The following is a 216,729-nucleotide window of genomic DNA, read 5'->3' as shown; positions in this document are numbered from 1 at the left end:
CCATGCTGAATACCCAGCCAGGCATTGCGCTGCAGCAGGGCCTCCAGATCCAGGTCCGGCTGGTCACTGACCAGCTGCAGTTCGATGCGGTAGCACTGGCTGATGGCTTCGTGAGCGCGGAACGACAGCACCCGGAAGTCGTGCTCGAGGCCGGGCAGGTCCAGGGTGAAGTGGGCTTCATTGGCGGGGGAAAACATCCGCAGGTCCTTGTTCAGTAACGGTATTGCCGTTACAGCGAACTACGGCCCGGGCATTATTCCCTATCGTGCCCCGTCTCGCTGTGAGCGAGTCGGCATTATGAGCAGTCGGCTTCCGTATCAGTCCACATACTGACAATACTGCACCATCAGGTTGGGCCGGCGCAGGGTCTTCTAAGGCGGTCCGTCAGCCATCGAAATCCGCTGCAACTGGCTGCAACTGGTTGGCGCACCCATCCCCGCGGACGGGTGCGCGGGGGAGGGTTACTGGTCGGACTCCGGTTCGCCACCGTAATCCTCTTCCATCAGGGCCTCCTGACGGGCACCCTCGCCGGGATCGGCTGCGGTTGTGGCAGCCCGTCGATCACGCAGCTTGCCCAGCTGGCTGGTGAGCGCGGCGTGCAGCTTGTCCAGGGCGCCATCGACGGCGATGCGGATGGTGTCGGACTTGTGGGTGACGGAAATGGGCTGCAGCCCCCTGGCCCGTGCCTCGATCTGGCAGCGCTTGTCCTGGGCACCGGCCTTCTCGCCGTTCTCGTCAGTGATATGCAGCGTGACCCGGGTCAGCTCCTGGTCAAAACGCTGGAGCTTGGCCTGTGCTGCGCCGCTGGCCCATTCCACGAGCTTGCTGCTGTTTTCGATGCGGTTATCACTGTAGACCTGTATCTGCATGGAACTCTCCTCGTCATTCAGGACTCCATCTGAGCCTACGCCATTTGACCGACTTATGCGCGCCATCTTCCCCTTGATTCGTATCAGCAGGTGTAGCGCTGCGGTTGCGGACATTTATGTGGAACGGGGGGCGGTGAAACGGGTCTGTAATCGGGCTGGGTTCTACTTGATACCGGCGATACATCTTCCAGGAGTAGCGACATGTATTCAGAAAAGATGGTGGTGCGTGTGCACGGCGACCTGCGGGTCCGGGTGCGCTTTCACGCCCACCCGCACAGCGACAGCACCCTGCTGCTGGTACACGGTTCGCTGTCCACCAGTCAGTCATTCAACCGCGCGCTGGGGTTTCTTGCCCGGCACTGCAATGTCGTCACCTTCGACCAGCCCTATTGCGGCGAATCCCGATCGCTCAATCCCGGCATGCAGGTGCTGGACATGCGCGATGAGGCGCAGGTGGTGCTCGATCTGATCGAGCATTTCGAGGCCGATCAGCTGATGGCCTTCTCCTGGGGCGGCGTGGCCAGCCTGCGGGCGCTGGCACAACGTCCGGCAACGATCGAGCGGGCCATATTCAGCTCCTTCTCACCCATACTCAATCCGGCCATGCTCGCCTATCTGGAGCGGGGTTCCGAATATCTCGCCACCTGTGATCGTCAGCGCATGGCGCAGCTGGTGAATGACACCCTGGGCCGGTATCTGCCGCCGGCAGCCAGGCGCTGCAATTTCCGCCATGTGGCCTCCCTGGATATGCTCGAGTATGCCCAGATGCTGCATCAGATCCGCGAACTGACCACCCTGGGAGCCGAGCGCTTCATGGTCTGCGCCAGCCAGGTGGATGTACCCCTGCTGTTCATCAACGGGGAGCTGGACGAGCACACCACACCCACGGACGCGCTGCACTTTGCCGATCTGGTGCGCAGCTCGGAGTACGTCACCATCCGCCAGGCGGGGCACTTTCTGGAGCTGGAAAACGAAGCCGCCTGTGACGCGGTGGCCCAGGCGGCAGAAGGGTTCCTGTCGGCCGGGACGCAAGCGCCCCGGCTGCGCAGGACGGCCTGATTACTGAGTACTGGTGCCCGTACCCGAGCCGGAGCCGGTAGTGCCTGTGCCAGTACCAGTGCCGGTGCCGGTGCCGGTGCCGGTGCCGGTGCCGGTGCCGGTGCCGGTGCCGGGAGCAGTCTGACCATCCATGCCCGGCTGGGTGGAGGTCCCTGTCCCCGGAGAGTTGCCTGAACCCATGCTGCCGCCGGTGCCATTGGCCGGGGGTGTGTCCATGGGGGCTGAGCCGGGCGTGGTGTTGTACTCATCGGTGGTGGTCGGGATGGGCTCTTCGTGTACCCGATCATCACGTTCGTCGTCGCCACAGGCAGCCAGCATGACCGCCATGAGCGGGATACCAAGGTAGATCAGTCGCATGGGTTTTTTCTCCATTGTTGAGGACATCCCAATTTCTGACCCCCGGTTCCCGCTCGAGTGCAGATTATCTGCACCCGCGTTTTTTCAGGCCTCGGGATTGAGCGAATCGAAGACGCCCTGCTCCCGGTCTGCCGCCTCGGCCCGCAGCTTGATCAGCTGCTTGATCTTGCGATGCGGGAACACATAGAACTGATCCTTCTCCACGGCCTTGAGGGTCATCTCGGCGATGTCGGACGCGGGAATGCGGCCGTGCTCCACGGCATACTTGAGGGCGGCCGCGCGCTTGAGGGCAATCTCGGTCTTTTCTGCGGTGTCGGCCTTGTCTGCCGGGCGGTTGCGGTCGGACATGTGAATGCCGGTGGGGAAGAACGCCGGGCACAGCACGGTCACGCCGACATTGGCACCGGCATCACGCAGATCCAGCGCCAGGGTCTCGGAGATGGCCACCACGGAGGTCTTGCTGACGTTGTAGATGCCACTGCTGGGACCGTTCAGCCAGCCGGCGGCGGAGGCGGTGTTGACGATGTGTCCTTCGTTCTGCTCGATCAGCATGGGGGTGAACGCCTTGACGCCCCAGACCACACCATAGAGGTTGACGCCCAGCACCCAGTCCCAGTCGTCCACGGTGTTCTGCCAGATCGGGCCGTTGACGCTGACGCCGGCATTGTTGAACACCAGGTGGGCACCACCGAAACGGCTGCGGCACAGGGCCGCCAGCTCCTCTACCTGCTCCAGCCTGGAAACATCCAGGCGCATGGTGGCCGACTCGGTTCCCGGGTGGGCCTGTTCGACCAGTCGCAGGGTCTCCTGCATGCCGGCCTCGTCCACATCGCCCAGTACCAGCTTCATGCCCCGCGCAGCGCAGCACAGCGCCAGTTCGCGACCCAGCCCACTGCCGCCGCCGGTGATCACAGCTACCTTGTTCCTGAATTCCTGCATGTCCGAGTTCTCCTGTCGAGAGTGATGGAAGCAACCCGGCGAGCATGCCGTGCGCCGCGGTGACCCGCCAGCGCTATGTCCGCGCTTGATCGACCGGCAACAATCGCGGTTATTTTGCGCTGCCGGCGGCTCGCTCCTGCACCAGGACCCAGGGGCGGATCACCACGGCCCACAGGGTGTCGGGGTCGCGCTGATGCCAGTCCGCCGCCCGGGCGTCAGCCAGACTGGTCAGCAGGTTCTGCTGCATCCAGCCCTTCACCACTGCACTGTTGTCGTCGATCAGCGCCTGGGCCACCTCCACCAGATCCAGGCTGGCGTCCACCTCCAGCAACTCGCCCCGGGCGAAATGCGGCTCCAGGTCTTTCCAGTCGATGCGGGCGGTGGCGCCGACGATGGCGGCGTAGGTTTCATTCGGCGTGGTCATGGGATTTCCTCTGATTGCATGGGCCGGCATGGTACCGCCACCGGTTGGGGACGCCTAGTTGGGGGTGCCTGGTTGGGGCGCCTGGACGGGGACGCCCAGACGGGGCACGAGGCCGTAACGTCGGGATATCGCACACGGGGACCGCGACTTGCAGGCAGGGGCTGGCCCTCCGCCCATGGCTCCGCTACAGTTCCGGGTACAACTCCAATAACATCACAGGCATATGCTATGAAAAAGACACATCGGAAGGTTCTTTTCCAGTTCGTCGCGGTCACTGCGCTTGCCGGAGTCAGCAGCCTGACCCTGGCCGCAGACAACATCAGGATTGCACTGGCGGGCCCGGTCACAGGTCCGGTGGCCCAGTATGGCGATATGCAGTTCACCGGCGCCAACATGGCCATCGACATGATCAACAAGGCCGGCGGCGTGGACGGCCGGCAGCTCGAGGGCGTGGTATTCGATGACGCCTGTGACCCCAAGCAGGCGGTGGCGGTGGCCAACCGCATCGTCAACGAGGGCATCAGCTTCGTGGTCGGCCACCTGTGCTCCAGCTCCACCCAGCCGGCGACCGACATCTACGAGGACGAGGGCATCCTCATGGTCACCCCTGCGGCCACCAGCCCGGACATCACCGCCCGCGGCTACCAGCTGGTATTCCGCACCATAGGTCTGGACAGCCTGCAGGGCCCGACCGCCGGCAAGTACATCGTCGAGCAGGTCAAGCCGCAGAAGGTCGCGGTCATCCATGACAAGCAGCAGTATGGTGAAGGCATCGCCACTGCCGTGCGCGACGTGCTGCAGGAAGCCGGCATCGAGGTGCCGATCTTCGACGGCGTAACCGCCGGCGACAAGAACTTCTCCTCGCTGATCGCCCGGCTGCGCCAGTCCGGCGTGGACTTCGCCTATTTCGGCGGATATCACCCGGAACTGGGCCTGATCCTGCGCCAGGCGCGTGAACAGGGACTCAATATTCCCTTCATGGGCCCCGAAGGCGTGGGCAACAATGACATCAGTGCCATTGCCGGCGATGCCGCCGAAGGCATGCTGGTGACCCTGCCCAAGGCCTTTGACGAGGACCCGGCCAACGCCCACCTGGTGGAAGCCTTCAAGGAGCGCAAGCAGGATCCCAGTGGTCCTTTCGTGTTCCCCTCCTATGCGGCGGTCCAGGTCATTGCCGACGGCATCCGCCTGGCCGGCAGCGACGACCCGGCCAAGGTCGCCGAGGCCCTGCGCAGCAACACCTTCGATACCCCCACCGGCCAGCTGGCCTTCGACGAGAAAGGAGACCTGAAGGACTTCAACTTCGTGGTCTACAAGTGGCATGCGGACGGCAGCAAAACGGCTCTGACCCAATAACGCCCCTGCGGCCCGGCACCCAGCGGTACCGGGCCAGCTGTCAAGGATGCTGACATGCCAGATTGGTTCTACTATCTGATTCAACAGCTGCTCAACGGCCTGACCCTCGGCAGCACCTACGCCCTGATCGCCATCGGCTACACCATGGTCTACGGCATCATCGGCATGATCAACTTCGCCCATGGCGAGGTGTACATGATAGGCAGCTACATCGCCTTCATCGTACTGGCCGCGCTCGCCCTGATGGGCATAGAGTCCCTTCCGCTGCTGATAGCCGGCGCACTGATCTGCAGCATGGTGGTCACCAGCGCCTATGGGTACAGTATCGAGCGGGTTGCCTATCGCCCCCTGCGTGGCGGCAACCGACTGATTCCGCTGATTTCCGCGATCGGCATGTCGATCTTCCTGCAGAACCTGGTGCGTCTGGCCCAGGGCTCGCGGGATATCGCCATGCCCAACCTGGTACGCGGTGGGCTGGATATAGGTCCCACCACCGGCTTTCATGCCACCCTGTCCTACATGCAGATCGTGATCTTCGTGGTGACCCTGATCAGCATGGTCCTGCTGACCCTGTTCATCACCCGCTCGCGCATGGGCCGCGCCTGCCGCGCCTGCGCCGAAGACCTGAAGATGACCAACCTGCTGGGCATCAATACCAACGCCATCATTGCCCTGACCTTCGTCATCGGCGCCGCCCTGGCTGCAGTGGCCGGGGTGCTGCTGGGCATGTACTACGGCGTGATCAACCCCTACATCGGCTTCATGGCCGGGCTCAAGGCCTTCACTGCTGCGGTGCTCGGCGGCATCGGCAGCATTCCCGGCGCAGTGCTGGGCGGCATCCTGCTGGGTGTGGCCGAGGCACTGACCGCCGGCTACTTCAGCGCCGAATACAAGGACGTGGTCGCCTTCAGCGTGCTGATCCTGGTGCTGCTGTTCCGCCCCAGCGGCATCCTCGGGCGCCCGGAGGTGGAAAAGGTATGATGCTGCGCAATCTCAAACCCGCGCTGATATCCGCCGTGGTCGTGGTCATCCTCAGTGGCCTGCTGATGGGCATCCGTCTGCAGCAGCAGGGCACCGGGCTGGTTCTGATCGGCGGTGGCATGGATGTAGCCGTGAAGATAGGCGCTGCCGCGCTGTTCATCTTCCTGTTCAACCTGTTCCGCGATCACCTCACTGCCCTGTGGAACCGCGTCCCTGCCCTGCCACGCACGCCCGCCGCCATCAGCATACTGGCGGCCCGTCCGGCAGCCCACCGACTGATGTGGTGCTTCATCATTGCCGCCGCGGTGATCTGGCCCTTCCTGACCAACCGCAGCAACATCGACCTGGCCACCCTGGTGCTCATCTACGTGATGCTCGGTCTGGGGCTGAACATAGTGGTGGGTCTGGCCGGCCTGCTGGACCTGGGTTACGTGGGTTTCTATGCCGTGGGGGCCTATACCTACGCCCTGCTGTCGATGTATTTCGGCATCGGCTTCTGGACCGGCCTGGTCGCCGCCGGGGCCATGGCCGCCCTGTTCGGCTTTCTGCTCGGGTTCCCGGTGCTGCGCCTGCGCGGCGACTATCTGGCGATAGTGACCCTGGGCTTTGGCGAGATCATCCGCATCCTGCTGAACAACTTCACCAGCCTGACCAATGGCCCCAACGGCATCGGCAACATCCCCAAGCCGGATCTGTTCGGACTGGAATTCAGCCGGCGTGCCAGCGAAGGTGCTCAGACCTTCCACGAGTTCTTCGGCATCGACTTCAATTCGGTGCACCGGGTCATGTTCCTGTACTTCCTGGCCCTGGTGCTGGTGCTCTTCACCCTGTTCGTCATCAACCGCCTGCTGCGCATGCCGGTGGGCCGGGCCTGGGAAGCACTGCGCGAGGATGAGGTGGCCTGCCGCTCGCTGGGCATCAACCCCACGGCAGTCAAGCTCAATGCCTTTACCATAGGCGCAACCTTCGCCGGCTTTGCCGGGTGCTTCTTCGCCGCCCGCCAGGGCTTCATCAGCCCCGAATCCTTCACCTTCATCGAGTCGGCCATCATTCTGGCCATCGTCGTGCTCGGCGGCATGGGCTCCCAGCTGGGCGTCATCCTGGCCGCCATCATCATGACCCTGCTGCCGGAGATTGCCCGCCAGTTCGACGAGTACCGGATGCTGCTGTTCGGCCTGCTGATGGTGCTGATGATGATCTGGCGCCCGCAGGGACTGCTGCCAATGAAACGTCCGCATCTGGAGCTGAAATCATGAGTGGAGCCCCTTTGCTGGAGGTCTCCGGCCTGTGCATGCGCTTCGGTGGCCTGCTGGCCGTCAATGAGGTCGCCCTGCGCGTAGAGGAAGGTCAGATAGTGTCGCTGATCGGCCCCAACGGCGCGGGCAAGACCACGGTATTCAACTGCCTGACCGGGTTCTACAAGCCCAGCGCCGGCAGCATCCGTTTCCGCGGTGAGGAGGTCAGCGGTCTGCCGGGCTTCAAGCTGGCACGCAAGGGCATGGTGCGCACCTTCCAGCATGTGCGCCTGTTCAAGCAGATGAGCGTGGTGGAGAACCTGCTGGTGGCCCAGCATCAGCACCTCAACACCAACATGCTGGCGGGCCTGTTCAAGACCCTCAGCTATCGTCGTGCGGAGCGCGAGGCCATGGATCGGGCGGCCTGGTGGCTGGAGCGACTGGGCCTGACCGATGTCGCCAACCGCACCGCCGGCACCCTGGCCTATGGTCAGCAGCGGCGCCTGGAGATTGCCCGCTGCATGGTCACCCGCCCGACCCTGCTGATGCTCGACGAACCCGCCGCCGGGCTCAACCCGAAGGAGACCGCCGATCTGCAGGAGCTGATCGCCGAACTGCGCGATGAGCAAGGCCTGAGCATCCTGCTGATCGAGCACGATATGAAACTGGTCATGGGGATTTCCGATCACGTGGTGGTGATCAACCAGGGTTGCCCCCTGGCTGACGGCACGCCGGAGGAGGTCCGCCGGCACCCCGATGTGATCAAGGCCTACCTGGGGGAAACCTGATGCTGTCGTTCACTGACGTCAACACCTTCTACGGCAAGATCCAGGCGTTGCACGGGGTAAGTCTGGACGTGCAGCAGGGGGAGATTGTGACCCTCATCGGTGCCAATGGCGCCGGCAAGACCACCCTGCTGATGACGCTCTGCGGCGACCCCGCGCCGGCCAGCGGCAGCATCCGCTACCACGGCGAGGAACTGGTCGGCAGGGAAACCTGCCATATCATGCGCAGGGACATCGCCATAGTGCCGGAGGGACGCCGGGTATTCTCCCGCCTGACAGTGGAGGAAAACCTGGCCATGGGTGCCTTCTTCCTGCCACGGGATGAGGTCCAGCCCCAGCTCAAGGCGACCCTGGAACTCTTTCCCCGATTGAAGGAGCGCTATCAGCAACGGGCCGGCACCATGTCCGGCGGGGAACAGCAGATGCTGGCGATCGGCCGGGCACTGATGAGCAAACCCCGCATGCTGCTGATGGACGAACCCTCTCTGGGGCTGGCGCCCATCATCATTCAGCAGATCTTCGAGATCATCGAGGAGCTGCGCCGTCAGGGGGTGACCATCTTCCTGGTCGAACAGAACGCCAACCAGGCGCTGAAACTGGCCGACCGGGGCTACGTCATGGAGCACGGCCGCATCGTCATGCAGGGCAGCGGCGAGGAGCTGCTGGCCGACCCCGAAGTACGCCGCGCCTACCTCGGCGCCTGACGGGGCCGAGGCGTTATCGCAGGAGCACCACCGAGACCGGGATTCTCCTACACCCAAACCGGGATTCTCCTACATCCAAACCGGAACTCTCCCCGAACCGTAGGAGCACCCGCCCCGGGTGCGAAGGTAGCGCCGCTCTGGCTCGACTCCCTTTCGCACCGAGGGCGGTGCTCCTACATCCAAACCGGGATTCTCCTACATCCAAACCGGGATTCTCCTACATCCAAACCGGAACTCTCCCCGAACCGTAGGAGCACCCGCCCCGGGTGCGAAGGGTTTTGGACCGGGGCTCCGGGGGTCAGTCGGCGAGCGGTGCTCCGCCCTGATAACCGCATCCATTGAGGCGCTGGCCATCGCGGATCAGCACGGCGCTGAGGTGGTAATAGTCGCCGGTAGTGCGCTCGATGCAGCCGGTGGGATAAAGCCAGAGTTCCAGCCCCTGGTCATGCACGCCACGGAAGCCCAGGGCGCCATCCGGCAGCTGCTCGCTGATCATCGACAGCTGACGTCCATCCTCGGCATCGCCGCTGGTCAACAGCATGCCGCCGGCACCTACATCCACCCGCCAGCCATCGGCCAGACTGAAGCCGACCCACCGGCTGTGAGCGGCACTGGTGTCCATGCAGCCGCGCCCGGTGGATTCGACCCTGTGGGTCCTGTCGACCATCCAGCGGCCATCCTTCTCGGTCACCGCCAGCTCGGCGAAGATCGACATCTGCCCCGGCTGCCCCACTTCATCAAACAGCCTTTTCAGTTCGGCGCTGGGTTCCAGCAGGCGATCGTGCTCCTGACCACAGGCGCGGATGGTCCAGTGCGGCTCCGCCCTGTCCACCAATCCGGCGACCCGCTGCGCTGCGGCCTCTCTGCCACCCTGCCAGGGCGACCAGGAAGCACAAGCGCTCAGGATTGAGGCAACACTGAGAATGGTGCAGAGTGCGAGGCGACCGGTTGGTGCTGTCATTGTGTGAACCCCTTTGAAGAATCTCTCATAAACCGATGAATTACCTGCAATGACAGACCACAATCCGCCCACTCGGTGCTAAGCTGTGTAGCGTTTTTCACCACCGTTTTACCTTCTGCCTGGACGGAACTATGAATACCATAAAAAGCTTGATGCTGGCGTCGCTTGTACTGGTCGGCGCATGCTCTTCTAAACAGGAAGTCGTGCAAGCTCCGCAGGAACCAGCTCCCTCCTGGGCTGATTCGCGTATCGAGAGCCTGAGCACCCTGGCCAAGCAACAGGGTTATGAAGTGGAGCGTGAGGGTGAACAGATCCGGGTGCTGATCCCGGTTGACGGCAACTTCCATCCCAAACGTACGCTGCTGCTGCCCTCCGGGCTGGTCCCCCTGAGCAAGATGGCCCAGGCACTCAAGAGCGACAGCGGCAGTCGCGTCACCGTGGTCGGACACAGCGACAGCGACGGCAGTCATGAACTGAACCAGTCCCTGAGCATGGAGCGCGCCCAGGCGGTGGCAAGCGTCCTGCGTCTGGGTGGCATCGAACGCCACCGCATACACCTGATCGGCATGGCCGACAACGCCCCCCGCGCCGATAACAGCACCTATACCGGCCGCAAGCTGAACCGCCGGGTGGAGATCATCCTCACACCCTACCAGCCGACCAGCGTAGCACTGGCCGACGCCACCAAGCCCTGATCGGGCTTGCGGGCCTGGCTCACGCCGGGCCCGCTGTCACTTCTACTTGCTGACCCGGGATACCCCGTTCACGGTCAGGATGCGAACCCGCTCCCCCGGGGCAAATGACACGTTCTTGTCCACCTCCTGGACATAGGCCCGGGTCTGGCCGCCATCTTCACGCACGGTAATTTCCACGCCTTGGTTGCGGGTGATGCCTTCCTCGGCGGCAGCGCCGGCCATGCCACCGGCCACTGCACCCAGCACGCCGGTGATGATGCTGCCGCGTCCGCCGCCCACAGAACTGCCGGCCACACCACCGATGACGGCACCGGCGCCGGTACCTATGTTGGTCTTGGTCCCTTCGATCTGTACCAGGCGTACCGATTCCACGGTGCCCATGCGCACGGTCTGGGGAGCGCGGGCCTCGGATCGACTGTAGGTGTCACCGGTCAGGCTGGAGGCGCAACCACCCACGGCCAGGGTCAGGCCGAGCAGGCAGCTCGTGAGAATACGTTTTTTCATAAATCACCATCCTGTCTGTATGCCGGCCGAGTGACCGGCTGGACCTCGATCTGTCGTGCTCGTTGGACTGCCCTGAGTGGCAATCGTTGCACGGCAGGCATTTCATCGGATTTCCGCTTTGCGGGTCGAGCCTCGCAGCGATTTGCTCTAGACTGCTCGTCGTTTTTTCCTGGTGTCGGCCCGCCTTGACGGCGCTGGCTCGGCTTTCGCCTTCGTTGTACCCGCCACAACAACTATAACGCCCGCAGGTCACGAACACCGAACAATCGGAGACTTTCCTATGCCCTTGTTTCAGGCCGCGTGGGTATTTTATCTGAACAATGCTGCACTGGTGCTGAACAGCCTGGCACTCTTCTACGGGCTGTGCGGCAGCTGGCTGATCCTGGCGACCCAGCTGCGTACCCTCCGCGCCCAACGCCTGCTCAGCAGCGATGCGGGCACCCTGGAGGAAGAACTGCCGCTGGCCAGCAGAAAGACCAACCGGCTGTTCAGCCTGGTCGGCTGTCTATGCCTCGGCCTGGCCCTGCTGCTGAGCGTCGCTTCCGCGCAATTCTGACACCTGCCGACTGAGCACGGGATTGGCATACTGGCGCAGCCACCACAGCCGCTGCTCCGCGGGGCATTGGGCCAGTCGCTCCTCGAAGCGCTGCTGCTCCCCGCTCAGCACCTCGGGCGCAAATTGCTTGCGCCAGCCGCTGATGTCCACTTCGGCAAACTCGCTGCCCAGCTGCTCCACCGCCAGGTAGTTGCTGGGATAGAGCCGGTACAGCCCCAGAATCTGCCTGTCCGCCTCGGCCGCCACCGCCCTGGCATCGGCGTAGTCGCCGGTCAGCGGCGTGCCGAAGGCGATGTGCACCCGTCCCTTGTACCCGGTCAGCCCCTTGGCGATGGAGCTGTCGTCCTCGCCCGGCTGCTTGGTATAGCTGCCGGTGCGCTCGCGCTGTTCCAGCTCCCGCGCCTTCATCTGGTCGCAGGGGTCCCATTCGTAGGCGATGGAGACCGGCACTATGTTCAGCGAACGGATCACGTCGGCGAAGTCCTCACCCTTGCGACTCATGCACAGCATCTTGATGATCGCGGTGTCGGTTCGGTCCCGACCATCCTTGGCACGCCCCTCGGCCTGGGCAATCCAGACGGAGTGACCAGTGGCTATCGAATGGTTGATGTAGGCCGACAGGGTCTGGTACACCGCCAGCTTCTCCCGGCGCCCGGTCACCGAGCGGTGCACGATGAAACACTTGTTCAGCCGCATCAGGTCGCTGACGAAGGAGCGCTGCAGCAGGTTGTCGCCGATAGCGATACGCGGCGTGGGGTGCCCGCTGTGGTAGAGCGCGTAATTGACGAAGGCCGGGTCCATGGCAATGTCCCGGTGATTGGCCAGGAACAGATGGGGCTGGGTCTTGCTGAGGTTGTCCAGACCGCTGTAGGTAACGGTCAGGGCGCTTTTTTCAATGACCTTGTCGAGCCAGGGCTCCAGTCTCTGCTGCAGTCCATGCACCGTGTCCACCCCCCGCAGCTCGCGGCGCAGTGCACCGCTGACCAGGCGGCAGCTGACACCGGGCATCCAGCGACTCAGGCGTGGGAAGCGGTATCCGGCCAGTGTCTGCAACAGCTCTCTGTCCTGCAGTAACCGCTGCAGTACCGCAGGCACCTCATCATCGTGATACGGCCGGATGGCATCAAACTCGCCCATTGGTTCCTCATCAAAGTGGGTATGGAGCGCGCATTATGCGGCGCTGCGGTCGGAGTCTCAATTCCCCATCGCGGTTTCGCTGCCGCGGCCCCCGTGGCTGGCAGTGCCCGCGGCCAATGCTTACACTAGCCGTCGAGATCAAGGCTCCGCAGACCGCGGTGCCCGAGGAGAGTCCCATGTTGCATGAAGCCTCCGTCCGGAGCGCAGGGTGAGCGGTCGCCTCGCCCAATTCCGGGCGCCGCTGCCCGAGGTGCCCGAACACTGGCAGCCCAGCTGGAACCTGTCACCGGGGCAGCAGCTGCTGATTCTGCGCAAGATCGACAAGCGCGTCGAATGTGCCCGGGTGCTGTGGAACCTGACGCCCGGCTGGCTCAAGGACCTGAGCCGGGCGCCGTTCACCGCCAAGGCCGAGTTCCTGCATGACAAGGCCATGTTCCGCGAACCGCTGGTACAGCGGCGCTGCCTGATCCCGGTGGAGGGTTACTACGTATGGCAGCAGCAGGGCCGGCGCAAGCAGCCCTGGTATCTGCGCCGGGAACAGGACAGCCTGGCGCTGGCCGGCCTCTGGGACAGGTACCAGCTGGAGGACGGCACCTTCTGGGACAGCTGCGTATTGATCACGGCGCCAGCCAAGGGTTTGCCGGCGCGCCTGACCGATCGCATGCCGGTGGCACTGAATCAGGCCGAGCAGGCCATCTGGCTGGCCCATGCCACCGCACCCAGGGCCCTGCAACCGCTGCTGCTCAATGCCGAGCCGCAGGTTCAGCTGATGTATCCGGTCAACCCGGCGGTGAGCAATCCCGCTACCCAGGGCCCCCACTGCACTTCACCTACCGGGCACCCGGTACGCCTTACACCCGGAACTGATTGATCAGGCGCCGCTGGTGCTCGGCCAGCTTGGTCAGACCGGCACTGGCGGTGGAAGACTCCGCCGCCCCGCCGGCAACCTCGTTGGCCACGGTGCCGATATTGGCCACATTGCGGTTGATGTCCTCGGCCACCGCGCTCTGCTGCTCGGCAGCGCTGGCGATCTGGATGTTCATGTCATTGATCACCGACACTGCCTGGGTGATGGACATCAGTGCGGCATCGGCCTCTTCGGCCTGCAGCACGCTCTCGCCGGTACGCGCCCTGCTCTGCTCCATGATCCGTACTGTCTGCCGCGTGCCGTTCTGCAGTTGCTCGATCATCTGCTGAATCTCTTCGGTGGAGGCCTGGGTCTTGAGGGCCAGATTGCGCACCTCATCGGCCACCACTGCAAAGCCCCGACCGTGCTCACCGGCCCGGGCCGCCTCGATCGCTGCGTTCAGCGCCAGCAGATTGGTCTGCTCGGCGATACCCCGGATCACATCGAGGATCGAGGTGATGTTCTCGCTGTCCCTGGCCAGGCTCTCAACGGTCTGAACCGCCTGCTGGATATCGGCGGATAGCTGCTGAATGGTCGCCGCGGTCTGTTGTACCACTTCACGACCATGACTGGCCGAGCCGTTGGCGTTGCCGGCTGCTTCCGCCGCCAGACTGGCATTGCGTGCGACGTCCTGGGCAGTGGCGGTCATCTCGGCGACCGCGGTAGCCACCAGCTCGATCTCGGCCAGCTGCTTCTGCACTCCGTCATTGGTGCGCATGGCGATATCGGCGGTATTTTCCGCCGCATCCGTCACCTGCTGCACCGAGCCGACCACCTCGCGGATCATACCCTGCAGCTTGTCGAGAAAGGCATTGAAGCCTGCAGCGATGGCACCGAACTCGTCAGCCCGCTCCACCGGCAGGCGCCGGGTCAGGTCCCCGTCCCCCCGGGCAACCTCATTCAGCATGCCGACCAGTTGACGGGCCGGCCGCGCCAGGTTGTACCCCACCAGCAGCATCACCCCGAGCCCCGCCAGGGCGATCATTACACCGATGATCATCAGGGTGCCGGCAGCGCCGGACTGCTGCTCGGCAAGCTCGGCGTCCAGCGCGGCCAGGTCCGCCATCACCACATCCAGCGGCAGGCGGAACAGCAGCGCCCAGCGGGCGGCGGAGTTCCCCAGGGGCACGGGCATCCACAGCTCGATGAGATTGTTGGCCCGGTCCACTTCATAGATGGGCTCTTCCTTCAGCTGCCGCAGGTTGGCCTGATCGACGCTGTCGAGAATCGCCGCGGCCGACTCCCCCGCCGCGGCCCCTTCACCGGTCCAGGCGACCAGCCGACCATTACTGCTGATCAAGGCCTGCTCGCCCTGGCCGTCAAAGAGGTGGCCATTGCTGCGCTCGAGCATCGATTGCAGAAAATCCACCGACAGGTCGGAGCCGACGATTCCCAGGAATTCACCGTTGAGCAGGATCGGAGCGGAAAAGGACGCCAGCATGACCTGCTTGTCGCCCAGCTGATAGGGAGCCGGGTCGACGACGCAGGCGCGTCCCGTTTCCCGGGGACACAGATAGTACTCGCCCGCCCGTATCCCGGTGTCCAGCAGGGTTTCATCGTTCAGTTCGCTGAGCAGATCCAGGGCAATGCTGCCATCAGCCTCGCGGTACCAGTAGGGTATGAACTGCCCTTCCTCGCTGTGCCCGGGCAGCCCGGTGTTGGCGTAGAAGCTGTCCAGCCCGTCGAAGGCGCCGGGCTCCCAGGCTACGTAAGCTGCCAGCAGGTCGGCCCGCTCTTCCAGCACCTGACGGACATAGCGCAGCATCTCGTCCCGGCTGACCATCAGTTGCGGCAACCCGTCCCGCACGTCCGCCGCCTGACGATTGAGCAGCGCCAGTTGCTCGTTGACCACCAGAGGCTGCTCGAGCTGCTGGCGGATACGCAGCATCTCGCTGCTGGCCACCGCCTCCAGCCGCTCGCGTACATGCCGCTCCAGCAACTGCTCGGTGCGCTCGGCTACCAGGGTCTGATTGCGCTCGAAGGCCAGCAGGGCATAGAGGGTCATTGCCCCCACCGCCACGAAGAGACAAGCGCCTGCCAGAGCGGCGACGGACAGCTGTATTGATCGGAATTTCATGAAGTACTCGTCACGACGGGAACCGGGATATAACTTTATCGGCAGAGGTGGTCAAACCTTCAGCGGCGATCTGCTATTGTTCGCTGCATCCATTACCAGTTTGTTACGGAAGGGTTATCCGTCATGCGTATTCGCCGCCTTGCCTATTGCCTGCCGCTGATGCTGCTGATGAGCTGTGAGAGTGTCCAGACCACCCAGGGTGGTGCCGTGGGCGTCCAGCGCAACCAGTACATGGTCAGCGGTCTGTCCAGCACCGAAGTCGACCGGATGGCTGCCGAGTCCTATCAGGAAATGCTCGCCGAGGCCCGCAGCAAGAATCTGCTCAATACCGATGCCGCCATGCTCAAGCGGCTGCGCACCATCGCCGACCGGCTCGTTGGTGAAGTTGACCATTTCCGCCCGGACGCCCGCAGCTGGGATTGGGAAGTCAACCTGATCAAGAGCGATGCGCTCAACGCCAGCTGCATGCCTGGCGGCAAGATCCTGTTCTATACCGGCATCGTCGACCAGCTCAAGCTCAGCGATGATGAAATCGCCCAGATCATGGGCCACGAGATCGCCCATGCGTTGCGCGAACACGGACGGGAGGCCATCTCCCGCGCCTACGCCACCCAGATGGGCACCCAGGTGATCGGCTCCCTGCTCGGGCTCGGCGACGGTGCCCGCCAGGCCGCGGACCTGGCGGTGCAGTATGGCCTGACCCTGCCCAACAGCCGCGCCAACGAAACCGAGGCCGACCTGATCGGCCTGGAGCTGGCCGCCCGAGCCGGCTACAACCCCGAAGCCGCCGTCACGCTGTGGCAGAAGATGGGCGCCGCCTCCCAGGGCCAGCCCCCGGCGTTTCTCAGTACCCACCCCTCGTCCTCGGGTCGCATAGAGACGCTGCGCGGCAATATCGCCAAGGTCCGGCCGCTCTACGAAGCGGCCCGCTGAGCGGGGTGCGCACCGGGTTGCGACCAATGACTGATTGATTTCTCAGGGATTTCAACTATGTTACAGCGGCTGGAAACCGGCCGCCCCCGGACAGTAACAAACAAACCGAGGAATGACATGATGAAAAGAACCCTGATCGCCACCGGTGTTGCCGCTGGCCTGCTGGCCCTGCCGGGCCTGTCCGTCGCCCAGGGTGGCGGCTTCGTGGAAGACGCCAAGGCCAACCTGAGCCTGCGCAACCTGTACTACGACGGCGACTACAAGAACGCCACCGGCGCTCCAAGCGACCGGGAATGGGGCCAGGGCTTCATGCTCAGGTTCAACTCCGGTTACACCCAGGGCCCGGTAGGCCTGGGGCTGGACGTATTCGCCCGTGCCGGCCTGCGCCTGGACTCCGGCGGCAAGCGTGGCGATGCTGACGCCAGCCGCCAGCCCGGCACCATGTTCCCGCTGGAAGACGATAACAGCGCGGTATCCGAATTCAGCCAGATCGACTTCGCCGCCAAGGCCAAGGTATCCGCTACCGAGATCAAGGCCGGACGCGGCTTCGAACCCGCCCTGCCGATCCTGACCCGCAACGATGGCCGCCTGCTGCCGCAGACCTACAGCGGTGTGATGGTGACCTCCGACGAGATCGACAACCTGACCCTGCGCGCGGGCCAGTTCGACGAAGCCAGCAGCCGCAGCTGGAGCCACTATGACGGCCTGCGCATCGCCGGTGGTACCGAGCGGGTGAACAAGTTCCAGTACGCCGGCGGTGACGCCCAGCTGGGTGACAATCTGGTTGCCAGCTACTACTTTGCCAAGCTCAAGGACTACTACAAGCAGCACTACCTCGGCGCGGTGCATACCCTGCCGCTGGGCGAGGGCAAGCTGGTCACCGACCTGCGCTACTTCGACAGCAACTCCACCGGTGCCAATCGCAGTGGCGAAGCTGGTTATGGCGCAGCCGGCGTATTCAACGACGGCGAGGTGGACAACCAGGCCATGAGCGCCCTGTTCACCTATCACCGCAGCAACCACTCCCTGGGTCTGGGTTATCAGGCAATGCGCGGTGACAGCAACTTCGCCTTCGTCAACAACGGCGACGGTGCCACCGCCTACCTGATCACCGACTCGCAGATCGGCAAGTTCGAGCGCGCCGGCGAGAAGACCTGGGTCGGCCAGTACGGTTACAACTTCGCCGACTACGTGCCGGGTCTGAGCTTCAGCGCCAAGTACCTGCGCGGCAGTGACATCGACACCCTGGGCAACACCGGTGACCGCGAGTGGGAACGCGACCTGCGTCTGGACTACAAGGTCCAGAGCGGTGTGCTCAAGGATCTGGGTGTATCGCTGCGCCATGCCAGCCTGCGCTCCGATGTCGCCCGTGACGAGGACCAGCTGCGGGTCTACCTGACCTACAACTTCGTCCTGCTCTGAGCCCTGCAGCCCCGGCCACCGTGCCGGGGCTTTGCCCTCCGGCACCTTTTCCGGTGTACCATGGTCATCTGTCATGACCAGTCACCCCAGGAGAGCTGCCATGCAAGACCCCAATCAGCGCTACGCCCGCACCTACAGCGAATCGGGACTGCGACGCAAACTTGTCCGCTATGCCCGCGCCGCCGGCGAAGAGGTGGTGGAGAAGGTGCTCTGGCTGTTCTACGCCGCCCAGAGTCCAGCCACGCCGCGCTGGGCGAAGACGGCCATCTACGGCGCACTGGGTTACTTCATCTTCCCCCTGGACGCCATTCCCGATCTGGCGCCCCTGGTCGGCTATACCGATGACCTGGGCGTACTGGCCGCCGCTCTGACCACAGTCGCCTTCTACATCAACGATGACATCAAGGCACGGACCCGGGTGCAGATGGAAAAGTGGTTCGGCCCCCGCACCACGGAAACGGGAACTGAAGTCGAGCAGGTCCGGGCGCCATAATAACCAAATCGAATCAACACATTCATTTTTATTCTTTTTTAAAAATACAGCCTTCGTTTATTTTATCCCCACTGTCAGCGCGCCACTCGACCACGCAGAGCCGGATGACACACCCATGACCACACGGATGAATAAACGGAGCACACCATGCAACACACTCTGCTGGCCAGCGCCATCGCCCTCGGACTGCTGTCCACCCTGCCCACCCTGGCCCAGGCCGGTGAGGGATTCGTCGAGGGTGCCAGTGCCACCCTCGGCGCCCGCAACTTCTACTTCAACCAGGACAATCGCAGTGGCGCCGCCTCCCCCTCGAAGAGTGAGGAGTGGGGCCAGGGCTTCCTGCTCAACTTCCAGTCCGGTTATACCGCAGGTCCGGTCGGCTTCGGTCTGGATGCCCTGGGCCAGGTTGGTATCCGCCTGGATTCGGGCGGCCGCACCACCAAGGCTGACCGAGACCGCAACCCGGGTGCCCTCTTCCCGCTGGAGGACGACGGCAGCGCGGTCAGCAATTTCAGCCGCATCGACTTCACCGGCAAGGCCCGTATCGGCAGAACCGAGCTGCGCCTCGGTGCCCTGCAACCCAAACTGCCGGTGCTGACCTTCAACGACGGCCGCCTGCTGCCGCAGACATTCCGTGGCGGTCAGCTGACCTCCCGGGACATCGAGGGCCTGACCCTGAATCTGGGCCAGATCGAGAGGGCCAGCGGTCGCGCCTCGACCGATTACGAAGGGCTGACCATTGCCGGCGGTACCGAGCGGGTCAATCAGTTCCGTTTTGCCGGCGGTGACTACCAGCTGACCGACAACCTGATCACCAGCTACTACTTTGCCGAGCTGGAAGACTACTACCGCCAGCACTTTCTCGGACTGGTCCATAACATCGGCCTGGGCAATGGCAAGCTGAATACCGATCTGCGCGCCTTCGACAGCAATGCCGACGGCGCCAACGATGACGGCCAAGCAGGCTACGGCGCTGCCGGCTTCCAGAACGACGGCCGGGTCGACAACCGCGCCCTCAGCGCCCTGTTCACCTACAGCCTGAGCGGGCACAGCCTGGGGCTCGGCTACCAGCACCTGAGCGGCGACAGCCATTTCCCCTTCGTCAACAACGGTAACGGCGCCACTGCCTACCTGATCACCGACTCGCAGATCGCCAAATTCCAGCGGGCCGGCGAGAAGACCTGGCTGGCACGCTATGCCTATGACTTCGCCAATGCCGGCGTTCCCGGCCTGAAGGCCAGCGCCACCTACCTGCGTGGCGATGACGTCAAGGCCGCCGTGTCCGGCGCTGATCATGAGTGGGAGCGGGATCTGCGGGTCGACTACCGCATCCAGAACGGCTGGCTGAAGAACCTCGACCTGTCCCTGCGCCATGCCAGCCTGCGCAGCGACGTGGCCGGCCAACGGGATCAGGACGAGCTGCGCGCCATCGCCAGCTACACCTTCACCCTGCTGTGATCCGGACGGGCCCTCTGGGCCCGTTTTCACCTGGCGGGCAGTTGACCTGCCCGCCACCCTGAATCCCCCCATCGCAGGAGATCATGATGACCACAGCTTCCCCCCGATACCTGATCCTGCCCGGATGGCAGGGCTCCGGCCGATACCACTGGCAGAGCCACTGGCAACGCCTGCTGCCCGGCGCCCAGCGCGTCGAGCAGGCCGATTGGCATCTGCCGCGGCGCGCCGACTGGGTCAATGCCCTGGATCGTTGCATCGCCGCGCAGCCTGGTCCGGTGATACTCATTGCCCACAGCCTGGGCTGCATTACCGTAGCGCACTGGGCTGCCCAGGCGACACCGGCCCTGCGCGCCAGGGTCCAGGGCGCGCTGCTGGTGGCGCCGGCGGACGTGGAGCGTGACGGCTGCCCTGCCCCGCTGCAGAACTTCGCCCCCATCCCCCGACAGCCGCTGGGCTTTGCCAGTCTGGTGATCGGCTCCACCAACGACCGTGCCGCCAGTGCCGGGCGCGCACTGACCCTGGCCGACAGCTGGGCCAGCCAGGCGATCATCCTCGAGCAGGCCGGGCACATCAACACCGAGGCAGGCTATACCCGCTGGGAAGAGGGCTTTGCCTATCTCTATCAACTGCAGAACCTGATCGAAAAACAGCAGCGACGGTGGGCCTGAATAAAATCGGCCCACCGGCTCTGCGCCATCACTGATTCAGCAACCGACGCACACCCAACCCGACCAGCAGGCCGAGCAGACAGAACAGGGCAAACACCCAGCCCGACCACAGCCAGCGCCAAGAACAGCGCTCCAGCCGATGGCCGATCGGATTCTGTGTACTCCATTTGTGCCAACCCCATAGTCAAAAGGTTCTTCTCGGAGGCGCAGGTCCCCAAATCGGCGGATCGAACTGTGCCCTTCGCAGCACCTGGTGAAAAAAAATCCCCGGCCGCAGCCGGGGCAAGGAAGGAACAGAAGCCAGCGGTGGTTATCTGCCACCCCAGATGGTGCCGGCGGGATCGGCCGCAGTAACACCCACCACGTTGCCATGCTCGACCGGGGACAATCGTAAGAATGTGTCCGGCACGTACCGCTAGCTCCCGCACTCCTTCGGGAGCGAGCACCCGGCCGCTGGAATGCTGCCGCCCTCTGCGGCAGGTCAGCTGTAGTTGGAGGGAGGTGGATACTCCCCGGTCAACAGCCAGCGACCTATGTCCTTCTGTTTGTGATCCAGCGGATCGTGCAAGGTGTGCACCCGGACGTTGCGCCAGAAGCGGTCGAAGCCGAATCGGGAGGAGGTCGCCCTCGCGCCCATGGTTTCGAAGATCTCGCTGGTGATATCCAGCGCTACCCGACCGGACAGCAGCTTGGCCTCGGCAATCCAGGTGGCCAGCTCGCCACGCTCGGCCGGGGTGGGCTGGGGCCTGTCCAGCAGTTGTTGCAGGCGTTCCGCCGCCCGCTCGGCAAGGGCGCTGGCGGCATCGAAGCGGGACCACAGCTGACCGAGGCGCAACTGTATGAGCGCATCATTGGTCGGCTTCTCCGCGGTGGAGCCCGGCCAGCTGCGCGCCCGCTCATGGATGTAGTCAACGGCCGCACTCAGGGCGCCGGCGGCGTTGCCCAGGTAGATCTGCACCAGCACCATCTGGGAGACACAGGTACGCAGGGTCGCCCGCGGCGTGCCCAGCCCCTGTTCCAGCAAGTCACCGGGATCCACATAGACGCCCTCGAAGTGCACTGTGCCGCTGTCGGTCTGGCGCTGGCCGAAGCCATCCCAGTCATCATCGATGAGCAGCCCGTCCCGGCTGGCAGGCAGCGCCAGGAAGACCCGCTCCTGGGAACCGAACTCCACGGGCGCGCTCACCACCAGCGCGTCGGCCCCCAGGGCGCCAGAACAGAACGACTTGCTGCCCAGCAGCAGATAGTGGTCTTCCTCGCGCACCAGCTGCAGGCCGGTATCACGACCATTGGTGGCATTGCCCCAGAACCAGTCCCGTTCGATGGTGTGGGTCAGCCAGTGCTTCTGCTGCTGCTCGCTGCCGAACAGCTGGATGGTGGCCAGCTGCAGGTGGTGGAAGGCGAACAGATGCGCCAGCGAGCTGTCCACCGCCGCCAGGTAGCGGGTGATGCGGTAGATTTCCGGCCAGCGACTGCCCTGGCCACCGAACTTGCGGGGTATGCTCAGGTGCAGCAGGCCGCTCTGGCGGAACAGCTGCTTCTCGGCCTGGGCCGAGCCACCCTGCTGATCGCGCTGCACGGCGGTGGCCGCCAGCTGCGCCGCCAGGGTCGGCACTGCCTGGCTGCACTGGCTGTCGTCCAGTGACAGCACTCTGGGATTGATCACGGGTGCAATGCCGGCTGCGCCTGCGGCCGTACGCAATGGGCTCAGGGTCGTCATCACTGCTCCTCGGGTGACCAGATCACCACATCGCTGGCATCCACCCGCACCGGCAACAGCCCCTCGGCATGGAAGGTGTCGGCAATGCGCTGCTGCTCGGCCAGCCCGTCCGCCTGTACCAGACGCACTTCATAGCTGCGTTTGCGATTGGCGACTTCGACGATTTCGGGCTCCAGACCGCCCCACAGGGGGCCGAGAATCTCTGCCGCCTCACGGGGATTGGCTCGCAGCCACTCGCCACCCTTGCGCAGCTCCTCGAACAGGGTGTTGAGCACCTCCGGGTGCTGTTCGGCGAAGGCGACAGAGCTCAGGTAGTAACGCTGGTAGTCCGCCAGTCCGTCACTGCCATCGGCCAGAACCCGGGGGGCAAGCTGACGCTGGGCACTGGTCAGGAAGGGTTCCCAGACCACCCAGGCATCCACGTTGCGGTTCTCGAAGGCGGCCCGGCCGTCCGCCGGTGTCAGATAGGAGGGGCGGATATCAGCGAAACTCAGGCCGGCCTTTTTCAGCGCCTGGATCAGCAGGTAGTGGCTGCCCGCTGCCTTGGTGACAGCCACGCGCTTGCCCTTGAGATCGCTCAACTCACGAATATCGGAATCGCCATGGACCAGAATCGCCTGGGCGGTAGGGGACGGCGCTTCCTGGGCGACATAGACCAGACGGGCGCCGGCGGCCTGGGCGAAGACCGGAACCGTATCGGCCACATCGGCGGAAAAATCCACGTTGCCCACATTCAGCGCCTCAAGCAGCGGCAGGCCGCTGGGGAATTCGTGCCAGGAAACGGTAACGCCCTGCTCGGCCAGCGCCTTCTCCAGTGTTCCCTGACTGCGCAGCAGCGTGGTCAGGGTGGACGACTTCTGAAAGCCGATGCGGACGGTGGTGTCTGCCAGGGCCGCGCCCCCCAGCAGCAGGCTGGCGGCGGTGAACAGGGTGGCCAGCAGGGTACGCCGGCGACTCGGGGTGGTGCTATGGGTGCTCATATGCTTCTCTCTGCAAACAAGATGGAGGACCCGCCTCATTGCAGAGCCGGATCGGGAACGTCGGAGGCGAGCCTCGGGTTGTCCGGTGATCCGGTGTAACAAAGCTAAACAATCTAAAAAAAGAACAATAAATAATTTTTTGGAATTAAATTATGCCCGCATGCTTAATTCTGAAAACGAATAACAAAATCACTATTTATTCTTTTTAAGTCTCTAGAATATCACGCATAGTGCTCTCCATCGCCGGGCGCCACCGCGCCGGCAACATTCTGGAGAGCACGACATGAGCATCAGACTGGGCGACATCGCCCCCGATTTCGAACAGGATTCCAGTGAAGGCCGCATCCGCTTTCACCAGTGGCTCGGTGACAGCTGGGGCATCCTCTTCTCCCACCCGGCGGACTTCACGCCGGTATGCACTACCGAACTGGGCCTGACCGCCAAACTCAAGGACAGGTTCGCCGAGCGCGGCGTCAAGGTCAGCGCCCTGTCGGTGGACCCGGTGCAGTCGCATCTGGAGTGGATCAAGGACATCAACGAGACGCAGAACACCATCGTCGGCTTCCCGATCATCGCCGACCATGACCGCAGGGTGTCCGAACTCTACGACCTGATCCACCCCAACGCCAATGACACCCTGACCGTGCGCTCTCTGTTCATCATCGACCCGAACAAGAAGGTGCGCCTGATCATCACCTACCCGGCCAGTACCGGGCGCAACTTCGACGAGATCCTGCGGGTGGTCGACTCCCTGCAGCTGACCGACAACCACAAGGTTGCCACCCCGGCCAACTGGAAGGACGGTGACGATGTAGTGATTGTGCCTTCGCTCAAGGACGAGGACGAAATCCGCCAGCGCTTCCCGGCCGGCTACAAGGCCGTACGCCCCTACCTGCGACTGACGCCCCAGCCGAACCGCCGGGCCGGTTGATACGAGGATGTCACGCTTGCGCCTGGTTGCGACCAGGCGCTTTTTCAGTTACCCGCCTGACTTGATCACAAGAAGGAGAAAAGCCATGCCCATAGATGAATAAGGAGATGTCCATGAAACAGCTTCCCTGGCGGCGCCTGTTTGCCGCTGCCCTGGCCGTATTCGCCCCGCTGGGCGCGTCCGCCGCCGGCGATGTCAGCCTCGACTACGCCTACTATTCCCCGCCGAGCCTGGTGATCCGCGATCAGGGCTGGCTGGAAGAACACTTCGCCGAACAGAACCGCAGCGTCAAATGGGTCCTGTCCCGCGGCAGCAACAACTCCCTGGAATTTCTCAACAGCGGCGCCACCCAGTTCGCCCTGACCTCGAGCATCTCGGCCTTTGTCAGCCGGGCCAACGGCCAGCCGGTCAAGACCGTCTACAGCTACCTCTGGGCAGAGCCCAGCGCGCTGGTGGTACCGGCGGACTCCCCCATCCAGTCGGTCGATGACATCCGCGGCAAGCGCGTCGCCGCAACCAAGGGCACGGATCCCTACTTCTTTCTGCTGCGTACCCTAGAGCGCCATGGTCTCGGCTCCCGGGACGTACGCATCGTGCACCTGCAGCATCCCGAGGGTCGCACCGCACTGGAGCAGGGTCGCGTGGATGTCTGGGCCGGACTCGATCCGCACATGGCTGCTTCGGAGGCAGGCGGTGCCCGCTTCGTCTATCGCAATCCGGAATTCGGCCTGGGCGCCTTCCTCAATACCAGCGAACGGGTGCTGAGCGAGGACCCGGAAACCGTCGAGGCCGTGCTCCGGGCCTATGAGCGGGCACGCCAGTGGATCATCGCCCACCCGGAAGAGACCGCTGACCTGGTCGCCCGGGAAACCGGCTTGCCGGTCGAGGTGATCCGCCTGCAGCTGGCCCGCTATGACTTCAGTCGTCCGATCCCCGGCCAGGCCCACCTGGACGCGATCAGGCCGGTCATTCCCCTGCTGCAGGCCGACAACATCCTGCGCGGCACGGCCGACGTCGAGGGCACCCTGGATACCCTGCTGGCAGCCGATATCGCCGAACGCGTGGTTCAGGACGCGGCACCATGAGCAGTCAGGCCCAACCCAAGGCGCTGCAGCAGACCCCGATCGCCGGGTGGTCGGCGGTGCGTCTGCTGCGCTTCACTCCGGTCGGCCTGCTGCTGCCGCTGGCCATCATCGCCCTCCTGGAGCTGAGTGTCAGTCGGGGCTGGGTTCCGGCCTGGCTGATGCCGGCGCCCAGCGACCTGCTGATGACCTTCCGCGAGCTGGCGGGCGGGCCGCTGTGGACCCATATATCGGCCAGCTCCCAACGGGTATTGCTGGGTTTCGGCATCGGTGCCGGTCTGGCGGTGCTGATCGGCACCCTGGTAGGCATGAGCCGGCAACTCGAGGCCTGGCTGGATCCCACCTTCCAGGCCCTGCGCGCAGTGCCGGGCCTGGCCTGGGTGCCCCTGCTGCTGATCTGGCTGGGTATCGACGAGGTGTCGAAGGTAACCCTGATCGCCATCGGCTCCTTCTTTCCGGTGTACATGAACATGGTCGCCGGCGTGCGCAACGTCGACCGCAAGCTGGTCGAGGTCGGCACCCAACTCGGCTTCAGCCGCGCGGCGCTGATGAGGCGGATCATGGTGCCGGCAGCCCTGCCCTATCTGTTCACCGGGCTGCGCAACGGGCTGTCGATGGCCTGGCTGTGCGTGGTGGCCGCCGAACTGCTGGCCGCCACCGAGGGCATCGGCTACCTGCTGACCGACGGCCGGGAAGTGTCACGCCCCGATCTGGTGCTGGCCGCCATCATCACCCTGGCCCTGATGGGCAAGCTCACCGACAGCCTGCTCAAGCATCTGGAAAAACGCATGCTGGGCTGGCGGGACAACTTCAATGGCAAGGAGCAGAGTCAATGAGCGCCCTGTTACGCATGAGCAACATCCACAAGTCCTTTGCCGAGCTCACGGTGCTGGAGGACGTCAGCCTGGCGCTGGCACCCGGCGAGGTCATCAGCCTGCTGGGACCCAGCGGCTGCGGCAAGAGCACCCTGCTGCGCATCGCCGCCGGACTGGACACCCACTTCCACGGCGCTATGGAGCGCAACCCGCTGCTCGACTTCGGTACCGGGTCGGGCATCGGTGTGGTGTTTCAGGAACCACGCCTGATGCCCTGGCTGAGCGTGGCAGAGAACATCGGCTTCGCCGACGGGCGCCGGGCGGATGAGCGCTGGGTGCGTCAGCTGCTGCGTGACGTCGGTCTGGAGGGCCGGGGTGATGCGCTGCCCAAGCAACTCTCCGGCGGCATGGCCCAGCGCGTGGCCATCGCCCGCGGTCTCTACGGTCGCCCCCAGGTGCTGCTGCTGGACGAACCCTTCAGCGCGGTGGATGCCTTCACCCGGATGAAGCTGCAGGACCTGGTGATCAAGCTGGCCGCCCAGTACGAGATCAGCGTGTTGCTGGTGACCCACGATCTGGATGAGGCGGTGTACCTGAGCGACCGGGTGATCATTCTCGGCGGCCGGCCCAGCCGCATCGTCGCGGAGCTGGATGTGCCACTGGCTCAGCCGCGGGATCGTCGCGCCGCGGAACTGGCACTGATCAAGGGCGAGGCGCTGACCGCCCTGTATCAGCAACCGACTTAGAACGAAAATGAATTACAAAATGAAAACTAATGATTTAGAGAAATATAAATCCACTGCTATTCTCAGCTCCATCCGGGGTTCTTCTCAGAACTAAAGATTATAAGGAAAAAGGTTAATGCTGGTTATAACCATTGGTGGCAGTCCCAGTTCACGCTCACGTACCGGCCTACTGCTGGATCAGGCTAGAGGTTGGCTGACCCAGCGCGGGGTGGAGGTGGTGCATTTCGACATCCACCAGTTTGATCCAGCCGAGCTACTGCTGGCCCGCTTTGACAGCCCGGCCATCCGCCACTTCGGCGAGCAGGTCAGCCGGGCCGATGGCCTGATTATCGGTACGCCGGTGTACAAGGCCTCCTTCGCCGGTGCGCTCAAGGTGCTGCTGGACCTGCTGCCGGAGCGGGCATTGGCGCACAAGGTGGTACTGCCGATTGCCACCGGTGGCACCCAGAGCCACATGCTGGCGGTGGACTATGCACTGAAACCGGTACTGGCCGCGCTCAAGGCGCAGGAAACCCTGCACGGCGTGTTCGCTACCGACCACCTGATCCAGTACGGCGAGCCGGCGCAGTTCGACGAAAGCCTGCTGGAACGTCTTGACGATGCCCTGGAGCATTTCATCGCCGCGCTGGCCAGACGCCCGGCGCCGATCGACCCCAGGGTACTGAATGACCGACTGATCCACGCCCGCTGGAGCATCTAGCCGGACCGGGCACCAAACCGAGCATAACCCGCCTTACTCACCCGCCAACGGGTCAGCAGGCTACCAAACCCATCGCAAGGAGAAGACCATGAACAAGGTCACCCTGCGCCGCGGCTTGGCAGCACTCCTGACCGCTGCCCTGTCCTTCGGCGCTGTTACCCAGGCCAACGCAGCCGATCTGCGCATCGGCTATCAGAAATACGGCACCCTGGTGCTGCTCAAGGCCAATGGCGAACTGGACCGCCGGCTGGCCGAACAGGGCGTGAACGTTCGCTGGATCGAGTTCCCGGCTGGCCCCCAACTGCTGGAGGGGCTGAATGTGGGCGCGGTGGACTTCGGCACCACCGGGGAAACCCCGCCGGTATTTGCCCAGGCCGCCGGTGCGGATCTGCTGTATGTCGCCCATGAACCGCCGGCTCCCACCAGCGAAGCCATTCTGGTACCCAGCGACTCCCCCATCACCTCGGTGGCCGAGCTCAAGGGCAAGCGCATTGCCCTGAACAAGGGTTCCAACGTGCATTACCTGCTGGTCCGTGCGCTGGAGCAGGCCGGCCTGAGTATTGACGACATCACGCCCGTCTACCTGCCGCCGGCCGATGCCCGGGCCGCCTTCGAACGCAACAGCGTCGATGCCTGGGTGATCTGGGACCCCTTCCAGTCCGCCGCAGAGCAACAGATCGGGGCCCGCACCCTGGCCAACGGCGAGGGTCTGGTCAGCAACTACCAGTTCTACCTGTCCACCCGCAGCTATGCCCGGGACAACCCCCAGGTGCTGCAAATTCTGCTCGAGGAAATCGAGGCCATCGGCAACTGGACCAGGCACAACCCGGATGAGGCCGTGGCCCAGGTGGCGCCACTGCTCGGCCTGAGCCCGGAGATCACCCGTACCGCGCTGCTGCGCCAGGGCTATGGCCCCCGTCCGCTGAGCCCGGAAGTGATCCGCGCCCAGCAGGACATCGCCGACACCTTCTACCAGCTGAAGCTGATCCCGCGGGAGCTGAACATCAGCGAAGTGGTCTGGGCACCCCCGACCCACACCGCAGCCAACTGAAACGAACCGGGCACTGCGCCGCCTCCGCAGGGTCAGTGCCGCTACTGATCACACCCCAGTCATTCAAGGAGACCACTCATGAGTCTGAACATTTTCTGGTTCCTGCCCACCCACGGCGACAGTCGCTATCTGGGCACCACCAAGGGCGCCCGCGCCGTAGACCACAGCTATCTGCAGCAGATCGCCCAGGCCGCTGACAAGCTCGGCTACGGCGGCGTGCTCATCCCCACCGGCCGCTCCTGCGAGGACTCCTGGCTGGTAGCCGCTTCGCTGATTCCGGTGACCCAGCGTCTCAAGTTCCTGGTGGCGCTGCGCCCCGGGGTCATTTCCCCTACCGTCGCCGCCCGCCAGGCCGCCACCCTGGACCGTCTGTCCAATGGCCGCGCCCTTTTCAACCTGGTCACCGGCGGTGATCCGGACGAGCTGGCCGGTGATGGGCTGAACCTGAGTCACGCCGAACGCTACGAAGCCTCGGTGGAATTCACCCGCATCTGGCGTCGGGTACTGGAGGGCGAGACCGTCGACTATGACGGCAAGCACATCCAGGTCAAGGGCGCCAAGCTGCTGTTCCCGCCGGTACAGCAGCCCCGTCCGCCGCTGTACTTCGGAGGCTCCTCCGATGCGGCCCAGGATCTGGCAGCCGAACAGGTCGAACTCTACCTGACCTGGGGCGAGCCCCCTGCGGCGGTACGCGAGAAGATCGAACAGGTGCGCGAGAAGGCCGCCCGCCAGGGTCGCCAGGTCCGCTTCGGCATTCGACTGCATGTGATAGTGCGCGAGACCAACGAGGAAGCCTGGGCGGCGGCAGATCAGCTCATTTCCCACCTGGACGATGACACCATCGCCCGAGCGCAGGCCTCCCTGGCGCGTTTCGACTCGGTGGGCCAGCAGCGCATGGCCGCCCTGCACGGCGGCAGCAAGGACAACCTGGAAGTCAGCCCCAACCTCTGGGCCGGCGTCGGCCTGGTGCGCGGCGGTGCCGGCACCGCCCTGGTGGGCGACGGTCCGACGGTGGCGGCACGCATACAGGAATATGCGGATCTGGGTATCGATACCTTCATCTTCTCCGGATACCCGCACCTGGAGGAGTCCTATCGGGTGGCAGAGCTGCTGTTCCCCCATCTGGATCTGGCTCGCCCGGAGGAGCCGCTGGGCAAGCAGTTCATCAGCCCCTTTGGCGAGATGATCGCCAATGACATCCTGCCCGCCGCAGCCCAGAGCTGAGGGAACGGCCATGCACGCAACACGACAACAACTATTGCAGCGGCTGGCGCCCTGGCTGCTGCCCAGTCTGCTGCTGGCAGCCTGGCAGCTGGCGGTGACCAGCGGCCTGCTGTCCAGTCGCATCCTGCCGGCACCCAGCGCCGTGGTGCTGGCCGGCTGGAACCTGATCAGCAGCGGCGAGATCTGGGAGCATCTGGCGATCAGTACCTGGCGGGCCTTTGTCGGACTGGCCATCGGCGGCGGTCTGGGGCTGCTGCTGGGGTTCATCTCCGGCCTGTCACGCTGGGGTGAACGCCTGCTCGACAGCTCGGTACAGATGATCCGTAACGTGCCGCACCTGGCGCTGATACCGCTGGTGATCCTGTGGTTCGGCATCGACGAGAGCGCCAAGATCTTCCTGGTGGCACTGGGCACCCTGTTCCCGATCTACCTCAATACCTACCACGGCATCCGCAACGTGGATGCCGGGCTGGTGGAAATGGCGCGCAGCTACGGACTCTCGGGGTTTGCCCTGTTCCGCCAGGTGATACTGCCCGGAGCCCTGCCGTCGATCCTGGTGGGCCTGCGCTTTGCCCTGGGCTTCATGTGGCTGACGCTGATCGTCGCCGAAACCATTTCCGCCAGTGCCGGCATCGGCTACCTGGCGATGAATGCCCGGGAGTTCCTGCAGACCGATGTGGTGGTACTGGCCATAGTGCTCTATGCCCTGCTCGGCAAACTCGCCGATGTGGCCGCCCGCTTTCTCGAGCGTGTCTGGCTGCGCTGGCACCCGGCCTATCAGAAAGGAGCCAAGGCATGACGGCCCAGCAACCCCCACGCAACGCCAGCGGTATCGCCCTGTCGGTGCACGGACTGAACAAGACCTTCGGACAGTTGCAGGTACTGCGCGCCCTGGATCTGGAAGTGCCCGCCGGGCAGTTCATCGCCGTGGTAGGCCGCAGCGGCTGCGGCAAGAGCACCCTGCTGCGCCTGCTGGCCGGTCTGGATCAGCCCACCAGCGGTGAGCTGCTGGCCGCCGGACAGCCCCTGAAGGACAACCGCGATACGCGCCTGATGTTCCAGGATGCCCGGCTGCTGCCCTGGAAGAAGGTGATAGATAACGTCGGTCTGGGCCTGACCGGCAACTGGCGCGAGCGCGCACTGGAGGCGCTGGCTGCGGTGGGTCTGTCGGACAAGGTCGATCAATGGCCGGCCACCCTCTCCGGTGGGCAGAAGCAGCGCGTGGCCCTGGCCCGGGCGCTGATCCACCAGCCGCGTCTGCTGCTGCTCGACGAACCCCTGGGCGCGCTGGATGCCCTGACCCGGATCGAGATGCAGCAGCTGATCGAGAAACTCTGGCGCCAGCATGGCTTCACCGTGCTGCTGGTCACCCACGATGTCGCCGAGGCAGTCGCCGTGGCCGACAGGGTCATTCTCATCGAACAGGGCCGCATCGGCCTGGACCTGACGGTGGATGTCGCCAGGCCACGCTCGCACAGCTCCTTCCAGCTCGCGGAGCTGGAATCCCGGGTACTGGAACGGGTACTGGCCAATCCGGCCAGCCCCGAACGCCCGGAAAAAATCAACCCCCTGCCCACGCAGCTGCGCTGGGCACTCTGAACACAACCCCTAGAGGAAACAGCATGACCATTCAGGCAATCAACGTACGCAACCAGTTCAAGGGCCAGATCCGCGAGATCATCCGGGGCGATGTGCTGTCGGAAATCGACGTGCAGACCGCCGCCGGTATTGTCACCTCGGTGATCACCACCCGCTCGGTGGATGAGCTCGCTCTGCAGGTAGGCTCGGAGGTGATCGCCTTCGTCAAATCCACGGAGGTATCCATCGCCAAGCTGTGAACAAGGGGCGCCCCGGACGGGGCGCCATACCCCATCAGCAGCAGCGTTCAGAAGATTTTATATGGTACAGGCGCAACCGCCTGGGAGTAGGTAGTCAGAGATAATGTACGCCGTCAGTCCTGCCAGGACCCGCCGAAACCGCGATACTGCATGAAGCGCAGCTGCTTCGATTTTTCCTTGAGATCTGCGGCAGGCCCTTCCGGGAAGCGCCTGGCGAATGCCTGCCGCGCCAGTTCGGACCAGTCCCACTGCTCACTGCGCAGGTACCGCTCGATCAGCCCTTCGGCCACACCTCGCTGGCGCAGCTCCTCACGCAGACGGACGGGACCGTAGCCCCGCTGACTGCGCGCATGGATATAGGCTTCACAGAAGCGCTCGTCGCTGAGCAACCCCTCTTCCTGCAGACGGTCCAGCTCGATCTCCGCCATCTCCCGAGTTGCCCCGCGCTGACGGAGCTTGCGCAGCATCTCGGCATAGCTGTGCTCCCGCCGCGCCAGCAGATCCAGGGCGGATCTGCGAATGGCCACGGGGGTCTCCAGCTGGCTGCGCTTGAACACGGCAAAAAACCCGATCAGCCGTCGATATCGACGTTCTCTTCCACCGGGGTGCTCTTGCTGCCGGCCTTGGGCAGCAACTCGTTACGGATGGCCTGTTCGATCTCTTCCGCCACTTCGGGGTTCTCGGCGAGGAACTTGGCCGCATTGGACTTGCCCTGACCGATCTTGTTGCCCTTGTAGCTGTACCAGGCGCCGGACTTCTCGATCTGACCGATGGACACGCCCAGATCGATGATCTCGGCGTTGTGGTAGATACCGGTGCCGTAGAGGATCTGGAACTCGGCCTGGCGGAACGGCGGCGCCACCTTGTTCTTCACCACCTTGACCCGGGTCTCGCTGCCGATCACCTCGTCGCCTTCCTTCACCGCGCCGGTGCGGCGGATATCCAGTCGTACGGAGGAGTAGAACTTCAGCGCGTTACCGCCGGTGGTGGTTTCCGGGTTGCCGAACATCACGCCGATCTTCATGCGGATCTGGTTGATGAAGATCACCAGGCAGTTGGCGTTCTTGATGTTACCGGTGATCTTGCGCAGGGCCTGGGACATCAGACGGGCCTGAACGCCCACGTGGTGATCGCCCATCTCGCCCTCGATCTCGGCCTTGGGCACCAGTGCCGCCACCGAGTCGACAATGATCACGTCCACCGCGTTGGAGCGCACCAGCATGTCGGTGATTTCCAGCGCCTGCTCCCCGGTGTCGGGCTGGGAGACCAGCAGGTCATCGACGTTGACGCCCAGCTTGGCGGCGTACTCCGGGTCCAGCGCGTGCTCGGCGTCGACGAAGGCACAGGTCGCGCCCTTCTTCTGCGCCTGGGCAATCACCGACAGGGTCAGGGTGGTCTTACCGGAGGACTCGGGACCGTAGATCTCGACAATCCGGCCGCGGGGCAGACCGCCGATGCCCAGGGCGATATCCAGTCCCAGTGAACCGGTGGAGATAGAAGGAATCGCCTGGCGTTCATGGTCACCCATGCGCATCACCGCGCCTTTGCCAAATTGACGTTCAATCTGACTCAAGGCCGCCGACAGCGCCTTCTTCTTGTTGTCGTCCATTGTGCATCCTCTCGGTAGACGGGCACGCGCACGGCCCGGGAAATTCAGAATAGGTGAAACCGCATAACACTGTATATATGGTCAGTATTATTCCACAGTTACTCGCACCCGCCTACCCCCTTTTCAACCAGGGATGGCCAATCATGCGGAACGGTTCACAGCCAGCTTCTCGGCTTCGGCAATCAGCCCCTGCAGACTGTGCAGTACGGTCTGGGCACGCACATCGCGGCGGCTGCCCTGGATCCGCCGGCACTGCGTGAGCACCCCGCGATCGCGCACCGCCCAGGCAAACCACACGGTCCCTACGGGCTTGTCCGGCGTGCCGCCCTCCGGCCCGGCAATACCGCTGACCGCTACCGCCAGATCGGCCTCGGCGGCCAGCAGCGCGCCTTCGGCCATGGCCCGGACCACCGGCTCGCTGACCGCACCGAACTGCTGCAGGTCCTCCTCGGAGACGCCCACCCAGCGGACCTTGCTGTGGTTGGCGTAGGTGACGAAGCCGGTGTCGAACCAGCCGGAACTGCCGCTGATGCGGGTGATGGCTTCGGCGATGCCGCCGCCGGTGCAGGACTCGGCAGTGGTCACCCGCAGGCCCAGCTGACGCAGGGCATTTCCCAGCCGCGCAGCAGCGGAATCGATCAGGGGATCATACTGTGACATCGGTTTCTCCTCCAATGACGAAAGCGCCGGCTCACCGGCCATGCCGGTTTCGCACCGGCACCGTTGTAGCCTAGACTATGCCGCTTCCTGCCCCATTCAGAAACACGCTTCAGGGAATTTCATGAGCCGCGTCGAGAAATCCGTTACCCACACTCCCATGATGCAGCAGTACTTCAGCATCAAGCAGCACCACCCGGACCAGCTGCTGTTCTACCGTATGGGTGATTTCTACGAACTGTTCTATGACGATGCCAAGAAGGCTGCCCGCCTGCTCGACATCACCCTTACCGCCCGCGGCAACTCCGGCGGTCAGCCGATTCCCATGGCCGGCATTCCGTTTCATTCCGCCGAAGGCTATCTGGCCCGCCTGGTGAAGCTCGGCGAGTCGGTGGTGATCTGCGAGCAGATCGGCGACCCGGCCACCAGCAAGGGACCGGTTGAGCGTCAGGTGGTGCGCATCATCACCCCCGGCACGGTCAGCGACGAGGCTCTGCTGGACGAGCGCCGGGACAACCTGCTGGCCGCCCTGGTCGGCAGCGAGCGTGCCTTTGGCCTGGCCACCCTGGACATCAACAGCGGCCGCTTCACGGTCATGGAACTGTCCGGCTGGGAAACCCTGCTCGGCGAGCTGGAGCGGCTGGCACCGGCAGAGCTGCTGATCCCGGATGACTGGGAGAGCGATACCCCCATCGAACGCCGCCGTGCGGTGCGTCGCCGCGCGCCCTGGGAGTTCGATCAGGACAGCGCCTTCAAGGCCCTGACCCAGCAGTTCGGCACCCGGGATCTGGTCGGTTTCGGCTGCGCCGATCTGACCCTGGGGCTGGGTGCGGCAGGGGCGCTGCTCGGCTATGCCAAGGAGACCCAGCGCACCGCCCTGCCGCATCTGCGCAGCATCAGTCAGGAGCGCTTCGAGGACAGCGTGGTGATCGACAGCGCCAGCCGCCGCAATCTGGAGATCGACTGCAACCTCTCAGGCGGCCGGGACAATACCCTGCTGGATGTGCTCGACCATACCGCCACCACCATGGGCAGCCGCCTGCTGGCGCGCTGGCTCAATCGTCCGCTGCGCCAGATGGAGACCCTGCGCGCACGCCAGGACAGCATCGCCGGGCTGATCGAGGACTACCACTACGAGAACCTGCACCCGGTGCTCAAGGGCATCGGCGATATCGAGCGGATTCTCGCGCGGGTCGCCCTGCGCTCTGCGCGCCCGCGGGATCTGGCGCGACTGCGCGATGCCCTGGCCGCACTGCCCGAACTGCAGCGCTGCATCGAGTCCATCCCCAGCCAGCATGTACGCAGCCTGGGCGAGACCATCTCCACCTATCCGGAGCTGGCCGACCTGCTGCAGCGGGCCATCATCGACAATCCCCCGGCGGTGATCCGCGATGGCGGGGTGATCCGCGAAGGGTACGACAGCGAGCTGGACGACCTGCAGAACATCAGCGAGAACGCCGGCCAGTACCTGATCGATCTGGAGAACCGCGAACGCGAGCGCACCGGTCTGTCGACCCTCAAGGTCGGCTACAACCGGGTGCATGGCTACTATATAGAACTGTCCCGTGGTCAGAGCGCCCAGGCACCGGCCGATTACATCCGCCGCCAGACGCTCAAGGGCGCCGAGCGCTTCATTACCCCGGAGCTCAAGGAATTCGAGGACAAGGCCCTGTCCGCGCGCAGTCGCGCCCTGGCCCGGGAGAAGCAGCTGTACGACGAGCTGCTGGATCGTCTCAACGAGGATCTGGCCGCCCTGCAGGACAGCGCCGCAGCCCTGGCCCAGCTGGATGTGCTCAGCTGCCTGGCCGAACGGGCGGTAACCCTGGACTACTGCCGGCCGGAGTTCGTCGAGGGCAGCGGCCAGCTGTGCATCGAGCAGGGACGTCACCCGGTGGTGGAAAAGGTGCTGGATGGCCCCTTCGTCGCCAACGATCTGGAGCTGACGCCGGAGACGCGCATGCTGGTGATCACCGGCCCGAACATGGGCGGTAAATCCACCTACATGCGTCAGACCGCCCTCATCGTGCTGCTGGCCCATATCGGCTCCCATGTCCCGGCGGCCCGCGTGGTGCTGTCGCCGATGGATCGCATCTTCACCCGCATCGGCTCCAGTGATGACCTGGCCGGCGGTCGTTCCACCTTCATGGTGGAAATGAGCGAAACCGCCAATATCCTGCACAACGCCACGGACGCCAGTCTGGTGTTGATGGACGAGGTCGGTCGCGGCACCAGCACCTTCGACGGTCTCTCGCTGGCCTGGGCCGCCGCCGAATATCTGGCCGGCTTGCGCGCCTTCACCCTGTTCGCCACCCACTATTTCGAGCTCACCGCTCTGGCCGACAGCGATCCCGGCGTCGCCAACGTTCACCTCAACGCCACCGAACACAACGAGCGCATTGTCTTCCTGCACAACGTGCTGCCGGGGCCGGCCAGCCAGAGTTACGGTCTGCAGGTGGCGCAACTGGCCGGCGTACCCCGCCCGGTGATCGAACGGGCCCGTCAGCACCTGGCCACGCTCGAGCAGCAGAGCCTGGATCAGGGCAGTCGCGGAGCCCAGATGCAGCCGGTGCAACCTGACCTGTTCGCTGCCGCGCCGCACCCCGCCGCCGAGGCGCTGCATCAGCTCAGCCCGGACGACATGAGCCCCCGGCAGGCGCTGGAACTGCTATACGAATGGAAGAAGCGCTGGGGCTGATCTTTCACAAATGATATTCATTATCATTGATCGATCAGGAAAAGCAGCCGAACGTGGGCAAAAATGCCGCATCGGCTGCCCCAGCCGAAAATTTGCTGCTAGAATACGCGCCAACTTTGTGACTGCCTTTTTCTGGAGAAACCTGCCATGACCTTCGTTGTGACCGACAACTGCATCAAGTGCAAGTACACCGATTGCGTTGAGGTATGTCCTGTCGACTGTTTCTACGAAGGCCCGAACTTTCTGGTGATCCACCCGGACGAGTGCATCGACTGCGCCCTGTGCGAGCCCGAGTGCCCGGCCAACGCGATCTTCGCCGAGGATGAGGTGCCCGAGGATCAGCAGCAGTTCATCGAGCTCAACGCCGAGCTGGCAGACATCTGGCCGAACATCACCGAGAAGAAGGACGCCCTGCCCGACGCCGAGGAATGGGATGGCGTGCCGGACAAGCTGCAGCATCTGGAGCGCTGATCCTTTCAGCCGCCGGGCAGCAGAAAAGAGAAAGGCCGATCAGATGATCGGCCTTTCTCTTCAGGGCTTCGGACTGATTCCGGGGCTGGAGCCCTCCCCAACCAGTGTTCCGGTCACCGCGACCGCGGCATCCCCAACCCGAACTGCGCAATCAGCTCCCGCTGGATCTCGTTGGTCCCCCCACCGAAGGTCAGGGTCACGCAGGCGCGCACGTCGTATTCCAGCTCGCCCAGCAGGAAAGCCGCTGCACTGCCCTCGCGGATCAGTCCGTTGGCGCCCACTACTTCACTGAGCTTGCGCAGGATGTCCACCACCGCCTCGGTGCCGAACACCTTGGTGGTCGAGGCCAGCGCCACGTCCACCCGATCCTGCTCCAGGTCGGCGGCAATGCGGAAGTTGATCAGCCGCATGGCATCAATGCGCGCGTAGCATTCCGCCAGCAGGCTGCGCACCCAGGGCTGATCCATCGCCCGGCGGCCCTGTTCATCCTCGGCGCGGGCCCACAGGTAGACCTTGCGGAAGATGCCCACCACCCTGTCCGACCATGACCCCAGGCCCAGGCGCTCGTGGTTGAGCTGGGCGGTGACCAGTTGCCAGCCCTTGTTCAGCTCACCCACCAGCCGGTTGGCCGGAACGAATACGTTGTCGTAATAGGTGGCGGCAGTCGGGTTGCTGCAGGTCGGGATCAGGGTGCTGGAGAAGCCCTCGGCCTGCGTATCAACGATCAGGATCGAGATGCCCTTGTGCCGCGCCTCGTCCGGGTTGGTCCGCGCCGCCAGCCAGATGTAGTCCGCCGAATGGGCGCCGGAGGTCCACAGCTTGTTGCCGTTGACCACGAAGCCATCCTGTTCCACCCGCGCTGTGGTTTTCAGCGTGGCCAGGTCGGACCCGGCGCCGGGCTCTGAGTAGCCGATGGCGAAGTTGATCTCCCCGGCGGCGATGCCTGGCAGGAAGGCTTCCTTCTGCTCCGCCGAGCCGTGCTGCATCAGGGCCGGGCCCACGGTGCTGATGGTCACAAAGGGCAGCGGCGCGCCGGCAATGTTGGCCTCCTCGAAGAAGATCAGCTGCTCGGTCGGGCCGTAGCCCTGGCCGCCGTATTCCTTGGGCCAGCCGACCGCCAGCCAGCCATCCTTGCCCATCTGCCGCACCAGCCGGTTCGACGCCTCCGAGCCCTCCGCGCCGCGCAGTTCACAGCGCAGCTCGTCGGTCATCAGGTTGTTGAAGTAGTCCCGCACCGCCAGGCGCAGCTTTTTCTGTTCCGCGGTCAGATCGACAAACATGCTACGCTCCTCAGGCCACGCCCAGAATAAGGCCGCTGGTGGGCACGCCGGTGCCGGCGGTGACCAGTACGTTTTCCACATTGTCCACCTGGTTCACCGAGCTGCCGCGCACCTGGCGCACCCCTTCGGCGATACCGTTCATGCCATGGATATAGGCCTCGCCCAGCTGGCCACCGTGGGTGTTGATCGGCAAACGACCACCCCGCGCATGATGCCCGGCGCGGATGAACTCCTTGGCCTCGCCCCGATCGCAGAAGCCGAACTCTTCCAGCTGCGGCATGACGAAGGGCGTGAAGTGGTCATAGATGACCGCAGTCTGGATGGCATCCGGACCCAGCCCGGACTGGCGGTAGATCTCCCGCGCCACCACACCCATCTCCGGCAGGCCGGTGATGTCGTCGCGGTAGAAGGAGGTCATGCTCTGCTGACCGTCGGCAATGCCCTGGGCGGCGCCCTTGATGATCACCGGCTTCTGCTGGAGGTCACGGGCCCGCTCCACCGAGGTGATGACCATGGCCACCGCGCCATCGGATTCCTGGCAGCAGTCCAGCAGACGCAGCGGATCGCAGATCCAGCGCGAGTTCTGGTGGTCTTCCAGGGTGATCGGCTTGCCATGGAAGAAGGCCGCCGGGTTGGTCGCGGCAAAGTCGCGCACGGCCACGGCAATACGGCCGAAATCTTCGGTGGTCGCGCCATAGGTATGCATGTAGCGGCGGGCGAACATGCCGACCCAGGAGGCCGGGGTATGGAAGCCGTGGGGCATGTACCAGCCGTAGTTGACGTTGTCGAACAGCGGGGTATCGCCAAAGCCGTAGCTGCCGGTGCCGAAGCGGTACCAGGAGCGCTCGTTCATCGCCCGGTACACCACCACGGTCTTGGCCACGCCGGTGGCCACGGCCATGGCCGCGTGCATCACCGGGCCGCAGGCGGCGCCGCCGCCATGGGGCACCTGGGAAAAGAACTTGACCTGCTCGCAGCCGAGCAGCCGGGCGATCTCGTACTCGGGCACCTTGTCCACCGAGTAGGAACTGAAACCGTCAACGTCCTTGGGGTCGATACCGGCGTCAGCCAGGGCCGCCAGGGTCGCCTCCATCGCCAGGCGCAGTTCGGTGCGCCCGGAGTTCTTGGAAAACTCGGTGGCGCCCAGGCCGGCAATCGCCGCCTTGCCGGAAAGCAATGCATCATTCATCTGTGCGTCTCCGTTATGCGGGCAGGACCAGGCTGACCGTACCGGCCGCGTGGTTGCCCATGGAATTCTTGCCCTTGAGGGTAACGACCAGCGACCGGCTGGCTTCATCCCGCTCGGTTATCTCACCGCTGAAGGTCATGGTGTCGCCGGGGTAGTTCGGCACGCCGAGCTTGATACGGATGTCCTTGAAGCTGGCCAGCGGACCCGCCCACTGTTCGATGAACCGCTGCACCAGCGCGGTGGTGGTGAGGATGTTCATGAAGATGTGCGGCGAGCCCAGCTCGCGGGCGGCCTCAACATCATGGTGGCCGGGGAAGTAGTCGCGGGTGGCAATGGCGCCGCCGTTGATCAGGGTCACGGTGATCGGAATCGACAGCTCGGGCAGTTGCTCGCCGAGGCTGGTTTCAGCAAAGGTCAGTGTTTTCATCGAGGTCATACTTCCATCCAAGCTTGTCATTGTTGGCCAGCCAGTCACCGAGCCGCGCGAGGGTGGCAGCGGAGCCGCCCATGGTCAGGCTCAGGTAACGGCTCCAGTAGAGGAAACGGTGGATCGGATAGGTCAGGTCGACGCCGATACCGCCATGCACGTGCTGGGTCTTGTGGCCGATGAGATGGGCCGCTTCGGTCCCCAGAAAGCGTGTGGCCAGCGCTTCGGAATCACTCGGCAGGCCGGCATCCAGGCGGTAGCACAGCTGGTACAGCGAGGTGCGCAGACCCTCCAGGGCGATATGGCAGTCGGCCATGCTCATCTGGACAGCCTGGAAGGTGCCGATTGCCCGACCGAACTGTTCACGCTGGTTGATATATTCCACGGTGCGCCGCAGCTGTTCCTCGCTGACGCCCAGCTGCACCGAGGCCAGCGCGGCAATGGCGCGTTGCTCCAGCCAGGGCAACGCGGCGGCGGGCAGTATCTGATCAGCCTCCAGCAACACATTGCTGCACTGCACATCGGCCACCGCCAGCCCGTGGTTGGCAACGCCCTCCACCCGCTGCGCGCCTTCACTGCGCGGGTCGAGCAGCACCAGGCGCGGGCCGTCGCTGCTGTCTGCCACCAGCAGCAGGCGATCGGCCTGGCCGGCGACATCCACCGCGTTGGCCTGGCCCTGCAACTGCAGGCGACCGCCCTGCTCCACCAGCTGCAGGCCAACCCCCCGACTGGCAGCCAGCCCCTGCAACGACAGGCTCAGCAGCAGCTCGCCGGCGGCGGCCTGTTGCACCAGCTCACGATGACTGTCGGTGCCATGCTCGGCCAGGCAGGCGGCGGCCAGCTGGTGTTGCCACAGCGGCACCTGGCCCAAGCCGGCGCCCTGCGCCTTCAGCACGCAGTGCAGGTCGGTGATGCCCATGCCGCTGCCGCCAAAGGCTTCCGGGATCGCCAGCGCCGAAAGGCCGGTCTCGATGCAGGTCTGCCACAGCGGCAGCATGAACGGCTGGCCGTCCAGGTCGAACTCGCGCATGCGCTCGTCGGTGCAGTAATCGCGGAACACGCTGTCGGCCATCTCGGCGATCGCGCGCTGGTCCTCGCTCAGTGAAAAGTCCATGGCGCGCCTCCTCAGCCCACCGGGCGGAATTGCGGCAGGGTCTGCCGGTCATCGAAACGGTGGAATTCCACCTGCAGCTGTTGACCGATCTCCAGCTGGTCCGGCTCCACGCCCACCAGCCCGGCGATCAGCCGCACGCCCTCCTCCAGTTCGACCAGGCCGATCGGGTTGGGGTAATCAAACGGCGGCACTTCCGGGTAATGCATGACCACGAAGGAATACAGGCTGGCCTTGCCGCTGGCCTCGACCGTGTCCCACTCGAAGCTGTGGCACTTGACGCACACCGGCGCCGGCGGGTGGCGCAGCGTCTGGCAGTCGGTGCAGCGCTGGATCAGCAGCTTGCCCTGCTCACAACCGTCCCAGAAGAAGCGGGTGTCATCGCTCTTGCCCGGCAGTGGGCGCTTGGCCTTGGGCGCTTCCTTCGGTTTGGCTTCGGCCTTGGGCGCCTCGGGGCGCTGCGCCGGCTTGAACTTGAACACGCGGAACAGCTGGCGGCCGACCTCTTCGTCACCGGCGCCGTTTTCCCCCTGGGAGAAGTAGGTCATCAGTACGGTCACGAAGAACCCGGTACCCAGCGGCGTGCTCTTCTCCTCGCTGACGCTGTCCAGCTTGCTGGAGAAGTACAGACGCTCGCCGGCCACCACCGGCCGGTCGAAGTGCAGGTCGGAGTTCACCGCCACCACCGCCGGATAGCCATAGGGCTCGATGACCTTGAGGACCTCGAAGTTGTTTTCCTTGCTCGAGCCCTCGGGGAAGTTTTCCTGGTCCAGCCCGCCCATGCCCCATACCTGTAGCATGCCGGGGGGCGCGACGACGTCTGCATACCCCTGGGCGCGGGCGAATTCCCGGTCGGTGTACAGCGGGTTGGTGATGCCCATGATCTCGCACCACTGCCGGATCATGGGTGCATTCACCGGATCCCAGGCGTAGACGCGACCGTACTCGCGCCCGACCATGGCTTGTATCTTGTCCAGCAATTCCTGTTCAGCCAAGTTCGTCTCCTGATCGTTCTCGTGGACGTTGCCGTTGCCGGCGTCGTCGGGTTGGGTCACGCCTTGCCGGCGTTGGAAGCGGCCAGAAAGGCCGGCCGCTCGCCACCGCCGTGCAACAGCAGGTTGGTACCGCTGAAATAGGCCGCCATGGGCGAAGCGGCATACAGACAGGCATTGGCAATATCCTCCGGCTCGCCCATGCGGCCGGCGGGGATGCCCGCGCCTACCGCAGCGATACCGTCGTCGTCGCCGTAATGCAGATGGGATTGCTCGGTGCGGATCAGGCCGGGGCTGATGGTCAGCACCCTGACCTTCGGCCCCCACTCCACCGCCAGCGAACTGGCCAGCGCCACGATGCCCGCCTTGGCCGCGCCATAGACTGCCGTGCCCGGCGAGGGCCGCGAGGCGCTGACCGAACCGATAAAGATGATCACGCCGCCTTCAGGCTGGTGCTGCATCACCTGATAGGCCTGCTGGGCCATGTTCAGCGGCGCCAGCAGGTTCAGCCGCAGGATGCTCTCGCTGAAGCGCGGGGAGGCGGTCGCCGCCTCGGCATAGGGGCTGCCGCCGGCGTTGTTGACCAGCACATCGAGGCGCCCGGCCTGCTCGCGGATATGTTCAAATACAGCCGCCATGGCCTCCACATCGCGCACGTCGGCGGCGAGGAACTGCGCCTGGCGCCCGTTCGCCTCGGGCAACTGCTCGGGCTGCTGGCGACCACAGACAAAGACCTCGGCGCCAGCCGCCAGGTAGGCACTGGCAATGCCGGCGCCGATACCCTTGGTGCCGCCGGTAACCAGCACCACCTTGCCGTTGTAGTCCAGTTGGTTGGGAGACTGCATACACCACCCCTCATTTGAAGTCATGGCCTCACTCTATTGGCACAGGCGCCCCGGCCACTTCGTCTGAACGGACGATGAAGCGCACCAGTGCCGATCCAACAATCGGAGCCAGTCCATTCCCAGCAAGCAAAGGCCCACCATGTCCGACTCCCCCTGCGTCCTGCTCGACCTGCCCGCCCCGGGCGTGGCCCGGCTCACCCTCAACCGGCCGACCGTGACCAATGCCCTCAGTCTCGAACTGCAGGCCCTGTTGGCCGAACACTTCAGCCAGCTGGCGGCCGACCCGCAGGTCCGCTGCATCATCCTCACCGGCGGTGACAAGGTATTCGCCGCCGGGGGCGACATCTCCAGCATGGCCGGGGTCGGCGCCATCGATATCTACCAGCGCCATACCGAGCGCACCTGGGCACCGATCCAGCACTGTCCCAAGCCGGTGATCGCCGCGGTCTGCGGCTATGCCTACGGTGGTGGCTGCGAACTGGCGATGCACGCCGATATCATCATCGCCGGGCGCAGCGCACGCTTTTCCCAACCGGAAATCCGCATCGGCATCATGCCCGGCATCGGCGGCACCCAGCGCCTGGTGCGCGCCGTCGGTAAGGCCAAGGCCATGCAGATGGCCCTTACCGGCAAGCCGATCAGCGCCGAGCAGGCTTATATCGCCGGGCTGGTCAGCGAGCTGGTGGATGACGACCAGGTACAGGACATCGCCCTGGAACAGGCCCGGCTGATCGCCGAGATGCCGCCACTGGCCGCCGAGCAGATCAAGGAAGTGATCCTCGCCGGCATGGACGCCTCGCTGGAGGCAGCACTGGCGCTGGAGCGCAAGGCCAATGCCCTGCTGTTCGCCTCCCGCGACCAGAAGGAAGGTATGCAGGCGTTTATCGAAAAGCGTCGGCCGCAGTTCCAGGGTCACTGATCCGCACCGGCCAGGGACCGCAGAAGGGTTGGCGAGCAGATGCTCGCCAACCCGCGGCCGACCACTTCCTTCGGGTTTTTCTCAGCGACCCATGGCGCGCAGCCGGTCCGGGGTGAACATGCTGGCTGGCATATCGCCCTTGTTCAGGATACCGGCACGCTCGCGCTCGTTGGTCAGCGCATAGCCGATATAGCCGCCGCTGTTGAGATCATGGAAGAACGAGGTGCCGGACATCCAGGCGCTGATATCCGGGTGGTAGTAATAGTTGAGGATGGCATGCTTCCACAGCACCCCCCGGCTGTCATAGTTATCCGCCATCACCGCATGCCAGGTATCCTCATCCAGATACAGCCGGCGCTTGCCATACAAATGCCGTGCACCGGCCTTGACCGTGGCTTCCAGCACCCAGACCCGGCGCAGCTCGTAACGCAGGAACTGTGGATCGGGATGATTGGGCTGCAGCAACTGGTCATAGCGCACCTCCTTGCCCTGCAGCTTATAGCCGTTGGCCGGAATATAGATTTCCTGCTTGCCGACCAGCTTCCAGTCGTAGCGATCAGGCGCGCCATTGAACAGACGATCCTCATCAATGGTCATCAGCCCGTTGCTGCCACCCAGGGGCTGGTCGTAGCCATAGCCCGGAGCCAGCCGCACCCGGCGCGTCCCGGTATTGTACGACCAGGCGGTACGCGCACCCTGGCGGTAGTTGTAGGGTTCATGAGCCAGGGAGATATTGCCACGCTCGGTCTGCGGTAACAGAGTCTCGGTAATGCAGTAGGCCGATACCGGATCGCTGGTACTGGAGCGCACGCCTGGACTCAGGTCGTTGGACGGCGACAAGCAGCGCCCCCGTGCCCTGCCCCAGCCAATCGAACCACTGGCGGTGACCGCGGCGATATCACGGATCTCGTCCTGGGTCCACTCACGGAAAGGCAGCTGATGGTTCCACAACACTTCCATGGCATTCTGCGGGATCGGGAAGGGAATGAAGCCCAGGCCACTGTAGCCCAGACCATCATCGACAAGCTCGGCATTCAGCGCATTCCACTTGACCCGCTCGCAGACCTCCTCGGGATAGGCAAATTCGCGCCGGCCTTCATACACTTGCATACGATAGCTATCGGGGTAGCGTTTGAACATCGCAAGCTGACCCTCGGTCAGATGCTGGGCGTACTGCTCGACGTTCTGCGCAGTGATGATCAACCTCGGCTGGTCAGCGGCGTAGGGATCGATCGGATGGGCACCACTGTGTGGTTCGGCATTCCAGCCCGGTACCTCACCGACATACAACCCCTTGTACTCGGGAATGGTCCCATCGGCATTACCGGCGCGCTCGGCACCGACACAGGTCAGGTCCCGTCCCAGGCGTTCGGCCTGCTCCGCCGTCACGGCTGCCTGGGCAGCATGGGTGGCCGTCAAGCCGAGGGCAACAGCCAGCGCTAATGCTATATTGTGTTTTCTCATTATTGTTCTCTCTCTATGACACTGTCCGCTGCCAATCAGAACGGATACTTGGCTGAAAACGTAAGGAAATCACGGTCGGACATATCCCTTCCTCTGGCCGGGTCCGCCGAGGACAGGAACGCGGTATAGGTGGTTTCCAGCTGTAGCTTGCCCAGGTAGGTGAAGCTGGCACCCACCGACAGGCGCTTGTCGCCCTTGCCACCGGATAGCGCACCCTGGATGGGCGTATTGCCGGCCACCACATGGGACCAGTTGACCGGTACATCCATATCCCAACCGGAAAACACTCCCGGGTAGGACAGCACCCCTACCAGCGTATAGGCCGTGCTGGAGCGGGTCTGCCAGCCGTCCTCGCCCTTGAAGGTGAAGTCCTTGCTGCCGTTCATCCGGTCCACACTGTTGGCCCGAACATGCACCAGCTCACCGAGTAATATAGTGGAGTTGGCCCAGGGCATGTCCCCCAGTGCATGCATGAAACTGGCCTGTATCTGCTGACCCGAGCCACGGGTTACATCGCCGCTTTCCAGCTGGATCGGCACACCGGTGCGATAGGACCATTCACCGCTGACCTGAGTATCGCCAACGCTGGTGGACATGCTCATACCGGTCAGCTTGATATCCTCGAAGATCTCGATCTGGAAGTGCTCGAAGGTATCATCGAAGGAGAAAGTCGCCGGGTTGCGGTCGTGATAGCGCACATGGAAAAAACCCAGCTCGGTGGCGGGTACCGGCCGGTACATGGCGCGTATACCATACTGACCGCTGGAACGTGGCTCGTTGGTTCCGGCATACAACACCTTGTGATCCGGCCAGCCGGGAGCGGTGGGAATGCGCAGCATTTCCCGACCAGGGCCGGTGACATCGGAGCTGGACATATAAGCACCGACCGGATTCAGTTCGTTGCCCTTCCACTCATATTGTGTGTAGGCCGACAAGCCCAGTGACGGGCTGACCTCCCAGTTAGCCGACACCTGCCCCACTGGCAACAGGATATCCTTGACCTCGATGCCCGGCAGGTCCGCATTGACCACGTTGACCGAGCCCTGCACGCCGTTCACCCCAGGGTAGAATACCCCCTCCCCCCAGGCCACCACATGGCGTCCGGCCTTGAGATTGAGACGCTGCTCGTTGGCCAGGTCAAAGTCGCCGAACACATAGGCATCCAGGAAGCGGCTCCTCCCCCCAGCATACTTCCTGGCATCGCTGGTGAACCGGTCGTGGGCTCCTTCCTTGCTGACCGTTCCAAGGGAATTGTTATCATTCTTGCGATGATAGACATCATCATAAAAAGTACTGCCACGCAGCACTGCACCATAGTTGTCCTTTTGCCAAACCAATTCGCCCAGCGCCGTGAGCCGGTGACTGGTCAGACTGTGGCGCTTGAAGTTGCGGTTGCCGTCATCGGCGTTGGCATCACTGAGCAGCTTGGCATCCTGCCCGCGCATCCGTATACCCAACCCGTAGGTGGTGACCACCGACCAATCCAGGGTGGAGCCATCATTGAAGCTGATGGTTTCACCGGCGTGTGCCGGGCTGGACATGGCACCCGCTACCGCCAGGGCCAATGCGCCGGGCACCATTTTCAGCACTTTTCGGTAATTATTATTCTTGTATCCCATACCGTCCCCACTATATGAGTCAATTGCGTATTATTGTTGTTAGTTGCACAGGGCAGTTCTCAACCTTCGAACAGCTAACTGTTGACTCTCCCTGCGCCGTTACCCATCAGCTTGTATACAACCCTCCCTTCACGACTCTTTCATCCAGAATAAAGTTAGCTCCGGTCGCCTCGGCAAAGGCCGCAACATAAGCTTCGGCATCCAGGCAGATCTCTGGGCTGAGCAGCCCCTGACCGGTTATCTCTCCGCGGATATAAGCCTCCAGAACCAGCCGTGCGCAGGTCGGCGTCGGGTCGGCAGACCCTGCTTCCTCCGCACTGGTCGGCAGCTTTATGTGGTATTCCATGACGCTGGTGATCTCAGCATCGTCGCGCTGGCCTAGCACTTCGATGCGAAACGCTACACTGCGCGGCGCTGTGGACAGGTCCACCGTCAGAGCCTCAGCCGCTACCGAGCTGGAGAAGTACTGCGCCATGAACTGCCTGGGAGAAATACCCAGGCCCTCGATCTTGTCGGTGGCAGCAAAGCCCAGATCGATAAAGGAGCGCCAGATCTGGTTACCGCGGTCGGGGAAGAAGCCGATGCGGTTACTGACCTCCTGCACCCCCTTGATGTAATGCGGCAGGGTGATGGTTTCACCATGCCCGATCAGGTATGCGCCCATTTCCCCGAATGGCGCCTTGTACTCCACATCCCGGCGTCCGCTCCAGCCCGGCTTGAGGCAATACTGGCCCTGCTCGAACTGGGTGACGCCGCCACTGGTGATATGCAACATATGGTCGACCACTGCAGGTGACAGCGATTGCGGCGAGAACGGCACGACGGTGGAGAGGTGAATGGCATGGGCCTGGTCCAGCCGGTCGGCCAGCAACCGGGCCACCACGTTGGTCAATCCGGGGGTGGAGCCGCAGCCGATGATGATGCGGATACCGGCGGCCAGTGCCCGTGCGTGGTAGTCGCCCTTGAGCAACAGTGCCTCGGCCACATCGTGGTCATCGTTGATGTCGATATAGTCGACCCGGTTACGCAGCGCGGCCTCGACCACCGGCAGCGCGCTGCGGTAGAAGGGCCCAACCGCATTGAACACCAGTTGCACGCCATCGAGGGCGGCATCCAGCTGCTGCGGCTGGTTGATATCGACGCGCATGGCCCGCGCCGCCGAGCCGACTTCAGTCGCCAGTGCCGTGGCGGTATCGGCGTTGATATCGGCAATGACATATTCCACATCGGGATTGCCCGCCACTAATTGCCTGGCGACATTCGCGCCGACATTCCCGCAACCCAGCAATAGAATTTTCATGATTTTTCCCATTATTGTTTTAACTTGTCGCCGAGTACCCGGCAGATAGTTGCATCCCGCAACCGCTCTCTACCGGGTAAACAGCACTGAAGCAGCAGACAGCTACAACCCAGGCAAGGGAGTAAAGTCGAGAACACGATAACCAAGCGTCCAGACCGCCCACCAGTACCAGGCGGTACTGCGGTAACCAATAAGGTTGCAGATAAAAAGCAGTGAAAAGAGGCAATAACAACAGAGCCGCACAAACAGCGGAAGGAGTTAATAAATGGGGTATTTCAAAGAAAACTACTGCAGTAACGGAAAACTTCTGAATACCAGCCTGACAAGGTCGCTCTGTCCTCTTATACCCAGCTTGGCATAGATGTTTTTCGAGTAGTTACGCGCAGCCGACACGGCCACCTGCAGCTTATCCGCCGCGTCGGCCAGCGAACAACCAGCGGCCAACTGCATGGCCAGCCGCCCTTCCTGGGGTGTCAGGCCGAACAGCTGCGAAATGGCCGCACAGGCTTTGTCCGCATCGCTCATTTCCCCGACCCACAGGCCGCCGAACTCGGCGATATAGACTATGATACTGGGCACCCGCTTGCCCTGGAAGGTCGGCTCCAACACCGTGGGTGCTACCAGTACACCGAGAAAGCCCTGCCCTGGCGAGTTGAGGTTCAATAGGCTTTTGCCCGAGCCGACGTTAGGCGCCCGGGTGCGCGCCAGCAATGCCCGCTCCACCGCCCGCATCAGCTCGGACTGGGCGGCGGCCTCCCTGAACAGCAGGCGATCAGTGATGCGTACCGCGTCATAGCCATTGATGATCTCCGCCGCTGCCCGGTTCAGGCTGATCACCCGCGCCTCATCGTCCAGCAGCACACAGCCGAGGTGCATGTGGTTGAGACTGCTCTCGAAGATGCTGCGCTCAAGCATACACTGCTGCAACCGCACATACAGGCCAAGCGCCCTCGCCAGGTGTGGCAACAGTTGTTCGAACAGCTCCGCAGTTTGCTGTTCGAACAGGACGCTGCTGTTATCCGCCCCCTTGACTACATCCAGCCAACAGGACATGACCCCGTCAGGATCGGAAAAGCCCGCCCGGAACGCACCCTGAATACCAAGGCTGCGAATATAGGCCAAGCCTTCATCGCCGAGAAAGGCAGGTTCGGAGGCCAGCCAGGCACCCTTGATCTGTTGCTCGGGGTACAGCGTCTGCTCACCATCCAGATAGGTACGACAGACCCGCTCAACTTCCAGCCAGTCAATCGTGTCATCCGGCGCCACCGCACTGACATGCACATCACCCATCAGTTTCGGCGAATGGTGCAGGGTGATGAACACCGCCTTGGCCCCCAGCAACTGACGCACCCTGTCCACCAGTGACTGCCAGGGTGGCGATTCGTTGATACCCTCGTATATCAGTGCAGTTAGATCCAGCAATCGCTCTGATCCACCCACGGCTGTCCCGCTCATCCCCTCTCCCCTCGCCCACAGTGCATATCTGTCACCTTGACCGTGTCGGTACGTCCAGGCAACAAGCCAATCAGCGGCAATGCCAGCACGGTGCAGGCAGCACATAGCAACAAGGCAGGCGCATAGGATTGAGTAACATCCAGCAGATAGCCAACCAGCCAGGGGCTGAACGCTGAGCCTACCCCGGCGATCAGACTGCCGATACCCAGCAGAGCGCCGAAGTGCCGCTCTCCGACCATCCTGGCCATCAGCATCGGCGAGAACTGGTTGACCAGGTTGAAGGTAGCTCCCCAGCCCAGGGCGAAAACCGTGATGGCGACATACCCTACCCAGCCAGCGGACACCGACAACAATGCCAGAATACCGATGACGCCGGCAATATTGACTACCAACAGGATCCCCCTTGCATCCCAGCGGGTACTGAGAAAGCCGAAGACAAAATGACCAATCAGCGCACAGATGCTGGTTACCGAAAACACCCCTGCCGCCTGCGCTGGGGTATAGCCGGTGTGAATCAGGTAAGGCACGACGTTGATGAAGATCCCCAGCACACTGAAGGTCAGAAGTATCTGCATACCCACCCAGAACCAGAAGCCTGGTAGCCGGAGGGCGGCAGCAAGCGGCGCCCCGGCCAACTCAACAGCACGCATGCCCTGTTCGCCAATAGCCGTCTGTTGGGGCAAGCGCGCCAGCCACAACAGCACCGGAACCACGATCAACAGCATCATCGCGCTGATCAGTTTCATTGCGCCATGCCACTGATGCTGCTCCATTACCCATGTCAGAAAAGGCGGGAAGCAGATCGCCCCCAGTGACCCACCGGACAATACCAGCCCCACCGCCAGCCCCTGACGCGGCAACGCGACCCAACGCAGCACCACGGCAATAGCCGGGACGTAGGTGGATATGCCGATACCAACCCCGCTGATCGCTACCCACATTGCCAGACTGCCGATATCCTGACTGAGCGCAGCGAGAAAATACCCGGCGCTCGCCAGGGTGGCGCCAGTGGCCATGACCAGACGCGGTCCGAGCCGATCCAGCAACCAGCCGCCCACGGGCATCGCCAGGGTCATACTGAGCATGAAGAACGATGGAATATTCGCCACTTGCTCATTACTTGCGGCAAAAGCCTGCATCAATGGCATAGTGAATACACCGAAGGAACTCAGAGTCGAGCCAAGCAATATACCCAGTGTCATCGCCATACCGGCAACCACACACCAGGCCTGGCGTTGATCCGGCATCAGATCACCCCCAGCCGCTGCGCCAGTCGCGCTGCCGGGATAAGCAGCTTGCGCACCAGCAGCTCGTGCTTGCCGGCAAAGCTGACCGCTTGCGGACGCTGCACCGGAAACGGCAGGCTGGCCAGATCATCGGCGGCCAGCGCCTCACCCAGCAGCTTGCCGAGCAGCGGTGCCATGACGTTACCCCAGGCATTGAAGTGCATCAGCCCATATACCCCCGGCTGCACTTCATATATCCCTGGGAACTGTTGATCACGCATCGCTACTCGCCCGGTCCAGTAAGCCTGCAGCTCCAGCGGAAAGGCGCTGGCCTCGGGCCAGGTGCGATGAATCCATCGTAGGTGCTGCCGGAAATGCCAGGCCGCATCGTGCGGGCGCCGGGCACTGGGTATCGAAGCGGTAACCAACCGGTGCTGCTCATCGATAACCAGCGGGTGCAGGTCCATTGGCACCTGGGCCAACGTCTGGCGTCCGGGCATGATGATCTCGCGCAGCGGCTCGGGTAACGGCGCCGTAGCCAGCGCATAGGCAGTCAACGGGTAATAGCAGTTGGTGAAGGCCGGCACTATGTTGGTGGGATAGGCATTGGTACAGAATATGACCCTTGCAGCTGTCACCTCCCCCCTGGCGGTGATCACCTTCCAGCGCTGCCCGACCGGTTGAATAGCAAGCGCCTCAGTATCGCCGTATACCCTGGCACCATGGCCGACTGCGGCATTGGTCAGGCCATTGCTGAACAACCAGGGGTTGATACGCCCACCGGAGGCATACAGCACGCCATGAGGATAGCGCGCCGAGCCGGTCATACTCCGCATCTCCTCCGCACCCAGCTCGTATATCTGCTGGCGGCCCTGCCAGTGGCGCATGCTGGCGTTGAAACGCTGTAGCTGGGTGGGCGTCTGCATCGCATTCAGATAGCCGGACTGCACGGCATCGCAGTCGATTGCGTATTCACGTGCCAGCTGAAACGGCAAAGTGTGCCACTCATCGAACAGTGACAGAAAACGCCTCCCCCGGTCCGGAAAGCGCTCGAACACCTGAAGATTGCGCAACGTCGGCAAGACATGACCCGCGTTACGGCCAGATGCACCCCAGCCGGGCTGCCGCGCCTCAAGCACCACCACTGCAACCCCCTGCCTGGCCAGATGCAGTGCAAGACTGCTGCCGGCCAGCCCCGCGCCAATCACCACGTGGTCGGTGTCCAGTGACTCCTCCAGTGAGGGCCAACACTTGACCTGCCTGCCGGTCAGGGTCCAGCCGCTGTGATGAATACCGATATCACCGCTGCCCCAGCCTTCTCGGCCCGCTTGCTTGTTCTCCAATACAGTATTACTGGCGGCTATCACGCACCAGCCTCCGGTTTTCTTATTGTCGGGAGTAGCATGGTGACCGTCCAACAATACGGCAATCACCATGACATTGAACATACGTGGAAGACCAGCGACGCAGCCAGTGCCAAATGGCATCGGCCCAGCCAGTTGGGCAGGAACGGAAAACAGAGATGATAAAAGACAGCGGGGCACCGCCCTCACACTGACAGATACCAGCGAAACCGATATCCATCTGTGTGCGAGCGAGCCCCGCAATACTGCTGACGCTCAGACGAGCCTTGTTCAGCGACCGGCGCGGCGGGCAGCCTCAGGACCGAAATCACGGGACGACAGCCCGCCCTGGTTGAGGAGATAGCCCCTGGGCTGCTCGTTGACCAGGTTGAACGCCAGGTGGCTGCGCGCCTGCAGATCGTGGTACAGACCCGCACCCGCCTGCCAGGTCTGGGCTTCCGGCGCGTAGTAGTAGTTGACCATCGAGGTGCGCCACAGGCCGCCACGGGCGTCGTAGTTGTCCCCCATGACCATCAGCCAGCTATCCTCGTCCACGTACATGTGCCGCTTGGTGTACAGGTGCCGGTAGTTGTCCTTGATGTTGGCTTCCAGCACCCATACCCGCCTCAGCTCGTAGCGCATGTACTCGGGGTTGACATGGCCGGGTGTCAGCAGGTCTTCATATTTGACCTCCGGCGAGTGGATGCGATAGGCGTTGGCCGGTACGTACATCTCCTGCTTGCCGACGATCTTCCAGTTGTAGCGCTGGCCCGAGCCGTTGAAGATCCGCACCTCGTCCACGGTGATGGTGCCGCCGGAGCCGGGGAACTGCATGTCAAAACCGTATTCCGGCGACTGGCGCACGCGGCGGGTACCCGGGTCGTAGCGCCAGCTCTGGCGCGGCTCCTTGGTATGGTCGAAGAACTCGATGCCGGTGTTGATTTCACCCCGGTCGCGCTGGGGCAGCAGCGTCTCGTTGCGGTAATAGGACGAGGCCCCGGTGGTGGTGCCGATCTTGCCCGGCTCCAGTGGCGGCGCCAGGTTCTTTGATGCCACCTGGCCCCAGGTGATGCGGCCGTTGCTCAGCACATAGGCGTTATCCGATACCAGTTCCTCGGTCCAGGGGCGGTAGGTGAAGAAAGACGAGGTCCACATCAGCTCCAGCCCGGTTTTCGGGAAGGGGAACAGGATGCCGCCGGTTGTCGCCTCGACCCCCTCGCCGTCGCTGACCAGCTTGGCCGACTTGGCGTTCTGCAGGGTCGCCTCGCAGACGCTGTCCGGGAAGCGGAAGTCCCGGCGGGTTGGGTATACCGGAATGGCGAACGTATCGGGATAGGCCTCGAACAGCGCCTTCTGGCCGGCCGACAGGCGCTCGGCATGCTCGGCCATGTTCGCTGCGGTAATGGTGAACAGCGGCTTGTCATCGGGATAGGGGTCTACCGGATGCTGGCCGGGAATCGGCGCTTCCATGTGATCCGGCACGCCCAGCCATTTGCCGGTCCACTCGGTGATGCTGCCGTCGGCGTTGCCGGCCTTTTCGGCGCCCACGCAGGTAAGGTCCTTGCCCAGGCGGGCGATTTCTTCGGGCGTGGCCGCAGCCTGCGCCAGCCCCGCACCGAGCAGCATGTTGGCGGCAACCACGGCCGCGCCCAGAGGTTTGATCATGCGCATGCAGTTAGCTCCCTCAGAATGTGTACTTGACGTTGAATGACAGGTAGTCGCGGTCGGCCATCAGGCGGCCGTGCTCGACGTCCGGCGAGGACAGGTAGTTGACCCAGGTGGTGCCGACCTCGAAGTTGCCCATGTAGCTGAAGTCCGCGCCCAGCGTCAGGGTCTTCTCGCCCCGGCCCAGGCCCTGATAGGCGCTGCCATCGATGTTCTGCTGCCAGACGCTGGAGAGGGTCAGGTCCCAACCGCTGAAAATGCTGGGGTAGTCCAGATAGGCACCCAGACCCAGCAGCGTGCTGGAACGGGTTTGAGTGGCGTAGGTGTAGTCATCTTCGGTCGTGGAGCCCAGCGCATTGGTCACCGTCAAGGTGTCCACACCCATGATGCGCTGATTGACCACCTCACCCATCAACGTGGTCTGCTGGGCAATTGCACTGGGCCCGAGGATGTACATGAAGTTGGCACTGGTCATCAGCAGATCACCGGTAGTCGGTGTGCCGGAGGCCAGATACACAGGTGCATCCTGACGCAGGCTGATATCCGACCCAACCTGCACCTCGCCAACCTTGGAGCTCAGGCTCAGGCCGGTGAGTTTGATGTCTTCGAAGTAGCCGAACTTGATGCCCGCGCCAGCCATGGCGTTGACGCTATCCAGTGACGAGTAGCGGCTATCCCCGACGAAATCCATGAACATGGCAGCAACCCGGTCATGGTAGCGGTAGTGGTAGAGCCCCAGCTCGGTGTTGAAATCCAGGTTCCAGCGCACCCCGAGGCCCCACTGCCCAGAGTCCCGCGGATCCCGCTCACCCACCGTGGCGAGTATTCGAGGGTCGGACAGCTCGCTTATCACCCCTGTCACCCCGGGATACCGGAAAAACTGTGAGCCGGGACCGAAGAAGTCGCTGCCATTGAAGAAGTCGCCCACCGGGTTCAGCCTGGTCTTTTCCCACTCCAGCTGATAGAAACCGGTGAGCGCCCACTGGTCATTCAGCGCATAGGTGAATGAAACCTGATTGACCGGCAGGTAGGCGTCCTTGGCTTCGGTACCGGGCACGTTGAACTTGGTGGCGTCCACCGGCGCCTGGCCCTGACTGATGTTCGGCCAGAACAGGCTCTCACCCCAGGCCACCAGATGGCGACCCGCATTCAGTGACAGATACTGCTCTTCACCGATCGGCCAGTTGCCATAGACGTAGGCGTCCAGCAACTGGAAGCGGCTGCCGCTGTCGTTGCGGGTCTTGCCGATGAAGTGCTGCTCGTCACCGGGCTGGCCGACCAGGCGGTTCACCGTGGCGGCCGAGTCGTTGTCGTTGGTGCCCTTGTATACGTCATCGTAGAAATGACTGGCGCGCAGCACCGCACCGTAGTTGTCCTTGGTGGCAACGATTTCGCCGAACAGGCTGACGCGGTTGTTCACCGGTGCATAACGGTCGAAGTTGCGGGTGCCGTCATCGTTGTTCAGTGCTTCCAGGTAGCGGCTGTCAGGGCTGCGGGTCCGGAAGGAATAGGTGTAGTTGGCGGTAATCTGCGAGTCGATGCTCAGTCCGTTACTGAAATCCAGCGAGGGCAAGGCGGCGGCCGTCGGACTGCTCAAGGCAAGCGCGACGGCCGTGGCCAGGGGCGAACTTCGCACTGCAAGGCGCGCGAGAGGGGTTTTCTTGTTATTCACTGTCTGCTCCTGATGTTGTTGTTCGCACAGTGGTTGCGAACCTGAAGTATCAGAATGCCAACAGCGAACCGCATACCTCATACCTCATACAGAGTATGAAGCGCTTTCTTCCTCCTGCAGCTGGCGGGCCAGCAGCAACTTGTCCACCTTGTTCGAAGCGTTGGTGGGCAACTGGTCAAAGAACTCCACCCGCCGCGGCACCTTGTAGTTGGCCATCCGCTCCCGGCTCCAGGCGATCAGCGCCGGCGCGTCCAGGGTCTCGCCCTGGCGCAGCACCACGCAGGCGCAGCCAACCTCGCCCATACGCTCATCCGGCACGCCCAGCACCGCCACCTGGGCGATGGCCGGATGCTCGCTCAGGGCCGCCTCGATCTCCGCCGGGTAGCAGTTGAAGCCGCCGACGATGAACATGTCCTTGAGCCGGCCGGTGATGCGCAGGTTGCCCTGCTCGTCCAGGCTGCCGATGTCGCCGGTGTGCAGCCAGCCCTGCTCATCAAAGGTGCTGCGGGTGGCCTCGGGGTCGCCGAAATAGCCCTGCATCAGGTGGAAGCCACGCAGGCAGATCTCGCCGTTGTGCCCCGCGGGTACCGGCTGGCCCTGCGGGTCGAGGATCGCCAACTCGGTACCGGGAATCGGCCGGCCGCTGGTGCCGGCAATGATCTCGGCCGAATCGTCCGGGTCGCAGATGGTGGCCAGCCCACCGCATTCGGTCAGGCCATAGGCGGTAGTGACCACCGCGCAGCCCAGCTCCTTGCGGATGCGCTGGATGAGCACCGGCGGGATGGTCGAGGCGCCGGTCACCGCCACCCGCAGGCTGGACAGGTCCTTGCGCCCCAGCTCGGGGTGATCGAGCATCGACAGGTACAGGGTCGGCGGCCCGGGCAGCACGGTGATGCGCTCCTCGGCCACCCGCCGGAACACCTCGTCGGCGTCGAATACCGGCTGCGGCAGTATGGTCGCCCCGCCCAGCAGGCAGGTCAGCCAGCCTGCCTTGTAGCCGAAGGAATGGAAGAACGGATTGACGATCAGGTAGCGATCCCCGGGCACCAGCCCGATGATCCGTACATATTCATTGAAGGCGCGCAGGGACGGCCCATGGGCACACATGACGCCCTTGGACTTGCCGGTGGTACCCGAGGTGAACAGCAGGTCCGACAGGTCCGTGGGGGCAATCGACCGGGCACTGGCCAGCGCCTGCTTCAGCGGCACCTCCTCAGCGGCGGCAAGAAAGTCCGCCAGACTCTGGTCGCCCGCCCGCTGCGGCTCGGCATCCAGTACCACCAGACGCTCGAGGGTCGCCGGGCGGTGCTGGTTGAGCATCGCCGGGTAATCGGTACCGAGGAACTGCCCCTGCACGAAGGCCAGCCGGGCACCGCTGCGGGCCACTATGTCCGCCGCTTCGGCGCCTTTCATGCGGGTATTGAGCGGCACCAGCACCGCCCCGGCGGCCTGCAGGCCGACCGCCAGCACCACCCAGTCAATGCTGTTGGGCGCCCAGATCACTACCCGGTCGCCCTGGGTGATGCCGGCTGCCAGCAGCGCCCGGGTCACTCGCAGCATGTGCTCGGGCAGCTCGGCGTAGCTGATCCGCCGCTCACCGTCTTCCAGCGCCAGGCGCTGGCCATGGCGTTCGGCCGCTTCCAGCACCAGCGCCGGGATGGACGCGGGCAGGTCTTCAAAGCTCGGGAATACACTGGCCATGACTCGTTGTCTCACTTGTTCAGTCGGGGAAACGCAGGTGCACCCGGTCGCTGGTGGCGACCGCCTGGCAGGCCAGCGTCCAGCCCTCGTTCAGCTCCTGCTGGTCCAGCGCGTCGTTGTTCAGCAGGTCCACGGTGCCGTCGACCAGGGTGCACATGCAGGAAGCGCAGGAACCGACCAGGCAGGAATGCGGCGGCTGCAACCCTTCCCGGCGCATGGCAGCGAGCAGCAGTTCACCCTGCTCGCAGTCGATCTCGTGGGTACTGCCGTCCAGCTCCACCACCAGCCGGGTGGCCGCAGCGCCGAGGTGTTCCACCACGGAAACGCTGGGCTGCTCGCTTTCGCTGGGCAGGGAGACAAAGCGCTCCACATGCACTGCCCGGCTCGGCAGGCCGGCCACGCCGAGAGCCTCGACGCAGGCATCCATGAAGGGGCCGGGGCCGCAGATGAAGGCCTCGGCGTGCTCGAAGCCGGCCGCCAGCTGGGCCAGCTGCGGCACGCTCGGCAGGCCCTGCACGCTGTTCAGCCAGTGCACCACCTGCAACCGCTCGGGATACTCGCGTACCAGCCCCTGCAGCAGCTCGCTGAAGATCACCGATTTTTCGTCGCGGTTGGCATAGACCAGCCGGATGCGGCCCTGGGCCTGACTGAGCACCGAGCGCAGGATCGACATCACCGGGGTGATGCCGCTGCCGCCGGCGAACAGCAGGAAGTCGCCGTCCAGGCTGCGGGGCACGAACACCCCCGCAGGCGCCAGCACCTGCAGCCGGTCGCCGGGCTTGACCTGATCGCACAGCCAGTTGGAGCCGCGCCCGTCGTCGACCCGCTTGACCGTCACCCGCAGGTTCTCCGCAGCAAAGGGCGAGCTGGACAGCGAGTAGCAGCGCGGCAGCCAGTCCTCGCCATGGGGAATGCGCAGGGTCAGGAACTGCCCAGGACGATAGCGGAAGCGCTCGGCCAGTTCCGGCGGCACCTTCATTTCGAAGGAGCAGCTGTCATGGGTCTCGGCGATGACTGCCGCCACTTCCAGGGTGATGTATTCGGGCATTGTCATAATCAGATACTCATTACAAATTGTCCGCTGTCCACGCGCAGCTCGATGCCGTTGACCGCCCGCGATTCGTCCGAAGCCAGGTAGAGCACCGCGCCGGCCACATCCTCGGGCAGGCAGGCCCGGTTCATCGGGTCGTGGTCGATGGTGAACAGCGCGGGGTCCATGCCCTGGGGATAGCCGCCGCGGGTCATCGGGGTCATGACCCCGTCGGGATGGACAGAGTTGCAGCGAATGCGGTACTTCGCCCGCCGGCAATGCACTGCCACGCTGCGGGTCAGCGCAGCGACCGCACCCTTGCTGGCGCCGTAGGCCAGGTAGTCGTGGCGCGCAGCCAGCGCCGCAATCGAGGACATATTGATGATGGAGCCGCCGCCGGCGTCCTTCATCAGCGCCACGGCAGTCTGGCACCCGAGAAATACGCTGTCGGAGTTGATCCGCAGCAACCGGTGCCACTGTTCCAGCGTGGCTTCCTCGATACTGCCGGGGATCAGAACGCCGGCGTTGTTGACCAGCACGTCCAGCCGCGGGAAGCGCTCGCGCACCAGCGCAGCCAGCGCCTGCCAATCCGCCGGATCGCTGACGTCCTGGCGCAGAAACAGCGCCTGGTCGCCCAGCTCGCCGGCCAGCCGCTCGCCCTGCTCCAGGTTCAGGTCGGTCAGCACCACCTGCGCGCCCTCGGCCACGAAGCGCCGGGCCACAGCGGCGCCAATACCGCTGGCGGCGCCGGTGACTACCGCTACCTTGTCAAGCAGTCGTGGTTGCATGCCGCCGCTCCTGCTGGGCCTGGGCAACATGATGCGCGGCGACGTAGCCGAAGGTCATCGCCGGCCCCAGGGTACCGCCGGCACCGGGATAGGTGGTGCCCATCACCGAGGACGAGGTATTGCCGATGGCGTACAGCCCGGCAATCGGCTCGCCTGATTCGTGCAGCACCTGGGCATGCTCGTTGGTCAGCAGGCCGCCCTTGGTGCCGATATCGCCGGCGTACATGGGCATGGCGTAGTACGGACCCTTTTCCATCGGTGCCAGGCAGGGATTGGGCTTGATGTTGCTGTCGCCGTAGTAGCGGTCGAACACGTTGCCGCCCCGACCGAAATCCTCGTCCACCCCGCTGCGGGCAAAGCGGTTGACGCGCGCCACAGTAGCCTTGAGACCGGCCGCATCAACACCGATCTGGCCAGCCAGCGCATCCAGTGAATCGGCCTTGTAATAGACATTGTTCAGCCAGGCCTTGCGCAGGCGGCTGTCGGGCATGATCTGCGCCGGCATCAGCGGGCCCATGGCGTAGTTGAAGCGGAACTTGCTGTCGAAGATCACCCAACCCGGAATGCTGGCACCGGTCTGCTGGTGGTCATCGTACATGGCGGTAACGAACTCGAGATAAGGCGCCGCCTCGTTAACGAAGCGCTTGCCCTGGCCGTTGACCACGATGGCACCAGGGAAGGCGCGCTCGGCGAACACACCGCGGGCGCGCTCCTCGCCCGGGACCAGCAGGCTCGGCGCCCACCAGCCCCAATCCATCAGATCGGTAGCCGCACCCAGCTGCAGGGCGGCTTCCAGCGCGGCGCCGGTATTCGCACCGGCGGGCGTGGCGCTCCAGCTCACCTTGCTCGGCTGGGGTAAGTACTTGTCGCGCAGCGCCTGGTTCTGTTCGAAGCCGCCGGCCGCAAGAATCACACCCTTGCGCGCGCCGAGGCGCTGCAGCTGCCCATCACGCTCGACCAGCACGCCGGTCACCCGGCCGTCCTCCTGGACCAGCTCGCGCAGGTCCGTCTTGAGCCACAGGGCGATGCCGCGGTCCATCATCGAGGCCCGCAGGCTGGCGACCAGCGAGCTGCCCAGCGCGGCGCGGCGGTCGCGCTTGCTGTTGGTTTTCTTGCGCCAGGCAAAGTCGAGCTTGTAGCGCAGCATCATCCACAGCACCATCAGGCGCCAGCCGCGGGACTTGGACATAGCGCGGTGCGCGTCCCGGGCGGTCCAGGCAATCCGGCCCATCAGCATATTGCCCGGCGAGCCTTCACGCATGGTTGCCAGCTCGTCACCCAGTGCGCTGAGGTCGAACAGTTCCGGGTCCAGGCTGCGACCGCCCGGCAGTGAGCCGGGCAGGTGCGGGTAGTAATCGGGGTATTTTTCCGCCACGGCATAGCGCACCCGGGTGTGCTTCTCCAGCCAGGCGATCATTTCCGGGGCTTTCTTCAGATAGGTGCGCAGGCGCTTTTCATCCACCTCGTCACCCACGGCGGCCTTCAGGTAGGTCCAGGCCAGCTCTTCGCTGTCGTTGCCACCCATGGCGCGGAAATAGTGGTTGTTGGGGATCCAGATACCGCCGCCCGAGAGCGCCGAGGTGCCGCCGTACTGGTCGGCCTTTTCCACCACCAGCACCTTGAGCCCCTGGTCCGCCGCGGTGACCGCTGCGGTCATGCCGCCGGCCCCTGAACCCACCACAATCAGGTCGTATTCTGCGCTGTAATCATTGTTGTTGTGCATATCGACACTCACTTGCTCAGACGTAGGGATCGGGGTTGGGCAGGCCCAGCTGTACCGCACCGTAGGTCCGGGCGAAGGCCGCCACGTTATTGGAGATATGCCCCCGTGCCTGGTGCAGGTCACGGAACACGCGCGCCACCGGGTTGGTGTTGTACAGCCCCGAAGCAGCCATGCAGCGCAGCAGCTGGTCGACCTTGTCGGCGCAGATATTGGTCACGTAGGCCGACTGGTAGCGGTACAGCAGGCGGGTCTCCACGTCGGGGAATTCGTTGCGCTCGGCCAGCTCCATCAGATGCGCCATGTTGCGCTCGAGCACCAGCCGCAGCTGGTCCAGGGTCAGGGTGGCGTCGGCGACCACTTCCTGGGCCAGCGGGTCTTCGGCGGTCTTGGCGCCGTGCTTGCCGACATGCCTGGCGGCATTGGCGCGGAACTCGTTGATGGCGCCCTGCAGCGCGCCCAGGCAGGAGCTGGATACCGCGCGGGTGAAGATCTGGGCGAAGGGAATGGCATACAGCGGGTTGGTATTGACGAGCCGGCCCGGGGTCGCCTCCATGCTGGTGTTGTTGGTGCGCTGGACCCGGTGGTACGGCACGAAGGCGTCCTCGACCACGATGTCATGGCTGCCGGTGCCACGCAGGCCCAGGACATCCCAGTTGCGCTCGATGCGGTAGTCACTGATCGGCACCAGGAAGGTACCGTGCTCGGCACCCTCGCCATTGGCATCCGGCGGGATGATGCCGCCCAGCAGGGTCCAGGTGCAGTGTTCGCTGCCGCTGGAGTAGCCCCAGCGCCCGCTGATGCGGTAACCACCCTCGACCGGCGTTACCTTGGCCACCGGCATGTAGGTCGAGCCCACCAGAGTGTCGGGGTTGTCGCCCCACACATCCTCCTGGGCCTGCACGTCGAAGCGTGCCAGCTGCCAGGGGTGTACGCCCATCACGCCGTAGATCCAGGCGGTGGACATGCAGCCTTCGGCCAGCGCCTGCTGGATCTCGAAGAACCCCCGCGGGTCCATCTCGAAACCGCCGAAGCGCTTGGGCTGCATGGCGCGGAACAGGCCCGCCTCGCGCATGTCGGCCACGGTTTCCACCGGCACCTTCATATCCCGGTCGGCCTGCTCGGCCCGCTCTTTCAGCGCCGGGATCAACTGCCGTGCGCTGGCCAGCAATTCGCGTTCTTTTTCACTTCTTTCGCGGGTGACACCCATCGTGTGCTCCTCCAGAGACTATCGGCAGCGCCCCTATGCGCAGCTGATTCGATTATCTGGAGCCGGTGCCACTCACTCATCGTCAAAGCGGACTATGGCAGCGTCCGCAGGGGCAAATGGATGGCTCAGGCGCTGCGAAAACGCTGCGCCATGCCTTCCAGCTCGCTTGCCAGGTGCTCCAGCTGGACCGCTGCGGCGGCACTGTCAGCAGCACTGGCGGACATTTCCCGGGCACCCTCGGACACGCCTTCGACCCGCTGGGCTATCTCCCGAGTTGCCGCGGCCTGCCCCCTGAGCACCTCGGTTATCTCGTTGACCGCGACGATCACCTCGGCGGTGCCTTCGCGAATCTGCGCCACCGAGCCGTCGGCCTGGCGTGCCAGCCCGACGCCGGCCTCGACCCGACCCACGGTGTGCTGCAGCCCGCTGGCCACCGCCCGTGTTCCGCTCTGGATCTGTTTCACCGTCTCGGCTATCTCGAGTGTTGACCGGGAGGTACGCTCGGCCAGTTCACGCACCTCGGCAGCCACCACCGCAAAGCCCCTACCCAGCTCGCCGGCGCGGGCTGCTTCGATGGCCGCATTCAATGACAGCAGGTTGGTCTGTTCGGCCACCTCGTTGATCACCCTGATCACACTGTCGATCTGCGCCGAGAAACGCTCCAGGTCACGCATATCCTCTGCTGTCTGCTGCACGGCACCGGCGATATCGGTCATTTCGGCAGTCATGCGCTGCAGCAACGCTTCGCTTTCGATGGACCGCGCCGCCGCCTGCTGGGTAATCTGCCGGGTGGATTCGGCATGACTGCCAACCTCCTCGATCGACACCGACAGCTGCTCTACCGCCGATGACATGCTGATCACCGCATCGGACTGCTGCCGGGCCATGTCCGAGGCGCCATCGGACAGGGCTGACAGACGGCTGGAGGATCCTCCCAGCAACTCGACCTGCTGGCGCAACCCACCAATGAGCTCGCGAAGATTGGCCTGCATCCGGGCGAACTCGGCCATCAGGTCGGCGATCTCGTCGCGCCCCTGGATGTGCATCTCGCTGGTCAGATCCCCCGCGGCGATCGCCTGGGCATGCCTGGATACTGCGCCAAAACCCCGGCGCAGTCGCGCCAGCGTGAGGGTACCAGCAGCGCTGCCGAGTACCAGCCCAACGATGGCAAGTGCCAGGTAGACACCCACCGTCATGCGATAACGGCGTTCAGCCTCGGCGAATGCTGCTTCGGCCTTTTCCTGCTGATAGCTGCGCAGCTGGGCGAGTGCCTCCCGGGCCAGGCGCCCTTCTTCTGCACCGTTCTGCAGGAAGGAACGCATACCGACCACGGCAAAGTCTTCAATCTCCAGCAAGGCCAGCATCGCGTCCAGATCCTCAAGCCAGAGCTGGTAATGCTCCTCGAATCGGGTTACCAGCTCCTGCTCCCGACCATCCAGGGGGCGCTGCGCAAAGATACTGCGCAGCGCCTCGATGCGCGCACTGTTGCTGCGGATCTGCTCGAGATAGAGGGACATCGCCCGGTCGTGAGCAATGGACAGCTTGCCTTCCGGATCGTACTGGAAGGCAATCAGCACCAGCCGTCGATTCTCATCGAGCACCTGCTCGATATCGGTGGTGCAGGCAATGACGGTCAGTTGCTCGTCCTGGACGGCCCGCAGGCTGTCCCGGGACAGCTTCAGACCGTACCAGCCAAGGGCGACAGCGGTATAGAACAGAACACTTGCCAGTCCTGCCCAGAGCAACAGGCGAGTGGCAATACTGATACGCAGAGAGAAAGGCACGGGTTGGCCTCCCAGCCAAAGGTGACCGGCACCCCGATCCAGGGGTGCCGAAAAGTCAGGTAAGGAGCCGGTCAGCGGCTGATCTGTGACTGGATGACAGAGGCAAAGCCCTCATGGTAGGGCGGCAACATACCCCACTCGCCGCGCGGGTCGGTTGCCGGGGCCTGGTACACCGTGCGCAGGTGGCTGAATTCGATGAAGCCCTCACGGCCATGGTAGCGCCCCATGCCCGAGGCGCCGACGCCACCGAAGGGGGCATTTGCCAGTGCCGCGTGCATCAGCGCATCATTGATACTCACGCCCCCCGAGAGAGTATGCCCCAGCACATAGTCCTGCTCGGCCTGATCGGCGCCGAAGTAGTACAGCGCCAATGGCCGCTCACCCTGATTGATCTCATCAACCACATGTTCGAGGTTGCTGTAGCTGAGCACCACCAGCGCCGGTCCGAAGATTTCCTCGCGCATGATCCGGCTGGTCAGCGGCGGATTGATCACCAGACTCAGCGGACGCTTGCGCTGAGCGGCGTCGAAGGGCACATCCGGGCACTGGACCACTTCCACGCCCATGTCACGGACCTCGTCCAGATAACCATCAATCCGCCGCAGATGACGCTCGTTGACCACGCTCACCAGATCGGGGTTATCCGACACCGACGGATACAGCGCACTGTAGGCCCGGGCAAACTCGCGGACGAACTCTTCGCGCCGGGTCACCGGCACGAACACCCGGTCCGGCGATATGCAGATCTGCCCGCCATTGGTCCCCTTGGCCACGGCCAGCCGCCGGGCCGCCTCGGAAATGTCGGCGCTCTGGCCGATGATCACCGGCGACTTGCCGCCCAGCTCCAGCGTCACCGGCACCAGATTCTCCGCCGCCCGGCGCATGATGTCGCGCCCGACTTCGGTACTGCCGGTGAAGACCAGATGATTGAACGGCTGGCTGGCGAAGGCCTGCCCGACCTCGACCCCCCCGGTGATGATGGCCAGCTCGAGGGGGTCGAAACGCTGGTCGATCAGCTCGGCCAGCAGCGCGGCGGTGTGCGGGACTATTTCCGATGGTTTGAGTACCGCCCGGTTGCCGGCGGCAAAGGCGCAGGCCAGCGGGCTGAACAAAGTGAACAGCGGCGCGTTCCAGGTCCCCATGATGCCGACCGTGCCCTTGGGCTGGTATTGCACCCAGCCCTGCGCGCCCATCTGGTCGTAGGGTGCGAACACCGGACGCGGGTCCCGGGCCATCCAGCCCTCCAGATGATCCCTCGCATGCTTGAGCGAGCCCAGCGAGCCCTGCACGTCATTCAGCAGCCCGAAGCCCGGGTGGCGCCCCCCGAAATCCGCATCCATGGCCTCGGCCAGCGGCTGGTGATGGTCGACCAGCAGGTCGATCACCCGCTGCAGGCGAGCACGACGCTCATCGGCACTGACCGGGCCATGCCCATCGAATGCGCGGCGCTGGGCCGCCAGAAGCGGTGTTAACTCGTCAATGGATTGCAGGTGGGCACGCATGCAGCTTCTCCTTATAGTTATCGCCAGGGCGCTTTTATCACTATTGGCACGATAGATAAGCGCCCCGCCCCGCACCTCGTCCATTCGGACCAGTGCCACCTTGTGCGTTAGTCCATAAAGACGATGACCCGGCAGTGCCCGAGCCCAATACTGCGGCCACTGATTCTGGATACGACGAGGCGGACATGACTGCTCAGGCAAGCTTCAATCCCAGGGCGTTTCGCGACGCCCTGAGCACCTTCACCACGGGCGTGACCATCATCACCACCCGTGCTGCAGATGGCTCCCCTATTGGCATTACCGCCAACAGCTTCAACTCGGTATCGCTCAACCCGCCGCTGGTGCTGTGGAGTCTGGCCAAGTCGGCCTACAGCCTGGAAGCCTTCGCCCACACCAAGCAGTGGAACGTCCATGTGCTGTCGGTGGAGCAGGAGGAGCTCTCCGGGCGCTTCGCCGCCCGCGGCGAGGACAAATTCGCCGGAATCGAGCTTGACCGCGGCATCAATGACATTCCGCTGCTGCACAACTGCACCGCGCGCTTTCAGTGCCGCACCGCCTTCATGTACGAGGGCGGCGACCACATGATCTTCGTCGGCGAAGTACTCAGCTTTGACCAGAGCCACCTGCCGCCACTGGCATTCCAGAGCGGGCAATACGCCCTGACCGCACGCAAGCCGCGGGAAGGTGTGCGCCTGTCCCAGGTCGAGCAGGTCGCGCCCGACTGCAGTTACACCGAGGACCTTCTGGGGTACCTGGCCGGCCGTGCACATTACCAGCTGGTTGCCTACCTGCGCACCCTGCTGCAGAACCACAAGCTCGACGAGCATGCGTTCTTCGTCCTGTCGGTGCTGAGCATTCAGGACAACCTGACGCTATCGGAAATCAACCATTTCGTTTCCTACACCGGCCGCGAAGTGACGCTGTCCATGCTGCTGTTCCTGCAGAAGCAGGGCTACATCGTGGCGGATGAGCAGTCCGGCGAGCAGCGCTTCCTGCTCACCGGCGAGGGCCGCGAGGTCTCGCTGGAGCACGTGGCACTGGCCAAGGCCGTGGAGCAGGAGGTTACCGAGAAACTCGGCGCCGGCGACACCCAGGCGCTGAAGATCCTGCTCAAGCGTCTCATCCACGCGACCGACCCGGGCCTGCCCGACCTGTGGACCCTCGACAGCCCGGCTGACCAGGCCCGGATCGCGAAATAAGGGGACGCAGCATGTCGCTACTGGAACGTTTCTCCCTGCATGGCAGCGTGGCGCTGGTCACCGGCGCCGGCAAGGGCATTGGCCAGGCCATCGCGCTGGCCTATGCCGAGGCCGGCGCCCGCGTGGTCTGCGCAGCCCGTACCCTGGCTGACGTGGAAGCCGTGGCCGAGCAGATCCGCCAACGGGGTGGCCAGGCCATTGCCGTGAGCTGTGATGTCAACGATGCCGGCCAGCGCGAGGCCGCCGTCGCCGCCGCCGTGCAGGCCTTCGGCAGGCTCACCCACCTGGTCAACAACGCCGGGGGCGGCGGGCCCAACAGCCCGTTGAAACTGAGCTGGCAGGAGTTCGACCGCTCGCTGCATTTCAATGTCACCAGCGCCTACCACCTGATCCAGCTGTGCGCACCGCATATGCGCGAGGCCGGTCAGGGCAACATCATCAATATCACTTCCGGCGCGGCGCGCTATATCCAGCGCAACTTCAGCCGCTACGCCGCAGCCAAGGCCGCCCTGACCCACCTGGGCAAGATGCTGGCCCAGGATTTCGCTCCGGTGATCCGCATCAATGCCATTGCCCCCGGGCCGATCATGACCGACGCGCTGGCCGGGGTGATGACCGACGAGATCCGCCAGGTCATGGAGAGCAACACCCCGCTGGGCTGCCTGGGCGAGGTGGAAGATATCGCCGCTGCGGCGCTCTACCTGGCTTCTCCGGCTTCGCGCTGGGTCACCGGCAAGGTCATCGAGGTTGATGGCGGTGCCGAATCCAGCGTCTTCCCTACCTGAACGGAAACCGATAATGGACGAACAACTGATCAAGGCGCTGGGCGATGAACTGCATGCCGCCCTGCGCGAGCGCCGGGCCCTGCGCCCGCTGACCGAGCGTCATCCACAGATTACCCTGGACGACGCCTACCGTATTTCCCTGCAGTTTCTCCAACGTCGTGAAGCCCTGGGCGAGCGCGTGATCGGCAAGAAGATCGGCGTCACCAGCAAGGCGGTGCAGGACATGCTCAACGTGCACCAGCCGGATTTCGGCTTTCTCACCGACCGCATGCAGGTGGCCGATGGCAGCGCGGTGAGCATGGCCGAGTACAACCTGATCGCGCCCCGCGCCGAAGGCGAGATCGCCTTCATCCTGGCCGAGGATCTGACCGGCCCCGGCGTGACCGCCAGCGATGTGCTGGCGGCGACCGAGTCGGTGGTGCCCTGCTTCGAGATCGTCGACTCACGCATCGCCAACTGGCAGATCCGCATCGAGGACACGGTAGCCGACAACGCCTCCTGCGGCGTGTTTGCCCTCGGCGAGGCACGCATCGATCCGCGCACCATCGATCTCGCGACAGTCGAGCTGACCATGCAGCTCAACGGTCAGCCCGCCGGCAGCGGCCTGGGCTCGGCCGTCCAGGGCCACCCCTGCGAAGCGGTGGCCTGGCTGGCCAACACCCTGGGCCAGCTCGGCATTCCCTTCCGCCGCGGCGAGATCATTCTCTCCGGCGCGCTGGCGCCGCTGGTGCCGGTGGCGGCCGGCGACCGTATCGATATGCACATCAGCGGACTGGGTAACGCCAGCCTGCGTTTCACTGACTGACGCCGGGAGAACTCCATGAGCAAGAAGATCCGCTGTGCCCTGATCGGGCCAGGCAATATCGGCACCGACCTGTTGTACAAGCTGCAGCGCAGCGAGGTACTGGAGCCGGTGTGGATGGTCGGCATCGACCCCACCTCCGAGGGCCTCAAGCGCGCCGAGGAGATGGGCCTGAAGACCACCAGCGAGGGCGTTGATGGCCTGCTGCCCCACGTGCGCGAGGATGATATCCGCATCGCCTTCGACGCCACATCGGCCTATGTGCATGCCGAGAACAGCCGCAAGCTGAACGCGCTGGGCGTGCTGATGGTCGACCTCACCCCTGCCGCCATCGGCCCTTACGTGGTGCCGCCGGTGAACCTGCAGCAACACGCCGGTGAGCCGATTCTCAACGTCAACATGGTCACCTGCGGTGGCCAGGCGACCATCCCCATGGTCGCCGCGGTGTCCCGGGTACAGTCGGTGGAATACGGCGAGATCGTTGCCACTGTGTCGTCCCGTTCGGTTGGACCCGGCACGCGCAAGAATATCGACGAATTCACCCGCACCACCGCCGGCGCCATCGAGCAGGTGGGGGGCGCGAAGAAAGGCAAGGCGATCATCGTCATCAACCCGGCCGAGCCGCCGTTGATCATGCGCGACACCATCCACTGCCTGACCACCGACACGCCGGACCAGGCCCGTATTACCGACTCGATACACAGCATGATCGCCGAAGTACAGAAGTATGTACCCGGCTACAAGCTGGTCAACGGACCGGTGTTCGACGGCAACCGCGTCTCGGTGTTCATGGAGGTGGAAGGTCTGGGCGACTTCCTGCCCAAGTACGCCGGCAACCTGGACATCATGACCGCCGCCGGTGCCCGCACCGCCGAACTGTTCGCCGAGAAGATGCTTGATGGCAGCTTCGATCCCGACGCGATTGCCGCCACCCTGTAAGGAGCTGACCATGAACCTGCAAGGCAAGAAGATCACACTGCACGACATGACTCTGCGCGACGGCATGCATCCCAAGCGCCACCAGATCAGCCTGGAGCAGATGCAGAGCATCGCCCAGGGGCTGGATGCCGCCGGTATTCCGCTGATCGAGGTTACCCACGGCGACGGCCTGGGCGGCAGCTCGGTGAACTACGGGTTCCCCGCCCACACGGATGAGGAATACCTGTCCGCCGTGGTGCCGCTGATGAAGAACGCCAGGGTGTCGGCTCTGCTGCTGCCGGGCATCGGCACCATCGACCATCTGAAGATGGCCCGGGAAATCGGCGTCAACACCATTCGCGTGGCCACCCACTGCACCGAGGCGGATGTCTCCGAACAGCACATCAACCTCGCCCGCAAGCTGGAGATGGACACCGTGGGCTTCCTGATGATGGCGCACATGAACAGCCCCGAAGGTCTGGCCGAGCAGGCCCGGCTGATGGAGAGCTATGGTGCCAACTGCGTGTACATCACCGACTCGGCGGGCTACATGCTGCCCCATGATGTCAGTGCGCGGATCAGCGCGGTGCGTGCTGCCCTGCGGCCGGAAACCGAAATCGGCTTCCACGGTCACCACAACCTGGCCATGGGTGTAGCCAACTCCATCGCCGCGATCGAGTGCGGCGCTACCCGTATCGACGCCGCCGCTGCGGGGCTGGGCGCCGGCGCCGGCAATACGCCGATGGAGATCCTGGTCGCCGTGTGCGCGCGCATGGGTATCGAGACCGGCGTTGACGTGTTCGGTATCCAGGACGTCGCCGACGACCTGGTGGTGCCGATCATGGACTTCCCCATCCGCAGCGACAAGGACGCCCTGACCATGGGCTACGGCGGCGTCTACGGCTCCTTCCTGCTGTTCGCCAAGCGCGCCGAGAAGAAATACGGCGTTCCGGCCCGGGAAATCCTGGTGGAAATGGGCCGCCGCGGCATGGTCGGGGGGCAGGAAGACATGATCGAGGACACCGCCCTCACCTTGCTCAAGCAGCGCCAGGGCTGATCTTTCCAGCGCACTGCGCGCCGCCTGCTCCCCTCTCCCCTCTCCCGCGAGGGGAGAGGGGAGCAGGCGGCGAGCAGATCATCTTCCAGGGAATCCCAACCATGTCGGCAACCGATACCCACACCAGCAGAGCAAGCCATGCAGTACTGGCCCTGCTGGTCGGTGGTTATGCGAGCATCTTTCTCGGCCGCCAGATCATGGCGGTGATGATAGAGCCCATCAAACTCGAGTTCGGTGCCAGCGATACCGCCATGGGGCTGATTTCCGGGCTGGCCTTTGCCGTTGCTTACGCCCTGATGGGACTGCCTGCCGGGGGCCTGGCTGATCGTCACTCCCGGGTTCGCCTGTTGGCCCTGTGCGGCGTCATCTGGGCGATCACCACTGTTATCTGCGGCTTCGCCGTCAGCTTTCCGATGCTGGTCATCGCGCGCATGCTGGTGGCGGTGACCGAGGCGCCGGTGACCCCCGCCTCGCTGTCGCTGATCGCCGACCTCTACCCGGCGCGCAACCGCTCGCTGGCGATCAGCTGCTTTACCGCCGCGCCGACCCTTTCGGCCATCGTCGGTCTGAGTCTGGGTGCCTGGGTGATCGATACCTGGGGCTGGCGGACCGGTTTCTATCTGATAGCCTCGCCACCACTGCTGATTTCGCTGCTGCTGGCGCTGGCGGTGCGGGAGCCGGAGCGGGGCCGCTTCGACAATCCATTGCATGGCAACGCGCCTGCCCTCGGGCTGTGGCGGTCGGCCCGCCAGCTGCTGGGCAATGCCCACTACCGCAAACTGGTGGCCGCCTGTGCCTGGTTCAGTTTCAGCGGGCTGGCCTTCGCCATGTGGAATACCCCTTTCCTGATCCGCTCCCATGGCCTGTCACTGCAGAGCGCCGGTATCCTCGCCGGGGTGGTGACCGGCTGCAGCGCCGCCCTGGGCGGCCTGTTCAGCGGCTGGTTGAGTGATCGCCTGAATCTGCGCAGCCAGGCCTGGCTGCTGGGGTTGCCGTTGATCGGAACCCTGGTCACCCTGCTCAGCCTGTTGCTGTATCTGGTCTGGCCGCCGGGTATCGCCTTCCAGATCGGCGCGGTGGAGGTACCCACCGCCATGCTCTGGTGTGCGCTGATGGGGTTCTTCACCATGTGGTGGGTGGCGCCCTGCTTCAACCTGTTGACGCAGATGGTCAGTCCCCGGCAGCGGGCCACGGCGGTGGCCCTGCAGACCATCTGCACCACCCTGGCGGGGATCGGCCTCGGCCCGCTGCTGACCGGCGCCCTGAGCGACCTGCTACTGCCCTGGGCGGGTGATGAATCGCTGCGTTATGCGCTGCTGGGCGTGCACCTGACCCTGCTGATTCCGGCATGGCTGCTATTGCAGCTGTACCGGCAGCAGGCCTTTGCACCGCAGCAGGCGTTGCAAGGAGCCTAGAGCGCGTGTTTCAGAAACGCTCCGGGCGCACCATGGCGTCCATGCCGCCGTCGGCAAACAGCACGGTGCCGTGGATGAAACTGGCCTGGGGCGACAGCAGGAAGCGGATCACCTCGGCCAGCTCCGCGGGCTGGCTGCCCCGCCCCAGCGGCGCGACAAAGCTGCGGGTGGCCTTGCCGTAGCGAGGGTCTTCGGTGGATGCCTGGTACAGCGGTGTTTCCACCACCCCCGGTGCCACCACGTTCAGCCGCACGCCCCGTCTGGCCCAGTCGTGCACCTGACGCCGAACCAGCACGCTGACCGCATACTTGGAGCCGGCGTAGGCCATGCTGGGCTCGGCGGCCTGGTTGGCTGAAGCGATGGCCGCAGCCTCATCCCCTGCCAGCATCAGCTCCACCATAGGTTGTTGATCGGCGCCGGGTTGCACCGAGGCCACCGAGCCCACCACTACTGCGGTGGGCTGTCGGCCCTGGCCCAGCGCATCGGCGAGACCTTCCAGCAGGGCACTGACGGCAAAATAATTGACTGCCAGGATCAGGCCGCAGCTGGGTGCGGTCACACCGACCCCGGCGCACAGCACCAGATGATCCAGCACGCCATCGCAACGCTGCAGCACCTGATCCACCGCCTGCTGACGCCCGGCGGCGGTGGACAGGTCCACATTGATGTCACTGTTGGCGCGGTCGATTCCGATCACCTGGTGACCGGCGTCACGCAGCTGCTGGCATAGCGCGGCACCTATTCCGGAGGCGGCACCGGTTACGGCGGTAATGGGCATGGGGTGGAACTCCTGTGTTGGGAATAAGGGGTCAGAGCGACGGCACGCGATCAAACCAGGGTTGCGCCTGTTCCAGCTGGCCAGCCAGCCGCAGCAAGGTGCGCTCGGCACCGAAGCGCCCGGCGAACATCACGCCAATGGGCAGGCCTTCGGCGCTCCAGTGCAGCGGCACTGACATTGCCGGCTGGCCGGTGATGTTGTACAGCACGGTAAACACCGAACTGCGGGTAGCCACCGGGCCGAATTCCTCCAGCGGCAGATCCATGTCTACCACGCCCAGGCGCGGTGGGGCCCAGGTCATGGTGGGGCTGAGTACCAGGTCGAAATGTTCCATGAAGCGGGCCATATCACGGCCGGTCTGGCGCAGCCCTTCCTGGGCGCGCAGATAATCCACGGCGCTGAGCTGACGCCCCCAGGCGAGCATCTCCATGTTCACCGGTTCCAGATCGTTCGCGGTTACCTTGCGCCCCAGCTGGGTTTCGCGCAGGGCCACGCGTTCGGCCAGGCCGGCCACGCTGAGAGTGCCGGAGGCCTGCATCGCGGCGCGCATGTCGAGATCCGGGGTCGCCTCAACCAGCTCATGGCCCAGTTCACCGCACAGCTGCACGGCCTGATCCAGCGCATCGAGGCACGCCGGGGCCACCGGCATGTCCAGCAACGGCTTGCGCATGACAGCAATGCGCAGGCGCCCCGGTGGCTGCTGCAGCTGCTGCAGATAACTGCCCTGTTCCGGCGCACCGAAGCCCGGCCCGGGGCTGGCCCAGGCCAGCGCATCCAGCATGGCTGCCGAGTCGCGCACGCTGCGGCTGATGACATGCTGCGCCGAGAGCAGCCCGCGGGGTTCACCCGGGCCGTTGCCGATCGGCACCAGGTCACGGCTGGGCTTGAGCCCGAACAGGCCGCAGGAGGATGCCGGCAGGCGGATCGAGCCGCCGCCGTCGCTGGCATGGGCCACCGGCAGGATGCCCGCCGCCACGGCCGCTGCTGCGCCCCCGGAGGAGCCGCCGGCGCTGTGTTCGAGGTTCCAGGGATTGCGCGTATCCCCGAACAGGCGGCCCTCGGTGGACGGGCTGTTGCCGAACTCCGGGCTGCTGGTCTTGCCGAAGATCACCAGGCCAGCCTGGCGGGCCTTGCGTACATAGCTGTCATCGGCTGCCGCCCGGGCCTCGCGGAAGAACCGCGAGCCGTGGGTGGTGATGGTGTCGGCCATGCTGACGCCCAGGTCCTTGAGCAGGAAAGGCACGCCGCGAAAGGGGCCCTCGGGCAGGGACGAGCCGGCCAGCTTCCTGGCACTGTCGTAATGCTTGAGTGCCACGGCATTGATGCGGGGATTGATCTGCTCGGTGCGGGCGATTGCCAGCTCCAGCAGTTCGGCGGGGCTGACCTCGCCCCGGCGGACCAGCCGCGCCAGCTCCAGTGCGTCACAGCGCCGGTATTCATCGAAACGCATTCCGCTGTGCGCCCACCCCGGCAGCGAACGCAGCCCCAGCGCGGCGCCCGCCGCCAGGCCGGCGGTGCCCTTGAGAAAATGCCGTCGTGTTATCCCGGGCATTGCAGCTCCTTGTTCTTGTTGTCTGCTCAAGCATCAGGGTTGAAAGGCGACGAACTTCTCCTGCAGGGTCGCCAGTGGGGTATCGCAGCGTTCGACTCGCAGCGTCCGCTGCAGGCCGGGCAACTGATCCAGCGCGGCGGGCAGCGTTTCCGGCTGACCAAACCAGTTGAGCCACAGCAGGGCATTGCAGGGCAGCGGGCAGCGCGGATCGTTGTCCAGCAGGTCCAGGCGCATGCCGTGCAGGCCCGGATACGCTCCGGTCAACTGCGGGACGAGCTGCTGCAGCATCTGCAGCAGGGCCTGCTGGTCGTGCTCGATCATCAGCACCTGCGCCTGCAGCCCCTGGGGCCCGGCTTCCCTGGATGCGATCAGTCGATGCGGCCGGACTGCGGCGACACGAATCCGGCTCGGGTCCATGAACTGCAGCTCATCGGTCGCCACCAGCTGCCGGGACCGGGAGTTCATGACATCGATCGCGGCCATCTCCTCAGGCGCGGCAAATTCGCTGATGCAATCGAAATCCAGCTCGGGATGATCCAGCAGATGGTTGCGGGTATAGCCGAGAAACGGGAAATGCTGCATGGCCAGCCAGCAATGGGTGGATTCGTAGTAATCCCGAAACCCGGCGCGGTCCAGATCGGCGCGCCGGGTTACCAGCGAAACTGCTTTCATGGCTGTCCTTATGTCAATGCAATGGGGGTTATTCGGCCAGCTCGCCGTACCAGCCGACCAGCACCACGTAGCGGCCTACCCGCTGGATCAGCGCGGTCTTGTGCTCGACCTGCTGGGTCGCCGGGTTGCGCCACTGGTAGCTGAACCGGCCGCTGTCACGGCCCTGCATCTGCTCCAGCAGCGGCGCACCCAGCGGCTCGCCGGCATGGTCGTCGACATTGTCGAAGCGGCTGCCGACCAGCCCGCGATTGTAGCCGTGGGCCACGAAACGCCTGGTCTCGCTGTCGATGACCACCGGATAGGTGTCGTCCTGGTAGAACTGGGAATCCAGCTGGTTGATCTGTTCGATGGTCTGCTCGGCGTTGTCCTTCAGAGCATCGGCGACGCGCTCCAGCATGTTCTGCGCATCGGCCGGATCGGAGCGGGGAATGTAGTAGCCGACCGCGAGAATGTGCTCATCGAGGATCTGGTAGAACGCCTTCTTGCGCTCGACCCGGCCTTGGCGCCAGTTGATCCAGCGGTACTCGCCCTCCTGGATCTGGCCGGTCACCGGCTGGGCCAGCACCGCCTCGAACCCGAGCTGCAGCTGGTCGTCCAGCAGTGGCGAGATGTCCCGGCCGATCAGCCTGCGCGACGGGCCGCCGCTGGCCAGCATGGTGCCCTGGCGATCGACCACGAACACATAGAGGTCATCCTCGGAAAACGGCCCCACCCGGCTGAAGGCCGCAAAGGCGCGCTCGCCTTCCTGCTGGTAATAGGCCACGGCCCGCTCCAGCAGGGCCCGGGCGCGTTCCTCGTCACCTGCGCTGGTGGCGGCGACCAGCACCCCGCAGAACAACGCGCAAAGCAGCGCACTGCCGGCCAGCCATCTCTTCATCGGTGTCATCGGCAACTCCAGTCCGTCAAGGGTAGCCCTGACGGTAGGTCAAGCATCTGCGGCCAACATCGTCCGTTTGGACGACACCAACGAAAAGGCCGCCCACGATGGGGCGGCCCTGTCTGCGACCGATCAGGCTCAGCGGTTATCGACGGTCACGAACTCGCGCAGCTCCTTCATCTCCGGCGCGATGTCGGCCTCGTCGGTATAGAACTGGGCATACCATTCGCGCAGCTGGTAGATGGGGCCATCGCCCTCGGCCAGCACCGGGAAGTCCACCGGTCGCTTGGTGCTCCAGATCGCCACGTCCTGATAGAAGGAGTCTCGATTCTGCCGCACATACTCCAGCGCCAACTCCTTGTTCTGCTCCTCGGTCCAGCCGGGGATCTTCTTGACCAGCACGCCGAAGCGCAGCTCGAACTGGTTGGGCTTGGTCGGCACGTGGCAGTTGAGCAGGATCGACTCCACCTTGAGACCTTCATAATTCGCGGTCATCCGGGTGAAGTGGGTCGCCGGACCGTAGTAGGCCGAATCGGCCACCAGATCGCCGCCCAGTCGCTCGGAGTCACCATGGAACAGCTGGGTGCCGATGTGCCCCTGGAAGGTGTTGCGGAAATACTTGGTCGGCGCATCGTGCACCGGGCCGAAATGCTGGGCGTCGACCAGGTTGTCCACCAGCTCGCGCGGGTGGGTGTCGATGACCATCAGATCCAGGTGCCAGTCGTCATCCCACTCGTCGCTGTCGATTTCCGGGAAGTAGGGAATCTCCACACCCTCGGCCGGTGGCAGGCCTTCCGGGTTGTGCCAGACGAACAGCAGGCGGTTGACTTCGCAGGTCAGCCACTTGCGGGTCTTGGCCTTGGGCGGGATGCGCTTGCAGTAGGGGATCTCGGCGCAACGGCCGCTGGCGTCGAAGGCCCAGTGATGGAAGGGACACACCACCTTGCCATCCACCAGCTCACCTTGGGACAGGTCCGCCCCCATGTGCGGGCAATAGGCGTCCAGCACGGCGATTTCGTCGTCCTTGCCAACGAAGGCCAGCAGGCGCGTACCGAAGATATTCAGCGTGTGCAGCTTGCCATCACGGAAGCTGGCTGCTTCGCCAATGCAATGCCAACCACGAGCGTAACGGTACTCGGCCGTTTCCGCCACGGGTTTGATGTCGATCATCTGATTCATAATCCCGATCCTCACTGAGCGTTGAGCGTTGTTATAGTTTTCGGCACGGCTCGGTTCAGCCCCTCATGCTGTGCCGCCCGTGGCGGCGGCATGAACCTGTCGGAAAACCACATCCGATGTGCGGTATCTTCGCGCCGATGGCGCCGGGCTACATCCCTCACTTGGACTAGGGCGGCGGCAGCGGGTCAACCGGCCTGCCCGGGATGGTGCCAGGCCGGCACTATGCCGTGCTCCAGGGCGAATGGTTGGGCGTGGACGGTACGTTTCTGATGCAGCCCCTCAAGGTCGTGGACAGCCAGCCAGCAGATCACCGCAGCGGGAACCGGTGGCGGCGCCGACCCGGCACCCAGCGCGCGGATGCCGGCCTCGCCGATGGTGGCCCTGAGCGCCTCGGTGGTGACCACCCCGGGGTTGACCGTGTAGGCGCGCAGCCCCTGCCCGCCCATTTCCGCCCGGAGCACGCCGGACAGGCGCGACACCGCCGCCTTGCCGGCGCCATAGGCATAGCCCCAGCCACCCTTGTCAGCGGCCACCGGCGGATTGCTCTCCCCCGCCCCGGAGGTGATGTTGATCACCACCCCGCCGCCCTGCTCCAGCATGCTCGGCAACAGCCGCTGGGTAAGGAGCACCGGTGCCAGCACGTAGCCCCGGTACATGCGCTCCAGGGTGTCGGGCGTCAGCGCCAGGAAGTTTGCGTTGAGGTCGCTGCCCTGGTACACCGCATTGTTGACCAGCACGTCGATACGGCCGGCCTCGCGCAGCAGCTGCTGCGCCGCGGCCTGCACCGAGTCGGCATCCAGCAGGTCCATTGGAATGCACCAGGCCTGCCGGCCCAGCGCGCGGATTTCGCCGGCCACCGCCGCCAGGCTGCCGGGCAGCGGCTTGCCATCGGCGCCGGTCAGCCCGTGGGCGTGCTGCTGGCCCTCTTCCAGGGTGCGCGCACTGATCGCCACATCGAAGCCGGCGCGGGCGAAGGCCAGCGCAGTCTCCCGGCCGATGCCACGGCTGGCACCGGTCACCAATACCACCTTGTTCATGTTCTGCTCCTGAACTTGCCTGAGGCCATGTTGCGGAGCAGTATCGAAGGGTACTGCGCAGCGCTCATCGTCTGCGCAGACTAGGAAGGTGCCTTGCGCTCAGCTCACCGCCACCGAGCGCAGCTGCGGCTGGGTAATGACGGGCAGGGGCTTGTCCAGCGGACGGACGGTGCCGCCCCGCCCGAGCGTGCCGACACAGTTGAGCATCACCCGCACCAGCTCGGCCTGGCGGCGTACCCCGGTCTTGGAGAAGATCGCCCGCAGGTGCGCCCGCGCGGTATTGCGCATGATGCCCAGCTCCTCGGCGGCCTCCTCCAGCGACAGGCCGTTGGCCAGCTGCAGCGCCAGCGCGGTTTCCGTGGGGGTGAAGTTGAACAGCTCGCGGGCCACCCGGTTATCCACCTGGGACTTGCCCACCGCATCGCGGATATACACCATTACCGCCGGCTGGCCCCGCCCTTCGGCCCACTCGGCCCCGGCAATGGGCTCGACCACCACACCCAGACTGACCTCACCGGAGGGCCGGGCCACCGACAGCGCCTCCCGCGCTTCCCCGGGCTGCGGCCCATCCTTGGACCCGACCGCCTCGCGGATCAGCTTGTGCAGTTCACGGTTGTCACTGGGGTAACTGGCTTCCAGCCGGGAGCCGACCAGCTTCAGCCCATCGGCCTGGGCCAGCAGCTCCCGGGCCACGTCATTGAGCTGCAGCACGCTGCCGCCGGCGTCCAGTACCAGAGTGGCTACCGACAGGCGATTGACCGCTGCGGCATAGAGGTTGCCCAGCGATTCACTGCGCCCCAGCAGGTTGTGCACCTGCAGACTGCGGCGCAAGTGGGGCAGCAGCCGCAGGCAGAGCGCGCGGTCCTGTTCCTGGAAGGCCGGCTGGCGCTGGTTGCGGGTGATGCGAAAGCCCAGCACACCGGCCTCGGCGGTGGAGATATTGGCGCCCATGATGTGATAGACGTCGTTGGGCTGGCTGTAATCGCGGTAATAACTGCTGGCCTCCCACTCCTCGCGACTCATCAACTCGTCCATGGTGTGGACCTGATCAGCCGGCATGCGCCCCAGCGGCGCATCCCAGCGGTAATCGTTGAAACAGGCCAGCTTGCCGGCCCATTCCGGCTGCCCGGAGATCAGCGTGATGCCCATGCTGTCGGCACTGGGCACGCGCAGGATCAGGCTGACATAGTTGGCCTGGAACACCCGGCGCAGCTCGTCCAGCGCCAGCGACAGCTGTTCGGCATCCAGTGCGCCATCATGGATCAGGCCGATGATGCGGTCATAGTCGTCCAGCGACAGGGACTGGCCGGTGGGAAATGCAGTAACTACTGAGGTTATTGTTGTTGTCATCCGGTGCACCTCATGCCTTTGGCCTGGTCAGGCCGGCTTCTTATCGTTATCGAGGGCTGGCCGGCGGCCAGCCCGGACGCCTCCATGCTGCCCACGGATCGACCATCCCGGGTCGATCCTGAAGCAGGTCACCGCAGCGAACGCAGCTCCGGCTGGGGAATGATGGCGCCACGGCGGCCCAGCGGGCTGACCTCGCCACGCCCCAGCGAGCCGACGCTGTTGAGCATCACCCGCACCAGCTCGGCCTGACGGCGCACCCCGGTCTTGGAGAAGATCGAGCGCAGGTGCGCCCGTGCGGTGTTGCGCATGATGCCCAGCTCCTCGGCCGCTTCCTCCAGCGACAGGCCGTTGGCCAACTGCTGCGCCAGCAGGGTCTCCGCGGGCGTGAAATTGAACAGTTCCCGGGCCACCCGGTTGTCGACCTGGGATTTGCCCACCGCATCGCGGATATACACCATGACCGCCGGCTGGCCGCGACCCTCCGCCCACTGCGCCCCGGGGATCGGCTCGACCACCAGCCCCAGGCTGACCTCGCCCGAGGGCCGGGCGATGGACAGGGCCTCACGCAGCTCCCGTGGCTGCGGTGAATCCTTGGATTCGAGCACGTCGCGGATCAGCTTGTGCAGTTCGCGGTTGTCACTGGGGTAGCTGGCTTCCAGGCGGGAGCCGACCAGCTTGAGCCCGTCGGCCTGCTTGAGCAGCTCCCGGGCCACGTCGTTGAGCTGCAGCACCGCCCCCGCCTCATCGAGCACCAGGGTAGCAACGGACAACCGGTTGATGGCCTCGGCGTAGAGGTTGCCCAGGGATTCGCTGCGGCCCAGCAGGTTATGCACCTGCAGGCTGCGCCGCAGATGAGGCAGCAGCCGGGTACACAGCGCCTTGTCCTGCTCGGAGAAAGCCGGCTGCCGCTGGCTGCGGGTAATACGGAAACGCAGCACTCCGGCATCGGCGGTGGAGATATCGGCGCCCATCACATGATAGACGTCATTAGCCTTGCTGTACTCGCGGTAGTAGGTGCTGTTCTCCCATTCCTGCGGGGTCATCACGTCGTCCACGGTGAACACCCGGTCGGCCGGCAGGTTGGCGAAGGGCGTCTCGCCATGCAGGTAACGGAAGTAGGTGACCTGGCCGCTGCCTTCGACCTTGCCCGCCACCAGCATCAGGCCAACGTCCTCTACACCGGGGATGCGCAGGATCAGGGTCACATAGTTGGCCTGGAACAGCATGCGCAGCTCTTCCAGGGCGACCGACAGCTGCTGGGTATCCAGTCCGCCGTCATGGATATGGCCAACGATGCGGTCATAGTCGTCGAGCGACAGGGACAGGCCTGCCGGCGCGCACATGGCCGCCGTGCCTGAGAGGGTTGTGTTGTCGAAAATGCTTGTTGTGCTTGTTGTCATCATCGCTGCAACCTCATGCCTTTGCGCTTTTCAAAGCGGGGCTCTTATCGTTATCGGGGCATTGGGCTGGGCATCTATATTGCTCAGTTGGAGCAGTTTAAGCCAGCGCCGGATACCTCCATCGGTACTACTGATCTGAAACCATCCTCCGCGCTGATCAGGACTGCCGGGCGTAGCTATCCGCCCGGCATTCACAGTGCTCAGTGACCCGCCGGCGCGGCCATGTAGCCCGGGGCGGTCGAGGCCGTCTGGACTCGCACCAGCGGCTTGCTGCGGTTGAACCAGGCGGCCAGGCCGGGCAGCAGGAAGATGGCGCCGAACACGTTGACCAGGAACATGAAGGCCAGCAGCACGCCCATGTCGGCCTGGAACTTCAGCGGCGCGAACACCCAGGTGCCGACCCCCACCGACATGGTCACTGCGGTGAACAGCGCTGCGGTGCCGCGCTGGCACATGGCTTCATAGAAGGCGGTCCGCACATCCCGGCCCATGGCCAGCTCATGCTGCATCCGCTCGTAGAGATAGATGCCGTAGTCCACCCCCACCCCTACCCCCAGGGCCATCACCGGCAGGGTGGCGACCTTGAGACCGATACCGAACACCGCCATCACCGCGTTGCACAGCGTCGCGACAATCGCCAGCGGGATCAGCAGGCAAAGCACCGCGCGCACCGAGCGGAAGGTCAGCCAGCAGAACAGTGCCACCGCCAGCAGCAGCGAGCCATGCATCTGGATCTCGGCCTTCTGCACCGCCTCGTTGGAGGCGGCCATGACGCCGATATTACCGCCGGCCAGCTTGAACTCGACCTTGGGCTCGTCGATGTTGGCAATGATGCGTTCAACCTGCCCGGTTACCCGGGCGATGGTGTCGCCTTCATGGTCGGTCAGGAACAGCAGCACCTGCATGGTCTGGCAGCCATCTTCCACCAGCCCGTGGGAGCTGGAATAGGCGCGCGAGCCGGGCATCAGGCCGCGGGACGAACCGGGAATGGCCGCCCAGCGCGGGTTGCCCTCGTTGTTGCCGGCAATGGACACCTTGCCCATGCCCGCCACGCTGTGCACCGAGTTGACGCCCTTGATGCTGCGCGCATGGAAGTCCAGCTCTTCCACCGCGCGCATGACGTCGGCGTCCAGACAGGCTTCCTGGATCTCGGTCTCCAGATAGACCGACAGCACGTCCAGGCCGATGGAATACTTGCCGGAGATCTGCGCGTTGTCCTGGTTGTAGCGCGAATCCTCGCGCAGCTCGGGCGCGCCGACGCCGACGTCGCCGACGATCAGGTCGCGGCTCTTCCAGGCCCCGGCCAGCAGCAGCACCAGGCTGATGGCGAACACGCCCAGGGCCGCCTTCGGCGTGGCCAGCACCGACAGGCTCCACCAGAGCGCATGTTTGCCATCGGCGTTGCGCGCGCGCTGCTCGTAGGCGCGCCGGTCCAGCCGCAGATAGGACAGGATGATCGGCAGCATCATCTTGTTGGTGACAATCATCAGCAGCCCGCCGATACAGGCGGTCAGGCCCAGCTCATGCACGATCGGGATGTCGATCAGCATGATCACGCCGAAGCCCAGGGCATTCATCAACAGCGCCAGCGCACCGGGAATGAAGATGGTGCAGAAGGATACCCGCGCCGCCTCCAGCGAGTTGTGCCCACCGAGGATGTCCTGCTTCCAGGCGTTAGTCATCTGTACCGCATGGGACACGCCGATGGAGAACACCAGGAAGGGCACCAGGATTGACAGCGGGTCGATGCCCATGCCGATCAGCGGCAGCACGCCCAGCAGCCAGACCACCGGCACCAGCGCCACGCACAGCGCGACTATGGTCTGCACCAGCGAACGGGTGTACACCCAGAGCATCAGTGCGGTGATGACGAAGGCGATGACGAAGAAGCCGATCACCGTCAGCAGGCCGTCGATCACTTCGCCGGTCAGCTTGGAGAAGCCGACGATATTGATCTCGATATTGTCGTTCTCGAAGCGGGTGCGGATCTCCTCCAGCTGACCGGCGATCTCGGTATAGGAAATCTGCTCGCCGGTTTCCGGATTGAACTCCTGCAGCTCGGCATTGACGATGGCGGCGCTCAGGTCATTGGCCACCAGCCGGCCGATCTCGCCGGAGCGGGCGGTATTGCTGCGCACCTGGTCCAGGTCCTCGGGGGTGCCGGAAAAATGCGGCGGGATCACCACGTCGCCGACGAAGCCGTCCTCGGAAATCTCCACATAGCGCACATCGGGCGTGAACAGCGAGCGCACACTGGCCCGGCGCACCCCGGGAATGAAGAACACCTCATCGGTAACCTGCCGCAGCACGTCGAGGAACTCGGCGTTGTAGATATCCCCTTCGCCCTTCCAGTCGACGCTCACCAGGATGGTATTGGCGCCACTGAAGGTCTCACTGTAATGCAGGTAGTTCTCCATGTAGGGGTGGGTGACCGGGATCTGCTTGTTGAAGCCCGGGTCCAGCCTGATCTGCGTAGCGCTGTAACCCAGCCCCAGGGTAATCAGCACGAAAATCATGAGAAACAGCTTGCGGTTGCCGAGCAGTCCATCCGCCATGGACTCCACCCAACGCGCCACCATCTGGTTATGCTTGGCCATACTCCCCCCTTATTGACCGACGACCGCGAGGTAACCACGGTCCTGCTGCAGCAGGCCGCGCTGGCCAGCGACAAAGAGTTCGCCACCCGGCAGTACCACCGCCGAGGTCAATGTTCCCAGGCCGCTGAGGTAACCGGTGTCCTTGAGTTCGCCATCGCCTGAAATCCTGACGTAGGCGCCGCCGGTGCCAACGATTACCACTCCCGAGCCATCCTCGGCGTGACCGTAGAGCGGCAGGCGGTGTGGCAGCTCGACCTGGCTCCAGTTCTGGCCATCATCGCGGCTGACGAAAACGTGGCCGCGCATGCCGTAGGTCACCCATACCGCATCGCCCAGGTAGGCCACGCCGAACAGCGAGCCACGATAGAACGGCTCGATGCGCTCCCAGGTCTCGCCCTGGTCCTGGCTGCGCAGCACCAGGCCCATTTCGCCGACAATGAGCTGCAGGCGCTGGCCGTCACCAGCCATGTCGTTGAGGTGCTCGCCATGGATATCCAGCTCACGCTCCTGCCAGCTCCGGCCTGCGTCGTGGGAGGTGAAGAACTTGCCGAAGCTGCCGAAGGCGAAGATCTTCTCGCCGTCTGCACTCCAGGCACCCAGCAGCGGCTCGCCCAGCTCCTGGTCCTGCATCAATACATCCCAGCTGTCGCCGGCATCGTCACTGCGCATCAGCACGGCGTCGTGCCCCACCGCCAGCAGGGTGTCGCCGCCCAGCGGGCTGATGCCGGTCAGGGTGACAGGCAACTGGTCGTCGCCATGGGTCTCGCGCCAGGTATCGCCCAGGTCGTCGCTGACAATGATGGTGCCGCGCTCCCCCACCGCGATTACCCGGTCATCAATTCGGGCCAGATCGTTGATCTGCAGGCGTGCCAGATCAAGTTCCACCCGCTGGCCATCGGTCTGCTGCCGCGGCGAGAAGGCATAGGCCACCAAGGCGATGACGACGAGACAGAAGGAATAGCTGATCAGTTTACTCATGGCTCTATCCAACCTGTGGGCGGCCCCTTGGCAGGGCACCTGTTGTTCTTATGAGTCTGCAGCTGTTCATGTGCGAGACATAAAGGCAGCACAGCGAGTGATTCGATGGTGGGCCAGCAGCGGACCTGCCAGCATCGTCCAAATGGCTTATGTCATTGACGCAGATCAAGAACGGCCGGGCGCCGCGCCGCAGGACGGTTGGCACCCGCCAGGGCGGAGCCCGCTGATGCCGGGCTTCCGGAGGATGGGAGGGTCAGTCCAGTTCGAACAGCCCGGCAGCGCCCATGCCGCCACCGATGCACATCGACACCACTACATAACGCACACCGCGGCGGCGCCCTTCCAGCAGCGCATGGCCGACCATGCGCGCGCCGCTCATGCCGAACGGATGGCCGATGGAGATGGCTCCGCCGTTCACATTCAGGCGGTCATTGGGGATACCCAGGTGATCGCGGCAATACAGCACCTGGCTGGCGAAGGCCTCGTTGATTTCCCACAGGCCGATATCCTCGACCTTGAGATTGAAGCGCTGCAGCAGCCTGGGGATGGCGTACACCGGCCCGATGCCCATCTCCTCCGGCTTGCACCCGGCCACGGCAATCCCGCGGTAGACGCCCAGCGGCTTGAGACCACGGCGCTCGGCCTGCTCGCGGCTCATCAGCAGGCAGGCGGCAGCGCCGTCGGAAAACTGCGAGGCATTACCGGCGGTGATGTGCTGGCCCTGCTTGACCCATTCACCGTCCTTCCACACCGGCGCCAGGCCCTGCAGGCCTTCCAGCGTGGTGCTCGGGCGGTTGCACTCGTCGCGATCAGCGGTCACCTGCTCATGCCCGGCCGGTTTGCCTTCCTTGTCGAACAGCAGCTTGCTGGCCGCCAACGGCACGATTTCCTCGGTGAACAGACCGGCCTGCTGCGCCGCCGCAGTCCGCTGCTGGCTCTGCAGCGCATACTCGTCCTGGGCCGCGCGGCTGATGCCGTAACGTTCGGCAACGATTTCCGCGGTCTCGATCATCGGGATATAGGCCGCCGGTGCCACCTCCATCACCGCCTCGGAGCGCGCCCGATAGCTGTTCTTGTGCTTGGTCTGGGTCAGCGACAGCGACTCCACCCCACCGCCGATGGCCACGTCCAGCTCACCGGTCATGATCGCCTTGGCCGCTTCGCCAATGGCCATCAGCCCGGAGGCACACATGCGATCAACCGCCATGCCCGCCACCGACTCCGGCAAGCCACCGGTATAGGCGCACAGGCGGCCGATGTTGTAGCCCTGGGTGCCCTGCTGTACCGCCGCGCCCATGATCACATCACCCACATCCGCCGGATCGATACCGGCGCGCTCGACCACGGCGCGGACCACATGCCCGCCCAGCACCGGCGCCTCGGTATCGTTGAACGAGCCACGGAATGATTTGGTCAGGGCGGTGCGCGCGGTGGCGACAATGACTGCCTCTTGCATGCTGTTGTTCCTTTTCACTGATTGAAGGTGTAGCGACTGATGGTGTCGACGACGCAGCCGGGACGGTCGCTGCCTTCGACTTCCACGGCAACGCGGACCACAACCTGCACGGCGCCGTTGGGCAGGCTCTCGACCTGGGTTATTTCACCGGTACCACGAATACGCGCGCCGACCTTGACCGGGGCGGGAAAGCGCACCCGGTCGCAGCCGTAGTTGACGCCCATCTGCAGGTTTTCCACGGTCATGAGCTGGGGCAGGAAGTAGTTGACCAGCGACAGGGTCAGGTAACCGTGGGCGATGGTGCCGCCGAACGGGCCGGTCCTGGCTTTCACCGGGTCCACATGGATCCACTGGTGGTCACCGGTGGCCTCGGCAAAGGTATCGACGCGCTGCTGATCGATGGTGATCCACTCGGTGGCGCCCAGGCTCTGGCCTATGGCCTGTTCCAGGGCGGCTGCGTTGGTGAACGTGGTGGTCATGTGCGTACTCCTCGAATTCTTTATGTCGTTGTGCTTGTCGTTCGTGTGCTGGTCGTCTGGGTGATGGGGCAGGTCCGAGGCACCTATCTCAGACACGCCGTGAATCCCCGCAAGCGGGGCCGGCCCGTCAATCACAGATTGCCGGGCGTTCGGCTGCACGCGAAGCAATGCTTCGCAAGCGTTGGCCTCACCCATAGAGGCTCGCGGTTGCCATGGATGGCAACCGCGAGCCTACAGGGACGTATTCACGGCGTGTCCGCAGTAGCCCACCGGCAAGCGCAACCATCCAGCCAACCAAAACACACACTCCCAAAAACCATCAGGCCTGCTGCGAACTGACAGGCAGCACCTCGCCGGTCATATAGCTGGAGTAATCGCTGGACAGAAACATCATCACGTTGGCCACCTCCCAGCACTCGGCCCCCCGCCCATACGCCTCACGCCCTTCCAGCTCCTTGAGCAGCGCTTCGGGCGCGGATTTGCGCAGCATGGGGTGCACGGCCAGGGATGGCGCGACGGCGTTGATGCGCACGTTGAGTTCGGCCGCTTCCAGGGCCGAGCAGCGGGTCAGGGCCATGACACCGGCCTTGGCGGCGGCGTAGTGGGACTGTTCCTTCTGCGCGCGCCAGCCCAGTACCGAAGCGTTGTTGACGATGACGCCGCCCTGCCCCCGGGCCTTCATGACTTGGAGCATGTAGCGGGTCATGCGCATGGTGCCGTTGAGGGTCACGTCGATGACCTTGTGCCACTCGGCGTCTTCCATCTCGATCAGCGCCTTGGTGGTGCCCAGCCCGGCGTTGTTAATCAGGATGTCGATGCCTTGCAGCTTGTCCTCGGCAAAGTCGATCAGGGCGCGCACTTCCGCTTCGTCGGTCACGTTGCACAGCTTGCCCCACACCGCATCCAGACCGGTGTCCTGCTTGAGCTTGTCGACCGAGGCGGCCAGGCGGCCCTCGTGAACGTCACTGATGACGATGGCGCGGCAGCCTTCTTCCACTGCGCGGGTGGCGGCGGCGAAGCCGATGCCGGCACCGGCGGCGGCAGTGATCAATACCGACTTGCCCTTGAGCAGGCCGTGGCCGGCCACGTATTCCGGATTCTTCAGGTCTTTCATGGTTATCTGCCTTTGGCTTCCTTGGGCATGCCGAGACCGCGCTCGGCGATGATGTTGCGCTGGATCTGGTTGGTGCCGCCGTAGAGGGTGTCCGAGCGGGTGAACAGGAACAGCGACTGCAGCCGGGTCAGTTCATAGGGCGCGGCGTCGATGATGTCCGCCTCCGGCCCCAGCACATCCATCGCCAGCGCGCCGAGGTGGCGGTGCCAGCTGGCCCAGTGCAGCTTGTAGACCAGTGCGGAACTGTCCGGCTGGCCCTGCTCGTTGCCCGACAGCATGCGCATGGCGTTGTAGCGCATCAGCCGCAGGCCGGTATGGGCTTCGGCAATGCGCTGGCGGATGGCCGGGACCTGGGCGGCGCCGTTGGCCTTGGCGATGCGCACGATCTCGTCCAGCTCGTTCTGGAACTGCATCTGCTGGCCGAGGGTGGAGACGCCGCGCTCGAAGCCCAGCAGGCCCATGGCGATCTTCCAGCCGTCACCAGGCTCGCCGACGATATCCGCCGCTACCGCATCGTCGAAGAACACCTCGTTGAATTCCGAGGTACCGGTGAGCTGCTCGATGGGCCGAACGGTGACACCCGGCTGGTGCATGGACACCAGGAAGAACCCCAACCCGCGATGGGCCTGGGAGTCCGGATCGGTACGGGCGATGACGAAGCACCAGTCCGACTCGTGGGCCAGCGAGGTCCAGACCTTCTGGCCATTTATCCGCCATTTGCCATCGGTGCCCTGCTGGGCACGGGTGCGCACATTGGCCAGATCCGAGCCGGCGCCGGGCTCGGAGTAGCCCTGGCACCAGAGCTCGGTACCGGCGCGGATGCCCGGCAGGTAGCGCTGCTTCTGTTCCTCGCTGCCGAAGGCGATCAGGGTCGGGCCGGCCAGGCCTTCACCGATATGGCCGACGCGGCCCGGGCCGCCGGCGCGGGCGTATTCCTCGAAGAAGATCACCTGTTGCTCGATGGAGGCGCCACGGCCACCGTATTGCTCGGGCCAGCCGACGCAGGTCCAGCCGCCGGCGGCCAGGTGCTGTTCCCAGCGTTTGCGCTCGGAGGGGAACATGTGTTCGTCGCCGGGGCCGCCGCGGAATCTGAGCTGGGCGAACTCGCCGGTGAGGTTATCGCGCAGCCAGCCGGCAATCTCTTCGCGGAAGGCTTCGTCAGCCGCACTGAAAGTCAGTTTCATCTTGGTTTTCCTCAGTCCAGCAGCAGGCCGGCGATCAGCTCGCGCTGCGCATCGCCGTTACCCAGGTAGAGTTCGCTGGCCTTGGCCCGCTTGAAGTACAGGTGCACGTCGTACTCCCAGGTGAAGCCCACGCCGCCATGCAGCTGGATGGCGCTGCCGGCGTTGAAGAACAGGGTGTCGGAACAATAGCCCTTGGCCATGGCGGCGGCTTCCGGCAGCTCGGCCGTCAGCTGGGCGTCACCCTCGGGATCAATGGCTTCCTGGGCGACGCACGCGGCGTAATAGACGGCCGAGCGGGCCACCTCACATTTGAGCTGCATGTCTGCGGCCTTGTGCTTGAGGGCCTGGAAGCTGGCGATGGGACGACCGAACTGCACCCGCTCCTGCATGTAGGCCACGCTCATGTCCAGAGTCTTCTGCGCTGCGCCCATCTGCTCGGCGGCCAGCGCCACTTTGGCCAGGTCGATCAGCTTGCCCAGTGCGGGCCCGCCCTGCCCGGCTTCGCCGAGCAACGCGCTGGCCGGCACCATCACGCGCTCCAGCTGCAGCGCGGCCTGGCGGCGGGTCTGGTCCATGGTCGGCAGCCACTGGCGCCGAATGCCCGCCGTGCTCGCCGGCACGGCGAACAGGGAGATGCCCTGGTCACCGCTGCTGCCCGGCTGGCGGGCGGCGATGATCAGCAGGTCGGCGGTATGGCCGTCGATGACGTAGCGCAGCTCGCCGTTCAGCTCGAAGCCGTCGGCGCCCGGCTGCCAGGTGGCGGTGACGGCATTGCAGTCCCATTGCCCGCCGAGCCGGGCCGCCTGGGGGCCGGTCCAGGCCAGGGTGGCGGTCAGGCTACCGTTGACGATGGCCGGCAGGTACTGCTGCTTCTGCTGGTCATTGCCGGCCACCAGCAGGCTGCTGACGCCCAGGCAGACGGTGCTGAAGAAGGGCGAGCACAGCAGCACCCGCCCCATCTGCTCCAGCACCGCGCAGAGCTCGACATAGCCCAGGCCCATGCCGCCGTACTGCTCCGGCACATGGATCGCCTGGAAGCACAGGTCCTGGCAGATGCGCTGCCACAGCGCCGGGTCATAACCGGCTTCGGTCGCCATGGCCTGGCGTACCGCCGCGGGGGTCGACACATCCTCGAGGAAGACCCGGGCGGTATCGCGGATCATCTGCTGCTCTTCGGTGAAGCGGAACTCCATGGCGATTCCTCCGCGGGTCAGGCGCCGTACACCGGTTGCGCCGGCACTTCGGCCGCCAGCAGCGCCTGCATGGCTTCGCCAACTTCGGCGGGCAACCAGCGATCCCCCTTGTCCACGCCTTCGGTGGTGCGCCAGCCATCGGCAATGGAGATTCTGCCGCCTTCGGCTTCGAATACCCGCCCGGTGACGTGGGCCGCTTCGGCACTGGCCAGCCAAGCCAGCAGCGAGCTGACGTTTTCCGGGGCCCAGTAGTCGAAGCTGCCATCCTCCGGCTTGGCCATGCGGGTGGCCATGGATTCGACGGCGGTGGTCATGCCGGTGCGGGCCGCCGGCGCGACGGCGTTGGCGGTAATGCCATAGCGGCGCAGCTCGGCGGCCTGGTTGAGGGTCAGCGCGGCGATGCCGGCCTTGGCGGCGGCGTAGTTGGACTGGCCGATGGAACCCTGCAGACCAGCGCCGGAGGTGGTGTTGATGATGCGTGCGTCGACCTTGTTGCCGGCCTTGGCCTGATCGCGCCAGTAGTGCACGGCGTGGGAGCTGATGCAGAAGTGGCCCTTGAGGTGCACCGCCATGATGGCGTCCCATTCGGCTTCGGTCATGGAGGCGAACATGCGGTCCCGGTTGATGCCGGCGTTGTTGACCACCACGTGCAGGTCGCCCCAGGTCTCGATGGCCTGCCTGACCGCGTTCTCGCTGTCGGCGTAATTGGTGATATCGGAGGTGTTGACGGCGGCGCGGCCACCGGCGGCGACAATGTCGTCCACCACTTTCTGGGCCGCGTCACGGTTGATGTCGTTGACCAGCACGCAGGCGCCTTCGCTGGCGAAGACCCGTGCGTGGGCCGCGCCCAGTCCGCCACCGGCGCCGGTGATGATGACCACTCTGTTATCAAGAATTCCCATCTGCTGTTCCCCTGTTCGTGTGCCGGCGCCGCCCTGCGACGCGCTCTGGCGTGGGGAATGATTGTTGCCAGCGGCCCCTTCGCAATCATCGTCCATAGAGACTAAAGGGCCTGTGCTGGGCGTAGGCAGGCTAGGCTTCGGGGGTAAAACGCTGTTCCGGCTGGATGACGACCGGCACCGGGCCCTGCTCCAGCGGGGCAACTTCACCCAGGCCCAGCGAGACGACACTGTTAAGCATGACCCGCACCAGTTCGGCCTGGCGCTTGATGCCGGTCTTGGCAAAAATGGAGCGCAGGTGCGCCCGCGCAGTGTTGCGGGTGATACCCAGTTTCTCGGCGGTTTCCTCCAGCGACAGGCCGTTGGCCAGCTCCAGCGCCAGGGTGGTTTCCGCGGGGGTGAAAGCGAACAGCTCCTGGGCCACCTTGCTGCTCATCTGCACATCGCCCACCGCATCGCGCACGTAAACCATCACCACCGGCTGGCCACGTCCCTCCACCCAACCGGAGCTGCGGATAGGCTCGATGACCACGCCCAGGCTGACCTGACCCGAGGGTCGCGCCACGGAGATGGCACCGGACACGGCCTGTGCGGTCTGCCGGTCACGGGATTCGGCGGCATAGCGGATGAAGCGGTACAGCTCGCGGTTATCGCTGGGGTAGCTGGCTTCCAGCCGGGTGCCGACCAGCTTGAGCCCGTCGGCCTGGGCCAGCAGGGTGCGGGCCACCGCGTTGAGCTGCAGCACGTTGCCCGCTTCGTCGAGCACCAGGCTGGCAATGGACAGGCGGTTCACCGCCTCGGAATAGAGATTGCCCATGGACTCGCGCCGCTCCAGCAGGTCATGGAAGTCCAGGCTGCAGCGCAGGTGCGGTAGCAACCGGGCACAGAGCGCCCGATCCTGCTCGCTGAATGCGGGCTGGCCGTGACCCCGGGAGATGCGCAGGCCGATGACACCCGACTGGGTCGCCAGGTCCGCGCCCATGACATGGTAGGCGTCGCTGGGCCGGGCGTATTCGCGGTAGTAGCGACTGCTTTCCCACTCGGCCATGCTCATCAGGTCTTCGATGCAGAACACCCGGTCCACCGGCAGCCGCGCCAGCGGCGTGTCACCGGGGAAGTACTTGAACAGCGCCACCCGACCCTCGACCTGGTGACTGCCGGCCACCAGCATGAGCGCCACGTCCTCGGCTTCGGAGACATGCAGGATAAGCGATGCGAAGTTGGCACCGAACAGCACCCGCAGCTCTTCCAGCGCCGCATGCAGGTGCTCGGTGTGCAGCGCGCCGGAGTAGATCTTGCCGACGATGCGGTCGTATTCATCCAGCGACAGGCGTGGGGAAGGACCTGCTTGAGTGTTCTCCGACATCAGAACCCCTTTGCGACGATGAGCGCCAGACGGGCCTGCTGCCCACCCGTACGCTGAGCAGCAGGCCGGTCACGGCGCCGTTACAACCGTTCGATGATAGTCACGTTGGCCTGCCCACCGCCTTCGCACATGGTCTGCAGGCCGTAGCGGCCGCCGCTGCGCTCCAGCTCATGCAGCAGTGTTGTCATCAGCCGTGCGCCGGTAGCGCCCAGTGGGTGACCCAGGGCGATGGCGCCACCGTTGACGTTGGTCCTGGCCGGGTCGAAATCCAGCTCCTTCTGCCAGGCCATGACCACCGAGGCGAAGGCTTCGTTGATCTCCACCAGGTCGATGTCGGCCATGCTCATGCCGGCGCGCTGCAGCGCCTTGCGGGTCGCCGGGATTGGCGCGGTCAGGTGCCAGATGGGGTCGTCGCCCATCACCGTGAGGTTGTGAATGCGTGCCCGCGGGGTCAGGTTGTAGCGCTTGAGCGCCGCCTCCGAGACCACCAGCATGGCCGCCGAGGCGTCACAGGTCTGGCTGGACACCGCTGCGGTGATATCCGGGAACTGCGGGTCCACCGGCTCCAGCGAGGCCATCTTCTCCAGCGTGGTGTCGCGCGGCGTCTCGTCCACGGCCAGGCCGTTGAGCGCGACTATCTCCCGCTCGAAGCGACCTTCGGCAATGGCCTGCAACGCGCGGCGATGGCTTTCCAGCGCGAAGGCTTCCATGTCGGCGCGGCTGATATTCCAGTGGCTGGCAATGCGCTGGGCCGAGTAGAACTGGTTCACCGGCTGGTCGCCGAAGCGTGCCTGCCAGCCCTTGCTGCCGGAGAAGGGATCGGGAAAGCCCAGCGGCTGGCCGGCCAGCATGGCCGAGGAAATCGGAATCTGGGTCATGGTCTGCACGCCGCCCACGGCAACCACATCCTGGGTGCCGCTCATCACCGCCTGGGCGGCAAAGTGCAGCGCCTGCTGGGATGAGCCGCACTGGCGATCCACGGTGGTGCCGGGCACAGTCAGCGGCAGGCCCGCGGCCAGCCAGCTGGTGCGGGCGATGTCGCCGGCCTGGGAGCCGATGGTATCCACGCAGCCGAAGATCACATCATCGTATTCGTCAGCGGGAATGGCGTTGCGCTCGACCAGCGCCTTGAGCACATGGGCGCCCAGGTCGATGGCGTGGACGTCGGCCAGACTGCCCTTGCGCCGGCCGGTCGGGCTGCGCAGGGCATCAACGATATAGGCTTGGGCCATGGCTTATCCCTCGAAGGTGAATTGCGGGCCGATGGGAGCATCGGGCGCGAGGATGGCATTGGCCACCCGGGATTTGTGAAAGGCACGGTCGCCCCAGGACGAGTCCAGGGCCCAGGCGCGTTTCATGAACATCTGCAGGTCGACCTCCCAGGTGTAGCCCATGGCGCCGTGTACCTGGATGCCATGCCGGCCGGCCAGCCAGGCGGCTTCGCAGCAGGCCAGCTTGGCGTGGGAGACGTGCAGATCGGCGTTGGCCTCACCCCGGGCCAGGGCATGGGCGGCGCGGTACAGCACCGGCTTGGCAAACTCGATCTTGCCCGCCACATCCGCCAGGTGATGCTTGACCGCCTGGAAGCTGCCGATCGGCTTGCCGAACTGCTTGCGCTGCACCACGTAGTCCACCGACAGGTCGAGCATGCGCTGGGCCAGGCCCAGGCTCTGGCCGGCCACCGCCAGCGCACCCCGGTTCAGGGTCTGGGCCCAGACCGCCCGCCCCTGCTCGGCGCCCAGCACCAGGCTGTCGGCATTGGGATGGAAGGTGACCCGGCTCAGCCGCCGCGAGCTGTCGATGCTCGGGTTGCGCTCGTAGCCGATGGCATCGCGGCGCAGGCCGTGCACTTCGCCCTGGTGCTCCAGCAGCACCACATCGGCCAGGTGCACGTCGGCAATCAGCGGGTTGACGCTGTGGCCCACGGCGATGCGAACGTTGCCCTCGGCAATGCGCGACAGCATCTCGTCCCGGCGCGGTGTGTCTGCCGGCAGGGCATTGAGCAGGCCGGTGGCCACGTAGGCGGTATCGGCCATGGAATCGGCAATGGCGTAGTAGCCCAGTTCCTGGGTCAGCAGCGACCAGGCAATGTCATCCATGCCCAGGCCGCCCTGCTCTTCCGGTACCGACAGGGCGGTCAGGCCCTGCTCGGCCATCTTGCGGCGCAGCTCCGGGGAGCGGCCGTCATCGGTATCCCAGATCTCGCGCAGTATTTCCGGCGGCGCCTCGGTCATCAGGAAGCGGCTGATCGCTTCGCGGAAGGCCAATTGGTCTTCGGTAAAGGTAAAGTCCATGTCGGCGTCCTCAGGCTTTCGGCAGGCCGAGCATGCGCTCGGCAATGATGTTGCGCTGGATCTCGTTGGTACCGGCGTAGATCGGGCCGGCCTGGGCGAACAGGAAGCCTTCCAGCCAGCTACCATGCTCGACCGCCTCCGGCGCCTCGCCGGTCAGCTCGCCGTAGGGGCCGAGAATGCGCATCGCGGTCTCGTGCATCTTCAGGTCCAGTTCCGACCAGATCACCTTGTTGATGCTGGCCTCGGCGCCGATCTTGGCGCCCTTCTCCACCAGCCCGACGGTGTGGTAGGCGGCCTGGGCATAGGCCTCGGCGCCCATCCAGCTTTCGATCACCGCATCGCGGACGCTGGGATCACGCTCGGCCACCTGCGGGTTGGCCTTGTACAGCTCCACCAGGCGCCGGGCGGTCTGCTGGAAACGCGCCGGGGAGCGCAGCAGCAGGCCGCGCTCGAAGCCGGCGGTGGCCATCGCCACATGCCAGCCCTGGCCCTCGGCCCCCAGCAGGTTGCTGGCCGGCACACGCACGTCGTCGAAGAACACCTCGGCAAAGGCATCCTTGCCGTTCAGCGCCTTGATCGGGCGGATGGTCACGCCGGGACTGTTGAGCGGTACCAGCAGGTAGCTCAGGCCATGGTGGCGGCTGCTCTGCGGGTCGGTACGGAACAGGCCGAAGATCCAGTCGGCGAAGGTCGCGCGGGTGGACCAGGTCTTCTGGCCGTTGATGACGAACTCATCGCCGTCGCGGATCGCCTTGCTGCGGATCGCCGCCATGTCGGAGCCGGCGTTGGGCTCGGACCAGCCCTGGGCCCACATGTCTTCGCTGGAGGCAATGCGCGGCAGGAAGTGGCGCTTCTGCTCCTCGGTGCCGAACTCCATCAGGGTCGGCCCCAGCAGCAGCTGGCCGTTCTGGTTGACGCGCATGGGCGCACCGGCGGCGTAGTACTCCTCCTCGAAGATCAACCATTCGATCAGGTCGCAGCCGCGCCCGCCCAGGTGTTCCGGCCACATGACCATGGACAGGCGGCTTTCATACAGCTTGCGCTCCCAGGCGCGGTGTTCTTCGAAGCCCTCGCGGGTGTCGTAGCTGGCCAGCGGCTTGCTCGGCACGTTGGCCTTGAGCCAGGCGCGCACTTCAGCGCGGAAGGCTTGTTGTTTGGCGCTATAGGTCAGTTGCATGGCAGGTTCTCAGAAGCTGGCGTCGCGCTTTTCCACGAAGGCGCGGCGGGTCTCGGCGGAGTCCGGCATGGTGTAGGCTTCCAGGGTGAAGCCCTGCTCCCAGCGGTACTTGTCTTCCAGGTTGCCGTCTTCGATACCGTTGAGGGCTTCCTTGGCGATACGGATCATGGCCGGGCTCTTGGCAGCGATCTTCGCCGCCACGTCACGGGCCGTGCCCGCCAGCTCATCGCGCTCCACCAGCCGCTCGATGAAGCCGTACTGCATGGCGTCCGGGGCAGCTACCGCCTCGCCGGTGAAATACATGTAGCGCACCTTCTGCACCGGGAACAGGCGCTGCAGGTGCGCGCCGCCGCCCATGGCGCCGCGGTCCACCTCGGGTACGGCAAAGGTCGCGCAGCGCGAAGCGATGAGGATGTCCGCCGCACCGGCCATGCCGATGCCGCCGCCCAGCACGAAGCCGTGCACCGCAACGATCACCGGCACTGCGCAACGGTGGATGGCCTTGAAGGTCGCGTAGTTGCCGGCGTTAACCCGCACGATACGCTCGGGATGGGCATCCAGCTCTTTGATGTCGACGCCGGCGCAGAAACCGCGCCCCTCCGAGCGCAGGATCAGTACCCGCACCTGCGGGTCGGCGCCCAGCGCATCGATCTGCGCGGCCAGCGCCAGCCATTCGTTACTGTCCAGCGCATTGACCGGCGGCTTGTTGATCACCAGCTCGGCAATGCCCTGATTGATTTCCACATTGAATGCGGCGTTCATGCCTGGACTCTCTCTGTCTGATCGGCGGCCGCTGCCGCCGGGGTGGAATGCATGCGTTGATAGAGTCGCTGCAGGCAGGCCTCGGCCTCGCTGGCGATCTCTTGGATGATCTCTTCACAGCTCTGCAGCCGGTCGATGGCGGCAGCCACCTGGCCGCTGGGCAGGATGCCCTCGTCCGGGAAGCCCTCGACCATGGAGCGCTGCAGCAGCACCGGCTGGTTGGCCGCCATGATCACCTGGGACATCGCGCTCGGGTCATCCTTGATGGCACTGAAGAAGGTCTTGATCATGTGCCCGGTGGTCATGCCGGTCTGGGTCTTCCACTTGCGAGCACTGTTCAGGGCAATCCACAGGCGTCCCAAGGGCCCTGCGCTTTCCAGCTTTTTGATGAAGGGGTTGTCGACCATGCGGTGGCGCATGCCATCAACCGCCAGGGTGACGCGGATCTGCTGAGTGTCCTTGGTCGCCAGGTAGCGCTCCAGAGTGGACCTGGGCGTCGGCGAGTCACTGCTCATCATGAAGCGGGTGCCCATTGCGATGCCCTCGGCGCCGGCAGCCAGCGCCGACGCCAGCCCGCGCCCGGTGGAGTAACCACCAGCAGCGATCACCGGCACGTTTACCGCGGCCAGCACCTGGGGCAGCAGGATGGTCGTCGGTACACCGCCGGTATGACCGCCACCTTCCCCACCCTGGATGGTGACCATGTCTGCACCCATCTCCACCGCCTTGACCGCATGTTTCAGCGCACCCACGGTGGGAATGCAGAGCACACCCGCTTCCTTGAAGCGCTGCACAGTCTGCTTGTCCGGGCCGCGGCCGTAGCTCACCGCGCGCAGGCGATACTTGATCGCCAGGTCCACGCACTGGCCGGCGTTTTCCTGGAACATGTGGAAGTTGAGGCCGAAGTTGCTGCCACCAGTGGCGGCGATCACCTTCTCGATCTCGGCTTCCAGCCGGGCTGCCGGGATGGTTGCCCCCGCGAGAAAGCCGAAGCCTCCGGCGCGGGTGGTAGCGATCACCAGGTTGGCGTCGGACACATAGCCCATCGCAGTCTGCACGATCGGATAGCGGCAGCCCAGCGCCTCGGTCAGTCGCGTCTGCAGGGCGCTCATTACGCCTTCTCCCCAGCCTGAGCCTTGTTGGCGGCGGCCATGGCCTTGCCATCAAAGCCGCCGAGCTTGTCGCCGGAAATCTGCTCGTTGTGCACGTGGGCAAAGTGGTGCCAGGCGAACACTGCTTCCATCCCGGTACGCTTGCCCTGCAGATCCTCGATGTGGTTGACCGCCTGCTTGGTCAGCGCCAGCCCCATGCGCGGCTGCCTGGCAATGCGCTGGGCCAGCTCCAGGGTGGTACTTTCCAGCTCATCACGCGGCACCACCCGGTTGACCATGCCCAGCTCGTAGGCACGGGACGCCGGCATGCGATCACCCAGCATGAGAAATTCCTTGGCAATGCGCGGGTGCATCTCGAAAGCGTGGGCAAAGTACTCAACGCCGGGGATACCCATGCGCACCACCGGATCCTGGAAGAAGGCGTCGTCACTGGCGACGATCAGATCGCACACCCAGGCCAGCATCAGCCCGCCGGCGATGCAGCCGCCCTGGACCATGGCAATGCTCGGCTTGGGCATGTCGCGCCAGCGCCGGCACATGTTCAGGTAGACTTCCTGCTCGCGCACATAGAGGAATTCGCCACCGGGCTTGTTGGTGTGATCCCACCACAGGTGCCTGTGCTCGAAGCTCTTGGTCACATCCCGGCCCGGCGTGCCGATATCGTGCCCGGCGGAAAAGTGCTTGCCGGTCGAACACAGCACGATGACCTTGACCTCGTCATCATTGATTGCGCGGCGAAAACAATCGTCCAGCGCGTAGGTCATCTGCGAGTTCTGTACGTTGTTGTACTGCGGGCGGCTCATGGTGACGATCGCCACGCCGTCCTCCACCCGGTAGGACACCGGGTTGTCGGTCTCGTAGACCGCCGTGTCCTCACGCTCGACGAATTCGCTCATCCCCGCACCTCCTCCGCCGTACGGATGCCGGCCGGGTTGCCCTTGAGCTGGCGGGCGCGCAGGTTGTGCGGGTCCAGCCGGGCGATGATCGCCAGCTGCTCGGCGGTCGGATGCGGGGTCTCGCCCAGGTTATCGACCTTGAGCAGCGGGAAGCCGGTGCGCTCCTGCACCAGTTCGAAATCCACGCCCGGGTGCAGCGACAGCACACGCGCCGCGTGATCCGGACCATTGAAATCCATCACGCACAGGTCGGTGATCACCCGGCCAATGCCCATCAGGTCGTTGCGCATGCCCGGCGCCCAGCGCTCGGGGTTGAAGCCGACGCCGGAGACCATGTCCACCTCGCCTTCGACGAACACCCGCTTGCTGTGGTTGGGAATGTAGAAGGAGTTGAGGTGATTGATGCTGTTGCCCGGCAGGCCGCGCACACCGAGCATGGCCACCTTGGGCCTGGCGTAGTCGCCGATCACCGACAGATTCGTCTGCGCCCAGCGGTCCACCTGGGTCGGCCCGACCATCGCATGACGGCGGCCGTGCCAGACGCAATCGAACACCCGCTCGAACGGCAGGTAGCCGGAATATTTGGGTACGTAATCGCCACGGGGGCCGACCGGCACCGGCTCTTCCACGAGGAAGGCTTCGCTGTCGGTCATCAGCAGCTCGGGGCTGTGGGTCATCTTGGCCAGGCTGGCGCCCAGTCGGGGGATGATGCCCAGACCGGAAGCAACCAGCTCGCCATTGCCGCGCCATACTTCGGAGGCGGCGACGATCATCAGTTCAGCCAGAGTGAATTGGGTGGAACTCATGGTCATACTCCTCAGAAAATCGGCAGGGGCAGGTTGGCCATGCGCTCGGCCCCGCCGTTGCGCTCCTGGTATTGGGCTTCGCTGCAATTCACATAGGTATCCAGATAGCGCTGCCAGCCGTTCTCTTCGCCGGCACTGGCGCTGTAATCCTTCAGGTGCTCCATGTCCCAGCCGTAGGCCGGTCCGCAGGCGGTGGGGTGCGCTCCCATGGGCGCCTCAACCACGCCGGTCACCACCGAACGTTCGAAGGTGCAGTAACGGGCGCTCTCGGCGTCCAGTTCCAGGCGGTCTACAACTTCCTCGGCGGAGACGAAGCACTGCCTGGAAGCACGGGCGACGTGGTGATCGAAATACACATCGTTGCCGGTGATCATGGTGTTGCCCAGCCGGTCGGCCTTGTTCACATGCACAAAGCCCACATCCAGCTCCAGCGCCGGCATGGCCAGCAGCACTTCGCCGTCGGCGTAGGGCGAGCTGATGAGCTTGAGGTCCGGATTGTGGGTCAGCACGTCAGTGGCCAGGCCGGCCCGCGCCGGCAGGAACGGCAGGCGCATGGCAGCGGCCTTAAGGCCCCACTGGAACAGCCCTTCGTCCAGCTCCATCACATCCAGGGTGCCGGCCTCGCGGGCCTTGCGGAAATACGGCTCCAGCGGAATGGCGTCCATGGTGGCAAAGCCGAAGATCAGCTTCTTCACCTTACCGGCAGCACACAGCATGCCGACTTCCGGGCCGCCATAGGCCACCACGGTGAGGTCCTTCACGTCACTGCGCAGGATCTCGCGCACTATCGCCATCGGCTTGCGCCGTGGCCCCCAGCCACCGAAACCAATGGTCATGCCATCACGCAGTTGTCCTACGACATCCGCAGCAGTCATCTGCTTGTTCATTACTGCCCCTCCTGGCGGCCAGCGCTGAAGTCGTGGCCCCAGATGCTGACCTTGGTGAATTCGAAAGCGGTGTGCTGATCCCAGTCGACCTGCAGTCCGCCCCAGCCGTATTCCAGATCGAAGCCGGATGGTGTCTTCATGTAGAAGGAGGTCATCCGGTCGTTGAGGTGTTGCCCCAGGGTGGCCGACAGCGCCACGCCATGGGCCTGACGCCGGTCGTCGGCGCGGCCGACTTCGGTCATGGAGTCCACCTCCACCATCACATGCACGCACTTGCTCGGCACGTCGTATTCGGCAATGGCCAGGCTGTGGTGCCGGGCGTTGCCGCAATGCAGGAAGTGGATGCGTGTTGCGGGCGCGTCGGGCACCGGGCGGAAGTTGAAGATGTCGGAGATCCCGAAGCCCAGCACGTCCTGGTAGAAGGCGGCGCACTCATCGAAATTCGGCGTCGGCAGTACGGTGTGGCCCAGACCCATGTCGCCGGTCAGGAAGCGCGGCACGCCCTGGGGCGAGACGAAGGGCTCGCAGTCGGAGCGGTAGCCCCAGGTCAGCTCGTGCCGGTTGCCGGCCGGGTCCTGCAGCAGTGCGGCCTGATTGACCTGACGCTGATCGCAGAAGGCCGCATCGGCCAGCTCATAGGCCACGCCGCTGGCCTCCAGCCGTGCCAGCATGGCGTCGAACGCGGCCTTGCTGCCCAGCTCCCAGCCCGAGGCCAGGTAACGCGGCTCCGCGCCTTCGACCACCAGCATGCGGAACGGACGGTCATCCATCTTGATGTACAAACCGCCGCCGGGGGCCGGGCGGGTCATCATGCCCAGTACGTTCTCGGCGTAGTGCTGCCATTGCTGCACATCACCAATCTGCGCGACGAAATAGCTCAGCGCTCGAATCTCACTCATGCCGCCACTCCTCATTCAGGGCCTTGAAGCATGGCTGGATTGTTGCCCTTGGGGGGCGGCGCATTCATCGTCCATTGAGACTAACGGGGCGGGCGGGCTGTGCTTATGCGGTTTCGCTGGACCTTCGTGCAGGGGCTGCAACGGCGCCGTGGTAGATTGTGCAAGGCCGTGCTGGGGTGCAGGGCCGTGCCGACACGCCGTGAATACATCCATGTAGGCTCGCGGTTTTCATCCCTGAAAACCGACGGTCGGCACAGCCCTGCACCCCAGAACGACCAGCGAACCCCGAGCTGCTGGAAGCAAAACCCTCAGCAGCTCGAAGTCTCTGCCGTTGCGTTGGGATGCCCCTGCCACGACCGTTTGATGTCAGGGTCGAAAATTGCTCCTGCATTTCCGACACTTCCGCCATCCCTGGCGGTCGGATGACATCAACGAGCCCCCAGGGATGGGTTTACGGCGTGTCGTGGCAGGGGCATACCAACGCAGAGGCTTGCACGAACCACCAGCCACATCCCACCGAGACAAGCAAAAAAAATCGCCCACGGCGCAAACCGGTGGGCGATAAAAAACCGGTCCTGGACCCAGACCGGGCAGCACAACAAGCTGTTACATGTAGAGGATGACCAGATCGTTGATCACCGCCGGGCGCTCCTGCCCTACCACGTGGATATTGCACTCCAGCACCATCTGGGTACCGCGCGGCAGCACCTCGACAGACTTGACCCGGGTGCGTGAGTGCACCAGCGAGCCAGCCGGCACCGGGCTGGGGAAGCGCAGGCGTTCGGAGCCGTAGTTGACCATATTGGTGAAACCGGTCACCTCGAAGCTCAGCGGCACCTGCATGCGCGACATCAGTACCTGCACCAGCGCGCCGTGGGCGATGGTGCCGCCGAAGGGGCTCTCCCTGCGCGCGCGCTCGGGATCGGTGTGGATCCAGTAGCTGTCGCCGGACAGCTCGGCAAACTGGTTGATCAGCTCCTGATCCACCAGCACCTGGTTGCTCCAATCGCTGAACTCGCCGGTCACCAGCGCTTTCAGGGCGTCGATGTCCTTGACGTCGATCCTGCGCTTCGGCGGGCCGGCCTCGGGCGCGGGCGCTTCCGGGGCTTTGACCACTTCGTCACGTTCTTCCATGGCGACGTCCGCGCCGGTATAGCGCAGCAGGACAGTGCCGTCGGTATTGACCGTGGCGCGCACCGGCTTCACGCGCATGCCGATTTCGATCTGCTCGGGGGCGAGCCCAACCAGAGTGGTGTTCATGCGCACGCCTTCATCCAGCTCGACCACGGCCAGGATCTGCGGCTCGGCGCTGGCGAATTCGGGCAGGGTCGGGACCCGTGCCACGGTGTAGGTGTACAGCGTGCCGGCGCCGCTCACCTGCTTCCAGTTCAGGTCATGGGACAGGCAGCTGCTGCAGTGGCGCCGCGGGTAGAAGATCCAGTGCTGGCACGCGTTGCATTGCTGCAGGAGGATCCTGCCGTCTTTCAGGCCCTCCCAGAATGGCGCGGAAATCGCTGTCGCCAGCGGCATCGGTTTGTTGCTCATGCTCATGCCCCCTGAAGAATCAATGCGCCCTGCTCACTCATGACACCACCGGTGCCTGAGACGAACACCTGATCGCAGACCCTGAGCTGGCGATCCCCTGCCTTGCCGGCAATCTGCTGGTAGGCCTCCACGACCTGGGAAAAGCCTCCGGCGGACCCGGCCTGACCGAAGCTCAGCTGGCCGCCGTGGGTGTTCATCGGGAAGTTGCCCTTGTAGGTCAGGTCGTTATCCAGGATGAAACGCATGCCTTCGCCCTTGGGGCAGAAGCCGGCGTCTTCCAGGCTGAGCAGCACGGTGATGGTGTAGCAGTCGTAGATCTGCGCGGCGTGCATATCGGAGGGCGTCAGCCCGGCCATGGCGAAGGCCGTGCGCGCGGCCGGGCCGACCGGCGTTTCGGTCATGTCCGGCGAATAGCTGGGCGACTTGTAACCCAGTCGCTCGCCGAAGCCGGTTACATAGGCCGGACGCCCTTTCGACCTGGCGGCCACCTCCTTTGACGCGACGATCACCGCGGCGCCACCGGCGACCGGCATGACGATCTCGAGGATGTGCAGCGGGTCGGCGACCAGCTTGCTGTTCAGTACATCTTCTATGCTCAGGTTCTGGCCACGGAAGATGGCGTCCGGGTGGGCCTGGGCATTGAAGCGTTGGTCCACGGCAATCTTGGCCATGGCGCGCTGGTCGTAGCCATATTGGGCGGCGTAGCGCTGGGCGATCATGGCGTAGCCGGTGTTCTGGCCCATGTGGCCGTAGGGCAGATCGAATTCGGCTTCGGGGGCGCCGTACTGGGTGCTGTGGCCACCGAAGCGCATGGCCCGGGCCATGGCAGAGGGATCATCGTCGGGGCCGAAGGGCGCCATGCGCTGGGGGATCACGCAGAGCACGGCCTGGCAGATGCCCAGCTCGATGGCGGCGGCGGCGCGCCAGATCATGCCCACGGCGGTGGTGCCGCCCAGGTCGACCACTTCGGCAAAGTTCAGTGCGACGCCCAGGTACTCGGCGGCCATGGCCGGTACGAAGCTGGATGCCTCATGAAAATGCGGCCCGTTGATGCACAGACCATCGATATCGCTGGCCTTGAGCCCGGCGTCAGCCAGCGCCTGGGCGGCCAGATCGGCGACCTGCTCCAGATGAAACATCTGCGGCGCGGTGGCGTATTTCTCCGGTTTGTATTGTGCGGCGCCGACGATGGCAGCCGTTCCTTTCAAACCCATGATTATCCCCTCATCGGTTGCAGGCGATCTGGAAGATATCGCCTTGTGCTACCGATTGTCGGGGCAGCCTGCGGGTAGCTCATCGTCCGTTAGGCCTAATCCGGACGATTATCCGCCCGCCAAAAACACCAGGATCTAGTCCAGATCGACCACGACAAGGCGGATTTCGCCATGCAAGCTCGCCCCCCGCGGCCAACCAGCGCCGCCACTGAATAAAGACAACAAGGACGCCAATCATGATAAGAACAATGACCCGTTCGCTGGCCCTGGCCGGCTGCCTGCTGACGCTCCCCACCCAGGCCGCGCTGCCCGACAATGTGCTGCTGCAGCGTGAGGCCATGCGCTCGCTCACCCTGATGTTGCAGGCCCAGGGTGAAGGCATGCACGCGAGACAACGCCAGGCGCTGCAGGACAGCATCAGCCAGCTGCAGCTGACCGGCCCAGCGGCCACCCACGGTTATCCCCAGGCCATCATGTCGACACTGGACAGCCATGATGCCGGGCAACAACCTTCCGCCGGGCAGATGGATGCGCTTTACCGCCAGCTGCTGGCGGTGATCGAGGCGCTGCACCAGCCCGATGCCGATGCCCCCTACCTCAGCGTGCTGCTGACCGAGTACCTGACGCTGCGCTACGCCTTTGCCAGCTATATCGGCCTGCCTGCGAGCGCGGAGTTGGGTAGTCATTATTACCAGACGGATTACAGTGAATTGCTGGAGCGGCTGGATGATCAGCTGACGCGACTGCTGGCCGCGAATCAGGATAACAGCCTGTCAGCGCGCTGGGCCATGTTGCACCATGCGCTTTCGGACATGCATGAGGGCTGGACCCGTACCCGCTCCGGTAAATCCTTCGCACCCATCGTGGTGATTCTCAACGGTCGTGCATTAAGCGATCAACTCAGCACTCTGCTGCCCGCTGCCCACCCTGCCCCCTGAATGAAAAAGACCGAGCCGCATTGTTGCGGCTCGGCCCTGGTACTGCAGTTTGCCCCGGCGGTACAAGCTGCCGAGGCGCCCTGGCAATGGCTCGAATCAGCGGCCCATGGCGCGCAGGCGATCCGGGGTGAACAGGTCGGGGGACATGTCGCCCTTGTTGAGGATGGGGCCGGTCTCGCGTTCGTTGGCCAGCGAGTAGGCGATATAGCCGCCGCTGTTCAGGTCATGGAAGAAGGAGGCGCCAGCCTGCCAGGCACTGGTATCAGGGTGGTAGTAGTAATTGACCAGCGCGTGCTTCCACAGCTCGCCGCGGCTGTCGTAGTTGTCCGCCAGTACCGCATGCCAGGTGTCCTCATCGAGGAACAGCTTGCGCTTGCCGTACAGGTGGCGGCTGCCTTCCTTGACCGTGGCCTCGATCACCCAGACCCGGCGCAGTTCGTAGCGCAGGTGTTCCGGATTCGGGTGGTTCTTCGTCAGCAGGTCGTCGTAGCTGATGTCGGCACTGTGGACCTTGTAGGCGTTGGCGGGAATGTAGATTTCCTGCTTGCCAAGCAGTTTCCAGTCGTAGCGGTCAGGCGCACCGTTGAACAGGCGGTCTTCGTCGATGGTCATCAACCCGTTACTGCCACCCAGCGGCTGGTCGTAGCCGTAGCCGGGAGCCAGACGCACCCGGCGCGTGCCGGTGTTGTAGGACCAGGCCGTGCGGGAGGCAATGGCGTAGTTGTAGGGCTCATGGTTCATCGACATGTTGCCGCGCTCACGCAATGGCAGCAGAACCTCGGTGATGCAATAGGCCGAGACGCCGTCTTCCGCGTTCGGGCGCGCGGCCGGGTCCGGGTTGTTCGAGGGGGCCAGGCAGCGACCGTGGGAGCGGCCCCAGCCGATGCTGCCGGAGGCGGTGACCGAGGCGATATCGCGCACTTCGTTCTGGGTGTAGGAACGGTAGGGCAACTGGTGGTTCCAGAGCACCTCCAGCGCATTCTGCGGAATCGGGAAGGGGTTGTGGCCGAGGCCGCTGATGCCCAGCCCGTCGTTCACCAGCTTGGCGTTGGTGGCGTTCCACCTGGCACGCTCGCAGACAAAATCCGGATAGGCGAACTCGCGGCGACCCTGGTAGACGTTGATCCTGTAGGTCTCCGGGTACCTCTCGAACATGCCCAGCTGCCCCTCGGTCAGATGCTCGGCATGCTCCTTCGCATTCTGTGCGGTGATCACCAGGATCGGCTGGTCATCGGCGTAAGGGTCGACCGGATGTTCGCCGCTGTGCGGTTCGGCATCCCAGCCCGGGACTTCGCCCACGTACAGCCCCTTGAATTCGGGGATGGTTCCGGCGGCATTGCCGGCACGCTCGGCACCGACACAGGTGAGATCCTGGCCGAGACGTGCCGCTTCCTCCTCGGATACGGCGGCGTTGGCGATACCGGCAACGGCCATGCTGACAACGGTGACCAGCGACATTACGACACCATGTTTACTCATTATTCTTCTCCACAGGGTTAGCGCGACCTTCATCTTCATGGCGCCGGCGCTGATGACTCATCGTCTGATCAGACTAAGCCGCCAGCCCGGCGCCGAAGGTCGCTTTCGTAATCGATTCAGAATGTGTATTTGGCCGAGATGGTCAGATAGTCGCGGTCTGACAGCATGCGGTTGCGGCTGGGGTCGCCCGAGTACAGATACGCGGTGTAGGTCGTGTTCAGCTCGAGGTTGCCCAGATACTTGAAGGTGGCGCCGACGGACATGCGCTTGTCCCCTGCCCCGGCGGCGATGGTGCCCTTGAGCGGCGTGTTGCCCTCGACCACGTGGGACCAGTTCACCGGTATGTTCAGGTCCCATCCGGAAAAGATGCCCGGGTAGGACAGCACGGTCTGCAGGGTGTAGGCCGTGGAGGACTTGCTCTGCCAGCCGGTGGCCGTCTTGTAGGTGAAGTCATCGTTGCCGTCGATATCGTCCACATCGTCGGCACGTACATGCACCACTTCGCCCATGATGGTGGTAGAGCTGGCCCAGGGCATATCGCCAAAGGCACGGATGAAGCTCAGCTGCATCTGCTGGCCGGAGCCGGTGGTCAGTTGGTTGCCGGCGAGCATCACCGGTGCACCGGTACGGTAGGACCATTCGCCGCCGACCTGGGTATCACCCACGCTGGTGGAGAAGCTCATACCGGTGAGCTTGATGTCCTCGACATATTCGATTTCATAGCTCTGGAAGTCCGGAGCTATGGTCACCCCGCCCGGGTTGCGGTCATGGTACCGCACATGGAAGAACCCCAGCTCGGTGGACAAGGTCGGGCGGTACATGGCACGGATACCGTACTGGCCGCTGTCACGTGGATCATTGGTGCCAGCATAGGCCGCATTGAAACCCGGTCCCAGGATCATGAACTGCCGCCCTGGCCCGGTCACGTCGGAGGTCGACAGAAAGGAGCCGACGGGATTCAGCTCATTGCCCTTCCACTCGTACTGCGCATAGGCGGACAGGCCGAAGTCGGGGTTTACCTCCCAGTTGGCCGACACCTGGCCGACCGGCAGCATGATGTCCTTGACTTCAATGCCGGGCTGACCGGAGTTGACCACGTTGACCGGACCCTGTACGCCGTTCACACCGGGATAGAACAGACCCTCACCCCAGGCCACCACATGGCGCCCGGCCTTGACGCCCAAACGCTGGCGGGCCGGCAGTTCGAAGTCGGCGAAGACGTAGGCATCCAGAAAGCGGCTGCGGCCGCCGGAATATTTCTTCGCATCGCTGGTGAACTCATTGTGGTCTCCGTCCTTGTTGACGGTACCGGGGGAGTCATTGTCATTGCTGCGGTGATAAACGTCGTCATAGAACGTACTACCACGCAGAACCGCTCCATAGTTATCCTTGCGCAGGATAATTTCACCCAACGCGGTGACCCGGTGGGTCATCAGCGAATGCCGGTCGAAGTTGCGGTTGCCGTCATCGGCATTAGCCTGGCCATCCAGCAATTTGGAATCGGCATCTTCCATGCGAATGCCGAGACCGTAACTGGTAGTGACCGACCAATCCAGGGTTGCCCCATTGTCGAAACGGAACGTCTCGCCGGCCTGTACATCATTGGCAGCAAAGGCGGCGACTGCAATCGCCAGCGAGGCGAATGCAAACCCTGTCGAACTCCGCTGTATGGCCTTCTTGTTATTGTTCTGCATAACTACTCCTGGGTTCAGGTGAAACAACGTACCTGTTGTCTGGTTAAACGTGGATGTCTTCAGTTGCCAAGACCTGCTCCCCACCACTGGACAGGCTGAAGCGCCAGGCTTCGCCTGCCAGGGTGCGGGTCAGTACTCCCTCCTCCCTGAGGAAATTGATGTGGGCCAGGGTTTCCCCCATGGCCATGAGTAAATCGAAGCTGCCGCGCAGCCGCGGAAACAACGCCGGGCACAGCTCGGCTACCGTCTGCGGCCCGGCCTTGAGCACCTCGGTCAGGGTGTCCAGATGGGCGTCGTGATGCTGTTGCAGCTGGCCGATGCGATGGTGCAGGCCGTGGAATGGCCGCTCGTGGGCCGGCAGCACCAGCGCCGCATCGGATAGCTGGCGGAAGCGCCGCAGCGATGCCAGCCAGTCCCCCAGCGGGTTGGCTTCCGGCTCGGTCACTGAGACGAGGACGCTGGAGGTGATGCGCGGCAGGATCTGATCGCCGGCGATCAGCAACTTATCGTCCTCGCTGTACAGGCACACATGTTCCGGTGAGTGGCCCGAGCCGATGACTACGCGCCAGCGGCGTGTACCGATCTGCAGCAGGTCGTTCTCCCGCAGTCGGCGGAAGCTGGTCGGCGCCTGGGTGTCGTAGGCCATCTGGCTGAGCATCGGCCGGAAGGCGGCCACCTGTTCCGGGCCCAATCCACAGCGCTGGTAGAACTGCAAGAACGCCCAGTTCGGCTCATCGCCCCTGGGCGGAGTGACGAACAGCGACTGGTATTCAGCGAAGCTCATGTACGCCGGGCATTGGAAGCGATCCACCAGCCAGCCGAGCAGGCCGCTGTGGTCGTAATGAAAGTGGGTGGCGATCACCGCCAGTACCGGCGCTCCACCGAACACATCGGTGAACACCGCTTCCCAGACCTCGCGGCTCTGCGGCGTGTTCAAGCCGGTATCGACCACTACCCAGCCGTGGCCGTGGCGCAGCAGGTAGAGGTTGATATGATCCAGCGCGAACGGCAGCGGCATGCGCAGCCACAGCACCCCGGGCGCCACCTCACGCACCTGGCCCGGTTGCGGCGGGGTCTCCCAGGGGAAGCTCAGGCAACCCCGGGCTTCCCCTTCGTGCAGCCCCAGCTCACTCATCAGGACTCCCCGGCGAAGGCAGGCAGGTCCAGGCGGGCCAGCAGCTCGGTGCTGTAGGGCAGGTAACTGCCGGCCTGATCGTCCTTGACGTAGAGCGGGTCGTCGAACAGCGCCGGGTTGTAACCCTGGCGCTGCAGGTCGATCTTGCGCAGCTTGAAGGTGCTGGTCATGTCGGCCATGGCCGAGACCCGCACGAATACCGGCACCGCATAATGCGGCAGGCGCTCGCTGGCGAATGTGAAGAACGCCTGCGGATCGAACTGCCGGCCCGGCTGCATCAGCACCGCGGCCATACCGGCACGGCCCTCGTGGCCGGGCACCAGCACGCCATAGATATTGATCAGCTCCAGTCCGGGGAAGTCGCCCAGGGCATCGGCCACTTCCTGGGTCGAGACGTTCTCGCTCTTCCAGCGGAAGGTGTCGCCGATGCGGTCGACAAAGTAACAGTAGCCGTCCTCGTCGTAGCGCAGCAGGTCACCGGAGGCCCACCAGGCATCGCCATCGACAAACACGTTGCGCAGGATCTTGCCCTCGGTTGCCTCGGGCGAGGTATACCCCTCGAAACGCCCCGCCCCAATCTCCGGGTGGTTGACGATCATGCCGACCGCTTCGCCCACTTCACCGGGCTGGCAGTGAATGTAGCGACCCTCGGCATCGCGCAGATGGGTCTGGGTGACGGTGTCGTACTTGAGCAGGCGCAGATTGGTCTTGTCCCAGAACGGCACGCGACCGCAGGAACCGACCCGGTTGTCGACGTTGAGCGTCGCCGCGTTGGCTTCGGTTGCGCCCCAACCCTCGAAGATGTCGAGTTCGCCGAAGCGCTCCACCCAGCGGGTCCATACATCCCGGCTCAGGCCGGCGCCGAGCATGCAGCGCAGGCTGTGGTCGCGGTCGTCGGGGCTGGCCGGCTTGTTCAGCAGGTAGCGACAGATTTCCCCGATGTACTGGAAGATGGTGACCCGGTTCTCGCGCACATCCGACCAGAACTGGCTGGCGCTGAACTTGCGACGGAACACGATGGACGCACCGCCGGCCAGCGCAGTGGACGTAACCGAGGTGGCCGCCGCGCCGTGGTACAGCGGCAGGCAGCAGTAGAAGACGTCCGCCGGGGTCACTTCCAGGGTGACCTCCATCACATCGCCCGAGGTCATCCAGCGCATGTGGCTGTATTTCGCCGCCTTGGGCAGGCCGGTGGTGCCGGAAGTGAAGATATAAAGCATGTCATCCTCGGCCTTGATGCCGGCGCGCAGGGCAGCGTCCGGACGGACGCGGGGCGCTGTCAGCACCTCGTCGTGAAAGCCCTGGTCGAGGCTGACCGGCAGCACGCTGCGATCGACCGGATTCTCGCTGTCAGCGACCAGCCAGCGCGGGTAGTCGGCGGTCTGCTCGGTCTCCAGGAAACCGTCCAGGCATTCCTCACCGATCACCACGGCACGTGCTGCGGTGGACTCCAGCGCGTGCAGCAGCGCCCGCCCCTTGAGGTGGTAATTGATGAAGGCCGTCACCGCGCCGATCTTGGCCAGACCGAACCAGCAGAAGAAGAAATCCGGGCGGTTCTCCATGGCCATGGCGCAGACGTCGCCCGGCTGGATGCCACGGGCCAGGAAGGTATTGGCGTACTGGTTGGCGCGCTCATCCACCTCGCGGTAACTGAAACGCTGCCCGCCATAGACCAGGAAATCCCGCTCGCCGAAGCGATCCACCTGGGTTTCCAGCCGGTCGGCCAGGGTGTACTCCTGGGCCGGCTTGATCCGGCTGGCGGCAACCGAACGCAGGTCGAGCTTGGCCTGGGTCTCTTCTCGGCTGGGCAGCGCGTTGCTGATGAACTGTTCCTGCTGGACCTGGGATGCACTCATGAAATTTCCTCCTGCGAACGGGGATCGGCCTCGGGGTAATCGATGTAGCCCTCCGGGCCGGGGGAATACAGGGTGTGGCGGTCGAACTCGGCCAGCGGCAGCCCCTCGCCGATGCGCCGCACCAGGTCCGGATTGGCGATGAAATGCCGGCCGAAGGACACCGCATCGGCCAGCCCCTCGGCGACCATCTGCTCTGCGGTATCCGGCTCGAAGCCGTCATTGACGATCAGCGGCCCCTTGAACAGCGCGCGGGCGGTGGCAAAGGCATCGACCTTGCGGGTATGGGCGCGCATGATGTGCAGGTAGGCCAGGTTCAGGCCGTCCAGGCCGTGCAGCAGCGCCTCGAAGGTGGCCGCCGGATCGCTGTCGGCAATGTCGTTGAACCTGTTGCCCGGGCAGAAGCGCAGGCCGACCCGACCCGCGCCAATGGCATCGGCCATGGCCTGGGCCACCTCTACGGCAAAGCGCACGCGGTTCTCCGGGCTGCCGCCGTACTCATCGGTGCGCTGGTTGGCGTTTTCCGACATGAACTGCATGGGCAGGTAGCCGCTGGTGCAGTGCAGCTCGACACCATCGAAACCCGCTTCCCGGGCATTCAGCGCGGCCTGGCGATAGTCGGCGATGACCGCATGGATTTCCTCGCGGCTCAGCGCATCGGGCATATCGGTATCGGCCATGCCCACGGCGTCGGTGAACAGCTGAATCTCGGCCCGGACCGCTGAGGGTGCCACTGTGCGGCTGCCCTCCGGCTTGTTGTGGCGGGAGGCCGCACGGCCACAGTGCATCAGCTGCAGCACGATCTGGCCGCCCGCCGCGTGCACCGCATCGGTGACCTGGCGCCAGGCGTCGATCTGCTGCTGGCTGTAGATGGCCGGGGTCCGGCAGTAGCCCAGGCCATCGGCCGAAGGCGAGGTGCCCTCGGCGACGATCAGCCCGGCCGAGGCGCGCTGGGCGTAATAGTCGACCATGATCGCGGTCGGCACCGCAGCGGCGTCGGCGCGGCTGCGTGTCATCGGCGCCATCACCACTCGGTTGGCCAGCTGCAGTTCGCCGAAGCGCACGGGTTGCATCAATGCCTGCATGACCTGGCTCCTCAGCGTACGCGAATCTTGGGTGCTGGCGTGTCCGCCCGCATGCGCCGCAGGAACTGCTCCGCCGGGGCCGGCTCGGCCACCTCGGGCAGTTGGTCACGCTCCGGCGCGTTGGCCCAGAACGACTTCCAGGATGGGAACAGCGCCTGGAAGGTGCCGTGGTAGGGCTCGCGGCCCGGCCAGCGCATCTTCATGTCGCCGATCGGCGGCTTGTTCAGGTCGGTGGCGTACCAGTAGCAAGGCAGGCGCCGGCGGAAGTACCACTGGCCATCGATGCGCTCGTAGTCGTCCCAGTAGAGCATCTGCATGATTACCCACTCGGCGCCGGTCTCGTGCTCGTTCTTCGAATACACCACGCCGACCGCATGGTCCGCGTCGGTGAACTCGATGATGTGCTGACCGATGTGGTGGGAGGTGCCGGTGAACTGGTGGCGCAGGGTGTCATCAACCCAAGCCTTCAGGTGGGCGCGCCCGACCTTGCCGCCGCCGACCCGGATATCCGGGGCGAACAGATTGACGTGGGCGTCCAGGTCACGCATGTCCAGTGACAGGGAGTATTTGCCCGCCAGTTGCCGGATGGCCTCGATCGACTCCAGCCGATCAAGACGCTGCGCAAAGGAATTCTGATCCATGGTGGTGCCTTATCAGGTTGGCTGGTAAGGCGGGCCCGCAGGCCCGCAGGTCATTCCAGTACGGTGTACAGGTCGGAACTGCGTCCGCCGTCGACCGCGAGGCTGGCGCCGGTGATGTAGGAGGCTTCATCCGAGGCAAGGAAGAACACGGCGTTGGCCAGCTCCTCGGCCTCGCCGACCCGGCCCATGGGGATGAGCTTTTCGGTGTTGCCGCGGGCCTTGTCATCGCTGAGCATGCCGGCGGTGGAGGGTGTGGCGACCACACCCGGCACCACGACGTTGCAGCGCACCTTGAAGGGCGCGCCTTCGGAAGCCACCGCGCGACTGAAGTTGATCACCGCCGCCTTGGCGGCGGAGTAGCCGGACATCCAGGCGGTACCGAACACACCGCAGATGGAGGCGATGTTGACGATGGCCCCGCCGCCCTGCTCCTTCATCAGCTGCATGGCGGCGCGGGTGCCCCAGAAGGTACCGTCCACGGTAGTGGCGAAGTTGGCGTGCCAGTCGGCGGTGGTCATGGTGTCCACGCCGCCCCAGGTGAAGGCCATGGCGTTGTTGACCATCACGTCCAGGCGACCGAACTCGGCGGCGGCGGACTTGATCGCGCCGACAAAGGATTCCTCGTTGCTGACATCGGCCACCCGGTAGGCGGCCTTACCGCCGGCGCTCTGAATCTGCGCCACGATTTCTTTCAACGGCTCTTCGCGGCGACCACAGACCACCACGGTGGCGCCTTCGGCAGCCATCTTGAGCGCGGTGGCGGCGCCGATACCCGAACCACCACCGGTAACGAAGGCCACCTTGTTCTGCATGCGTGCTGTCATGATCTTCTCCTCAGAGGAATGCCGAACCGCCGTTGACGGTGATATTCTGGCCGGTGATGAAACCGGCGTCGTCGCTGGCCATGAAGGCCACCACGCGCGCCACTTCCTCGGGCTGGCACAGGCGGCCCAGCGGGATGGCGGCGATCATCGCCTGCATCCATTCATCCGGGATGCCCGCCATCATCGGCGTGTCGGTCGGGCCGGGCACTATGGTGTTGACGCGGATCTTCTGCGGCGCCAGCTCGCGGGCCAGGCTGCGGGTCAGGCCCATCACGCCGGCCTTGGAGGCGACATAGTGGCTGGGGCCTTCACCCGTCAGCGCACCGGTGCTGGAGAAGTTGATAATGGTGCCGGCGGTGCCCTTGGAGACCATCAGCCGGGCAGCTTCGCGGGCGCACAGGAAGGTACCCTTGAGGTTGACGCCGACCACCCGATCCCAGTGCTCCACCGGGGTATCCAGGAAACTGTCGACCGAGCCGGTGCCGGCATTGTTGACCAGCACATCCAGGCGTCCGGCTTCGTCGGCGATACGCTGCATGGCAGCCTGGACCGAGGCCTCGTCCATCACGTTGCACACCACGGCGTGGGCGCGCCCCTTGAGGTCGGCGACGCTGGCGGTGATGGCTTCTTCATTGATGTCGGCGGCATAGACCACGGCGCCCTGCTCCACGAACTGGCGGACGATGGCAGCCCCCATGCCCTGGGCGGCTCCGGTCACGAAGGCAATCTTGTTATCGAGTTTCATCGCTGCTCCTATTGGCCGAACGGCGTCGACCCATTGACGGTTGCAGCTATGATTCATGCGCGACCACCCCCCAACATCGTCCGTTGAGACTAAGCTGAATGCGCGTGGCAGCAGGACCTGCGGCGGGCCGTCACCATGGTCTGAATGGACGATGAAGGGCTTGCGACCCCGTTGGATGATCGGCAAAACCGACAATAAGACGGAGCACACCGTGAGCTCGCCAGCCGCCATTTCCCCAGTCCAGCGCAGCGTTACCTGGCGCACCCATTACGCCCTGCTGATGCTCGCCCTGATCTACATCTTCAACTACATAGACCGGCTGCTGGTCTCCATCCTGATCGAGCCGATCAAGCTGGAGTTCGGTGTATCCGACACCCTCATCGGTCTGCTCTCCGGGGTCGCCTTCGCGCTGTTCTATACGGTCTTCGGCCTGCCGCTGGGGCGACTGTCCGACCGCATCGGGCGCAAGCCGGTGGTGGCGCTGGCGTGCATCGCCTGGAGCCTGATGACCATGCTCTGCGGCGTCGCCACCAGCTTCACCATGCTGCTGCTGTTTCGCATCGGCGTGGCCATTGGCGAGGCCGGCGGATCGGCGCCCTCGGTGGCCATGGTGTCCGACCTGTATCCGCCGTCGCACCGCTCCCGGGCACTGGCGGTATTCCTCATGGGGCCGGCGCTGGGGGCGGTGTTCGGCCTCGGCATGGGCGGCTGGATTGCCGATGCCTATGGCTGGCGCTGGGCCTTTATCCTGATCGGCGCGCCGGGCGTGCTGCTCGGGTTGCTGCTCGCCTTTACCGTGCGGGCGCCGCGCCGCCAGCCGACCAGCGCAGCGGAGGCCGGAGAAAGCTTTCTGCAGACCATGGCGTCGCTGGCACGCACGCCTTCCTATGCCCTGATCGTGTTTGCCGGCAGCAGCGGGGCCATCGCCGCCTACGCGGTGGGCACCTGGGCACCGAGCTTCCTGATCCGCTCGCACGGCCTCAGCCTCACCGAGGCCGGGGCGCTGCTGGGCATCGGCGGCGGGCTGATGTCGGTCATCGGCACCCTGACCTGCGGCTGGTTCACCGACCGCATGGTCCGGCGTGACAGCGGCTGGCAGCTGGGCGCGGCGCTGCTGGGCACCGCCATGAGCATCCCGTTCGGCCTGCTGTTCTTCCTCTGGCCGGCCGGGTCCGCCCTGCAGCTCGGCAGCCTCGCCGTGCCCACGGCCTTTGCCCTGTACCTGGGCTTCGCCTTCTTCGGTACCTGGTGGTCGGTGCCCTGTTTCGGCGCCATGACCCATCTGTTCCCGGCTTCGCGCCTGGCCCAGGGCACCGCCATGTTCCTGATGGGCGTAACCCTGCTCGGTGTCGGTCTCGGCCCGCTGGTGGTCGGTGTGCTCAGCGATGTGTTCGAGCTGGCCATCGGTGCCGAGGCGCTGCGCTACGCCATGGCCGCCACCATGGTCATCCTGCTGCTGCCCTGTTTTGCCCTGGCCCGCGCCATTCCCCAATACCGCCGGCAGGTCGACGGTCATGACGTCGACCTGCCCATTGAATCCATGCCTGAAGGAGCTCGATCTTGAACAGCACCCATAACGACAGCCTGCCCCTGCCGACCGGCCACTACGTCACCCTGGACAACGGCCTGACCCTGCATTATCTGGAGGCCGGCACCGGCCCCACCGTGGTCTGGCTGCACGGCAGCGGCCCGGGGGCCAGCGGCTACAGCAACTTCAAGGGCAACTACCCGGTGTTCGCCGAGGCCGGCTACCGCAACATCGTGCTCGACCTGCCGGGGTTCGGCCGTTCCGACAAGCCAGATGATGTGAATTACGATCTGGCTTTCTTTGTCAGCAGCCTGCAGGGCTTTCTCGACAAGATCGGCATCGACCGCTGCACCCTGCTGGGCAATTCCCTCGGCGGCGCCATTGCCCTGGGCGCAACCCTCGCCTACCCGGAGCGGGTGGAAAAGCTGATCCTGATGGCCCCCGGCGGCGTGGAAGAGCGTGAGACCTACTTCCAGATGCCCGGCATCCAGCGCATGGTCGAGGTGTTCAGTCAGGGCCCGATGGGCGTGGAACAGATGCGCCATGTGATGACCCTGCAACTGTTCGACCCTGCCCAATTGGACGAGGCGCTGCTGCAGGAGCGCGCGGCGGTGGCGGTGACCCAGCCCGCCAACCTGTTCTCCAGCATGCTGGTGCCCAACATGACCGAGCGCCTGAAGGAAATCCAGGTGCCGATCCTCGGCTTCTGGGGCACCAACGACCTGTTCAACCCCCCGGCCGGGGCGTTCAAGGTGCTGGACAACGCACCCAATGCCCGCTTCCTCATGCTCAACCGCTGCGGCCACTGGGTGCAGGTGGAACACGAAGCCCTGTTCAACCGGGAATGCATTGCCTTCCTGTCCGAGTGAATGATGCCGGGGCCGGTCGGCCCCGGTTCCGAGGTTATCCCCATGAGCTATTCCCATCTGCTGCAGCCGGCCACCATCGGCAGGCTGCAGCTGCGCAACCGCATCATCATGGCCCCCATGGGCTCCAACTACGCCGAATCCGATGGCACCTGTGGTGAACGCATCCAGGCCTACTATGAAGCCCGGGCTGCTGGCGGTGCCGGCCTACTGATCATGGGCGTCGGTGCAATTGCCTTCCCCGCCGGCACCGCCGAGCCCTACCAGGTGGGCCTGTCCGATGACCGCTTTTTGCCCGGTCTCAGCCAGCTGGTCGAACGCGTGCACCGGCATGGCGCCAAGATCGCGATCCAGCTGCAGCACGCGGGCAAGACTGCGGTGCGGGATATCGCCGAGGGCCGCGAGCTCTGGGTGCCGTCATTCCCGCCACCCTTCAAGACCGACATGATGGCCTCCCTCACCGCCGAGGAACTGGGCGCCTTCATCAGCTCGGGCAAGCCGAAGACCAGGCCCCAGGTGCGGGTCATGGACCGGGACGATATCGCCCAGATGGTGCAGTGGTTCGGCGATGCCGCCGACCGCGCCAAACGGGCCGGCTTTGATGGGGTGGAAGTGCACGCCGCCCACACCTACATCATTGCCGGCTTCCTCTCGCCCTATTACAACAAGCGCGAGGATGAATACGGCGGCAGTCTGGAAAACCGCGCCCGCCTGATGCTGGAAGTCCTGCATGAAGTGCGCCGGCGCACCGGCGATGACTTCGGCGTCTGGCTGCGGCTGGACGCCCAGGAATTGCGTCTGGACGGCGGCATCACGCTGGAGGAATGCCAGGCCTTTGCCCGCCTGGCCGAGCAGGCCGGCGTGGACGCCGTCTCGGTGTCGGCCTATGCCGCCACCACCACCGGCGTCGCCTTTACCGAAGCGCCACTGGTGCAGAAACCGGCAGGGTTCCTCGACTGGACGGCCCAGGTGAAGCAGGCGGTCAGCGTGCCGGTAATCGCCGTTGGCCGCCTGGACCCCGCCGCCGCCGACCGCGCCATTGCCGAGGGCAAATGTGATTTCGTCGCCATGGCGCGCAAGCTGCTGGCCGACCCGGAACTGCCCAACAAGCTGATCAAGGGTGACGCCGCGGCCATCCGTCCGTGCATCTACTGTTATGTCTGCGTCAGCCAGATCTTCGTCAACCAGCGGGTCAAGTGTGCGGCCAACCCGTTCACTGGCCAGGAAAGCCAGAAGGTCATCCTGCCCGCCGAGCGGAAGCAGCATATCGTCGTGGTGGGTGGCGGCCCGGCCGGGCTGGAGGCCGCCCGCCTGGCCAGCCTGCGTGGCCATCGGGTGACCCTGCTGGAGCGCAGCAACCGGCTCGGCGGCACCCTGTTCTTCGCCGCCCTGGCCTATCCGGAAAACGGCGCGCTGCTGGACAACCTGGTGCATCAGGTCAGCCAGTTGCCCATCGAGATCCGCCTGAACACCAGCGCCACGCCCGCCCTGCTGCAGGAGCTGGGTGCCGATCAGGTGCTGGTGGCCAACGGCGCCTCCCGCGCCGCGCCGCCGATACCTGGTGCCGAATTGAAGCACGTGTGGAGCGGCGATGAACTGCGCCGCATGATGACCGGCGACCGCGCCGAGGAGATCGCCAGGGCCAAGCTGTCCCTGGCGCAGCGCACCATGATGAAGGCCGGCAGCCTGACCGGCGCGACCAACAGCACCGATGCCATCAAGCAGCTGTCGAAGCTGTGGATGCCGCTGGGCAAGCGGGTGGTCATCATCGGTGGAGGGCTGGTTGGGCTGGAACTGGCCGAGTTCCTCGTTGAGCGGGGCCGCCAGGTGATGGTGCTGGAGCCCAGCGCGGATCTGGGGCGTGAGTTATCGATCGTGCGCCGCTGGCGGGTGCTGGACAACCTGCGGCGCCACGATGTGCTCATGCTGACCGGCGTGCAGGTCGACCGCATTGATGAGCGCGCGGTGCATTACCGCACCCAGGACAGCGACCAGTTGAACGTCGCCGCTGACTCGGTGGTACTGGCCATCGGCGCCGGACCGAACCCTGGCCTGGCCGAGGAACTGGCCGGCAGCGGCCTGCCCATCCACCGCCTCGGTGACAGCCATGAACTGGGCTATATCGAAGGTGCCCTGCGCTCGGCCACGGATATTGCGCTGGCGCTCTGAGGCTTTACTCGCCGCGCTCAACCCGGCGTCCTGACGGACGCCATCGCGGCAGGGTCGCCGCTCCTACCGGTTGGGTTTTCGCTCTGCGCTTGCGGTGGTAACTGCGGCGTCGGGGAGATTGCCGCCCACACGCAGGGCGTCCTGACGGACGCCATCGCGGCGGGGTCGCCGCTCCTACCGGTTGGGTTTACGGCCTGCTCTTGCGGTGGTAACTGCGGCGTCGGGGCGGTTGCGGGTCCCGCTTGTTGCTGTAGGAGCCCCGACCTCGGGGCGATTGCTGGCCGCAGGCCAGCCGCTGTCAGCGGGCAAGGTCTGTCGATCAACTCTGCGCGGCGCCCTCGATCTCCTCGGCCACCTTCTGCACATCCACTCGCCGACCCAGCAGCGGCGTCAGCGCCAGCGCCACAACCAGCAACCCGGTCAGCAGATAACCGACACTGCCGATCGCTCCCCCCAGTGATGCCACGGTAATACTCTCCAGCACCTGCTCCACCCCGGCACCGGCCTCCGTCAGGGCCGCACTCAGGCCCGCGCTGACCTCACTGCCGGGCTGGCCTGCAACCTGTAAAAGCTCGGCCGTCTGCGGCGCATTCAGGCCCAGGTCGGTGGCGGTCTGCTCGGTTACCCGACGGGTGTGGTAGGCCGAAGACAGGCCGAAGATCGCCAGCGAAAAGGATGACCCCGTGGGCAGTCCCAGGTCCCGCAGCATGCTGAACAGGCCCGATCCTGCGCCGGCCTTGTGCGCCGGTATTGCACCCAGCGCCAGCTTCATCAGGGCCGGTACGTTGGCCCCCATCATCAAGCCGAGAAAGCCCACCAGGACCAGCACCCAGGTCAGCGACACCGAGGTCTGCAGCTGGGAAAACACCACCACCGCGCCCAGGCTGCCAATCAGTGACAGGGTGGCGATCCGGCGCGGCTCGATTCGGTCGATCAGCCGTCCGGAGATCGGCGAGGCGAGCATGGTGCAGCCGAAGAAGGCCAGGGTCACCATGCCGAACTGGGACGCACTGCCCCCAGGCCGGGTGTTGATGAAGAAGGCCAGGGAGTACACCAGGCCGCTGCTGAGGATCATCTGGATCCAGTAGATGGCACTGGGGATGGCGAAGCGCCGGTCCTTGAGCAGCGACACATCCAGAATGGGCGCTGCCTGCCGGGCGCTGTGCCGCCACAGCCAGACCAGGCTGATGATGCCAAGCACGACTATGCCCCAGGTCACGGCGGAGTCGCGGCCGAAGTTGGCGGCCCAGGTGGGCAGCGACAACAGGGCGGCAATGGTCACCAGCAACAGCAGCGCACCCGTCCAGTCAAAGCGCCCCGCCGGGGGTGCGCCACGACTCTCCGGCACCCACAGCAGCAGCGGAATGAGGCCCAGCAGGGCCAGCGCCCCGCTGACCACATAGACGCTGCGCCAGCCGAAGGTATCGATCATCAGCCCGCCCAGCAGGCCGCCGCTGGCGGCGCCAAAGGTCATGACGAACATCAGCACCCCCAGGGCCATGCCCCGCTGGTCCTCGCGGAACAGATGGTTCACGTAGCTGAAGACCGCCGGGAAGATGCAGGCCACGCCCAGCCCCTGGAGAAACCGCGCCGCCAGGAACATCCAGAACTGCGGCGCCCAGGCGGCCACGAACTCCGCCACCCCGAACACCACCAGGCCGATGGTCACCATCCGCCGGCGGCCGATCTGGTCGCCCAGCCGGCCCATCGCCGGGGCGCAGACCGCCACCGCGATGAAATAGGAGATGAGGATGAGCGCAGCCAGGTTGACCGGGATGGAAAAATGTTGGGTAACGCTGGGCAGTACCGGCGCCTGGAAGGCCGCCGCCTCGATGGTAACGAAGGTGGCAAACAGCAGGGCGATGAAGCTGACCCAGGGATTGGCCATATTGGTATTCATTGGCGCCTCACTCGAATTGTCAGGGAAGATGCGGATTACGAAGGCAGCTGCGGTTCCCAGTGCACACCGTTGATATGCGCCCCGCCATCGACAAAGAAGGTATTGCCGGTGACATAGCGGCAATCATCGCTGCCGAGGAAGACCGCGACCGGGCCGATGTCTTCCAGCGGATCGCCGATCCGGCCCATGGGGTTGGCCCGGGCTATCGCGGCCGCATTATCCGGGTTGGCTTCGGCAAACCGGCGGTAGGCCTCGCTGGCCGCGCCCGGGCAGATGACGTTGCAACAGACCTGGTCCCGCGCCCACTCCCGGGCCGCAGTGCGCGTCAGGCTGCGCAGGGCTTCCTTGGCCGCGTTGTAGTCGGCGCTGTACATATGCGCATTGACACCATTGAGCGAGCACAGATTGATCACCCTCCCGCCACCCAGGCGGCGGAACTCCGGCAGCGCCGCCTGCATGGCCCAGAAGGCGGCCATGACCGCCATGTCGAAGGCGCCGCGCAGCTGCTCGTCGCTCTGCTGTTCCAGTCGGGCCAGCGGCGCGCCCTTCCATGCATTGTTGACCAGCACATCGAGCCGGCCGAAATGGGCGATGGCCGCCTCGACCATCTGCTGCGCCTGGTCCTTGCAGGTAACATCCACCACCCGCCCCAGCACCCGCCCCGGTTGAATGGAATCCAGCTCCGCCACCGCCCGGTCGATGGCGGCGGCGTTGATATCGCTCAGCAACACACTGGCGCCGGCATTGACATAGGCTTCGACGATGCCGCGGCCGATGCCCTGAGCGCCGCCGGTGACGATGGCCACCTTTCCGTTCAGTTTGCTCATGATGCGCTCCGCAGTTCAGGCGATGCCCAGGGATTGTTTGATCAGGGGTTTCTGCAGCTTGCCGGTGGCATTGCGCTGCAGCGGCTGGTCGGTGAACCAGATCCGGCCGGGCAGCTTGAACGGCGCCAGTCGGGTTGCCATGAACCCGCGCAACTCGTCCTCGCTCAGAGCACTATTGACATGGGCGACCAGCGCGACGGTCTCACCGAGGGTCTCATCCGGCAGGGCGAAGGCGGCGGCCTCGATAACAGCGGGATGCTCGGCGGCCTGCTGCTCGACCTCCAGCGCGGAAATATTCTCGCCACCGCGGATGATGATGTCCTTGATCCGGTCGGTCAGGTAGATGAAGCCGTGCTCATCCAGGTAACCGACATCACCGGTGAACAGCCAGCCGTCCTGCAGCACCTGCTCGGTTTCTTCCGGACGGTTCCAGTAGCGCTGCATCAGGGTCACCGAGCGCAGCCAGATGGGCCCGGGTTGGCCGGGAGGCAGCGGCTGATCAGGGCGCTCGCCGACTACCAGGTCGATCAGCGGATAGGGCCAGCCCGAACTGGCCGAAAAATGGCAGAACTGCTCGCCAGCCAGGGTTGCACCGATGCCGTTGCTTTCGGTCATGCCATAGCCGGTACCGGCCATGGCGGTGGGCTTGCAGGTCATCAGTCGGTCGAGCATGGTACGCGACGAGGCGCCGCCGCCCAGGCCCAGGGCGAACAGGGTGGCGGTCGCCGGACTGTCGAAACGCGGGTGGTTGATCAGTTGCTGCATCATCACCGGCGCGCCGTTGAACTGGGTGCAGCGCTCGGTCTCGATCAGCCGCAGCGCCTCCTCCACATCCCACTTGTACATGATCACCATGCGCCGGCCATGGCGCAGCATGCTGAGGAACTGCGCATGCAGGCCGCTGACATGGAACAGCGGGAAGCACAGCAGGGCCGTCGGCTGCAGGCCTGATTCGATGATCGGCTTGACCCGCTCCGGCGAGGTCATGCCGGAAAAGGCCCCTTGGTAATCCAGTGCAAACAGCGATTGGGCCACGGCCCGGTGGCTGGACAGCACGCCCTTGGCGCGACTGGTGGTGCCCGAGGTGTAGAGCAGCAGCGCCGGATCGTCGGGACGGGCAGCCACCAACTGCATCGGCGCAAGCTCGGCGGCCAGCAGCGCCTCCCAGGTATGGGAGCCCGGCGCCTCGCCGTCAACCAATACTACCTCGCGACCCACCAGGCTGCCGTCGAGCTGCTGATGGCGTTCGGCATCGCAGAACACCAGCCGGGCGTCGGCATCCTCGATCGCATGCAGCAGCTCGTCGCGCAGGCCCCAGCTGTTCAGCGGCACCGGAATCGCACCCGCCTGGACACAGGCAACGAAGGCGACCATCCATTCCGGGCGGTTGCGCATGGCGATCGCCACGCGCTCCCCTGCCTGGACCCGGAGGATCTGCTGCAGGGCGGCGGTCAGCTGATCTGCTGCAGCGTAGAAGTCGGCAAAGCTCAGTCGTTGGTCGCGCCATAGCAGGAAAGGTGTCTCACCATGGCGGCGGCCTTCCTGGATGGCGTCGGTCAGGGTGGCCGGAGCGTTGACGAAATATTTCAGTCCCTGTCCGTCCTCTGCCAGGGCAAAGGGTGATTGGGCACTCAACAGTTGCTGGCGACACGCGCGCCACTGCTCCACGAGTGGGGTGTGCATGATGTACCTCTTCGTAATTCTTGTAGTTGGCCGATGACTGCCTCAGGCGCCACGGTTATCGCCGTAGCGCTGGCAGTGAAAATCGGCATTACCCAGCTGGTTCTGGGCCAGGCGCATGCGCTTGAGAAACAGCCCAAGATCATATTCATCGGTGACTCCGATACCACCATGCATCTGTATCGCCTCGTTACCAACGTGCTGGGCCAGCTGGCTGGCCTGCCATTTCGCCAGACTCACCAGGCGGCGGCGCTCGCGTACGGAGCCGGTGCTGCGATCCAGCACCTCGAACGCAGCCATCACGCTGCTGCGAGCCAGTTGCAGCTGGGCATACAGCCGGGCAGCGCGGTGTTGCAGGGCCTGGAAACTGCCGATGGGGGCGTCGAACTGCACCCGGGTCTTGAGGTAGTCCACGGTCATGGCGAAAGCGGCTTCCGCCAGGCCCAGCAGTTCGGCGGCCAGGCAGGCTCGCCCGCGGTCCAGCACCAGCTCCAGCGCGGCGCAGGCAGCGTTATCACCCAGTCGGGCAGCATCGGCCAGCCGAACCTGATCCAGCTGCAATGCCCCCATGTTGCGCGCATCGATCATCTGCCGAGTGCGGAGCTGCACCCCCGGCTGGTCGGCGGAAACCAGGAACACGCCGCAACCGCCATCGGCTTCGCTGGCCACCACCAGCCAGCCATCGGCGGACACCGCATCGGTCACCCAGCTCTTGCTGCCATTCAGCACCCAGCCGCTGCCGTCCCGGCGGGCCGTCACGGCAAAGTCGTCAGGCTGGTGCCGGGCACCTTCCTCCAACGCCAGGGCCAGGCGCCGTTCGCCGCTGATCAGCGCGGGCAGCCAGTGATGGCGCTGGGCGTCAGTGCCCAGTTGCTCGATCAGCCCGCCGCAGAGCACCACGCTGCTCAACAGCGGCGATGCGCTCAGATGACGACCGATTTCCTCGAACAGCGGGGCGTAACCGGCAAAGCCGAAGTCCAGCCCGCCGTCCTGCTCGCTGAACGCCACCGCGCCCCAGCCGAGCTCGAGCATGCCATTCCACACCTCGGGGCTGTATCCGAGCGCACTGCCCTCGTCCCGCAGCGCCCGCTGCAAGGCCACCGGCGAGCGAGCGGCGAGAAAGTCACGGGCACTGTCCTGCAACTGCAATTGATCTTCGTTGTATACCAGGCTCATGGCGCTCTCCTCACTTGGCTTCCGGCAGGCCAAGCACGCGCTTGGCGATCACGTTCAACTGCACTTCCGAGGAGCCGCCGGCGATGGTCTGGGCAAAGCTCATCAGCCAGGCGCCGGTCAGGTCCAGTTCACGCTGGTCGAAGCCCTCCCCGGCCCAGCCCAGGGCGTGGTTACCCATGATCTCCAGCAGCAGCTCGAACTTGCTGCGTTCCTGCTCGGTGTGCACAAGCTTGGCGATGGCCATCAGGCCGGAGGCATCCTGGCGGGCACGCAGGGTCTCGAACAGCCGCCGGTTGGTCAGGCGGAAGGCTTCCTCCTGCATCAGGCAGGCGATGGCGCGCTGCTGCAGCGCCGTTTCCGCCGGGGTCTGCGGGTCGCCGAGGTATTTCTCGAGGAATTCATCCAGGTCGAAGTGGGTCGGCAGTGCCGATTCGCTGAACCGGGACATGGCGTTGCGCTCATGCTGCAACAGCGCCTTGCCCAGTGCCCAGCCGCCGTTCAGCTCGCCGATCAGTTGCGCGCGGGGTACGCGCACGTTGTCGAAGAACACCTGACAGAAGCTGGACTTGCCGCTGATCAGATCAATCGGTGAGACGCTGATGCCAGGCGAGGTCATGTCCAGCACGACCAGACTGATGCCGGCCTGCTTGGGCTCCATCGGGCCGGTGCGTACCAGCGCGTACATCCAGTCTGACTTGTTGCCGTAGGAGGTCCAGATCTTGGTGCCGTTGATGACGAAATCATCGCCATCAAGCACCGCCGAGGTGCGCAGGCTGGCCAGGTCGGAACCGGCGTTGGGTTCGGAGAAGCCCTGGCACCAGCGTATTTCGCCCCGGGCCATGGGTGGCAGGAAGCGCTGCTTCTGCTCCTCGGTGGCGAATTCCAGCAGCACCGGGCCGAGCATCCAGATGCCCAGGTTGATCTGCGGCGGACGGCAATGCAGGCGCCGCATCTCGGCGTCGAGAATGGCTGCCTGCTGTGGATTCAGGCCGCCGCCGCCGTACTCCACCGGCCAGTCGGGGCAGAACCAGCCCTTGTCGCGCATGCGCTCGAACCACAGGCGCTGGTCCTCATGCTTGAATTCCACCGTCCGGCCACCCCAGACGATCTCGTCCGAGGGCATGGGTGTGCGCATGGAAGGTGGGCAATTGCTCTCGAGCCAGGCACGGGTTTCCTGGCGAAATGCTTCTAGCTCATTCATCGTGTCACCTGTTGTTATTGTGTACCCGGCAAGTGAATCCATCCCCGGTCATGGATCCACTTTAACGCCGGCCAGGGACTGACCAATCGTCCGGACGGACGATGGTCACACAACCCGCTCAGTCGGCTGCGGCGGCAGCGCTAACTCCGGCCTGCCGGCCGAAGAAGGTGGAATCACCCAGCGACAGGCCAGAGGCATATCCTTCACCCCAGCGCGGCAGGCCACAGGCAGTGCGGCCTGCGGCGTACAGGCCGGTGATCGGCTGACCGTCGCCATCCAGCACCTCGCCCGAGGGGCGGGTCGCCAGACCACCCAGAGTAAAGGCATGACCTTGGAAATCGCCCTGACAATAACTCAGCGCGGCGAAGGGCGGCTCGATCAACGGGCGCAGCCACTCGGCGTCCTTGTGGAAATACGGGTCCTCGCCCCGCTCCGCCAGCTGGTTGAACTCCTCCACCGTATGCACCAGCGCCCCGGTGGGCAGCCCCAGCTCCTCTTCCACTTCCTGCCAGCTCTCCCCGACGGCGGCCACCGGGATGTCCGGCTGGATGACCGGGCGCCCGAAGGACTTATTGTCGACCAACAGCCAGGCGCGGCCATTGGGCTGGCGCAGCACATGGTGGGCCACCCGCCCATGGTAGCAGTCCTCATTGACAAATCGCTGGCCTCGCTCATTGACAAAGATACCGAAGACCAGCGAAGCCGGTGGAAAGAACGGTACCGTGGCGAAGAACTCCTGCATGTTCAGGGTAGCGGCGCCCACCCCCATACCCATACGGATGCCAGCCCCCTCGTCATTGCCGGCGCTGACCTGCAGCTCACACGCCTGCGCGGCAGGGACGAAGCGCTCAACCATCGCACGGTTGCTGATGAAGCCCCCGGCGCACAGAATCACCCCACGGCGGGCCCGGATAAAACGGGGTTCGCCCGACTCACGGGTTACGACGCCGACGACCCGCCGCTGATCGTCGACAATCAGCGTCAGCGCGCGGCTGTCATAACGCACCTGCACGCCCAGTTCCTCGGCGCGGGCGCACAGCACCTCCATCATCACCTTGCCGCCACCCCAGCCGACAAACTGCACCGTGTGCCCGCGCGGCGCCGGTTTGGCCTGCCCTACATAAGGCCAGGCCTTCTCGTTGCCAGACCAAAGGAGGGTGTCATCGGTGGTCGGTTCGATCCATTTGCCCGGCAGGTACGTTCCCTTGAACGGCACGCCCTGCTCGCGCAACCAGTCGAAGTGCGCGGCGGCCCCCTCGGCATACACGGCCACGCGGTGCGCGTCAGCTGCCGGCCCGCCGGCGATCATCAGATATTTATGCAGATCCTCGGTGGCATCCTCGAAACCGTGCTCGCGCTGCACGTCAGTTCCGCCGCTGCCGCCCACGTACACCTCTCCTCCGGAGAGGCTGGCACTGCCGCCGCCCACGCCTGCCACTTCCAGCACCACCACCCCGGCACCCGCCTGGCGCGCCTCGATGGCCGCGCAGGCGCCGGCTGCACCAAAGCCGACCACCACCACGTCGGTCTCCAGGTCCCATGCGCCCACTGCGCTTGCGGCACAGGGCTGCGCCGGCGAATACGTCTTGTCAGCCCGCATAACATACTCCTTCTGTGTTGTTTCCATGGATTTCACCCAGCCGCCGGCAGGCGGTTGAGCGCCGCATCACCCGGCCCGTTGAGGACACAGCTGGTTCCGCCTTCCGAGTACATCATGGTGACGCAGCGATTGCAGGCGGTGCAGCCGCTGCGCAGGCTCTGGCCATGGCGCAGACTATTGACCCAGGCCGGGTCATGGATCAGCACCCGGCCCAGCGCGAGGCTGTCAAAGCCTTCGGCCATGACCCGCTCTACCCCATCTGCCGATGCGACACCACCCAGATAGGCCAGCGGCACATCCACCGCGGAGCGGATGCGCCGGGCGTGCTCCAGCAGATAGAGTTCGCGGAAGGGCACCGGCTTCTCGACCAGCGACTGGACGAACATGGCCGCCTTCATCACCGGGTTGGTCACCACCGCCCGGTTCTCCGGCGGGAACGAGGAGCCGAACATCGTAGTGATCGACTCCGCATTCAACCCGGCGCTGAGCACCAACAGATGCGCCCCTTCGGCGGCTAGCTCGCGGGCAATCTGCACGCCCTCCTCGATGCTGTTGCCACCGCGCACGCCCTCGGTGATGCTGAACTTGCAGATGACCGCCAACTCATTGCCCACCGCATCCAGCACCTGGCGCAGCACTTGGCGGGGAAAGCGCAGCCGGTTGTCCAGACTGCCGCCGTATTCGTCCCGGCGCTTGTTATACAAAGGTGAAAGAAACTGGCTGAGCAGATAGCCGTGGCCCATGTGGATTTCCACCGCATCGAAGCCCGCTTCGCGGGCCAACCGGGCACCGCTGGCAAAGTCCGCCGCCACCCGCTGCATATCCGCCACGCTCATCTGCCGCTTGAGATACTGGCCGCTCATCAAGCCGATCTTGTTAAAGCCGCCGCTGGCTGACAACGGACGGCGCTGACCGGGTGCCCGAATGAAGGTGAAGCAACCGCCGTGGGTGATCTGCGCCGACACCGCTGCGCCCTGTGCATGCACGGCATCGGTCAGCACCCGCAGATGCGGCAAGGTGTTGCGATCCAGGCGGATCTGGTTGGGCAGGGTGCAACCATCGGGACTCACCGCGCAGTAGGCAAGCGTGGTCAGCCCCACCCCACCGGCGGCCATCGCCGAGTGGAACTGCACCAGCTGGCGAGACGGTATGCCATCGGGTGACATGCCTTCGTTGGTGGCGGACTTGATGAAGCGGTTACGCAGGGTAAGCGGGCCGATGGCCAGCGGAGAGTATGCCCTGCTCAGGTCGGGTGTGGTGCCTGCCATGGTTGCTCCCATCGTAAGGCCGGGCAGGAGCGGACACAGCGCAATGCTGACAGCCGCTACCTGCCGATAATGATGGGATGATTCTGTTTGGCTGGTTGGCAATTCGAATCGTCCAAGCAGACGATACGCGAGGGCCACGGGAAATGTATGGCGAGGCGCAATCAGGCACCGGTAGCGCAGGGCGTGGTGGATTTCGCGGACACAAAAAAGGGCGGGGTTGCCCCCGCCCGCGATTTTGCGCTATCCCTACATGCCGTCCTTAAGCCAGCCTTCCCTTGCTGTCACCTTCCTGATGATCCATGGCCCAACTCCCTGTCAGGCAGCACAATCCGTTGCGCGTGGACTCATCATACATGCAAAAGGTTCCGACACAACACTGATAACTGTCTCACACTTTAGGGTGATAAAAATTTTAATTGTTATATATCAATAACTTGCGAATTTGCCTCTGAACAAAATCCTATCGAGCGCACATGACGAAGTCGCGATTTCGTACGCCAGATATAGCCAATTTCCTACAAGGCCGGCGCTGCGAAAAACTTTGTCCGTTTCCTACGACTAAGGTCGGCTTTCCTCATTTCCGCACTGTTTTACAGTTCTGACAACAGCCACTATCCGGCGAGAACAAGAACAACATGACTCAGAACCAGCTGTGCCGGCGCTCTCCGTCGCCCGGCGTCACCCATGCATCCGCAACATGCACATCGGGCGGCCCGGCCGTCCGACTCGAACTCCAATCCATCACACCTGAAGCAGGAGGACACCCCGCGCCCGACCCACATCCTTAACGCCCTGTCTGCGTACAAGCACCACCACCCAGGAGAACAACAATGCAAAAAGATGTAGTGGAGCAAGTGCTCAATCACCCGAAATACGCGGCGTTAGTCAAAGGACGCACGCGAGCCAGCATGATTTTCTTCAGCCTGACGCTGGTCATCTATGCCGGTTTCATCCTGACCATGGCCTATCTGCCTGACGTATTCGCCCGCCCCCTGGGGCCGGACTGGACCATGAGTGTGGGCCTGTGTGTCGGTCTGCTGGTGGCCTGCAGCGCCGTCATCCTGATCGCGCTCTACGTATACTTTTCCAACAAGTGGTTCGACCCGCTGCTGGCAGAAATCGTGAGGGACGTGCAATGAGAACAATCTCCAAGCTGATGTCGGCCGCCCTGCTGGCTGTCGCCGCCCCCGCCGCCTTTGCCGAAACCGGTCATGGCGCCAATACCGAAGCCATCATCATGTTCCTGCTGTTCATCGCCGGGACCATGGGCATCACCTGGTGGGCAGCACGACGGACGCAGACCACTTCGGACTTCTATACCGCCGGCGGTGGTATCAGCGGCTTCCAGAACGGTCTGGCCATCGCCGGCGACTACATCTCGGCAGCGTCCTTCCTCGGGATCGCCGGCATGGTCTATGTCTCGGGCTACTACGGGGTGATCTACGCCATCGGCTTCCTGTTCGGCTGGCCGGTAGTGATGTTTCTGGTAGCGGAACGCCTGCGTAACCTGGGTCGGTACAACTTCGCTGACGTCACCGCTTTCCGTCTGGAGCAGACACCGGTGCGCATTCTCGCTGCCAGCGCTTCGCTGCTGATCATCGCTCTGTACCTGATTGCGCAGATGGTGGGTGCCGGCAAGCTGATCGTGCTGCTGTTCGGCATCGAGTACAAGTTCGCCGTGGTGATCATCGGCGCGTTGATGATGGTCTATGTATTCTTCGGTGGCATGACCGCCACCACCTGGGTGCAGATCATCAAGGCGGTACTGATGCTCAGCGGCGGTACCCTGCTGTCGGTGCTGGTGCTCTATGCCTTCAACTTCAGTCCCGACGCCATGCTGGCCGAGGCTGTGACCGTGCATCCCTACGAGGCGGAACTGATGTCCCCCGGCGAAGCTGTCACCAGCAATCCGCTCAATGCCCTGTCGCTGGGTCTGGCACTGGCCTTCGGTACTGCCGGCCTGCCGCACATCCTGATGCGCTTCTTCACCGTTTCCAGCGCCCAGGAAGCACGCAAGTCGGTAATCTGGGCCAGCAGCTTCATCGGCTACTTCTATATCCTGACCTTCATTATCGGCTTCGGCGCCATTGCCCTGCTGGTACGCAATCCGGAGTTTTTCCACACCGGGCCCGACGGCAGCTTCAACATGCTCTCCGATCTGATCGGCGGCACCAACATGGCCGCGGTGCACCTGTCCAACGCCGTGGGAGGCAGCCTGCTGCTGGGCTTCCTGGCGGCGGTGACCTTCGCCACCATCGTAGCGGTGGTCGCCGGTCTGGCCCTGGCCGGTGCGGCGTCCATCTCCCATGACCTGTACGCCAACGTGATCGCCCGCGGTCGCTCCACCGAGAAGCAGGAGATGCGTATCTCGAAGATCTCGATTCTGGTGCTGGGCGTGCTGTCCATCCTGCTGGGCATCATCTTCGAGGATCAGAACGTTGCCTTCATGGTGGGCCTGGCCTTCGCCATCGCTGCCAGCGCCAACTTCCCGGTTCTGGTGCTGTCGATCTCCTGGCGTGGCTGCACTACCCGGGGCGCAGTGTTGGGCGGCTTCATCGGTCTGGTGGTGGCGACCCTCTGGGTGGTGCTGAGCAAGACCGTGTGGGTGGATGTGTTCGGCAATGCGGAACCCATCATTCCCTTCCCCAACCCGGGTATCGTCTCGATCCCGCTGGCCTTCATCGCCATCTGGTTCTTCTCGATCACCGACCGTACTGCCCGTGCCGATCGTGAACGCGCGGCCTTCGAGGCACTGACCGTGCGCAGCCAGACCGGTATCGGTCGAAGCGGTGCCGTAGCCCACTGATCTGTCGACAGACAGCCGAAATCCCCGGAGGTGGTACTACTCCGGGGATTTTCGGTTTCGGGCTAGCAACTTCGGGGCTACGGGATATCCGTGCGCGCCTTTGGGTGGGAGCCTGCATGTTGCGAGACCGAGTTGGGCTTGCTGGGGTACAGGGCCGCCCCGGCACGACCTCACTCCAAGCTCGCAGAAAGCTCGCAGCAACGGCATACCAACGCCGAGGCTAACACTGCCTCGGCAAGCTAGGCCCGCCCCAGGGGAAACGCAATCACCTCATCTATGCTGTTCGCACCGAGCGCCAGCATGACCAGCCGATCCACACCCAGCGCCACCCCGGCGCATTCGGGCAGCCCCTGGCGCAGTGCGTCGATCAGGTGCTGATCGATCGGCAGCTCCGGACGCTGATAGCCGCGCCGCAGCTGCTGGTCGGCGGCGAAGCGGGCCGCCTGTTCATCGGCGTCGGTGAGTTCGAAGTAACCGTTGGCCAGCTCCATGCCCTGAATGAACAACTCGAAGCGCGCCGCACTGGGTACCCGATCGTCAGCTTCCACCACCCTGGCCAGCGCCGCCTGGGAGGCGGGGAAAGCATAGACCATGGTCGGCTCGTGCAACCGCGGTTCGATGCAGTGGGAGAACAGCAGGTTCAGCCAGCCATCCCGGTCCAGCTCACCGCGGAAGTCACAGTGTTTCTGCCCCAGCCGGGCCAGCTCATCGGTGGTGCAGGAGTGGATGTCCACCTGCAGGTACTGCTCGAACAGGGCCGCATAGGTCACCCGGCGGGAGCGCCCGCAGCCCAGCACTGCGTCCACCAGATCATCCACCTCATCCATGAGCCGGTGATGATCGAAACCTACCCGGTACCACTCCAGCATGCTGAACTCGGGATTGTGCCGGCGGCCGCTTTCGCCGTTGCGATAGACCCGGCACAGCTGCCAGATGCAGCCGCTGCCGGCGGCCAGCAGACGCTTCATCGGGTATTCGGGGGAGGTGTGCAGGTACAGGGTCTGGGCCTGGCCTCCGCCTTCGGGCAGGTAGTCCGTGGCGAAGGGGAGCAGGTGAGGATCGCTGACGGCGGCGGCCGACAGGGTCGGGGTTTCTACCTCGAGCACACCCCGCGCGCCGAAGAACTCGCGGATACGTCCGATGATCCGTGCCCGTTGGCGCAGGTTGCTCAGCGAGGCGGTGGGTTGCCAGTGATTCATGGAATACTCCGGGGAGAGGGATCAGCCCTGGGTTGCAAGGGGTATCGGAAAGGCTGTCCACAAAACGCAAACCGGGGCCTGAGCCCCGGTTTGCCGTACTGCATTCGACCCGGTCCGGATCAGACGCGGCCCACGTAGTCGGAGGTGCGGGTATCGACCTTGAGCACGTCGCCGACGTTGATGAACAGCGGCACCTTGACCACGGCGCCGGTGACCAGCTTGGCCGGCTTGTTGCCGCCGCCGGAGGTATCACCACGCACGCCCGGGTCGGTCTCGACCACTTCCAGCTCGACGAAATTCGGCGGAGTCACGGCAATGGGAGCACCGTTGAACAGGGTCACGGTGTAGACCACCTGCTCCTTCATCCAGTTGATGGCGTCGCCGACCGCTTTCTCGTCCGCTCCTACCTGCTCGAAGGAACCGTCAGTGGCCATGAAGTGCCAGAACTCGCCGTCGGTGTACAGGTATTCCATGTCGCGGTCCATGACGTCGGCACCTTCCAGGGTGTCACCCGACTTGAAGGTACGCTCGTTGACGCGACCGGTCTTCAGGTTGCGCACCTTGACCCGGTTGAAAGCCTGACCCTTGCCCGGCTTGACGTACTCGTTCTCGAGGATCGCACAGGGATCACCGTCGAGCATTACCTTAAGACCCGGCTTGAATTCGTTGGTAGAATAGTTGGCCATAAATTTCCCACTTACAGTTTGAACGGATACATCCGAATACGCGCCGACCCCAGGTCACAGCCGGCATTCCCAGTGAATGCCCGACGGATGTACATGCCACCCATGCGCGGAATTGCCCAATGATACATGGATCTTTAGCGCCTGTTGAGTCTGTCAGCTGGCAAAGCCTGCTGTCGCGCAGCATCACCGATCCCGAACATCTGCTCAGGCGCCTCGAGCTGGACCCCGCGCTGCTGGCCGGCGCCCGCGCCGGCGCCGCGGATTTCCCGCTGCGCGTGCCCGAGCCCTTTGTCGAGCGCATGCAAAAAGGCGACCCCAACGACCCCCTGCTGCGACAGGTGCTGCCGCTGGGTGAGGAGCTGCTGGAACACCCTGATTATGTACTCGACCCCCTCGGCGAACAGCACACCAATACCCGCGCCGGGATCATCCACAAATACCACGGACGCCTGTTGCTGATCGTCAGCGGCGGCTGCGCGGTGAACTGCCGCTACTGCTTCCGCCGTCACTTTCCCTATGGCGACAACAACCTGAGCACCGAGCAATGGCAGCAGGCCCTGGACTATATCCGTGGCGACCAGAGCATCAGCGAAGTCATCTACAGCGGTGGTGATCCTCTGGCCGCCTCGGACAAGCGCCTGGCCTGGCTGACCCGGGAGATTGCCGCCATTCCTCACGTGCGCCGTCTTCGGGTGCATACCCGGCTGCCGGTGGTCATTCCCCAGCGGGTTACCAGCGAGCTGATCGACGCCCTGTGCGGCACCCGGCTGCCGGTGGTCATGGTGCTGCACAGCAACCATGCCAACGAGTTTGACGCAGCGCTCGGCAACGCCGTTCTCCGCCTGCGTCAGGCAGGCATCACCTTGCTGAACCAGACGGTGCTGCTGCGCGGTGTGAACGACAGCCTGGAAACCCTGATCTCGCTGAGCGAAACCCTAGGCGATCATGGCATTTTGCCCTATTATCTGCATGTTCTCGATCATGTGAAAGGTGCACAGCATTTTCATGTAGACGACGGAGCGGCCATGGGATTGGCCGCAGAGATGCTCGCCAGACTGCCGGGCTTCCTGGTACCACGTCTGGTGCGCGAGGTGGCCGGCGAAACCAGCAAGACGCCGCTGCCGTTCCAGACCGCAGGTACTCACCGCTTAGCTTGAGTGCTGATGTACTGCTAGTCTAAGCTTACTCATTTCTGGCGTAACGCATGTATTGGACTCCGACTTGATTCCACCTCGATTCAGCCTCAAAGGCCTACAACGGAAGAAAAGAAGAACGGTTATGGACGACGCTACCCATCCCCTGAATCTGCGTGTGCCCGAGCAGACGCTGAGCAAGCTGAGCTTTGCCGACGCCAGCGAGAAAGGCATCGCGCACTGGATCGCCAATCTGCCCAAGGCCAACATCGGCGAAACCGCCCGCCAGCTGTATCAGGGTCTGATCGAGATCAATCAGCTGTCCATCGCCCCGGATCGCAGGCTGGCCATCCTGGAGCTGATTCGCCCCGAGGTCCATTACGTCTGCACCGCGCTGTCGCGTTACTATCTGAGCCAGTCCATCGTGCTGGAGGACCGGCCCCGCCAGGTGGCCAATCTGGCCCAGTCGCTGCAGAACCACCTGGCCACCGGCTACAAGATTGTGGTGACCCACGAAGGCAGCATGAAGCCGCGTGATCGCGCCGAGCAGATGAGTCTGGCGATCGAGCGCGCGATGCGGGCACTCAGCGGCCCTCTCCTGCGCGCCTACCAGCTGTACTGCCCGGTGGCTGACGGCATCTGGCTGGAGATCCATCAGCTGTATCGCCTGGCCCGCCAGCGCAAGCTTCACCAGACCTCGATCAATGACCGCGAGAGCGGCAGCGGTCGTTCTACCACGATTGAACAGACCTATGTGGCCATACTGCTGCTGGGCACCGCACGCCCCAACCAGATGCGCCAGAGCAGCATGACCCGTCTCTACAATGCGCTGGAGAGCTGGAGCAGCATGGCATCACTGGTCGAGCCGGAATCACCCAGCGCCCTGTTCATCATCAACCCCGACATGGACTGCCCGCCTCGCTACCGCTCCCTGGTTCAGGCCGAAGACCTGACCGGCAGTCTGGGGCTGGACACCAGCCGGCTGGTGGAAGCCATCAAGAATCACATGCTCGACGGCGAACAGTCCGATCCGCGCCTGGTCATCAGCGAAGGCATGGGGCTGGAGCTGCTGCAGCATGTCAGTGAATCCTGGGGCGATCTGGCCGAGCGCACCTTCAGCCGCCTGCCGGGCCGCGGCGAACTGCGCGTCACCATCGGCATGAGTGCCACCCATTTCCACGTCGCAGACAAGAGCTTCTCGCGCTTCATCAATGCCGAGAACACCAACCCCTTCTCCGAGTCCTTCCAGCGGGCGCGACAGGAAGGCTGGAGCAATGCCTTTGACGGCGCTCCCTCGGTGGAATGGGCCGGCAGTACCGTTGAAAGCATCGATTACAGCGCGGATGGCGAAGACGATGAGGACGGTGCCGAGCATTATCCGGTGCACAACCTCCGCATCGTCAACCACAGCCCGGGCGGCTTCTGTCTGACCTGGCCGCGGGAGGTGCCGCGCCAGCTGCAGGCCGGCGAGCTGCTCGGCATTCAGGAGGACAGGGACCAGAGCTGGAGCCTGGCCGTGGTGCGCTGGATACGCCAGGTTCGCGGCGGCGGCACCCAGATGGGTATCGAGCTGATCGCGCCGCACTGCACGCCCTGCGCGGTCAAGCTGCTGCGCAAGACCGACGACCCCAGCCAATACCTGCGCGCCCTGCTGGTGCCCGAAGTGACGGCCATTGACCGCCCGGCAACCCTGCTGACACCGCGCCTGCCGTTCCAGGTCAACAACAAGGTGATGCTGCTGCTCGGCGGTCAGGAAAAGCGGGCCCAGTTGACCAGCCGCCTCAGTTCCACCGGCAGCTACAGCCAGTTCGAGTATCAGCTGCTGGACAGCGACCGTGTCGCCGTGAAAAACGAGACGGAAACCACAGGTCTCAGCATTGTCTCCGATGACGACTTTGACTCACTCTGGAAGTCACTGTAGATTCGGCCATAGGGATCCGCAAGGATGATGGGCAGGCTGAGATACAACGGGACAACATGGCCACTGATACACAAGCCATAAGGGTTTTGATTCTGGACGATTCGCAGAACAACGCGGAACGTCTGGTGAGCGTGCTGCGCAATGCCGGGCACGCGACACGGGCACACCGGATCACTTCGGCAGAAGATCTGAACGAATCACTGCAGCAGAACTGGGACCTGTGCCTGGCCTGCCCGGAAACCAGCTTCATGACCGCGCAGGAAGCCTGCATGGTCATCAGCCAGTCCTATGACGTGCCTTTCATCATGCTCAGCACGGATGACAGCTGCGAGGTCCGCACCGCGGCTCTGCGCGCCGGCATGCAGGACGTGGTCAGGGCCGACTCCGACGCCCTGCTGGTCCTGGTGGTCAAGCGCGAGCTGACCAACCTGCAGGCGCGCCGGCAGCGGCGCATCGCCGAACGCTCCCTGAAGGAAACCGAAAAACGCTGCCAGCTGCTGCTCGACAGCTCCGTGGATGCCATCGCCTATGTACTCGACGGCATGCACATCTACGCCAACCGCTCCTATACACAGCTGTTCGGCTACGAAGACCCGGACGATCTGGCCGCCGAGCCCATGCTGGAGCTGATAGCCCCCAAGGATCAGGACAGCTTCAAGGAATTCCTGCGGACCTATGCGGCCAAGGGCGAGTACGGCGAAACCCGCTGTACCGCGGTGACCTCCGATGGCCAGGAATTCCCGGCCATGCTCAGCTTCTCCCCCGCCAACTACGACGGGGAACCCTGCACCCAGGTGGTCATCCGTCCGGAAACCGCCAGCGCCGAGTTCGAGGAAAAACTCAAGGCCATGGCCAGTCACGACCTGGTGACCGGCCTGTTCAACCGCTCGTGGTTCCAGGAGCAGTTGGACCGTGCAAGCCAACAGGCGGTCAGCAGCAGCCAGCCGAGCACCCTGGCATACATCAGTATCGACAGTTTCAGCTCACTGCAGGCCGATATCGGTATCGGCGGCTCGGATCTGGTGCTGGCTGACTTCGCGCAGATCCTGCGTCAGCATTTTCCGGAGGATGCCCTTCTGGCCCGCTTCGGCGACGACGCCTGCAGCGTGCTGCTGGAGGGGTGCGAGCCGGAGGCGGTCACTGCACAGCTTCCGGCCCTGCTCAAGCGCATCGAAAGCAACCTGTTCGAAGCCAACGGCCGCACTGTACGCATCACGGCCAGTATCGGCGTGTCCTCGATCAGTGAAACCCATCACGAACCGACCCAGGCGATTGAACGCGCCCACCGGCTTGCCGAGCAGGTCAGCCAGGCCGGCGGTAACGCGCTCAAGGTGTTCAACCCCCTGGAAGAGCTGGAGCAGATGGCCAACCGGGGTAATATCATCGCCCAGATCCGCCATGCTCTGGAAACCGACGCCTTCCGCCTGGAGTTCCAGCCGATCATCAGTCTGCGCGGCGACAGTGCCGAGCACTATGAAGTTTTTCTGCGACTGCTGAACAGTCAGGGCGAGGAAATCGCGCCCCTCGAGTTCCAGTCCGCCGCGCTGGAGTCGGGACTGGCCATGGAGGTGGACCGCTGGCTGATCAGCCGCGGAGTCAACCTGCTGAGCCAGCATCGCAGCAAGGGTTCGGATACCCGTCTGCTGCTGAGCCTGAGCAGTGCCAGCCTGCAGGACCCGGAAATCGTCAAGTGGATCTCGGCGCTGCTCAAGGAAAGCCGCCTGCCCGGCGATGCGCTCATCTTCCAGTTCAACGATGCCGATGCCAACAACTACCTGAAGCACGCCAAGGTACTGGCGGAATCCCTGCGCTCACTCCACGCACGGATCTCCCTGAGCCACTTCGGCGGCGCGCTCAACCCCTATGCGGTACTCAAGCACCTGCCGGTGGACTACGTGAAGATCGACGAGTCCTTCAGCCGGGATCTGAGTGATCCGGCGGTGGTCGAACAGCTCAAGGAAATGGTCGCCACCCTGCACAATCAGGGCAAGCTGACCATAGTGTCCAACGTGGACAGCGCCATCATGATGCCGACCCTGTGGCAGGCCGGAGTGAACTACATCCAGGGCAACTATCTGCAGCCGCCCAGCGAGAGCATGAACTTCAACTTCTCCCAGGAGTAACGCACCGGGGTGCGGTGCACTGCGCTGCGCCCGGAAGCACCAAGCTCAGCCCGCCGGGTCCGATCTCGGCCCAAGGGGTTCGCCGACCCGAAGCCAGTTATCAACCAGTGGCCTGCTGAAGTAGTGCCTGCTGAAGCGCTCATCGAGCTGGTGCTCGACGTTCCCGGGGGCCGGCATGGCAGGAGAGCCCAGGGAGGACGAGCACCCGCTCGTCCCTGTGGCGGGTGCGCCGCTCAGAAACCTTCCCGGTCGCGGAATCCCAGCAGGTAGAGTATGCCGTCCAGCCCCAGAGTGGAGATGGCCTGCTTGGCCGATTGCTTGACCAGCGGCTTGGCGCGGAAGGCGACACCCAGACCGGCGATCGACAGCATGGGCAGGTCATTGGCACCGTCACCGACGGCGATGGTCTGCTCCAGGCTGATGCCCTCGCGCTGGGCCAGCTCGCGCAGCAGCAGAGCCTTGCGTTCGCCATCGACGATCGGCTCCTCCACTTCCCCTGTTACCACGCCATCCCGGATCGGCAGTGCGTTGGCGTAGACATAGTCGATGCCCAGGCGCTGTTGCAGGCGTTCGGCAAAATAGCTGAATCCGCCCGAAAGAATGGCGGTCTTGTAACCCAGACGACGCAACTGGCTGATCAGGGTTTCCGCCCCTTCGGTCAGCCGCAGGGACTGGGCGATATCTTCCAGTACCGTTTCCGGCAGCCCCTTGAGCAATGCCATGCGCTCGCGGAAACTGGCCTTGAAGTCCAGCTCGCCGCGCATCGCCCGCTCGGTGATGGCCGCGACCTGGTCACCCACCCCGGCGGCCTTGGCCAGCTCGTCGATCACCTCGGCGTCAATCAGCGTCGAGTCCATGTCAAATACCACCAGGCGGCGGTTGCGACGGAACACGCTGTCCTGCTGGAAGGCAATATCCACATTCAGCTCCTGGGCTATGGCCAGGAACTCGGAACGCAGCGCCGCCGGGTCCGCCGGCTCACCACGCACGGAGAACTCGATGCAGCCCTTGCCCTGATCGGCGGGCATGCCATCGGGAATGCGCTCGGAGAGGCGGTCGATATGGTCGATGTTCAGCCCGTAGCGGGCGGTGATCTCGCTGACCCGAGCAATGTGCTCGGCGGTCACCCGCCGCGCCAGCAGGGTCACTATATGCCGCGGTTTGCCCTGCCCTGTCACCCAGCGGCTGTACTCCTCGGCGCTGACCGGAGTGAAGCGCACCTGCTGGTCCAGTTCGTACCCGCGGAACAAAACGTCCTTCAATACGTCTGAGTCACTGGTATCCCCCGACATCTCCACCAGAATGCCGAAGGACAGCGTGTCGTGGATAACGGCCTGACCAATATCGAGGATGCCGACATTGGCCCTGGCCAGAATACCGGTAATGGCCGCGGTCAGACCGGGGCGATCGGGGCCGGTAATGTTGATCAGGACGATTTCCTTCAAGGGTCGCTCCAGTCAGAAAAAGGAAACCGATATTCTAACCGCAATGCCCGGCGCATCACAGCTGCAGCCTTTTTACACCCATGGCGAATCGCTATACTAGCCGTACTTTGCATGCCTGCCCCTACCACAATCGAGCCATACTTTGAATCCGACCAAGAACTCATCTGACAACCTCTTCCTGCGCGGTCATGCTTCACTGCGCAACAAGCGCATTTCGCTGCCCGGCACCCTGGTGCTGCTGGCCCTGGTGCCGCTCGTACTGGCGTTCCTGGCGCTGCTGTGGTTCGGTCAGTACCAGCTGCAGCGTGACACCGCGCGCCAGGCCGATGCCATCGGCGTGGAGCTGTCCCGCCAGATCGCCATGCAACTGGCCGAGCCCCTGGCCGCGCGGGATACCCTGAGCCTGAATATCAGCCTCGCCCAATGGGCGCAGAACCCTCTGGTGGCTCATGCCAGCCTGGCCGATACCGCCAACCGCACCCTGGCCGAGGCCGGCCGCAGGCCTTCAGCCTCCGCCCTGGCTCCCGGGGAAGGCCACTTCATCGCTCCGGTGCACATGCAGGACGAACTGGTGGGACAGCTGCATCTGAGCCTGGCCCGCGATCCCTTTCTGGTACCGGCCCAGCGCATGCTGGAAGGACTGCAATGGAGTCTCGCCCTGCTGGTGCTGATTGCCGGGCTGGTGGCCTGGCGCTTCGGCGCCGGCATGCGCCGCACTCTGGCCGCCCTCGGCAACTGGTATGGCGACAGTGATCAGCCGGCGCCGGGCATCCACCGCCCCGACGAACTGGGCGACCTCGCCCGGCGCCTGGCGGAACGCCGCATCACCGACCTGCCACCCCTGCCCGAACCCGAGCCCGAACTCGAACCCGAGCTGGAGCCGACCATCGACGAGGAGCGCGAGCCTGATCTGCTGTTTGACGACGTGGATGACCTGGACACCGAACCGGCACCGGAAAGGGTCACTGAAGAGTCTGCCGAAGAGACGCCGAATCCGTCCGAGCCGAACGGGATGGACGACGAGATCCAGACCGACCTGGGACCGGAGGATATCGACCTGCTGCTCACCGAAGGCGAGCAGGAACAGGCAGCCCCGGTCGAACAGCAACCCGCCAGTGCGGTGCTGGCGATTCGCCTGGACAACCTGCAGTCCCTGCATCGCCTGCCGCGACCCAGGCTGCTGGCACTGCTGGAGCGTTACCGGTCGCAACTGGAGGAGTCCAGTCGCAGCAACGGTGGCGAGCTGCATACCTTGATGGATGGCAGCAGTGTCATCCTGTTCCACCCCGAGCATCCGGACCCACTGGGTGCGGCGCTGTGCTGCGGTGAGCTGATGCGGGTGGTGGGGCACAACCTGCAGATAGAGATCGCCGATACCGGCATCGCCCTGCATATCCAGATCGCCCTGTGCCACACCCCCTGCCAGGGTATCGAACCGGATCAGCTGCAGCAGCATTCGGAGGATTGCGCCCAGCTGTTCGAGCGCATGCAGCACAGCCGCAACCTGCTGCTGCTGGACAGCGAGCTGGCCGGCAGCGGCCTGCTTCGGGACAAGGCCGTGCTGCGCCGTCTGGCCAGTCAACCCAACACCCATTGCGTCGAGCGCCTGCTGGAGCCCTATCAGGGCCGGCTGCAACAACAGCTGAGCAGTCTCGGCAGCAACTGACCCGAAGGGAGGCTGGCGTACCCGCACTGCACCTGAGAAAGCCGAATCGTGACAGCGGTCCGGCGAGCCAGTGCTCGCCCCTACGGGGTGTAGCGCACCGGCGCTACGCCGGAGGGAGCTGAGCCCCCTCCACCGCAGACCTAGCCTTCCACCTGCACCGCATCGACCTTCTGGAAGCCCCGCGGCAGCTTGTTGCCACGCCGTCCACGCTCACCCCGGTAGTGCTCCAGATCCGAGGGTTTGAGGGTCAGGGTGCGCTTGCCCGCGGTCAGCACCAGGCTCGCGCCCTCGGGCAGTATTGCCAGCCCGACGACGAACTCCTCCCGACTCTTCACCCGCGCCGAGGGGATCGACAGTATCTTGTTGCCCTTGCCCTTGGACAGCTGCGGCAGGTCCTTCAGCGGGAACACCAGCAGGCGTCCCTCGTTGGAGATGGCCACCACCTGATCGCTGTCCAGACTGCTGACCGCCAGCGGCGCCAGCACCCGCCCACCCTCGGGCAGGCTCAGCAGGGCCTTGCCGTTCTTGTTGCGCGACTGCAGGTCTGCGCCCTGCACCACGAACCCGTAGCCGGCATCGGAGGCCAGCAGATACAGCTGCTGATCCTCGGGCAGCACCACACTGACGAACTCGGCGCCGGGGGGTGGACTCAGTCGACCGGTCAGAGGTTCACCCTGGCCACGGGCCGAGGGCAGGCTGTGGGCCGGCAGCGAATAGCTGCGCCCGGTGGAGTCCAGGAAGACGGCCTGCTGATTGGAGCGACCCGGCGCCTGGGTCAGGAATCCATCTCCGGCGCGGTAGGACATGCTCGCCCCATCCACGTCATGACCCTTGGCGCAACGCACCCAGCCCCGCTCGGACAGCACCACGGTGACCGCTTCGGAGGGCACCAGCTCGGTTTCCGCCAGCGCCCTGGCCTCCTCCCGCTCAACCAGCGGCGAGCGACGATCGTCACCGTAGGTCTGGGCATCGGCTTCCAGCTCGCTGCGCACCAGCTTGCGCAGCAGCTTCTCGCTGCCCAGGGTCTTCTGCAACTGATCGCGCTCCTTGCTCAGCGCATCCTGCTCACCGCGGATCTTCATTTCCTCGAGCCGCGCCAGCTGACGCAGCCGGGTATCCAGAATGTAGTCGGCCTGCAGCTCGGTCAGGCCGAAACGGGCCATCAGCACTGCCTTGGGCTCGTCCTCGGTGCGGATGATCTCGATCACCTCATCCAGATTGAGGAAGGCGATCAGCAGACCGTCCAGCAGGTGCAGACGGGCCAGCACCTTGTCCAGCCGGTACTGCAGGCGCCGCCGTACCGTGGTGATGCGGAAGCCCAGCCACTCGCTGATCAGCGCATGCAGCCCCTTGACCGCCGGACGGCCATCGGTGCCGATGACGTTCATGTTGACCCGGTAGCTGCTTTCCAGATCGGTGGTGGCGAACAGGTGCTGCATCAGCTCCTCGGCATCCACCCGGTTGGAGCGCGGCACTATGACGATACGGGTCGGATTCTCGTGATCCGACTCATCGCGCAGGTCGGCTACCAGCGGCAGCTTCTTGGCCTGCATCTGCGCGGCGATCTGCTCCAGCACCTTGGCCCCGGACACCTGATGCGGCAGTGCGGTGATGACGATATCGCCGTCATCGCGGCTCCAGACCGCGCGGCAGCGGACCGAACCGCGCCCGGTGGCGTAGAGATTCAGCAGCTCGCGGCGCGGGGTGATGATTTCCGCCTCGGTGGGGAAGTCCGGGCCCTGGATATGCTCCATCAGCTCGTCCAGCCCCGCCCCGGGATCATCCAGCAGGCGCACGCAGGCGGCGGCCACCTCGCGCAGGTTGTGCGGCGGAATATCCGTGGCCATGCCCACCGCGATGCCGGTGGTGCCGTTGAGCAGCAGGTTCGGCAGCCGGGCCGGCAGTACTGCCGGCTCCTCCAGGGTGCCGTCGAAGTTCGGTTGCCAGTCGACCGTGCCCTGCCCCAGTTCGGTCAGCAGTACCTCGCTGTAGCGAGCCAGCCGCGCCTCGGTATAGCGCATGGCGGCGAAGGACTTGGGATCATCCGGCGCACCCCAGTTGCCCTGCCCGTCCACCAGCGGATAGCGGTAGGAGAAGGGCTGGGCCATCAGCACCATGGCCTCGTAACAAGCCGAGTCGCCGTGGGGGTGATATTTGCCGAGCACGTCGCCCACGGTACGGGCCGATTTCTTGTGCTTGGCGGCGGCGGACAGGCCCAGCTCGCTCATCGCGTAGACGATGCGCCGCTGTACCGGTTTGAGTCCGTCGCCGATATGCGGCAGGGCCCGGTCCATGATCACGTACATGGAGTAGTTCAGGTAGGCTTCTTCGGTAAACGACGACAGGGAGCGACGCTCAACGCCTTCCAGGCTCAGATCCAGACTGTCACTCATGTTTGCTCTCTACATGTTGGCGCAAAATCAATTCATTACCCCGCTGGGTAAAATCCAGTTGCTTCAGGGCGCTCATGCCCAGCAGCACTTCATCGCCGAGAATGCCGGGCACTATGCCGGCACTGACCCCGTGCAGACGGATGTCGCCCAGCTGCAGGGTGTCGATACGGGTGCTCCAGCTCTCGGTCAGGCCATTGGCAGTGTTGACCATGATCGGCCGGCCCCGCTTCAGCTGCAGGCGTTCGGCCAGATCAGCAGGGACGGCAACAAAGGTGGCGCCGGTGTCCAGCAGAAAGGTCACCGGCTGCTGGTTGATCCGCCCGGTGGCCAGATAGTGCCCGGCGCGGTTGCGCTCCAGGCGTACCTCCACCGCCGTCCCGGTATGCAGGGACAGCGGCGCCTGGTTCGGATTGCGTCGACGCTCCTCGACACCGGCGAACCACTGAGCCGCCACCGCCAGACCGGCGATCCAGGCCAGCACCATCATCACCGTGCCCAGCCGCCGATCCGGCGGCGGTGCCGCGGTCATCTGGCCAGGGCCCTCACACCACCACCTCGGCCAGGTTGCCCTTGGTTTCCAGCCACTGCTTGCGATCGGCGGCGCGTTTCTTCGCCAACAGCATATCCATCAGCGCCTCGGTGCCTTCCATATCGTCCAGCGTCAGCTGCACCAGGCGGCGGGTATCCGGGGCCATGGTGGTTTCACGCAGCTGCAGCGGGTTCATCTCACCAAGCCCCTTGAAGCGGGTGACCTGGACCTTGCCGCGCTTGTTCTCGGCCTCGATGCGGTCGAGGATACCGTCCTTCTCCGCCTCGTCGAGGGCGTAGAACACATCCTTGCCGATATCGATGCGATACAGCGGCGGCATGGCCACAAACACATGCCCGGCCTCCACCAGGGGGCGGAAGTGGCGCACGAACAGGGCGCAGAGCAAGGTGGCAATGTGCAGACCGTCGGAGTCGGCATCGGCGAGAATGCACACCTTGCCGTAACGCAGCTGCGACAGGTCGTCGGAGCCCGGATCCACACCGATGGCCACGGCAATGTTGTGCACTTCCTGGGAGGCCAGCACCTGTCCGGAGTCGACTTCCCAGGTGTTCAGGATCTTGCCGCGCAGCGGCATGATGGCCTGGAACTCCTTGTCCCGGGCCTGCTTGGCGCTGCCGCCGGCGGAGTCCCCTTCCACCAGGAAGAGCTCGGAACGGCGGCTGTCCTGACCCGCACAGTCAGCCAGCTTGCCCGGCAGCGCGGGTCCCTGGGTAATGCGCTTGCGTTCGATCTTCTTGCTCGCCTTGAGGCGCCGGCTGGCATGATCTATGGCCATTTCGGCAATCTGCTGGCCGATGTCGGCATGCTGATTCAGCCACAGACTGAAGGCATCCTTGACCACGCCGGAGACGAAAGAGGCCGACTCACGGGAGGACAGTCGCTCCTTGGTCTGGCCGGAAAACTGTGGCTCGGCCATCTTCACCGACAGCACATAGCTGACCCGCTCCCAGACATCCTCGGGGGCCAGCTTGACGCCCCGGGGCAGCAGGTTGCGGAATTCGCAGAACTCGCGGATGGCCTCCAGTAGACCGGAACGCAGGCCGTTGACATGGGTGCCGCCCTGGGCCGTGGGAATCAGGTTGACGTAGCTTTCCTGGACCAGCTCGCCTCCCTCGGGCTGCCAGAACAGGGCCCAGTCCACTGCTTCCTTGCTCGCCGCCATGGCGCCGGTAAAGGGCTCCTGCGGCAGCGTGGCCCATTGCTGACAGGCATCGGTCAGGTAGTCGCGCAGACCGTCCTCGTAGTACCAGCTGGTCTTCTCTCCGGACTGGCGGTCGTCGAACTCCACCTTCAGACCCGGGCACAGCACCGCCTTGGCCTTGAGCAGATGCAACAGCCGGTTGACGTTGAACTTCGCCGTATCGAAGTAGCTTGCATCGGGCCAGAACTTCACCGTGGTCCCGGTGTTGCGCCGGCCGACGGTGCCTATCACCTCGAGCTCGCTGACCTTGTTGCCATGCTCGAAGGCCATGGCGTATTCCTGGCCATCGCGCCGCACCTTGACCTCCAGTCGCAGCGACAGGGCGTTGACCACCGAAATACCGACTCCGTGCAGGCCGCCGGAGAACTGGTAGTTCTTACCGGAGAACTTGCCGCCGGCATGCAGCCGGGAGAGGATCAGCTCGACGCCGGACACCCCTTCCTCGGGGTGGATATCCACCGGCATCCCGCGGCCGTCGTCGATCACCTCCAGGGCGTTGTCCTGATGCAGGATCACGGTCACGCTGCGCGCATGGCCGGCCAGCGCCTCGTCGACACTGTTGTCTATGACTTCCTGGGCCAGGTGATTGGGACGCGTGGTGTCGGTGTACATGCCCGGGCGACGGCGCACCGGGTCCAGACCGCTGAGTACTTCAATATCATCGGCGTTGTAGGACGATTGGGACATATATTGTCTGATTTTCCTTGATCATTCAGAGCGGGTACGGCATCCCCTCGGGGTGGTCCAGCATAGCATTCTATCCGGCCGCAGCGCATGGGCGCGCCTGCGTCAGTAACCCGAGGCACCGGCTTCCGGGGGAAAGCTGCCGGGCGCCAGCCGGGACACCCCGGTTTCCATGCGCCCGTCGTCATGCAGCCGCAGCCAGCGGTATCCCGGCGCCTGCTGATCGGTTGCAAAATCACTGCTGCCTGCGGCGAACTGTACGCAGGTCGATGGGCTGGCCAGCAGTCGCACGCTTCCGCGCTGCTGTTCGAGCTGCTGATGGATATGGCCCCAGAGCACCGCCCGTACCCGCGGCTCTGCGTCCAGGCGCTGCCACAGGCGGTCGGCGTTCTGCAGCCCCAGGGGTTCCATCCAGGCACTGCCGATGGGTACCGGATGGTGGTGCAGACACAACAGCAGATGGCGTTCGCCGGCGCTGTCCAGCGCCCGATCAAGCTGCAGCAGCTGCGGCTGCTCGAGAACGCCGGAGACGGATCCGGCCACACTGGAGTCGAGCAAGACGATGCGCCAGGCGCCCACATCCACCCAGTCCCGGTTCAGGCCCTGCGCATCTCCGATCTCGGCCATCAGGGTCGCGTCATCATGGTTGCCGGGAATCCAGCAACAGGGAGCGGGGATGCGACCGACGGTCCTGATGAAACTGTGATAGGCCTGGGGCGAGGCGTCCTGCGCGATATCGCCGGTGGCCAGTATCAGGTCGATGCGGGGTTGCTCGACCAGCACCTGATCGACCACCGCATTGAGTGAGGCCAGGGTATCTATCCCCAGCAGGCGCTGCTGCGCATCGGCAAACAGATGGCTGTCTGTCAGCTGCACCACGCAGACGGAACCGGGAAAACCTTGGGCATCCGATGTCATATTGCCGCTCCCTCAGAATTTCCCGCCATGATGGCAACAGACGCCCCGACAATCCAGTGACTGGCTCACAACTCCGAACAGAAAATGCCTCTGCGGGCCCGCGCCGTGCATCCGCTCAGCGCCCCAGGGGCAGCGGCCGGTCGCTCAGGCCGTGGCGCTGGCAATAGCCCAGCCATTCACCGAGAAAGCGGTTGAGCTGGTATTTCTCGTCCGGCTGCAGCATCTGCTCGTTGGGATAGGGGTAGACGCCGCGGAAGCGCCGGCGGTTGTAGGCGGCGACCACCTCGGCCATGCCCACGTCGTGGTACAGGCGCACTTCCATGCTCGGCGGCTGCAGCCAGTCCCGGCGGCGCTCGTGCCGCAACTGCAAGGTCGTGGTATAGGGGCAGCGTTCCAGCACACGGATGACCAATTGCTGTTCCGGCCCGTCGACGCCCAGGGGAATCTGCCGTTCGCTCTGCTCGGCCATGCTCGGCATCAACTGGTGCAAGCGGACGAAGTTGGTTTCGCATACCGCCTGCAATGCCACCAGATCCACACGATAGCGGGGTTTGCGTGCGACCATCATGGTCGCGGCCCCGCCTGTTCGCGCACGTGCTGGCCGTTGAGCAGCAACCACTGCAGGGCAATGATGCTCGCCGCGTTGTCGAGACGCCCGTCGCTCAGCGCCTGCCGGGCCTCGGCCAGGCTCAGCACCTGCACGCGGATATCCTCTCCTTCCTCGGCCAGGCCATGGATGCCGCCGACGCCGCGACTGTCGACCAGGGCGCAGAACAGATGCACATGCTCATTGCTGCCCCCCGGTGACGGGAAATAGCGGGTGATGGGAATCAGCTCGCGCAGCTCCAGCCCGGCCTCCTCCTGGGCCTCCCGACGGGCCACCTCCTCGGCCGACTCGCCCTCATCGAACAATCCGGCGACCAGTTCCAGCATCCAGGGGCTGGCGCGCTTGTCCAGCGCACCGACGCGCATCTGCTCGACCAGCACCACGGCATCCTCCCAGGGATCGTAGGGCAGCACGCACACGGCGTCGCGCCGCACGAACAGCTCGCGCCGCAGTTCCGGCCCCCAGCCCCCGGCAAACAGCCGGTGACGCAGGGTCAGAACATCCACCTGGTAGAAACCGCAGAAACCCGGCTCCCGACGCAGGATCTGAACATCCTGCTGACTGAAATCACTCAATGGTCAACCCCTGAAAAGGACACCCCGTGGCGGGGATAATGGGGCTAACCTCGCATACCCGGGCGGGCTGAAGCAAGGGGTAGATCACCCCAACCGATCAGCGCGAACAGGCAGATCTCCCATATGGAATGCCGGGTTCCATCCCGGCAATCCGGGGCATGCGGCGAGCACGCCGTGTCGAGATGCAACTCGCCACTCCGGGAGGGACGCGCACCCGCCCGTCCGCGGGGGTACTGGAGAACGCTGCGTCGGATACCCATCCGCTCATCGAGCTGGTGCTCGACGTTCCCAGGGAGCCAGTCAGACCTTCTGGTACAGCTGCGAACCGCTCTGACGGAATTCGGTGGACTTGGCCTGCATCCCCTCCTCCAGCGCCAGGTCCACCGCCTCGATACGCTGGGCGGCGGCGTAGTCGCGGACCTCCTGGGTGATCTTCATCGAGCAGAACTTGGGGCCACACATGGAGCAGAAGTGCGCGACCTTGGCCGACTCCTTGGGCAGCGTCTCATCATGGAAGGCCCGGGCGGTATCCGGATCCAGACCCAGATTGAACTGGTCCTCCCAGCGGAACTCGAAACGCGCCTTGGACAGTGCGTCATCGCGGATCTGCGCCCCCGGATGCCCCTTGGCCAGATCCGCCGCGTGAGCGGCAATCTTGTAGGTGATGATGCCGGTCTTCACATCATCGCGGTTGGGCAGACCCAGGTGTTCCTTGGGAGTGACGTAGCAGAGCATGGCGCAGCCGAACCAGCCGATCATGGCAGCGCCTATGCCGCTGGTGATATGGTCATAGCCGGGCGCGATGTCAGTGGTCAGCGGCCCCAGGGTATAGAAAGGCGCCTCGTCACAGCACTCCAGCTGCTTGTCCATGTTCTCCTTGATCAGCTGCATCGGCACATGGCCGGGGCCTTCGATCATGGTCTGCACATCGTGCTTCCAGGCCAGTTTGGTCAGCTCGCCGAGGGTCTCCAGCTCGCCGAACTGGGCCGCATCGTTGGCATCGGCGATGGAACCCGGGCGCAGACCGTCCCCCAGGGAGAAGGACACGTCGTAGGCCTTCATGATCTCGCAGATGTCCTCGAAATGCGTATAGAGGAAGTTTTCCTTATGGTGTGCCAGACACCACTTGGCCATGATGGATCCGCCACGGGAAACGATACCCGTGACCCGGCTGGCGGTCAGCGGCACGTAGCGCAGCAGCACACCGGCATGGATGGTGAAATAGTCCACGCCCTGCTCGGCCTGCTCGATCAGGGTATCGCGGAAGATCTCCCAGTTCAGATCCTCGGCTACTCCACCGACCTTTTCCAGCGCCTGGTAGATGGGCACAGTACCTATCGGCACCGGCGAGTTGCGGATGATCCACTCCCGGGTCTCGTGGATATTCCTGCCGGTGGACAGGTCCATGATGGTGTCGGCGCCCCAGCGGGTGGCCCAGGTCATCTTCTCCACCTCCTCCTCGATGGAGGAACCCAGCGCCGAGTTGCCGATATTGCCGTTGATCTTCACCAGGAAGTTGCGGCCGATGATCATCGGCTCCAGCTCCGGGTGATTGATGTTGGCCGGCAGAATGGCACGCCCCCGGGCGATCTCCTCGCGGACGAACTCGGGCGTGATCTCGCGCGGGATAGCGGCGCCGAAACTGTGCCCGGGATGCTGGTTCTGCAGCAGCCCTGCTTCCCGGGCCTCGGCCAGCTTCATGTTCTCGCGGATGGCGACGAACTCCATCTCCGGCGTGATGATGCCGCGACGCGCGTAGTGCATCTGGGTCACGTTGTGGCCGGCTCTGGCCCGGCGCGGCGTGCGCACATGGGCAAAGCGCATGGCATCCAGCGAAGTGTCGGCCAGCCGTGCGCGGCCGAACTCGGAGCTCAGCCCGGGCAGTATCTCGGTATCGCCCCGCTCCTCGATCCAGGCGCTGCGCACATCGGGCAGGCCTGACCGGAGGTCTATCCGGGCTGCTGGATCGGTGTAAGGGCCCGAGGTGTCGTACACCAGCACCGGGGGATTGGCTTCCACGCCCCGATCGGTACGGGTATCGGCCAGACTGATCTCGCGCATGGGCACGCGGATATCCGGGCGCGAGCCCGTCACGTAGACCTTGCGGGAGTTGGGCAGGGGTTGAGTGGCAGCGCCATCGGCGCCGGAAGTGGCGATGGCGGTATCAGGCAGACGACTGGTCATCATTTGTTGTGCTCCGCTGTAGGGGACGTACAGGGAACCGAAGCGGCACGGACGGCCGCCCGCAAGGGCGCCGTCGGCAAGGAGTGCGCATCTCGATTCCTACGCCGGTGCTAACCGGTTCAGGTTCAACGGGTGTAATCTCAGCCGGCACTCGCGTACCAGGCACCCCGTCAAGATGAAGGTGCAGCATAGAGCTTCCGGCGCCCGCGGACAAGTCATCGACTTGCGGTCCGCGCTGCGCTTGCCCTTGACCGCCAGCCCGGGGCTCTTTAGCCTTGACTGCTTGACTTGACTCCCCCGTGCGAAGGATCAGTACATGTTCCGTCCTATCTATCTCGCTGTTGTACTGGCCGGTGCATCCGGGTCGGCCCTGGCTCAATCCGACCTGATGACCATCTATCAGGAAGCGCTGCTCAACAGTGCCGATCTGGCTGCAGCAGAAGCCGACGCCCTGGCACGCCAGGAAATCCTGCCCCAGGCCAAGGCACAGCTGCTGCCGAACATAGGCCTGGGTGCCGGGGTCGCCCGTGAGCGGGTGGATGTCGAAGGTGCCGGCTCGGACAGCTATTCAACCCATTACTACCAGGCCAGCCTGACCCAGCCGCTGTTCCGTGCCGACCGCTGGTTCAACTACCAGGCCGCCAAGTCCCAGTCGGAACAGGCTCGGGTCGAATTTTCCGCCACCCAGCAGCAGCTGATACTGGACGTGGCCCAGGCCTACTTCAACGTGCTGCGCGCCTCGGACAACCTGGCTACGGCCAAGGCCGAGGAAGCCGCCTTCGAGCGCCAGCTGGAGCAGGCCCGCGAGCGCTTCGAGGTGGGTCTGGCGGCACGCACCGACGTGCTCGAGGCCCAGGCCGGCTACGATGCCGCCCGCGCCACGCGCATTACCGCCACCACCAATCTGGACGTCAGTTACCAGGCCCTCACCCGCCTGACCAACCGCGACCATCCGGAACTGCTGGGCATGAGCCATGAGCTGCCGATCCTCGCTCCGGTCCCCGGTGACATGCAGCAGTGGGTGGACACCGCCGCCGCTCAGAACCTCTCGCTGCAGGCCTACCGCCTGGCCATCGACAGTGCCTCGGAGAGCCTGCGCAGCAGCCGTGCCGGCTATGCCCCGGCGGTGGATGCGTTCATTCGCTACAGTGACAACCACGGCGGTGCCCGCCTGGGCGGCATGCCCGGCCAGATTGCCGGCGACACCGAGCTGACCCAGTTCGGTGTGGAGATGACCCTGCCGCTATTCACCGGCGGCGCCACCACCTCGCGGGTGCGTGAGTCAACCTACCGCCTGAGCCAGGCCGAACAGGCCCGTGAAGCCGAACTGCGTCGCGTGGTGGAGCGCACCCGCAACCTGTTCCGCACCGTGACCTCCAGCGTCGAGGAAGTGGAAGCCCGCCGCCAGTCGATCGTCTCCTCCAAGGCGGCACTGGATGCCACCCAGACCGGCTATGAGGTAGGTACCCGCAACGTGGTGGATGTGCTGGACGCCCAGCGCAATCTGTACCGCTCGGTGCGCGACTACAACAATGCGCGCTACAACTACATCATCGACAATCTCAGCCTCAAGCAGGCCGCCGGCACGCTGAGTCCCCAGGATCTCGAGGACCTGTCAGCCTGGCTGAAAGCCGATTACAACCCGGACCGGGATTTCATTCCGCCGTTCACCGAAGAGGAACAGCGTCAGCTCAACCTGAATGACCGCCCCCGCGCGCCGGCACGTATCCAGCGCAACGAGTGGAGCGATCAGCAGGAGCTGCAGGAGCGCATGCGCACCTCGTTCTGAGGATCAGAGCAACCGGGTGATGCCCTGCAGCAGCTGCTCCAGGGCGCCCTGGTTGGCCTCCACCACCTTCCGGCCCGCCTCACCTGCCCGCTCCCGGGCAACCTCGTCATCCAGCCAGGCCTGCACCTGCGCCACCATCGCTGCGGCATCCGCCACCTCGACCAGCGCCCCGGCCTGCTCCAGCAGCTGGCTGATCTCGGCAAAATTGAACCGGTGCGGACCGGACAGTACCGGCAGACCCAGGGCCGCCGGCTCGAGATAATTGTGTCCGCCCCCGGGGATAAGCGACCCGCCGACGAAGGCCAGGTCGGCGCAGGCATAGAACTGCATCAGCTCGCCCATGCTGTCGCCGAGAAACACCTGATCGGCCTCCCCCGGCTGCGCACCACTGCTGCGCCGCACCAGAGACAGGCCGCTCTGCTGCACCAGCCGCGCCACCCCATCGAAGCGTTCCGGATGCCTCGGCACCAGGATCAGCAGCGCCCGGGGATGGCGCTCCAGCAGTTGCCGGTGCGCCTGCAGCACCGGCTCGTCTTCGCCGGCATGGGTACTGGCGGCGATCCACACCGGGCGCTGCCCCCAACCGGCGCGCCATTGCGCGGCGGCCTCGATTACCGCAGGAGACGGCTTGAGATCGAACTTGATGCTGCCGGTCACCGTCATCGCCGTGTCGCGCACCCCCAGGGCAGCAAAGCGCTGGGCCTCGGCGGCGCTTTGCACGGCCACCCAGTCCAGCGCCGCGAACATGGGGCGCACCAGCGGCAAAACGCGCCGGTAGCCGCGGGCCGAACGCTCGGAGAGCCGTGCATTGGCCAGCACCACGGGCACGCCGGCCCGGCGACACTCGGCGACCAGATTCGGCCACAGTTCGGTTTCCATGATGATCGCCACCCGGGGGGCCAGGCGCCGGATCAGACGGCGCTGCAGCCAGGGCAGATCATAGGGCAGGTAGGCGTGCCCGACCCGGTCGCCGAACAGCTTGCGGATCTGCTCCGATCCGGTGGGGGTCATGCAGGTCATGGTCACCGGCAGCTCGGGGTGTCGGGCGAGCAGCTCGCGGACCATAGGCGCGGCGGCAATGGACTCGCCGACGGAGACCGCATGCACCCAGATGCCGCCGGCACGCAGATCCCCGCCCAGGGCAAAGCGCTCGGCCCAGCGCCGGGCATAGGCCGGTGCGCGCCAGGCGCGGTACAGCAATCGCAGCAGGATCAACGGCAGGCACAGCAGGAAAATCAGACTGTAGAAAAAACGGGGCATGCACTTCTCCAGATCAGGGCCGCGCATAGAGTAGCAGAACCGGCTGTCTCGGGCCGGAGCCGGAGATCGAAGTGACCTTCCAGGCGGCCCGCGGCTATACTACAGACCCTTTCCTCGGTCAGTTCTGGGAGCCCATGAGCACACCCCTGCATGTTGATATCTGTATTCTCGGTGGCGGCATCGCCGGACTCTGGCTCAATGCGCGGCTGCGCCAGCAGGGCTTCAGCACCCTGCTGATCGAGCCTGCCGCCCTCGGTGGCGGCCAGAGCACCAAGTCGCAGGGCATCATCCATGGCGGCACCAAGTACGCGCTGCACGGCAAGCTGACCACGGCAGCCGAGGCCATCGCCGGCATGCCCGCCCGCTGGCGCGCCTGTCTGGATGGCAGCGGCGAGCTGGACCTGCGCCAGGTGCGGGTACTGTCACAGCATCACTACCTGTGGTCACCGGGCAATCTGATCAGCAATCTGGCCGGGTTCTTCGCCAGCAAGGCGCTGCGTGGCCGGGTCGACAGCATCAAGGGCCGTGATCTGCCCGCGGTCTTCACCGACCCCGCATTCAGGGGCAAGGTCTACCGCCTGGGCGAGCTGGTGCTGGATGTGCCTGATGTGGTCCGCCGCCTGGCACAGCTGGGCGAGGGCACCCTGGTACAGGGCCAGCCGCAGCTCGACGGTGGCGATGAGGGTATCCGCAGCCTGCAGGTCGGCGGCCGACAGGTGCTCGCCCGGCGCTACGTGCTGGCCGCCGGTGAGGGCAACGAGGCCCTGTTGAACATGGCCGGGCTGCGTCAGCCGGCGATGCAGCGACGCCCGCTGCAGATGGTGCTGGTCAAGGGGCCCGGGCTGCCGCAGCTGTTCGCCCACTGTCTGGGCAACAGTCCGAAGCCGCGCCTGACCGTTACCACCCACCCCTGCGCCGATGGCCAGTGGTGCTGGTACCTGGGCGGGGATCTGGCGGAACAGGGCACCGACATGCCCGCCGACCGCCTGATCGAGCGGGCTCGCGCCGAACTGGCCGAGCTGCTGCCCTGGGTCGACCTGAGCGACTGCCAGTGGAGGACGCTGCCGGTCACCCGCGCCGAACCGGCGCAGAGCGGCCTGGTGCGCCCGGACAATGCCCACGTGCAGCCGGTCGGCAATACCCTGGTCTGCTGGCCCACCAAACTGGCGCTGGCCCCTGACCTGAGTGACAGGGTCATGGCCGAGCTGCAACGCCAGCAGATCCACCCACAGCAGGCGCAACCGGAGCCGGCAATGCCGACGCCCCCGGTCGCCACTCCGGTATGGGATACCCTGTTCTGATGACTCTGGCACATCTGCACCGCCCGCTGGGCAATACCGGCCTGCAGGTTTCACCCCTGGGGCTGGGCACCGTCAAGATCGGCCGCAACCAGGGGGTCAAGTATCCCAGCGGCTTCGAGCTGCCGGACGACCGGCAGGTCCGCGACCTGCTGGCGCTGGCCAGGGAGCTGGGCATCAACCTGCTGGATACGGCCCCGGCCTACGGTACCAGCGAAGAACGCCTCGGCCCGCTGTTGCAGGGCCAGCGTCAGGACTGGGTGCTGTGCACCAAGGTTGGCGAGGAGTTCGTCGACGGTCAGTCCCGGTTCGATTTCAGCGCCGCCCATACCCGTTTCTCGGTCCAGCGTTCGCTGCAACGCCTGCACACAGACTATCTGGATCTGGTGCTGGTGCACTCCAGTGGCGACGACCTGACAGTGCTGGAAGATGAGGTCTATCCTGCACTACAACAGTTGAAACAGGAGGGTCTGATCCGCGCCTTCGGCTTCTCCGGCAAGACAGTGGCCGGTGGCGTTCAGGCCCTGCGCGACGGCGACTGCGCCATGGTCACCTGGAACCTGCGCGAGCAGGCCGAGCGTCCGGTTCTGGATTACGCTGCGGACCACGGCAAGGGCATCCTGGTGAAAAAGGCGCTGGCCAGCGGGCACATCTGCCTGGAAGGTGAGGACCCGCTCACCGCCGGCTTCGAGCTGGTATTCAGCCACCCGGCGGTCAGCAGCGCCATCATAGGCACCATCAACCCGCTGCATTTGCGGCAGAACGTGACAACAGTAGCCGGCATTCTCGAACGCCGGACCGCCGGTACTGCGGACTGACCCCTTGCGGGCCACTGCGCAGCTGTACCGGCGGCAACCCCAACGGAGGCAGCATGAGCAGAGTCATAGCCCGCAGAAGTCCCATCGCCTTCAAGACTCAGGCGCTGCATGTTCAGGCCGGACCTGAACTGCTGCGCTATACCCCGGTGGGCAATCCGCTGAGCTTCGACGACATGCTCGCCCTGCGCCAGCCGGTGCAGGTGGATGACCCCGAGTGCTTCGAACTGACGGTGGCCAATCTGGGGGTGTCCGCCGATATCCTGTTCACCTGGCAGCAGCGCGATTTCCGATTGCTGGTCCGCCAGCGTCGACCGGACCGGGGCGATGAGGTGCTCAAGCTGCTGTCGGGCTACGTTCCCGCCCACGAGCTGCGTCTGCCGCTGCTGACCCTGATGACCGAGCTGGCCGAGGAACTGCTGCTGGAAACCCGCCATGGCTGGCTCAATGGTCGCTATCAGGAAGTCTGGCTGCCGACCCCCTACGCCGAGAACCTGCCCCCTGATCCGAACCGCTGGTACAGCCTGTCGCCATACCAGAGCGCCACTCGGGCGGTCATCTGCCGGGAACTGAACCTGCTGGAGCGCCCGAGGGCCTATGTGCACCTGCCCACCAACTCTCTGCAGCTGGTCTACCAGATGCGTCTGACCGCCCCGCCCTGTCCGGATCTGAGCGCCCTGCACGCCGACGAGAGCCTGGACCAGCACAGTGGCGAACTCATCGCCCGGCTTGACCCCAAGCAGCCCGATCTCTATCTGGCTGAACTGATCGACGGCACCGCCAGCGGCCGCCTGTTCACCCTGGAACGGGGCGAACTTGTCGAACAGCAACCCGAGCACCTGCTGCTCAGCGAGGCCTTCGCCCCCCAGCAGGGCTGGGTGATCGATTCCTCCCACTGCAGCTGGCCCGACGGCCTGCGCTGAGCCTGCGAGCAGGCATGACCCGGGGGTCGCTGTTAGACCATGGTCCAGTGCCCAACGCTGCGCAGGCGCCTCTAGACTGCCCGGGTTCCAAATCAATCTGGTGTCAGTCCCATGTACAGAAATCGTATTCGCATGCCGGCGCTGCATGACAAGGTCATGAGCGCGGCACAGGCAGCACTGTTGATCGAAGATGGCATGACCGTCGGCATGAGCGGGTTCACCCGTGCCGGGGAAGCCAAGGCGGTCCCCCTGGCGCTGGTCGACCGGGCCCGGGAGCAGCCGCTGAAGATCGACCTGCTGACCGGTGCCAGCCTGGGCAACGACCTGGACCGCCAGATGACCGAAGCCGGCGTACTGGCACGGCGCATGCCCTTTCAGGTGGATGCGACCCTGCGCCGGGCGATCAACCAGGGTGAGGTCATGTTCATCGACCAGCACCTGTCCGATACCGTGGAGCAGATGCGCAATCACCAGCTCAAGCTGCCGGACATCGCCATCATCGAAGCCGTGGCCATCACCGAGGAAGGCCATATTGTCCCGACCACCTCGGTAGGCAACTCAGCCAGTTTCGCCATCTTCGCCAAACAGGTGGTGGTGGAAATCAACCTGGCCCACAACCCGGATCTGGAAGGGCTGCACGATATCTATATCCCGACCTACCGTCCGACCCGCACACCCATCCCCCTGGTCAGTTCGGAACAGCGCATCGGCAGCACCGCGATTCCGCTGGACCCGGCCAAGATCGCCGCGATCGTGATTACCGATCAGCCCGACTCCCATTCCACGGTCACCCCGCCGGATGAGGAAACCCAGGCCATTGCCGACCACCTGATCGCCTTCTTCGAACGCGAGGTCACGGCAGGCCGCCTGCCGAACAACCTGGGTCCGCTGCAGGCCGGCATCGGCAATATTGCCAATGCGGTTCTATGCGGCCTGATCAACTCCCCCTTCGAGGATCTGGTGATGTACTCGGAGGTGCTGCAGGACTGCACCTTCGAACTCATCGATGCCGGCAAGATGAAGTTCGCCTCGGGCTGCTCCATCACCCTGTCCGGCCGCTGCAACGAGCGGGTGTTCGGCAATCTGGACAGGTACCGGGACAAACTGGTGCTGCGCCCGCAGGAGATGTCCAACCATCCGGAGCTGGTGCGCCGGCTGGGCATCATCGGCATCAATACCGCGCTGGAGTTCGACATCTACGGTAACGTCAACTCCACCCACGTCTGCGGTACCCGCATGATGAACGGCATCGGCGGCTCGGGGGACTTCGCCCGCAACGCCAATCTGGCGATCTTCGTCACCAAATCCATTGCCAAGGGCGGCGCCATCTCCAGCGTGGTGCCCATGGTCAGCCATGTTGACCATACCGAGCATGATGTGGACATCCTGGTGACCGAGCACGGACTGGCCGACCTGCGCGGCCTGGCCCCGCGGGAACGGGCGCGGGTGATCATCGACAACTGTGCCGATCCGCAATACCGGGAAGCGCTGAGTGATTATTTCGAGCGGGCCTGTGCCCGGGGCGGGCACACACCGCATCTGTTGCGCGAAGCGGTGGAGTGGCACCTGAACCTGGAAGAGTTCGGCCACATGCTGGCTGCCGGCTGAACAGCGCTGGCGCCCCGGGCGGGGCGCCAGCTGTGGTACCGCGATACTACTGCGGGCAGGCGCCCAGATTGGCCTGGATGATCGCCAGGTCCTGGGCGTCGGTCAGGCCGTCATGGTTGAAGTCATAGAGGCTGGAACCACCCCACTGCGAAGCGAGCCGGCTGTGGTTGTCGATATCTTCCTGATCCACCACCCCGTCGCCGTTACCGTCACCCGGACAGGCCTTCTGTGATGCCAGCAGCAGCTCGAGCTGGTATTCCAGTTCGGCCAGACGCTGCTCCTCGGCGGGCGAGAGCCGGGGCTCGGGGTTGAGCAGATCATCCCCTTCTCCGTCCAGGGCCGGCTGGGGTACGGCCTGATCGACGCGGTAGAACTCCCGGGTCTTGACCAGCACGCCGCTGTCGGTGGCGATGTCATAGTCCATCGACTCGTTGAGCACCAGCTTGTACTCGTCATCCCGGATCGCCATGTAGACGGTCGGACCCATCTCGATGGGCTGATAGTCACTGCCCTGATCCTCGTACAGGGCCTGGTTGACCTGCCAGCAATGGTCGACTTCCCTGAGCACGCCGTTCTCGCCGACATTGGCCCCCTGCCCCCACCAGACCCCGTTGTTGTCCGCGCATACCTGGGCGGACATGGGCGTGTGGGAACAGAAGTTGCCATTGAACACGCAGGGGCCGTTCACCGCATCGTTGGCGAGGATATTCAGCCCGCCCTGGGTGAAGTTGAACTCCCGAACGCTGTCGCGATCCGGCTCGGTCAGGTAGGAATACATCTCCTCGGCATCAGTACCCTGGGGTACCGCCTGCTCCAGGTCCACCCCGGCCACGTCGGCAAAGAAGCTGAACAGATCCACGACGTTGACCATGTGCTCGACGTTGCGGCTGGGCTGCTCGACCATGGGTCCGGAGACCACCAGGGGCACCCAGACGCCGGTCTGATAGGCCGTGCCCTTGGCCCGGCCCGGGTCGAAGCCGAGCTTGACCGTGGGCCCGAAGGAGCCATTGTCCCCCACCACGACCACTACCGTATTGCTGGCGGCCGGATCGTAGATCAGGCTGCCGTCGTCCCCGCGGGAGGCGATCCCGGTTTCCACCAGCAGTCGACCCAGCTCGGTGTCCAGGGCCTCGACCATGGTGTCCATGACGTTGCGCTGGTTGAGCGGCGCCGCGGAGCTGCAGTCGGCGGTGAGGATATCAGCTGCACCGGAGGGCACCAGACTGCGGGGCGGGTGCTGCAGCGGCGTATGGGCAGAGCTGAAGCTGAGGGTCGCCATCCACGGCTGGTCAGCCGGTTGCGACTTGATCCAGTCGATGGTGGTGTCCACCTCGATGGTTGCGCGGTAGCCACGGGAGCGAGGGTCCGACAGGCTGAGTTCCTGCACGTCGTCTTCCCAGTTCACCAGCAGCCTGGAAACGTAATGAGCATTCTCCCGCTCGAAATTCACGTATGCCGGCGGAGTGGACTCGCAGTTCTGCTCCGGCACCAGTACGCCGCCCTGGGTCAGGCATTGCAGACCGGCCGAATCCCCGCCGGGCTCGCCGGTGATTTCGCTGCAGCTGGCGCCACCGTCCCCCGTCGGGATGTAACAGGCGCCGAAGTGGGCGCCACCCTGGGCCGCATGGGGCACGAAACCGCAGGCGTACTGGCCTTCCTCGCCGACGCCGCCGGCGGTGGTATCAATCGAGGCCGGCAGCCCACCCCAACCCTTGAAGTGCTCCCAGCCCAGCGCGGCCGGCGCGGCTATGCCGGCGGGGTTGTTCTCCGGCCCACCGAGGTGGAACTTGCCGAACAGGCCGCTCTCGTAACCCGCCGCAGCCAGCACCTTGGGTACCGTCATGACGTAGGGCGAGACATGTGAATTGGCCAGATCATTGGGGCCGATCGCCTGCTGAATATTGGTCCGCATCGGATACAACCCGGTCATGAAGCTGGCCCGACTGGGCGAGCACTCGGGCATTGCCCAGGCGTTGCGGAAGCGCAGACCGTTGTCGGCAAGGGCATCAATCGACGGCACCGACGGCGGCTTCATTCCGCCATAACCGAAGGACTCGAACTGGTCGATACCCACATCATCCATGATCACGAACAGGATGTTCGGCGGTTGCCCCGCCTGCGGCGGGCCGTCCGACGATGACGAGCTGCTGCTGCCACCGAACTTGCATGAAGCCAGTACCAGCGTGGCGGCCAACAGCGTGCCGGTGGTAAGTATCCTGGATTGCATGGCGTTTCCCTCTTTCCTCTTTTCAGCTGAAACGACGACCCGGCTACTGCGCCAGCGGGTCACCCTGATTGCACCGCCCCGGGATTGCAGGCGGCTGTGGACGGTAGTTGGCAAGGTGCAGCACAGACGATTCGACAGGCCGGGCAGCCCGCTCGAACGAAACCGCAGTTCGGGAAATCAGGGTTGAGGCAGGGTCGAATACGGATGAAATCGTCAGCAAGGACAGCGGGAACGGGAACCATGCCGGTGAGAGCTTGGCGCGATGCCCCAGGCGCCGGGCGCAGGGTCTGCCCGCGGGCCAAAGCAGCCCGTCCAGACCGACGGTGGTCGGGCGGATGAATGAAAACCGCCAGCCTCGGATCCGATCCCCTCATGGCGCATCAGCTCTTGTTTTTGTCTCGCACGTCACTGTGCCTGCCATCCGAACGGATGGTGCTTCATGACGGTGAGTCTAAACCAGCAAAAGCGGTGCTGAAAGAAAAATTAGAGTTTTTACTCAAAAAATGACCGACGGGTACCGGTGCCACTTCCGTGGCACCGGGTTTTGAGCAGCGCCGACCCCTGTCAGCGCGCCTGCTCAGGGTGTGGAGTAGCTGTCTCCCTGACCGAACAGGCTCTGCAATGTCGCCTTTTCCTGAGGGGAGAGTCCCGCTTCATCCATGGCTTCTGCCCAGGCCAGGCGTACTGCCGGCAAGGTCAGGGCCTCGTCGGACAGGCTGATATCGGCCGCCTCCTCGGTGGCATCGAACACGATCAGCTTGTCCTGCCCCGCCGTTGGCGTCCAGCTGCTCCAGGTGGGAAGGTCCTGGGTGAAATCGCCGTTGGGATCGCCATCCCGGGCGAAATCTGCCAGATAGCTCATCATCGCCAGCTGCAGGTCGCGCCGCCCCGCCTCGTTCTGCTCGGTGAAGGGCAGATCGAACAACCCGTTTCCGGTACCGAAGAAGAAGGATATGTCCGATGCATGGCCTGCGCCGTAGATGAAGTTGAACGGCGCCGGGCCCGATGCCGTACCCCAGCGGAAGTCGTAGGCATAGGTCTGTGGCTGGTGCTGGCTGATCAGCGCAGCGAGCTGATCGACATACTTGGCGCGCCAGGAACGGCCACCGTAATAGCCCGTCAGCTCATAGGTATCCCTGTCCTTCTGGGTCGGCAGCACCTCATCCAGGGTCTGGGTGCCTTCGAAGGCCACATCCAGCAGATCCAGCCAGCTCTTGTCCGGCGGCGAGGGCACCTGCGGCAGCAGACCCTTGACCGCTCCGCCGTACAGGGGCATGAAGGACTTCTGTTCGTACTCGTTGGCCCCGAGGATTACCGGCACGTTGTTGAACTCGCCACTGGTGAAGCGGGGAATCCACCCCCCTTCCGGAATCACGGTGCCATCCTCGATGGCGCCGTAGGCGCTCAGTGAACTGTAGTTGACCACGGCCTGATACAGATCATGCCCCTGCGCCGCACGCAGGTACTCACCCAGGGTGCCGGCGGCTTCCATCTCCTCGCGCATCTGCCTGGCCTGATCCGCCGAGATGGGTGTATCCGGGGTCTTGCGGTCTTCCAGCAGGCGAATCAGCCATTCCACATGCTGATTGGCCGAATTGCGCGCCGCTGTGGTACTGCGGGTGTTCATCGAGCCGCTCTGGGACATGGCCCGATGGAAAAGCCCTCCGCCGGCCTCGGGGGACACCAGCAGGTTCAGCACGTTGTGCCCGCCGGCGGATTCACCGGTGATGGTAACATTGTCCGGATCCCCGCCGAAGGCAGCGATATTGTCCTGCACCCACTCCAGGGCCCGGATGGTATCCAGGGTGCCGAAGTTGCCGGAATCGGACAGCGGATCGGCACCATTGGTCTGGACGGCGGGATGGAAGAACCAGCCCAGCGGCCCGAGCCGGTACTGCACCACCACCACGACCACATCGGAGTGGTTGGCCAGGGTGCTGCCGTCATATTGCTTTGCGGTGCCGAAATTGTTCGATCCGCCATGTATCCAGACGTACACCGGCAGAGCCTCGTCGGCGAAACCGGCTCGATCGGGACGGTAGATATCGACCGTCAGACAGTCCTCATCACCCACCATGGTGGAGGTACGCTGCCAGCGGGTTGTGGTTTCTGCCTGCACGCATTCGGGACCGCGTTCACGGGCATCCAGAGTACCGCTCCAATCTTCCGGCGGCTGGGGTGCGCGCCAGCGCAGCTCGCCCACGGGTGCCTGAGCATAGGGAATACCATGCCAGATCAGCGTGTCATCAGCGACACGCCCACGCACTTCGCCGTTGGCCAGAGTGACCGTGGCGCGTTCACCTCGCTCGCCGCGGTCACTGGAGCCGCCGCCTCCGCCGAGACAGCCGATAAGCAGGGCCGAACCGGCGGCCAGGGCCAGCGCAGTCACCAATGGACGGGGTCGCAAGGGGGTGGAGCAGGCATTGCTGTTACGCGTATACATCCGACTTCTCCTGACTTTTATTGTTATTCAGAGGACAGACAGCAGGACAGTCCCGACCGCACCACGGAAAAGGTGCCCGTCAGAAGGTAGATGCGAATGATCGTTCCGGTAGCCGGATAACGCAGCTGTATATCGGTACCCGGTGCCGGCTTATCGACCGCACCAGGCTGTGCAGGACTACTCGCCCCAGCGCTTGAGCAGATCCTGCTCGATACCCAGCTGATTGAGGATGCGCGCCACCACGAAATCCACCAGATCATCGATGCTCTGCGGCTGATGGTAGAAACCGGGGCTGGCCGGCAGTATCACTGCGCCCATCTGGCTGAGCCTGAGCATGTTTTCCAGATGGATGGTGGAATAGGGACTTTCCCGGGGCACCAGGATCAGCTGGCGGCGCTCCTTGAGAGCGACATCCGCAGCACGCTCGATCAGGTTGTTGCTGGCTCCGCAGGCAATCGCCGACAGGGTGCCGGTACTGCAGGGGCAGACCACCATGGCCGAGGGCGCGCCGGAGCCGGAGGCCACCGGGCTCATCCAGTCCTGCTTGCCGAACACCCGGATCTGCCCTGCCCTCGCCTGGTAATGCTCGGTGAGAAAGGCTGCCAGCGCCTGGGGTTTGGGTGGCAGTTGCAGCTCGGTCTCGGTGGCCACCACCAGTTGCGCCGCCTGGGAGATGAGAAAGAACACTTCCACATCGGCCCGCACCAGGCACTCCAGCAGGCGCAGCGCATACTGGGCTCCCGAGGCGCCGGTGACGGCAAGGGTGACGCGGCGCGGCTCAGCCATGGCGATGCTCCAGCGCCTGCTTAAGCTTCTGGTGGATACCACCGAAGCCGCCGTTGCTCATGATCACCACCCGGGTGCCCGGCTGCGCCTCGGCTGCCACCTTCTCGACGATCGCATCGATGTCGGTCATCACCTGCGCCGGTACCGGGCTGTCACGCACCACCGAATCCAGCGACCAGTCCAGTCCAGGCGGCTGGTACCAGATCACCTCGCTGGCGTGCTCGACGCTGCCCGGCAGCGCCGCCATGTGACTGCCCAGACGCATGGTGTTGGAGCGCGGCTCGATGATCGCCAGCAGCCGCTGGTCACCGATACTGGCGCGCAGCCCCGCCAGGGTGGTGGCGATGGCGGTGGGATGGTGGGCGAAATCGTCATACAGGGTGACGCCCCCGGTGTCGGCAATCTTCTCCATGCGCCGCTTGGGACTGGCAAAACCCGCCAGCGCCGCTATGCCCTGCTCCGGCGTCACGCCCACATGGCGCGCCGCCGCCAGCGCACAGAGCGCATTGGCCACACTGTGGGCGCCGGTCTGCTGCCACTCGGCGATGCCCTGCAGCTGCCCGTCCAGCCAGACCTCGAAGCGCGAGCCATCCTCGGCCAGCAGCCGCGCCTGCCAGTTGCCGCCCTCGCCGGTGGTCTGGACCGGAGTCCAGCAGCCCTTGCCGATCACCCGCTGCAACGCCGCATCCTGCCGGGGATGGATGATCAGGCCGCTGGCAGGAATGGTGCGCACCAGGTGGTGGAACTGACGCTCGATGGCGGCCAGGTCCTCGAAGATATCCGCGTGGTCGAACTCCAGATTGTTCAGGATGGCCGTGCGCGGGCGGTAGTGGACGAACTTGGAACGCTTGTCGAAGAAGGCGCTGTCGTACTCGTCCGCCTCGACGACGAAGAACGGCGTATCGCCCAGCCGGGCGGAAATGCCGAAGTTCTGCGGGATGCCGCCGATCAGGAAGCCCGGGGCCATGCCCGCATCCTCCAGCAGCCAGGCCAGCAGGCTGGAGGTGGTGGTCTTGCCGTGGGTTCCGGCCACCGCCAGCACCCAGCGATCCTGCAGTACATGATCGGCCAGCCACTGGGGACCGGAAGTATAGGGAATGCCCTTGTCCAGCACATATTCCACCGCCGGATTGCCCCGGGACATGGCGTTGCCGATGATCACCAGGTCCGGTTGCGGTTGCAGATGGGCCGGATCATAACCTTCCATCAGCTGGATGCCCTGGGCCTCGAGCTGGGTGCTCATCGGCGGGTAGACATTGGCGTCCGAACCGCTGACCTGATGCCCCAGGTCCCGCGCCAGCAGCGCCAGCGAACCCATGAAAGTACCGCAGATACCGAGAATGTGCAGATGCATCGAGCGACCCTGTAAGCAAAACCATCAGGGGCTGGATACTAGCATGGGCCGGCGCCGGTTTGGTTCTCCGACCGGCCTGCGCGCACCGCACGGCAGCCGGTCATGCAAAACGACCTGCATTCGGCTATCATGCGCGCCATTCATTTCACCTTGAGTCTGTCGACGTCATGCAACCGCATCACCGCTGCGGTTGTCTCACTGACGTCAGCCACCAACTTGGAGCCAGCATGACCGTCAAGAACGCCTTCTACGCCCAATCCGGCGGGGTTACCGCAGTAATCAACGCCTCTGCTGCCGGGGTTATCGAAACCGCTCGCCAGCATCCGGACAAGATCGGCAAGGTCTATGCTGGCCGCAACGGCATCATCGGTGCACTGACCGAGGATCTGATCGACACCAGCCTGGAATCGGCGGAGAACATTGCCGCCCTGCGCCACACACCCTCCGGCGCCTTCGGTTCCTGCCGCTACAAGCTCAAGAGCCTGGAGGCCAACCGTACCCAGTACGAGCGCCTGATCGAGGTATTCAAGGCGCACAATATCGGCTACTTCTTCTATAACGGTGGCGGCGACTCCGCTGACACCTGCCTCAAGGTATCCCAGCTGGCCGAGACCATGGGTTACCCGATCAAGGCGATCCATGTACCCAAGACCGTGGACAATGATCTGCCGATCACCGACTGCTGCCCGGGTTTCGGCTCGGTAGCCAAGTATGTGGCCACCTCCATCCGCGAGGCCGGTTACGATGTGGCCTCCATGTGCGCCACCTCGACCAAGGTGTTCATCCTCGAGGTCATGGGCCGTCACGCCGGCTGGATCACCGCCGCCTGCGGTCTGGCCAGCGAAGCCGAGGGCGAAGCGCCACACATCCTGCTGTTCCCCGAGATCGAATTTGACGAGGCTGCCTTCCTGGCCCGCGTCGACGAGTGCGTCAAGACCCACGGTTACTGCGTGATCGGCGTTTCCGAGGGCATCAAGAACAAGGAAGGCAAATTCCTCTCCGAATCCGGCCTCAAGGATGCCTTCGGCCATGCCCAGCTCGGCGGGGTTGCCCCGACCATCGCCAACCTGATTCGCGAAAAGCTCGGCTACAAGTACCACTGGGCCGTGGCCGACTACCTGCAGCGCGCAGCCCGCCACATCGCCTCTCAGGTCGATGTAGAGCAGGCCTACGCGCTGGGCAAGGCAGCAGTGGAGATCGCCCTGGAAGGCAAGAACGCCATCATGCCGGCCATCCGTCGTCTGGAAAGCAGCCCCTACCGCTGGGATATCATCGAGGCTCCCCTGAGCGAGGTGGCCAACGTCGAGAAGTTCATGCCCCGCGAGTTCATCAGCGAGGACGGCTTCCACATTACCGACGCCTGCCGCGAGTACCTGTCGCCGCTGATCCAGGGTGAGGACATCCCCCCGTTCAAGAACGGCCTGCCCGCCTACGTGCGCCTGCAGAACCTGCCGGTGGAGCGCAAGCTGCCGCCCTTCGAGGTCTGATTGAGGCCCGGGAGCACACCCCTGGGATCGTCGAGCAACAGCTCGATGAAAGGGGCTGCCCGGCAGCCCTGGGGAGGGCCGGGCAGCGCCTGTCATCCCGCGGACGAGCTGGTGCTCGTCCCTGCCGGGATGGTGCGAGGAGTTCTCGCCATGGCGCATTGGTGCTGTTATACTCCCGGCCCATATTTTTCCTGGCACCCGCAAGCAGGTGCCGACCGATTCACACTGCCCCGCATCAGGTAACCCATGAGCTACGACCAGATTCCCGCAGGCAAGGACATTCCCAACGACATCTACGTCGCCATCGAAATCCCGGCCAACCATGCGCCGATCAAGTACGAGATCGACAAGGACACCAGCACTCTGTTCGTCGATCGCTTCATGGCTACCCCGATGTTCTACCCGGCCAACTACGGCTTCATTCCGAACACCCTGGCCGATGATGGCGACCCGCTGGACGTACTGGTAGTCACCCCGCATCCGGTTGCCCCGGGCTCGGTCATCCGTTGCCGTCCGGTTGGCGTACTGCACATGACCGACGATGGCGGCGGCGATGCCAAGCTGGTTGCCGTACCCCATGACAAGCTGAGCGTTCTGTACAAGGACGTGAAGGAATACACCGACCTGCCCGACCTGCTGATCCAGCAGATCCAGCACTTCTTCGAGAACTACAAGGATCTGGAAGCCGGCAAGTGGGTCAAGATCGACCGCTGGGGCAACGCTGACGAAGCCCGTGCGGAAATTGTAAAGGCAGTAAACGCTTACCAAAAATAAGCGTTTCGCCGAATGGGAACCCGGCCACAAGCCGGGTTTTTTATGCCCGCTGCAAAAGTCCCCGACATGGCCTTACAATCCATGCCTACCCGCTCAATCACATAACGAAAACAGCCATGCAATCGACCTCCGAATCGACACCTGCCAACTCCCGCTCACGGGTGCTGTTTGCCAGCCTGGTCGGCACCACCATCGAGTTCTACGATTTCTACGTCTACGCCACCGCGGCGGTGCTGGTGTTTCCGCACCTGTTCTTTCCCCCGGGCAACGAGACCGCCGCCCTGCTGGCGTCCTTCGCCATCTTCGGTGCAGCCATGATTGCCAGACCCTTGGGTGCGGTCTTCTTCGGCCATCTGGGTGACAAGGTCGGGCGCAAGAAGACCCTGATCTACGCCCTGCTGACCATGGGCATCGCCACCTTCCTGATCGGTCTGCTGCCGACCTACCACAGCATCGGCTGGATAGCACCGCTGCTGCTGGTGCTGATGCGACTGGCCCAGGGCTTTGCCATCGGTGGCGAGTGGTCGGGTGCGGCACTGGTGGCCACGGAGAATGCTCCGGAGGGCAAGCGCGCGTTGTTCGGCACCTTCCCCCAGCTGGGAGCCCCGCTGGGCTTCATCATCGCCAACGGCCTGTTCCTGATCGTTGCCGCCCTGCTGCCCTCGGACAATCCCTCCCGTCCCTCCGAGGCCTTCCTCGACTGGGGCTGGCGGATTCCCTTCCTGTTCTCGGCGGTGATGGTGATAGTCGGCCTGTGGATCCGCCTGAACCTGGTGGAAAGTACCGCCTTCTCCAAAGCAGTCGAGACCGGCCGGGTGGTCAAGCTGCCGATGGGCGAAGTGGTACGCCGGCACTGGCGTGAGCTCATCCTCGGCACTTTCTACATGCTGGCCACCTATGTGCTCTTCTATCTGATGACTACCTTCTCCCTCAGCTATGGCCGGGCGCCGGTTGAACCCGGCCCGGGCCAGTTGCCGGGACTGGGCTACAGCTACAACGACTTCGTGCTGATGCTGATCTTCGGCGTGGTGTTCTTCGGTATCTTCACCCTGATCTCCGGCCCGCTGGCCGACCGCTGGGGCCGGCGCAAGACCCTGATCATGGTGACCCTGGGCATCATCGCATTCGCGCTGCTGTGGGTGCCGCTGCTGTCGCTGGGCTTCGTCGGCGTACTGCTGTGGCTGGCGCTGGGCTTCAGCCTGATGGGCATGACCTTCGGCCCCATGGGAGCCCTGTTGCCGGAGCTGTTCCCGACCAACGTGCGCTACACCGGCTCGGGCATCTCCTACAACGTCTCCTCGATTCTCGGCGCAGCGGTTGCGCCCTTCGTGGCGGTATGGCTGTGGCAGACGGGTAACGGCAGCCCGGTGCTGGTCGGTGTATATCTGGCAGTGATGGCCGGCATCACCCTGCTGGCCCTGATCATCGGCAAGGAAACCCGGGATCTGGATATCACTCGGTAGGAACCTGATGAAGGGGAGGAATCAAGCCCCTCCCCGCTACTCCCTGGTGTCAGCCAGACGCTCGACACCCAGCTCGCCGAGGGTGGCGGCCATATCCTCGGCCGAGGTGGCCGGCCGCACCTCGGTATCTATCCTGAGTACCCGCCCGTCCTTGCCGATATAGATGGTGTGCCGCCGGGCATAGCCCAGCGGGTGCAGTACACCGTAGGCCCGGGCGACCGACTTGTCCTCGTCACTGAGCAGGGGGAAGTCCGCGCCGGTCTCCGCGGCAAAGCCGGTGTTCTTGCTCAGCGGATCGACACTGGCCATGAAGTAGCTGACATCGTACTCGCGGATCAGATGGCCGTTCTCCGCCAGCGACTTGCACTCGATGGTGCAGCCGGAGGTATAGGCTCGGGGAAACCAGGCCAGCACCACCGCCTGCCGATCACGGTAGTCCGACAGGCGGTAGGTCTGACCGTCGGAGCCCGGCAGCTCGAAGTCCGGGGCCAGCTCTCCCACTTCAAGGGCATTGGCCGACAGGGCCAGGCACAGCAGCCCCAGCCCCGGCAGAAATCGCTTCACGGTACGCAGCATGGTCTTGCCTCCTCATCGGTACTGCCAGTGTAGGCGCTGGGGTGCGCATTGCACAGCTGCGCCCGGACTGACAGCGGCTGACACTGGATGAGGCCGCTGCCGCTCCAGCCGGGCTCAGAGCCGGCTGAAATCCGGCTGGCGTTTCTCGGCGAAAGCCTGAAACGCCTCCTTGGCCTCGGCACTGCGCAGCTGTGCCGAGAAGATGCGGCTCTCGCGCTCCATCTGCTCCAGGATCCGGTCGGTGTCGCGCATCAACTGCTTGGCCTGCGCAACCGCACCCGCGGGTCGCTGCGCCAGGCGTGCTGCCAGCCGCTGCGCCTCGGCGTGCAGCTGGTCCCGCGGCACCACCCGATTGGCCAGCCCCCAGGCCAGCGCATCACGGGCCTCTACCGGATCACCCAGAGCGAACATCTCGAAGGCACGTACGTGGCCGATGCGCAGCGGCATCAGCAGACTGGAGCTGGCCTCCGGAACCAGCGCCAGGTTGACGAAGGGCGTCATCAGCTGGGCGTCCTCGGCCAGGACCACCAGATCGCAATGCAGCAGCATGGTGGTACCGACCCCCACCGCCTTGCCCTGCACCGCCGCGACCAGCGGAGTGCGGGCGGTAACCAGATTGCGCAGGAAGCGCTCCACCTGGCGCACCGCCGGTCCCTGGTTGCGTGACTGGGCGGCAAACTCGCCCAGATCGTTGCCGGCGGAGAAGATCTCGCCCTCGGCGCGCAGCACCACGACGCGGATATCGGCGCTGGCCTCAGCCTGCTCCAGCGCATCGGCCAGGGCCCCGTACATCGCATCGGTCAGGGCGTTCTTCTTTTCCGGACGGGAAATGGTGACGGTCAGTACACCGTCATTCAGCGCTGTGGTCACTTCGCTCATCAATGGCTCCTGGAGACTGTCTGTTCCTGTTGCCGTCGAGGGTAGACATTCCGGCATGACGCCGTCCAGACGCCTGGCGCAGGATCAGTCAGCCTGTGACAGGGGCATCGGCCCGGTGAATGATCAGTCGTGCCCCAGCCACCAGAGGGCAGCCCGCCGGGCAATCTCGGCGACCGGAAGTGTGGCATCCAGGGTCAGCACTGCCGGCTGATGGCCACCACTGCATCCACTCTCTGCATCGCCCCCTCCGCCGGGCTGCTAGCCGGCAAACGCATGACCAGCCATTCCTATTATGAATCATTGGTTTCATCCCACCCGGGCGGCGCTCCGGGGTGCGATGCAATTGTTCATGGCGGACAGCTCACCGGGGGCTCTGGATTGGGAGAGACATTTTCGTGGTTTGCATCACAACTTTATGCCGCCGCGATGCCAGTGGGCTCGCCTGATGCCACTTCAGACAGCGGTCAAGGCCCGCGATATCTCGAATCTGCCCCTATACTCGGGGAGCCGGGATGGCTCGTCCGGGCATTTTCCCGCGGCGCATAACGAGGCGAAGCGGTAAAAGCGCTCACATCACCCAGGATGACAACCGGCGACTTCAACAAGAACAATAACGGAGTTACTTCAATGCACGAGATTTCCCTTTCGCGGCGCCGTCCCGCCTTGCTGACCGCTTCCATCGCCGCTCTGGCGCTGGGCCTGAGCGGCTGCTGGGGCGGCTCATCTTCCTCCAGTTCGGGCAGCAGCACCCTCACCGGCACTTTCGTCGACAGCGCCGTAGCCGGGCTGGATTACGAAGGTGAACGTACCCGGGCTGGCGTGACCGATGACCAGGGCCAGTTCAGCTATCGCCGCAATGAAACCCTGCACTTCTCCATCGGTGAGCTGGCACTGGGCTCGGCCACCGGCGCCGAGATCATTACCCCGCTGAGCATTACCGAGGGAGCCGACAGTGCAGAGGACCCCAGGGTGGTGAATCGGCTGATCCTGCTGCAGACCCTGGATGCTGACGGTGATCTGAATAACGGCATCCAGCTTACCGAGGCCATCCGCGAGGAAGTATCGCGCCACGCAGCCGACATCGACTTTGACCAGCCCAGCGCCGATTTCAGCGCCAGCCTCGCGCCCCTGCTGGCGGCACTGGAAAGCGCCGGCGCCTTCACCGACACCGACCCCAGGGCTCGGCGGGTAACCCAGGCCGAGGACGCACTGGAACACTTCCTTCGTTCCACCGGCGAACGCGTGGTGGTGGAGACCACCCACGGCGAGCTGCGCGGTTTCGCCGCTGACGCCAATACCTGGCAATTCCTGGGTATCCCCTACGCGAAGCCGCCGATCGGCGAGCTGCGCTGGCGCGCCCCCGAGGCACTGGAACCCTGGGAGGGAACCCGCGAGGCCATCGCCTGGAGCGATCAGGCCGCGCAGAATTCCGCCCTGGAGCGCTTCGGCGAGGGCGGCATGAGTGAAGACTCCCTGTATCTCAACGTGACGGCACCCAAGAACGCCGACAAGCTGCCAGTGATGGTCTGGTTCCATGGGGGTGGCTTCACTTCCCTGACCAGCAACACCCGGCCGTTCAACAACCCTGAGGCACTGGCCAGCAAGGGCGTGGTACAGGTTTCGGTGAACCATCGTCTCGGGCCGTTCGGTTATATCGCGCACCCCGATCTGAGTGCCGAGAGCGGTTACAACGGCTCCGGCAACTACGGTCAGATGGATCTGATTGCGGCTCTGGAGTGGGTGCAGGACAACATCGCCGCCTTTGGCGGGGATCCGGACAATGTCACCATCTTCGGAGAATCCGGCGGAGGTCGGAAGGTGCTGTCGCTGATGGCCTCCCCCCGTGCTGCCGGCCTGTTCCACCGGGCCATCAGCCAGAGCGGCACCCTGCATCCGGACACCCGCACCCTGGCCAGTGCCGAAGCCATAGGGGTACGCCTGCAGGAAAACCTCAATGCGGCCTCGCTTGCCGAAATGCGCGAACGCACCTGGATGGAAGTGGTGGCCGCCGCGGCGACCCTGGTGCCCTATACCAACATCGACAACCACTACCTGCCCTATGCCGAACGGGAGGCCTTCGAAAGCGCGTCACAGAACGATGTACCCTTCATGTTCCTGGTCAACACCAATGACACCGAAGAGCCGATTGCCACAGTGCTCAACGTGTTCCCCTGGATGGCTGACCACAGCACCTCGCCCCACTACGCCATGCACTTCAGCAAGCAGCCTGCCGGCTGGCGGGAGATGGGCGTGACCGCCTACCACGCTGCGGAACTGGCCTACCTGTTCAACATGCCGGAAAGCGTCATTACCCACTACCAGCTGGGCCTGGTGCTGGACCCGGCCACCGGTCGGTCGGTACAGATCGGTGATCTGAACGGCAACGGCATCACCGGTTCCCAGGGTGATACCGATGACATCTTCACCTCCGCCGGCTTTGACGAAACCGACGACCTGGTCATCGAGCGCATGATGACCATGTGGACCAATTTCGCCAAGACCGGCGATCCGAGCATTCCCGGGGAACTGGAATTCCCGCTGTACGACGCCCAGGCCCAGCGCTATGTCGAGATGGACACCGAGGCCAGCGTCAAGACCGATATTTCCAGCGTGTTCGCAGACTGACTGTCGACGGAGAAATTTCCATGCATCACAGAAAACACATGGCCAGCCGGACGACCCTGCTGTTCGGCGCCCTGCCTCTGGCACTGATGCTGTCGGGGTGTTTTGACGGCTCTTCCTCGTCCTCCTCGCGGCCCCAGGTACAGACAGGCACCTTCGTCGACAGCCCGGTCGCCGGGCTGGACTATGAAGGGGACCGTACCCGGGCCAGCCGCACCGACGAAGCCGGCCGCTTCGAGTATCGCCGCGGCGAGGCCCTGCGCTTCGCCATTGGCGAGCTGGAGCTGGGCAGCGCGACCGGCGCCGAGGTACTCACGCCGCTGTCGATCACTGCCGACGCAACCGATGCCCAGGACCAGCGTGTGACCAACAAGCTGATCCTGCTGCAGACCCTGGACGCCGACGGCGATCTGAACAACGGCATCCAGATCACCGATGCCATCCGCTCGCGGGTATCGGCCCAGGCGGCGGATATCCGCTTCGATCAACCCCCGGAACAGTTCCGCGACAGCATTGCGGAGCTGATAGCGGCGCTCGAGGCCGACGGTGCCTTCACCGACACCGACCCGCGGCCGCGGAGCATCAGGGGCATCGACCAGGCGCGTGCGCACTTCGCTCGCTCCACCAGCCCGCGCCACACCGTCAGCACTACCTATGGCGAAGTGCGCGGATTCGAGGCCAACGAGCGCACCTGGCAGTTCCTCGGCATTCCCTATGCCAAGCCGCCGATCGGCGAACTGCGCTGGCGCGAGCCCGAGCCGCCCGAGTCCTGGTCCGGGGTACGCGAGGCAGTGGCCTGGGCCGACCAGTCGGCACAGGACATGGCGCTGGAGCGGATCAATGAAGGGGGCATGAGCGAGGACTCGCTGTACCTCAATGTCACAGCGCCCAAGGACGCGGAGAACCTGCCGGTGATGGTGTGGTTCCATGGTGGCGCCTTCGCCATCCTCTCGGCCAACTCGCGCCAGTACAACAATCCCGAAGGGCTGACCGACCGGGGCGTGGTACTGGTGACCGTCAACCACCGTCTCGGCCCGTTCGGCTACCTGGCGCACCCGCTGCTGAGCGCGGAAAGCGGCTACGGCGGTTCCGGCAACTATGGCCAGATGGACCTGGTGATGGCACTGAAATGGGTGAAGGACAATATCGCCGCCTTTGGTGGCGATCCGGGCAACGTCACCCTGTTCGGTCAGTCCGGCGGTGGCGGCAAGGCCTATTCGCTGCTCAACTCGCCCCAGGCGAGCGGACTGTTCCACAAGGCCATAGTCCAGAGTGCCTTCGCACCCCTGGATGAGGACACCACCCCGGCGGCCTCCCTGAGCAGTGCCGAAGCCATCGGCGAGGCGATCTTTGCCCGGGCCGGTGTCAGCACCCTGGAGGAGGCCCGCGCCCTGCCCTGGACCGCCATAGTGCAGGCGGAATCGTCCAACGGCATTACCCGCCAGCTGTACCGGCCCAATGTCGATCACTACTACCAGCCGCAGACCTACTTCGACAATGCGCGCAACGGCATGCCCAGCGATGTCCCGCTGATGGCCGGGGTAACCTCGGGTGACAGCATCAACCACCGGGAGTCCCTGCCCGTCTGGCTGCGGCAGCGTACCGAGGACTATCAGTCCGGCCAGTACGTCTACAAGTTCAGCCAGGTACCCGACGGCTGGGTCCAGCTGGGGCTGCAGAGCTGTCACGGCTGCGAGCTGCCCTATCTGTTCAATCACCCCGAGGGCATGGTGCAGAACTTCCAGCTCGGCCTGGTGCTGACCCCGGAGGGCCGGCGCCCGACGATCGGTGATCTGAACGGCAACGGCGTCAGCGGCTCCCAGGGTGATACCGAGGACATCTTCCTGTCCATGGAGTGGGGCAGCGAGGACGACGCCATCGCCGAGGTCATGATGCAGATGTGGACCAACTTCGCCAGGACCGGTGACCCCGCCCTGGAGGAGTTTGACTGGCCCGAGTACGACCTGGCCGGCGACACCTTCGTGGAGATAGGTCCGCAGGGCGAGCTGACCGTTAAAACCGGCCTGGAAGCGGCCATGGAGTAAACCCCGCTCGGCTGCACACCCCGCAAGGAGGTGTGCAGCCTTCCTGCCCGACCTGTCTTCCCGCTACCGGCAACCCGCCACTTGATCTGGATCATGGCCTGCACGCCGGTCCCGGCGCCTAATGGGGAATCTGACCCTCAGCCGGGAGCAAGTCATGCGTCGCATCACCTGGGTATTCTGGTCGATTCTGGCCGTTCTGGCGTTTCTGTGGCTGCTGGCGGAGCCAGAGGCGTTCCATATCCGCGGGATCTTTCCTGCACGTAGCCTGCTGGCTCAACTCACGGGTGTTCTGGCCATCGGCTGCATGAGCCTGGCCATGCTGCTGGCCCTGCGGCCACGCTGGCTGGAGGCTTGGCTGGACGGGCTGGACAAGATGTACCGGCTGCACAAATGGCTGGGCATCGGCGCGCTGGTGCTGTCCATCCTGCACTGGCTGGTAATCAAGGGGCCGAAGTGGGCGGTGGGCTGGGGCTGGATCACCAGACCCGCCAAGGGCGGCGGCGCCAACCTGTCGACACTGGAAGCCTTTCTGCGCAGCCAGCGCGGGCTGGCGGAAAGCATCGGCGAATGGGCTTTCTATGCGGCGGTGCTGCTGATTGCCCTGGCATTGATCAAGCGTTTCCCCTACCGGCTGTTCTACCAGAGCCATCGCTTGCTGGCGCTGGTCTATCTGGCGCTGGTGGCGCACAGTCTGGTACTGCTCAAGTTCAGCTACTGGACCACACCGGTCGGCTGGGTCACTGCCGCGCTGCTGGCCGTCGGCAGCTGGGCCGCGCTGCAGTCACTGTTCAGACGCATTGGCGCCGAGCGGCGGGTGTCCGGCAGCATTACCGGATTGCACTACTTCCCCGGCGTCCGTTCCCTGCAGGTGGACGCACGGGTGCCGGGCTGGCCGGGGCACAAGCCCGGTCAGTTCGCGTTCGCCGTGTCTGATCGCAGCGAGGGCTTCCACCCCTACACAATCGCCTCCTGCTGGCAACCGCAGGACCCGCAGATCAGTTTCGTGGTCAAGGAACTGGGGGACCATACCCGCACCCTGCGCGAGCAGTTGCGTGTCGGTGAGAAGATTGCCGTGGAAGGCCCCTACGGCTGCTTCACCTTCGATGATGATCGCCGTCGACAGATCTGGGTGGGCGGCGGCATCGGCGTCACCCCTTTCATCGCCCGCCTCCGGCATCTGGCCCGTCACCCGCAGGACAACCGCCCGGTGGACTTCTTCCACAGCACCGCGGAGGTCGACGAGGAGGCGCTGGCCCGACTGACAGAGGATGTCAGCCGCACGCAGGTCCAGCTGCACCTGCTGATCAGCGGCCGCGACGGCTACCTGACCGGCGAACGCATACGCGCCGCAGTACCCGACTGGCGGCAGGCGAGCATCTGGTTCTGCGGCCCGGCCGGATTCGGTCGGGCCCTGCGCGAAGACTTCGCCCGTCAGGGCTTTGATGTGCACCGGCATTTCCATCAGGAAATGTTCGACATGCGCTGAGCGGGTCGGAAACCGGAAACGACAAAGGGCAGCCCGAGGGCTGCCCTTGTCTTTTCCAGCGGCTGGCGGATCAGGACTTGTAGGTGTCCAGATCGATACCGGACCGGCCCGGCGCCAGGATGTTGTTCGGGTCCACCGCACGCTTGATGGCGTGCTCCAGATCCCGTTTGGCCTTGCCGTAGCTCTGGGCCACACGCTCCTGGAAGCGGGTATTGACCCGGTATACGGCGTAACCTTCCTTCTCGAACTCGTCCAGCAGCTCGGCGAAGCAGGCATCGGCGCGCTGGGTTTCTTCCTCGTTGGTGCGATCGTACAGCACGTCGATGACGTGGTGCATGTCACGCGGCGCAACGATGAACTCCGCAACATAGTCCAGGCCGTACTTGTGCAGGACGCGCTTGGCCATGGCCGCCTGTTTGCGGCATTCGCTGCCACGGGCCTCGCTCACCGGCGCGAACCACATGGAGCCACCGCCCCCACGCCAGTTGTACAGACCGAATTCCTGCAGGTTCGGCACACCGGACATCAGCTCGGCGCGGTACTTGAAGGGCTGGGTATCCCCGGCCTCTTCCTGGGTGACGATGCGACCCTTGCCGAGCTTCTTGAACTCGTCGACGATGATCTTCCAGTTGACGTCGACCTGCTCCTGGGTGCCGTACAGTGCCGCGTACAGGTTCCAGGCACCCATGCCGGTGTCCTTCTGGATCTGCTTCTGGATCTCGTCGGGGGTGTGGCCCGGCTCGGTGATGTAGTCGGAACGGCGCACGTTGCCGCTGCCCGCTTCCCAGAGGATATTGGCGATCACCGCCGAGTTGGGGATGATCCCGCGGATACGCAGTGGACGCAGGACCTCGACGATCTCGACAATGTCTTCCTCGTTCTCGAAGATGATCTCGAAGGGCTTGAATACCGGCGGCTTGGGCATCAGCCAGAAGCCCATCTTGGTGCAGATACCGTAGTTGGACTGGGTGAACATGCCGTCCAGGGTCGGGCCATAGCCCCACTTGAAGATCTGCCAGGTGTTGCTGCCCTTCACGCCGCCCATGCCGGTGCGATAGACATCACCGTTGGCCAGTACCACTTCCATGCCGCACTGCATCATGAAGTGCTCACCGTAGGGGGTGTAACCCACACCACGGTCCATGGTGTTGCCCACCGGGCCGGCAATGGCCGAGGGTGCGGAGAAGGACAGCATGACCGGCAGGTTGTTTTCCTGGATGTAGTCGTACAGCTGACCGTAGGTCACGCCCGGCTCGACCAGGGCGTAGCACATTTCCGGGTCGACCTTGATGATCCTGTTCATCTTCTTCAGGTCGAGAATGACCTGACCGCGCTGCCCCGGGGCAGCCGAGCCATAACCGAAGTTGCGGCCGGTGGAGATGGTCCAGATCGGAATGCGGTGCTCGTTACAGATCTTCACTACACCCTGGACCTGTTCCACGGTGGTGGCGGTGACTGCGGCGGAGGGCGCGTGGGCGGCGTTCTCCACGGACATCATGATCTTGTTGTAGGGAACCAGCTGCTGCTGTTCCACCAGTACGTTCTCGTTACCCAGCAGGGCGCGGAACTTCTCCACCGCTGCGTTGAATTCCTGCTGCGTCACGCCGCGGGGCAATACGCCATTGTTCTGTTCAGACATGGATCAGACTCCTTCAGGTCTCGATCGAAAAGGAAACGAAGCTGCCATCAAGCGGCGCACCGGCCTGGGCAATCAGCGGAGCGGCGGTCGGACGACCGGCACCCAGCGAACCCAGCAGATAACCGATACCGGCGGCCCACTGGTCAGCGTGGCGCTGGTTGCGCGGTGCGGCGGACAGCTGGCGGGCCGGGGCAGCACTGCCCAAGCGCTCCTCGGTCAGCTCGAAGCCGGCACCGCAGCCATGCAGCTGGCGGCCCAGCTGGCGTGCACAGCCCTCGGCACTGGCCGTATTGAGCAGACGGTGACGGGTGACACCACCCCGGGCGGTGTGCTGGCCGAGCCATTCGACGCGGGCGCCGGCGCTGCGCGCCATGTCCACCACCAGGGCGGCACTGGCATCATCCAGCAGGCCGATCAGCCGCATCTTCCGGCCGCTGCCCAGCTGGCTCTGCAGGCTCAGCAGGTCGGTCAGGTCACCCCCGATCTGGCGCACCTGTACCGCCGCACCGGTGGCCCGGGCACCCTGCACGAAGGCCGACTGTTCGGCACCCTGATTGACCAGCACCAGCGCGGGGCGAGCCGCTGAACTGCGCGGGCTGCCGTGGGCCGCACCCAGGGCAGGCAGGGCACCGCCCAGAGTCAACCCGGCGAGGCTGCCCAAGGCCATGCCCTTGAGGACGAAACGACGATCCATACTCATGCGCTCCTCCTCATTTCTGCTTCGGCTGGTGAGCAGGCAGGCTGGCGATGTACTCGGTTACCTGAGCCAGGGATTCGTCATCGATATAGGCCTCGGGAAACGCCGGCATGGCGCGGAAGCCGTTACGCACGATCGCCTTCACGTACTCGAACGGCAGACCACGCCCCTGGATCGGCACACCCACACCCACTTCAGGCTTGTGGCACTTGCCGCAGAGGTTGTCATACAGCTCCTGACCGTTTTCCCACTGGGCAGCCTGCGCGCCCGCGCCAAACATCAGCGCCAGCGGCAGAACCACGGCGGCGCCCAGGGCGGCCCGGCCGGGCAGCATGCGTGAACGAGATTTCATGTTTTGCTCCTTCTTATGAAAAGCGCTTCCCCGGCAGTTGCATGGCTCGCCGGGGTGCTGCTCAGAACGGGTACGGACGCGGTGCGTGCTGAACCGTGATCCAGTGATCAGTGGTGAATTCCTCGATGGCCCAGTCACCGTTGAAGCGACCCAGACCGGAGTTCTTCTCACCACCGAAGGGGGCGTTCGGCTCATCGTTGACCGGCATGTCGTTGACATGGGTCATGCCCGCACGGATGCCCTGGGCGAAGGCCACGCCCTTGGAGATGTCACGGGTGAACACGGTGCTGGACAGGCCGTACTCAGTGCTGTTGGCCAGCTCCAGCGCATGGGCGGCGTCACGGGCGGACTGGATGCCCACCAGGGGTCCGAAGATCTCTTCCCGGGCGATCTCCATGTCGGCGGTGACGTTGCCGAAGACATGGGGCGGCATCACGTTGCCCTGGGGCTCGCCGCCCACCAGCAGGGTTGCGCCTTCTTCCTGGGCAAGGCGAATCTTGTCCTTCAGGCCGTCCAGCTGCCTGGCATTGATCACCGGACCGACCACGGTCTCGGGCTTGCTCGGATCACCGTAGGGCAGCGCCTTGACCCGCTCGACGTAACGGCGGGTAAATTCCTCCAGCAGCGGCTGCTCGACGATGATGCGGTTGATCGCCATGCAGATCTGGCCCTGGTGCAGGAACTTGCCGACCACGGCAGCGTTCACCGCCGCGTCCACGTCAGCGTCGGCCAGCACCACAAAGGGACTGTTGCCACCCAGCTCCAGTGCCACATGCTTGAGGTGCTCGCCACCGCTGGCGATACGGCCGATATTGCGGCCCACCGGGGTGGAACCGGTGAAGGAGATGAAGGAGGGGATCGGGTGCTCGACAAAGGCATCACCGATTTCCGAACCGGCGCCCACCACCACACTGAGTACACCGGCCGGCAGACCGGCTTCCTCGAATATGCGCGCCAGCAGCAGACCGCCGGTTACCGGGGTATCACTGGCCGGCTTGATGACGACCGCGTTGCCCAGTGCCAGTGCCGGGGAAACTGACCGGGCGCTCAGGTGCAGGGGGAAGTTCCAGGGACTGATGACCCCGATCACGCCCAGGGGTGCGCGGTACACACGACTTTCCTTGCCAGGTACATCGGTCGGCAGGATGCGGCCGTGGCAGCGACCCGGCAGACTGGCCGACTCCAGGGTGATGGACCGGGCTGCGCCCCACTCGATCTGCGCCTTGATGCGGGTACTGCCGGACTCGCGGATCAGCCAGTCGACGATCTCGTCCTTGCGCTCATCGAAGATCTCGACCGCCCGGCGCATGATCTGGCCACGTGCGGTCGGCCCCATCGCGGCCCACTCGACCTGCGCCTGAGCAGCCTTGCGGTAGGCTTCATCCAGATCTTCCCGGGTAGCCATGGGCAGGCTCAGCAGCTGTTCCCCGGTGAAGGGATCGGTTACGTCCAGGTTGCGGCTGGCGCTGCCGGCACGCCATTGACCACCGATCGGCTGCAGCTCCAGATTCTGATAGACAGGCTTGCTAGTCATCTGTTTTCTCTCTCATGTGTTCGATGCCCCAATACCCGCCGGCAGATCGTGAAGATCCTCAGGGCACAGTAAAGGATGTCCGGACTTTACAAGTTCTGTGCCAGAACCAGCATAGGCGACGAATCGCCGCACATCCACGCGCACACGTGGGATCGCCCGACGACACGAAGAAAAGAATCGTAGAATTTTCAACACTGCGTATAATTGAACGCACAAATTTCAACGCACGGCAGGCAGACCATGGCAGATATTCCCGCCTATGCGGAGAAGCTCCTCGAGAGACTGATGGCGGACCGCCGCAATCTCTTCGTTCGCTCCTCCGATCAGCTCAGCAATGGCTACCCCTCTCCCGACCAGTTGGCCGAGGCGATTGCCTTTGCCCCTGCCCAGGGCAACATCTGGCTGTTCGGTCGGCGCTACCTGCTGATGCAGAGTGGCGCCTTCGGTGAAATCCGGCGCGAACTGATCCGCGAGGCGGGATTGGAAAAGGCCCGGGGCATCTATACCGCCACCGGCTGGCATGCCGGGGCACGGCTTGCGCGGCAGGTGGCACAGCAGTGGCCAACCGGGGATCACGGCAGCCTGTTCAGCGCCGGCCCGCGCCTGCACATGCTCGAGGGCATGGTCAACGTCGAGCCCATCCACTTCGAGATGGACAGCGAAGCCGGCAGCTTCTACAGCGACATGTACTGGCACAACTCGCTGGAGGCCCAGGAGCATCTGGCCCATCACCCGCCGGGGGGTGAGTGCGTGTGCTGGATGCAGACCGGTTTTGCCAGCGGCTACGCCTCCGCCCTGCTCGGACGCATGGTGGTATTCCGCGAGATCGAATGCCGCGCCACCGGGCATGGCGCCTGCCGCATCATCGGCAAGCCCGCCGAGCAGTGGGCGGATCTGGAGAACGACACCCGGGACCCGGAGACCGACGGCTTCTTCAGCCATCTGTTCCACGGCATGGCCGAGCCACACCACAGCGTGCTGCCCGATGACGGCGGCGATCAGATCATGCTAGGGGCCGCTCCCGCCTTCCTGCGGGCCCAGCGCATGCTGCAGCGGGTGGCGCCTACTCAGGCCACGGTGCTGCTGGCCGGGGAATCGGGGGCGGGCAAGGAAATGTTTGCCCAGTACCTGCACCGCCACAGCCCTCGGGCGGACAAGCCGCTGGTCAGCCTCAACTGCGCGTCGCTGCCGGAAAATCTGGTCGAGGCCGAGCTGTTCGGCGTCGAGCGCGGCGCCTATACCGGCGCCGATCGGAGCCGACCGGGGCGCTTCGAGCGGGCCCATGGCGGCACCCTGTTCCTTGACGAGATCGCCTCCCTGAGCCTGGATGCCCAGGGCAAGATACTGCGCGCCCTGCAGGAGGGCGAGATCGAGCGGGTCGGTGGCGACAAGCCGATCCGGGTGGATGTGCGACTGGTGGCCGCCGCCAATGTGCAGCTGCGCGATGAGGTGCGCGCCGGACGTTTCCGCGAGGATCTGTTCTATCGTCTGAATGTCTATCCGATCCAGATCCCCAGTCTGCGCGAGCGACGCGAGGACATACCCCTGCTGATGAACCATTTCCTGCAGCGTTACTGCCAGCTGCATCAGCGCGATGTACGTGGCTTTACCAGCCGGCTGATGAACAGCCTGCTGACCCACCCGTTTCCCGGCAACATCCGCGAGCTGCAGAACCTGATCGAGCGCGGCGTGATCAGTTGTGATGAAGGCGAGCCCATGGACCTGCCGCACATCACCCTCAACGGTGAGCTGCTGGAAGGCGACCCCGCCCTGGGCCTGAACGCCGAGGGCAAGCTGGATATCAGCCCCACCCCGGCACCACTGCACGTGTCCGACGAGGGACTGGGGCCGCTGCCGCCCCCTGTCGCGCGCCTGATGGCCTTCCTCAACGGCAAGGACGCCCGCCTGCAGACCGCGATCAGCGAGATCGAGGACCTGCTGATCGACCACGCCCTGAACCGCACCGATGGCAACGTGACCGCGGCCGCGCACCTGATCGGCCTGAGCCGGGCACAGATCAATTACCGTTTGAAAGGCAGATAGCAAACCGGCGGCGGGCGCCGCCGGCAGCCGTCACCACAGGGCGCGGTGACGGCGAGCGTGGGTCAGGACAGGCGCAGAATCGGCTTGACCGCCGTGCCGTTGGCCGAATCCTCGAAGGCCTGGTTGATCTGATCGAAGTCGTAGAACCTGACCAGTTTGTCGAAGGGGAACTGCCCGGCCTTGTAGTATTCCACCAGCTTGGGAATGAACACCCGGGGTACCGAGTCACCCTCGATCACGCCGATCATGCTCTTGCCCTCGGCCATCAGGTCATTGTGCACGTCGATGCTCATCTCCGGGGTCACCCCGACAATGGCCACCACACCCAGCGGCCGCAGGGCATGCATGCTCTGGCGCACCACCGGCGGCACCCCGGTGGTTTCCACCGCGTAGTGCACCCCGCCGCCGCTGGCTTCGCGGATTTCCTTGACCACATCCACCTGCCTGCCGTTCAGGGCATGGGTCGCCCCCAGCTCCCTGGCCAGCTCAAGGCGGCTGTCATGCACGTCGATGGCGTAGATCTGCTGGCAGCCGGCGATCTTCGCCGCCATGATAGCGCTCAGGCCGACGGCACCGCAGCCATACACGGCAATGCTGGTGCCGAACTCGGGGCGCAGGCGGTTGAGCACAGTACCGGCGCCGGTCTGGATGCCACAACCCAGCGGCCCGAGCAGGGCCAGATCCACATCCTTGTCGACCTTCACCACGTTGCGCTCGTGGGCAATCACCTGGGCGCCGAAGGAGGACTGACCGAAGAAGGTATGCACATCGGTGTCGCCCTGATGGATGCGGCAGCTGTGGTCCTCCATGCAGCCACCGAAATTGAGCTCGTTGAAGCGCGAGCACACGGTGGGGTGGCCGGTCAGGCAGTTCTCGCACTGGCCACAGTGGGCAAAGGACATGACCACATGATCACCCACCGCCACGCTGCTGACGTTCTCGCCGACTTCCTCGACGATACCCGCTCCCTCGTGTCCCAGCACGATGGGATAGGGGGAAATGCCCAGGTCCCGGGCTACCGCGTCGGTGTGGCAGACGCCGGTCGCCACCACCTTGATGCGCACTTCTCCCGCCTTGGGTGCAGAGAGGGTGACTTCCTCGATACTGAATTCCTTGCCCTGGGCATGGGTTACTGCAGCTTGAATCTTCATATCTGACTCCATGTGAGTTCCTAGTGGAAACAGGTCGGTCGTCTTGCAGGCAAAAACCAGACCAACTCACCATCAACTACTGGTGACAAGCTGATCAGTTCGCGCTGCCATGACGAAATCGTTGCGGTGCAGGCCATGGATCTTGTGCGTCCACCAGCGCACCGTCACCCTGCCCCATTCCACCAGAATCGCCGGATGATGGCCCTGCGCCTCGGCCAGCTCGCCGACCCGGTTGGCAAAGTCCATTGCGCGGGCGAAATCGGGAAAGTGAAAGCAGCGCAGCAACTGTTCGACACCCTCTATCCGTGTGAGGGTCCACTCGGGAATCTGCGGCAGCAGCTGCTCCCGCTCCGCCTCGGTGACCCTTGGTGCATCGGCGCGGCAGGCCTCGCAGTGCTGCTCGGTCAGTCTGGACATGATTCGACACCCCTGTGGTTGAGGACAATACTTCTAGGTTAGTCCAGTCCCCGACTTACATGGGCGTTGTCGGGCAAATCTGTGCCCGGCGATCACCACGGGACTGGCCAGACACCTCACAGGAGGCCCCATGACCAACAATGCCGCCTCTGGTCGGAACCGCTTCGCCGGTCATGCCGAAGCCACCGACCTGAGCCATTTCGAACGCCACAATTACAGTGGAGACCGCGAGGAGCAGGCTGCCTTCGAGCGCCTGGTTCGCCTGTGCAAGGAGGTTGCCCGCCGCTTGCGCGCCAACGGACCGGGCGTGGTCGCCATCATGGCTGACCACGTGTGCTGGGCGTCACCACTGTTCACTGCCGAGGAGCCGCTGGTCTCGGCGCTGGCACAGGATCTGGCTCATACGGAATTCACCTATGCCTTCTTTCCCTCCCATTCGGAGGATCTGACAGCAGCGGAACTGGAGGATATCGCCGATGCCGTGCAGCACTGGCTGGACAACCCGTCCTTCGAGGCGGTGGATCAGGCAGAGCTGGACAGAGCGGTGCACGTGATCATGGAACGCTGGGATGACGACGACTGTCGGCACCTGAACTGAGGGAGGGAAATACACAGAGAGCCAGATCGGCTGACTCCCTGCAGGCAGGGCTGGCTTAGAACGCCATACCCAGGGTGATGCCGAACTCGTTGCTTTCCAGCTCGGTATTCTGAGCCAGATCCTGACGGTTCTTCAGCTCATAGTTGGTCTGGGTGTAATACAGACCAGCGGTAAACCCGCTGTCCCACAGGAAGTTCAATTCTGCATAGGGGTTGAACTTCTCGTCCAGATCCACGGTTTCACTACCGACGCCGTCGAGCTTGATCTTGGCTTCCCCTTCGATGGAATAACGGGTACCCACTTCCAGGCGGGTAATTACATTGTTACCCCGGTGATGCCAGCCCACTGCAGCCTTGGCGAAGGGGCTCTTGTTACTCAACTCGACATCGCCTACCGAGCGGTCATCCATTTCAAAACGGGTCCAGTCATAACCGACACCGACCAGCACATCGAAGTTGCTGTTGTTGTTCAGCGGCATCCGCATACCCAGGTCGAGATCGGCACGGGCGTCCTTGATCTCGTCGTCACCACGCTCACCGTAACGGCCGTTGGCGCCGATCTGGAAGATGACCCCGGGGCCGCCGGTCATCTTGTTGCCGTAGTTGTAGAAGATACCTACCTTACCCACATCATCATCGCGACCGTCGATTCTGTCGTTGTCGGAGTTGAACTCGTACTCGTTATAGGCGCCAATAAGCCCCAGGTTGGAAATGGGTTGCTCGGCAGCCAGTGCAAGCATCGGGCTCATGATCAGACCGGCAGCGGAAGCGTGGATCAAAGTAGTACGAAGGCGCATAGGTATTTCCTCTTTGTATTTGCCTGAGTAACTACCGACAGAACACGTTTTATTAAGTTCGATAATTTTGATGTTTCGCTTAACTGCAGGTTCAGCCCGAGCGCTCTGATATAATCGCCTCCCACCGCCGCGCTTCAGCTGTTGTTTCTCCGGACCTTCACATGACTGATCGCTACTTTGATCAACTGGGCACGCACTTCGCGCGCAAGATCTACTCCAGCACCAAGGGCGCCATCCGCCTGGCCGTGCTGCAACGCGATCTTCGCCAGTGGCTGCCCGAGCTGGCCGGCGACGGCCCGCTGGATATCCTCGACGTAGGTGCAGGACTCGGTCATATGAGCGAGTGGCTGCTGCGCCAGGGACATCAGCTGACCATCAGCGAACCCTCCGCCGAAATGCTCGAGGCCGCCCGGGCCCGGCTGCAGGCAGTGGAGATATCAGCACCGCCATGGCAGGCCCTTGACCTGCCACTGCAACGGTTGCCCGAACGGGGGCAGCGTCATGATCTGGTTATCTGCCATGCGGTACTGGAGTGGCTGGCCGACCCGGCTGCTGCCCTGGCCGACCTGCGCGCACTGGTGCGCCCGGGCGGCGCCCTGTCCCTGGCCTTCTACAACCGCGACGCGCTGATCTACAAGAATCTGATCAAGGGCCAGTTCCGCAAGCTGCAGCGAAATCAGCTGGCCGGCATGGGCCGGCGCGGCCTGACGCCGCAGCAACCGCTGGATCCGCGGCAGGTACAGCAATGGATAGCTGAGGCGGGGTTCGATTGCCGCTACATGACCGGGGTACGGGTATTCCACGATTACATGCCCGAGCCCTTCAAGTCCGAGGCGGACGAACAACAGGTGATCGAACAGGAGCTGCTGTACAGCACCCATCCGGCCTACCTGCATCTGGGCCGTTATCTGCATTGCTGGCTCAGGCCGAAGGATTGAGCCCCAGCGGCTGCATCCAGCGATCACGGCGCCACAGCCAGAAGAACCAACCGCCAAGCAAGGCGCCCCGCGCCAGCATGAACAGGTAAAAGCCCAGCCACAGGCCGTGGTTGCCGCTGTCGCGCAGCAGCCAGGCCGCCGGCACATAGATCAGCAGCACCGCCGCCAGCATGGCATTGCGCATGTCCCGGGCCCGGGTGGCGCCGATGAACAGCCCATCCAGCAGATAGCTCCACACCGCCACCAGCGGCATCCAGGCCATCCACGGCAGGTAGAGGGTCGCCACCGAGCGGATGGACTCCACCGAGGTCAGCAGACTGATGATCCAGCCGCCCAGCAGATTGAAGGCCAGCACAAAACCGCTGCCGACCACCAGGGACCAGAAGGTACTGACCACCAGCACCCGCTTGAGCGCCTGACGATTGCGCTGCCCCAGGGCATGGCCACCCAGGGCCTCCACTGCATGGGCCAGGCCATCCAGTCCGTGGGAGGTGATCAGCAGGAAGTTGAGCAGCACCGCGTTGGCCGCCACCACCGAATCGCCGAGACGCGCGCCCTGCAGCACCAGCAGATAGAACACCAGCTCCAGCGCCAGGGTGCGGATCAGGATGTCGCGGTTGACCCGGATCAGCGGTGCGGCTCCGCGCAGGCGCAGCGCCGCCGACCAGTCTGTCACCCCGGGGTAGCGCGCCAGTACCGGTCTCAGCAGCCACAGACCCAGCAGCAGGCCGGCATAGTCCCCGACGACGGTCGCCCAGGCTGCTCCCGCGACACCCCAGCCCAGCACCAGCACAAAGAGCACATCCAGCGCTATGTTGGTCAGGTTCACCGTCAGCAACAGGTACAGGGGCGCGCGGCCACGCTGGGCGCCGATAAACCAGCCGACCAGCACGAAGTTGGCCAACGCCGCCGGCAGGCTGATCAGTCGAATGTTGAAATACAGCCGCGCCTGTTCCAGCAGGGCCTCGCTGCTGTCGATAAAATGCAGCGCGATATTCAGCAGGGGCCGGTGAACCAGCCACACCAGCAGGGCCAGCAGCAGCGCCAGCCACAGCGCCTGCAGCAATACCAGACGCAGGCGGTCACCATCCCGCGCCCCACAGGCCTGCGCCACGAAGCCGGTGGTACCCATGCGCAGGAAGCCCGCTGCCCAGAGGATGAAAGTGATCAGGGTGGCGCCGACCGCCACGCCACCCAGATGGTGGGCGCCATCCAGATGCCCGATCACGGCGGTGTCCACCAGTCCGACCACGGGCACGCTGATATTGGACAGGATCATCGGCGTCGCCAGCGCCCAGACCTGACGATGGGTCGGGCGGTGGCGCGCAGCGGAGAACAGGGAAGACAACGTCATGGCGTGCCGGCGGCGGCCAGCCGTTGCCGGGCACGCGCCCGGCAACCGGAGATCAGCAGCATCGCATCAACCGCCTGCCCTTTTGGTCTTGAAACCTTCGGCCGTCAGCCAGTCACACAGCATGTCGGCGCGATCACCCTGGATCTCGATGACCCCGTCGACCACGGAACCGCCGCAACCGCAGCGGGCCTTGATCCGTTTGGCCAGCGCCTTGAGCTCATCGGCGGGCAGCGCCAGCCCGCTGATGGTGGTCACCGTCTTGCCGCCGCGGCCCTTGGTCTCCCGGCGTACCCGGGCGATCCCGTCACCAGCCGGAAGCTGTGGCTGACCGCAGATGCAGGCATCCTGCGGTTGTCGGCAATCGGGACACATGCGTCCGCTGTCAGTGGAGTACACCAGTCCACCCAGGGCTCCGAAACCGGTCTGTCGCTTGGCCATGAACTCAACCCTGCTCCAGCAGTCGACGCAGGTCGATCAGCCCGGCGTTGGCCCGGGACAGATAGTTGGCCATGACCAGCGAATGGTTGGCCAGCACACCGAAGCCACCACCATTGAGGATCATCGGACTCCATACGGTCTCCTGGGTCGCCTCCAGCTCGCGGATGATCTGGCGCAGGCTGACCAGGGCATTCTTCTTGTCCAGCACCTCGGCGTAATCCTTTTCCACCGCACGCAGCAGGTGCGCCAGCGCCCAGGCACTGCCCCGCGCCTCGTAGAAGACGTTGTCGATCTGCAGCCAGGGGGTCTTCTTGCGCTCACGTCCACCATCGGTCAGCGGTGCCCGTGCCACGCTGGAGGACAGCCGCTGGGACAGCGAACCCAGACGCGTGCTGGCATCGCCTATCCAGGCCGCGAGGTTGTCGGCACGGGCGTAGAAGCTGGCATTGCCGCTCTCCAGACGACCTATGTAGTCATCCAGCAGGCGCACGGCACTGCGGTATTCGCTCTCACTGGCGGGCAGTGCCCAGCTGTTGTGATCGAAATGCAGCAGCGGTTCGGCCTTGGCCAGCGCCGCATCCTCGGTGGACTGCGACTGGGAACGCGCCATGTCCCGGCGCATGGCCCGTGCCATGTCACGCACCTGGACCAGCACACCGAATTCCCAGCTGGGCATGTTGTCCAGCCAGATGCCGGGAGGGGTGATGTCATTGCTGATGAAGCCGCCGGGCTTCTCCAGCAGGGTCATTGAAAGCGCACGCACCGTGCGGGCGGTATGGGATCCGGTGGTGAGGGAGTTGCTGGCCCCGACCGGGAGTACGTTCAGTTCGTTCAGACCCGGCTCACGGCTCCAGTACCAGCCGACCAGCAGGCAAATGAACAGATAGACAATGAGTACTGCACCGATCACTGTGCCCAGGGTGCGACTGCGACCACCACCGAGGCGATCGCCGAGTCCGTCCGCACCGCTAAAACGTCTGTTGAATTTCATCTGGCTCCCCCTCTTCATGCGCCGCGGCAAGCATACCATCTGGACCGTGACAGCACAGCCGCCTGCCATTGTCCTCTGGCTCAGCATAGACGGTTCCGGCGCACCCTGACCGGCGCCACCCCGGAGATGGTGCCTGGCAACCCGAACGCACCCCGCACCGAAAAATATGGTGGCAAAGCGGGCATGGCATTCGCGGCGACAGGCAGTATCATAGCCCCAAGCCCATTTCGGACATGCCCATGCCGCTTTCACGTATCCTGCTGTTCCTGCTACTGGTAATGTGCAATACGGTGCTGGCCCAGACCAGCCTGACCGGCAACACCGGCAATGGCATCTCGCTGCTGGACAATGTCGGCAGTACCGCCCGCTTCCTGCCGGTGCATGAGGCCTTCCGCCCCGGCCTGGTTCAGGCCGACCGCGAGCGCATCGAACTGCAGTTCGATATCGCCCCGGAATACTATCTCTATCGCCATCGCCTGAGCTTCGAGCTGCTCGGCGGTGATGACAGCATCCGCCAGACCCGGCTGCCCGATGGCAAGGCCATTCACGACGAGTTCTTCGGCGACGTCGAGGTCTACTACACCAGCCTCAACGTGGTGCTGGACATTACCCCGGGGAACAGCCCCGCGCGGCAGCTGCGGGTCGAATACCAGGGCTGCGCTGATGCCGGCCTCTGCTACCCGCCGGAAATCCACACCCTGGATCTGCCCGGCGCAGGCGGTGCGCCCGGCGTTGCCGAGTCCTCCGATGACGACGGATCCCTCGGCTGGTCCCTGCTGTTGCTGTTTGCCGCTGGCCTGGCCCTGACCTTCACCCCCTGCGTACTGCCCATGGTGCCGATACTCACCGGCATGGTACTGGGGCGAACCGACATCGACCGCACCCGGGCCTTCATCCTGTCGCTCAGCTATGTGCTGGGCATGGCCCTGACCTTTGCCCTGGTCGGCGCCCTGATCGGCCTGTTCGGCGCGGCGCTGAACATACAGGCGCGCCTGCAGTCACCCTGGGTGCTGGGCACCTTCGCCGCCTTCTTCGTGCTCTTTGCCCTGGCCATGTTCGATCTGTACCAGATGCGCCTGCCGGCCTTCATCCGCGAGCCGGCCGAACGCCTGGGCAGCCGCACCCGGGGCGGCTCGGTACCCGGCGCCGCCGCCATGGGCGTGCTCTCTTCGCTGGTGGTCTCGCCCTGCATATCCGCCCCCCTGGCCGGTGCGCTGGTCTATATCAGCGCCACGGGTGATGCCATCGGAGGCGCGCTGCAGCTGTTTGCCCTGGCACTGGGCATGGGTGTGCCGCTGATTCTGGTGGCGATGTTCGGCAGTGCCCTGCTGCCGCGCTCGGGCCCCTGGCTGAACAGCGTCAAGCAGACTTTCGGCTTCGGCCTGCTGGCGGTCGCCATCTGGCTGCTGGAGCGGTTCATTCCGGGGCCGGCCAGCCTGGCGCTGTGGGCCGCGCTGGCCGCCGGCATCGCCGTGCAGCTGGGCCTGTTCGACCGGCTGCCGCGTTCCGGTGTGGGTCGGCTGGCCCAGACTGCCGCCCTGCTGCTGGCCATCTATGCCGCCGCCGCACTGTTCGGCGCCCTGTCAGGGGCAAGCGATCCCCTGCGTCCGCTGCAGAACCTGCGTGGAGCGGGTACCCCGACGGCTGTGGAAGCGTCCGGCTACTTCGAGCGCGTTACCGAGGTTGATCAGCTCAAGCAACGCCTGCAGCAAGCCCGTACCAGCGGTCAGCCGGCCATCGTCGAGCTGTCCGCCGACTGGTGCATCAGCTGCAAGGTGATGGAGCGCGACATCCTCAATCAGCCCGTTGTGCGCAGCGCCGGGCTGGATGACCTGATGCGCATCCAGCTGGATGTGACCGACAACACCCCTGCCCAGCGGGCCTGGATGACCGAGCAGCAATTGTTCGGCCCACCGGCGTTCCTGTTCTTTGATGGCCAGGGCCGGGAAATAACGGATCTGCGCATTCAGGGCGAGGTATCGCGGGAGGTATTCCTGCGGCACCTGCAGCGGGCGATCGGCGCGCGATAACCCCTCCCTCGCCTCCGTCCCGCCCCGGCGGGAAAGGGGCATGCGCAGGCCCAAGTTCCACAAAAACAGGGCAATCATGCTGCCATCTGATGGCATCGAACTGCTTCTGGACAGCTGTTTTTTTATCCGGCAAACTCTGCCCTCATTCATGACCACAGAGTCAATCACTCACTTCCGCCGTGGAATAGTCCTCAATGGCCCGTATCCTGGTTCTGCATGGCCCCAATCTCAACCTGCTCGGCACCCGCGAGCCGGGTGTCTATGGCGCGGTCACCCTGGCGCAGATCAATGCCCGCCTCGTCCAGCAGGCCAGCGAACTGGGGCATCAGCTGGAGGCACTGCAGAGCAACGCAGAGCATGAGCTGATCGCGCGCATTCACGCTGCGCGGGAGGACGGCACCCGGTTCATCATCATCAATCCCGCCGCATTTACCCATACCAGTGTCGCAATACGTGACGCGTTGCTGGCGGTGAGCATCCCATTCATCGAAGTGCATCTTTCCAACGTGTACAAACGTGAGCCTTTTCGCCATCACTCCTATTTCTCGGACGTTGCCGAGGGCGTGATCTGCGGGCTGGGAGCCGAGGGTTATACCCTGGCACTGCAGGCAGCTGCACACCGAATTGAAGAAAACTGAAAACGACTACATTGCCCTGGAGCGCAAATATCAATGGATATCCGCAAAGTAAAGAAACTCATCGAACTGCTTGAAGAGTCCGGCATCGACGAGCTGGAGATTCACGAAGGCGAGGAGTCCGTACGGATCAGCCGCCACAGCCAGAAAGCGGTCGCCCCTCAGCAGTACGTCCAGGCTCCCATGGCCGCTGCACCGGCTCCCGCTGCCGCTCCGGCTGCTGCCCCGGTCGCCGAAGCCGCTCCGGCCGAGCCTTCCGGTCACCTGGTGCGCTCGCCCATGGTCGGTACCTTCTACCGTTCGCCGTCCCCCGAGTCCCCGGCCTTCGTTGAAGTCGGCCAGACCGTCAAGGCCGGCGACGTGCTGTGCATCGTTGAAGCCATGAAGATGATGAACCACATCGAAGCCGACAAGAGCGGTGTCATCCAGGCTATCCTGGTCGACAACGGCCAGCCGGTCGAATTCGATCAACCCCTGTTCAGCATCGCCTGAGCCCGACCCGGAGGCTGCGATGCAGAAAGTACTCATAGCCAACCGCGGCGAGATTGCACTGCGCATCATCCGTGCGTGCAAGGAGCTGGGGTTGAAGACAGTGGCGGTGCATTCCACCGCCGACCGTGAACTCATGCACCTGGCCATGGCCGACGAGACCGTGTGCATAGGTCCGGCCATTGCCACCGAGTCCTACCTGAACATTCCGCGCATCATCAGTGCGGCCGAGGTGACCGGTGCCGACGCCATCCACCCCGGCTACGGTTTCCTCGCGGAAAACGCCGATTTTGCCGAACAGATCGAGCGTTCCGGCTTCACCTTCATCGGCCCCAGCGCCGACGTGATCCGCCTGATGGGGGACAAGGTGTCGGCCATCGAGGCAATGAAGAAGGCCGGCGTACCCACGGTGCCCGGTTCCGATGGCCCGCTGCCGGAAGACGAGCAGAAGTGCCTGCAGATCGCCAAGCGTGTCGGCTACCCGGTGATCATCAAGGCTTCCGGTGGTGGTGGCGGCCGTGGCATGCGCGTGGTGCACAAGGAAGAGGATCTGATCAAGTCGATCCGTCTGACCCGCACCGAGGCTGGCGCCGCCTTCGGCAACCCCATGGTCTACCTGGAGAAGTTCCTGACCAATCCCCGTCACGTGGAAGTTCAGGTGCTGTCCGACGGTCAGGGCAATGCCATTCATCTGGGCGATCGGGACTGCTCGCTGCAGCGCCGCCACCAGAAGATCATCGAGGAAGCGCCTGCCCCGGGCGTTGACGAGAAGGCCCGTGCCGAAGTCCAGGCCCGCTGCGTACAGGCCTGTATCGAGCTGGGTTACCGCGGCGCCGGCACCTTCGAGTTTCTCTACGAGGACGGTCAGTTCTTCTTCATCGAGATGAACACCCGTATCCAGGTGGAGCATCCGATCTCCGAGATGGTCACCGGTATCGACATCCTCAAGGAGCAGATCAAGGTCTGTGGCGGCCTGCCCCTGAGCCTGAAGCAGGAGGATGTGGTCATCCGCGGGCACGCCATCGAGTGCCGGATCAACGCCGAAGACCCCACCAGTTTCCTGCCCAGCCCGGGTACCGTGAGCTTCTTCCACGCGCCGGGCGGTAACGGCGTACGGGTCGACTCGCACCTGTACAGCGGTTACAAGGTACCGCCGAACTACGACTCGCTGGTCGGCAAGCTGATCACCTACGGCGCCACCCGTGACGAGGCGATGGCGCGGATGCGCAATGCCCTGGACGAGCTGGTGGTCGACGGCATCAAGACCAACACCCCGCTGCACCGGGAGCTGGTACGCGATGAGGGTTTCTGCAAGGGTGGCGTGAACATCCACTACCTGGAAAAGAAACTCGGCATCAGCTGACCGACCGCAGTATCACGAGTATGATTCGTGTTGAGGGGAGCGACCTGTCGCTCCCCTTGTCGTTTCTGCCGAGACCCACGCTGACAGCACGAACTTTCTGAAGGAAGCCCCTATGCCCTGGTTGCAACTGCGTCTTGCCATCACTCCGGAACAGGCCGAGCCCATGGAGGACCTGCTGCTGGGACTGGGCGCCGTCTCGGTCACCTTCATGGACGCCGAGGACCAGCCGATCTTCGAGCCGGACCTGGGCACCACACCCCTGTGGCAGCATACCCACCTGCTGGCCCTGTTCGAGGCCGATACCGAGCGCCAGCCGCTGCTCGATCTCCTGCAACAGCTGTGGCAGCAGCCGTTGCCCGAATACCAGTTCGAGGACATTGCCGACCAGGACTGGGAACGCAGCTGGATGGACAATTTCCAGCCGATGCGCTTCGGCCGGCGGCTGTGGATAGTGCCCAGCTGGCACGAGGCGCCGGACTCCCAGGCGGTCAACCTGCTGCTGGACCCGGGCCTGGCCTTCGGCACCGGCACCCACCCGACCACCGCCCTGTGCCTGGAGTGGCTGGATGGACAGGACGTGCGCGGCCTGAACGCAATCGATTTCGGCTGCGGCTCCGGCATCCTCGCCATTGCCGCGCTGCTGCTGGGGGCCGAACGGGTCACCGGCACCGATATCGATCCCCAGGCCCTTGAGGCTTCCCGGGACAACGCCCAGCGCAACGGCATCGCCGATGAGCGTTTTCCCCTGTATCTGCCCGAGGCCATGCCCGCCGAGCCGGCCGACCTGCTGCTGGCCAACATCCTCGCCGGCCCCCTGGTCAGCCTGGCACCGCAGCTGATCTCCCTGGTCAGACCGGGCGGGCGCATTGCCCTGTCCGGCATTCTGGCCGAGCAAACCGAAGAGATCCTGGCAGCCTATCGCGACGCTTTCGAGCTGGACCCGGTGGCCGAGAAGGACGGCTGGATCCGGGTCACCGGCGTGCGCCGGGGCGTGGCGCCGTGAGACAGTTGCAGGCACAATATGCCGCAGCCGTCCCCCGCGGGCAGCAGATGATCAACGACTGAAGGATCCGGTCATATCATGAGCGAGCTGCTGGTCACCCAATGCCCCCATTGCCAGACCCGTTTCCGGTTGACCCCGGAGCAGCTGGGTGTTGCCGGTGGGCATGTGCGCTGCGGTGCCTGCCTGGAAGTCTTCCATGCTGCCGATGCCGCGGCCGCCCTGCGGCCGGTCACACCCGCTCCGGTCATGGACACTGCGCAGCCCCCATCACCTGCTGCCCCGCCGCCGCGGGACGGCCTGCTCGACGATGATCTGGACGAACCGGACCTGGCCGCCCTCGGCCTGGACGAGTCGATCATCGACGAGATCACCCCGGCCGGCCCATTCGCCGATCTGCATGAGGAGTTCCTCACCACACCACCGGCCCGGGACTTCGGTCCCGACTTCGACCACCAGCGCAGCGGTCTCTCCGCAGTGCTCAGCGACACCGAAGGCTATGCCGACCGGGGTATCTTCCACCGGGATCAGCCTGACGCTGCCAGGGACGCAAACGGACCGACGGACACCGAGGTGGAAACGACGCCTCAGCCCGAGCCGCCACGGAATGCGGAACAGCAGTCATCGCACCTCGACAGCGAAGCCGATGATGAGCTGGTCGCCGAGCCGGAGCAGGACGCGCCGGACCTTGTTTCTGCGGCGATGGAGCCAGCCGGGCTGGATGAGGCCGACCCGGACCCGCGCCGGGAGCCCGAGGTCACCCCGCTCAACCTGGCCATGCTCGAGGAAGACCTGCTGGTGACAGCCGGCCGGCGTCGCCGCGCCCCCGGCTGGCTGTGGACAGTGCTTACCCTGGTAGCCCTGGCGGCGCTGCCGGCTCAGTATCTCTACTACCACTTCGATGCCCTGGCCCGCCACGAGAGCACCCGGCCCTGGCTGGAAAACCTGTGCCTGCTGGCCCGCTGCGAACTGCCGGCACGGGTCGACATCAGCCGCATCCGCAGCGCCAACCTGCTGGTTCGGCCCCACCCCGAATTTCCCAACGCCCTGGCCATTGACGTGATCCTGTACAACCGGGCCGACTTCGAGCAGCCCTTCCCGGTGCTGGAGATGCAGTTTGCCGACACCGGCGGCCGCCAGGTTGCCAGTCGCCGTTTCCGACCGGAGGAGTATCTGTCCGGGGAGCTGGCCGGCGTCCGGCTGATGCCTCCACAGACCCCCATACATATCGGGCTGAGCATGCTCGATCCCGGAACACAGGCCCACAGCTACCGTCTGGAATTTCTCAGCCCCTGAGCAGCTGGTCAAATTTCAGCCAGACAGTCTTTATATGGATGCCGGTAGCGGGTATGATAGCCGCCCTCTTCACTTTTTCTGACCCAGCCCGAACATGCCTGCAGTTCTGGGGCATGCACCATTGACCGCGGAGTACAGGGATAGGCCAGCTGTGATCAAGATCGGACCCCATCAAGTTACCAGCCGCGCAATCCTGGCCCCCATGGCCGGCGTTACGGATCGTCCGTTCCGCCGCATGTGCCGGCAGCTGGGTGCCGGGCTGGTGGTCTCCGAGATGGTCACCAGCGACACACGCCTGTGGCACAGCCGCAAGTCCCGCCAGCGTCTGGACCACCGCGGCGAACCCGGCCCCCGCTCGGTGCAGATCGCCGGTGGTGATCCCCAGATGATGGCCGATGCTGCCCGCAGGAACCGTGACAACGGGGCCGAGATCATCGATATCAACATGGGCTGCCCGGCCAAGAAGGTGTGCAACAAGGCCGCCGGCTCCGCCCTGCTGCGCGACGAGCTGCTGGTGGCCGAGATTCTCGAGGCGGTGGTCGCCGCCGTGGATATTCCGGTCACCCTGAAGATCCGCACCGGCTGGGACGAAGACAGCCGCAATGGCGTGCGGGTGGCCCGCATAGCCGAGCAGAGCGGCATTCAGGCCCTTGCGGTTCATGGTCGCACCCGCAACCAGCTGTATACCGGCGAGGCCGAATATGACACCATCGCCGAAATCCGACAGGCCATCCGCATTCCACTGTTTGCCAACGGGGATATCGACTCCCCGCAGAAGGCCAGACAGGTTCTGGAGTACACCGGGGCCGACGCGGTCATGATAGGTCGGGCGGCCCAGAGCCGGCCCTGGATCTTCCGCGAGATCGAACACTATCTGCGCCATGGCGAGGTACCGGCCGAGCCCGGCCTGGCCTGGCAGCAGCAGCTGTTGCTGCAGCATCTGGACGCCCTGCACGAGTTCTACGGCCCCGAGCAGGGTGTGCGCATTGCCCGCAAGCATGCGGGCTGGCAATTGCAGTCGTTACCCGGCGCGGACGAGTTCCGTCGCAGCTTCAACCGCATGGAGTGCGGTGATGAGCAGCGCCAGGCAATCCAGCATTTCTTCGCCCGTTTGATGGAAGGAGGCCTCGCGGCATGAACGACGTAACCACAGCCCTGAAATACGGAAATCCTACCGTGACCGACACCACCGACCCCGACATGCCGACTCCTGCCACGGGTGCGCTGACGGCCCCCCAGACCCTGCGCGACAGCGTGGAACTGGCCCTGCGCAACTACTTCGAGCACCTTGACGGCCAGGACGTGACCGACGTGTACAACATGGTGCTGGCCGAAGTCGAGGCGCCCCTGCTGGAGAGCGTCATGGATTATGTCCGGGGCAACCAGACCCGCGCTTCCGAGGTCCTGGGTCTCAACCGCGGCACCCTGCGCAAGAAGCTCAAGCAGTACGGCCTGCTGTAACCCTTTTTTATCAACCCTGATGGAATTGCAATGACCGACCAAACCACCCGCCTGCCGGTACGTCGTGCGCTGATCAGCGTTTCCGACAAGACCGGCGTTGTCGACTTCGCCCGTGAACTCAGCGCCCTGGGCGTGGAAATCCTTTCCACCGGCGGCACCTGGAAGCTGCTGCGCGACAACAACATCAACGTCGTGGAAGTAGCCGACTACACCGGCTTCCCGGAAATGATGGATGGCCGGGTGAAAACCCTGCACCCGAAGATCCATGGCGGCATTCTCGGTCGCCGCGATCTGGACGGCGCGGTCATGGCTGAGCACGGTATCCAGCCGATCGACATGGTGGTGGTCAACCTCTATCCCTTCGCCGCAACCGTGGCCAAGCCGGGCTGCACCCTGCCCGAGGCGATCGAGAACATCGATATCGGCGGCCCGACCATGGTCCGCTCCGCCGCCAAGAACCACAAGGATGTTGCCATCGTGGTCAACGCCGACGACTATGGTAACGTGCTGGCCAGCCTGCGGGACGGCGGCCTGACCTATGCCCAGCGCTTCGATCTGGCGCTGAAGGCCTTCGAGCACACCGCCGCCTATGACGGCATGATCGCCAACTACCTGGGCACCATCGACCAGACCCGCGACACCCTGAGCACCGAAGACCGCGCCGCCTTCCCGCGCACCTTCAACACCCAGTTCATCAAGGCACAGGACATGCGCTACGGTGAGAACCCGCACCAGAGCGCGGCCTTCTACCGTGAGGCCCAACCGGCCGAAGCCGGCATCGCCACCGCGGTCCAGCTGCAGGGCAAGGAGCTGTCCTACAACAACGTCGCCGACACCGATGCCGCTCTGGAATGCGTGAAGAGTTTCACCAAGCCGGCCTGCGTCATCGTCAAGCACGCCAACCCCTGCGGCGTGGCTGTGGTTCCCGAAGACGAGGGGGGCATCCGCAAGGCTTATGATCTGGCCTTTGCCACCGACAGCGAGTCGGCCTTCGGCGGCATCATCGCCTTCAACCGCGAGCTGGACGCCGCCACCGCCAGCGCCATCGTCGAGCGCCAGTTCGTCGAGGTCATCATTGCCCCCAGCGTCAGCGCCGAAGCCCGCGAAGTGGTCGCGGCCAAGGCCAACGTGCGTCTGCTCGAATGCGGCCAGTGGCCGGCTGAGCGGGTTCAGGACCTGGACTACAAGCGGGTCAACGGCGGCCTGCTGGTGCAGAGCCGGGATACCGGCATGATCACCGAAGCCGACCTCAAGGTAGTCACCAGGCGGGCACCCACCGAGCAGGAAATCCACGACCTGATTTTCGCCTGGAAAGTGGCCAAGTTCGTCAAGTCCAACGCCATCGTCTACGCCAGGAATCGCCAGACCGTGGGCGTCGGCGCCGGTCAGATGAGCCGGGTCAACTCTGCCCGCATTGCCGCGATCAAGGCCGAACATGCCGGCCTGCAGGTAGCCGGTGCAGTGATGGCCTCCGATGCCTTCTTCCCGTTCCGGGACGGCATAGAGAATGCGGCCGCCGCCGGTATCCGCGCGGTGATCCAGCCCGGCGGCTCGATCCGTGACGAGGAAGTCATTGCGGCGGCCGACGAAGCGGACATTGCCATGGTGTTTACCGGAATGCGCCACTTCCGCCACTGAGCAACCCCAGATACAGGTTTGAGGTAACAGAATGAACGTATTGATTATCGGCAGTGGCGGGCGTGAGCACGCGCTGGCGTGGAAGGTGGCCCAGGATGCGCGCGTGGAGAAGGTGTTTGTCGCTCCGGGTAACGCCGGCACCGCCACCGAGGCCAAGTGCGAGAACGTCGCCATCGACGTGCTGGAACTGGACAGGCTGGCCGACTTTGCCGCAGCCAATGTCGAGCTGACCATCGTCGGCCCCGAGGCCCCCCTGGTGGCCGGGGTGGTGGATCTGTTCCGCGAGCGCGGGCTGAAATGCTACGGCCCCACCGCCGGCGCCGCCCAGCTGGAAGGCTCCAAGGCCTTCACCAAGGATTTCCTGGCCCGTCATGGCATTCCCACCGCCAGCTACGCCAACTTCACCGAGGTGGAGCCGGCCCTGGCCTACCTGCGCGAGAAGGGTGCTCCCATCGTCATCAAGGCCGATGGTCTGGCCGCCGGCAAGGGCGTGATTGTCGCCATGACCCTCGAGGAAGCCGAAGCCGCCGTGCGCGACATGCTGTCGGGCAACGCCTTCGGTGAGGCCGGTTCCCGGGTGGTCATCGAGGAATTCCTCGATGGCGAGGAAGCCAGCTTCATCGTCATGGTCGATGGCAGCAACGTGCTGCCCATGGCCACCAGCCAGGATCACAAGCGCGTCGGCGACGGCGACACCGGCCCCAACACCGGCGGCATGGGCGCCTACTCCCCGGCGCCCGTGGTCACCGATGCGGTCCACCGGCGGGTGATGGACGAGATCATCTGGCCGACCGTGCGCGGCATGGCCGCCGAGGGCAACGTCTACACCGGTTTCCTCTACGCCGGTCTGATGATCGACCGCAGCGGCGCGCCCAAGGTCATCGAGTTCAACTGCCGCTTCGGCGATCCCGAAACCCAGCCGATCATGCTGCGTCTGCAGAGCAGCCTGGTGGAGCTGGTCGAGGCCGCCCTGGACGGCCGGCTGGACCAGACCCGGGCCCAGTGGGATCCGCGCCCGAGTCTGGGCGTGGTGCTGGCCGCCGGCGGCTACCCCGGCGACTACCGCAAGGGAGATGTGATCAGCGGCCTGGCGCAGGCAACCAGTCCGGACGGCAAGGTCTTCCACGCCGGCACCGCGCTGCGCGACGGCCAGGTAGTGACCCAGGGCGGTCGGGTACTCTGCGCCACCGCGCTGGGCGGCAACGTCCAGGCCGCGCAACAGGGTGCCTATGCGCTGGCCAAAGCGATCCACTGGGATGGCTGCTTCTACCGCTCGGATATCGGTTATCGGGCCATCCAGCGGGAAAGCTGAGCAGATGCTGCGCGCCGTTCGCACCATCCGGCGCGCAGATCATCGGGGGATGGCAGGACGTCGTCCTGCCAGCCTTGCACTGAGCGTTCCCCCTCCGCAGAATAGGTGCTGGATTGACCAGGGACAGGACAGGTAACGTGAAGCGTACGCTCGGAGTTTTGCTCAGCGCTCTGCTGGGCCTGTGGCTGCTTGTCGGCAGCTGCTGGCCCAGTAATGCCGGTGCGCCCGAGGGTTATCAGTCCTTCGTGGATACCAGCGGCCAGCTGACGCTCAACGATATCCTCTCCAACCGCTACGCCAATCTCTTCGTGCCCACGGCGGAAAGTCCGCTGAAGGTTCCGGGCGCCGGTGCCGCGCTGTGGATCAACGTGCCGCTGGAGCACGCCACCACCTACCTGCTGGAACTGCACAACCCCAGCATTGCCCGCATCAACGTCTATCTGCTGCAGGACGACCTGCTGCGGGTCAGCCATTCATCCGGCATCGCTGATCCCCGCGCCAGCATTCCCCTGCCCCATGGCGGCTTCGCCTTCCCGATTAACGTCACCGAGAGGGACGGCAAGAAGCTGCTGGTGCGGCTGCAGAATGACTACCCCATGACCACCCACCTGACCATGGTGCCGCTGAGCGAGGTCACCCGGGTGCACATACGCCACCAGTCGGTGCAGGGCATTCTCGTCGGCCTGCTGCTGGGCACCGCTCTGACCGCCCTGCTACTGGGAACCCTGCGTCGCGATCCGCTGCATCTGCTGCTGGGCATCAGCGCGGCGCTGTTCGCCCTCAGCGGCTTGACCGGCGTGGGCTGGGCCCTGCACAACTGGAGTTTCCTGCATGGCCAGACCGGCAATCTGCTGAGCCTGGCCGGCTTCATCGTGCTCAGCGCCGGGCTGCACGGTGCCATGCCCCTGCCCGGCACCACCGGGAGCCGCGCCGAACGCATCATCATTCTGGTGGTCGGCACCCTGATCCTGTCGATCAGCATTGCCCAGCCAGCCAGCATCCAGATGGTGCTGTCCGGGCTGCGCATTGTGCTGCCGGGACTGATGCTGGCGCTCATCGCGGTGGCCCTGGTGCGCCGCAATCCGGTCGACCCGCTGTTCACCGCCGGTACCCTGCTGCTGACCTCCAGCTGGCTGCTGGAGCAACTGCTCGGCCTGCCGCCCCATGGAATCACCCAGCACCTGACCGACCTGCTGCTGTGGGGTTCCCTGTTGTGCTATTCGTGGAGCCAGTTCCGTCAGCAGCAGGCCCACACTCTGATCCAGATCACGCAGCAGCATGAGCAGGCCTCGGCCAGGGAGCACCGCGAGGCGCGGATCCGCTTCCTGGCCCGCATCAGCCATGAGCTGCGCACCCCCATGAACGGCGTGCTGGGCATGTCCGAGCTGTTGCTGGACACCGCACTGTCGTCCAAGCAGCGCGATTATGTGCAGACCATCCACAGCTCCGGCAACGACCTGCTCAATTTGATCAACGATGTCCTGGATCTGTCCCGCCTGGAATCCGGGCAACTGACCCTGGAGAAGATGCGCTTCGACCTGCATTCGCTGATCGATGACTGTCTGGAGAACTGCCGTACCCGCCTCAATCACCAGCCGGTCGAGCTGATCAGCTTCATCCATCCGGATGTTCCGCGCTCCATGGAAGGCGACTCGGCCCGGCTGCGGCAGATCATCATGAGCCTGCTGAACAACGCCAATGCCAACACCGAGGAAGGCGAGATACTGCTGGTGGTGGCTGCCGAGGAGCAGGCCGACGGCTCGCAGACCCTGCGGCTGGTGGTGCAGGATACCGGTCACCCCATGGGCGCCGAGGCACGCGGCAGCCTGCTCGAGGCAGCCGCCCCCACCGGCCTGCTGGTGGACATGATGGAACGCCAGGGGCAGCTGTCACTGTACATCTCCCAGCAACTGGTGCGCATGATGGGTGGGCAGATCGGCATCAAGGAGTCCTCCGAGCAGGGCAACTCCATCTGGATCACCCTGCCGGCCGAGCTCATCGACACCCCGGATGACTCCAGCCGCCAGAGCCAGTGCCTGACCGACCTGAACATCCTCATCGTCGATGACAACGCCACCTGCCGCAAGGTGCTGCAGCAACAGGCCAGTGCCTGGCACATGCTGCCCCGCACCGCAGCCAGCGGCCGCGAGGCCCTGGCCATGCTGAGGGCCCAGGCCAACCTGAACAATCCCTTCGACATCCTGCTGCTGGACCAGTCGATGCCCGGGATGACCGGTCTGGAGCTGGCCAGCAAGATCAAGGACGACCCGCTGATCGGCGACGACCTGCTGATCATCATGCTCACCGGCATCAATCAGCTGCCGAGTCGCATCATCGCCCGCAATGCCGGCATCCGCCGGGTACTGAACAAGCCGGTGTCCGGTTACACCCTGCGTACCACCCTGATCGATGAATGGTTGCAGTTCAAGCAACGCAGCCGGGTGACCCCCGCCGTCGAGGAGCCCGGTGAGGCGTCCGAATCGGACTTCCAGGTGCTGGTGGCCGAAGACAACGCCATATCCAGCCGCGTGATCCAGGGCATGCTGGCACGGCTGAAGGTCTCCTGCGATGCGGTGAACAACGGGGAAAAGGCGGTACAGGCGGTTCAGAGCGGCAATTACGATCTGGTGCTGATGGACTGCGAGATGCAGGGCATGGACGGCTTCACGGCGACCAGACATATCCGCGACTGGGAGCAGCGGCAGGCCATGTCACCGGTGCCCATCATCGCCTTGACCGCACACATCCTGCCCGAGCACCGGGAGCGCGCTCGCCAGGCCGGAATGACCGGACACATGGCCAAGCCGGTGGAGCTGGCCCAGCTCGAAGCGCTGCTCAATCACTGGAAGGCATCGCGCCGACCGGGCCGGGTCAGCTAGACATTACAGCTCAGGCGCAGACGTTTCGTTCAGACTGGCCCCGCTGCAGGCGGCAGCGTAGGTGGCCAGCAACTGGCGGGCAAGTGCATTCAGGCTCATGACAGTCCCTCCTCGGTGAGTTCCCGTTCATCTTCGCCGAGCCTGCGGGTGGCGGCCATTGAATCCTCTCAATGACCGCCATAGACGCCGGCTCAGCGTGCCGGACGGCCTCCCCCGCGCTTGCTGCGCCGGCCAGCACCGGTGTCGCGGGGCGGCAGACCGGTATGCTGGGTGAGCAGACGGCCCTTCACCGGTCGGCCCCGCCCCGCGCCTGAACGGGCAGCACCCTGCCCCTCCACCGCCGGCTGCCAGGTCGGAATCAGATGCTGCTTGCTGTTGCCGATCAGATCGGCACGCCCCATCTCGGTCAGGGCCTCGCGCAGCAGCGGCCAGTTCTTCGGGTCATGGTAGCGCAGGAAGGCCTTGTGCAGCCGGCGCTGGCGCTCGCCCTTGACCGTGCCCACAGCCTCGCTCTTGTAATCCACCCGGCGCAGCGGGTTCTTGCCCGAGTGGTACATGGCGGTGGCCGTGGCCATCGGCGAGGGATAGAAGGCCTGCACCTGGTCGGCACGGAAACCGTTGCGCTTGAGCCACAGGGCCAGGTTCATCATGTCCTCGTCGGTGGTCCCCGGGTGGGCCGCGATGAAGTACGGGATCAGGTACTGCTCCTTGCCCGCCTCCCGGCTGAACTTGTCGAACATCCGCTTGAAGGTATCGTAGGTGCCTATCCCCGGCTTCATCATCTTCGACAGGGGGCCTTCCTCGGTATGCTCGGGGGCAATCTTCAGGTAGCCGCCGACGTGATGGGTGACCAGCTCCTTGACATACTCAGGCGAGCGCACCGCCAGGTCGTAACGCAATCCGGAGGCGATCAGCACACGCTTCACCCCGGGCAGCTCCCGGGCCTTTCGATACAGTCCGATCAACGAGGAATGATCGGTGTTCAGGTTCTCGCAGACCCCGGGCCAGACACAGGACGGCTTGCGGCAGGAGGCTTCGATCTCGCGGCTCTTGCAGGCCAGCCGATACATGTTGGCGGTCGGTCCGCCCAGGTCGGACACGGTACCGGTGAAGCCGGGGACCTTGTCCCGCATCTCCTCGATCTCGTGGAGGATGGACTCATGGGAGCGGCTCTGGATGATACGGCCCTCGTGCTCGGTGATGGAGCAGAAGGTGCAGCCACCGAAGCAGCCACGCATGATGTTCACCGAGAAGCGGATCATCTCGTAGGCCGGAATCTTCTCGTCCCCGTAGGACGGATGCGGCACCCGGGCGTAGGGCAGCCCGAACACGTAGTCCATCTCCTCGGTGGTCAGGGGTACTGGCGGCGGGTTGAACCAGACATCCCGTTCACCATGGCGCTGCACCAGCGCCCGGGCGTTGCCGGGGTTGGTTTCCAGATGCAGTACCCGGTTGGCATGGGCATAGAGCACCGGATCGTTGCGCACCTTCTCGTAGGACGGCAGGCGGATCACGGTGCGATCACGCTCGATGCGCGGATGGGGCAGCAGTTCGACCACCTGCACCTCCTCCTCGGACTGCGGCTCCGTCCCCCTGGCCTGCTCCACCGCGCAGGCGGCGGCATCCTGGGTGTTGACGTAGGGGTTGATGATCTTGTCTACCCGGCCCGGGCGATCGACGCGGGTGGAGTCCAGCTCGAACCAGCCCTCGGGCGTGTCCCGGCGGATGAAGGCGGTGCCGCGGATGTCGGTCAGCTTGCTCACCGGCTCGCCGGCCGCCAGACGCTGGGCGACCTCGACCACGGCGCGCTCGGCGTTGCCGTACAGCAGCAGATCGGCCTTGGTGTTGATCAGCAGCGAGGGGCGCACCTTGTCCTGCCAGTAGTCGTAGTGGGCGATCCGCCGCAGCGACGCCTCGATACCGCCGAGGATGACAGGCACGTCCTTGTACGCCTCCCGGCAGCGCTGGGCATAGGGCACGCTGGCCCGATCGGGCCGCTTGCCGGCCTTGCCACCGGCTGTATAGGCGTCGTCCGAGCGGATCTTGCGGTCGGCGGTGTAGCGGTTGATCATCGAATCCATGTTGCCGGCGGCCACACCGAAGAACAGATTCGGCTTGCCCAGCTTCATGAAGTCATCCTTGCTCTGCCAGTCCGGCTGACTGATGATGCCGACGCGGAAACCCTGGGCTTCCAGCACCCGGCCGATGATGGCCATGCCGAAGGACGGGTGATCCACGTAGGAGTCGCCGGTGACGATGATCACATCGCAGCTGTCCCAGCCCAGCAGGTCCATCTCCTCCCGACTCATGGGCAGGAAGGGCGCCGGGCCGAAACACTCGGCCCAGTAACGGGGGTAGTCGAACAGGGGCCGTGCCTGGGGCATGGTTAACGCCATGGGGTTATTCCTCTCCGCCCTGGTAGCTGCCAGGTGCGAGATTTTCAAATCGTGTGTACTTGCCGATGAAGGCCATGCGGCAGGTGCCGATGGGCCCGTTACGTTGCTTGCCGATGATCAGTTCGGCGATACCCTTGTCCTGGGTGTCGGGGTGGTAGACCTCGTCCCGGTAGACGAACATGATCACGTCCGCGTCCTGCTCGATCGCACCGGACTCGCGCAGGTCCGAGTTGATCGGACGCTTGTTCGGGCGTTGCTCCAGGGAGCGGTTGAGCTGGGACAGTGCCACCACAGGCACGTTGAATTCCTTGGCCAGCGCCTTGAGCGAGCGGGAGATCTCGGAAATCTCGTTGGTACGGTTCTCCGAGGAGGCGCCGCCGATGCGCATCAGCTGCAGGTAGTCGATCATGATCAGCGACAGGTCGCCGTGCTCGCGCACGACCCGGCGGGCCCGGGCGCGCATCTCCATCGGCGACAGGCCGGCGGTATCGTCAATGAACAGCTTGCGGTCGTTGAGCAGATTCACCGCCGAGGTCAGGCGCGGCCAGTCCTCGTCGTCCAGACGGCCGGAACGCACCTTGGTCTGGTCGATCCGCCCCAGGGACGACAGCATACGCATGATCAGGGACTCGCCGGGCATCTCCAGGGAGAACACCAGCACCGCCTTGTCGCTGCCCAGCACCGCGTTCTCCACCAGGTTCATGGCGAAGGTGGTCTTGCCCATGGAGGGGCGGCCGGCGACGATGATCAGGTCCGCCGGCTGCAGGCCCGAGGTCATGTTGTCCAGGTCGGTAAAGCCGGTGGACAGCCCGGTAATGGAGCCTTCGCTGTTGAACAGGGTATCGATCCGGTCAATGGCCTTGGTCAGCAGGGTATTGACCGATTCGGGACCACCGCTCTTGGGTCGGCTCTCGGCGATGGCGAAGATCTTGCGCTCGGCCTCGTCCAGCACCTCGTTGGGCTGCATGCCCTTGGGATTGAAGGCCGTCTCGGTGATTTCCGTGCTGACGCTGATCAGTTGGCGCATGGTCGCGCGCTCGCGGATGATCTGTGCGTAGGCACCTATGTTGGCCGCCGACGGCGTGTTCTTGGCCAGCTGACCGAGGTAGGCCAGACCACCGACCTGGTCGATCAGCCCTTCGCGGTCCAGTTCCTCGGCCAGGGTGACCACGTCGAAGGGCTGGTTGCGTGCCGCCAGACCGACCAGCGCGCGGAAGATCAGGCGATGATCATGGCGGTAGAAGTCGGACTCGCTGACCAGCTCGGCGACCCTTTCCCAGGCAGCGTTGTCCAGCATGACCCCACCGAGGACCGCCTGTTCGGCTTCGATCGAATGCGGCGGGATTTTCAGAGCAGCAGTCTGGAGGTCCAACTCGGGGCGCTGGGCATAGATCTGATCAGTCATGGGCTCAAGCTCAGGGACAATTTGGCAGGCTGAAAACGACAACACGGCGCCTGTCGGAGACAGGCACCGTGTCCAAGTCTACCAGAGCCACCCGCCGACCCGCGACCACAGGTCGGGGCGGCGGACGGACTCCTGCTAAGGCGCTGTCGCGCTTAGCCGGCAACCACTACCACTTTGACGGTGGTTTCAACGTCGGTGTGCAGCTGCACAGCCACGTCGAACTCACCCACATTGCGCAGCGGGCCTTCCGGCAGACGTACTTCGCTCTTCTCCAGCTCAACGCCAGCGGCGGTGACGGCATCAGCGATGTCGCGGGTACCGATGGAGCCGAACAGCTTGCCTTCCTCACCGGCGTTAGCGGCGATGGTGACGGTCAGATCAGCCAGCTTGGCTGCACGGGCTTCAGCCTCGGCAGTCTTCTCGGCAGCGATCTTTTCCAGCTCAGCGCGACGCGCTTCGAAGGCTTCGATGTTGGCGGCAGTGGCCGGAGTTGCCTTACCGAACGGCAACAGGAAATTGCGAGCATAGCCAGACTTCACGGCGACCTTGTCGCCCAGGCTGCCCAGATTCGCGATCTTTTCGAGCAGGATAACTTCCATTGCGATGACCTCTTTGAATTCAACCTTGGCTGTTCGGGTCGTCATCACCGCGCGGACCGGAGCGCCGCATGCGTGAGCGAAAATCGAACAGACTGTCTACAAATGCCAAAAACATAATCAGGGGGTAGGCGAAGCGCAAAAACAGAATCAGCACAACATAGATTCCGATCAGCCAGCCCCTACCCAGATTCCTTGCCCCTACAACACCATGCAGCAGTGCCAGCCCGGCGATCAGCAAGGGCACACTGGCTACCGGCGACAACATCGCCAGCGACGGCCACTGCGGCGCCAGGACCACCAGCACCAGCAATCCGATACTGGCCATGACCGGCAGTCGCAGCTGATGGAACTCCTGGCGAAAACCACCGGGGTTGTACAGCCCGGCCTGCCAGTACCGACCGATCATCAGACTGATCAGGGCCATCAGCATGTGCGTGGCGCCCAGCACACCGCCGAGCACGGGGATCATCAGCTGGTCGAGACGGGCCAGCAGCTGTGCCCGCTCCGTATCTTCCAGCTGGACGCCCATCTGCTCCAGCAGCTGCGGCAGCATCTCGCGAAAACTGCCGGCCAGCGCTTGCAGGGGTTCACCCAGCGCTCCCAGTAACAGCAGGGCGTAGAGCAATCCCAGAGGTACTGCCAGCAGCAGCACCCGAACCCACTCATTGTGCTGGCGCAGTATCAGCGCCAGCCCGGCGGTGCCGGTAATCACCAGCACGGGGGTCAGATCGCCGACTACCGCCCAGACCACTGCGGGCAGCAGACCCCAGGCAAGAATCGGTAACGCATCGGACAGGCCGCGACGCAGGATGACCAGCGCCAGGGCCGCCGCACTGAACCAGAACAGCAGAGGTATCGCCGCCGCTATGGCTACCGCGAGGGTGGCTTCCCTGCGGCCGCGCATGATGTATTCAGCCAGACCTCGCATACCGGTTCAGTATCCCCTGATTACAGGTTCAGACTGCTGCTCAGCGACCGTGGCTGTCGGTGTAGGGCAGCAGGGCCAGGTAGCGCGCACGCTTGATAGCGACGGCCAGCTGGCGCTGGTACTTGGCCTTTGTACCGGTGATACGGCTGGGTACGATCTTGCCGGTTTCGGTGATGTAGGCCTTCAGGGTGTTGAGATCCTTGTAATCGATCTCTTTAACGCCTTCAGCGGTAAAACGGCAGAACTTTCTGCGACGGAAAAAACGTGCCATGGCAGCGTCTCCTTTTTAACTGGAATGGGAACCGAAAAACTTACTCGTCGTCACCGTCGGTGTCGTCAGCGTCGTTGCTGTCGTCAGCCTCGTTGGCGCTGTCGTTCTCGTCGGAACGCTCGCGGCGCTCACGGCGCTCGCCACGACCGGAATCTTCCGGCTTGAGCATGTCGGACTGTTCGGTGATGGCTTCGTCACGGCGGATGACCAGGTTACGGATAACGGCATCGTTGTAACGGAAGTTTTCGGTCAGCTCTTCCAGTGCCTTGGCGCTGCACTCGACGTTGAGCATGATGTAGTGAGCTTTGTGGATCTTGTCGATCGGGTAAGCCAGTTGACGGCGGCCCCAGTCTTCCAGGCGGTGGATCTTGCCGCCGTCTTCTTCGATCAGCTTGGTGTAACGCTCAACCATGCCGCCGACCTGCTCACTCTGATCCGGATGAACCAGAAATACGATTTCGTAATGACGCATTAGGTGCTCCTTACGGGTTATAGCCAGCCACCCAAATGGTCTGGCAAGGAGTAGAACTTCAGTTTGGGGCGGCCATTCTAGAGAAGTGGCCCGGAACTGGCAAGGAAAAAGCGTGACTGCCGCAGGAAATCAGCCGTTCCTGCGGTAGCGGGTGCCCGCCTCGGAGACATGGCACCCGCACGGAAGGAGTCCGTCAGCGGACCGCGCGCTGTCGCACCGCCTCGAACAGGCAGATACCGGCGGCAACCGAGACGTTGAGACTGCTCACCGCGCCGACCATCGGCAGCTTGGCCAGATAGTCGCAGTGTTCGCGGGTCAGACGTCGCATGCCGGTACCTTCGGCGCCCATGACGATGACCGTAGGCACCGCCAGATCGATATCGTACAGCAGCTGCTCGGCCTCGCCGGCCGTACCCACGATCCAGAGACCGCGCTGCTGCAGCTGCTTGAGCGTGCGCGCCAGATTGGTCACAGCTACCAAGGGCACCGTTTCAGCGGCACCACAGGCGACCTTGCGCACGGTCGGCGTCAGGCTGGCGGACTTGTCCCGGGGAATGATCACCGCCTGCGCCCCGGCCGCATCGGCACTGCGCAGACAGGCGCCCAGGTTGTGCGGGTCGGTGACACCGTCGAGCACCAGCAGCAAAGGCACCCCATCGAACTTGTCCAGCAGATGCCCGAGCATTTCCTCGGACCACAGCTGGCTCGGGGAGACCCGGGCCACGACACCCTGATGCACACCGCCATCGGCCAGCCGATCCAGCTCCTCGGGCAGTACCCGATCAACCTCTACCGACTCGCTCGCGGCCAGCTCAAGTACCGCCTGGATGCGGGCATCCAGACGACCACGCTGCACCAGCAGCTGCCGCACGCGCCGGGGGGCGCGCTCGAGCATGGCCTGCACAGCGTGCAGGCCGTATACGTGTTCGTCGCTCATTGATGATGTCGCTTATCTGTTACTGGCCTTGCGCTTGCGCGGTCCGGCGGAGGGGGTGTCACCACCCTTGCCGCCCTTGCGCGGGCCGCTGGACGTCTCGCGGCTGCCGGACCTCCCCTCTCTGGCCGTACCTTTATTGCTTCGACTGCCTTTGTCCCCGGCCTTGCGAGCCTCCTGGAGCAGTTTCTCGCGCACGGCACGACTGTTGTCGACGCGGTCTGCCTTGCCGTCGTCACTGGCCATCTCGAAGTCGATTTTGCGCTCATCGAGATCAACCCGTGCGACCTTCACGCGGATCGAGTCACCCAGACGGAATACCCGCCCGGCACGCTCGCCGGTCAGCGTGTGCTGTACGGCATCGAAGTCGTAGTAGTCCGCCGGCAGTGCGGTGATGTGCACCAGGCCCTCGACGTAGATGTCAGTCAGCTCGACGAACAGGCCGAAGCTGGTCACCGCGGTGACCAGGCCATCGAAACTCTCCCCGACCTTGTCCTGCATGAACTCGCACTTGAGCCAGCTGACCACGTCGCGACTGGCCTCATCGGCCCGGCGCTCGTTCTGCGAACATTGCTCGCCCAGACGCTCCAGCTCGGCAAGGTCGTAGGGATAGATGGCCGCCTTGGGCAGGGTGCCGGCGCCGGCACGGCGAACCAGATCGGTCTTGCGCCGAGAGCGGATCACCGAACGGATGGCGCGGTGCACCAGCAGGTCCGGATAGCGCCGGATCGGCGAGGTGAAGTGCGTATAGGCCTCGTAGTTGAGACCGAAGTGCCCGGCGTTGTGCGGGGTGTATACCGCCTGACTCAGAGAGCGCAGCATCACGGTCTGGATCAGCTGGGCGTCAGGACGATCCTGAACCCTGGCCAGCACCGCCGCATAATCCTCGGGGGTCGGGTCACCCTTCTTGCGCGTCAGCGACAGCCCCATGGATCCGAGGAACTGGCGCAGTCGCTCGACCTTCTCCGGCTTGGGCCCATCATGCACCCGGTACAGCGCGGGAATGTCCAGTTCCTGCATGAAGCGTGCAGTGGCCACGTTGGCGCACAGCATGCATTCCTCGATGATCTTGTGCGCATCGTTGCGCACCGTCGGCAGAATCTCGGCGATCTTGCGATCCTCACCGAACAGCATGCGTGTTTCGGTGGTTTCGAAGTCGATGGCGCCACGCCCCTGACGGGCCTTGGCCAGTGCCTTGTAGAGGTCGTACAGATTCTTCAGGTGCGGCAGAACCTCGGCGTACTCCTCATTCAGCGCCTTGGCCTCGCGGCTGCGCGGATGCTCCAGCATGGTCGAGACCTTGTTGTAGGTCAGCCGCGCATGGGAATGGATGACCGCTTCGTAGAATTCGAAGTCGGTCAGCTCGCCGGTCTTGGAGATGGTCATTTCGCAGACCATGGCCAGACGGTCGACACCGGGCATCAGCGAACAGAGACCATTGGAAATGGCCTCCGGGAGCATGGGGATCACTTCACTGGGGAAATAGACCGACGTGCCGCGCAGCTCGGCCTCGGCATCCAGCGCCGAGCCCAGGGACACGTAATGGGAAACGTCGGCGATGGCCACGTAAAGCTTCCAGCCACCGGCGAACAGCCGCCAGCCACTGGCCTTGCGCGGTTCGCAGTACACCGCATCGTCGAAGTCGCGGGCATCTTCACCGTCGATAGTCACCAGCGGCAGATGGCGCAGGTCGACGCGCTTGGCCTTGTCCTTCTCGGCCACCTGGTCGGACAGCTTCGCTGCCTCGTCGAGCACTTCCTGGGGCCAGACGCTGGGGATATCGTAGCTGCGCAGTGCAACCTCGATCTCCACACCCGGCGCCATGTAATCACCGACAACCTCGATCACCTCGCCGGTGGCCTGACGGCTCATGGTCGGCCAGTGGGTGATGCGCACCTCGACATACTGGCCGGGCTTGGCACCACCGGCGCTGCCGGGGGCGATGACCACTTCCTGTTTGATGCGAGCGTTGTCCGCGGCGACGAAGCCGATGCCGCTTTCCTCGTAATAGCGCCCCACCAGAATCTCGTGGGCACGCTCGATGACTTCCACAACGGCACCTTCACGGCGACCGCGGCGGTCAACACCGGTGACCCGGCCGAGCACCCGGTCACCATCGAATACCAGGCGCATCTGCGCCGGACCGAGAAACAGATCCTCGCTGCCGTCGTCCGGCACCAGGAAGCCGAAGCCGTCCCGGTGCCCCTGGACCCGACCGCTGATCAGATCGAGCTTGTCCACCGGCGCATAGGCGCCACGGCGGGTATAGATCAGCTGACCGTCGCGCTCCATGGCGCGCAGGCGCCGACGCAGGGCCTCGATGCTGTCTTCATCGTAGAGCCCGAATTCCTGCTGCAACTGGGCACGGGTCGCCGGCGCGCCACGCTCGGCCAGGAGGCGGAGAATGAGTTCGCGACTGGGGATGGGATTATCGTATTTCTCTGCTTCACGCTGGGCTGCCGGATCCAGTTCGGTCCAGCTGATCGGGTCGGCAGAGCTCGACTCGACAGCATTGCTCGGTGCGGGCACCGAGACTTGAGGTTTGGTCTTTTTCGTCATAGACGCCTATTGAACCGCGAAACGCGGTTTCTTGCACCAACTATTTCCCGACGGGAGAATTATTTTTGCAAACAGGGGTTTACAAGGTTTTGCCTGCTGCGTATCATTCGCGCCGTCAACAAGACATCGTTGCGCCGCGGAACAGACAGGTTCAGCATAGCAGAGATGTACGAAAGACATGCCCAGGTGGTGAAATTGGTAGACACGCTAGCTTCAGGTGCTAGTGGCTTCACGGCCGTGGAAGTTCGAGTCTTCTCCTGGGCACCAATTCAAGGCGACTGAACCTGTTCAGTCTCCACTGCAGTACCCGCCCAGGTGGTGAAATTGGTAGACACGCTAGCTTCAGGTGCTAGTGGCCTCACGGCCGTGGAAGTTCGAGTCTTCTCCTGGGCACCAATCTGAACAAAGCCGAGCTCATGCTCGGCTTTGTCATTTTTCCCCTCCCCTATTGCGTAGAGAACAGGCTATCGTTAGCTGACGAGCTTGGGGGAAGCACGCATGACAATCGAAATCGCGCTGGTACTGGGCATCGCCCTGGTGGCGGTCCTGTTGTTTGCCACGGAGAAACTGCGCATCGACGCCGTGGCCCTGCTGGTCCTGTCGGGGCTGGCCATTCTCGCACTGGTCAACCCGGAGCAGGCACTGAGCGGCTTCAGCAACCAGGCGACCATCACCGTAGCGGCAATGTTCGTCCTTGCCGCCGGCCTGCAGAACAGCGGCGCGCTGTCGGGCATCGGTCGACTGCTGAGCCAGGCCAGATCGCCATTCCTGTTTCTGCTCACACTGTTCGGGGTACTCGCGGTAGTAGCCCCCTTCGTCAACAATACCGCGGTAGTGGCGGTATTCATGCCCATCGTCATGACCGCCACGGCCAGCATCGGCATGTCCGCCTCCAAGGCGCTGATCCCCCTCTCCTATGTATCCCAGATGGCGGGCGTCTGTACCCTGGTCGGCACCTCAACCAACCTGCTGGTCAATGCCATGGCCAAGGACCTGGGGCATCCCGGGTTCACCATGTTCGAATTCACCCCCCTGGGGGTCATCTGCTTCTTCGCCGGGTGTTTCTACCTGCTGACGCTGGGCCGCTGGCTGCTGCCGCGCACACGCGCTACCGAGCTGGTGGAGCATTACGAGCTGGGCAAGTACATCACCGAGCTGCGGGTCATGCCGGATTCCTCGCTGATCGGCAGCTCGGTGGGCGAGGCCAAGCTTGGCGAGGAGTTCGGCGTCTACGTACTGGAACTGATCCGCGGCGATGAGAAGGTCTGGTCGCCGCGCTCCCAGGTACTGGAGGAAGGCGACGTGCTGATCGCCCGGGGCGACTGGTCGAAACTCGATGAGCTGAAGAACCGGACAGGCCTGGAGATCAACTCCGAATTCCAGCTGCGTCAGCGCACCCTGGAGGAAGGCACCCAGCAGGTGCTGACCGAGGTCATGATAGCCCCGCGTTCACGATTGATCGGCGGCAGTCTGGGCGTGCTGGACCGACGCTGGCAGCATAACGCGACAGTCCTGGCCGTGCACCGCCGCGGCGAGGTTTTACGCAAGCAGCTCAAGGAGGTGCGCCTGAACGTAGGCGACGTGCTGCTGATGCTGATGCCCGAGAGCGAGATGCCGGCGCTGCGCCAGGACGCCAACGTCATAGTGCTCAGCCAGCGCGACCATGACCGGCCCATGGGCTGGCGCGCCCCCTTCGCCCTGATCACCATGATCATGGTGATCGCCATCTCCGCCATCGGTTGGGCACCGATCGCGATCACCGCTCTGGTCGGGGCGGTGGCCATGACCCTGGCCGGCTGTCTGGACGCCGACGAGGTGTATGACGCCATCGACTGGCGCATCATCATCCTGCTCGCCGGCCTGCTGCCGCTGGGAGTGGCCATGAGTCAGAGCGGTGCCGCCGAGTTCGTGGTGGCCAACACCCTGGGGCTGGTCAGCGACTTCGGTCCACTGGTGGTACTGGCGGTGCTCTACCTGATGGCGCTGCTGCTTACCGAGTTCATGAGCAATGCTGCCGCGGCGGTCATCCTGACGCCTATCGGCATGTCCACAGCCAAGCTGATGGGGGTCGACCCGACCCCCTTCCTCATCGCCGTCACCTTCGCCGCCTCCACCAGCTTCGCCACACCGGTCGGTTACCAGACCAATACCATGGTCTACAGCGCCGGCGGCTACCGCTTCGTGGACTTCATCAAGGTGGGCCTGCCGCTGAACCTGATCTTCTGGGTATTGGGAGTGATCTTCATCCCGATATTCTGGCCGTTCTGAGTCAGACAGCTCAGGGCTCACTCCAGATATCAGCGTCCGGATCGAGCTGAACGCTGGAGCGTATTCCTGACGCAGTGCGCGAAAAGCGTGGAGCAGGTGCACTGTGCAGGACACCATCGATCTGCTGGTAGGTTCCCCGTGATGCCATGTGGGGATGCAGTCGGGCTTCTTCCAGCTCCAGCACCGGTGCGAAGCAGGCGTCCGTCCCCTCCAGCAATGCGCACCACTCGTCCCGCGTACGCTGGGCAAACAGCTGCGCCCAGTGCTCGGCCTGCAATGTTTGCCCAGTCGCATCCTGCGCCTGCTGCTGCATCACCTCACCTGCCCCGGTGAGCGCCACCAGCTCAGCATAGAACCCCGGTTCCAGCGCTCCCACAGCAATCTGTCGACCGTCGGCACAACGGTAGCAACGGTACCAGGGCGCTGCGCCACCGAGCAGATTGCAGCCCTGACGCATATCAATGCGACCGCTGGGCAACAGACCACTGAAGAACGACATCAGTGACGCGGTACCATCGACGATGGCAGCATCAACCACCTGCCCCTGCCCCGAGCGTTCTCGCTCCAACAACGCAGCGAGAATGCCCACCGTCAGGAACATCGAGCCGCCACCGAAATCACCCACCAGATTCAGCGGTGGAATCGCCTCACCCTGCGCCGGACCGATGGCTGCCAGCGCCCCGGTCAAGGCGATATAGTTGATGTCGTGGCCGGCGGACCGGGCCAGAGGCCCGGTCTGTCCCCATCCGGTCATGCGGCCATAGACCAGCCGCGGGTTGAGCGCGCACAACTGGTCCGGACCCAGCCCGAGACGCTCCATCACCCCGGGACGATTGCCTTCAATCAGCACGTCGGCACGTTGAGCAAGCTCCAGACAGCGCTGGCGACCGGCCTCAGTGCGGATATCCAGGGTAATGACCGATCGTCCGCGATCGACCACGGGGTTAGGCCAACCGTTGCCCCCCGGGCGCTCAACGCGCAGGACATCCGCTCCCATATCCGCCAGCTGCATGGCGCAATGCGGGCCGGGACCGATGCCGGCGAACTCCAACACCCGCAGACCGGCCAACGGACCGCTGTTCATGCTCGCCGTCATCCCCCCTTCTCCGTCTCTACAGCTGCGCCTGAAGCCTGGAATCAGCCAGGTAGTTGTAATAGCGATCCCGCAGTACCTTCTTGTCGATCTTGCCGGTGGCAGTCAGGGGCACTTCATCAAGAATCATATCGTCGGGCATCCACCATTTGACGATCTTGTCTTCCAGGTGTGCCAGCATCATTTCCATGGTGACTGTTTCGCCCGGGTGGGTTTCCACTATCAATAAGGGTCGCTCTTCCCACTTGGGATGATAGACGCCTATCACCGCAGCGACTCGCACTCCGGGACAGGAAATGGCGGCATTCTCGACGTCGATGGAACTGACCCACTCACCGCCGGATTTGATCACATCCTTGGTACGGTCGGTGATACGCATGAAACCGTTTTCATCCAGAGTGGCGATATCGCCGGTATCGAACCAGCCCTCGGCATCCAGCGCACTGGTGTCGCTGCGGAAATAGCGCTCCACCGTCCACGGACCGCGCACCATCAAGGTACCCGCGCTCTTGCCATCGGCCGGCAGGCGTTCGCCTTTTTCATTCACCACCTTGAGTTCGATGCCGTATTGAAGGCGTCCTTGACGGCTCCAGATGACATCATTGACTGCGTCTTCTCCCAACTGCGCCAGTTTGGGCGTTGGGGTGGCCACCACACCCAGGGGGCTGGTTTCGGTCATGCCCCACAGCTGGCGCACAGCCACCCCGTATTTGGTCTGAAATTTCTCAGCCATGGCGCGGGGCACAGCAGAGCCGCCGATAATCAGATGGGTCAGCTTTCCGGCGTCTTCACCGGTACGCTCGAGGTGATCCAGATACATGGTCCAGATGGTCGGTACGCCCCCCGAGAAGGTCACCCCTTCGTTCTGGATCAGCTCCTGCAGGCTGGCGCCGTCCATCTTGTCGCAGGGCAGCACGAACTTGCAGCCATTGATCGCGGCTGCAAAGGGCACACCCCAGGCCGTGCCGTGGTACAGGGAAGAACAGGGCATGATGCAATCAAAGGCGGAGAAGTTGAACGCGCTGTTGAGACCCGCAGCCAGCGCATGCAGCACTATT

184 protein-coding genes, 2 tRNA genes, 1 pseudogene and 1 riboswitch (1 of these 188 only partly in view) are annotated in these 216,729 nt (G+C 64.4%); of the genes and pseudogenes, 72 read left to right on the top strand and 115 right to left on the bottom strand.

What is annotated here, in order from left to right; genetic code table 11:
- On the bottom strand, positions 1 to 197 hold a 197-nt coding region (locus tag BM046_RS03100; RefSeq protein WP_143084140.1), incomplete at its 3' end, for a hypothetical protein.
- A 264-nt stretch (positions 198 to 461) separates the two neighbouring features.
- Positions 462 to 869 (bottom strand): HPF/RaiA family ribosome-associated protein, encoded by a 408-nt coding sequence (locus tag BM046_RS03095; RefSeq protein ID WP_090536822.1) that lies wholly within the window; start codon positions 867 to 869, stop codon positions 462 to 464.
- A 201-nt stretch (positions 870 to 1,070) separates the two neighbouring features.
- Here BM046_RS03095 and BM046_RS03090 point away from each other — a divergent pair, with 201 nt between their 5' ends.
- Positions 1,071 to 1,928 (top strand): alpha/beta fold hydrolase, encoded by an 858-nt coding sequence (locus tag BM046_RS03090; protein ID WP_090536821.1) that lies wholly within the window; start codon positions 1,071 to 1,073, stop codon positions 1,926 to 1,928.
- Here BM046_RS03090 and BM046_RS16095 read toward each other — a convergent pair whose 3' ends face one another.
- The 3 genes from BM046_RS16095 to BM046_RS03075 all read right to left on the bottom strand — a co-directional run bounded on the left by BM046_RS16095 (position 1,929) and on the right by BM046_RS03075 (position 3,648).
- The gene (locus BM046_RS16095) at positions 1,929 to 2,285 is read right to left on the bottom strand and encodes a hypothetical protein (protein ID WP_143084139.1); all 357 of its coding nucleotides are present in this window, start codon (positions 2,283 to 2,285) and stop codon (positions 1,929 to 1,931) included.
- Positions 2,286 to 2,369: 84 nt separating this feature from the next.
- Entirely contained in the window at positions 2,370 to 3,224 is an 855-nt protein-coding gene (locus BM046_RS03080) for an SDR family NAD(P)-dependent oxidoreductase (RefSeq protein ID WP_090536819.1), read from the bottom strand.
- A gap of 109 nt (positions 3,225 to 3,333) precedes the next feature.
- Entirely contained in the window at positions 3,334 to 3,648 is a 315-nt protein-coding gene (locus BM046_RS03075; RefSeq protein ID WP_090536818.1) for a DUF2288 domain-containing protein, read from the bottom strand.
- Positions 3,649 to 3,876: 228 nt separating this feature from the next.
- On the opposite strand from BM046_RS03075, the gene BM046_RS03070 reads away from it, so the two are divergent.
- From BM046_RS03070 to BM046_RS03050, 5 genes are read left to right on the top strand one after another with little or no spacing between them, the layout of a single operon-like run.
- Positions 3,877 to 5,004, top strand: a complete 1,128-nt coding sequence (locus BM046_RS03070; protein WP_090536816.1) for a branched-chain amino acid ABC transporter substrate-binding protein — start codon at positions 3,877 to 3,879, stop codon at positions 5,002 to 5,004.
- 54 nt (positions 5,005 to 5,058) lie between these two features.
- A complete protein-coding gene (gene livH / locus BM046_RS03065; RefSeq protein WP_090536814.1) occupies positions 5,059 to 5,985 on the top strand; it encodes a high-affinity branched-chain amino acid ABC transporter permease LivH in 927 nt (308 codons plus the stop codon).
- Entirely contained in the window at positions 5,985 to 7,241 is a 1,257-nt protein-coding gene (locus BM046_RS03060; RefSeq protein WP_090536907.1) for a high-affinity branched-chain amino acid ABC transporter permease LivM, read from the top strand. The genes livH and BM046_RS03060 overlap by 1 nt, the downstream gene beginning before the upstream one ends.
- Positions 7,238 to 8,008: a high-affinity branched-chain amino acid ABC transporter ATP-binding protein LivG gene (livG, locus tag BM046_RS03055; RefSeq protein ID WP_090536813.1), complete on the top strand. Its 771-nt coding sequence runs from the start codon at positions 7,238 to 7,240 to the stop codon at positions 8,006 to 8,008. Before BM046_RS03060 ends, livG begins: the two co-directional genes overlap by 4 nt.
- The gene (locus BM046_RS03050; RefSeq protein ID WP_090536811.1) at positions 8,008 to 8,709 is read left to right on the top strand and encodes an ABC transporter ATP-binding protein; all 702 of its coding nucleotides are present in this window, start codon (positions 8,008 to 8,010) and stop codon (positions 8,707 to 8,709) included. Before livG ends, BM046_RS03050 begins: the two co-directional genes overlap by 1 nt.
- 298 nt (positions 8,710 to 9,007) lie before the next feature.
- Here BM046_RS03050 and BM046_RS03045 read toward each other — a convergent pair whose 3' ends face one another.
- Positions 9,008 to 9,670, bottom strand: a complete 663-nt coding sequence (locus BM046_RS03045; RefSeq protein ID WP_143084138.1) for a hypothetical protein — start codon at positions 9,668 to 9,670, stop codon at positions 9,008 to 9,010.
- 203 nt (positions 9,671 to 9,873) lie between these two features.
- Between BM046_RS03045 and BM046_RS03040 the strand changes: the two genes are divergently transcribed.
- Positions 9,874 to 10,365 (top strand): OmpA family protein, encoded by a 492-nt coding sequence (locus BM046_RS03040; protein WP_177197770.1) that lies wholly within the window; start codon positions 9,874 to 9,876, stop codon positions 10,363 to 10,365.
- Between the two features lie 42 nt (positions 10,366 to 10,407).
- On the opposite strand, the gene BM046_RS03035 is transcribed toward BM046_RS03040, so the two are convergent.
- Positions 10,408 to 10,869: an outer membrane lipoprotein gene (locus BM046_RS03035; RefSeq protein ID WP_090536807.1), complete on the bottom strand. Its 462-nt coding sequence runs from the start codon at positions 10,867 to 10,869 to the stop codon at positions 10,408 to 10,410.
- A 280-nt stretch (positions 10,870 to 11,149) separates the two neighbouring features.
- Between BM046_RS03035 and BM046_RS03030 the strand changes: the two genes are divergently transcribed.
- Complete coding sequence (locus BM046_RS03030) at positions 11,150 to 11,425, top strand: hypothetical protein (RefSeq protein WP_090536805.1); 276 nt, start codon at positions 11,150 to 11,152, stop codon at positions 11,423 to 11,425.
- Here the strand turns inward: BM046_RS03030 and BM046_RS03025 are convergent.
- A complete protein-coding gene (locus BM046_RS03025) occupies positions 11,375 to 12,562 on the bottom strand; it encodes a 1-acyl-sn-glycerol-3-phosphate acyltransferase (protein WP_090536803.1) in 1,188 nt (395 codons plus the stop codon). The two genes, BM046_RS03030 and BM046_RS03025, sit on opposite strands and share 51 nt — an antisense overlap.
- A gap of 208 nt (positions 12,563 to 12,770) precedes the next feature.
- Here BM046_RS03025 and BM046_RS03020 point away from each other — a divergent pair, with 208 nt between their 5' ends.
- The gene (locus tag BM046_RS03020; RefSeq protein WP_090536801.1) at positions 12,771 to 13,433 is read left to right on the top strand and encodes an SOS response-associated peptidase; all 663 of its coding nucleotides are present in this window, start codon (positions 12,771 to 12,773) and stop codon (positions 13,431 to 13,433) included.
- On the opposite strand, the gene BM046_RS03015 is transcribed toward BM046_RS03020, so the two are convergent.
- The gene (locus BM046_RS03015; RefSeq protein WP_090536799.1) at positions 13,414 to 15,546 is read right to left on the bottom strand and encodes a methyl-accepting chemotaxis protein; all 2,133 of its coding nucleotides are present in this window, start codon (positions 15,544 to 15,546) and stop codon (positions 13,414 to 13,416) included. The genes BM046_RS03020 and BM046_RS03015 overlap by 20 nt on opposite strands.
- A gap of 123 nt (positions 15,547 to 15,669) precedes the next feature.
- On the opposite strand from BM046_RS03015, the gene BM046_RS03010 reads away from it, so the two are divergent.
- The 5 genes from BM046_RS03010 to BM046_RS02990 all read left to right on the top strand — a co-directional run bounded on the left by BM046_RS03010 (position 15,670) and on the right by BM046_RS02990 (position 20,520).
- On the top strand, positions 15,670 to 16,479 hold the full coding sequence (locus tag BM046_RS03010) for a M48 family metallopeptidase (RefSeq protein ID WP_090536797.1): 810 nt from the start codon (positions 15,670 to 15,672) through the stop codon (positions 16,477 to 16,479).
- 120 nt (positions 16,480 to 16,599) lie between these two features.
- The gene (locus BM046_RS03005) at positions 16,600 to 17,901 is read left to right on the top strand and encodes an OprD family outer membrane porin (protein WP_090536795.1); all 1,302 of its coding nucleotides are present in this window, start codon (positions 16,600 to 16,602) and stop codon (positions 17,899 to 17,901) included.
- A 100-nt stretch (positions 17,902 to 18,001) separates the two neighbouring features.
- A complete protein-coding gene (locus BM046_RS03000) occupies positions 18,002 to 18,394 on the top strand; it encodes a YkvA family protein (protein ID WP_090536793.1) in 393 nt (130 codons plus the stop codon).
- Positions 18,395 to 18,541: 147 nt separating this feature from the next.
- Positions 18,542 to 19,852, top strand: a complete 1,311-nt coding sequence (locus tag BM046_RS02995) for an OprD family porin (protein WP_090536791.1) — start codon at positions 18,542 to 18,544, stop codon at positions 19,850 to 19,852.
- A gap of 86 nt (positions 19,853 to 19,938) precedes the next feature.
- A complete protein-coding gene (locus BM046_RS02990) occupies positions 19,939 to 20,520 on the top strand; it encodes an RBBP9/YdeN family alpha/beta hydrolase (RefSeq protein ID WP_090536789.1) in 582 nt (193 codons plus the stop codon).
- Positions 20,521 to 21,001: 481 nt separating this feature from the next.
- Here the strand turns inward: BM046_RS02990 and BM046_RS02985 are convergent, their stop codons facing one another.
- Both BM046_RS02985 and BM046_RS02980 read right to left on the bottom strand, forming a co-directional pair.
- Positions 21,002 to 22,240 (bottom strand): acyl-CoA dehydrogenase family protein, encoded by a 1,239-nt coding sequence (locus tag BM046_RS02985; RefSeq protein WP_090536787.1) that lies wholly within the window; start codon positions 22,238 to 22,240, stop codon positions 21,002 to 21,004.
- Positions 22,240 to 23,220, bottom strand: a complete 981-nt coding sequence (locus tag BM046_RS02980; protein ID WP_090536785.1) for an aliphatic sulfonate ABC transporter substrate-binding protein — start codon at positions 23,218 to 23,220, stop codon at positions 22,240 to 22,242. Before BM046_RS02980 ends, BM046_RS02985 begins: the two co-directional genes overlap by 1 nt.
- Before the next feature lie 283 nt (positions 23,221 to 23,503).
- Here BM046_RS02980 and BM046_RS02975 point away from each other — a divergent pair, with 283 nt between their 5' ends.
- The 10 genes from BM046_RS02975 (at position 23,504) to BM046_RS02930 (ending at position 31,607) form a co-directional block, all read left to right on the top strand.
- Positions 23,504 to 24,151, top strand: a complete 648-nt coding sequence (locus tag BM046_RS02975; RefSeq protein ID WP_090536784.1) for a peroxiredoxin — start codon at positions 23,504 to 23,506, stop codon at positions 24,149 to 24,151.
- 113 nt (positions 24,152 to 24,264) lie between these two features.
- On the top strand, positions 24,265 to 25,236 hold the full coding sequence (locus BM046_RS02970; RefSeq protein ID WP_090536782.1) for an aliphatic sulfonate ABC transporter substrate-binding protein: 972 nt from the start codon (positions 24,265 to 24,267) through the stop codon (positions 25,234 to 25,236).
- Positions 25,233 to 26,069, top strand: coding sequence for an ABC transporter permease (locus tag BM046_RS02965; RefSeq protein WP_090536780.1), 837 nt, complete (start codon positions 25,233 to 25,235; stop codon positions 26,067 to 26,069). Before BM046_RS02970 ends, BM046_RS02965 begins: the two co-directional genes overlap by 4 nt.
- Positions 26,066 to 26,794: an ABC transporter ATP-binding protein gene (locus BM046_RS02960; RefSeq protein WP_090536778.1), complete on the top strand. Its 729-nt coding sequence runs from the start codon at positions 26,066 to 26,068 to the stop codon at positions 26,792 to 26,794. Before BM046_RS02965 ends, BM046_RS02960 begins: the two co-directional genes overlap by 4 nt.
- A 115-nt stretch (positions 26,795 to 26,909) precedes the next feature.
- Positions 26,910 to 27,494, top strand: a complete 585-nt coding sequence (gene ssuE / locus BM046_RS02955) for an NADPH-dependent FMN reductase (protein WP_090536776.1) — start codon at positions 26,910 to 26,912, stop codon at positions 27,492 to 27,494.
- Between the two features lie 88 nt (positions 27,495 to 27,582).
- Complete coding sequence (locus BM046_RS02950) at positions 27,583 to 28,545, top strand: sulfonate ABC transporter substrate-binding protein (RefSeq protein ID WP_090536774.1); 963 nt, start codon at positions 27,583 to 27,585, stop codon at positions 28,543 to 28,545.
- A gap of 78 nt (positions 28,546 to 28,623) precedes the next feature.
- Entirely contained in the window at positions 28,624 to 29,769 is a 1,146-nt protein-coding gene (gene ssuD / locus BM046_RS02945; RefSeq protein WP_090536772.1) for an FMNH2-dependent alkanesulfonate monooxygenase, read from the top strand.
- A gap of 10 nt (positions 29,770 to 29,779) precedes the next feature.
- Positions 29,780 to 30,568 (top strand): aliphatic sulfonate ABC transporter permease SsuC, encoded by a 789-nt coding sequence (gene ssuC, locus BM046_RS02940; protein ID WP_090536771.1) that lies wholly within the window; start codon positions 29,780 to 29,782, stop codon positions 30,566 to 30,568.
- Positions 30,565 to 31,368, top strand: coding sequence for an aliphatic sulfonates ABC transporter ATP-binding protein (gene ssuB / locus BM046_RS02935; protein WP_090536769.1), 804 nt, complete (start codon positions 30,565 to 30,567; stop codon positions 31,366 to 31,368). Before ssuC ends, ssuB begins: the two co-directional genes overlap by 4 nt.
- A 23-nt stretch (positions 31,369 to 31,391) precedes the next feature.
- A complete protein-coding gene (locus tag BM046_RS02930) occupies positions 31,392 to 31,607 on the top strand; it encodes a TOBE domain-containing protein (protein WP_090536768.1) in 216 nt (71 codons plus the stop codon).
- A 113-nt stretch (positions 31,608 to 31,720) separates the two neighbouring features.
- Here BM046_RS02930 and BM046_RS02925 read toward each other — a convergent pair whose 3' ends face one another.
- The 3 genes from BM046_RS02925 to BM046_RS02915 form a co-directional block, all read right to left on the bottom strand.
- Positions 31,721 to 32,134, bottom strand: a complete 414-nt coding sequence (locus BM046_RS02925; RefSeq protein WP_235818550.1) for a regulatory protein RecX — start codon at positions 32,132 to 32,134, stop codon at positions 31,721 to 31,723.
- Between the two features lie 44 nt (positions 32,135 to 32,178).
- Positions 32,179 to 33,216: a recombinase RecA gene (gene recA / locus BM046_RS02920; protein ID WP_090536766.1), complete on the bottom strand. Its 1,038-nt coding sequence runs from the start codon at positions 33,214 to 33,216 to the stop codon at positions 32,179 to 32,181.
- Between the two features lie 141 nt (positions 33,217 to 33,357).
- Positions 33,358 to 33,876: a CinA family protein gene (locus BM046_RS02915; protein WP_090536765.1), complete on the bottom strand. Its 519-nt coding sequence runs from the start codon at positions 33,874 to 33,876 to the stop codon at positions 33,358 to 33,360.
- A 121-nt stretch (positions 33,877 to 33,997) separates the two neighbouring features.
- On the opposite strand from BM046_RS02915, the gene mutS reads away from it, so the two are divergent.
- Together mutS and fdxA are read left to right on the top strand one after the other, a co-directional pair.
- A complete protein-coding gene (mutS, locus tag BM046_RS02910; protein WP_090536763.1) occupies positions 33,998 to 36,568 on the top strand; it encodes a DNA mismatch repair protein MutS in 2,571 nt (856 codons plus the stop codon).
- A 147-nt stretch (positions 36,569 to 36,715) separates the two neighbouring features.
- On the top strand, positions 36,716 to 37,039 hold the full coding sequence (gene fdxA, locus BM046_RS02905) for a ferredoxin FdxA (RefSeq protein WP_090536760.1): 324 nt from the start codon (positions 36,716 to 36,718) through the stop codon (positions 37,037 to 37,039).
- A gap of 113 nt (positions 37,040 to 37,152) precedes the next feature.
- Here the strand turns inward: fdxA and BM046_RS02900 are convergent, their stop codons facing one another.
- From BM046_RS02900 to BM046_RS02875, 6 genes are read right to left on the bottom strand one after another with little or no spacing between them, the layout of a single operon-like run.
- Positions 37,153 to 38,319, bottom strand: a complete 1,167-nt coding sequence (locus tag BM046_RS02900; RefSeq protein WP_090536758.1) for an acyl-CoA dehydrogenase family protein — start codon at positions 38,317 to 38,319, stop codon at positions 37,153 to 37,155.
- A 10-nt stretch (positions 38,320 to 38,329) separates the two neighbouring features.
- The gene (locus tag BM046_RS02895; protein WP_090536756.1) at positions 38,330 to 39,508 is read right to left on the bottom strand and encodes a lipid-transfer protein; all 1,179 of its coding nucleotides are present in this window, start codon (positions 39,506 to 39,508) and stop codon (positions 38,330 to 38,332) included.
- A gap of 13 nt (positions 39,509 to 39,521) precedes the next feature.
- Positions 39,522 to 39,944 (bottom strand): MaoC family dehydratase, encoded by a 423-nt coding sequence (locus BM046_RS02890; RefSeq protein ID WP_090536754.1) that lies wholly within the window; start codon positions 39,942 to 39,944, stop codon positions 39,522 to 39,524.
- A complete protein-coding gene (locus tag BM046_RS02885; protein WP_090536753.1) occupies positions 39,913 to 41,049 on the bottom strand; it encodes an acyl-CoA dehydrogenase family protein in 1,137 nt (378 codons plus the stop codon). The genes BM046_RS02890 and BM046_RS02885 overlap by 32 nt, the downstream gene beginning before the upstream one ends.
- Before the next feature lie 11 nt (positions 41,050 to 41,060).
- A complete protein-coding gene (locus BM046_RS02880) occupies positions 41,061 to 42,041 on the bottom strand; it encodes a bifunctional MaoC family dehydratase N-terminal/OB-fold nucleic acid binding domain-containing protein (RefSeq protein ID WP_177197769.1) in 981 nt (326 codons plus the stop codon).
- Positions 42,042 to 42,097: 56 nt separating this feature from the next.
- The gene (locus tag BM046_RS02875; RefSeq protein WP_090536751.1) at positions 42,098 to 42,883 is read right to left on the bottom strand and encodes an SDR family oxidoreductase; all 786 of its coding nucleotides are present in this window, start codon (positions 42,881 to 42,883) and stop codon (positions 42,098 to 42,100) included.
- Between the two features lie 139 nt (positions 42,884 to 43,022).
- On the opposite strand from BM046_RS02875, the gene BM046_RS02870 reads away from it, so the two are divergent.
- Entirely contained in the window at positions 43,023 to 43,802 is a 780-nt protein-coding gene (locus tag BM046_RS02870) for an enoyl-CoA hydratase (RefSeq protein WP_090536749.1), read from the top strand.
- Positions 43,803 to 43,883: 81 nt separating this feature from the next.
- Here the strand turns inward: BM046_RS02870 and BM046_RS02865 are convergent, their stop codons facing one another.
- From BM046_RS02865 to BM046_RS02795, 15 genes are all read right to left on the bottom strand, one after another.
- Entirely contained in the window at positions 43,884 to 45,266 is a 1,383-nt protein-coding gene (locus tag BM046_RS02865) for a DUF1329 domain-containing protein (RefSeq protein WP_090536747.1), read from the bottom strand.
- A gap of 35 nt (positions 45,267 to 45,301) precedes the next feature.
- Positions 45,302 to 46,885 carry a DUF1302 domain-containing protein gene (locus tag BM046_RS02860; RefSeq protein ID WP_090536745.1) on the bottom strand — a complete coding sequence of 528 codons (1,584 nt, stop codon included), beginning with the start codon at positions 46,883 to 46,885 and terminating at the stop codon, positions 45,302 to 45,304.
- A gap of 106 nt (positions 46,886 to 46,991) precedes the next feature.
- Positions 46,992 to 48,185 (bottom strand): saccharopine dehydrogenase family protein, encoded by a 1,194-nt coding sequence (locus BM046_RS02855; protein WP_177197768.1) that lies wholly within the window; start codon positions 48,183 to 48,185, stop codon positions 46,992 to 46,994.
- Between the two features lie 285 nt (positions 48,186 to 48,470).
- Positions 48,471 to 49,640: a helix-turn-helix transcriptional regulator gene (locus BM046_RS02850; protein ID WP_143084137.1), complete on the bottom strand. Its 1,170-nt coding sequence runs from the start codon at positions 49,638 to 49,640 to the stop codon at positions 48,471 to 48,473.
- Positions 49,637 to 50,887, bottom strand: a complete 1,251-nt coding sequence (locus tag BM046_RS02845) for an MFS transporter (protein WP_090536741.1) — start codon at positions 50,885 to 50,887, stop codon at positions 49,637 to 49,639. The genes BM046_RS02850 and BM046_RS02845 overlap by 4 nt, the downstream gene beginning before the upstream one ends.
- Entirely contained in the window at positions 50,887 to 52,233 is a 1,347-nt protein-coding gene (locus BM046_RS02840) for an NAD(P)/FAD-dependent oxidoreductase (RefSeq protein WP_177197767.1), read from the bottom strand. The genes BM046_RS02845 and BM046_RS02840 overlap by 1 nt, the downstream gene beginning before the upstream one ends.
- Positions 52,234 to 52,500: 267 nt before the next feature.
- Complete coding sequence (locus BM046_RS02835) at positions 52,501 to 53,880, bottom strand: DUF1329 domain-containing protein (protein ID WP_090536737.1); 1,380 nt, start codon at positions 53,878 to 53,880, stop codon at positions 52,501 to 52,503.
- 13 nt (positions 53,881 to 53,893) lie between these two features.
- Positions 53,894 to 55,546 (bottom strand): DUF1302 domain-containing protein, encoded by a 1,653-nt coding sequence (locus BM046_RS02830; RefSeq protein WP_235818549.1) that lies wholly within the window; start codon positions 55,544 to 55,546, stop codon positions 53,894 to 53,896.
- 84 nt (positions 55,547 to 55,630) lie between these two features.
- Positions 55,631 to 57,247: a FadD3 family acyl-CoA ligase gene (locus BM046_RS02825; RefSeq protein WP_090536733.1), complete on the bottom strand. Its 1,617-nt coding sequence runs from the start codon at positions 57,245 to 57,247 to the stop codon at positions 55,631 to 55,633.
- A gap of 19 nt (positions 57,248 to 57,266) precedes the next feature.
- Positions 57,267 to 58,301 (bottom strand): ferredoxin--NADP reductase, encoded by a 1,035-nt coding sequence (locus BM046_RS02820; protein WP_090536731.1) that lies wholly within the window; start codon positions 58,299 to 58,301, stop codon positions 57,267 to 57,269.
- 2 nt (positions 58,302 to 58,303) lie between these two features.
- Positions 58,304 to 59,065, bottom strand: a complete 762-nt coding sequence (locus BM046_RS02815) for a glucose 1-dehydrogenase (RefSeq protein WP_090536730.1) — start codon at positions 59,063 to 59,065, stop codon at positions 58,304 to 58,306.
- Positions 59,046 to 60,788, bottom strand: a complete 1,743-nt coding sequence (locus BM046_RS02810) for an FAD-dependent oxidoreductase (RefSeq protein WP_090536728.1) — start codon at positions 60,786 to 60,788, stop codon at positions 59,046 to 59,048. Before BM046_RS02810 ends, BM046_RS02815 begins: the two co-directional genes overlap by 20 nt.
- Before the next feature lie 16 nt (positions 60,789 to 60,804).
- On the bottom strand, positions 60,805 to 61,995 hold the full coding sequence (locus tag BM046_RS02805; RefSeq protein WP_090536726.1) for an acyl-CoA dehydrogenase family protein: 1,191 nt from the start codon (positions 61,993 to 61,995) through the stop codon (positions 60,805 to 60,807).
- Positions 61,996 to 62,120: 125 nt separating this feature from the next.
- The gene (locus tag BM046_RS02800) at positions 62,121 to 63,779 is read right to left on the bottom strand and encodes a methyl-accepting chemotaxis protein (protein ID WP_090536724.1); all 1,659 of its coding nucleotides are present in this window, start codon (positions 63,777 to 63,779) and stop codon (positions 62,121 to 62,123) included.
- 71 nt (positions 63,780 to 63,850) lie between these two features.
- Entirely contained in the window at positions 63,851 to 65,281 is a 1,431-nt protein-coding gene (locus BM046_RS02795) for a coniferyl aldehyde dehydrogenase (protein ID WP_090536722.1), read from the bottom strand.
- Positions 65,282 to 65,466: 185 nt separating this feature from the next.
- Between BM046_RS02795 and BM046_RS02790 the strand changes: the two genes are divergently transcribed.
- From BM046_RS02790 to BM046_RS02765, 6 genes are all read left to right on the top strand, one after another.
- Positions 65,467 to 66,480 carry a flavin reductase gene (locus BM046_RS02790; protein WP_090536720.1) on the top strand — a complete coding sequence of 338 codons (1,014 nt, stop codon included), beginning with the start codon at positions 65,467 to 65,469 and terminating at the stop codon, positions 66,478 to 66,480.
- Between the two features lie 11 nt (positions 66,481 to 66,491).
- The gene (locus BM046_RS02785) at positions 66,492 to 67,265 is read left to right on the top strand and encodes a glucose 1-dehydrogenase (RefSeq protein ID WP_090536719.1); all 774 of its coding nucleotides are present in this window, start codon (positions 66,492 to 66,494) and stop codon (positions 67,263 to 67,265) included.
- 13 nt (positions 67,266 to 67,278) lie between these two features.
- Positions 67,279 to 68,070, top strand: a complete 792-nt coding sequence (locus BM046_RS02780; protein WP_090536716.1) for a fumarylacetoacetate hydrolase family protein — start codon at positions 67,279 to 67,281, stop codon at positions 68,068 to 68,070.
- A 15-nt stretch (positions 68,071 to 68,085) separates the two neighbouring features.
- Entirely contained in the window at positions 68,086 to 69,006 is a 921-nt protein-coding gene (locus BM046_RS02775; protein WP_090536714.1) for an acetaldehyde dehydrogenase (acetylating), read from the top strand.
- A 10-nt stretch (positions 69,007 to 69,016) separates the two neighbouring features.
- On the top strand, positions 69,017 to 70,042 hold the full coding sequence (gene dmpG, locus BM046_RS02770; protein WP_090536712.1) for a 4-hydroxy-2-oxovalerate aldolase: 1,026 nt from the start codon (positions 69,017 to 69,019) through the stop codon (positions 70,040 to 70,042).
- A 101-nt stretch (positions 70,043 to 70,143) separates the two neighbouring features.
- Entirely contained in the window at positions 70,144 to 71,457 is a 1,314-nt protein-coding gene (locus tag BM046_RS02765; protein ID WP_090536710.1) for a spinster family MFS transporter, read from the top strand.
- A gap of 10 nt (positions 71,458 to 71,467) precedes the next feature.
- Here the strand turns inward: BM046_RS02765 and BM046_RS02760 are convergent, their stop codons facing one another.
- From BM046_RS02760 to BM046_RS02625, 28 genes are all read right to left on the bottom strand, one after another.
- Positions 71,468 to 72,235: an SDR family oxidoreductase gene (locus tag BM046_RS02760; RefSeq protein ID WP_090536708.1), complete on the bottom strand. Its 768-nt coding sequence runs from the start codon at positions 72,233 to 72,235 to the stop codon at positions 71,468 to 71,470.
- 31 nt (positions 72,236 to 72,266) lie between these two features.
- Complete coding sequence (locus BM046_RS02755; protein ID WP_090536900.1) at positions 72,267 to 73,787, bottom strand: amidase; 1,521 nt, start codon at positions 73,785 to 73,787, stop codon at positions 72,267 to 72,269.
- Between the two features lie 33 nt (positions 73,788 to 73,820).
- Positions 73,821 to 74,459, bottom strand: a complete 639-nt coding sequence (locus BM046_RS02750; protein WP_090536706.1) for an EthD domain-containing protein — start codon at positions 74,457 to 74,459, stop codon at positions 73,821 to 73,823.
- Positions 74,460 to 74,487: 28 nt separating this feature from the next.
- Complete coding sequence (locus tag BM046_RS02745; RefSeq protein WP_235818548.1) at positions 74,488 to 75,345, bottom strand: cache domain-containing protein; 858 nt, start codon at positions 75,343 to 75,345, stop codon at positions 74,488 to 74,490.
- Between the two features lie 129 nt (positions 75,346 to 75,474).
- Entirely contained in the window at positions 75,475 to 76,515 is a 1,041-nt protein-coding gene (locus BM046_RS02740; RefSeq protein ID WP_090536704.1) for a Rieske 2Fe-2S domain-containing protein, read from the bottom strand.
- A gap of 185 nt (positions 76,516 to 76,700) precedes the next feature.
- Complete coding sequence (locus tag BM046_RS02735; RefSeq protein WP_090536702.1) at positions 76,701 to 77,552, bottom strand: SDR family NAD(P)-dependent oxidoreductase; 852 nt, start codon at positions 77,550 to 77,552, stop codon at positions 76,701 to 76,703.
- 99 nt (positions 77,553 to 77,651) lie between these two features.
- The gene (locus tag BM046_RS02730) at positions 77,652 to 78,902 is read right to left on the bottom strand and encodes a helix-turn-helix transcriptional regulator (protein WP_090536700.1); all 1,251 of its coding nucleotides are present in this window, start codon (positions 78,900 to 78,902) and stop codon (positions 77,652 to 77,654) included.
- Positions 78,903 to 79,030: 128 nt separating this feature from the next.
- Positions 79,031 to 80,245 carry a helix-turn-helix transcriptional regulator gene (locus tag BM046_RS02725; protein WP_090536698.1) on the bottom strand — a complete coding sequence of 405 codons (1,215 nt, stop codon included), beginning with the start codon at positions 80,243 to 80,245 and terminating at the stop codon, positions 79,031 to 79,033.
- A gap of 257 nt (positions 80,246 to 80,502) precedes the next feature.
- Complete coding sequence (locus tag BM046_RS02720) at positions 80,503 to 82,899, bottom strand: efflux RND transporter permease subunit (RefSeq protein ID WP_090536695.1); 2,397 nt, start codon at positions 82,897 to 82,899, stop codon at positions 80,503 to 80,505.
- A 9-nt stretch (positions 82,900 to 82,908) separates the two neighbouring features.
- Complete coding sequence (locus BM046_RS02715; protein WP_090536693.1) at positions 82,909 to 83,877, bottom strand: WD40/YVTN/BNR-like repeat-containing protein; 969 nt, start codon at positions 83,875 to 83,877, stop codon at positions 82,909 to 82,911.
- 253 nt (positions 83,878 to 84,130) lie between these two features.
- Complete coding sequence (locus tag BM046_RS02710; protein WP_090536691.1) at positions 84,131 to 85,333, bottom strand: acetyl-CoA C-acyltransferase; 1,203 nt, start codon at positions 85,331 to 85,333, stop codon at positions 84,131 to 84,133.
- A 14-nt stretch (positions 85,334 to 85,347) separates the two neighbouring features.
- A complete protein-coding gene (locus BM046_RS02705) occupies positions 85,348 to 85,812 on the bottom strand; it encodes a MaoC family dehydratase (RefSeq protein WP_090536689.1) in 465 nt (154 codons plus the stop codon).
- A gap of 319 nt (positions 85,813 to 86,131) precedes the next feature.
- Positions 86,132 to 86,926, bottom strand: coding sequence for an SDR family oxidoreductase (locus BM046_RS02700; RefSeq protein ID WP_090536687.1), 795 nt, complete (start codon positions 86,924 to 86,926; stop codon positions 86,132 to 86,134).
- 2 nt (positions 86,927 to 86,928) lie between these two features.
- Positions 86,929 to 88,110, bottom strand: a complete 1,182-nt coding sequence (locus tag BM046_RS02695) for an acyl-CoA dehydrogenase family protein (RefSeq protein ID WP_090536685.1) — start codon at positions 88,108 to 88,110, stop codon at positions 86,929 to 86,931.
- An 11-nt stretch (positions 88,111 to 88,121) separates the two neighbouring features.
- Positions 88,122 to 89,303, bottom strand: a complete 1,182-nt coding sequence (locus BM046_RS02690) for an acyl-CoA dehydrogenase family protein (protein WP_090536683.1) — start codon at positions 89,301 to 89,303, stop codon at positions 88,122 to 88,124.
- Between the two features lie 17 nt (positions 89,304 to 89,320).
- Positions 89,321 to 90,205, bottom strand: coding sequence for an SDR family oxidoreductase (locus BM046_RS02685; RefSeq protein WP_090536681.1), 885 nt, complete (start codon positions 90,203 to 90,205; stop codon positions 89,321 to 89,323).
- 130 nt (positions 90,206 to 90,335) lie between these two features.
- Positions 90,336 to 91,568: a helix-turn-helix transcriptional regulator gene (locus BM046_RS02680; RefSeq protein WP_090536679.1), complete on the bottom strand. Its 1,233-nt coding sequence runs from the start codon at positions 91,566 to 91,568 to the stop codon at positions 90,336 to 90,338.
- Between the two features lie 80 nt (positions 91,569 to 91,648).
- On the bottom strand, positions 91,649 to 92,800 hold the full coding sequence (locus BM046_RS02675) for an acetyl-CoA C-acetyltransferase (RefSeq protein WP_090536676.1): 1,152 nt from the start codon (positions 92,798 to 92,800) through the stop codon (positions 91,649 to 91,651).
- Between the two features lie 3 nt (positions 92,801 to 92,803).
- The gene (locus tag BM046_RS02670; protein WP_090536674.1) at positions 92,804 to 93,862 is read right to left on the bottom strand and encodes an acyl-CoA dehydrogenase family protein; all 1,059 of its coding nucleotides are present in this window, start codon (positions 93,860 to 93,862) and stop codon (positions 92,804 to 92,806) included.
- A 10-nt stretch (positions 93,863 to 93,872) separates the two neighbouring features.
- Positions 93,873 to 95,039 carry an acyl-CoA dehydrogenase gene (locus BM046_RS02665; protein WP_090536672.1) on the bottom strand — a complete coding sequence of 389 codons (1,167 nt, stop codon included), beginning with the start codon at positions 95,037 to 95,039 and terminating at the stop codon, positions 93,873 to 93,875.
- Between the two features lie 9 nt (positions 95,040 to 95,048).
- A complete protein-coding gene (locus BM046_RS02660) occupies positions 95,049 to 95,801 on the bottom strand; it encodes an enoyl-CoA hydratase family protein (RefSeq protein ID WP_090536670.1) in 753 nt (250 codons plus the stop codon).
- Complete coding sequence (locus BM046_RS02655; RefSeq protein WP_090536669.1) at positions 95,798 to 96,913, bottom strand: NAD(P)H-dependent flavin oxidoreductase; 1,116 nt, start codon at positions 96,911 to 96,913, stop codon at positions 95,798 to 95,800. Before BM046_RS02655 ends, BM046_RS02660 begins: the two co-directional genes overlap by 4 nt.
- Positions 96,913 to 97,809, bottom strand: a complete 897-nt coding sequence (locus tag BM046_RS02650; RefSeq protein WP_090536667.1) for an enoyl-CoA hydratase — start codon at positions 97,807 to 97,809, stop codon at positions 96,913 to 96,915. Before BM046_RS02650 ends, BM046_RS02655 begins: the two co-directional genes overlap by 1 nt.
- Positions 97,806 to 98,615 (bottom strand): CoA-transferase subunit beta, encoded by an 810-nt coding sequence (locus tag BM046_RS02645; RefSeq protein ID WP_090536665.1) that lies wholly within the window; start codon positions 98,613 to 98,615, stop codon positions 97,806 to 97,808. Before BM046_RS02645 ends, BM046_RS02650 begins: the two co-directional genes overlap by 4 nt.
- Positions 98,616 to 98,626: 11 nt before the next feature.
- Positions 98,627 to 99,502 (bottom strand): CoA transferase subunit A, encoded by an 876-nt coding sequence (locus BM046_RS02640; protein ID WP_090536664.1) that lies wholly within the window; start codon positions 99,500 to 99,502, stop codon positions 98,627 to 98,629.
- On the bottom strand, positions 99,502 to 100,401 hold the full coding sequence (locus BM046_RS02635) for a VOC family protein (RefSeq protein WP_090536661.1): 900 nt from the start codon (positions 100,399 to 100,401) through the stop codon (positions 99,502 to 99,504). The genes BM046_RS02640 and BM046_RS02635 overlap by 1 nt, the downstream gene beginning before the upstream one ends.
- A 606-nt stretch (positions 100,402 to 101,007) precedes the next feature.
- Positions 101,008 to 101,946 (bottom strand): bifunctional OB-fold nucleic acid binding domain-containing protein/MaoC family dehydratase, encoded by a 939-nt coding sequence (locus tag BM046_RS02630; protein ID WP_090536895.1) that lies wholly within the window; start codon positions 101,944 to 101,946, stop codon positions 101,008 to 101,010.
- 2 nt (positions 101,947 to 101,948) lie between these two features.
- Positions 101,949 to 103,160 carry a thiolase family protein gene (locus BM046_RS02625; RefSeq protein ID WP_090536659.1) on the bottom strand — a complete coding sequence of 404 codons (1,212 nt, stop codon included), beginning with the start codon at positions 103,158 to 103,160 and terminating at the stop codon, positions 101,949 to 101,951.
- A gap of 236 nt (positions 103,161 to 103,396) precedes the next feature.
- On the opposite strand from BM046_RS02625, the gene BM046_RS02620 reads away from it, so the two are divergent.
- On the top strand, positions 103,397 to 104,098 hold the full coding sequence (locus BM046_RS02620; protein WP_143084136.1) for a hypothetical protein: 702 nt from the start codon (positions 103,397 to 103,399) through the stop codon (positions 104,096 to 104,098).
- A gap of 96 nt (positions 104,099 to 104,194) precedes the next feature.
- On the opposite strand, the gene BM046_RS02615 is transcribed toward BM046_RS02620, so the two are convergent.
- From BM046_RS02615 to BM046_RS02580, 8 genes are all read right to left on the bottom strand, one after another.
- Positions 104,195 to 105,577, bottom strand: coding sequence for a DUF1329 domain-containing protein (locus BM046_RS02615; RefSeq protein ID WP_090536656.1), 1,383 nt, complete (start codon positions 105,575 to 105,577; stop codon positions 104,195 to 104,197).
- 116 nt (positions 105,578 to 105,693) lie between these two features.
- Entirely contained in the window at positions 105,694 to 107,271 is a 1,578-nt protein-coding gene (locus BM046_RS02610; protein WP_090536654.1) for a DUF1302 domain-containing protein, read from the bottom strand.
- A 43-nt stretch (positions 107,272 to 107,314) separates the two neighbouring features.
- On the bottom strand, positions 107,315 to 108,406 hold the full coding sequence (locus BM046_RS02605) for an MBL fold metallo-hydrolase (protein ID WP_090536653.1): 1,092 nt from the start codon (positions 108,404 to 108,406) through the stop codon (positions 107,315 to 107,317).
- Positions 108,406 to 110,262 carry a long-chain-acyl-CoA synthetase gene (locus BM046_RS02600; RefSeq protein WP_090536652.1) on the bottom strand — a complete coding sequence of 619 codons (1,857 nt, stop codon included), beginning with the start codon at positions 110,260 to 110,262 and terminating at the stop codon, positions 108,406 to 108,408. The genes BM046_RS02605 and BM046_RS02600 overlap by 1 nt, the downstream gene beginning before the upstream one ends.
- Positions 110,259 to 111,344, bottom strand: a complete 1,086-nt coding sequence (locus tag BM046_RS02595; protein WP_090536650.1) for an alkene reductase — start codon at positions 111,342 to 111,344, stop codon at positions 110,259 to 110,261. The genes BM046_RS02600 and BM046_RS02595 overlap by 4 nt, the downstream gene beginning before the upstream one ends.
- Positions 111,345 to 111,355: 11 nt before the next feature.
- Entirely contained in the window at positions 111,356 to 111,985 is a 630-nt protein-coding gene (locus BM046_RS02590) for a nuclear transport factor 2 family protein (protein ID WP_090536648.1), read from the bottom strand.
- Positions 111,986 to 112,035: 50 nt separating this feature from the next.
- Entirely contained in the window at positions 112,036 to 112,809 is a 774-nt protein-coding gene (locus BM046_RS02585) for an SDR family NAD(P)-dependent oxidoreductase (protein ID WP_090536646.1), read from the bottom strand.
- 10 nt (positions 112,810 to 112,819) lie between these two features.
- A complete protein-coding gene (locus BM046_RS02580) occupies positions 112,820 to 113,554 on the bottom strand; it encodes an SDR family NAD(P)-dependent oxidoreductase (RefSeq protein WP_090536644.1) in 735 nt (244 codons plus the stop codon).
- A 280-nt stretch (positions 113,555 to 113,834) separates the two neighbouring features.
- Here BM046_RS02580 and BM046_RS02575 point away from each other — a divergent pair, with 280 nt between their 5' ends.
- Genes BM046_RS02575 through BM046_RS02565 form a run of 3 tightly spaced genes read left to right on the top strand, consistent with a single transcriptional unit; the run spans position 113,835 to position 118,117 of the window.
- Positions 113,835 to 115,118, top strand: a complete 1,284-nt coding sequence (locus BM046_RS02575) for a spinster family MFS transporter (RefSeq protein ID WP_235818555.1) — start codon at positions 113,835 to 113,837, stop codon at positions 115,116 to 115,118.
- Positions 115,115 to 115,951, top strand: a complete 837-nt coding sequence (locus BM046_RS02570; protein ID WP_090536639.1) for an alpha/beta fold hydrolase — start codon at positions 115,115 to 115,117, stop codon at positions 115,949 to 115,951. The genes BM046_RS02575 and BM046_RS02570 overlap by 4 nt, the downstream gene beginning before the upstream one ends.
- Before the next feature lie 42 nt (positions 115,952 to 115,993).
- Complete coding sequence (locus BM046_RS02565) at positions 115,994 to 118,117, top strand: NAD(P)/FAD-dependent oxidoreductase (RefSeq protein ID WP_090536893.1); 2,124 nt, start codon at positions 115,994 to 115,996, stop codon at positions 118,115 to 118,117.
- Positions 118,118 to 118,436: 319 nt separating this feature from the next.
- Here the strand turns inward: BM046_RS02565 and BM046_RS02560 are convergent, their stop codons facing one another.
- The 7 genes from BM046_RS02560 to BM046_RS02530 all read right to left on the bottom strand — a co-directional run bounded on the left by BM046_RS02560 (position 118,437) and on the right by BM046_RS02530 (position 127,769).
- Positions 118,437 to 120,017: an MFS transporter gene (locus BM046_RS02560; protein ID WP_090536637.1), complete on the bottom strand. Its 1,581-nt coding sequence runs from the start codon at positions 120,015 to 120,017 to the stop codon at positions 118,437 to 118,439.
- A gap of 35 nt (positions 120,018 to 120,052) precedes the next feature.
- Positions 120,053 to 120,844, bottom strand: a complete 792-nt coding sequence (locus BM046_RS02555; RefSeq protein ID WP_090536635.1) for an SDR family NAD(P)-dependent oxidoreductase — start codon at positions 120,842 to 120,844, stop codon at positions 120,053 to 120,055.
- Between the two features lie 15 nt (positions 120,845 to 120,859).
- Positions 120,860 to 122,527 (bottom strand): class I adenylate-forming enzyme family protein, encoded by a 1,668-nt coding sequence (locus BM046_RS02550; RefSeq protein ID WP_090536633.1) that lies wholly within the window; start codon positions 122,525 to 122,527, stop codon positions 120,860 to 120,862.
- 42 nt (positions 122,528 to 122,569) lie between these two features.
- Positions 122,570 to 123,700, bottom strand: coding sequence for an acyl-CoA dehydrogenase family protein (locus BM046_RS02545; RefSeq protein WP_090536631.1), 1,131 nt, complete (start codon positions 123,698 to 123,700; stop codon positions 122,570 to 122,572).
- Between the two features lie 10 nt (positions 123,701 to 123,710).
- Positions 123,711 to 124,901: an acyl-CoA dehydrogenase family protein gene (locus BM046_RS02540; RefSeq protein WP_090536627.1), complete on the bottom strand. Its 1,191-nt coding sequence runs from the start codon at positions 124,899 to 124,901 to the stop codon at positions 123,711 to 123,713.
- Positions 124,902 to 125,019: 118 nt separating this feature from the next.
- Positions 125,020 to 126,501, bottom strand: a complete 1,482-nt coding sequence (locus tag BM046_RS02535; protein ID WP_090536625.1) for an FAD-dependent oxidoreductase — start codon at positions 126,499 to 126,501, stop codon at positions 125,020 to 125,022.
- Between the two features lie 32 nt (positions 126,502 to 126,533).
- Positions 126,534 to 127,769: an NADH:flavin oxidoreductase gene (locus BM046_RS02530; protein ID WP_090536624.1), complete on the bottom strand. Its 1,236-nt coding sequence runs from the start codon at positions 127,767 to 127,769 to the stop codon at positions 126,534 to 126,536.
- An 830-nt stretch (positions 127,770 to 128,599) separates the two neighbouring features.
- Here BM046_RS02530 and BM046_RS02525 point away from each other — a divergent pair.
- Together BM046_RS02525 and actP are read left to right on the top strand one after the other, a co-directional pair.
- A complete protein-coding gene (locus BM046_RS02525) occupies positions 128,600 to 128,908 on the top strand; it encodes a DUF485 domain-containing protein (protein ID WP_090536622.1) in 309 nt (102 codons plus the stop codon).
- Positions 128,905 to 130,575 carry a cation/acetate symporter ActP gene (gene actP, locus BM046_RS02520; RefSeq protein WP_090536621.1) on the top strand — a complete coding sequence of 557 codons (1,671 nt, stop codon included), beginning with the start codon at positions 128,905 to 128,907 and terminating at the stop codon, positions 130,573 to 130,575. The genes BM046_RS02525 and actP overlap by 4 nt, the downstream gene beginning before the upstream one ends.
- 239 nt (positions 130,576 to 130,814) lie before the next feature.
- On the opposite strand, the gene epmA is transcribed toward actP, so the two are convergent.
- Together epmA and efp are read right to left on the bottom strand one after the other, a co-directional pair.
- Positions 130,815 to 131,774, bottom strand: coding sequence for an elongation factor P--(R)-beta-lysine ligase (gene epmA / locus BM046_RS02515; protein WP_090536619.1), 960 nt, complete (start codon positions 131,772 to 131,774; stop codon positions 130,815 to 130,817).
- Positions 131,775 to 131,893: 119 nt separating this feature from the next.
- Positions 131,894 to 132,460 carry an elongation factor P gene (gene efp / locus BM046_RS02510; protein ID WP_090536618.1) on the bottom strand — a complete coding sequence of 189 codons (567 nt, stop codon included), beginning with the start codon at positions 132,458 to 132,460 and terminating at the stop codon, positions 131,894 to 131,896.
- A gap of 119 nt (positions 132,461 to 132,579) precedes the next feature.
- Here efp and epmB point away from each other — a divergent pair, with 119 nt between their 5' ends.
- The 3 genes from epmB (at position 132,580) to BM046_RS02495 (ending at position 137,637) form a co-directional block, all read left to right on the top strand.
- Positions 132,580 to 133,617: an EF-P beta-lysylation protein EpmB gene (epmB, locus tag BM046_RS02505; RefSeq protein ID WP_090536616.1), complete on the top strand. Its 1,038-nt coding sequence runs from the start codon at positions 132,580 to 132,582 to the stop codon at positions 133,615 to 133,617.
- A 121-nt stretch (positions 133,618 to 133,738) separates the two neighbouring features.
- Complete coding sequence (locus BM046_RS02500; RefSeq protein WP_090536614.1) at positions 133,739 to 135,514, top strand: molecular chaperone; 1,776 nt, start codon at positions 133,739 to 133,741, stop codon at positions 135,512 to 135,514.
- A gap of 56 nt (positions 135,515 to 135,570) precedes the next feature.
- Entirely contained in the window at positions 135,571 to 137,637 is a 2,067-nt protein-coding gene (locus BM046_RS02495; RefSeq protein ID WP_090536612.1) for an EAL domain-containing protein, read from the top strand.
- A gap of 233 nt (positions 137,638 to 137,870) precedes the next feature.
- Here BM046_RS02495 and serB read toward each other — a convergent pair whose 3' ends face one another.
- Positions 137,871 to 139,082 (bottom strand): phosphoserine phosphatase SerB, encoded by a 1,212-nt coding sequence (gene serB / locus BM046_RS02490; RefSeq protein WP_090536610.1) that lies wholly within the window; start codon positions 139,080 to 139,082, stop codon positions 137,871 to 137,873.
- A 142-nt stretch (positions 139,083 to 139,224) separates the two neighbouring features.
- On the opposite strand from serB, the gene BM046_RS02485 reads away from it, so the two are divergent.
- Positions 139,225 to 140,748: a hypothetical protein gene (locus BM046_RS02485; protein WP_090536608.1), complete on the top strand. Its 1,524-nt coding sequence runs from the start codon at positions 139,225 to 139,227 to the stop codon at positions 140,746 to 140,748.
- 140 nt (positions 140,749 to 140,888) lie between these two features.
- Here the strand turns inward: BM046_RS02485 and parC are convergent, their stop codons facing one another.
- The 7 genes from parC to thiC form a co-directional block, all read right to left on the bottom strand.
- On the bottom strand, positions 140,889 to 143,141 hold the full coding sequence (parC, locus tag BM046_RS02480; protein ID WP_090536606.1) for a DNA topoisomerase IV subunit A: 2,253 nt from the start codon (positions 143,139 to 143,141) through the stop codon (positions 140,889 to 140,891).
- The gene (locus BM046_RS02475) at positions 143,134 to 143,670 is read right to left on the bottom strand and encodes a retropepsin-like aspartic protease family protein (RefSeq protein WP_235818547.1); all 537 of its coding nucleotides are present in this window, start codon (positions 143,668 to 143,670) and stop codon (positions 143,134 to 143,136) included. Before BM046_RS02475 ends, parC begins: the two co-directional genes overlap by 8 nt.
- Positions 143,671 to 143,683: 13 nt before the next feature.
- The gene (parE, locus tag BM046_RS02470; RefSeq protein WP_090536605.1) at positions 143,684 to 145,579 is read right to left on the bottom strand and encodes a DNA topoisomerase IV subunit B; all 1,896 of its coding nucleotides are present in this window, start codon (positions 145,577 to 145,579) and stop codon (positions 143,684 to 143,686) included.
- A gap of 102 nt (positions 145,580 to 145,681) precedes the next feature.
- Positions 145,682 to 146,494 (bottom strand): 3',5'-cyclic-AMP phosphodiesterase, encoded by an 813-nt coding sequence (gene cpdA / locus BM046_RS02465; protein WP_090536604.1) that lies wholly within the window; start codon positions 146,492 to 146,494, stop codon positions 145,682 to 145,684.
- Between the two features lie 115 nt (positions 146,495 to 146,609).
- Positions 146,610 to 147,062 carry a DUF1249 domain-containing protein gene (locus BM046_RS02460; protein WP_407046211.1) on the bottom strand — a complete coding sequence of 151 codons (453 nt, stop codon included), beginning with the start codon at positions 147,060 to 147,062 and terminating at the stop codon, positions 146,610 to 146,612.
- A complete protein-coding gene (locus tag BM046_RS02455; RefSeq protein WP_090536603.1) occupies positions 147,059 to 147,676 on the bottom strand; it encodes an NUDIX domain-containing protein in 618 nt (205 codons plus the stop codon). The genes BM046_RS02460 and BM046_RS02455 overlap by 4 nt, the downstream gene beginning before the upstream one ends.
- Before the next feature lie 300 nt (positions 147,677 to 147,976).
- Positions 147,977 to 149,860 carry a phosphomethylpyrimidine synthase ThiC gene (gene thiC / locus BM046_RS02450; protein WP_090536888.1) on the bottom strand — a complete coding sequence of 628 codons (1,884 nt, stop codon included), beginning with the start codon at positions 149,858 to 149,860 and terminating at the stop codon, positions 147,977 to 147,979.
- Positions 149,861 to 149,939: 79 nt separating this feature from the next.
- Positions 149,940 to 150,040, bottom strand: a riboswitch (TPP riboswitch).
- A 136-nt stretch (positions 150,041 to 150,176) separates the two neighbouring features.
- Here thiC and BM046_RS02445 point away from each other — a divergent pair.
- Positions 150,177 to 151,649, top strand: a complete 1,473-nt coding sequence (locus BM046_RS02445; protein ID WP_090536601.1) for a TolC family outer membrane protein — start codon at positions 150,177 to 150,179, stop codon at positions 151,647 to 151,649.
- Between the two features lie 3 nt (positions 151,650 to 151,652).
- Here the strand turns inward: BM046_RS02445 and waaA are convergent, their stop codons facing one another.
- Positions 151,653 to 152,909, bottom strand: a complete 1,257-nt coding sequence (gene waaA / locus BM046_RS02440) for a lipid IV(A) 3-deoxy-D-manno-octulosonic acid transferase (RefSeq protein WP_090536599.1) — start codon at positions 152,907 to 152,909, stop codon at positions 151,653 to 151,655.
- 134 nt (positions 152,910 to 153,043) lie between these two features.
- On the opposite strand from waaA, the gene BM046_RS02435 reads away from it, so the two are divergent.
- The 4 genes from BM046_RS02435 to BM046_RS02420 all read left to right on the top strand — a co-directional run bounded on the left by BM046_RS02435 (position 153,044) and on the right by BM046_RS02420 (position 157,553).
- Complete coding sequence (locus BM046_RS02435; protein WP_090536887.1) at positions 153,044 to 154,210, top strand: NAD(P)/FAD-dependent oxidoreductase; 1,167 nt, start codon at positions 153,044 to 153,046, stop codon at positions 154,208 to 154,210.
- On the top strand, positions 154,210 to 155,025 hold the full coding sequence (locus BM046_RS02430) for an aldo/keto reductase (protein WP_090536597.1): 816 nt from the start codon (positions 154,210 to 154,212) through the stop codon (positions 155,023 to 155,025). The genes BM046_RS02435 and BM046_RS02430 overlap by 1 nt, the downstream gene beginning before the upstream one ends.
- Before the next feature lie 53 nt (positions 155,026 to 155,078).
- A complete protein-coding gene (locus tag BM046_RS02425) occupies positions 155,079 to 155,945 on the top strand; it encodes a hypothetical protein (RefSeq protein ID WP_090536596.1) in 867 nt (288 codons plus the stop codon).
- 111 nt (positions 155,946 to 156,056) lie between these two features.
- Entirely contained in the window at positions 156,057 to 157,553 is a 1,497-nt protein-coding gene (locus BM046_RS02420) for an acetyl-CoA hydrolase/transferase family protein (protein ID WP_090536594.1), read from the top strand.
- A 46-nt stretch (positions 157,554 to 157,599) separates the two neighbouring features.
- Here the strand turns inward: BM046_RS02420 and BM046_RS02415 are convergent, their stop codons facing one another.
- Complete coding sequence (locus BM046_RS02415) at positions 157,600 to 159,780, bottom strand: sulfatase-like hydrolase/transferase (RefSeq protein WP_090536592.1); 2,181 nt, start codon at positions 159,778 to 159,780, stop codon at positions 157,600 to 157,602.
- Between the two features lie 339 nt (positions 159,781 to 160,119).
- Here BM046_RS02415 and BM046_RS16200 point away from each other — a divergent pair, with 339 nt between their 5' ends.
- Entirely contained in the window at positions 160,120 to 160,287 is a 168-nt protein-coding gene (locus BM046_RS16200) for a hypothetical protein (protein ID WP_177197766.1), read from the top strand.
- A gap of 70 nt (positions 160,288 to 160,357) precedes the next feature.
- On the opposite strand, the gene BM046_RS02410 is transcribed toward BM046_RS16200, so the two are convergent.
- The 3 genes from BM046_RS02410 to mpl form a co-directional block, all read right to left on the bottom strand.
- Positions 160,358 to 162,223: a carboxylesterase/lipase family protein gene (locus BM046_RS02410; RefSeq protein WP_090536590.1), complete on the bottom strand. Its 1,866-nt coding sequence runs from the start codon at positions 162,221 to 162,223 to the stop codon at positions 160,358 to 160,360.
- 177 nt (positions 162,224 to 162,400) lie between these two features.
- Positions 162,401 to 163,009, bottom strand: a complete 609-nt coding sequence (locus tag BM046_RS02405; RefSeq protein ID WP_090536589.1) for a flavin prenyltransferase UbiX — start codon at positions 163,007 to 163,009, stop codon at positions 162,401 to 162,403.
- Entirely contained in the window at positions 163,002 to 164,363 is a 1,362-nt protein-coding gene (gene mpl / locus BM046_RS02400; protein ID WP_090536587.1) for a UDP-N-acetylmuramate:L-alanyl-gamma-D-glutamyl-meso-diaminopimelate ligase, read from the bottom strand. The genes BM046_RS02405 and mpl overlap by 8 nt, the downstream gene beginning before the upstream one ends.
- 227 nt (positions 164,364 to 164,590) lie before the next feature.
- Here mpl and BM046_RS02395 point away from each other — a divergent pair, with 227 nt between their 5' ends.
- The 3 genes from BM046_RS02395 (at position 164,591) to BM046_RS02385 (ending at position 168,087) form a co-directional block, all read left to right on the top strand.
- Positions 164,591 to 165,850: a 6-phosphofructokinase gene (locus BM046_RS02395; protein WP_090536585.1), complete on the top strand. Its 1,260-nt coding sequence runs from the start codon at positions 164,591 to 164,593 to the stop codon at positions 165,848 to 165,850.
- A 246-nt stretch (positions 165,851 to 166,096) separates the two neighbouring features.
- Positions 166,097 to 166,624: an inorganic diphosphatase gene (ppa, locus tag BM046_RS02390; protein WP_090536584.1), complete on the top strand. Its 528-nt coding sequence runs from the start codon at positions 166,097 to 166,099 to the stop codon at positions 166,622 to 166,624.
- A gap of 101 nt (positions 166,625 to 166,725) precedes the next feature.
- Entirely contained in the window at positions 166,726 to 168,087 is a 1,362-nt protein-coding gene (locus BM046_RS02385) for an MFS transporter (RefSeq protein WP_407920429.1), read from the top strand.
- A 36-nt stretch (positions 168,088 to 168,123) separates the two neighbouring features.
- On the opposite strand, the gene BM046_RS02380 is transcribed toward BM046_RS02385, so the two are convergent.
- The gene (locus BM046_RS02380; protein WP_090536580.1) at positions 168,124 to 168,663 is read right to left on the bottom strand and encodes a peroxiredoxin; all 540 of its coding nucleotides are present in this window, start codon (positions 168,661 to 168,663) and stop codon (positions 168,124 to 168,126) included.
- Between the two features lie 114 nt (positions 168,664 to 168,777).
- Entirely contained in the window at positions 168,778 to 169,542 is a 765-nt protein-coding gene (locus BM046_RS02375; RefSeq protein ID WP_090536579.1) for an enoyl-CoA hydratase, read from the bottom strand.
- 627 nt (positions 169,543 to 170,169) lie between these two features.
- Between BM046_RS02375 and BM046_RS02370 the strand changes: the two genes are divergently transcribed.
- The 3 genes from BM046_RS02370 to BM046_RS02360 all read left to right on the top strand — a co-directional run bounded on the left by BM046_RS02370 (position 170,170) and on the right by BM046_RS02360 (position 175,695).
- Positions 170,170 to 172,167, top strand: a complete 1,998-nt coding sequence (locus tag BM046_RS02370; RefSeq protein ID WP_177197765.1) for a carboxylesterase/lipase family protein — start codon at positions 170,170 to 170,172, stop codon at positions 172,165 to 172,167.
- A gap of 20 nt (positions 172,168 to 172,187) precedes the next feature.
- A complete protein-coding gene (locus BM046_RS02365; protein ID WP_090536575.1) occupies positions 172,188 to 174,209 on the top strand; it encodes a carboxylesterase/lipase family protein in 2,022 nt (673 codons plus the stop codon).
- 154 nt (positions 174,210 to 174,363) lie between these two features.
- Positions 174,364 to 175,695, top strand: coding sequence for a ferredoxin reductase family protein (locus BM046_RS02360; RefSeq protein ID WP_090536885.1), 1,332 nt, complete (start codon positions 174,364 to 174,366; stop codon positions 175,693 to 175,695).
- Positions 175,696 to 175,765: 70 nt separating this feature from the next.
- On the opposite strand, the gene BM046_RS02355 is transcribed toward BM046_RS02360, so the two are convergent.
- The 4 genes from BM046_RS02355 to pchA all read right to left on the bottom strand — a co-directional run bounded on the left by BM046_RS02355 (position 175,766) and on the right by pchA (position 179,917).
- Positions 175,766 to 177,334 (bottom strand): FAD-binding oxidoreductase, encoded by a 1,569-nt coding sequence (locus tag BM046_RS02355; protein ID WP_090536573.1) that lies wholly within the window; start codon positions 177,332 to 177,334, stop codon positions 175,766 to 175,768.
- Between the two features lie 13 nt (positions 177,335 to 177,347).
- Entirely contained in the window at positions 177,348 to 178,034 is a 687-nt protein-coding gene (locus tag BM046_RS02350) for a hypothetical protein (protein ID WP_090536571.1), read from the bottom strand.
- Positions 178,035 to 178,044: 10 nt separating this feature from the next.
- Positions 178,045 to 178,383, bottom strand: a complete 339-nt coding sequence (locus BM046_RS02345) for a c-type cytochrome (RefSeq protein WP_090536569.1) — start codon at positions 178,381 to 178,383, stop codon at positions 178,045 to 178,047.
- A gap of 61 nt (positions 178,384 to 178,444) precedes the next feature.
- Entirely contained in the window at positions 178,445 to 179,917 is a 1,473-nt protein-coding gene (gene pchA / locus BM046_RS02340) for a 4-hydroxybenzaldehyde dehydrogenase (RefSeq protein ID WP_090536568.1), read from the bottom strand.
- A 240-nt stretch (positions 179,918 to 180,157) separates the two neighbouring features.
- On the opposite strand from pchA, the gene BM046_RS02335 reads away from it, so the two are divergent.
- Positions 180,158 to 181,960, top strand: a complete 1,803-nt coding sequence (locus tag BM046_RS02335; RefSeq protein WP_090536566.1) for a sigma-54-dependent Fis family transcriptional regulator — start codon at positions 180,158 to 180,160, stop codon at positions 181,958 to 181,960.
- A gap of 62 nt (positions 181,961 to 182,022) precedes the next feature.
- Here the strand turns inward: BM046_RS02335 and BM046_RS02330 are convergent, their stop codons facing one another.
- Together BM046_RS02330 and BM046_RS02325 are read right to left on the bottom strand one after the other, a co-directional pair.
- Positions 182,023 to 183,111 carry an NAD(P)-dependent alcohol dehydrogenase gene (locus tag BM046_RS02330; RefSeq protein ID WP_090536564.1) on the bottom strand — a complete coding sequence of 363 codons (1,089 nt, stop codon included), beginning with the start codon at positions 183,109 to 183,111 and terminating at the stop codon, positions 182,023 to 182,025.
- Between the two features lie 72 nt (positions 183,112 to 183,183).
- Entirely contained in the window at positions 183,184 to 183,528 is a 345-nt protein-coding gene (locus BM046_RS02325; protein ID WP_090536562.1) for a 4a-hydroxytetrahydrobiopterin dehydratase, read from the bottom strand.
- Positions 183,529 to 183,658: 130 nt separating this feature from the next.
- Between BM046_RS02325 and BM046_RS02320 the strand changes: the two genes are divergently transcribed.
- On the top strand, positions 183,659 to 184,126 hold the full coding sequence (locus BM046_RS02320; protein WP_090536560.1) for a hypothetical protein: 468 nt from the start codon (positions 183,659 to 183,661) through the stop codon (positions 184,124 to 184,126).
- Between the two features lie 55 nt (positions 184,127 to 184,181).
- Here the strand turns inward: BM046_RS02320 and BM046_RS02315 are convergent, their stop codons facing one another.
- Complete coding sequence (locus tag BM046_RS02315; protein WP_143084135.1) at positions 184,182 to 184,922, bottom strand: outer membrane beta-barrel protein; 741 nt, start codon at positions 184,920 to 184,922, stop codon at positions 184,182 to 184,184.
- Positions 184,923 to 185,083: 161 nt separating this feature from the next.
- Here BM046_RS02315 and BM046_RS02310 point away from each other — a divergent pair, with 161 nt between their 5' ends.
- On the top strand, positions 185,084 to 185,860 hold the full coding sequence (locus BM046_RS02310; protein ID WP_090536556.1) for a methyltransferase domain-containing protein: 777 nt from the start codon (positions 185,084 to 185,086) through the stop codon (positions 185,858 to 185,860).
- Here BM046_RS02310 and BM046_RS02305 read toward each other — a convergent pair.
- The 3 genes from BM046_RS02305 to BM046_RS02295 form a co-directional block, all read right to left on the bottom strand.
- On the bottom strand, positions 185,844 to 187,208 hold the full coding sequence (locus tag BM046_RS02305; protein ID WP_090536555.1) for an MATE family efflux transporter: 1,365 nt from the start codon (positions 187,206 to 187,208) through the stop codon (positions 185,844 to 185,846). The genes BM046_RS02310 and BM046_RS02305 overlap by 17 nt on opposite strands.
- A gap of 72 nt (positions 187,209 to 187,280) precedes the next feature.
- Positions 187,281 to 187,652 carry a translation initiation factor Sui1 gene (locus BM046_RS02300; RefSeq protein WP_090536554.1) on the bottom strand — a complete coding sequence of 124 codons (372 nt, stop codon included), beginning with the start codon at positions 187,650 to 187,652 and terminating at the stop codon, positions 187,281 to 187,283.
- A 4-nt stretch (positions 187,653 to 187,656) separates the two neighbouring features.
- Positions 187,657 to 188,643, bottom strand: coding sequence for a DUF2333 family protein (locus tag BM046_RS02295; RefSeq protein WP_090536552.1), 987 nt, complete (start codon positions 188,641 to 188,643; stop codon positions 187,657 to 187,659).
- A gap of 239 nt (positions 188,644 to 188,882) precedes the next feature.
- On the opposite strand from BM046_RS02295, the gene dsbD reads away from it, so the two are divergent.
- The 11 genes from dsbD (at position 188,883) to BM046_RS02240 (ending at position 202,746) form a co-directional block, all read left to right on the top strand.
- The gene (dsbD, locus tag BM046_RS02290) at positions 188,883 to 190,673 is read left to right on the top strand and encodes a protein-disulfide reductase DsbD (protein ID WP_090536883.1); all 1,791 of its coding nucleotides are present in this window, start codon (positions 188,883 to 188,885) and stop codon (positions 190,671 to 190,673) included.
- Between the two features lie 194 nt (positions 190,674 to 190,867).
- Positions 190,868 to 191,311 (top strand): type II 3-dehydroquinate dehydratase, encoded by a 444-nt coding sequence (aroQ, locus tag BM046_RS02285; protein WP_090536550.1) that lies wholly within the window; start codon positions 190,868 to 190,870, stop codon positions 191,309 to 191,311.
- Between the two features lie 33 nt (positions 191,312 to 191,344).
- On the top strand, positions 191,345 to 191,800 hold the full coding sequence (accB, locus tag BM046_RS02280; protein WP_090536548.1) for an acetyl-CoA carboxylase biotin carboxyl carrier protein: 456 nt from the start codon (positions 191,345 to 191,347) through the stop codon (positions 191,798 to 191,800).
- A gap of 19 nt (positions 191,801 to 191,819) precedes the next feature.
- The gene (gene accC, locus BM046_RS02275) at positions 191,820 to 193,160 is read left to right on the top strand and encodes an acetyl-CoA carboxylase biotin carboxylase subunit (protein ID WP_090536546.1); all 1,341 of its coding nucleotides are present in this window, start codon (positions 191,820 to 191,822) and stop codon (positions 193,158 to 193,160) included.
- 112 nt (positions 193,161 to 193,272) lie between these two features.
- Entirely contained in the window at positions 193,273 to 194,163 is an 891-nt protein-coding gene (prmA, locus tag BM046_RS02270; protein ID WP_090536544.1) for a 50S ribosomal protein L11 methyltransferase, read from the top strand.
- A 78-nt stretch (positions 194,164 to 194,241) separates the two neighbouring features.
- On the top strand, positions 194,242 to 195,456 hold the full coding sequence (locus BM046_RS02265; protein WP_090536542.1) for a DUF3426 domain-containing protein: 1,215 nt from the start codon (positions 194,242 to 194,244) through the stop codon (positions 195,454 to 195,456).
- Positions 195,457 to 195,550: 94 nt separating this feature from the next.
- Positions 195,551 to 196,594 carry a tRNA dihydrouridine synthase DusB gene (dusB, locus tag BM046_RS02260; RefSeq protein ID WP_090536540.1) on the top strand — a complete coding sequence of 348 codons (1,044 nt, stop codon included), beginning with the start codon at positions 195,551 to 195,553 and terminating at the stop codon, positions 196,592 to 196,594.
- 62 nt (positions 196,595 to 196,656) lie between these two features.
- Complete coding sequence (fis, locus tag BM046_RS02255) at positions 196,657 to 196,917, top strand: DNA-binding transcriptional regulator Fis (RefSeq protein ID WP_090536881.1); 261 nt, start codon at positions 196,657 to 196,659, stop codon at positions 196,915 to 196,917.
- A gap of 30 nt (positions 196,918 to 196,947) precedes the next feature.
- Positions 196,948 to 198,555 (top strand): bifunctional phosphoribosylaminoimidazolecarboxamide formyltransferase/IMP cyclohydrolase, encoded by a 1,608-nt coding sequence (purH, locus tag BM046_RS02250; protein ID WP_090536538.1) that lies wholly within the window; start codon positions 196,948 to 196,950, stop codon positions 198,553 to 198,555.
- A gap of 31 nt (positions 198,556 to 198,586) precedes the next feature.
- Positions 198,587 to 199,867: a phosphoribosylamine--glycine ligase gene (gene purD, locus BM046_RS02245; protein ID WP_090536536.1), complete on the top strand. Its 1,281-nt coding sequence runs from the start codon at positions 198,587 to 198,589 to the stop codon at positions 199,865 to 199,867.
- Between the two features lie 137 nt (positions 199,868 to 200,004).
- Positions 200,005 to 202,746, top strand: a complete 2,742-nt coding sequence (locus BM046_RS02240; protein ID WP_143084134.1) for a response regulator — start codon at positions 200,005 to 200,007, stop codon at positions 202,744 to 202,746.
- Between the two features lie 212 nt (positions 202,747 to 202,958).
- Here BM046_RS02240 and BM046_RS02235 read toward each other — a convergent pair.
- The 8 genes and pseudogenes from BM046_RS02235 to rnr all read right to left on the bottom strand — a co-directional run.
- Positions 202,959 to 205,130: pseudogene (locus BM046_RS02235) on the bottom strand (YgiQ family radical SAM protein); the annotation flags it as partial.
- Positions 205,131 to 205,146: 16 nt separating this feature from the next.
- Positions 205,147 to 206,547, bottom strand: a complete 1,401-nt coding sequence (gene dnaB, locus BM046_RS02230) for a replicative DNA helicase (RefSeq protein ID WP_090536530.1) — start codon at positions 206,545 to 206,547, stop codon at positions 205,147 to 205,149.
- 152 nt (positions 206,548 to 206,699) lie between these two features.
- Positions 206,700 to 207,146: a 50S ribosomal protein L9 gene (gene rplI, locus BM046_RS02225; RefSeq protein ID WP_090536528.1), complete on the bottom strand. Its 447-nt coding sequence runs from the start codon at positions 207,144 to 207,146 to the stop codon at positions 206,700 to 206,702.
- Positions 207,147 to 207,165: 19 nt separating this feature from the next.
- Positions 207,166 to 208,074 (bottom strand): YybS family protein, encoded by a 909-nt coding sequence (locus BM046_RS02220; RefSeq protein WP_090536526.1) that lies wholly within the window; start codon positions 208,072 to 208,074, stop codon positions 207,166 to 207,168.
- 40 nt (positions 208,075 to 208,114) lie between these two features.
- Positions 208,115 to 208,345 (bottom strand): 30S ribosomal protein S18, encoded by a 231-nt coding sequence (gene rpsR / locus BM046_RS02215; protein ID WP_090536524.1) that lies wholly within the window; start codon positions 208,343 to 208,345, stop codon positions 208,115 to 208,117.
- Between the two features lie 40 nt (positions 208,346 to 208,385).
- Positions 208,386 to 208,817, bottom strand: a complete 432-nt coding sequence (gene rpsF / locus BM046_RS02210) for a 30S ribosomal protein S6 (RefSeq protein ID WP_090536522.1) — start codon at positions 208,815 to 208,817, stop codon at positions 208,386 to 208,388.
- Between the two features lie 193 nt (positions 208,818 to 209,010).
- Positions 209,011 to 209,754: a 23S rRNA (guanosine(2251)-2'-O)-methyltransferase RlmB gene (gene rlmB / locus BM046_RS02205; protein ID WP_090536520.1), complete on the bottom strand. Its 744-nt coding sequence runs from the start codon at positions 209,752 to 209,754 to the stop codon at positions 209,011 to 209,013.
- A gap of 12 nt (positions 209,755 to 209,766) precedes the next feature.
- Entirely contained in the window at positions 209,767 to 212,310 is a 2,544-nt protein-coding gene (gene rnr, locus BM046_RS02200) for a ribonuclease R (RefSeq protein ID WP_090536518.1), read from the bottom strand.
- Positions 212,311 to 212,490: 180 nt separating this feature from the next.
- Here rnr and BM046_RS02195 point away from each other — a divergent pair.
- The 3 genes from BM046_RS02195 (at position 212,491) to BM046_RS02185 (ending at position 214,578) form a co-directional block, all read left to right on the top strand.
- Positions 212,491 to 212,577, top strand: a tRNA-Leu gene (locus BM046_RS02195).
- 42 nt (positions 212,578 to 212,619) lie between these two features.
- Positions 212,620 to 212,706: transfer RNA gene (locus tag BM046_RS02190), tRNA-Leu, on the top strand.
- A gap of 102 nt (positions 212,707 to 212,808) precedes the next feature.
- Positions 212,809 to 214,578 (top strand): SLC13 family permease, encoded by a 1,770-nt coding sequence (locus BM046_RS02185; protein WP_090536517.1) that lies wholly within the window; start codon positions 212,809 to 212,811, stop codon positions 214,576 to 214,578.
- Positions 214,579 to 214,588: 10 nt separating this feature from the next.
- Here the strand turns inward: BM046_RS02185 and BM046_RS02180 are convergent, their stop codons facing one another.
- Positions 214,589 to 215,674, bottom strand: coding sequence for a CaiB/BaiF CoA transferase family protein (locus BM046_RS02180; protein ID WP_090536515.1), 1,086 nt, complete (start codon positions 215,672 to 215,674; stop codon positions 214,589 to 214,591).
- Between the two features lie 16 nt (positions 215,675 to 215,690).
- Positions 215,691 to 216,729, bottom strand: partial view of a long-chain fatty acid--CoA ligase gene (locus BM046_RS02175; protein WP_090536879.1) — the 3' portion only. Its footprint extends 587 nt past the window's final position; only the last 1,039 of its 1,626 coding nucleotides appear in the window; the start codon falls outside the window, past its right edge; its stop codon occupies positions 215,691 to 215,693.

Source organism: Halopseudomonas formosensis (assembly GCF_900115905.1).
Lineage (GTDB): Bacteria > Pseudomonadota > Gammaproteobacteria > Pseudomonadales > Pseudomonadaceae > Halopseudomonas > Halopseudomonas formosensis.
Note: the sequence above shows the minus strand (reverse complement) of the source record. Positions and strands in the feature narration are given on the sequence as shown.

What these genes read in the sequence shown, in the direction of transcription:
- BM046_RS02580 (WP_090536644.1), bottom strand. Translation starts at nt 113,554, where the DNA reads ATGAAACTCGATAACAAGATTGCCTTCGTGACCGGAGCCGCCCAGGGC.
- BM046_RS02730 (WP_090536700.1), bottom strand. Translation starts at nt 78,902, where the DNA reads ATGACAACAACAATAACCTCAGTAGTTACTGCATTTCCCACCGGCCAG.
- ssuE (WP_090536776.1), top strand. Translation starts at nt 26,910, where the DNA reads ATGCTGGTTATAACCATTGGTGGCAGTCCCAGTTCACGCTCACGTACC.
- ssuB (WP_090536769.1), top strand. Translation starts at nt 30,565, where the DNA reads ATGACGGCCCAGCAACCCCCACGCAACGCCAGCGGTATCGCCCTGTCG.
- BM046_RS02355 (WP_090536573.1), bottom strand. Translation starts at nt 177,334, where the DNA reads ATGTCTGAACAGAACAATGGCGTATTGCCCCGCGGCGTGACGCAGCAG.
- BM046_RS02365 (WP_090536575.1), top strand. Translation starts at nt 172,188, where the DNA reads ATGCATCACAGAAAACACATGGCCAGCCGGACGACCCTGCTGTTCGGC.
- dusB (WP_090536540.1), top strand. Translation starts at nt 195,551, where the DNA reads ATGCCTGCAGTTCTGGGGCATGCACCATTGACCGCGGAGTACAGGGAT.
- dmpG (WP_090536712.1), top strand. Translation starts at nt 69,017, where the DNA reads ATGAACCTGCAAGGCAAGAAGATCACACTGCACGACATGACTCTGCGC.
- rpsF (WP_090536522.1), bottom strand. Translation starts at nt 208,817, where the DNA reads ATGCGTCATTACGAAATCGTATTTCTGGTTCATCCGGATCAGAGTGAG.
- BM046_RS03045 (WP_143084138.1), bottom strand. Translation starts at nt 9,670, where the DNA reads ATGACAGCACCAACCGGTCGCCTCGCACTCTGCACCATTCTCAGTGTT.
- BM046_RS02755 (WP_090536900.1), bottom strand. Translation starts at nt 73,787, where the DNA reads ATGCCCGGGATAACACGACGGCATTTTCTCAAGGGCACCGCCGGCCTG.
- BM046_RS02330 (WP_090536564.1), bottom strand. Translation starts at nt 183,111, where the DNA reads ATGAAGATTCAAGCTGCAGTAACCCATGCCCAGGGCAAGGAATTCAGT.
- BM046_RS03010 (WP_090536797.1), top strand. Translation starts at nt 15,670, where the DNA reads ATGCGTATTCGCCGCCTTGCCTATTGCCTGCCGCTGATGCTGCTGATG.
- BM046_RS02540 (WP_090536627.1), bottom strand. Translation starts at nt 124,901, where the DNA reads ATGAATGAGCTAGAAGCATTTCGCCAGGAAACCCGTGCCTGGCTCGAG.
- BM046_RS02410 (WP_090536590.1), bottom strand. Translation starts at nt 162,223, where the DNA reads ATGTATACGCGTAACAGCAATGCCTGCTCCACCCCCTTGCGACCCCGT.
- dsbD (WP_090536883.1), top strand. Translation starts at nt 188,883, where the DNA reads ATGCCGCTTTCACGTATCCTGCTGTTCCTGCTACTGGTAATGTGCAAT.
- BM046_RS02435 (WP_090536887.1), top strand. Translation starts at nt 153,044, where the DNA reads ATGAGCACACCCCTGCATGTTGATATCTGTATTCTCGGTGGCGGCATC.
- BM046_RS02495 (WP_090536612.1), top strand. Translation starts at nt 135,571, where the DNA reads ATGGCCACTGATACACAAGCCATAAGGGTTTTGATTCTGGACGATTCG.
- mutS (WP_090536763.1), top strand. Translation starts at nt 33,998, where the DNA reads ATGAGCCGCGTCGAGAAATCCGTTACCCACACTCCCATGATGCAGCAG.
- BM046_RS02885 (WP_090536753.1), bottom strand. Translation starts at nt 41,049, where the DNA reads ATGGACTTTTCACTGAGCGAGGACCAGCGCGCGATCGCCGAGATGGCC.
- BM046_RS02320 (WP_090536560.1), top strand. Translation starts at nt 183,659, where the DNA reads ATGACCAACAATGCCGCCTCTGGTCGGAACCGCTTCGCCGGTCATGCC.
- BM046_RS02645 (WP_090536665.1), bottom strand. Translation starts at nt 98,615, where the DNA reads ATGAGTTCCACCCAATTCACTCTGGCTGAACTGATGATCGTCGCCGCC.
- BM046_RS02395 (WP_090536585.1), top strand. Translation starts at nt 164,591, where the DNA reads ATGACCGTCAAGAACGCCTTCTACGCCCAATCCGGCGGGGTTACCGCA.
- BM046_RS02525 (WP_090536622.1), top strand. Translation starts at nt 128,600, where the DNA reads ATGCAAAAAGATGTAGTGGAGCAAGTGCTCAATCACCCGAAATACGCG.
- epmB (WP_090536616.1), top strand. Translation starts at nt 132,580, where the DNA reads ATGATACATGGATCTTTAGCGCCTGTTGAGTCTGTCAGCTGGCAAAGC.
- BM046_RS02460 (WP_407046211.1), bottom strand. Translation starts at nt 147,062, where the DNA reads ATGATGGTCGCACGCAAACCCCGCTATCGTGTGGATCTGGTGGCATTG.
- BM046_RS02785 (WP_090536719.1), top strand. Translation starts at nt 66,492, where the DNA reads ATGTCGCTACTGGAACGTTTCTCCCTGCATGGCAGCGTGGCGCTGGTC.
- BM046_RS02960 (WP_090536778.1), top strand. Translation starts at nt 26,066, where the DNA reads ATGAGCGCCCTGTTACGCATGAGCAACATCCACAAGTCCTTTGCCGAG.
- BM046_RS03075 (WP_090536818.1), bottom strand. Translation starts at nt 3,648, where the DNA reads ATGACCACGCCGAATGAAACCTACGCCGCCATCGTCGGCGCCACCGCC.
- BM046_RS03090 (WP_090536821.1), top strand. Translation starts at nt 1,071, where the DNA reads ATGTATTCAGAAAAGATGGTGGTGCGTGTGCACGGCGACCTGCGGGTC.
- BM046_RS02990 (WP_090536789.1), top strand. Translation starts at nt 19,939, where the DNA reads ATGACCACAGCTTCCCCCCGATACCTGATCCTGCCCGGATGGCAGGGC.
- rpsR (WP_090536524.1), bottom strand. Translation starts at nt 208,345, where the DNA reads ATGGCACGTTTTTTCCGTCGCAGAAAGTTCTGCCGTTTTACCGCTGAA.
- BM046_RS02635 (WP_090536661.1), bottom strand. Translation starts at nt 100,401, where the DNA reads ATGAGTGAGATTCGAGCGCTGAGCTATTTCGTCGCGCAGATTGGTGAT.
- BM046_RS02710 (WP_090536691.1), bottom strand. Translation starts at nt 85,333, where the DNA reads ATGCAAGAGGCAGTCATTGTCGCCACCGCGCGCACCGCCCTGACCAAA.
- BM046_RS02790 (WP_090536720.1), top strand. Translation starts at nt 65,467, where the DNA reads ATGACTGCTCAGGCAAGCTTCAATCCCAGGGCGTTTCGCGACGCCCTG.
- parE (WP_090536605.1), bottom strand. Translation starts at nt 145,579, where the DNA reads ATGTCCCAATCGTCCTACAACGCCGATGATATTGAAGTACTCAGCGGT.
- BM046_RS02640 (WP_090536664.1), bottom strand. Translation starts at nt 99,502, where the DNA reads ATGAACAAGCAGATGACTGCTGCGGATGTCGTAGGACAACTGCGTGAT.
- BM046_RS03080 (WP_090536819.1), bottom strand. Translation starts at nt 3,224, where the DNA reads ATGCAGGAATTCAGGAACAAGGTAGCTGTGATCACCGGCGGCGGCAGT.
- BM046_RS02975 (WP_090536784.1), top strand. Translation starts at nt 23,504, where the DNA reads ATGAGCATCAGACTGGGCGACATCGCCCCCGATTTCGAACAGGATTCC.
- livG (WP_090536813.1), top strand. Translation starts at nt 7,238, where the DNA reads ATGAGTGGAGCCCCTTTGCTGGAGGTCTCCGGCCTGTGCATGCGCTTC.
- BM046_RS02705 (WP_090536689.1), bottom strand. Translation starts at nt 85,812, where the DNA reads ATGACCACCACGTTCACCAACGCAGCCGCCCTGGAACAGGCCATAGGC.
- BM046_RS02720 (WP_090536695.1), bottom strand. Translation starts at nt 82,899, where the DNA reads ATGGCCAAGCATAACCAGATGGTGGCGCGTTGGGTGGAGTCCATGGCG.
- BM046_RS02735 (WP_090536702.1), bottom strand. Translation starts at nt 77,552, where the DNA reads ATGAACAAGGTGGTATTGGTGACCGGTGCCAGCCGTGGCATCGGCCGG.
- BM046_RS03000 (WP_090536793.1), top strand. Translation starts at nt 18,002, where the DNA reads ATGCAAGACCCCAATCAGCGCTACGCCCGCACCTACAGCGAATCGGGA.
- BM046_RS02740 (WP_090536704.1), bottom strand. Translation starts at nt 76,515, where the DNA reads ATGAATCAGATGATCGACATCAAACCCGTGGCGGAAACGGCCGAGTAC.
- BM046_RS02780 (WP_090536716.1), top strand. Translation starts at nt 67,279, where the DNA reads ATGGACGAACAACTGATCAAGGCGCTGGGCGATGAACTGCATGCCGCC.
- ssuC (WP_090536771.1), top strand. Translation starts at nt 29,780, where the DNA reads ATGCACGCAACACGACAACAACTATTGCAGCGGCTGGCGCCCTGGCTG.
- BM046_RS02765 (WP_090536710.1), top strand. Translation starts at nt 70,144, where the DNA reads ATGTCGGCAACCGATACCCACACCAGCAGAGCAAGCCATGCAGTACTG.
- BM046_RS02370 (WP_177197765.1), top strand. Translation starts at nt 170,170, where the DNA reads ATGCACGAGATTTCCCTTTCGCGGCGCCGTCCCGCCTTGCTGACCGCT.
- pchA (WP_090536568.1), bottom strand. Translation starts at nt 179,917, where the DNA reads ATGACTAGCAAGCCTGTCTATCAGAATCTGGAGCTGCAGCCGATCGGT.
- BM046_RS02930 (WP_090536768.1), top strand. Translation starts at nt 31,392, where the DNA reads ATGACCATTCAGGCAATCAACGTACGCAACCAGTTCAAGGGCCAGATC.
- BM046_RS02820 (WP_090536731.1), bottom strand. Translation starts at nt 58,301, where the DNA reads ATGACAATGCCCGAATACATCACCCTGGAAGTGGCGGCAGTCATCGCC.
- BM046_RS02700 (WP_090536687.1), bottom strand. Translation starts at nt 86,926, where the DNA reads ATGAAAGACCTGAAGAATCCGGAATACGTGGCCGGCCACGGCCTGCTC.
- BM046_RS16200 (WP_177197766.1), top strand. Translation starts at nt 160,120, where the DNA reads ATGAAAACCGCCAGCCTCGGATCCGATCCCCTCATGGCGCATCAGCTC.
- BM046_RS02750 (WP_090536706.1), bottom strand. Translation starts at nt 74,459, where the DNA reads ATGAAAGCAGTTTCGCTGGTAACCCGGCGCGCCGATCTGGACCGCGCC.
- BM046_RS02445 (WP_090536601.1), top strand. Translation starts at nt 150,177, where the DNA reads ATGTTCCGTCCTATCTATCTCGCTGTTGTACTGGCCGGTGCATCCGGG.
- BM046_RS02890 (WP_090536754.1), bottom strand. Translation starts at nt 39,944, where the DNA reads ATGACCTCGATGAAAACACTGACCTTTGCTGAAACCAGCCTCGGCGAG.
- BM046_RS02180 (WP_090536515.1), bottom strand. Translation starts at nt 215,674, where the DNA reads ATGACGGCGAGCATGAACAGCGGTCCGTTGGCCGGTCTGCGGGTGTTG.
- BM046_RS02590 (WP_090536648.1), bottom strand. Translation starts at nt 111,985, where the DNA reads ATGGATCAGAATTCCTTTGCGCAGCGTCTTGATCGGCTGGAGTCGATC.
- rnr (WP_090536518.1), bottom strand. Translation starts at nt 212,310, where the DNA reads ATGACGAAAAAGACCAAACCTCAAGTCTCGGTGCCCGCACCGAGCAAT.
- BM046_RS02965 (WP_090536780.1), top strand. Translation starts at nt 25,233, where the DNA reads ATGAGCAGTCAGGCCCAACCCAAGGCGCTGCAGCAGACCCCGATCGCC.
- BM046_RS02695 (WP_090536685.1), bottom strand. Translation starts at nt 88,110, where the DNA reads ATGAAACTGACTTTCAGTGCGGCTGACGAAGCCTTCCGCGAAGAGATT.
- BM046_RS02810 (WP_090536728.1), bottom strand. Translation starts at nt 60,788, where the DNA reads ATGCACAACAACAATGATTACAGCGCAGAATACGACCTGATTGTGGTG.
- BM046_RS02690 (WP_090536683.1), bottom strand. Translation starts at nt 89,303, where the DNA reads ATGGAGTTCCGCTTCACCGAAGAGCAGCAGATGATCCGCGATACCGCC.
- BM046_RS02500 (WP_090536614.1), top strand. Translation starts at nt 133,739, where the DNA reads ATGGACGACGCTACCCATCCCCTGAATCTGCGTGTGCCCGAGCAGACG.
- livH (WP_090536814.1), top strand. Translation starts at nt 5,059, where the DNA reads ATGCCAGATTGGTTCTACTATCTGATTCAACAGCTGCTCAACGGCCTG.
- BM046_RS02265 (WP_090536542.1), top strand. Translation starts at nt 194,242, where the DNA reads ATGAGCGAGCTGCTGGTCACCCAATGCCCCCATTGCCAGACCCGTTTC.
- BM046_RS02655 (WP_090536669.1), bottom strand. Translation starts at nt 96,913, where the DNA reads ATGAGCGCCCTGCAGACGCGACTGACCGAGGCGCTGGGCTGCCGCTAT.
- BM046_RS02350 (WP_090536571.1), bottom strand. Translation starts at nt 178,034, where the DNA reads ATGAGTATGGATCGTCGTTTCGTCCTCAAGGGCATGGCCTTGGGCAGC.
- BM046_RS02605 (WP_090536653.1), bottom strand. Translation starts at nt 108,406, where the DNA reads ATGAGTGAGCTGGGGCTGCACGAAGGGGAAGCCCGGGGTTGCCTGAGC.
- BM046_RS02620 (WP_143084136.1), top strand. Translation starts at nt 103,397, where the DNA reads ATGATAAGAACAATGACCCGTTCGCTGGCCCTGGCCGGCTGCCTGCTG.
- BM046_RS02845 (WP_090536741.1), bottom strand. Translation starts at nt 50,887, where the DNA reads ATGCCGGATCAACGCCAGGCCTGGTGTGTGGTTGCCGGTATGGCGATG.
- BM046_RS03025 (WP_090536803.1), bottom strand. Translation starts at nt 12,562, where the DNA reads ATGGGCGAGTTTGATGCCATCCGGCCGTATCACGATGATGAGGTGCCT.
- BM046_RS02310 (WP_090536556.1), top strand. Translation starts at nt 185,084, where the DNA reads ATGACTGATCGCTACTTTGATCAACTGGGCACGCACTTCGCGCGCAAG.
- BM046_RS02995 (WP_090536791.1), top strand. Translation starts at nt 18,542, where the DNA reads ATGCAACACACTCTGCTGGCCAGCGCCATCGCCCTCGGACTGCTGTCC.
- BM046_RS03015 (WP_090536799.1), bottom strand. Translation starts at nt 15,546, where the DNA reads ATGAAATTCCGATCAATACAGCTGTCCGTCGCCGCTCTGGCAGGCGCT.
- fdxA (WP_090536760.1), top strand. Translation starts at nt 36,716, where the DNA reads ATGACCTTCGTTGTGACCGACAACTGCATCAAGTGCAAGTACACCGAT.
- BM046_RS03030 (WP_090536805.1), top strand. Translation starts at nt 11,150, where the DNA reads ATGCCCTTGTTTCAGGCCGCGTGGGTATTTTATCTGAACAATGCTGCA.
- BM046_RS02825 (WP_090536733.1), bottom strand. Translation starts at nt 57,247, where the DNA reads ATGGCCAGTGTATTCCCGAGCTTTGAAGACCTGCCCGCGTCCATCCCG.
- BM046_RS02565 (WP_090536893.1), top strand. Translation starts at nt 115,994, where the DNA reads ATGAGCTATTCCCATCTGCTGCAGCCGGCCACCATCGGCAGGCTGCAG.
- waaA (WP_090536599.1), bottom strand. Translation starts at nt 152,909, where the DNA reads ATGCCCCGTTTTTTCTACAGTCTGATTTTCCTGCTGTGCCTGCCGTTG.
- BM046_RS02860 (WP_090536745.1), bottom strand. Translation starts at nt 46,885, where the DNA reads ATGGGATACAAGAATAATAATTACCGAAAAGTGCTGAAAATGGTGCCC.
- BM046_RS02775 (WP_090536714.1), top strand. Translation starts at nt 68,086, where the DNA reads ATGAGCAAGAAGATCCGCTGTGCCCTGATCGGGCCAGGCAATATCGGC.
- rplI (WP_090536528.1), bottom strand. Translation starts at nt 207,146, where the DNA reads ATGGAAGTTATCCTGCTCGAAAAGATCGCGAATCTGGGCAGCCTGGGC.
- BM046_RS02300 (WP_090536554.1), bottom strand. Translation starts at nt 187,652, where the DNA reads ATGGCCAAGCGACAGACCGGTTTCGGAGCCCTGGGTGGACTGGTGTAC.
- BM046_RS02970 (WP_090536782.1), top strand. Translation starts at nt 24,265, where the DNA reads ATGAAACAGCTTCCCTGGCGGCGCCTGTTTGCCGCTGCCCTGGCCGTA.
- BM046_RS02725 (WP_090536698.1), bottom strand. Translation starts at nt 80,245, where the DNA reads ATGTGCGCGCCGGCAGGCCTGTCCCTGTCGCTCGACGACTATGACCGC.
- BM046_RS02315 (WP_143084135.1), bottom strand. Translation starts at nt 184,922, where the DNA reads ATGCGCCTTCGTACTACTTTGATCCACGCTTCCGCTGCCGGTCTGATC.
- purD (WP_090536536.1), top strand. Translation starts at nt 198,587, where the DNA reads ATGAACGTATTGATTATCGGCAGTGGCGGGCGTGAGCACGCGCTGGCG.
- BM046_RS03095 (WP_090536822.1), bottom strand. Translation starts at nt 869, where the DNA reads ATGCAGATACAGGTCTACAGTGATAACCGCATCGAAAACAGCAGCAAG.
- BM046_RS02875 (WP_090536751.1), bottom strand. Translation starts at nt 42,883, where the DNA reads ATGCAGTCTCCCAACCAACTGGACTACAACGGCAAGGTGGTGCTGGTT.
- BM046_RS02665 (WP_090536672.1), bottom strand. Translation starts at nt 95,039, where the DNA reads ATGCAACTGACCTATAGCGCCAAACAACAAGCCTTCCGCGCTGAAGTG.
- parC (WP_090536606.1), bottom strand. Translation starts at nt 143,141, where the DNA reads ATGAGTGACAGTCTGGATCTGAGCCTGGAAGGCGTTGAGCGTCGCTCC.
- BM046_RS02550 (WP_090536633.1), bottom strand. Translation starts at nt 122,527, where the DNA reads ATGCACACCCCACTCGTGGAGCAGTGGCGCGCGTGTCGCCAGCAACTG.
- BM046_RS02670 (WP_090536674.1), bottom strand. Translation starts at nt 93,862, where the DNA reads ATGGACTTTACCTTTACCGAAGACCAATTGGCCTTCCGCGAAGCGATC.
- BM046_RS02980 (WP_090536785.1), bottom strand. Translation starts at nt 23,220, where the DNA reads ATGAGCACCCATAGCACCACCCCGAGTCGCCGGCGTACCCTGCTGGCC.
- BM046_RS02895 (WP_090536756.1), bottom strand. Translation starts at nt 39,508, where the DNA reads ATGAATGATGCATTGCTTTCCGGCAAGGCGGCGATTGCCGGCCTGGGC.
- ppa (WP_090536584.1), top strand. Translation starts at nt 166,097, where the DNA reads ATGAGCTACGACCAGATTCCCGCAGGCAAGGACATTCCCAACGACATC.
- BM046_RS02380 (WP_090536580.1), bottom strand. Translation starts at nt 168,663, where the DNA reads ATGCTGCGTACCGTGAAGCGATTTCTGCCGGGGCTGGGGCTGCTGTGC.
- BM046_RS02900 (WP_090536758.1), bottom strand. Translation starts at nt 38,319, where the DNA reads ATGTTTGTCGATCTGACCGCGGAACAGAAAAAGCTGCGCCTGGCGGTG.
- BM046_RS02650 (WP_090536667.1), bottom strand. Translation starts at nt 97,809, where the DNA reads ATGAGCGAATTCGTCGAGCGTGAGGACACGGCGGTCTACGAGACCGAC.
- BM046_RS02795 (WP_090536722.1), bottom strand. Translation starts at nt 65,281, where the DNA reads ATGCGTGCCCACCTGCAATCCATTGACGAGTTAACACCGCTTCTGGCG.
- BM046_RS02475 (WP_235818547.1), bottom strand. Translation starts at nt 143,670, where the DNA reads ATGACCGCGGCACCGCCGCCGGATCGGCGGCTGGGCACGGTGATGATG.
- BM046_RS02950 (WP_090536774.1), top strand. Translation starts at nt 27,583, where the DNA reads ATGAACAAGGTCACCCTGCGCCGCGGCTTGGCAGCACTCCTGACCGCT.
- BM046_RS02630 (WP_090536895.1), bottom strand. Translation starts at nt 101,946, where the DNA reads ATGAGCAACAAACCGATGCCGCTGGCGACAGCGATTTCCGCGCCATTC.
- BM046_RS02615 (WP_090536656.1), bottom strand. Translation starts at nt 105,577, where the DNA reads ATGAGTAAACATGGTGTCGTAATGTCGCTGGTCACCGTTGTCAGCATG.
- BM046_RS03035 (WP_090536807.1), bottom strand. Translation starts at nt 10,869, where the DNA reads ATGAAAAAACGTATTCTCACGAGCTGCCTGCTCGGCCTGACCCTGGCC.
- BM046_RS02675 (WP_090536676.1), bottom strand. Translation starts at nt 92,800, where the DNA reads ATGGCCCAAGCCTATATCGTTGATGCCCTGCGCAGCCCGACCGGCCGG.
- cpdA (WP_090536604.1), bottom strand. Translation starts at nt 146,494, where the DNA reads ATGACATCGGATGCCCAAGGTTTTCCCGGTTCCGTCTGCGTGGTGCAG.
- BM046_RS02375 (WP_090536579.1), bottom strand. Translation starts at nt 169,542, where the DNA reads ATGAGCGAAGTGACCACAGCGCTGAATGACGGTGTACTGACCGTCACC.
- purH (WP_090536538.1), top strand. Translation starts at nt 196,948, where the DNA reads ATGACCGACCAAACCACCCGCCTGCCGGTACGTCGTGCGCTGATCAGC.
- BM046_RS02855 (WP_177197768.1), bottom strand. Translation starts at nt 48,185, where the DNA reads ATGAAAATTCTATTGCTGGGTTGCGGGAATGTCGGCGCGAATGTCGCC.
- BM046_RS02850 (WP_143084137.1), bottom strand. Translation starts at nt 49,640, where the DNA reads ATGAGCGGGACAGCCGTGGGTGGATCAGAGCGATTGCTGGATCTAACT.
- BM046_RS02865 (WP_090536747.1), bottom strand. Translation starts at nt 45,266, where the DNA reads ATGAGAAAACACAATATAGCATTAGCGCTGGCTGTTGCCCTCGGCTTG.
- thiC (WP_090536888.1), bottom strand. Translation starts at nt 149,860, where the DNA reads ATGACCAGTCGTCTGCCTGATACCGCCATCGCCACTTCCGGCGCCGAT.
- BM046_RS02600 (WP_090536652.1), bottom strand. Translation starts at nt 110,262, where the DNA reads ATGAGTGCATCCCAGGTCCAGCAGGAACAGTTCATCAGCAACGCGCTG.
- BM046_RS02805 (WP_090536726.1), bottom strand. Translation starts at nt 61,995, where the DNA reads ATGGGTGTCACCCGCGAAAGAAGTGAAAAAGAACGCGAATTGCTGGCC.
- BM046_RS02325 (WP_090536562.1), bottom strand. Translation starts at nt 183,528, where the DNA reads ATGTCCAGACTGACCGAGCAGCACTGCGAGGCCTGCCGCGCCGATGCA.
- epmA (WP_090536619.1), bottom strand. Translation starts at nt 131,774, where the DNA reads ATGAATCACTGGCAACCCACCGCCTCGCTGAGCAACCTGCGCCAACGG.
- actP (WP_090536621.1), top strand. Translation starts at nt 128,905, where the DNA reads ATGAGAACAATCTCCAAGCTGATGTCGGCCGCCCTGCTGGCTGTCGCC.
- mpl (WP_090536587.1), bottom strand. Translation starts at nt 164,363, where the DNA reads ATGCATCTGCACATTCTCGGTATCTGCGGTACTTTCATGGGTTCGCTG.
- recA (WP_090536766.1), bottom strand. Translation starts at nt 33,216, where the DNA reads ATGGACGACAACAAGAAGAAGGCGCTGTCGGCGGCCTTGAGTCAGATT.
- BM046_RS02915 (WP_090536765.1), bottom strand. Translation starts at nt 33,876, where the DNA reads ATGTCACAGTATGATCCCCTGATCGATTCCGCTGCTGCGCGGCTGGGA.
- BM046_RS03050 (WP_090536811.1), top strand. Translation starts at nt 8,008, where the DNA reads ATGCTGTCGTTCACTGACGTCAACACCTTCTACGGCAAGATCCAGGCG.
- BM046_RS02680 (WP_090536679.1), bottom strand. Translation starts at nt 91,568, where the DNA reads ATGTCGGAGAACACTCAAGCAGGTCCTTCCCCACGCCTGTCGCTGGAT.
- BM046_RS02185 (WP_090536517.1), top strand. Translation starts at nt 212,809, where the DNA reads ATGACAATCGAAATCGCGCTGGTACTGGGCATCGCCCTGGTGGCGGTC.
- BM046_RS02430 (WP_090536597.1), top strand. Translation starts at nt 154,210, where the DNA reads ATGACTCTGGCACATCTGCACCGCCCGCTGGGCAATACCGGCCTGCAG.
- accB (WP_090536548.1), top strand. Translation starts at nt 191,345, where the DNA reads ATGGATATCCGCAAAGTAAAGAAACTCATCGAACTGCTTGAAGAGTCC.
- BM046_RS02560 (WP_090536637.1), bottom strand. Translation starts at nt 120,017, where the DNA reads ATGAATACCAATATGGCCAATCCCTGGGTCAGCTTCATCGCCCTGCTG.
- efp (WP_090536618.1), bottom strand. Translation starts at nt 132,460, where the DNA reads ATGGCCAACTATTCTACCAACGAATTCAAGCCGGGTCTTAAGGTAATG.
- accC (WP_090536546.1), top strand. Translation starts at nt 191,820, where the DNA reads ATGCAGAAAGTACTCATAGCCAACCGCGGCGAGATTGCACTGCGCATC.
- dnaB (WP_090536530.1), bottom strand. Translation starts at nt 206,547, where the DNA reads ATGACTGATCAGATCTATGCCCAGCGCCCCGAGTTGGACCTCCAGACT.
- BM046_RS02715 (WP_090536693.1), bottom strand. Translation starts at nt 83,877, where the DNA reads ATGAGTAAACTGATCAGCTATTCCTTCTGTCTCGTCGTCATCGCCTTG.
- BM046_RS02595 (WP_090536650.1), bottom strand. Translation starts at nt 111,344, where the DNA reads ATGCAGGCATTGATGCAACCCGTGCGCTTCGGCGAACTGCAGCTGGCC.
- BM046_RS02610 (WP_090536654.1), bottom strand. Translation starts at nt 107,271, where the DNA reads ATGCAGAACAATAACAAGAAGGCCATACAGCGGAGTTCGACAGGGTTT.
- BM046_RS03060 (WP_090536907.1), top strand. Translation starts at nt 5,985, where the DNA reads ATGCTGCGCAATCTCAAACCCGCGCTGATATCCGCCGTGGTCGTGGTC.
- BM046_RS02685 (WP_090536681.1), bottom strand. Translation starts at nt 90,205, where the DNA reads ATGGGAATTCTTGATAACAGAGTGGTCATCATCACCGGCGCCGGTGGC.
- BM046_RS02360 (WP_090536885.1), top strand. Translation starts at nt 174,364, where the DNA reads ATGCGTCGCATCACCTGGGTATTCTGGTCGATTCTGGCCGTTCTGGCG.
- BM046_RS02585 (WP_090536646.1), bottom strand. Translation starts at nt 112,809, where the DNA reads ATGACAGCACGCATGCAGAACAAGGTGGCCTTCGTTACCGGTGGTGGT.
- BM046_RS02835 (WP_090536737.1), bottom strand. Translation starts at nt 53,880, where the DNA reads ATGCGCATGATCAAACCTCTGGGCGCGGCCGTGGTTGCCGCCAACATG.
- BM046_RS02405 (WP_090536589.1), bottom strand. Translation starts at nt 163,009, where the DNA reads ATGGCTGAGCCGCGCCGCGTCACCCTTGCCGTCACCGGCGCCTCGGGA.
- fis (WP_090536881.1), top strand. Translation starts at nt 196,657, where the DNA reads ATGCCGACTCCTGCCACGGGTGCGCTGACGGCCCCCCAGACCCTGCGC.
- BM046_RS02335 (WP_090536566.1), top strand. Translation starts at nt 180,158, where the DNA reads ATGGCAGATATTCCCGCCTATGCGGAGAAGCTCCTCGAGAGACTGATG.
- BM046_RS02660 (WP_090536670.1), bottom strand. Translation starts at nt 95,801, where the DNA reads ATGAACGCCGCATTCAATGTGGAAATCAATCAGGGCATTGCCGAGCTG.
- aroQ (WP_090536550.1), top strand. Translation starts at nt 190,868, where the DNA reads ATGGCCCGTATCCTGGTTCTGCATGGCCCCAATCTCAACCTGCTCGGC.
- BM046_RS02420 (WP_090536594.1), top strand. Translation starts at nt 156,057, where the DNA reads ATGTACAGAAATCGTATTCGCATGCCGGCGCTGCATGACAAGGTCATG.
- BM046_RS02295 (WP_090536552.1), bottom strand. Translation starts at nt 188,643, where the DNA reads ATGAAATTCAACAGACGTTTTAGCGGTGCGGACGGACTCGGCGATCGC.
- BM046_RS02575 (WP_235818555.1), top strand. Translation starts at nt 113,835, where the DNA reads ATGCTCGCCCTGATCTACATCTTCAACTACATAGACCGGCTGCTGGTC.
- BM046_RS02545 (WP_090536631.1), bottom strand. Translation starts at nt 123,700, where the DNA reads ATGAGCCTGGTATACAACGAAGATCAATTGCAGTTGCAGGACAGTGCC.
- BM046_RS02555 (WP_090536635.1), bottom strand. Translation starts at nt 120,844, where the DNA reads ATGAGCAAACTGAACGGAAAGGTGGCCATCGTCACCGGCGGCGCTCAG.
- BM046_RS16095 (WP_143084139.1), bottom strand. Translation starts at nt 2,285, where the DNA reads ATGCGACTGATCTACCTTGGTATCCCGCTCATGGCGGTCATGCTGGCT.
- rlmB (WP_090536520.1), bottom strand. Translation starts at nt 209,754, where the DNA reads ATGAGCGACGAACACGTATACGGCCTGCACGCTGTGCAGGCCATGCTC.
- ssuD (WP_090536772.1), top strand. Translation starts at nt 28,624, where the DNA reads ATGAGTCTGAACATTTTCTGGTTCCTGCCCACCCACGGCGACAGTCGC.
- BM046_RS02760 (WP_090536708.1), bottom strand. Translation starts at nt 72,235, where the DNA reads ATGCCCATTACCGCCGTAACCGGTGCCGCCTCCGGAATAGGTGCCGCG.
- BM046_RS03070 (WP_090536816.1), top strand. Translation starts at nt 3,877, where the DNA reads ATGAAAAAGACACATCGGAAGGTTCTTTTCCAGTTCGTCGCGGTCACT.
- BM046_RS02345 (WP_090536569.1), bottom strand. Translation starts at nt 178,383, where the DNA reads ATGAAATCTCGTTCACGCATGCTGCCCGGCCGGGCCGCCCTGGGCGCC.
- BM046_RS02415 (WP_090536592.1), bottom strand. Translation starts at nt 159,780, where the DNA reads ATGCAATCCAGGATACTTACCACCGGCACGCTGTTGGCCGCCACGCTG.
- BM046_RS02870 (WP_090536749.1), top strand. Translation starts at nt 43,023, where the DNA reads ATGTCCGACTCCCCCTGCGTCCTGCTCGACCTGCCCGCCCCGGGCGTG.
- BM046_RS02815 (WP_090536730.1), bottom strand. Translation starts at nt 59,065, where the DNA reads ATGCAACCACGACTGCTTGACAAGGTAGCGGTAGTCACCGGCGCCGCC.
- BM046_RS02535 (WP_090536625.1), bottom strand. Translation starts at nt 126,501, where the DNA reads ATGCGGGCTGACAAGACGTATTCGCCGGCGCAGCCCTGTGCCGCAAGC.
- BM046_RS02530 (WP_090536624.1), bottom strand. Translation starts at nt 127,769, where the DNA reads ATGGCAGGCACCACACCCGACCTGAGCAGGGCATACTCTCCGCTGGCC.
- BM046_RS02625 (WP_090536659.1), bottom strand. Translation starts at nt 103,160, where the DNA reads ATGGGTTTGAAAGGAACGGCTGCCATCGTCGGCGCCGCACAATACAAA.
- BM046_RS02425 (WP_090536596.1), top strand. Translation starts at nt 155,079, where the DNA reads ATGAGCAGAGTCATAGCCCGCAGAAGTCCCATCGCCTTCAAGACTCAG.
- BM046_RS02985 (WP_090536787.1), bottom strand. Translation starts at nt 22,240, where the DNA reads ATGACGACCCTGAGCCCATTGCGTACGGCCGCAGGCGCAGCCGGCATT.
- prmA (WP_090536544.1), top strand. Translation starts at nt 193,273, where the DNA reads ATGCCCTGGTTGCAACTGCGTCTTGCCATCACTCCGGAACAGGCCGAG.
- BM046_RS03005 (WP_090536795.1), top strand. Translation starts at nt 16,600, where the DNA reads ATGAAAAGAACCCTGATCGCCACCGGTGTTGCCGCTGGCCTGCTGGCC.
- BM046_RS02745 (WP_235818548.1), bottom strand. Translation starts at nt 75,345, where the DNA reads ATGACACCGATGAAGAGATGGCTGGCCGGCAGTGCGCTGCTTTGCGCG.
- BM046_RS02220 (WP_090536526.1), bottom strand. Translation starts at nt 208,074, where the DNA reads ATGCGAGGTCTGGCTGAATACATCATGCGCGGCCGCAGGGAAGCCACC.